The 222155-nt window shown below is 71.7% G+C and carries 215 protein-coding genes and 12 pseudogenes (2 of these 227 running past the window's edge); 129 read left to right on the forward strand and 98 right to left on the reverse strand.

Annotated elements, in window-relative coordinates:
* The 3 genes from AC0KTA_RS34735 to AC0KTA_RS34745 all read right to left on the reverse strand — a co-directional run.
* On the reverse strand, window positions 1-43 hold the 5' portion of the coding sequence (locus AC0KTA_RS34735) for a catalase (protein ID WP_481052159.1). The gene continues 1631 nt to the left of window position 1, outside the view; only the first 43 of its 1674 coding nucleotides appear in the window; its start codon is at window positions 41-43; the stop codon falls past the left edge of the window.
* Window positions 44-76: 33 nt separating this feature from the next.
* Entirely contained in the window at window positions 77-412 is a 336-nt protein-coding gene (locus AC0KTA_RS34740; protein ID WP_481052160.1) for a hypothetical protein, read from the reverse strand.
* Window positions 413-579: 167 nt separating this feature from the next.
* Window positions 580-1911 (reverse strand): MFS transporter, encoded by a 1332-nt coding sequence (locus tag AC0KTA_RS34745; protein ID WP_481052161.1) that lies wholly within the window; start codon window positions 1909-1911, stop codon window positions 580-582.
* A 26-nt stretch (window positions 1912-1937) separates the two neighbouring features.
* On the opposite strand from AC0KTA_RS34745, the gene AC0KTA_RS34750 reads away from it, so the two are divergent.
* A complete protein-coding gene (locus AC0KTA_RS34750; protein ID WP_481052162.1) occupies window positions 1938-2459 on the forward strand; it encodes a CGNR zinc finger domain-containing protein in 522 nt (173 codons plus the stop codon).
* Window positions 2460-2511: 52 nt separating this feature from the next.
* Here AC0KTA_RS34750 and AC0KTA_RS34755 read toward each other — a convergent pair whose 3' ends face one another.
* Window positions 2512-3477: an EamA family transporter gene (locus AC0KTA_RS34755; RefSeq protein WP_481052163.1), complete on the reverse strand. Its 966-nt coding sequence runs from the start codon at window positions 3475-3477 to the stop codon at window positions 2512-2514.
* Window positions 3478-3575: 98 nt separating this feature from the next.
* Here AC0KTA_RS34755 and AC0KTA_RS34760 point away from each other — a divergent pair, with 98 nt between their 5' ends.
* Window positions 3576-4442 carry a LysR family transcriptional regulator gene (locus tag AC0KTA_RS34760; protein ID WP_481052164.1) on the forward strand — a complete coding sequence of 289 codons (867 nt, stop codon included), beginning with the start codon at window positions 3576-3578 and terminating at the stop codon, window positions 4440-4442.
* Between the two features lie 75 nt (window positions 4443-4517).
* On the opposite strand, the gene AC0KTA_RS34765 is transcribed toward AC0KTA_RS34760, so the two are convergent.
* Window positions 4518-5411, reverse strand: coding sequence for an SDR family oxidoreductase (locus AC0KTA_RS34765; RefSeq protein WP_481052165.1), 894 nt, complete (start codon window positions 5409-5411; stop codon window positions 4518-4520).
* A gap of 125 nt (window positions 5412-5536) precedes the next feature.
* Here AC0KTA_RS34765 and AC0KTA_RS34770 point away from each other — a divergent pair, with 125 nt between their 5' ends.
* A complete protein-coding gene (locus tag AC0KTA_RS34770) occupies window positions 5537-5875 on the forward strand; it encodes a transposase (RefSeq protein ID WP_481052166.1) in 339 nt (112 codons plus the stop codon).
* A 147-nt stretch (window positions 5876-6022) separates the two neighbouring features.
* Here AC0KTA_RS34770 and AC0KTA_RS34775 read toward each other — a convergent pair whose 3' ends face one another.
* Both AC0KTA_RS34775 and AC0KTA_RS34780 read right to left on the reverse strand, forming a co-directional pair.
* Window positions 6023-6667 carry a dihydrofolate reductase family protein gene (locus AC0KTA_RS34775; protein WP_481052167.1) on the reverse strand — a complete coding sequence of 215 codons (645 nt, stop codon included), beginning with the start codon at window positions 6665-6667 and terminating at the stop codon, window positions 6023-6025.
* Between the two features lie 89 nt (window positions 6668-6756).
* Complete coding sequence (locus AC0KTA_RS34780; protein ID WP_481052168.1) at window positions 6757-7215, reverse strand: DUF6223 family protein; 459 nt, start codon at window positions 7213-7215, stop codon at window positions 6757-6759.
* 285 nt (window positions 7216-7500) lie between these two features.
* Here AC0KTA_RS34780 and AC0KTA_RS34785 point away from each other — a divergent pair, with 285 nt between their 5' ends.
* The 4 genes from AC0KTA_RS34785 to AC0KTA_RS34800 all read left to right on the forward strand — a co-directional run bounded on the left by AC0KTA_RS34785 (window position 7501) and on the right by AC0KTA_RS34800 (window position 11406).
* The gene (locus AC0KTA_RS34785; RefSeq protein WP_481052169.1) at window positions 7501-8628 is read left to right on the forward strand and encodes a sensor histidine kinase; all 1128 of its coding nucleotides are present in this window, start codon (window positions 7501-7503) and stop codon (window positions 8626-8628) included.
* Window positions 8625-9284: a response regulator gene (locus tag AC0KTA_RS34790; protein ID WP_481052170.1), complete on the forward strand. Its 660-nt coding sequence runs from the start codon at window positions 8625-8627 to the stop codon at window positions 9282-9284. Before AC0KTA_RS34785 ends, AC0KTA_RS34790 begins: the two co-directional genes overlap by 4 nt.
* Window positions 9285-9478: 194 nt before the next feature.
* On the forward strand, window positions 9479-10753 hold the full coding sequence (locus AC0KTA_RS34795; protein WP_481052171.1) for an APC family permease: 1275 nt from the start codon (window positions 9479-9481) through the stop codon (window positions 10751-10753).
* A 146-nt stretch (window positions 10754-10899) separates the two neighbouring features.
* Window positions 10900-11406 carry a DoxX family protein gene (locus AC0KTA_RS34800; RefSeq protein ID WP_481052172.1) on the forward strand — a complete coding sequence of 169 codons (507 nt, stop codon included), beginning with the start codon at window positions 10900-10902 and terminating at the stop codon, window positions 11404-11406.
* Window positions 11407-11443: 37 nt separating this feature from the next.
* Here AC0KTA_RS34800 and AC0KTA_RS34805 read toward each other — a convergent pair whose 3' ends face one another.
* Both AC0KTA_RS34805 and AC0KTA_RS34810 read right to left on the reverse strand, forming a co-directional pair.
* Entirely contained in the window at window positions 11444-11752 is a 309-nt protein-coding gene (locus tag AC0KTA_RS34805; RefSeq protein WP_481052173.1) for an Rv3488 family transcriptional regulator, read from the reverse strand.
* 142 nt (window positions 11753-11894) lie between these two features.
* On the reverse strand, window positions 11895-12098 hold the full coding sequence (locus AC0KTA_RS34810) for a cold-shock protein (protein WP_481052174.1): 204 nt from the start codon (window positions 12096-12098) through the stop codon (window positions 11895-11897).
* Window positions 12099-12433: 335 nt separating this feature from the next.
* Here AC0KTA_RS34810 and AC0KTA_RS34815 point away from each other — a divergent pair, with 335 nt between their 5' ends.
* Both AC0KTA_RS34815 and AC0KTA_RS34820 read left to right on the forward strand, forming a co-directional pair.
* Window positions 12434-12922, forward strand: a complete 489-nt coding sequence (locus AC0KTA_RS34815) for a hypothetical protein (RefSeq protein WP_481052175.1) — start codon at window positions 12434-12436, stop codon at window positions 12920-12922.
* Window positions 12923-13109: 187 nt separating this feature from the next.
* A complete protein-coding gene (locus AC0KTA_RS34820; protein ID WP_481052176.1) occupies window positions 13110-13829 on the forward strand; it encodes a Crp/Fnr family transcriptional regulator in 720 nt (239 codons plus the stop codon).
* A gap of 54 nt (window positions 13830-13883) precedes the next feature.
* Here AC0KTA_RS34820 and AC0KTA_RS34825 read toward each other — a convergent pair whose 3' ends face one another.
* From AC0KTA_RS34825 to AC0KTA_RS34835, 3 genes are all read right to left on the reverse strand, one after another.
* On the reverse strand, window positions 13884-15239 hold the full coding sequence (locus AC0KTA_RS34825; protein WP_481052177.1) for an FAD-dependent oxidoreductase: 1356 nt from the start codon (window positions 15237-15239) through the stop codon (window positions 13884-13886).
* A gap of 144 nt (window positions 15240-15383) precedes the next feature.
* Window positions 15384-16475 (reverse strand): ACR3 family arsenite efflux transporter, encoded by a 1092-nt coding sequence (gene arsB / locus AC0KTA_RS34830; RefSeq protein ID WP_481052178.1) that lies wholly within the window; start codon window positions 16473-16475, stop codon window positions 15384-15386.
* Window positions 16472-16780, reverse strand: a complete 309-nt coding sequence (locus tag AC0KTA_RS34835) for an ArsR/SmtB family transcription factor (protein WP_481052179.1) — start codon at window positions 16778-16780, stop codon at window positions 16472-16474. The genes arsB and AC0KTA_RS34835 overlap by 4 nt, the downstream gene beginning before the upstream one ends.
* A gap of 102 nt (window positions 16781-16882) precedes the next feature.
* On the opposite strand from AC0KTA_RS34835, the gene AC0KTA_RS34840 reads away from it, so the two are divergent.
* Both AC0KTA_RS34840 and AC0KTA_RS34845 read left to right on the forward strand, forming a co-directional pair.
* Window positions 16883-17305 (forward strand): arsenate reductase ArsC, encoded by a 423-nt coding sequence (locus tag AC0KTA_RS34840; protein ID WP_481052180.1) that lies wholly within the window; start codon window positions 16883-16885, stop codon window positions 17303-17305.
* A gap of 35 nt (window positions 17306-17340) precedes the next feature.
* Window positions 17341-17964 carry a GyrI-like domain-containing protein gene (locus tag AC0KTA_RS34845; protein ID WP_481052181.1) on the forward strand — a complete coding sequence of 208 codons (624 nt, stop codon included), beginning with the start codon at window positions 17341-17343 and terminating at the stop codon, window positions 17962-17964.
* Between the two features lie 60 nt (window positions 17965-18024).
* On the opposite strand, the gene AC0KTA_RS34850 is transcribed toward AC0KTA_RS34845, so the two are convergent.
* Entirely contained in the window at window positions 18025-18819 is a 795-nt protein-coding gene (locus tag AC0KTA_RS34850; RefSeq protein ID WP_481052182.1) for an SDR family NAD(P)-dependent oxidoreductase, read from the reverse strand.
* A gap of 229 nt (window positions 18820-19048) precedes the next feature.
* Here AC0KTA_RS34850 and AC0KTA_RS34855 point away from each other — a divergent pair, with 229 nt between their 5' ends.
* The 3 genes and pseudogenes from AC0KTA_RS34855 to AC0KTA_RS34865 all read left to right on the forward strand — a co-directional run bounded on the left by AC0KTA_RS34855 (window position 19049) and on the right by AC0KTA_RS34865 (window position 20802).
* The gene (locus AC0KTA_RS34855) at window positions 19049-20086 is read left to right on the forward strand and encodes a helix-turn-helix transcriptional regulator (protein WP_481056670.1); all 1038 of its coding nucleotides are present in this window, start codon (window positions 19049-19051) and stop codon (window positions 20084-20086) included.
* Window positions 20087-20316: 230 nt separating this feature from the next.
* A pseudogene (locus tag AC0KTA_RS34860) lies at window positions 20317-20626 on the forward strand (MerR family transcriptional regulator); the annotation flags it as partial.
* Window positions 20627-20682: 56 nt separating this feature from the next.
* Entirely contained in the window at window positions 20683-20802 is a 120-nt protein-coding gene (locus AC0KTA_RS34865) for a TipAS antibiotic-recognition domain-containing protein (protein WP_481052183.1), read from the forward strand.
* 136 nt (window positions 20803-20938) lie between these two features.
* Here AC0KTA_RS34865 and AC0KTA_RS34870 read toward each other — a convergent pair whose 3' ends face one another.
* On the reverse strand, window positions 20939-21655 hold the full coding sequence (locus AC0KTA_RS34870) for a VOC family protein (RefSeq protein WP_481052184.1): 717 nt from the start codon (window positions 21653-21655) through the stop codon (window positions 20939-20941).
* A gap of 182 nt (window positions 21656-21837) precedes the next feature.
* Complete coding sequence (locus AC0KTA_RS34875; RefSeq protein ID WP_481052185.1) at window positions 21838-22344, reverse strand: DinB family protein; 507 nt, start codon at window positions 22342-22344, stop codon at window positions 21838-21840.
* A gap of 266 nt (window positions 22345-22610) precedes the next feature.
* Between AC0KTA_RS34875 and AC0KTA_RS34880 the strand changes: the two genes are divergently transcribed.
* The 4 genes and pseudogenes from AC0KTA_RS34880 to AC0KTA_RS34895 all read left to right on the forward strand — a co-directional run bounded on the left by AC0KTA_RS34880 (window position 22611) and on the right by AC0KTA_RS34895 (window position 28597).
* Complete coding sequence (locus tag AC0KTA_RS34880) at window positions 22611-26012, forward strand: nSTAND1 domain-containing NTPase (RefSeq protein WP_481052186.1); 3402 nt, start codon at window positions 22611-22613, stop codon at window positions 26010-26012.
* Between the two features lie 403 nt (window positions 26013-26415).
* On the forward strand, window positions 26416-26763 hold the full coding sequence (locus AC0KTA_RS34885) for a hypothetical protein (RefSeq protein ID WP_481052187.1): 348 nt from the start codon (window positions 26416-26418) through the stop codon (window positions 26761-26763).
* A gap of 71 nt (window positions 26764-26834) precedes the next feature.
* Window positions 26835-27101, forward strand: a pseudogene (locus AC0KTA_RS34890) (histidine kinase); the annotation flags it as partial.
* 347 nt (window positions 27102-27448) lie between these two features.
* The gene (locus AC0KTA_RS34895; RefSeq protein WP_481052188.1) at window positions 27449-28597 is read left to right on the forward strand and encodes an alkaline phosphatase PhoX; all 1149 of its coding nucleotides are present in this window, start codon (window positions 27449-27451) and stop codon (window positions 28595-28597) included.
* Between the two features lie 220 nt (window positions 28598-28817).
* Here AC0KTA_RS34895 and AC0KTA_RS34900 read toward each other — a convergent pair whose 3' ends face one another.
* The 4 genes from AC0KTA_RS34900 to AC0KTA_RS34915 all read right to left on the reverse strand — a co-directional run bounded on the left by AC0KTA_RS34900 (window position 28818) and on the right by AC0KTA_RS34915 (window position 32556).
* Window positions 28818-29585: an ABC transporter permease subunit gene (locus AC0KTA_RS34900; protein ID WP_481052189.1), complete on the reverse strand. Its 768-nt coding sequence runs from the start codon at window positions 29583-29585 to the stop codon at window positions 28818-28820.
* On the reverse strand, window positions 29582-30514 hold the full coding sequence (locus tag AC0KTA_RS34905) for an ABC transporter ATP-binding protein (protein WP_481052190.1): 933 nt from the start codon (window positions 30512-30514) through the stop codon (window positions 29582-29584). Before AC0KTA_RS34905 ends, AC0KTA_RS34900 begins: the two co-directional genes overlap by 4 nt.
* Before the next feature lie 141 nt (window positions 30515-30655).
* A complete protein-coding gene (locus AC0KTA_RS34910) occupies window positions 30656-31324 on the reverse strand; it encodes a response regulator (protein ID WP_481052191.1) in 669 nt (222 codons plus the stop codon).
* Window positions 31321-32556: a sensor histidine kinase gene (locus AC0KTA_RS34915; protein WP_481052192.1), complete on the reverse strand. Its 1236-nt coding sequence runs from the start codon at window positions 32554-32556 to the stop codon at window positions 31321-31323. The genes AC0KTA_RS34910 and AC0KTA_RS34915 overlap by 4 nt, the downstream gene beginning before the upstream one ends.
* 737 nt (window positions 32557-33293) lie before the next feature.
* Between AC0KTA_RS34915 and AC0KTA_RS34920 the strand changes: the two genes are divergently transcribed.
* Window positions 33294-33461: a hypothetical protein gene (locus AC0KTA_RS34920; protein WP_481052193.1), complete on the forward strand. Its 168-nt coding sequence runs from the start codon at window positions 33294-33296 to the stop codon at window positions 33459-33461.
* Between the two features lie 84 nt (window positions 33462-33545).
* On the opposite strand, the pseudogene AC0KTA_RS34925 reads toward AC0KTA_RS34920, so the two are convergent.
* Together AC0KTA_RS34925 and AC0KTA_RS34930 are read right to left on the reverse strand one after the other, a co-directional pair.
* Window positions 33546-33797: pseudogene (locus tag AC0KTA_RS34925) on the reverse strand (alpha/beta hydrolase); the annotation flags it as partial.
* 308 nt (window positions 33798-34105) lie between these two features.
* Window positions 34106-34714, reverse strand: a pseudogene (locus AC0KTA_RS34930) (GNAT family N-acetyltransferase); the annotation flags it as partial.
* Here AC0KTA_RS34930 and AC0KTA_RS34935 point away from each other — a divergent pair.
* A pseudogene (locus AC0KTA_RS34935) lies at window positions 34713-34841 on the forward strand (GNAT family N-acetyltransferase); the annotation flags it as partial. The pseudogenes AC0KTA_RS34930 and AC0KTA_RS34935 overlap by 2 nt on opposite strands.
* Before the next feature lie 423 nt (window positions 34842-35264).
* Here the strand turns inward: AC0KTA_RS34935 and AC0KTA_RS34940 are convergent.
* On the reverse strand, window positions 35265-35852 hold the full coding sequence (locus tag AC0KTA_RS34940; protein WP_481052194.1) for a cysteine hydrolase family protein: 588 nt from the start codon (window positions 35850-35852) through the stop codon (window positions 35265-35267).
* A 75-nt stretch (window positions 35853-35927) separates the two neighbouring features.
* Between AC0KTA_RS34940 and AC0KTA_RS34945 the strand changes: the two genes are divergently transcribed.
* The 3 genes from AC0KTA_RS34945 (at window position 35928) to AC0KTA_RS34955 (ending at window position 37927) form a co-directional block, all read left to right on the forward strand.
* Window positions 35928-36923: a GlxA family transcriptional regulator gene (locus AC0KTA_RS34945; protein ID WP_481052195.1), complete on the forward strand. Its 996-nt coding sequence runs from the start codon at window positions 35928-35930 to the stop codon at window positions 36921-36923.
* 199 nt (window positions 36924-37122) lie between these two features.
* A complete protein-coding gene (locus AC0KTA_RS34950; RefSeq protein WP_481052196.1) occupies window positions 37123-37287 on the forward strand; it encodes a DUF5993 family protein in 165 nt (54 codons plus the stop codon).
* 10 nt (window positions 37288-37297) lie between these two features.
* The gene (locus tag AC0KTA_RS34955) at window positions 37298-37927 is read left to right on the forward strand and encodes a disulfide bond formation protein B (RefSeq protein WP_481052197.1); all 630 of its coding nucleotides are present in this window, start codon (window positions 37298-37300) and stop codon (window positions 37925-37927) included.
* 141 nt (window positions 37928-38068) lie between these two features.
* Here the strand turns inward: AC0KTA_RS34955 and AC0KTA_RS34960 are convergent, their stop codons facing one another.
* The gene (locus tag AC0KTA_RS34960) at window positions 38069-38419 is read right to left on the reverse strand and encodes a VOC family protein (RefSeq protein WP_481052198.1); all 351 of its coding nucleotides are present in this window, start codon (window positions 38417-38419) and stop codon (window positions 38069-38071) included.
* A 510-nt stretch (window positions 38420-38929) separates the two neighbouring features.
* Between AC0KTA_RS34960 and AC0KTA_RS34965 the strand changes: the two genes are divergently transcribed.
* Window positions 38930-39250, forward strand: coding sequence for an antibiotic biosynthesis monooxygenase family protein (locus tag AC0KTA_RS34965; protein ID WP_481052199.1), 321 nt, complete (start codon window positions 38930-38932; stop codon window positions 39248-39250).
* Window positions 39251-39528: 278 nt separating this feature from the next.
* Here AC0KTA_RS34965 and AC0KTA_RS34970 read toward each other — a convergent pair whose 3' ends face one another.
* Window positions 39529-40821: an amidohydrolase family protein gene (locus tag AC0KTA_RS34970; RefSeq protein ID WP_481052200.1), complete on the reverse strand. Its 1293-nt coding sequence runs from the start codon at window positions 40819-40821 to the stop codon at window positions 39529-39531.
* 137 nt (window positions 40822-40958) lie between these two features.
* On the opposite strand from AC0KTA_RS34970, the gene AC0KTA_RS34975 reads away from it, so the two are divergent.
* The gene (locus tag AC0KTA_RS34975) at window positions 40959-41906 is read left to right on the forward strand and encodes an Lrp/AsnC family transcriptional regulator (RefSeq protein WP_481052201.1); all 948 of its coding nucleotides are present in this window, start codon (window positions 40959-40961) and stop codon (window positions 41904-41906) included.
* Between the two features lie 163 nt (window positions 41907-42069).
* Window positions 42070-42711 (forward strand): phosphoribosyltransferase, encoded by a 642-nt coding sequence (locus AC0KTA_RS34980; protein WP_481052202.1) that lies wholly within the window; start codon window positions 42070-42072, stop codon window positions 42709-42711.
* Between the two features lie 69 nt (window positions 42712-42780).
* Here the strand turns inward: AC0KTA_RS34980 and AC0KTA_RS34985 are convergent.
* Window positions 42781-43221 (reverse strand): annotated as a pseudogene (locus AC0KTA_RS34985) (STAS domain-containing protein); the annotation flags it as partial.
* A gap of 334 nt (window positions 43222-43555) precedes the next feature.
* Between AC0KTA_RS34985 and hpaB the strand changes: the two are divergent.
* The 7 genes from hpaB to AC0KTA_RS35020 all read left to right on the forward strand — a co-directional run bounded on the left by hpaB (window position 43556) and on the right by AC0KTA_RS35020 (window position 51338).
* A complete protein-coding gene (hpaB, locus tag AC0KTA_RS34990) occupies window positions 43556-45007 on the forward strand; it encodes a 4-hydroxyphenylacetate 3-monooxygenase, oxygenase component (RefSeq protein WP_481052203.1) in 1452 nt (483 codons plus the stop codon).
* A 35-nt stretch (window positions 45008-45042) separates the two neighbouring features.
* Window positions 45043-45771: a fumarylacetoacetate hydrolase family protein gene (locus tag AC0KTA_RS34995; RefSeq protein WP_481052204.1), complete on the forward strand. Its 729-nt coding sequence runs from the start codon at window positions 45043-45045 to the stop codon at window positions 45769-45771.
* The gene (locus tag AC0KTA_RS35000; protein WP_481052205.1) at window positions 45768-47270 is read left to right on the forward strand and encodes an aldehyde dehydrogenase; all 1503 of its coding nucleotides are present in this window, start codon (window positions 45768-45770) and stop codon (window positions 47268-47270) included. Before AC0KTA_RS34995 ends, AC0KTA_RS35000 begins: the two co-directional genes overlap by 4 nt.
* A 5-nt stretch (window positions 47271-47275) precedes the next feature.
* Window positions 47276-48301, forward strand: a complete 1026-nt coding sequence (gene hpaD / locus AC0KTA_RS35005; protein ID WP_481052206.1) for a 3,4-dihydroxyphenylacetate 2,3-dioxygenase — start codon at window positions 47276-47278, stop codon at window positions 48299-48301.
* A gap of 126 nt (window positions 48302-48427) precedes the next feature.
* On the forward strand, window positions 48428-50554 hold the full coding sequence (locus tag AC0KTA_RS35010) for a xanthine dehydrogenase family protein molybdopterin-binding subunit (protein ID WP_481052207.1): 2127 nt from the start codon (window positions 48428-48430) through the stop codon (window positions 50552-50554).
* A 59-nt stretch (window positions 50555-50613) separates the two neighbouring features.
* A complete protein-coding gene (locus AC0KTA_RS35015; protein WP_481052208.1) occupies window positions 50614-51087 on the forward strand; it encodes a (2Fe-2S)-binding protein in 474 nt (157 codons plus the stop codon).
* A 110-nt stretch (window positions 51088-51197) separates the two neighbouring features.
* A complete protein-coding gene (locus AC0KTA_RS35020) occupies window positions 51198-51338 on the forward strand; it encodes a hypothetical protein (protein WP_481052209.1) in 141 nt (46 codons plus the stop codon).
* Between the two features lie 7 nt (window positions 51339-51345).
* Here the strand turns inward: AC0KTA_RS35020 and AC0KTA_RS35025 are convergent, their stop codons facing one another.
* Both AC0KTA_RS35025 and AC0KTA_RS35030 read right to left on the reverse strand, forming a co-directional pair.
* Window positions 51346-52518 carry a serine hydrolase domain-containing protein gene (locus tag AC0KTA_RS35025; protein WP_481052210.1) on the reverse strand — a complete coding sequence of 391 codons (1173 nt, stop codon included), beginning with the start codon at window positions 52516-52518 and terminating at the stop codon, window positions 51346-51348.
* A 163-nt stretch (window positions 52519-52681) separates the two neighbouring features.
* A pseudogene (locus AC0KTA_RS35030) lies at window positions 52682-52841 on the reverse strand (IS5/IS1182 family transposase); the annotation flags it as partial.
* A 132-nt stretch (window positions 52842-52973) separates the two neighbouring features.
* On the opposite strand from AC0KTA_RS35030, the gene AC0KTA_RS35035 reads away from it, so the two are divergent.
* Together AC0KTA_RS35035 and AC0KTA_RS35040 are read left to right on the forward strand one after the other, a co-directional pair.
* The gene (locus AC0KTA_RS35035; RefSeq protein WP_481052211.1) at window positions 52974-53213 is read left to right on the forward strand and encodes a hypothetical protein; all 240 of its coding nucleotides are present in this window, start codon (window positions 52974-52976) and stop codon (window positions 53211-53213) included.
* 402 nt (window positions 53214-53615) lie between these two features.
* Window positions 53616-54509, forward strand: a complete 894-nt coding sequence (locus AC0KTA_RS35040; protein ID WP_481052212.1) for an NAD(P)-dependent oxidoreductase — start codon at window positions 53616-53618, stop codon at window positions 54507-54509.
* An 88-nt stretch (window positions 54510-54597) separates the two neighbouring features.
* Here the strand turns inward: AC0KTA_RS35040 and AC0KTA_RS35045 are convergent, their stop codons facing one another.
* Both AC0KTA_RS35045 and AC0KTA_RS35050 read right to left on the reverse strand, forming a co-directional pair.
* Window positions 54598-54999 (reverse strand): hypothetical protein, encoded by a 402-nt coding sequence (locus AC0KTA_RS35045; protein WP_481052213.1) that lies wholly within the window; start codon window positions 54997-54999, stop codon window positions 54598-54600.
* Between the two features lie 311 nt (window positions 55000-55310).
* Window positions 55311-56309 carry an AraC family transcriptional regulator gene (locus tag AC0KTA_RS35050; RefSeq protein WP_481052214.1) on the reverse strand — a complete coding sequence of 333 codons (999 nt, stop codon included), beginning with the start codon at window positions 56307-56309 and terminating at the stop codon, window positions 55311-55313.
* A gap of 82 nt (window positions 56310-56391) precedes the next feature.
* Between AC0KTA_RS35050 and AC0KTA_RS35055 the strand changes: the two genes are divergently transcribed.
* The 3 genes from AC0KTA_RS35055 to AC0KTA_RS35065 all read left to right on the forward strand — a co-directional run bounded on the left by AC0KTA_RS35055 (window position 56392) and on the right by AC0KTA_RS35065 (window position 58767).
* Window positions 56392-57243 carry a Rossmann-fold NAD(P)-binding domain-containing protein gene (locus AC0KTA_RS35055; RefSeq protein ID WP_481052215.1) on the forward strand — a complete coding sequence of 284 codons (852 nt, stop codon included), beginning with the start codon at window positions 56392-56394 and terminating at the stop codon, window positions 57241-57243.
* Window positions 57244-57452: 209 nt separating this feature from the next.
* Window positions 57453-58223: an SDR family NAD(P)-dependent oxidoreductase gene (locus AC0KTA_RS35060; RefSeq protein WP_481052216.1), complete on the forward strand. Its 771-nt coding sequence runs from the start codon at window positions 57453-57455 to the stop codon at window positions 58221-58223.
* 100 nt (window positions 58224-58323) lie between these two features.
* Window positions 58324-58767: an RDD family protein gene (locus AC0KTA_RS35065; RefSeq protein WP_481052217.1), complete on the forward strand. Its 444-nt coding sequence runs from the start codon at window positions 58324-58326 to the stop codon at window positions 58765-58767.
* Window positions 58768-58829: 62 nt separating this feature from the next.
* On the opposite strand, the pseudogene AC0KTA_RS35070 reads toward AC0KTA_RS35065, so the two are convergent.
* Both AC0KTA_RS35070 and AC0KTA_RS35075 read right to left on the reverse strand, forming a co-directional pair.
* A pseudogene (locus AC0KTA_RS35070) lies at window positions 58830-59144 on the reverse strand (dihydrofolate reductase family protein); the annotation flags it as partial.
* A 40-nt stretch (window positions 59145-59184) separates the two neighbouring features.
* Window positions 59185-59835 (reverse strand): TetR/AcrR family transcriptional regulator, encoded by a 651-nt coding sequence (locus AC0KTA_RS35075; protein ID WP_481052218.1) that lies wholly within the window; start codon window positions 59833-59835, stop codon window positions 59185-59187.
* 187 nt (window positions 59836-60022) lie between these two features.
* On the opposite strand from AC0KTA_RS35075, the gene AC0KTA_RS35080 reads away from it, so the two are divergent.
* The 3 genes from AC0KTA_RS35080 to AC0KTA_RS35090 all read left to right on the forward strand — a co-directional run bounded on the left by AC0KTA_RS35080 (window position 60023) and on the right by AC0KTA_RS35090 (window position 63470).
* Entirely contained in the window at window positions 60023-61141 is a 1119-nt protein-coding gene (locus tag AC0KTA_RS35080; protein ID WP_481052219.1) for a serine hydrolase domain-containing protein, read from the forward strand.
* 402 nt (window positions 61142-61543) lie between these two features.
* Complete coding sequence (locus AC0KTA_RS35085) at window positions 61544-61768, forward strand: hypothetical protein (protein WP_481052220.1); 225 nt, start codon at window positions 61544-61546, stop codon at window positions 61766-61768.
* A 580-nt stretch (window positions 61769-62348) separates the two neighbouring features.
* Entirely contained in the window at window positions 62349-63470 is a 1122-nt protein-coding gene (locus AC0KTA_RS35090) for a serine hydrolase domain-containing protein (RefSeq protein WP_481052221.1), read from the forward strand.
* Window positions 63471-63473: 3 nt separating this feature from the next.
* Here the strand turns inward: AC0KTA_RS35090 and AC0KTA_RS35095 are convergent.
* Window positions 63474-63634 (reverse strand): annotated as a pseudogene (locus tag AC0KTA_RS35095) (IS5/IS1182 family transposase); the annotation flags it as partial.
* Window positions 63635-63854: 220 nt separating this feature from the next.
* Between AC0KTA_RS35095 and AC0KTA_RS35100 the strand changes: the two are divergent.
* Window positions 63855-64496: a DUF3995 domain-containing protein gene (locus AC0KTA_RS35100; protein ID WP_481056671.1), complete on the forward strand. Its 642-nt coding sequence runs from the start codon at window positions 63855-63857 to the stop codon at window positions 64494-64496.
* On the opposite strand, the gene AC0KTA_RS35105 is transcribed toward AC0KTA_RS35100, so the two are convergent.
* Window positions 64408-64932: a MarR family winged helix-turn-helix transcriptional regulator gene (locus AC0KTA_RS35105; protein WP_481052222.1), complete on the reverse strand. Its 525-nt coding sequence runs from the start codon at window positions 64930-64932 to the stop codon at window positions 64408-64410. The two genes, AC0KTA_RS35100 and AC0KTA_RS35105, sit on opposite strands and share 89 nt — an antisense overlap.
* An 88-nt stretch (window positions 64933-65020) precedes the next feature.
* Here AC0KTA_RS35105 and AC0KTA_RS35110 point away from each other — a divergent pair, with 88 nt between their 5' ends.
* A complete protein-coding gene (locus AC0KTA_RS35110; RefSeq protein ID WP_481052223.1) occupies window positions 65021-66151 on the forward strand; it encodes an amidohydrolase family protein in 1131 nt (376 codons plus the stop codon).
* Window positions 66152-66193: 42 nt separating this feature from the next.
* Here the strand turns inward: AC0KTA_RS35110 and AC0KTA_RS35115 are convergent.
* Both AC0KTA_RS35115 and AC0KTA_RS35120 read right to left on the reverse strand, forming a co-directional pair.
* Window positions 66194-66324 (reverse strand): annotated as a pseudogene (locus AC0KTA_RS35115) (IS630 family transposase); the annotation flags it as partial.
* Between the two features lie 88 nt (window positions 66325-66412).
* Window positions 66413-66667 (reverse strand): hypothetical protein, encoded by a 255-nt coding sequence (locus AC0KTA_RS35120; RefSeq protein WP_481052224.1) that lies wholly within the window; start codon window positions 66665-66667, stop codon window positions 66413-66415.
* A 281-nt stretch (window positions 66668-66948) separates the two neighbouring features.
* Here AC0KTA_RS35120 and AC0KTA_RS35125 point away from each other — a divergent pair, with 281 nt between their 5' ends.
* Window positions 66949-68202, forward strand: coding sequence for an MFS transporter (locus AC0KTA_RS35125; RefSeq protein ID WP_481052225.1), 1254 nt, complete (start codon window positions 66949-66951; stop codon window positions 68200-68202).
* A gap of 100 nt (window positions 68203-68302) precedes the next feature.
* Here AC0KTA_RS35125 and AC0KTA_RS35130 read toward each other — a convergent pair whose 3' ends face one another.
* Both AC0KTA_RS35130 and AC0KTA_RS35135 read right to left on the reverse strand, forming a co-directional pair.
* A complete protein-coding gene (locus AC0KTA_RS35130) occupies window positions 68303-68974 on the reverse strand; it encodes an AIM24 family protein (protein WP_481052226.1) in 672 nt (223 codons plus the stop codon).
* A gap of 192 nt (window positions 68975-69166) precedes the next feature.
* Window positions 69167-70045: a glycoside hydrolase family 16 protein gene (locus AC0KTA_RS35135; RefSeq protein ID WP_481052227.1), complete on the reverse strand. Its 879-nt coding sequence runs from the start codon at window positions 70043-70045 to the stop codon at window positions 69167-69169.
* A 351-nt stretch (window positions 70046-70396) separates the two neighbouring features.
* Between AC0KTA_RS35135 and AC0KTA_RS35140 the strand changes: the two genes are divergently transcribed.
* Both AC0KTA_RS35140 and prcB read left to right on the forward strand, forming a co-directional pair.
* Window positions 70397-70894, forward strand: a complete 498-nt coding sequence (locus AC0KTA_RS35140) for a VOC family protein (protein ID WP_481052228.1) — start codon at window positions 70397-70399, stop codon at window positions 70892-70894.
* 224 nt (window positions 70895-71118) lie between these two features.
* The gene (prcB, locus tag AC0KTA_RS35145) at window positions 71119-71964 is read left to right on the forward strand and encodes a proteasome subunit beta (RefSeq protein WP_481052229.1); all 846 of its coding nucleotides are present in this window, start codon (window positions 71119-71121) and stop codon (window positions 71962-71964) included.
* 101 nt (window positions 71965-72065) lie between these two features.
* Here the strand turns inward: prcB and AC0KTA_RS35150 are convergent, their stop codons facing one another.
* Complete coding sequence (locus AC0KTA_RS35150) at window positions 72066-72650, reverse strand: TetR/AcrR family transcriptional regulator (RefSeq protein ID WP_481052230.1); 585 nt, start codon at window positions 72648-72650, stop codon at window positions 72066-72068.
* A gap of 160 nt (window positions 72651-72810) precedes the next feature.
* Here AC0KTA_RS35150 and AC0KTA_RS35155 point away from each other — a divergent pair, with 160 nt between their 5' ends.
* Window positions 72811-73659 (forward strand): class I SAM-dependent methyltransferase, encoded by an 849-nt coding sequence (locus AC0KTA_RS35155; protein WP_481052231.1) that lies wholly within the window; start codon window positions 72811-72813, stop codon window positions 73657-73659.
* Here AC0KTA_RS35155 and AC0KTA_RS35160 read toward each other — a convergent pair.
* Entirely contained in the window at window positions 73637-73801 is a 165-nt protein-coding gene (locus AC0KTA_RS35160; RefSeq protein WP_481052232.1) for a hypothetical protein, read from the reverse strand. The two genes, AC0KTA_RS35155 and AC0KTA_RS35160, sit on opposite strands and share 23 nt — an antisense overlap.
* Before the next feature lie 71 nt (window positions 73802-73872).
* Here AC0KTA_RS35160 and AC0KTA_RS35165 point away from each other — a divergent pair, with 71 nt between their 5' ends.
* Complete coding sequence (locus AC0KTA_RS35165) at window positions 73873-74457, forward strand: TIGR03086 family metal-binding protein (protein WP_481052233.1); 585 nt, start codon at window positions 73873-73875, stop codon at window positions 74455-74457.
* A 181-nt stretch (window positions 74458-74638) separates the two neighbouring features.
* On the opposite strand, the gene AC0KTA_RS35170 is transcribed toward AC0KTA_RS35165, so the two are convergent.
* Window positions 74639-75031 (reverse strand): MerR family transcriptional regulator, encoded by a 393-nt coding sequence (locus AC0KTA_RS35170; RefSeq protein WP_481052234.1) that lies wholly within the window; start codon window positions 75029-75031, stop codon window positions 74639-74641.
* A gap of 59 nt (window positions 75032-75090) precedes the next feature.
* Here AC0KTA_RS35170 and AC0KTA_RS35175 point away from each other — a divergent pair, with 59 nt between their 5' ends.
* From AC0KTA_RS35175 to AC0KTA_RS35205, 7 genes and pseudogenes are all read left to right on the forward strand, one after another.
* Window positions 75091-76245 carry an oxidoreductase gene (locus AC0KTA_RS35175; RefSeq protein WP_481052235.1) on the forward strand — a complete coding sequence of 385 codons (1155 nt, stop codon included), beginning with the start codon at window positions 75091-75093 and terminating at the stop codon, window positions 76243-76245.
* Between the two features lie 152 nt (window positions 76246-76397).
* On the forward strand, window positions 76398-76826 hold the full coding sequence (locus tag AC0KTA_RS35180; protein ID WP_481052236.1) for an effector-associated constant component EACC1: 429 nt from the start codon (window positions 76398-76400) through the stop codon (window positions 76824-76826).
* Window positions 76827-76913: 87 nt separating this feature from the next.
* Window positions 76914-77435: pseudogene (locus AC0KTA_RS35185) on the forward strand (caspase, EACC1-associated type); the annotation flags it as partial.
* Between the two features lie 243 nt (window positions 77436-77678).
* Window positions 77679-78926: a branched-chain amino acid ABC transporter substrate-binding protein gene (locus AC0KTA_RS35190; protein WP_481056672.1), complete on the forward strand. Its 1248-nt coding sequence runs from the start codon at window positions 77679-77681 to the stop codon at window positions 78924-78926.
* Between the two features lie 154 nt (window positions 78927-79080).
* A complete protein-coding gene (locus tag AC0KTA_RS35195) occupies window positions 79081-80448 on the forward strand; it encodes a cytochrome P450 (protein WP_481052237.1) in 1368 nt (455 codons plus the stop codon).
* On the forward strand, window positions 80445-81485 hold the full coding sequence (locus tag AC0KTA_RS35200; protein ID WP_481052238.1) for a terpene synthase family protein: 1041 nt from the start codon (window positions 80445-80447) through the stop codon (window positions 81483-81485). Before AC0KTA_RS35195 ends, AC0KTA_RS35200 begins: the two co-directional genes overlap by 4 nt.
* Window positions 81482-82552, forward strand: coding sequence for a polyprenyl synthetase family protein (locus AC0KTA_RS35205; protein ID WP_481052239.1), 1071 nt, complete (start codon window positions 81482-81484; stop codon window positions 82550-82552). Before AC0KTA_RS35200 ends, AC0KTA_RS35205 begins: the two co-directional genes overlap by 4 nt.
* On the opposite strand, the gene AC0KTA_RS35210 is transcribed toward AC0KTA_RS35205, so the two are convergent.
* Both AC0KTA_RS35210 and AC0KTA_RS35215 read right to left on the reverse strand, forming a co-directional pair.
* Window positions 82521-83858, reverse strand: coding sequence for a CynX/NimT family MFS transporter (locus tag AC0KTA_RS35210; RefSeq protein WP_481052240.1), 1338 nt, complete (start codon window positions 83856-83858; stop codon window positions 82521-82523). The two genes, AC0KTA_RS35205 and AC0KTA_RS35210, sit on opposite strands and share 32 nt — an antisense overlap.
* A gap of 119 nt (window positions 83859-83977) precedes the next feature.
* On the reverse strand, window positions 83978-84679 hold the full coding sequence (locus AC0KTA_RS35215) for a FadR/GntR family transcriptional regulator (RefSeq protein ID WP_481052241.1): 702 nt from the start codon (window positions 84677-84679) through the stop codon (window positions 83978-83980).
* Window positions 84680-85065: 386 nt separating this feature from the next.
* Here AC0KTA_RS35215 and AC0KTA_RS35220 point away from each other — a divergent pair, with 386 nt between their 5' ends.
* The 4 genes from AC0KTA_RS35220 to AC0KTA_RS35235 all read left to right on the forward strand — a co-directional run bounded on the left by AC0KTA_RS35220 (window position 85066) and on the right by AC0KTA_RS35235 (window position 88757).
* Window positions 85066-85728: a hypothetical protein gene (locus AC0KTA_RS35220; protein WP_481052242.1), complete on the forward strand. Its 663-nt coding sequence runs from the start codon at window positions 85066-85068 to the stop codon at window positions 85726-85728.
* A gap of 896 nt (window positions 85729-86624) precedes the next feature.
* Window positions 86625-87350 carry a helix-turn-helix transcriptional regulator gene (locus AC0KTA_RS35225; RefSeq protein WP_481052243.1) on the forward strand — a complete coding sequence of 242 codons (726 nt, stop codon included), beginning with the start codon at window positions 86625-86627 and terminating at the stop codon, window positions 87348-87350.
* Window positions 87347-88315 (forward strand): threo-3-hydroxy-L-aspartate ammonia-lyase, encoded by a 969-nt coding sequence (locus AC0KTA_RS35230; RefSeq protein ID WP_481052244.1) that lies wholly within the window; start codon window positions 87347-87349, stop codon window positions 88313-88315. The genes AC0KTA_RS35225 and AC0KTA_RS35230 overlap by 4 nt, the downstream gene beginning before the upstream one ends.
* Before the next feature lie 31 nt (window positions 88316-88346).
* Entirely contained in the window at window positions 88347-88757 is a 411-nt protein-coding gene (locus tag AC0KTA_RS35235) for a VOC family protein (protein WP_481052245.1), read from the forward strand.
* A 76-nt stretch (window positions 88758-88833) separates the two neighbouring features.
* On the opposite strand, the gene AC0KTA_RS35240 is transcribed toward AC0KTA_RS35235, so the two are convergent.
* Entirely contained in the window at window positions 88834-89451 is a 618-nt protein-coding gene (locus AC0KTA_RS35240) for a histone deacetylase (protein WP_481052246.1), read from the reverse strand.
* A gap of 110 nt (window positions 89452-89561) precedes the next feature.
* The gene (locus AC0KTA_RS35245; protein ID WP_481052247.1) at window positions 89562-90179 is read right to left on the reverse strand and encodes a TetR/AcrR family transcriptional regulator; all 618 of its coding nucleotides are present in this window, start codon (window positions 90177-90179) and stop codon (window positions 89562-89564) included.
* A gap of 208 nt (window positions 90180-90387) precedes the next feature.
* On the opposite strand from AC0KTA_RS35245, the gene AC0KTA_RS35250 reads away from it, so the two are divergent.
* A complete protein-coding gene (locus AC0KTA_RS35250) occupies window positions 90388-90633 on the forward strand; it encodes a DUF2630 family protein (protein WP_481052248.1) in 246 nt (81 codons plus the stop codon).
* 121 nt (window positions 90634-90754) lie between these two features.
* Here the strand turns inward: AC0KTA_RS35250 and AC0KTA_RS35255 are convergent, their stop codons facing one another.
* From AC0KTA_RS35255 to AC0KTA_RS35275, 5 genes and pseudogenes are all read right to left on the reverse strand, one after another.
* Window positions 90755-91465, reverse strand: a complete 711-nt coding sequence (locus AC0KTA_RS35255; RefSeq protein WP_481052249.1) for an HAD family hydrolase — start codon at window positions 91463-91465, stop codon at window positions 90755-90757.
* Between the two features lie 300 nt (window positions 91466-91765).
* A pseudogene (locus tag AC0KTA_RS35260) lies at window positions 91766-92422 on the reverse strand (phosphatase PAP2 family protein); the annotation flags it as partial.
* A gap of 33 nt (window positions 92423-92455) precedes the next feature.
* A complete protein-coding gene (locus AC0KTA_RS35265; RefSeq protein ID WP_481052250.1) occupies window positions 92456-93388 on the reverse strand; it encodes a M56 family metallopeptidase in 933 nt (310 codons plus the stop codon).
* A 128-nt stretch (window positions 93389-93516) separates the two neighbouring features.
* Window positions 93517-94083, reverse strand: coding sequence for a DUF5134 domain-containing protein (locus tag AC0KTA_RS35270; protein ID WP_481052251.1), 567 nt, complete (start codon window positions 94081-94083; stop codon window positions 93517-93519).
* A 153-nt stretch (window positions 94084-94236) separates the two neighbouring features.
* Window positions 94237-94623 (reverse strand): VOC family protein, encoded by a 387-nt coding sequence (locus tag AC0KTA_RS35275; RefSeq protein WP_481052252.1) that lies wholly within the window; start codon window positions 94621-94623, stop codon window positions 94237-94239.
* A 128-nt stretch (window positions 94624-94751) separates the two neighbouring features.
* Between AC0KTA_RS35275 and AC0KTA_RS35280 the strand changes: the two genes are divergently transcribed.
* Entirely contained in the window at window positions 94752-95312 is a 561-nt protein-coding gene (locus AC0KTA_RS35280; RefSeq protein WP_481052253.1) for a GNAT family N-acetyltransferase, read from the forward strand.
* A gap of 40 nt (window positions 95313-95352) precedes the next feature.
* On the opposite strand, the gene AC0KTA_RS35285 is transcribed toward AC0KTA_RS35280, so the two are convergent.
* From AC0KTA_RS35285 to AC0KTA_RS35300, 4 genes are all read right to left on the reverse strand, one after another.
* On the reverse strand, window positions 95353-96036 hold the full coding sequence (locus AC0KTA_RS35285; protein WP_481052254.1) for a glycerophosphodiester phosphodiesterase: 684 nt from the start codon (window positions 96034-96036) through the stop codon (window positions 95353-95355).
* A gap of 94 nt (window positions 96037-96130) precedes the next feature.
* The gene (locus AC0KTA_RS35290; protein WP_277819685.1) at window positions 96131-96256 is read right to left on the reverse strand and encodes a hypothetical protein; all 126 of its coding nucleotides are present in this window, start codon (window positions 96254-96256) and stop codon (window positions 96131-96133) included.
* A 77-nt stretch (window positions 96257-96333) separates the two neighbouring features.
* Window positions 96334-96996, reverse strand: a complete 663-nt coding sequence (locus AC0KTA_RS35295) for a PadR family transcriptional regulator (protein WP_481052255.1) — start codon at window positions 96994-96996, stop codon at window positions 96334-96336.
* Window positions 96997-97070: 74 nt separating this feature from the next.
* Complete coding sequence (locus tag AC0KTA_RS35300) at window positions 97071-97796, reverse strand: lysophospholipid acyltransferase family protein (protein WP_481052256.1); 726 nt, start codon at window positions 97794-97796, stop codon at window positions 97071-97073.
* Between the two features lie 585 nt (window positions 97797-98381).
* Between AC0KTA_RS35300 and AC0KTA_RS35305 the strand changes: the two genes are divergently transcribed.
* The 8 genes from AC0KTA_RS35305 to AC0KTA_RS35340 all read left to right on the forward strand — a co-directional run bounded on the left by AC0KTA_RS35305 (window position 98382) and on the right by AC0KTA_RS35340 (window position 107912).
* Window positions 98382-99518, forward strand: a complete 1137-nt coding sequence (locus AC0KTA_RS35305) for an LLM class flavin-dependent oxidoreductase (protein ID WP_481052257.1) — start codon at window positions 98382-98384, stop codon at window positions 99516-99518.
* A gap of 1 nt (window position 99519) precedes the next feature.
* Window positions 99520-100677 (forward strand): alpha/beta hydrolase, encoded by a 1158-nt coding sequence (locus AC0KTA_RS35310; protein ID WP_481052258.1) that lies wholly within the window; start codon window positions 99520-99522, stop codon window positions 100675-100677.
* Between the two features lie 81 nt (window positions 100678-100758).
* Window positions 100759-102162 carry a DUF6421 family protein gene (locus AC0KTA_RS35315; protein ID WP_481052259.1) on the forward strand — a complete coding sequence of 468 codons (1404 nt, stop codon included), beginning with the start codon at window positions 100759-100761 and terminating at the stop codon, window positions 102160-102162.
* 26 nt (window positions 102163-102188) lie between these two features.
* Window positions 102189-102929 (forward strand): SDR family NAD(P)-dependent oxidoreductase, encoded by a 741-nt coding sequence (locus AC0KTA_RS35320; protein ID WP_481052260.1) that lies wholly within the window; start codon window positions 102189-102191, stop codon window positions 102927-102929.
* Window positions 102926-103996, forward strand: a complete 1071-nt coding sequence (locus tag AC0KTA_RS35325; RefSeq protein ID WP_481052261.1) for a threonine aldolase family protein — start codon at window positions 102926-102928, stop codon at window positions 103994-103996. The genes AC0KTA_RS35320 and AC0KTA_RS35325 overlap by 4 nt, the downstream gene beginning before the upstream one ends.
* An 86-nt stretch (window positions 103997-104082) precedes the next feature.
* Window positions 104083-104682: a transglutaminase domain-containing protein gene (locus AC0KTA_RS35330; RefSeq protein ID WP_481052262.1), complete on the forward strand. Its 600-nt coding sequence runs from the start codon at window positions 104083-104085 to the stop codon at window positions 104680-104682.
* A gap of 192 nt (window positions 104683-104874) precedes the next feature.
* Window positions 104875-107118 (forward strand): glycosyl hydrolase family 95 catalytic domain-containing protein, encoded by a 2244-nt coding sequence (locus AC0KTA_RS35335; RefSeq protein WP_481052263.1) that lies wholly within the window; start codon window positions 104875-104877, stop codon window positions 107116-107118.
* A gap of 104 nt (window positions 107119-107222) precedes the next feature.
* Complete coding sequence (locus AC0KTA_RS35340) at window positions 107223-107912, forward strand: B3/B4 domain-containing protein (protein ID WP_481052264.1); 690 nt, start codon at window positions 107223-107225, stop codon at window positions 107910-107912.
* A 49-nt stretch (window positions 107913-107961) separates the two neighbouring features.
* Here the strand turns inward: AC0KTA_RS35340 and AC0KTA_RS35345 are convergent, their stop codons facing one another.
* Window positions 107962-108690, reverse strand: coding sequence for a lysophospholipid acyltransferase family protein (locus AC0KTA_RS35345; RefSeq protein ID WP_481052265.1), 729 nt, complete (start codon window positions 108688-108690; stop codon window positions 107962-107964).
* A gap of 272 nt (window positions 108691-108962) precedes the next feature.
* Here AC0KTA_RS35345 and AC0KTA_RS35350 point away from each other — a divergent pair, with 272 nt between their 5' ends.
* The 4 genes from AC0KTA_RS35350 (at window position 108963) to AC0KTA_RS35365 (ending at window position 112103) form a co-directional block, all read left to right on the forward strand.
* Window positions 108963-109289: a TlpA family protein disulfide reductase gene (locus AC0KTA_RS35350; RefSeq protein ID WP_481056673.1), complete on the forward strand. Its 327-nt coding sequence runs from the start codon at window positions 108963-108965 to the stop codon at window positions 109287-109289.
* 260 nt (window positions 109290-109549) lie between these two features.
* A complete protein-coding gene (locus AC0KTA_RS35355) occupies window positions 109550-110056 on the forward strand; it encodes a flavin reductase family protein (protein ID WP_481052266.1) in 507 nt (168 codons plus the stop codon).
* 230 nt (window positions 110057-110286) lie between these two features.
* Complete coding sequence (locus AC0KTA_RS35360) at window positions 110287-111084, forward strand: electron transfer flavoprotein subunit beta/FixA family protein (RefSeq protein WP_481052267.1); 798 nt, start codon at window positions 110287-110289, stop codon at window positions 111082-111084.
* A 56-nt stretch (window positions 111085-111140) separates the two neighbouring features.
* On the forward strand, window positions 111141-112103 hold the full coding sequence (locus AC0KTA_RS35365) for an electron transfer flavoprotein subunit alpha/FixB family protein (RefSeq protein WP_481052268.1): 963 nt from the start codon (window positions 111141-111143) through the stop codon (window positions 112101-112103).
* Window positions 112104-112194: 91 nt separating this feature from the next.
* Here AC0KTA_RS35365 and AC0KTA_RS35370 read toward each other — a convergent pair whose 3' ends face one another.
* A complete protein-coding gene (locus AC0KTA_RS35370) occupies window positions 112195-113100 on the reverse strand; it encodes an endonuclease/exonuclease/phosphatase family protein (RefSeq protein ID WP_481052269.1) in 906 nt (301 codons plus the stop codon).
* Window positions 113101-113361: 261 nt separating this feature from the next.
* On the opposite strand from AC0KTA_RS35370, the gene AC0KTA_RS35375 reads away from it, so the two are divergent.
* Window positions 113362-114660: a DUF6986 family protein gene (locus AC0KTA_RS35375; protein WP_481052270.1), complete on the forward strand. Its 1299-nt coding sequence runs from the start codon at window positions 113362-113364 to the stop codon at window positions 114658-114660.
* A 100-nt stretch (window positions 114661-114760) separates the two neighbouring features.
* Window positions 114761-116608: a serine/threonine-protein kinase gene (locus AC0KTA_RS35380; RefSeq protein WP_481052271.1), complete on the forward strand. Its 1848-nt coding sequence runs from the start codon at window positions 114761-114763 to the stop codon at window positions 116606-116608.
* A gap of 40 nt (window positions 116609-116648) precedes the next feature.
* Here AC0KTA_RS35380 and AC0KTA_RS35385 read toward each other — a convergent pair whose 3' ends face one another.
* Genes AC0KTA_RS35385 through AC0KTA_RS35395 form a run of 3 tightly spaced genes read right to left on the reverse strand, consistent with a single transcriptional unit; the run spans window position 116649 to window position 120146 of the window.
* Window positions 116649-118211 carry a carboxylesterase/lipase family protein gene (locus AC0KTA_RS35385; RefSeq protein ID WP_481052272.1) on the reverse strand — a complete coding sequence of 521 codons (1563 nt, stop codon included), beginning with the start codon at window positions 118209-118211 and terminating at the stop codon, window positions 116649-116651.
* 1 nt (window position 118212) lies between these two features.
* Entirely contained in the window at window positions 118213-119601 is a 1389-nt protein-coding gene (locus AC0KTA_RS35390) for an AMP-binding protein (protein ID WP_481056674.1), read from the reverse strand.
* Window positions 119602-119606: 5 nt separating this feature from the next.
* Window positions 119607-120146, reverse strand: a complete 540-nt coding sequence (locus tag AC0KTA_RS35395; protein WP_481052273.1) for a phosphopantetheine-binding protein — start codon at window positions 120144-120146, stop codon at window positions 119607-119609.
* A 270-nt stretch (window positions 120147-120416) separates the two neighbouring features.
* On the opposite strand from AC0KTA_RS35395, the gene AC0KTA_RS35400 reads away from it, so the two are divergent.
* Entirely contained in the window at window positions 120417-121457 is a 1041-nt protein-coding gene (locus AC0KTA_RS35400; protein WP_481052274.1) for a GNAT family N-acetyltransferase, read from the forward strand.
* A 68-nt stretch (window positions 121458-121525) separates the two neighbouring features.
* Here the strand turns inward: AC0KTA_RS35400 and AC0KTA_RS35405 are convergent, their stop codons facing one another.
* Window positions 121526-122512, reverse strand: coding sequence for a LacI family DNA-binding transcriptional regulator (locus tag AC0KTA_RS35405; protein WP_481056675.1), 987 nt, complete (start codon window positions 122510-122512; stop codon window positions 121526-121528).
* Window positions 122513-122951: 439 nt separating this feature from the next.
* Here AC0KTA_RS35405 and AC0KTA_RS35410 point away from each other — a divergent pair, with 439 nt between their 5' ends.
* From AC0KTA_RS35410 to AC0KTA_RS35425, 4 genes are all read left to right on the forward strand, one after another.
* A complete protein-coding gene (locus AC0KTA_RS35410) occupies window positions 122952-123923 on the forward strand; it encodes an ROK family protein (RefSeq protein ID WP_481052275.1) in 972 nt (323 codons plus the stop codon).
* A 162-nt stretch (window positions 123924-124085) separates the two neighbouring features.
* Window positions 124086-124250, forward strand: coding sequence for a hypothetical protein (locus AC0KTA_RS35415; protein ID WP_481052276.1), 165 nt, complete (start codon window positions 124086-124088; stop codon window positions 124248-124250).
* An 89-nt stretch (window positions 124251-124339) separates the two neighbouring features.
* Complete coding sequence (locus AC0KTA_RS35420) at window positions 124340-127393, forward strand: helix-turn-helix transcriptional regulator (protein WP_481052277.1); 3054 nt, start codon at window positions 124340-124342, stop codon at window positions 127391-127393.
* A gap of 148 nt (window positions 127394-127541) precedes the next feature.
* Window positions 127542-128240, forward strand: coding sequence for a GNAT family N-acetyltransferase (locus AC0KTA_RS35425; protein ID WP_481056676.1), 699 nt, complete (start codon window positions 127542-127544; stop codon window positions 128238-128240).
* Between the two features lie 103 nt (window positions 128241-128343).
* Here the strand turns inward: AC0KTA_RS35425 and AC0KTA_RS35430 are convergent, their stop codons facing one another.
* Window positions 128344-130401: an NPCBM/NEW2 domain-containing protein gene (locus AC0KTA_RS35430; protein WP_481052278.1), complete on the reverse strand. Its 2058-nt coding sequence runs from the start codon at window positions 130399-130401 to the stop codon at window positions 128344-128346.
* 267 nt (window positions 130402-130668) lie between these two features.
* Between AC0KTA_RS35430 and AC0KTA_RS35435 the strand changes: the two genes are divergently transcribed.
* The 4 genes from AC0KTA_RS35435 (at window position 130669) to AC0KTA_RS35450 (ending at window position 134196) form a co-directional block, all read left to right on the forward strand.
* Window positions 130669-131937 (forward strand): ABC transporter substrate-binding protein, encoded by a 1269-nt coding sequence (locus AC0KTA_RS35435; protein ID WP_481056677.1) that lies wholly within the window; start codon window positions 130669-130671, stop codon window positions 131935-131937.
* A 75-nt stretch (window positions 131938-132012) separates the two neighbouring features.
* Entirely contained in the window at window positions 132013-132927 is a 915-nt protein-coding gene (locus AC0KTA_RS35440) for a carbohydrate ABC transporter permease (protein WP_481052279.1), read from the forward strand.
* Window positions 132924-133853: a carbohydrate ABC transporter permease gene (locus AC0KTA_RS35445; protein WP_481052280.1), complete on the forward strand. Its 930-nt coding sequence runs from the start codon at window positions 132924-132926 to the stop codon at window positions 133851-133853. The genes AC0KTA_RS35440 and AC0KTA_RS35445 overlap by 4 nt, the downstream gene beginning before the upstream one ends.
* A 196-nt stretch (window positions 133854-134049) precedes the next feature.
* Window positions 134050-134196, forward strand: a complete 147-nt coding sequence (locus AC0KTA_RS35450) for a hypothetical protein (RefSeq protein ID WP_481052281.1) — start codon at window positions 134050-134052, stop codon at window positions 134194-134196.
* Between the two features lie 27 nt (window positions 134197-134223).
* Here the strand turns inward: AC0KTA_RS35450 and AC0KTA_RS35455 are convergent, their stop codons facing one another.
* The 3 genes from AC0KTA_RS35455 to AC0KTA_RS35465 form a co-directional block, all read right to left on the reverse strand.
* A complete protein-coding gene (locus AC0KTA_RS35455; RefSeq protein ID WP_481052282.1) occupies window positions 134224-134589 on the reverse strand; it encodes a winged helix-turn-helix domain-containing protein in 366 nt (121 codons plus the stop codon).
* Entirely contained in the window at window positions 134586-135098 is a 513-nt protein-coding gene (locus tag AC0KTA_RS35460) for a hypothetical protein (RefSeq protein ID WP_481052283.1), read from the reverse strand. The genes AC0KTA_RS35455 and AC0KTA_RS35460 overlap by 4 nt, the downstream gene beginning before the upstream one ends.
* A 212-nt stretch (window positions 135099-135310) precedes the next feature.
* Window positions 135311-136216 (reverse strand): NAD(P)H-binding protein, encoded by a 906-nt coding sequence (locus tag AC0KTA_RS35465; RefSeq protein WP_481052284.1) that lies wholly within the window; start codon window positions 136214-136216, stop codon window positions 135311-135313.
* Window positions 136217-136283: 67 nt separating this feature from the next.
* Between AC0KTA_RS35465 and AC0KTA_RS35470 the strand changes: the two genes are divergently transcribed.
* The 3 genes from AC0KTA_RS35470 (at window position 136284) to AC0KTA_RS35480 (ending at window position 139251) form a co-directional block, all read left to right on the forward strand.
* A complete protein-coding gene (locus AC0KTA_RS35470) occupies window positions 136284-137093 on the forward strand; it encodes a LysR family transcriptional regulator (RefSeq protein WP_481052285.1) in 810 nt (269 codons plus the stop codon).
* A 131-nt stretch (window positions 137094-137224) separates the two neighbouring features.
* Window positions 137225-137905: a hypothetical protein gene (locus tag AC0KTA_RS35475; RefSeq protein ID WP_481052286.1), complete on the forward strand. Its 681-nt coding sequence runs from the start codon at window positions 137225-137227 to the stop codon at window positions 137903-137905.
* Window positions 137902-139251, forward strand: a complete 1350-nt coding sequence (locus tag AC0KTA_RS35480) for a nucleotidyl transferase AbiEii/AbiGii toxin family protein (protein ID WP_481052287.1) — start codon at window positions 137902-137904, stop codon at window positions 139249-139251. The genes AC0KTA_RS35475 and AC0KTA_RS35480 overlap by 4 nt, the downstream gene beginning before the upstream one ends.
* Window positions 139252-139284: 33 nt before the next feature.
* On the opposite strand, the gene AC0KTA_RS35485 is transcribed toward AC0KTA_RS35480, so the two are convergent.
* Complete coding sequence (locus AC0KTA_RS35485) at window positions 139285-139443, reverse strand: hypothetical protein (protein WP_481052288.1); 159 nt, start codon at window positions 139441-139443, stop codon at window positions 139285-139287.
* A 179-nt stretch (window positions 139444-139622) separates the two neighbouring features.
* Window positions 139623-139955 carry an STAS domain-containing protein gene (locus tag AC0KTA_RS35490; RefSeq protein WP_481052289.1) on the reverse strand — a complete coding sequence of 111 codons (333 nt, stop codon included), beginning with the start codon at window positions 139953-139955 and terminating at the stop codon, window positions 139623-139625.
* 362 nt (window positions 139956-140317) lie between these two features.
* Here AC0KTA_RS35490 and AC0KTA_RS35495 point away from each other — a divergent pair, with 362 nt between their 5' ends.
* Window positions 140318-141361, forward strand: a complete 1044-nt coding sequence (locus AC0KTA_RS35495) for an NUDIX hydrolase (RefSeq protein WP_481052290.1) — start codon at window positions 140318-140320, stop codon at window positions 141359-141361.
* Window positions 141362-141513: 152 nt separating this feature from the next.
* Here AC0KTA_RS35495 and AC0KTA_RS35500 read toward each other — a convergent pair whose 3' ends face one another.
* Together AC0KTA_RS35500 and AC0KTA_RS35505 are read right to left on the reverse strand one after the other, a co-directional pair.
* A complete protein-coding gene (locus tag AC0KTA_RS35500) occupies window positions 141514-142236 on the reverse strand; it encodes an MBL fold metallo-hydrolase (RefSeq protein WP_481052291.1) in 723 nt (240 codons plus the stop codon).
* Window positions 142237-142432: 196 nt separating this feature from the next.
* A complete protein-coding gene (locus tag AC0KTA_RS35505; RefSeq protein ID WP_481052292.1) occupies window positions 142433-143791 on the reverse strand; it encodes a M20/M25/M40 family metallo-hydrolase in 1359 nt (452 codons plus the stop codon).
* 161 nt (window positions 143792-143952) lie between these two features.
* Here AC0KTA_RS35505 and AC0KTA_RS35510 point away from each other — a divergent pair, with 161 nt between their 5' ends.
* The 3 genes from AC0KTA_RS35510 to AC0KTA_RS35520 all read left to right on the forward strand — a co-directional run bounded on the left by AC0KTA_RS35510 (window position 143953) and on the right by AC0KTA_RS35520 (window position 147335).
* Window positions 143953-145155 (forward strand): geranylgeranyl reductase family protein, encoded by a 1203-nt coding sequence (locus AC0KTA_RS35510; RefSeq protein ID WP_481056678.1) that lies wholly within the window; start codon window positions 143953-143955, stop codon window positions 145153-145155.
* A gap of 240 nt (window positions 145156-145395) precedes the next feature.
* On the forward strand, window positions 145396-146673 hold the full coding sequence (locus AC0KTA_RS35515; RefSeq protein WP_481052293.1) for a sensor histidine kinase: 1278 nt from the start codon (window positions 145396-145398) through the stop codon (window positions 146671-146673).
* Window positions 146670-147335 carry a response regulator gene (locus AC0KTA_RS35520; RefSeq protein ID WP_481052294.1) on the forward strand — a complete coding sequence of 222 codons (666 nt, stop codon included), beginning with the start codon at window positions 146670-146672 and terminating at the stop codon, window positions 147333-147335. Before AC0KTA_RS35515 ends, AC0KTA_RS35520 begins: the two co-directional genes overlap by 4 nt.
* On the opposite strand, the gene AC0KTA_RS35525 is transcribed toward AC0KTA_RS35520, so the two are convergent.
* Window positions 147296-147670 carry a DUF6332 family protein gene (locus AC0KTA_RS35525; protein WP_481052295.1) on the reverse strand — a complete coding sequence of 125 codons (375 nt, stop codon included), beginning with the start codon at window positions 147668-147670 and terminating at the stop codon, window positions 147296-147298. The genes AC0KTA_RS35520 and AC0KTA_RS35525 overlap by 40 nt on opposite strands.
* 160 nt (window positions 147671-147830) lie before the next feature.
* On the reverse strand, window positions 147831-149357 hold the full coding sequence (locus AC0KTA_RS35530; RefSeq protein ID WP_481052296.1) for an MFS transporter: 1527 nt from the start codon (window positions 149355-149357) through the stop codon (window positions 147831-147833).
* 86 nt (window positions 149358-149443) lie between these two features.
* On the opposite strand from AC0KTA_RS35530, the gene AC0KTA_RS35535 reads away from it, so the two are divergent.
* Window positions 149444-149866, forward strand: a complete 423-nt coding sequence (locus AC0KTA_RS35535) for a MarR family winged helix-turn-helix transcriptional regulator (protein ID WP_481052297.1) — start codon at window positions 149444-149446, stop codon at window positions 149864-149866.
* Window positions 149867-150025: 159 nt separating this feature from the next.
* Window positions 150026-151561 (forward strand): hypothetical protein, encoded by a 1536-nt coding sequence (locus tag AC0KTA_RS35540; protein ID WP_481052298.1) that lies wholly within the window; start codon window positions 150026-150028, stop codon window positions 151559-151561.
* A 105-nt stretch (window positions 151562-151666) separates the two neighbouring features.
* On the opposite strand, the gene AC0KTA_RS35545 is transcribed toward AC0KTA_RS35540, so the two are convergent.
* Entirely contained in the window at window positions 151667-152398 is a 732-nt protein-coding gene (locus AC0KTA_RS35545) for a maleylpyruvate isomerase family mycothiol-dependent enzyme (protein ID WP_481052299.1), read from the reverse strand.
* Between the two features lie 709 nt (window positions 152399-153107).
* Between AC0KTA_RS35545 and AC0KTA_RS35550 the strand changes: the two genes are divergently transcribed.
* The 8 genes from AC0KTA_RS35550 to AC0KTA_RS35585 all read left to right on the forward strand — a co-directional run bounded on the left by AC0KTA_RS35550 (window position 153108) and on the right by AC0KTA_RS35585 (window position 168136).
* Window positions 153108-153710: a hypothetical protein gene (locus tag AC0KTA_RS35550; protein WP_481052300.1), complete on the forward strand. Its 603-nt coding sequence runs from the start codon at window positions 153108-153110 to the stop codon at window positions 153708-153710.
* A gap of 1828 nt (window positions 153711-155538) precedes the next feature.
* A complete protein-coding gene (locus AC0KTA_RS35555; RefSeq protein ID WP_481052301.1) occupies window positions 155539-156177 on the forward strand; it encodes an EF-hand domain-containing protein in 639 nt (212 codons plus the stop codon).
* Between the two features lie 32 nt (window positions 156178-156209).
* Window positions 156210-157841 (forward strand): PfaD family polyunsaturated fatty acid/polyketide biosynthesis protein, encoded by a 1632-nt coding sequence (locus AC0KTA_RS35560; protein ID WP_481052302.1) that lies wholly within the window; start codon window positions 156210-156212, stop codon window positions 157839-157841.
* A gap of 97 nt (window positions 157842-157938) precedes the next feature.
* Window positions 157939-161793, forward strand: coding sequence for a type I polyketide synthase (locus AC0KTA_RS35565; RefSeq protein ID WP_481052303.1), 3855 nt, complete (start codon window positions 157939-157941; stop codon window positions 161791-161793).
* Window positions 161783-163120: an SDR family NAD(P)-dependent oxidoreductase gene (locus AC0KTA_RS35570; RefSeq protein WP_481052304.1), complete on the forward strand. Its 1338-nt coding sequence runs from the start codon at window positions 161783-161785 to the stop codon at window positions 163118-163120. Before AC0KTA_RS35565 ends, AC0KTA_RS35570 begins: the two co-directional genes overlap by 11 nt.
* A complete protein-coding gene (locus AC0KTA_RS35575; protein WP_481052305.1) occupies window positions 163101-164636 on the forward strand; it encodes a hotdog family protein in 1536 nt (511 codons plus the stop codon). Before AC0KTA_RS35570 ends, AC0KTA_RS35575 begins: the two co-directional genes overlap by 20 nt.
* On the forward strand, window positions 164633-165685 hold the full coding sequence (locus AC0KTA_RS35580) for an SDR family oxidoreductase (RefSeq protein WP_481052306.1): 1053 nt from the start codon (window positions 164633-164635) through the stop codon (window positions 165683-165685). Before AC0KTA_RS35575 ends, AC0KTA_RS35580 begins: the two co-directional genes overlap by 4 nt.
* A 225-nt stretch (window positions 165686-165910) precedes the next feature.
* On the forward strand, window positions 165911-168136 hold the full coding sequence (locus AC0KTA_RS35585; protein ID WP_481052307.1) for an MMPL family transporter: 2226 nt from the start codon (window positions 165911-165913) through the stop codon (window positions 168134-168136).
* A gap of 395 nt (window positions 168137-168531) precedes the next feature.
* Here AC0KTA_RS35585 and AC0KTA_RS35590 read toward each other — a convergent pair whose 3' ends face one another.
* Window positions 168532-168720, reverse strand: coding sequence for a chaplin (locus tag AC0KTA_RS35590; protein ID WP_481052308.1), 189 nt, complete (start codon window positions 168718-168720; stop codon window positions 168532-168534).
* Between the two features lie 73 nt (window positions 168721-168793).
* Between AC0KTA_RS35590 and AC0KTA_RS35595 the strand changes: the two genes are divergently transcribed.
* Window positions 168794-169243 carry a hypothetical protein gene (locus tag AC0KTA_RS35595; protein ID WP_481052309.1) on the forward strand — a complete coding sequence of 150 codons (450 nt, stop codon included), beginning with the start codon at window positions 168794-168796 and terminating at the stop codon, window positions 169241-169243.
* Between the two features lie 118 nt (window positions 169244-169361).
* On the opposite strand, the gene AC0KTA_RS35600 is transcribed toward AC0KTA_RS35595, so the two are convergent.
* Window positions 169362-170186, reverse strand: a complete 825-nt coding sequence (locus tag AC0KTA_RS35600) for a phytanoyl-CoA dioxygenase family protein (RefSeq protein WP_481052310.1) — start codon at window positions 170184-170186, stop codon at window positions 169362-169364.
* A 472-nt stretch (window positions 170187-170658) separates the two neighbouring features.
* Between AC0KTA_RS35600 and AC0KTA_RS35605 the strand changes: the two genes are divergently transcribed.
* Both AC0KTA_RS35605 and AC0KTA_RS35610 read left to right on the forward strand, forming a co-directional pair.
* On the forward strand, window positions 170659-171945 hold the full coding sequence (locus AC0KTA_RS35605; protein WP_481052311.1) for a condensation domain-containing protein: 1287 nt from the start codon (window positions 170659-170661) through the stop codon (window positions 171943-171945).
* Complete coding sequence (locus tag AC0KTA_RS35610; RefSeq protein ID WP_481052312.1) at window positions 171942-173405, forward strand: amino acid adenylation domain-containing protein; 1464 nt, start codon at window positions 171942-171944, stop codon at window positions 173403-173405. The genes AC0KTA_RS35605 and AC0KTA_RS35610 overlap by 4 nt, the downstream gene beginning before the upstream one ends.
* Before the next feature lie 21 nt (window positions 173406-173426).
* Here AC0KTA_RS35610 and AC0KTA_RS35615 read toward each other — a convergent pair whose 3' ends face one another.
* Both AC0KTA_RS35615 and AC0KTA_RS35620 read right to left on the reverse strand, forming a co-directional pair.
* Window positions 173427-174668, reverse strand: a complete 1242-nt coding sequence (locus AC0KTA_RS35615; RefSeq protein WP_481052313.1) for a cytochrome P450 — start codon at window positions 174666-174668, stop codon at window positions 173427-173429.
* A complete protein-coding gene (locus AC0KTA_RS35620) occupies window positions 174665-174886 on the reverse strand; it encodes a phosphopantetheine-binding protein (RefSeq protein WP_481052314.1) in 222 nt (73 codons plus the stop codon). Before AC0KTA_RS35620 ends, AC0KTA_RS35615 begins: the two co-directional genes overlap by 4 nt.
* A gap of 195 nt (window positions 174887-175081) precedes the next feature.
* Between AC0KTA_RS35620 and AC0KTA_RS35625 the strand changes: the two genes are divergently transcribed.
* Entirely contained in the window at window positions 175082-175402 is a 321-nt protein-coding gene (locus tag AC0KTA_RS35625; RefSeq protein WP_481052315.1) for a hypothetical protein, read from the forward strand.
* Here the strand turns inward: AC0KTA_RS35625 and AC0KTA_RS35630 are convergent.
* A complete protein-coding gene (locus AC0KTA_RS35630) occupies window positions 175395-176558 on the reverse strand; it encodes an MFS transporter (protein ID WP_481056679.1) in 1164 nt (387 codons plus the stop codon). The two genes, AC0KTA_RS35625 and AC0KTA_RS35630, sit on opposite strands and share 8 nt — an antisense overlap.
* A 487-nt stretch (window positions 176559-177045) precedes the next feature.
* Between AC0KTA_RS35630 and AC0KTA_RS35635 the strand changes: the two genes are divergently transcribed.
* On the forward strand, window positions 177046-178278 hold the full coding sequence (locus AC0KTA_RS35635) for an ROK family protein (protein WP_481052316.1): 1233 nt from the start codon (window positions 177046-177048) through the stop codon (window positions 178276-178278).
* 64 nt (window positions 178279-178342) lie between these two features.
* On the opposite strand, the gene AC0KTA_RS35640 is transcribed toward AC0KTA_RS35635, so the two are convergent.
* Together AC0KTA_RS35640 and AC0KTA_RS35645 are read right to left on the reverse strand one after the other, a co-directional pair.
* A complete protein-coding gene (locus tag AC0KTA_RS35640) occupies window positions 178343-179542 on the reverse strand; it encodes an MFS transporter (protein ID WP_481052317.1) in 1200 nt (399 codons plus the stop codon).
* 139 nt (window positions 179543-179681) lie between these two features.
* Window positions 179682-180281, reverse strand: coding sequence for a TetR/AcrR family transcriptional regulator (locus AC0KTA_RS35645; protein WP_481052318.1), 600 nt, complete (start codon window positions 180279-180281; stop codon window positions 179682-179684).
* A 160-nt stretch (window positions 180282-180441) separates the two neighbouring features.
* On the opposite strand from AC0KTA_RS35645, the gene AC0KTA_RS35650 reads away from it, so the two are divergent.
* The 3 genes from AC0KTA_RS35650 (at window position 180442) to AC0KTA_RS35660 (ending at window position 183072) form a co-directional block, all read left to right on the forward strand.
* The gene (locus AC0KTA_RS35650; protein WP_481052319.1) at window positions 180442-181296 is read left to right on the forward strand and encodes an alpha/beta fold hydrolase; all 855 of its coding nucleotides are present in this window, start codon (window positions 180442-180444) and stop codon (window positions 181294-181296) included.
* A gap of 41 nt (window positions 181297-181337) precedes the next feature.
* Entirely contained in the window at window positions 181338-182318 is a 981-nt protein-coding gene (locus tag AC0KTA_RS35655; RefSeq protein WP_481052320.1) for an NAD(P)/FAD-dependent oxidoreductase, read from the forward strand.
* A 151-nt stretch (window positions 182319-182469) separates the two neighbouring features.
* Complete coding sequence (locus AC0KTA_RS35660; protein ID WP_481052321.1) at window positions 182470-183072, forward strand: class I SAM-dependent methyltransferase; 603 nt, start codon at window positions 182470-182472, stop codon at window positions 183070-183072.
* 34 nt (window positions 183073-183106) lie between these two features.
* Here the strand turns inward: AC0KTA_RS35660 and AC0KTA_RS35665 are convergent, their stop codons facing one another.
* From AC0KTA_RS35665 to AC0KTA_RS35680, 4 genes are all read right to left on the reverse strand, one after another.
* Window positions 183107-184048 (reverse strand): phosphotriesterase family protein, encoded by a 942-nt coding sequence (locus tag AC0KTA_RS35665; protein WP_481052322.1) that lies wholly within the window; start codon window positions 184046-184048, stop codon window positions 183107-183109.
* Entirely contained in the window at window positions 184045-184629 is a 585-nt protein-coding gene (locus tag AC0KTA_RS35670) for a DUF4865 family protein (protein ID WP_481052323.1), read from the reverse strand. Before AC0KTA_RS35670 ends, AC0KTA_RS35665 begins: the two co-directional genes overlap by 4 nt.
* 76 nt (window positions 184630-184705) lie before the next feature.
* On the reverse strand, window positions 184706-185104 hold the full coding sequence (locus AC0KTA_RS35675) for a (R)-mandelonitrile lyase (RefSeq protein WP_481052324.1): 399 nt from the start codon (window positions 185102-185104) through the stop codon (window positions 184706-184708).
* 108 nt (window positions 185105-185212) lie between these two features.
* The gene (locus tag AC0KTA_RS35680; RefSeq protein ID WP_481052325.1) at window positions 185213-185788 is read right to left on the reverse strand and encodes a TetR/AcrR family transcriptional regulator; all 576 of its coding nucleotides are present in this window, start codon (window positions 185786-185788) and stop codon (window positions 185213-185215) included.
* 344 nt (window positions 185789-186132) lie between these two features.
* Here AC0KTA_RS35680 and AC0KTA_RS35685 point away from each other — a divergent pair, with 344 nt between their 5' ends.
* The 3 genes from AC0KTA_RS35685 to AC0KTA_RS35695 all read left to right on the forward strand — a co-directional run bounded on the left by AC0KTA_RS35685 (window position 186133) and on the right by AC0KTA_RS35695 (window position 189898).
* Window positions 186133-186423, forward strand: coding sequence for an SHOCT domain-containing protein (locus AC0KTA_RS35685; RefSeq protein ID WP_481052326.1), 291 nt, complete (start codon window positions 186133-186135; stop codon window positions 186421-186423).
* Window positions 186420-187223 (forward strand): ABC transporter ATP-binding protein, encoded by an 804-nt coding sequence (locus AC0KTA_RS35690; protein ID WP_481052327.1) that lies wholly within the window; start codon window positions 186420-186422, stop codon window positions 187221-187223. Before AC0KTA_RS35685 ends, AC0KTA_RS35690 begins: the two co-directional genes overlap by 4 nt.
* A gap of 113 nt (window positions 187224-187336) precedes the next feature.
* Window positions 187337-189898, forward strand: a complete 2562-nt coding sequence (locus AC0KTA_RS35695; RefSeq protein ID WP_481056680.1) for an ABC transporter permease — start codon at window positions 187337-187339, stop codon at window positions 189896-189898.
* A gap of 92 nt (window positions 189899-189990) precedes the next feature.
* Here the strand turns inward: AC0KTA_RS35695 and AC0KTA_RS35700 are convergent, their stop codons facing one another.
* Window positions 189991-190503: an ATP-binding protein gene (locus AC0KTA_RS35700; protein WP_481052328.1), complete on the reverse strand. Its 513-nt coding sequence runs from the start codon at window positions 190501-190503 to the stop codon at window positions 189991-189993.
* A 188-nt stretch (window positions 190504-190691) separates the two neighbouring features.
* The gene (locus AC0KTA_RS35705; RefSeq protein ID WP_164326873.1) at window positions 190692-191018 is read right to left on the reverse strand and encodes a hypothetical protein; all 327 of its coding nucleotides are present in this window, start codon (window positions 191016-191018) and stop codon (window positions 190692-190694) included.
* Window positions 191019-191421: 403 nt separating this feature from the next.
* Between AC0KTA_RS35705 and cds1 the strand changes: the two genes are divergently transcribed.
* The gene (cds1, locus tag AC0KTA_RS35710) at window positions 191422-192528 is read left to right on the forward strand and encodes an L-cysteine desulfhydrase Cds1 (protein WP_481056681.1); all 1107 of its coding nucleotides are present in this window, start codon (window positions 191422-191424) and stop codon (window positions 192526-192528) included.
* A gap of 22 nt (window positions 192529-192550) precedes the next feature.
* Here the strand turns inward: cds1 and AC0KTA_RS35715 are convergent, their stop codons facing one another.
* Together AC0KTA_RS35715 and AC0KTA_RS35720 are read right to left on the reverse strand one after the other, a co-directional pair.
* On the reverse strand, window positions 192551-193051 hold the full coding sequence (locus tag AC0KTA_RS35715; protein ID WP_481052329.1) for an SRPBCC family protein: 501 nt from the start codon (window positions 193049-193051) through the stop codon (window positions 192551-192553).
* A 63-nt stretch (window positions 193052-193114) separates the two neighbouring features.
* Window positions 193115-194014 carry a DeoR/GlpR family DNA-binding transcription regulator gene (locus AC0KTA_RS35720; RefSeq protein ID WP_481052330.1) on the reverse strand — a complete coding sequence of 300 codons (900 nt, stop codon included), beginning with the start codon at window positions 194012-194014 and terminating at the stop codon, window positions 193115-193117.
* 280 nt (window positions 194015-194294) lie between these two features.
* Here AC0KTA_RS35720 and AC0KTA_RS35725 point away from each other — a divergent pair, with 280 nt between their 5' ends.
* Window positions 194295-196739: a hypothetical protein gene (locus AC0KTA_RS35725; RefSeq protein ID WP_481056682.1), complete on the forward strand. Its 2445-nt coding sequence runs from the start codon at window positions 194295-194297 to the stop codon at window positions 196737-196739.
* Here AC0KTA_RS35725 and AC0KTA_RS35730 read toward each other — a convergent pair.
* The 4 genes from AC0KTA_RS35730 to AC0KTA_RS35745 all read right to left on the reverse strand — a co-directional run bounded on the left by AC0KTA_RS35730 (window position 196681) and on the right by AC0KTA_RS35745 (window position 201535).
* Window positions 196681-199101, reverse strand: coding sequence for a right-handed parallel beta-helix repeat-containing protein (locus tag AC0KTA_RS35730; RefSeq protein WP_481052331.1), 2421 nt, complete (start codon window positions 199099-199101; stop codon window positions 196681-196683). The genes AC0KTA_RS35725 and AC0KTA_RS35730 overlap by 59 nt on opposite strands.
* A 184-nt stretch (window positions 199102-199285) precedes the next feature.
* Window positions 199286-199891 (reverse strand): Rv1733c family protein, encoded by a 606-nt coding sequence (locus tag AC0KTA_RS35735; RefSeq protein WP_481052332.1) that lies wholly within the window; start codon window positions 199889-199891, stop codon window positions 199286-199288.
* Between the two features lie 291 nt (window positions 199892-200182).
* The gene (locus AC0KTA_RS35740) at window positions 200183-201007 is read right to left on the reverse strand and encodes an MOSC domain-containing protein (RefSeq protein WP_481052333.1); all 825 of its coding nucleotides are present in this window, start codon (window positions 201005-201007) and stop codon (window positions 200183-200185) included.
* Window positions 201008-201052: 45 nt separating this feature from the next.
* Complete coding sequence (locus tag AC0KTA_RS35745; protein WP_481052334.1) at window positions 201053-201535, reverse strand: DUF6643 family protein; 483 nt, start codon at window positions 201533-201535, stop codon at window positions 201053-201055.
* Between the two features lie 292 nt (window positions 201536-201827).
* Between AC0KTA_RS35745 and AC0KTA_RS35750 the strand changes: the two genes are divergently transcribed.
* On the forward strand, window positions 201828-203159 hold the full coding sequence (locus AC0KTA_RS35750; protein ID WP_481052335.1) for a TerD family protein: 1332 nt from the start codon (window positions 201828-201830) through the stop codon (window positions 203157-203159).
* Between the two features lie 109 nt (window positions 203160-203268).
* On the opposite strand, the gene AC0KTA_RS35755 is transcribed toward AC0KTA_RS35750, so the two are convergent.
* Window positions 203269-204450: a glycosyltransferase gene (locus AC0KTA_RS35755; protein ID WP_481052336.1), complete on the reverse strand. Its 1182-nt coding sequence runs from the start codon at window positions 204448-204450 to the stop codon at window positions 203269-203271.
* 58 nt (window positions 204451-204508) lie between these two features.
* Here AC0KTA_RS35755 and AC0KTA_RS35760 point away from each other — a divergent pair, with 58 nt between their 5' ends.
* Together AC0KTA_RS35760 and AC0KTA_RS35765 are read left to right on the forward strand one after the other, a co-directional pair.
* Complete coding sequence (locus AC0KTA_RS35760; RefSeq protein WP_481052337.1) at window positions 204509-205330, forward strand: glutamate racemase; 822 nt, start codon at window positions 204509-204511, stop codon at window positions 205328-205330.
* A gap of 180 nt (window positions 205331-205510) precedes the next feature.
* On the forward strand, window positions 205511-206065 hold the full coding sequence (locus tag AC0KTA_RS35765) for a hypothetical protein (RefSeq protein WP_481052338.1): 555 nt from the start codon (window positions 205511-205513) through the stop codon (window positions 206063-206065).
* Here the strand turns inward: AC0KTA_RS35765 and AC0KTA_RS35770 are convergent.
* Window positions 206019-207098 (reverse strand): O-antigen ligase family protein, encoded by a 1080-nt coding sequence (locus tag AC0KTA_RS35770; RefSeq protein WP_481052339.1) that lies wholly within the window; start codon window positions 207096-207098, stop codon window positions 206019-206021. The two genes, AC0KTA_RS35765 and AC0KTA_RS35770, sit on opposite strands and share 47 nt — an antisense overlap.
* A 238-nt stretch (window positions 207099-207336) precedes the next feature.
* Here AC0KTA_RS35770 and lnt point away from each other — a divergent pair, with 238 nt between their 5' ends.
* The 8 genes from lnt (at window position 207337) to AC0KTA_RS35810 (ending at window position 214467) form a co-directional block, all read left to right on the forward strand.
* The gene (gene lnt / locus AC0KTA_RS35775; RefSeq protein WP_481052340.1) at window positions 207337-208929 is read left to right on the forward strand and encodes an apolipoprotein N-acyltransferase; all 1593 of its coding nucleotides are present in this window, start codon (window positions 207337-207339) and stop codon (window positions 208927-208929) included.
* A 10-nt stretch (window positions 208930-208939) separates the two neighbouring features.
* Window positions 208940-209410 (forward strand): NUDIX hydrolase, encoded by a 471-nt coding sequence (locus AC0KTA_RS35780; RefSeq protein ID WP_481052341.1) that lies wholly within the window; start codon window positions 208940-208942, stop codon window positions 209408-209410.
* Between the two features lie 168 nt (window positions 209411-209578).
* Window positions 209579-210310 (forward strand): hypothetical protein, encoded by a 732-nt coding sequence (locus tag AC0KTA_RS35785; protein ID WP_481052342.1) that lies wholly within the window; start codon window positions 209579-209581, stop codon window positions 210308-210310.
* Window positions 210311-210318: 8 nt separating this feature from the next.
* On the forward strand, window positions 210319-210963 hold the full coding sequence (locus AC0KTA_RS35790; protein WP_481052343.1) for a hypothetical protein: 645 nt from the start codon (window positions 210319-210321) through the stop codon (window positions 210961-210963).
* A 59-nt stretch (window positions 210964-211022) separates the two neighbouring features.
* Entirely contained in the window at window positions 211023-212180 is a 1158-nt protein-coding gene (locus tag AC0KTA_RS35795; RefSeq protein ID WP_481052344.1) for a methyltransferase, read from the forward strand.
* Window positions 212177-212890, forward strand: a complete 714-nt coding sequence (locus AC0KTA_RS35800) for an alpha-ketoglutarate-dependent dioxygenase AlkB family protein (protein ID WP_481052345.1) — start codon at window positions 212177-212179, stop codon at window positions 212888-212890. Before AC0KTA_RS35795 ends, AC0KTA_RS35800 begins: the two co-directional genes overlap by 4 nt.
* A gap of 103 nt (window positions 212891-212993) precedes the next feature.
* A complete protein-coding gene (locus AC0KTA_RS35805; protein WP_481052346.1) occupies window positions 212994-213470 on the forward strand; it encodes a carboxymuconolactone decarboxylase family protein in 477 nt (158 codons plus the stop codon).
* A gap of 73 nt (window positions 213471-213543) precedes the next feature.
* The gene (locus tag AC0KTA_RS35810) at window positions 213544-214467 is read left to right on the forward strand and encodes an RNA polymerase sigma-70 factor (RefSeq protein ID WP_481052347.1); all 924 of its coding nucleotides are present in this window, start codon (window positions 213544-213546) and stop codon (window positions 214465-214467) included.
* A 64-nt stretch (window positions 214468-214531) separates the two neighbouring features.
* Here the strand turns inward: AC0KTA_RS35810 and AC0KTA_RS35815 are convergent, their stop codons facing one another.
* The 3 genes from AC0KTA_RS35815 to AC0KTA_RS35825 form a co-directional block, all read right to left on the reverse strand.
* Window positions 214532-215329 (reverse strand): 2OG-Fe(II) oxygenase, encoded by a 798-nt coding sequence (locus AC0KTA_RS35815; RefSeq protein WP_481052348.1) that lies wholly within the window; start codon window positions 215327-215329, stop codon window positions 214532-214534.
* Entirely contained in the window at window positions 215326-215823 is a 498-nt protein-coding gene (locus AC0KTA_RS35820; protein WP_481052349.1) for a methylated-DNA--[protein]-cysteine S-methyltransferase, read from the reverse strand. Before AC0KTA_RS35820 ends, AC0KTA_RS35815 begins: the two co-directional genes overlap by 4 nt.
* A 162-nt stretch (window positions 215824-215985) precedes the next feature.
* Window positions 215986-216624 carry a LysE family translocator gene (locus AC0KTA_RS35825; protein ID WP_481052350.1) on the reverse strand — a complete coding sequence of 213 codons (639 nt, stop codon included), beginning with the start codon at window positions 216622-216624 and terminating at the stop codon, window positions 215986-215988.
* Between the two features lie 110 nt (window positions 216625-216734).
* On the opposite strand from AC0KTA_RS35825, the gene AC0KTA_RS35830 reads away from it, so the two are divergent.
* Window positions 216735-217187 (forward strand): Lrp/AsnC family transcriptional regulator, encoded by a 453-nt coding sequence (locus AC0KTA_RS35830; RefSeq protein WP_481052351.1) that lies wholly within the window; start codon window positions 216735-216737, stop codon window positions 217185-217187.
* A 56-nt stretch (window positions 217188-217243) separates the two neighbouring features.
* On the opposite strand, the gene paaK is transcribed toward AC0KTA_RS35830, so the two are convergent.
* Both paaK and cynR read right to left on the reverse strand, forming a co-directional pair.
* On the reverse strand, window positions 217244-218542 hold the full coding sequence (gene paaK / locus AC0KTA_RS35835; RefSeq protein ID WP_481052352.1) for a phenylacetate--CoA ligase PaaK: 1299 nt from the start codon (window positions 218540-218542) through the stop codon (window positions 217244-217246).
* Between the two features lie 128 nt (window positions 218543-218670).
* Entirely contained in the window at window positions 218671-219552 is an 882-nt protein-coding gene (gene cynR / locus AC0KTA_RS35840) for a transcriptional regulator CynR (RefSeq protein ID WP_481052353.1), read from the reverse strand.
* A 127-nt stretch (window positions 219553-219679) separates the two neighbouring features.
* Between cynR and AC0KTA_RS35845 the strand changes: the two genes are divergently transcribed.
* The 3 genes from AC0KTA_RS35845 (at window position 219680) to AC0KTA_RS35855 (ending at window position 221663) form a co-directional block, all read left to right on the forward strand.
* Entirely contained in the window at window positions 219680-220279 is a 600-nt protein-coding gene (locus AC0KTA_RS35845; RefSeq protein WP_481052354.1) for a carbonic anhydrase, read from the forward strand.
* 133 nt (window positions 220280-220412) lie between these two features.
* The gene (gene cynS / locus AC0KTA_RS35850) at window positions 220413-220883 is read left to right on the forward strand and encodes a cyanase (RefSeq protein WP_481052355.1); all 471 of its coding nucleotides are present in this window, start codon (window positions 220413-220415) and stop codon (window positions 220881-220883) included.
* A gap of 120 nt (window positions 220884-221003) precedes the next feature.
* Window positions 221004-221663 (forward strand): chorismate mutase, encoded by a 660-nt coding sequence (locus AC0KTA_RS35855; RefSeq protein ID WP_481052356.1) that lies wholly within the window; start codon window positions 221004-221006, stop codon window positions 221661-221663.
* 76 nt (window positions 221664-221739) lie between these two features.
* On the opposite strand, the gene AC0KTA_RS35860 is transcribed toward AC0KTA_RS35855, so the two are convergent.
* Together AC0KTA_RS35860 and AC0KTA_RS35865 are read right to left on the reverse strand one after the other, a co-directional pair.
* On the reverse strand, window positions 221740-221970 hold the full coding sequence (locus AC0KTA_RS35860; RefSeq protein WP_481052357.1) for a hypothetical protein: 231 nt from the start codon (window positions 221968-221970) through the stop codon (window positions 221740-221742).
* 27 nt (window positions 221971-221997) lie between these two features.
* Window positions 221998-222155: the final stretch of an alpha/beta fold hydrolase gene (locus tag AC0KTA_RS35865; RefSeq protein ID WP_481052358.1), read on the reverse strand. It continues 292 nt past the right edge of the window; only the last 158 of its 450 coding nucleotides appear in the window; its start codon lies off the right edge, out of view; it ends in the stop codon at window positions 221998-222000.

The raw sequence follows: 222155 nt of genomic DNA on the forward strand, positions 1-222155 counted from the left end.
TGTTCGGGCTGTTCGAGTTGTTCAGTGTGCCGTTGTCTGCCATTTCGTACTCCTCTGACGGATGCGGGATCCGGCTTCAGCGGGTCTTGAACGCTTTGCGGGTGGCGGCCCTTTCCTCCCATGAGTCCGTTCCAGGGCCCTTGACCGTGTCGGAGAACCAGCTGTCGTGGCGTATCAGGAACGCCGTCCGCTCCTCCTCCGTCATGTCACCCATCTGCCCAAGGCCCTCGAAGTAGCCCTCGCGCGCTCCGCCGGGAGCGAAGAGCATCAGGAATTCCGCGGGTTCGCCGGAGATATTGCCGAAGGAGTGGATGCCGCCCGGCGGGGTGCCGGCCGGGCGGAAGGTCGCGCTTGGTTCGCCCTCGTCGCCGTCGTAACGGATCTCCGGATAGTCGTCAGCCAGGAAGGACATGGAAAATTCTCCTTGATCGGGTCGAATCTGGTCGAATCGTGTCGGGTTGGAGCGGATCGCATCGGGTCGCATCGGATTTGGTCGGCCGGGGGAGTCCGGCCGTGAGGGAGGAAGGTCGTGCCCGTGGGGGAGGAAGGTCGTGAAGGGGCGACGCCGAGCCCGAGCCGTCAGGCCGGCGGCCTTTCCTGGAGGTGTCGGGTTCTGGCGGCGCCGAGTCCTGGTGGTACGCGCCGGGGTGGCACGCGGCGTCCGCCGCTCGCGGTGACCGCCAACGCCACGACGGTCATGAGGGCGAGGAGGCCCCAGGCGGGAACGAAGCTGCCCGTGCGGTCCTTGACCAGCCCGAGGACGGGCGGGATCACGACGATCGCGACCTGGTTGACCGACATGGCCAGACCGAGGGCGAACCCGGTCCTGCCGGGCGGGGCGGCTTCCGTCACGTAGGCGACCCACGGGCCGTACCAGCCGAGCCCGAAGAAGCCCAGGCCGACGAGGACGAGGCCTGCCACCACGGGTGAACGCCCCACGGGCGTCATCAGCACCGCCATGCCCGCCGTCGCCGCGACCAGGCAGACCATGACGGAGCGGTACCGCCCACGCCGGTCGTGATCGCTCCACGCGGCGAGAGCGATCCGGCCGACGACGCCCGCCCCTTGCGCAGCCACCAGGACGAGGGTGGCCGTGCCGGTGCCGACCGACGCCACGTCGTGCAGGTACAGCACGGTCAGGATGCCCACCCCGCACTGCACGGAGACAAGGCTCGTACCGGACAGCATGATCTTCACCATGGACGGCTCGCGGAGCATCGCCCACCGCCCTCCGAGCCGTGGCTCCGGAGCGGGGACGCTTCGGCCGTCCCCTGAGGCGTCGCGGGCTGGCGGGCGTCGGTAGAGGCCCATGAAGACGGCGGCGCCGAGCAGCGCGACGAGTCCGCCGGTCACGAGCGCGGCCCGCCACCCGAAGGCCACGGCGACGTAAGGCAGTACGGCCGAGGCGAGTGCCGCACCGAGCGGCAGGCCCGCCTGGCGGATGCCCATCGCGAACCCGCGCCGGGAACTGTCGAACCAGGAGGCGACCGACTTGCTCCCGCCGGGCTGCACGGCGCTGTATCCCGCGCCGACGACGAGCAGGGCGAGCAGCAGGAACACGTACCCCGGCGCCGCGCTCCCCAGGAGCAGGCCCGCGGCGACCACGCAGGCGCCCACCCCGACGACCCAGCGTTCGTCGACGTGGTCGAGCAGGGCGCCCGCGACGAGCAGGCCCACCAGCGGGAGGAATTGGGCCGCCGAGATCAGCAGTCCCACCTGGGCCGTGCTCAGGTCCAGGTCGCGTTGCAGATGGATGCCCATCGCCCCGATGCCCTGCACGAAGAAGGCGGAGGCGGCCTGGGTGAAGGTGGCGATGCCGAGTACGACCCACCGGTACCGGCCGGGTGACATCTTCCGTACGGGCAACGGGACGGCGGTGGGGGAGGAGGCCGACGGAGTGGAGTGCTTCACGCCCGCCACCATGATGTAATGGGCTTATGCAACTCAACCCTTACGGCGAGCAGGCGGTGAACCTGGCCGCGGACCTGGCCAACCGGCGCCCGGCGAGCGCGAAGGAACTCGCGGAACGGTGCCGCGGTGCCGGACTGCTCCTGGAACAGCCCGTCACGCAGCGGGACTTGACCCAGACCCTGGCCACCCTCGACGCGTGGGAGGGCGTCGTCGACGCCCACGACGACAACGAGCGCGCCGCGCTGGTCAACCGGCTGCTGGCCAAGACCGCCGACCATCCGCGGATGACCAACCACGCCAGCGACGACTGGCATCTGCACTACCGCGACGACGACGAGTCGTTCGGCTCCCTGCTCAGTACGCTCATCTCCGTGGGCACCGCGCTGCACCTGGTGGGGCGGGGCATCCACCGGCTCCGCCGCTGTGCCGTGACGGAATGCGCCATGGTCTTCGCCGACACCTCCCGCACCGGGCGGCAGCGATACTGCTCCCAGCGGTGCGCCAACCGCGACGCGGTCCGCAGGCATCGCGCCCGCACGGCGGCGTGAGACTCTGCCGCCGGATCGGTCGTCGCGGCGTGGAAGTCCGCGTACCCCTCGGTCAGCGGCCATCGGGGCCGTCCGCGGCGGGCAGGACTGCGGCACCACGGGTGCCCCTACGGGCGTCGCGGGTGCCCATACGCACCGCGCCCACGCTCGCCATGACCGCCATCGCCACCGCGGCACACTGCGGCAGCGAAAGACCCTGGCCCAGCACCAGATAGCCCGCCAGCGCGGCAAGGGCGGGCCCCAGGCTCGTCAGCACGGCGAACGTCGCCGCGGGCAGCCGTCGCAGGGCGAGCAGTTCCAGGGTGTAGGGCACCCCTGAGGACATCACCGCGATCACCAGGCCCAGACCGAGCACCTCCGGTTCCAGCAGCGCCCCGCCCGAGGCCCCGATGCCCAGCGGCAGGTTGACCAGCGCGGCGACGGACATCGCGATCGTCACCCCGTCCAGCCGCGGAAAGCGGGTGCCGGCGCGGGCGTTGAGCACGATGTACGCCGCCAGCATCACCCCGGCGCTCAGTGCGAAGGCCACACCCGCGGCGTTGAGTCGACCGAAGCCGTCGCTGCCCAGCAGGTAGACCCCGGCCAGCGCGAAACCCGCCCACAGCAGGCCGGCGGCGCGGCGCGAGGCGACGACCGACAACAGCAGCGGCCCCAGCACCTCAAGGGTGACCGCCGCCCCCAGCGGGATGCGGTCGATGGCCTGGTAGAAGAGGATGTTCATGCCGCCCAGAGCCAGGCCGTAACCTCCGACCACCGCCCAGTCGGCGCGCGAATAGCCGCGCAGCCGGGGCCGGGTGACGACCAGCAGCAGCAACGCGGCGAACGTCACCCGCAGCGCGACCGTGCCGAGCGCCCCGGCTCGGGGGAACAGCAGCGCGGCGAAGGCCGACCCGAACTGGACGGACACCGTCCCGGCCAGCACCAGGCCGACGCCGCCGAGGCTGCCGCGCCCTGCGGCCTGACGAACGGCGACGGGAGCGGCCGTCGCCGCGGATGAGCTGTGCACCGTGGAGGTCATGCGCTTCACGCTAGGAAGCCGGCCGCCCCGCGTGAAATGCCAAGTCCGCCGCGGTTATGCTCCACAGACATGACCATCGAGCTGCGGCATCCACAGACATGAGCATCGAGTTGCGGCACCTGCGGGCCTTCGTCGCCATCGCCGAGGAGGGCAACGTCACCCGCGCCGCCGCTCGCCTCCATCTGAGCCAGCCCGCGCTCTCCCGCACGCTGCGTCAGCTGGAGGATCACCTGGGCGCCCGCCTCGTCGACCGCTCCACACACCACCTCGAACTGACCGCCGAGGGCCATACCTTCCGCGACAAAGCCCTTGCCGCCCTCGCCGCCTTCGAGACCGCCGTCGACGCCGGCGGGCTGCGGAGCTGGCCGCTGCGCCTGGGCCACAACTGGGCGGCACTCGGCGACTACACCATCGCGTTGCTGCGCCGCTGGGACGAGACGCACCCCGGCACTCCGCTGGAGCTGCTCCGCGTCGACGACCGCACGGCGGGCCTCACGCAGGGCAAGGTCGACGTGGCCCTGTTGCGCGGCGCGGTCGCCGTGGACGGGCTCGGCACCGAGCTGCTGCTTTCGGAGGAGCGGGTCGTGGTCATGGCGGCGGACAGCCCGCTCGCAGCCCTTCCCCGGGTCACCCTCGCCGACGTCGCCGCCTGTCCGATCGCCCTCAACACCGTCTCCGGCACCACGACGCTGGACCTGTGGCCGACGACGGCCCGACCTGTCACGACCATCGAGGTGACCAACACCGACGAGTGGCTCATCGCCATCGCCGCGGGCCGCGCCGTAGGGGTCTCCACGACGGCCACCCCGAGAAGCCACACCCACCCCTCCCTGGTCTACCGCCCACTCGCGGACGCCCCACCCGTCCCCGTCGTCCTCGCCTGGCGCACGGGCCCGGGCCACCCGGCCATCCCTGACCTGCTGGCACTCGCACACGAGGTCCTCGCGGGCGGCCTACATCACTGAGGGTGCACGGCAGGAACCCGCGGGACCAGCAGGAGCAGCGCCGTCGCGCCCGCTGCGCCCGCCGATCCCGTGGCGTCAGTCGGCCGTGGCTCCGGCCGACTCCCGCGTCTGTCGCGCCGTCTCGTCCGCCAGATCGGCCCCGTGGTCAGCGGCCCACTGCGCCAGCGTGCGGCCCGGCCTGCCCAGTACCCGTTCGACATCGGGCCGGACCTCGGGCGGCTCCTCCGCGTACTCGGCCTGATAGCCCAGCAGATACTCGGCGATGTCCGACGGCATCCCGGCCGTGATGAAGGCCGCGCGGGCCTGGCCGTACGTCAGCGGCTCGAAGCGCAGGCTCCTGCCCAGGCCCTCACCGATCGCCGCGGCCTGCTCGCGTTGGCTGAGACGCTGCGGGCCGCTCAGCGAGTACGCGTGGCCGGCGTGACCGTCCTCCAGGAGTGCGGCGGCGGCCACCTCGGCGATGTCCGCCTCGTGGACGGGTACGCCGAGTGCCTCGGGGAAGGCGCAGCGGATCACGCCCTCCGTACGGATCGACGTGCCCCACATGTCCAGCTTGTTGGCGGCGAATTCGCCCGGACGCACGTGGGTCCACTCCAGCCCCGATGCCTCGATGACCTCCTCGACCGCGAGCAGCATCTCGTAGCTGCCCGGTCGCCGCACGGTGACGGCGTCACTCGTGAGGTCAACGACGCGCCTGACTCCCGTACGCGCGGCGCGCTCCAGGAAGGCACGGGTCTGCTCACTCGCATGCTCGGGGGCGAGAACACCGGGCAGGTAGAAGACGCGGTCCACTCCGCCGAGCGCCTCCGCGGCGTCGGTGAGGCCGCCGGCCACCACCTCGACGGCGTCGGGGAGTTGAGCGCCCGCGGGATTCCGGGACAGGGCCCGGACCCGCTGCCCGGCCTGGAGCAGGCGGTCGACCACGATGCGGCCGACCGTTCCGGTCGCACCGGTTACGAGAATGGTCATGAATTCCCTTTCGTCGCTGGGGCCGAACTCGTCGGAAGGCGGCCACCATAGGTCGACGAAAGCCGCACGCGCACATGAGCTCATGTCTCATTTGGCAGGTCAGAGGGGGTGCATAGGATCCCGGCATGGAAGCACTCGCCCAGCGCCTGGTCCCCGACGAGATGTGGGAGGTGGCCGGCGCGCTCTTACCCGGGCGGCGGCCGCGACCTCAGGGGGGCGGCAGGGCCGCGGCCGACGCGCGCAGAGTCATGGTGGCGGTCGTCTACGTCGTCACGAGCGGCTGCGCCTGGCAGCACCTGCCGCCTTCCTTCGGCGTCAGCGTGCCCACGGCCCACCGCTGGTTCGCCCGTTGGACCAGTGCGAACCTCTGGCGGGACCTGAGCGAGGCGACCTCCGACAACCCCGCGCTCGCTGACTGGACCAGGGCGATCCGAGAGTGCGCCGCACGCCGCGTCCACAGCTGAGAAATTCACCATCCGAGACATACGGCGTGGGGGCGACTGATCCCGGAATGTGCCCGTCTGGCGCGCTGCCGTGCTGTGCCGCGCCGTACCCTGCCGACCCGCCCGGTCCGACTCACCGGCTCTGATATTTCCGCTTGGCCCCTTGTCTCACTTGCGCCAGAACACGTGGTGCGTCACGCCGCTCGGGCTGGGTACGACGTCGAGGTGGAAACGGTCGAGCAACTCGTCGGGGGACTCCCAGAGGCGTACCCCGGATCCGAGCTTCACCGGCGAGACCACCACGTGCAGGGTGTCGACGAGGTCGGCGTCGAGGAACTCCCGGATGGTGCTGGCTCCGCCGCCGAGTCGGACGTCCCGGCCCTGCGCCGCCTCCCGCGCCTGCTGGAGGACCGTGGCGGGGTCGCCGTCGACGAAGTGGAACGTCGTGTCGGACAGCGTGAACGAAGGACGCGTGTGGTGGGTCATGACGAACACCGGGGTGTGGAACGGCGGTTCGTCGCCCCACCAGCCCTGCCACTCGTAGTCCTGCCAGGGGCCGCGCTGCGGTCCGAACTTGTTGCGGCCCATTATCTCGGCGCCGATGTTGCGTGCGAAATCCCGCGTGAAGTAGTCGTCGAGGCCGCGGCTGCCGCCGGGGTCGGTGCGGTTGGGCCAGCTCGCCGTGGCGCCGGCCCAGGAAAACATGGTGCCGGGATCGGCGTGGCCGAACGGCCTCTCGAGGCTCTGGTTCTCACCGGCACCGAATCCGTCACTCGAGACGGTGAAGTTCTGGACCCTCAGCAGCTGATTCACGTGACTCCTCTTTCGTGGTCGACAAGAGCCGACCGTGGTCAGTAACAGTCGACAACAGTTGGACTGCCGGGGCCACGGAAACTCATCGGTCAGCCGCCGGTGCGGCGCGTGCGGGCCAGTGCCAGTCCGGCGAGGGTCAGGGCGGTCAGCCCCACGATCAGGGCCACGACGGCCCCGCCCAGCCCGTTGCCGGTGCCGAGCCCTCCGTCGGCGGTGGCCACCACCAGCCCGCCGAGGACCACGGCGATCAGTCCCGTCGCCAGCGTCACGACGAGTCCGAGTCGCCCGGAGCCGGAGTTGGAGCCGGTGCCGAATCGACCGGTGGGGCGAGCCAGAGCCAGCCCGCCGATGACCACGCCGATCAGCCCCAGTACGGCCGCCGTGGAGGCCCCGAGCCGCCCGGCGCTCATGGCGTACATGTCGGCGGCGGTCGGCTGGACCGAAGAGTGCGCGGCCGCCGGGGCGGCGAGCACGAACACCCCGAGCATGGCGGCGGCGGCCGAGGCGAGCAGCCGCCGGACCGACGTCAGGGCCCTTGATGAGCTCATGTCCCTCTCCTGCTTTCGTGCGTCTCGTCGTTTTCCGATGTTTCGTGCGTGTCGTGCGTCTCGTTTGTTTCGTGCGTCTCGTTCTCCGAGTTCTGGATGTCTCCTGATCGTGCCGCCGGGCGCGCCGCCGGTCGTCGTGCAGGCGCAGACACCGCGCGCTGCCGCCCATGGCGCATCCGGCTGCTGCGGGCGCCGCAGGAGCCGTGAACGTACTGCGTACGCGGTAGTCGGCCGCTCGGTCACGAGCGGGACTCGCCCCCGGCAGCGTCCGGCTAGGGTGCGCGCATGAGCACAGGACGGGCCGGTGCCCGCGCCGCGGTCGGGGACTGGGTGATCGCCGTCGGTGTGGCGGCGGCGCTGCTGGTCACCGGGCTGTCCGGGAAGCACTCGGCCACGAACCTCGACCTGCTCGGCTACGCGTTGCTGACGGCCGGCGGCCTGGGGCTGGCCGCGCGCCGCCGGGCTCCGGTTCCCGTCCTGGCGGTCACCGGGCTGTGCGCGGTGGGCTATCAGGCGGCCGGTTTCGACGTGCCTGCCGTCGCGTACCTGTTCGCTGTGTACGCGGCCGTACGGGCGGGACACCGCACCCTCACGGTGGCGGCGAGCGTGGCCATGCTGGCCGTGCTCCCCCTCGCGGCCCTGGCGTCGGGCTCGCACGGCACGGGCGAGGCGTTCGCGCAGGCCCGGGGCGCCCTGGAGCTGGCCTGGCTGATCGCGGCCGGCGCCGCGGGTGAAGCGCTGCGGCAGGCCGAGCGGCGGGCGGACGAAGCCGAGCGCACCCGGGAGGAGACCGCGCGGCGCCGCGCCGACGAGGAGCGGCTGCACATCGCGCGGGAGTTGCACGATTCGCTCACCCACCAGATCTCGGTCATCAAGGTGCAGTCCGAAGTCGCCGTCCACGTGGCCCGCAAGCGCGGCGAGCAGGTGCCCGAGGCCCTCCTCGCGATCCAGGCGGCCGGACGTGAGGCGAGCCGGGAGCTGCGCGCGACGCTGGAGGCGCTGCGTGACGACGACACGACCCCGCCCCGCGGGCTCGACCACGTCCTCGAACTGGTGGAACGGGCCCGTGCCATCGGCCTGGACGCGACGCTGACGATCGACGGACAACGACACGACGTGCCGACCGCGGTGGGCCGGACCGCCTACCGGATCGTTCAGGAATCGCTCACCAACATCGCCCGGCACGCCGGCGCCGACACGGCGTCGGTGCGGATCGACTGGCGCCCGGACGCCCTCGCGATACGCATCGACGACGACGGCAAGGCCACCCCCGACACCCCCTTGGTGCCCGGCGTCGGACTGCTCGGGATGCGCGAACGCGTCACGGCCCTCGGCGGCCGCCTGCACGCGGAGCCACGCGCGAACGGCGGGTTCACCGTCCAAGCCGAACTCCCCGTGGAGCGGACGCCGTGATCCGTGTCCTGCTGGTCGACGACCAGCCGCTGATCCGCAGCGGATTCCGCGCGCTCCTCGACCTCGAGGACGACATCGAAGTGGTGGCCGAGGCGGCCGACGGGCAGGAGGGCCTGGCCCTGGTCGAGCACCACCTGCCCGACGTCGTCCTCATCGACATCCAGATGCCGGTCGTCGACGGCATCGAGGCCACCCGGCGCATCGCCGCGGACCCGGCCCTGGCCGACGTACACGTCATCATCCTGACCAACTACGGCTTCGACGAGTACGTCTTCGACGCGCTGCGGGCCGGCGCCGCCGGATTCCTCGTCAAGGACATCGTGCCGGAGGACTTCCTCCACGCCGTACGCGTCGCGGCGCGCGGCGACGCCCTGCTCGCACCGTCGATCACCCGCAAGCTGATCAACCGGTACGTCACCCAGCCGCCCCCCATCGCGACCACGGGGCTGAAAGAGCTGACCAACCGCGAGCGCGAGGCTGTCGCCCTGGTCGCGCAGGGCCTGTCCAACGACCAGATCGCCGACCGCATGGTGATCAGCGCGCTGACCGCGAAGACCCACATCAACCGGGCCATGGCCAAACTCCACGCCCGCGACCGCGCCCAACTCGTGGTTCTCGCCTACGAATCCGGCCTGGTCACCCCACGCAACCTCTGACGTCGACGGTCACCAAGGGGAAGGGGGGAAGGCGGTGTTGACGCGGCAGCCGGTTCCGGCCGGCACCTGGTCATGACGTATCGTCTCGCGATATCGGAGCTCGACATGGCGTGGGCGTGGGCTCCGAGGCGATGTGGGGCTTGTGCCCCGAGGTGACGTGGGGCGTGTGCCCCGAAGGCGAAGGGAGCACGGCGATGAGCGGATCCTCGGCCCCGGCCGCGGACGGGGAGCTGACGCGGCGGCTGGGTGTCGCGGACGCGGTGGTCATCGGCCTGGGGTCGATGATCGGCGCGGGCATCTTCGCCGCGCTCGCCCCGGCGGCGGGCGCGGCCGGATCCGGGCTGCTGGTCGCCCTGGCACTGGCGGCGGTGGTGGCTTACTGCAACGCCACCTCCTCCGCGCGCCTGGCCGCCCGCTATCCGGCCTCCGGCGGCACCTACGTCTACGGCCGCGAACGCCTCGGCGACTTCTGGGGCTACCTGGCCGGATGGGGCTTCGTGGTCGGCAAGACCGCCTCCTGCGCGGCCATGGCGCTGACTGTCGGCTCGTACGCCTGGCCGGGGCACGCCGACACCGTTGCCGTGGCCGCGGTGGTGGCGCTGACCGCGGTGAACTACGGCGGAGTTCAGAAGAGTGCCTGGCTGACGCGGGTGATCGTCGCCGTGGTCCTGGCGGTCCTTGCCGCCGCCGTGACCGCCGGCCTCACCGCCGACGGCGCGGACGCGGCGCGTCTGGAGTGGGGCACGGACGCCACCGGCACCGGGGTGCTGCAGGCCGCGGGGCTGCTGTTCTTCGCCTTCGCCGGGTACGCGCGCGTCGCCACCCTGGGCGAGGAGGTCCGCGATCCGGCCCGCACCATCCCGCGGGCGATCCCGCTCGCCTTGGGCATCACCCTGGTCGTCTACGCGGCCGTCGCCGTCTCCGTGCTGCTGGTTCTCGGGCCCGAGCGCCTCGCCGACGCCACCGCGCCGCTGTCGGAGGCCGTACGCGCCGCCGGTGCGGGATGGCTGGCCCCGGTGGTGCGCGTCGGCGCGGCGGTCGCCGCGCTCGGCTCCCTCCTCGCCCTGATCCTCGGGGTCTCGCGCACCACCTTGGCGATGGCCCGCGACCGCCACCTGCCGCACGCCCTGGCCGCCGTGCACCCGCGGTTCAAGGTGCCCCACCGCGCCGAACTGCTCGTCGGCGCCGTCGTCGCGACGCTCGCCGCCACCGTGGACGTGCGCGGAGCGATCGGCTTCTCGTCCTTCGGCGTGCTCGTGTACTACGCCATCGCCAACGCCTCGGCGTTCACGCTCACTTCGCAGGAGGGGCGCCCGCCCCGTGCCGTCCCGGTGCTCGGCCTGGCCGGGTGCCTGCTGCTCGCCTTCACCCTGCCGACCGCCTCCGTCGTCTGGGGCGCCGCGGTCCTGGCGCTGGGCGCGGCCGCCTATGGGGTGCGCCGCGCACGCACCACGCGCCGCGCGTCCTGATCGGTGGGACTCTCGGCCGTGCCGGGCTTTCGTCCGGGCGGGACTCTCGTACGTACGAGGGAACGGCCGGGTTCCGCATTGCCCCGCCTCTGCCTCACGCCCGACGATGTCCACACCCGACAACCCATCGAGGTGAGGCGGCGTCCATGGCAGGGATCCGGGCGTGGGAAGCCAGGCTGACCGGCACGAGCGCGCCGGGCGCGGCGATCCTCATCCGCCTCTACGTCGGCTTCGTCTTCGCCTCCGAAGGCATCCAGAAGTTCCTCTACCCCGACCAGCTGGGCACGGGCCGGTTCGACAAGGCCGGCATCCCGGCGCCCGGCTTCTTCGCCCCGCTGGACGGGGTCCTTGAGATCGGCTGCGGCCTGCTCATCCTGGCCGGGCTGCTCACCCGGCTCGCCGCCGTTCCGATGGTGGTCAACATGCTCGGCGCACTGCTGATCACCAAGCTGCCGATCCTGTGGGGTGAAGCCCGGCTGTTCGAGGGCGAATCCGGCTGGTGGGACTTCGCCCACGAGTCCCGCACCGACCTCGCGCAGCTGTGCGGCAGCCTCTTCCTGCTCATCGCCGGCGCGGGCGCCCACTCCCTCGACGCCCGGCTGACCCGCGCCCGGGCCTCCGCGCCGGCCGAGCCGACGACCGCCCGCGGCTGATCATCCGCGGCTGATCACGCGAGTCACCCGCGGCTGCTCACGCGAGCGCGTCGCCGCCGAGGACCTCGCGGGCCAGCTCCGCCAGCGCCTTGCGGTCCTCGGCCAGCGCCTGCTTCCCGGCCTCGGTGGCCCGGTAGACCCGGCGCGTACGGCCGTCGACCACCCGCTGCTCGGAGACCAGCAGCCCGTCCGCCTCCAGCCGGTGCAGCGTCGGGTACAGCGTGCCCGGGCTGATCTGGTAGCCGTGTCCGGCCAGCTCCTCGGTCATCCACGCGCCATGGATCTCTCCCTCGGCCGCGTGATGCAGGATGTGCAGCCGCACCGCACCCCGCTGGAACTCTCGCACGTGACACCTCCCTGCCCGTCCGGCAGTGACGGAACCGATATCGGTAGCCGATCCTACGCGGCACGCGAAAAGGGCCGGCACCGGGAAGCTGCCGACCCTTTTCTGTCATGTCAGCCGCGGCAGGCTCAGCCTGCCGGCGTGCTTACAGTGCGCGGACGCCCGACGCCTGCGGGCCCTTGGGGCCCTGCACGATGTCGAACTCCACGTGCTGGTTCTCCTCCAGGCTGCGGAAGCCCGAGCTGTCGATCTCCGAGTAGTGCACGAAGACGTCCGGACCGCCGTCGGCCTGGGCGATGAAGCCGAAGCCCTTCTCGGCGTTGAACCACTTGACGGTTCCCTGAGTCATTGCTGCTCCTTACAGGGGCTGGGTTGGGGTACTCGCACCGTGCGAGTTCCCGGCCGGTTCACGACGCGGCTGCTCCAGCGACCTGGAAGGCAAGCTTCGCGCCCGCAACATCGTTCTCTGCGAGCATGCGATTGACACAAACACACAAATAAAACTGCGACCGCCTCGTACAACCAGGGTGCCGCCGGAATCATTCCCGTCACGGCAGAACAGGTCCTCGTGCGTCGGCGAAGGCTACGGCCGGGTACGTAAGCGTCCTCACATACCTGTGCGTACCACCCGCCCTAGCGTCGGCGGCAGAGAGCAGGAACCGCCGCACTGGGAGGACGATCACCATGGCTACCACCGCACACGCATCGCCCCGCACCGCAGCCCTTCCTCTGTACGAGGCCTGGGGCGCCGCGGCCGGTCTCGTCGGCGGTATCGGGATGGGCGTCTGGATGTCGGTGTCCAGGCCGATGATGGACACCGCGATGATCGAAATGGTCGCGGGGCTGCTCGGCTCCACCAATGCCTTCGCGGGCTGGCTCATCCACCTGGGCATCGCCGTCTTCGCGGGCATCGGCTTCGGGCTGCTGCTCGGCCGATATGCGCAGAAGATGGTCCCGGCCGTCGTCCTCGGCCTGGCGTACGGCGCCGTGTGGTGGGTGGTCGGCGCCCTGTGGATCATGCCCGCCAACATGGGCATGCCCGTCTTCGAGTGGAACGCCGTGACCCGCTCCAGCCTCGGCGCCCACCTCGTGTTCGGGGCACTCGCGGGCCTTGCCTTCTCGTGCATCGCCCAGGTGACGGGCAAGCAGCGGTCGAACCTGGCCGGGGGATGACCCCATGCCGTCGGCGTCAACTCCCGCCCCCGGTCTGCCACCACGGGGTGCCGCCCAGCATGGCGGCACCCCGGCCGACGGTGCCGTGCCCTACTGTCTGGCCGACAGCGCTCAGGCGTTGTCGCAGCCCGTGTGGGGCAGCGCGCCCCCGCCCTGGGCCCCGGGACGACGCGAGGAGATATCCCGCATGACCGATGCCGCACCCGCCGGCGCGGAGGCCGACAGGACCTGGTGTCTGGCCGAGGTCGACATCTTCTGCGACCTCGACGAGCAGGAGATGGCCCGCATCGCCGACGCCGCACCGATGAAGACGTACGCGGCCGGAGAGATGCTGTACTCCCCGGCCCAGCCCTGCGAAGTGCTGTTCATCCTCAAACAGGGCCGGGTCCGCGTCTTCCGCGTCTCCGCCGACGGCCGGGCCCTGACCACCGCCATCGTCACCCCCGGCACCATCTTCGGTGAGATGGTCCTGCTCGGGCAGCGCATGTACGGCAACTACGCCGAGGCCCTCGACGACGTCACGGTCTGCGTCATGAGCCGCACCGACGTGCACCGGCTGCTCCTGGCCGACCCGCGGATCTCCGCCCGGATCACCGCGATCCTCGGCCGCCGCCTCGCCGACCTCGAACAGCGCCTGTCCGACAGCGTTTTCAAGACCGTCGCCCAACGCGTCGCCACCACCCTGGACACCCTCACCACCGCCCAGCCCCCGGCAGGCCCGCTGCGGCCCACGGCCCGGCACCCCCAGATCGCCCTCACCCACGAACAGCTCGCCGCGCTCGCCGGCACATCCCGGGAGACCTGCACCAAGACCCTGCGCGAGTTCGCCGACCGCGGCCTGCTCCGCCTGGCCCGCGGCCGCATCACGATCCTCGACCCGGGCCGCCTCCGGGACGAGGCCGGATAGCGGCCGGCCTCCGTCCGCGAACGTCGGTGTCGCCGGTGTCGCCGGTCACGTCGGTCAGCAGCCTCCAGAGGTGCCGGCCGCGCCGCCGATCTGCAGGGCGGCGGGAGCGGCGCAACACCCTTCGGCCTGCTCGGTGTTCTCGGGTTCGTCGAAGAGGCCCGAGCCGCCGCACACGCCGGTCTCGGGGAGGGTGAGCTCGACGCGCTCGGCGGCTTCCCGGTCTCCGGCGAGGGCTGCGGTGATCGAGCGGACCTGTTCGTAGCCGGTCATGGCCAGGAAGGTGGGGGCGCGGCCGTAGGACTTCATGCCGACCAGGTGGACGTCCTTCTCCGGGTGGGAGAGCTCGCCCACGCCGTGGGGGTAAACGGTGCCGCAGGAGTGGACGTTGGGGTCGATCAGCGGGGCCAGCGCCGCCGGGGCCTGGAGGCGCTCGTCCAGGCCGAGGCGGAGCTCGGAGAGGAAGGTCAGGTCGGGGCGGAAGCCGGTCAGGACGATGACCTCGTCGACCGGGTCCAAGCGGCGGCCGTCCTCGGCGACGAGCACGAGCCGGCCGCCGTCCCGCTCGACGGACTCGGTGCGGAATCCGGTGACCGCGGACGCGTGCCCGTCCGCCACCGCCGCCTTGGCGCGCAGGCCGAGCGCGCCGCGCGCCGGGAGCTGGTCCGCCTCGCCGCCGCCGAAGGTGTCGGCACCGATGCCGCGCCGCAGGATCCACACCGCGTGCGTGCCCGGCGCCTCCTTCGCCAGGTCGGCAAGCTGGGCGAGGGCGGTGAAGGCGGAGGCGCCGGAGCCGACGACCGCGGTGCGCCTGCCCGCGTAACGAGCGCGTACGGCCGGGTCCTTGAGGTCCGGGACCCGGTAGGAAATGCGGTCGGTGGCCGCCCGCTCGCCGAGGGCGGGCAGGCCGTTCGCGCCCAGCGGGGCGGGCCCGGACCAGGTGCCGGAGGCATCGATGACGGCGCGGGCGCTGATCCGCTCCTCGCCGCCCTGCGCCGTGCGGATGTGGACGGTGAAGGGCTGCTCGTCGCGGCCGGCGTCGACGATCCGGTCCCGGCCCGCGCGGGCCACTCCGGTCACCGTCGCGCCGCAGCGGACCTTGTCGCCGAGCGCGTCGGCCAGCGGCTGGAGGTAGTGCTTCGCCCAGTCGCCGCCGGTCGGGTACGTCGCGCCGTCCGGGCGCACCCACCCCGTCGGCGCCAGGATCTTCTCCGCGGCGGGGTCGGTGACCTCGCTCCAGGGGGAGAACAGGCGCACGTGCGACCACTCCCGTACAGCAGCGCCCGCCGCCGGGCCCGCCTCCAGCACCAGGGGTTCGAGACCGCGCTCGACGAGGTGCGCGGCGGCTGCCAGACCGACCGGTCCGGCACCGATGACCACGACGGGCAGCTGATCGTTGGTGGGCGCGCTCACGGGAATCCCCTTTGCTTCGACTGCTGTCGATGTCTTGTGTGCGGCCAGCATGGCACCTGTTTCGATGGGCGTCAACATAGACATCTATCGAAACAGGTGAGGGCGTCAGGGTGCTGCGCTGACGTCCTCCAGGAGGCGCCCTGATCACTGCCCGGCCGCGAACTTCTTCCGCCAGGCCAGCGACACGTACACCAGCGCCACCAGCACAGGGACCTCGATGAGCGGGCCGACGACGCCGGAGAGGGCTTGGCCGGAGGTGACGCCGAAGGTGGCGATGGCGACCGCGATGGCCAGCTCGAAGTTGTTGCCCGCGGCGGTGAACGCGAGGGTGGCGGTGCGGTCGTACGCGAGGCCGATGGCCTTGCCGAGGGCGAACGTACCGAACCACATCACGGCGAAGTACACGAGGAGCGGCAGCGCGATGCGGGCGACGTCCAGCGGCTGGGAGGTGATCGTCTTCCCTTGCAGGGCGAAGAGGATGACGATCGTGAACAGCAGCCCGTACAGTGCCCAAGGGCCGATCTTCGGCAGGAAGTTGGCCTCGTACTTCTCGCGGCCCAGCTTCTGTTCGCCGATCCGCCGGGTCAGGAAGCCCGCGAGGAGCGGGACGCCGAGGAAGATGACGACGTTCAGCGCGATCTTCCACATGGAGATGTCCAGGTGCTCGCCGTCGCCGAGGCCGAGCCAGCCGGGCAGCAGGTCGAGGTAGAACCAGCCGAGCAGGCCGAACGCGAGTACCTGGAAGACGGAGTTGAGGGCGACCAGGACGGCGGCGGCCTCGCGGTCGCCGCAGGCGAGGTCGTTCCAGATGATCACCATGGCGATGCAGCGGGCGAGGCCGACGATGATCAGGCCGGTGCGGTACTCGGGCAGGTCCGCCAGGAAGATCCACGCAAGGGCGAACATCACGGCCGGTCCGAGCACCCAGTTGACGACCAGTGAGGAGGCCATCAGCTTGCGGTCGCCGGTGACGGCGTCGAGCTTGTCGTAGCGGACCTTCGCCAGGACCGGATACATCATGATCAGCAGGCCGAGCGCGATCGGCAGGGAGATGCCGCCGACCTCCACCTTGGCGAGCGCGTCGTCGAGGCCGGGGATCAGGCGGCCGAGGCCGAGGCCGAGGGCCATGGCGAGCAGGATCCAGGCGGCGAGGAAGCGGTCGAGCGTCGACAGCTTCGCGACGACCGAGGGCTCCTCGGTCGTCGCGGTGGTCGCGGGTGCTTCGGTGCGGGTCACGGGCAGGCCCTCTTGTTGTCGGCGGCGGTACGCGCGGTCTCGGCCAGGTCGGCGAACTGGTCGGCGAGTGAAGCGATGACGTCCGGCCGCAGCTTGTAATACGTGAAGCGGCCGCACGGCTCCGTCTCGACGACCCCGGCTTCCCGGAGCACTCTCAGGTGGTTGGAGAGGTTGGTCTGCTTCGCACCCGTCTCCTCCACGAGGTGGGTGGTGCACAGCGTCTCGCGGGCGAGCAGGGTCACGATCCGGAGCCTGAGCGGGTCGGCCAGAACGCGGATCAGTTCAGTGTCGACTGACGTCATCATGGGCTGATACTCTCACATCAGTGGTGGCTGACACCATCGGGTGCTGATGTGCTCTGTGCCCGTCCCTGTTGCGAGACAAGTGCGAGACAAGAGAGACGCCTGATGTCCGACAAGCCCTCCGTGCTGTTCGTCTGCGTCCACAACGCGGGCCGCTCCCAGATGGCCGCCGCGTGGCTGAGCCACCTGGCCGGGGACCGCGTCGAGGTCCGCTCCGCCGGATCCGCCCCCGCCGACCAGGTCAACCCCGCCGCCGTCGAGGCCATGCGCGAGGTCGGCGTCGACATCTCCGCCGAGATCCCGAAGATCCTCACCGTGGACGCGGTGAAGGAGTCGGACGTCTGCATCACCATGGGCTGCGGCGACACCTGCCCGGTCTTCCCCGGCAAGCGCTACCTGGACTGGCAGCTCGACGACCCGGCCGGCCAGGGCGTCGCTGCGGTCCGCCCGATCCGCGACGAGATCAAGAAGCTCGTCGAGGGCCTGATCGAGGAGATCGCCCCGGAGCGGCCGGGACCTAGGGTGTGAGCGCGACCCCGGACGAAGCAGGGAGACGGACACCCATGGCACCGTACGACGTCAAGCGGGAGCTCAAAGAGTTCTACGCGCCCAAGAACACGACGTGGGCCGTCGTGGACGTTCCCGAGCAGCAGTTCATCGCCGTCGACGGTGCGGGGAACCCCAACACGGCGCCCGCCTATGCCAACGCGGTCGAGGCTCTGTACGCGGTCGCGTACACCCTGAAGTTCGCCGCCAAGCGCACGCCGGGCGGCGACTTCGTCGTCGCTCCGTTGGAAGGGCTGTGGTGGGCGGACCGGCCTGAGGCCTTCACCAGCGGCGCCAAGGACACCTGGAACTGGACCATGCTCATCAGCATGCCCTCCTGGATCACCAAGGAGATGATCGAGGACGCCAAGCAGACCGCGCCGGCCAAGAAGAAGCTCCCCACGATCTCCCAGCTCCGGCACCTCACCCTGCACGAAGGCCCCAGCGCCCAGGTGCTGCACATCGGCTCCTACGACGACGAGGCCCCCGTGCTGCACGAACTCCACCACACCTACCTCGAGGCCAAGGGCCTGCGGCCGTCCGGCTTGCACCACGAGATCTATCTGAGCGACCCCCGTAAGACCGCCGCCGAGAAGCTGAAGACCGTCTTGCGCCAGCCGGTCGAACACCTCGGCCGGTAGCTGTGGAAGGCCTCGGCCGGTAGCTACGGCCCCGAACGCAGCCCGCCGGCAGGGTCCGGCTCAGGGCAGGATCGAGTCGACGTACCCGCCGTCCACCCGGACCGCACCGCCCGTGGTCGCGGAGGCGAGGGATGAACTCAGATAGACCACCATGTTCGCGATCTCCTCGGGCTCGATCAGCCGCTGGATCAGCGACTGCGGCCGGTGCAGACGCATGAACTCCCGCTGTGCCTCGTCCCATTCGAGGCTGCGGTCGACCAACTCGTACACGAAGTCCTCGACGCCGCCGGTGTGAGTCGGCCCGGCGATGACGGAGTTGACGGTCACGCCGGTGCCCGCGGCGTCCTTGGCGAAGCCGCGGGAGACCGCGAGCAGCGCGGTCTTGGACATGCCGTAGTGGATCATCTCGGTGGGGGTGACCACGGCCGAGTCGCTGGCGATGTTCTGGATCCGGCCCCAGCCGCGCTCCTTCATCCCCGGCAGATACGCGCGTGTCGTCCGCACCGCGGCGAGCACGTTCACCTCGAAGTACCGGCGCCATTCGGCGTCGGAGATGTCCTCGGCGGGCCGGGCCCCGAAGATTCCCAGGTTGTTGATCAGGATGTCCGTCTGCGGAAGCGCGGCGAGCACCTGCTCCAGGCCGTCGTCGGTGGTGATGTCACCGGGGGCCGCCAGCATCTCCGCGCCGGGGTTCGCGCCGCGCAGCCGCTGGACGGCGGCGTCGACGGATTCCTTCGTACGGCCGTTCACCGCGACGCGCGCTCCGGCGCGGGCCAGGCCCGCGGCGATCGCGGCTCCGATTCCCTGGGTCGAGCCTGTGACCAGGGCTGACTTTCCGGCGAGGTCGATCAGCACGTTGTGCACCTTCTCTGCCGTTGTGGTGTCGAGCGGTTCCTTTCAGTTCCAGTGGATCATCTTGCCTCAAGAGCGGGTCTTGTGGGGGAGTGACGGTTCCTCATGGATCCGGGCCGCCTCGGAGGGGACCGACCGAAGCTTTGGGGAGCGCTTTGGGGGTGTCAGGGGGTGTTGCGATATTTCCGTTGTCGGCCGAGTGGGAGCGGGACAGACTGGCCGGGTGACGGGGATGGGGCGTGCGGAGCGGCCGCTGCGCGACTTCGGGGCGGCGGCCGAACAGGGCGCGGGCGGGGACGAGTTGGCGGTGGCGCTTTCGCGAGCGGTCGCGCCCGTGGTGGCGCACGACGCGTCGCGGCTGGTGGCGACCAGCCCGGCGACGGCCTGCTTCCCCGCGTCGTTCAGCTTCTGGCACGGCTACGAACCGGCATTCACACGGGACATGCTGAACGCCTTCGGCACCGACCCGTACCGGCCGCAGAACCTCGCGCGGCGGTCGGTGCCCGCGGCCATCCTGGGCGCCGGCGGCGGGCAGCGTGGTCGGTCGGCCCGGGAGCTGCTGTCCCGGCACGGCGTCAGCGGTGAGCTGCGGCTGGTATTGCGGGACGCCCGCGGTGTGTGGGGGATGCTGGGCCTGCTGCGGGCCCAGGGCGGCAAGTGCTTCGACGCGGCCGACATGGAGCGCGCGGCACGGCTGGCTCCCGCGCTGATCGCCGTACTGTGCCGGTATGTCGCCGCCGGTCCGCGGACACCGGAGTTCGCGGCGCCGCCGCCCGGCGTGCTCATCATGGGCTCCGACGGCGCGTTCAAGGCGGCCACACCCCCGGCCTACCTCTGGCGGCAGCGGGTCGAGGCCCGCACCTGCCTCCCGGCCTGGGCCGGCGATGCGTTCGTGACCGGGATGGCGATGCGGGTGCAGGCGCACGCCCACGATCCGAGCGTCCCTCTCCCGCTGGTCGTGTCCCCGGCCGCCAGCCACGGCCGTTGGACAGCCATGTACGGCCAGCCGCTGGGCGACGGCAGCGGGAATGTGGCGGTCACCGTCCAGGCGGCGACCACGGAGCAACTGCTGCCGTCGTTCTGCGACTGGTACGGCGTCACCCCGCGCGAGCGCCAGATCATCACCCACCTCCGCGAGGCCCGCGCCCCCAAGCAGATCGCCCGCGGCCTCGACCTGTCGGTGCACACCGTCAACGACCACCTCAAGGCGATCTTCCGCAAGACCGGCGCCACTTGCCGCGCCGAACTCATCGCGGCCGTGACGAACTGAGCTCGCGCCCGCACCGCCGTTTTGATCAACTCTCTGGTGAGGCGGGCAATGTGGGGGCGGTCCCGGGCCGCCCCGGCAGCATCGCCGCACTTACGCCGCAGTCAGCCTGTCCGACGGGTCGGGCCCTGGTGCCTGTCCAACAGAGTTTCGGGCTTGCGCTTTCCGTTGCGGCAACTTCTACGGTCATGTGTGTGGCCGGAGAGACCGGCCCGGCGAGGGAGGCACCGAAAATGGCCTGGTCGATCGCGGAGGTGGCGCGGATGTCCAAGGTGACATCGCGGACGCTGCGGCATTACGACGAGATCGGCCTGCTGCCGCCCGCGTGGATCGGGAGCAACGGGCACCGCTACTACGAGGAGGCCGATCTGCTGCGGTTGCAGCAGATCCTGCTGATGCGGGAGCTTGGGCCTGGGGCTGCGCGAGATCCAGGCGGTCCTGGACAGCCGGCTCGACCAGGTGGCCGTGCTCCGTGAGCACCACCAACGGCTGCTCGCGGAACGGGACCGGCTGGAGACGCTGGCCCGCACGGTCGGCCGGACGCCAACTACCAGGGCATCTGCCGGTTCTGGACCCCGACCGCGGCCGCGTACAAGGGAGTGGGCCAGACCTATGTCGACGACCCGCAGATGCGGGCGAACTTCGACAAGATCGCCGACGGTCTCGCCGTCTACCAGCGCGATGCGAGGACCGTGTACGCCGATGCCCGGCTGAGCTGACCGCACGCGCCTAAGGGCCGTTCGGCGGGTGCGGTGAGGTCTCTCACGTCACTCGACGCCAACAAGGTACGACAAGCTCGCGGTCCGCTACGAGGCGACCGTCCAGGCTGCGACCACGGCCTGAGCGACGGCCGAGTCACTGCTCAAGGCAGCGAACCAGGAATGTCAGTCCCTCTGGGCTGCGCAACCGCACAACACGAGGACCGGTTTTCTGGGACCAGGTGGCCGAGTCTTGGCCGTGTTCGTGTGCGCGTACGACAACGCTGTCCAGATCCTCGACGTCGACCGCAAGTTCCCACTGCGGAACGGATGCACTGGGTTCACGTGTAGCGATGAAATCGGCGGAGTTCAGAGGGGTCCCCATCATCCTGTCGTAGAAGTGCCGGGCCTTCTCAGGCTGGTCGCACGTCAGGACCATGCGGTGCGGGGCACCCGCCAAGTGGGACGGGAACTGCCATCCGGTGAAGCTGCGCGGCTGCCACAGGGAGAAGGCGGCACCTACCGGATCGATCAATGTCGCCGTGCGCCCCTGATCGCCCGCGTCGAAGGGAGGTACGACAAGACGAGCGCCGTTCACTGTCGCCACTTCGACGCGGCGATCGACATTGTCGACTGCCAAATAGTAAGCGATGTGGGCGGGTGTTCCCGGCGGGTAGACCGGGTTCGCCAGGTCGCTCACGCTGCCGATCAGGTGGCCGTCGCTGGCTATCTTGGTGGCCTTTCGCCAGTCCTTCTCGTCCACCGCGAAGCGCCAGCCCAGCGTCTTCGAGAAGAAGGTGGCGGTGCCGGCCAAGTCACGGGTTTTGAGGTCCATCCAGCAGAACTCGTTCAATGAACCCAGACGGGTCCTCATCCTGTGCTCCTTGTCGTCTCGATGCCGGGTATCGAGTGCTCGGACGACTCCGCAACAGATCTTTCGGCTGCGCTGCGCAGAAGGGCCGAGCCGACGGCAAACCGGGTCCTCCGCACCGATTCGAGCCGTCACCGTCCCTCGGTCCGGCTCTGGCTCTCGCTCCGCCTGTGATCTCGCCGGATCTAGTCGCCGGTCGTGCCGTCGAGCATCTCGCGCAGGATGTCCAGGTGGCCGTTGTGGCGGGCTGTCTCCTCGGTGAGGTGGAGGAGGATCCAGCGCAGGTCGACGTGGAGGCCGTCGCGGATGGCTCGCTGGGCCTGCTTGTCCAGGCTGTTCCCGGCGACCAGTTCGCGGTAGCGGGCGCTGTGTTCGGCGTATTCGTCGAGCAACTGCGTGAGCGGGAACTCGACGGCGATCCGCATCTCGCGGTCGGGGTCCTCCTCGGTCCAGGGGCCCTGGTCTTCCTCGCCGAGGAAGACCACCTGGAACCAGTAGTACTCGACCCAGCGGAGGTGGTTGATCACCCCGCTCATGGTCATCAGCGGCGAGCCCGGCAGGAGCGCCTTGCGGGCGTTCTCCGCAGAGACGCCCTCGCACTTGGCGCGGGCGGTGTCACGTGCGTAGTCGAGAAACGTGGTGAGCTGGGTGCGCTCGTCCCACGCGGACGGCGTGTCATCGATTCTTGTCATCGCGCGAAGCGTCCCCGATCACCGCGACCGATGTCGAGGCATTTATCCGCCCGGCATGATCCGCCGGACGGGCCGTCGTCGGGCAACTGAACGGCCGGCCCGCTCCGTCGAGCCATTGATCCAAGGGAAGTCGCGTCAGTGCGGGGGGATGATGGCGTGCGGGCCCTCGCATGGTGCTGACGGGACGTGGTGGGCTTGTGCCGTCGACCGCGAGAGGGGGCCGTATGGGGCGTCGTGAGAAGCCACTGGATCCGACGGCACATCCGGTGGCGCGGTTCGCAGACGAACTGCGCACGCTGCGCCGCACATCTGGTTCACCGACGTATAGGGCCATGGCGCAGCGGGTCGAGTACTCGGTGGCCGCGCTGGCGCGCGCTGCGGCAGGGGAACAACTACCCTCGCTGCCGCTGACGCTCGCCTACGTCACCGCCTGCGGAGCAGACGTGGACGAGTGGGAGAGCCGTTGGCATGACGCTCAGAGCGCGGTGACTCAGTTGCTGGTGGAGCCTGTTGATGCGGCTGATGCGCCCTACCGCGGTCTGGCGCGTTTCGAACCCGGCGACCGTGACCTCTTCTTCGGGCGCACCCGCTTGACCGATGACCTCGTCGAGCTGACCCGTAAGCACCGCGTCACCGTGGTTCTGGGCCCGTCAGGCAGCGGCAAGTCTTCCCTGCTGCGTGCCGGACTCGTGGCCCGATTACAGACCACCGCCGACCCGGGGCCGTGTCCGGCGGCGATCCGGATCTGCACGCCCGGCCCCCGTCCGGTGCAGGAGCACGGCACGCTCTTCACCCCGTCCGAGCGGCACGGGGAGACGTGGCTGGTGGTCGATCAGTTCGAGGAACTGTTCACCCTGTGCCACGACCTGGGCCAGCGTCAGGCCTTCGTCGACCTGGTCCTCGGCGCGAGAGGGCCTGGCAGCCGACTGCGGGTAGTCCTGGGAGTGCGGGCCGACTTCTATGCCCGGTGCCTGGAGCAGCCGGGCCTGGACGCCGTCATCCGTGAGGCGGCGCTGCCGGTCGGGCGCATGACGCCGGCCGAGTTGCGTGAGGTGATCGTCGGGCCCGCTGCGGCAGCGGGCCTGATCGTCGAGCGCGCCCTGACGGCCCGGCTGGTGGAGGAAGTCGCGGGCGAACCCGGCGCTCTGCCGCTGCTGTCGCACGTGCTGCTGGAGACCTGGCGTCGGCGCCGCGGCCGCACACTGACAGGGGAGGCATACGAGGCGGCAGGCGGCATCCACGGCGCGATCGCCCAGACAGCGGAAGAGGTGTTCGCCGAGTTCTCGCACGACCAAGCGGATGCGGCCCGCTTCCTGCTGCTGCGCCTGATCGCCCCGGGCGAGGGATCCCAGGACACCCGGCGTCCCGTCGACCGATCCGAACTGTGCCTTGGCACCGCTGCCGACGATGATGCCACTCCTGTCCTGGAGCGTTTGGCCCGTGCCCGGCTCCTCACCCTGGATGGCGACACCATCCACCTTGCCCACGAGGCGCTGATCACCGCGTGGCCGCGGCTGCATGGCTGGATCGAGGAAGACCGTGAAGGGCTGCGCGCTCACCGACGGCTGACCGAAGCGGCCACCGCATGGGCCGAACTCGACCACGAACCCGGGGCGTTGTACCGGGGCACCCGCCTGGCCACGGCCGAAGAGCGCTTTCCTCCTCCTCGCCCCCATCTCACCAGCCTGGAACGCGACTTCCTCACCGCCAGTACCACAGCCCGAGACCAGGAACAGCGTGCGGCCGCACGGGTCACCCGCAGGCTGCGCCGCCTGGCCGCGGCACTCTCACTCCTGCTCGTACTTGCTCTGACGGCGAGTCTGCTCGCCTGGCAGCAGAACAGCAGCAGCGACGAGCAGCGCGCTCGTGCGGTGAGCGCACAGCAGACCGCGATCTCCCGACAGCTCGCGGCCCAGTCCGCCGAACTCGTGGACACCGATCCCGACCTGTCCTCGCTGCTGGCCATCCACGCCTACCGCACCGCCCCCACCGCTGAAGCCACCACCAGCCTCTACACCGCCGCGGACCTCCCTCGCCAGTACCAACTCCCCGACTACGCCTTCCCTGTGCGCGCCGTGGCGCTCCGTCCGGACAGCAACACCATGGCCACCGTCAGCGACGACGGGGTGGTACGGGTATGGGACTCCACAACCGGCAAACCCAGCCTCCGCCTCACTCTTGGCGACTCTTCGGCGGTGGCCTTCAGTCCGGACGGGCGCACCCTGGCCACCGGCGGCAAGGACGGGACGGTTCGGCTGCGGGACGTGACTCGAGGCAAGACCCGCCGCATCCTCACCGGCTCCGCCGCCGAGGTGGATGCGGTGGCTTTCAGTCCGAACGGGCACACCTTGGCCGCCGTCGACGCGAAGGGGACGGTGCGCCTTTGGGACGTGGCCCTGGGCAAGGTCCGCCGCACGCTCACCGACCGCGACGGATTCGCGCCCGCGGTAGCGTTCGGTCCGGACGGGCGCACCCTGGCCACCAGCGGCAAGGACGGGGTGGTGCGACTGTGGGACACCACCACCGGCACAGCCCGCAGCACCTTCAGCGACCCCGCCGGACGTGTCCCGGCGGTGGCGTTGAGCACGGACGGGCACATCCTGGCCGCCGTCGACGCGAAGGGGACGGTGCGACTGTGGGACGTGGCCCTGGGCAAGGTCCGTCGCACCCTCACAGGCCTCGCGGGCTCTGACTCGGCGGTGGCGTTCAGCTTGGACGGACGCGTCTTGATCACCGTAGATGATCACGAAGTCGAGGATCAGGACGGGGTGATGCGGCTGTGGGTCGTCGCGACCAGTAAGCCCCGCCGCGCCTTCACCGACCCCACCGGGCTCGTGTCCGGGATGGCGTTCAGCCCCGACGGACGCACCTTGGCCACCATCGGCGAGGGTGGGGTGGTACGGCTGTGGGACACCGCGACCGGTAAGCCCCGCCGCACCTTCACCGAGCCCGCCGGATTCGTGTCCGAGGTGGCGTTCAGTCCGGACGGGCGGACCCTGGCCACCGGTGAGCAGGGCGGGGTGGTACGGCTGCGGGACGCCGCGACCGGCAAACCCCGCCGCACCTTCACCAACCTCATCGCAACCGCGTCCGAGATGGCCTTCAGTCCGGACGGGCGCACCCTCGCCACCGGTGAGCAGGGCGGGGTGGTGCAGCTCTGGGACACCGTCACCGGCAAACCCCGCCGCACCTACACCGACCCCACCGGGTACGTGCTCGACGTGGCGTTCAGCCCCGACGGTCGCACCCTGGTGATGGGGAAGGAGGACAAGGTGGCGCGGCTGTGGGACCCGGACGGAGACCCGACGCGTCACACGTTCACCGACCCCGACGACGCCGTGTCCGAGGCGGCATTGAGTCCAGGAGGGCACACCCTGGCTACCGTCGGTGAGGGTGGGGTGGTGCGGCTGTGGGACACCGCCACCGGCAGACCCCACCGCACTTTTCAGCTCACCGACGAAGGTTTGCCCGCGCTCGCCTTCGGCCCGGGCGGGCGCACCCTGGCCGTCGGTGACCACGAAGGGGTGGTGCGGGTGTGGGACAGCGCACTGCCCACCCCCACCGAGTCCATCCGTAAGATCTGCGGCACCGTAGATCGCGAACTCACCCCGCAGGAACGCTCGCGGTACATTCCCGATCTGCCATCCCGTCCCGTATGCCCCTCATGAGTGCATGCCCACAGGAGATGCGCTGGCCTACCGACTCGGGCGTGGGCCACCGTCGCCCCGCCCTCGGCGCGAGAGCGGGCCACAGCGGTGAAACAGCTCCCGTAAGCCAACCCCCTGTCCCGGCCGGCCGCCTGTGTTTTTTGTCTACCAGCACGAACGAGGGCTGCGAGAAATCCGACCGGCCGCTGAAATCACCAAGGCAAGGCCGAAACCGCCGCTTCTGACGATGGGGCGGGACAGTGCCCGCGCTCCGCAACCGGCAGAGCGCGGGCGGCAAGCCAACAAGGGGAAAGGAGTGCACATGCGAAAGCTATGGCTACGTACGGGTGCCCTGGGTGCGGCGTGCTTGGGGGCCGTCGTAGCGGGGGTAGGCCCAGCCCAGGCGGCGGAGCCGCAGTTCACGATGCACACGAACGACACAGGTGATGTCGGCGGCAGGGTCGACTTCTGGCCTCAAGGCGACAAAGTCCAGTTATGCGACAAGCAAGAGGACGGCGCTCGGGCCGACTTGAAGATCTGGAACGTCACCAAAGACCCGGATCAGGTCGAGTACGAACTCCAGGCCTCGGGCGACGGAAAGTGCGAAACGAGAAAAGCGTCGCAAGGACAGAGGTTCAACCTCGCTGAGGGAGACTGTTTCCGCTTCCGGATCCGTCTGCTGAACAACGGCGAGGAAGTGGACGGCAGCCGCGACACCGCGCAGTGGCGCAACTACAACGACGTCAAGCAGCACTGCGGTGGCGTCGACTGACACAGGACACCCAACGAACTGCGGCACGACCGAATGTGACAACTCCTCCTGAGAGGGATCAAAGCAAGGGGGACGACCGCACTTGGACCCTGATCCAGTTCGTGTACCTCCTGGCCACGGCCGCCGCGCCCGTCCTGCTCGGGCAACTCCTCCAGGCCCGGCGCGATGTGGGACGCCGGCTCGTCGAGATCGAGGACCGCCGCGAGCACGAGCAGGCCCGGCACGAACAGACCGTCCTCGCCCGCGAGCGCGCCCAGCTGGCCCGCGAGATGCACGACGTGGTCTCGCACCAGGTGAGCCTGATCGCGGTACGGACAGGGGCACTTCAGGTCGTCGCCGCAGCTCGGGCAGCCTGGTGGCCGACCGCAGGCCACCACCCAGACCTACGGCCGCGCCGGACTCAAACTCTCAAGTGGCCTGTCTTCCCGGCCAGTTGACAGCCTGTACAGGGAAAGGGCCGGAGGGCCCGATCGGGTGTCCATCCCATGGCGTGAGGGATTCCGCTCTCGTTCACGCGTGCCGTGCCTGAGCGTTTCTGCGTGGAATCTACTCACCGGTTGGCCGGAAACAGTTCGCTTCAGGGGGCCTTATCGGCCAGCTGCCGCGGTCCTACTGTCTCTTCCTGGTGACCAGTTGGTGGGACGTAGCACGGATCGCTCGCTCTTCCTTGGATGAAGGAGTAGATGTGGATCGTCGTTCTCTTCTTCGTGCCGCCGCCGTCGGCGTCGGCACGGCAGCCTTCTCCGGTTCGCTGTGGCGGCAGGCCGCCGCCTATCCCGCCCTGCCCGGCTCCAGCCCGTACGGGCCCCTGCAGTCGGCCGATGCCAACGGCATCATGCTGCCGGCAGGCTTCACCAGCCGGGTGATCGCCCGCTCGACGCAAAAGGTCGCCGGCACCAACCACACCTGGCACAAGGCCCCGGACGGCGGCGAGTGCTTCGCCGACGGAACCGGCTGGATCTACGTCTCCAACGCCGAGGTCAGCAGCGGCGGGGGCGGCGTCAGCGCGGTGAAGTTCAACAGCAGCGCCGCTGTCACCGGCGCCTACACCATCTTGTCCGGCACCAATCGCAACTGCGCCGGCGGCTCGACCCCGTGGAACACCTGGCTGTCCTGCGAGGAGGTCGACACCGGCTACGTCTACGAGACCGACCCGTGGGGCCTGAACCCCGCGGTCCGGCGGGCGGCGATGGGCCGGTTCAACCACGAGGCCGCTGCAGCCGACCCGGTCCGCAAGGTCATCTATCTGACCGAGGACAAGTCGGACGGGCGCCTCTACCGGTTCGTGCCCACCACCTGGGGCGACCTGTCGTCGGGCACCCTGCAGGTGCTCAAAGAGGTCTCCGGCGTGCTGTCCTGGGCGAACGTGCCGGACCCGGACGGCAGCCCCACCGCGACCCGCTACCAGGTGTCGGGGGCGAAGGTGTTCAACGGCGGGGAAGGCTGCTACTACCGGTCCGACATCTGCTACTTCACCACCAAGGGCGACAACCGGGTCTGGGCCTACAACGCGGCCACGAACACGATCGCGGTGGTGTACGACGACAACGTCTCCGGCGCCCCGCTGACCGGGGTGGACAACGTCACCGCCGCCGCCATCGGCGACCTGTACGTGGCCGAGGACGGCGGCAACATGGAGATCTGCATCATCACTCCCGACGACATAGTCGCCCCCTTCCTGCGGGTGACCGGGCAGTCGTCCTCCGAGATCTGCGGACCGGCGTTCAACCCCGCAGGAAACCGGCTGTACTTCTCCTCCCAGCGCGGCACCTCCGGCTCCAGCAGCGGCGGCATCACCTACGAGATCACCGGCCCGTTCCGCACCTCCCTGTGACCAACACCATCCGCATCGATCAGTGACCGGGGCGGCGCGGGCTGTCCATACTCCACCGCAGCCCGCGCCGCCCCACCCACACCCAGCACGGTGAGCGCGCCTTCAACACTGGCGGGGCACGCCAACGCCGGTTCGTCGCCGCGCGGTCGACGTCTGCTGGGACATGGCACCTGCGGCGGCGGCCGGGGCGGCACCGGGCGCTGGAGGAGTGCCGGTGAGGTCAAGCGTCCCTACGTCGCAGCACGGCCGCCGCCGCGAGGAGCAGCACGGCCGTGTACCCGGCGACCAGCCACAGCGAAGACCACGGGCCGAGGCTGCCGACCGCGTTCGCGGTGGCGTCCGAGGTCTGCGTCAGCTTTTCCAGCGCCGCAGTCGGTGAGACACCGGCGACCCAGCGCCGGGCGTCGCCGAAGAGCGGGCCGAAGAGGGAGGGCAGCAGGAGCAGCCCGATGACGGTCGTGACGGCACCCGCCGAGTGGCGTACGAGGGTGCCGACCGCGAGGCCGAGCAGACCCGCCACGGCGAAGCAGCCCGCGATGCCGAACAGGGCTGGGAACGGCTCGCCCTGGGCGTACTTGCCCGCGGGCAGCAGCCCGTCGCCGAGCAGGAAGGCGGCCGTGCAGGAGATCAGCGCCACCGCGTACATCAGGCCCGCGATCAGCGTCGCCTTCGCGCCGAGGACGGTCGCACGGCGCGGGGTGGCCGCGAAGGTCGTGCGCAGGGTGCCGTTGGCGTACTCGCCGGTGACGAGCAGCGCGCCGACCACGGCCGCCAGCATCTGCGCGACGACGGAGAGCGTGAGGCTGCCGCCGAGGACGGTGTCGTCCGCCTGCAGGCTGCCGGTCGCGGCCACGAACACCGCGCCCGCGACCGGCGCGAGGGCGGTCGCGAGCGCCGTCCAGACCGTGGAGCGCACGCTGCGGAACTTGATCCATTCGTACGCGAGTGCCTGCGGGTAGCCCGCACGGGCGTGGGCGAGCGTGGTCATCGCTGGGCCTCCCTGGGGTGCTGTGCGGCGGCCCGGTACTCGGCCGCGTCCCGGGACAGGGCCGTGTAGACCTCCTCCAACGAGGAGCGGGCAGGGGTGAGTTCGTGGATCGCGAGGCCGTGGACGAGGGCCAGGTCGCCGATGACCGCCGCGTCCGGGCCCTCGACGCGCAGGGCGCCGGTCGCGGCGAGGGCGACCACGGCGCCCTTGGCCTCCAACAGGGCGCGCAGGCGCTCGGGTTCCGGAGCGCGAACGAGCGTGTGGGCACGGGAGTTGGCGGCGATGAAGTCGCGGACCGTCGTGTCCGCGATGAGCCTGCCGCGGCCGATGACGATCAGATGGTCGGCGGTCAGTTCCATCTCGCTCATCAGATGGCTGGAGAGGAAGACGGTGCGGCCGTCGGCGGCGAGGGACTTCATCAGGTCGCGGATCCAGCGGATGCCCTCGGTGTCCAGGCCGTTGACCGGCTCGTCGAGGATCAGTACCTCCGGGTCGCCGATCAGGGCGCCCGCGATGCCCAGGCGCTGGCCCATGCCGAGCGAGAAGCCCTTGGCGCGGCGGCGGGCGGTGGCCGGCGGCAGGCCGACCAGGTTCAGGACCTCGTCGACGCGGCGGCGCGGGATGTTGTTGCTCGCCGCGAGCCCGGCCAGGTGCTGGTACGCGGAGCGGCCCCCGTGCACGCCCTTGGCGTCCAGGAGTGAGCCGACCGCACGCAGGGGCGCTGCCAGGTCGGCGTAGCGCCGGCCGCCGACGGTGACCCGGCCCGAACTGGGCGTGTCCAGGCCGAGGATCAGCCGCATGGTGGTGGACTTGCCCGCCCCGTTGGGGCCGAGGAAGCCGGTCACGCGGCCCGGCCGCACGGTGAAGGTGAGGTGGTCCACGGCGGTCTTGTCGCCGTACCGCTTGGTGAGTTCGGTTGCCTCGATCATGTCCTCGACGCTAGGGAGACCGGGGCCGGGTGACATCCGCCGCCGGGAGGCGGGCACTACTCCCGCGGGAGCAGCCGTACGCCCACAGGGCGGCGCAGGACGCAGGGCAGAACCCGGCTCGGACCGGGAAGGGAAGCAGGGTCAGCGTTCTCCGGCCCTGACCAGACCCGTCTCGTACGCGAGCACCACCAGCTGGGCCCGGTCCCGCGCGCCCAGCTTCGTCATCGCCCGGCTGACGTGCGTCTTGGCGGTCAGCGGGCTCATGATCAGCTCTTTGCCGATCTCCCCGTTGCTGAGCCCGGCCGCGACCAGGGCCATCACCTCGCGTTCGCGGTCGGTGAGGGCCGCGAGCCGCTCGGCGCCCGCCGCCTCGGGCGTCTTGAGGCGGGCGAACTCCTCGACCACGGAGCGGGTGACCGCGGACGCGAGCAGGCTCTGCCCGGCGGCGACGGTGCGGATCGCCGCGCGCAGGTCGTCGGGCTCGATGTCCTTGAGGAGGAAGCCCGCGGCGCCGTGCCGCAGCGCCTCGAAGACGTAGGCGTCGACCTGGTACGTGGTGAGCATGACCACGCGGACGCCGTCGAGGGTCCGGTCGGCGGCGATGCGGCGGGTCGCCTCGATGCCGTCGACGCCGGGCATGCGGATGTCCATGAGGACGACGTCGGGTCGGGTGGTGCGCACCGCCTCGACGGCCCGTTCCCCGTCCGCCGCCTCGGCGACCACCACCAGGTCGTCGGTGAGGTCGAGCAGGGCGCGGAAGCCCGCGCGGACGACGGTCTGGTCGTCGGCGAGCACCACGCGCACGGTCATGGTCGCCCTTCTTCCCCGTGCCGCTCCCGTGGCGGGGCGGTGTCGCCGACCGGAACCGGGCAGTCGTCCGTGTCCCGGAGCGGAAGCACCGCCCGGACCCGGAACCCGCCGCCCGCCACGGGCCCGTACTCGACCGTGCCGCCGACCGCAGCCGCGCGCTCGCGCATCCCGATCAGCCCGAAGCCGCCCGGCGCGACCGTGGACGGCGAGCCGTCGTCGACGACCTCCACCGCGAGGCGGCCGTCGCGGCAGTCCACGGCGACCGCCGCGTGCCGGGCCGAGGAGTGCTTCACGACATTGGTCAGCGCCTCCTGCACGATGCGGTACGCGGCAAGACCGGCCATCGGCGCGATCCGCCCGACGACCCCGTCCTGCCGGCGCAGGGTCACCCGCACCCCGCTCCCCTCGAACCTCCCGACCAGCTCGGGCAGCCGGTCGAGCCCGGGCGCGGGCGTCGCGGACTCGCCGTCCGGCTCCCGCAGCACGGTCACCGTGGCCCGCAGCTCCCGCACGGCCTGCTTGCCCGAGTCCCGCACCTGCCGCATCGCGCCGCGCGCCAGCTCGGGCCGGGCCTCGAACGCGTCCAGCGCCACCCCGGCCTGCACGGTCATCGCGGCCACCGTGTGCGCCACGATGTCGTGCAGCTCGCGCGCGATCCGTACCCGCTCCTCGTGCACCCGGCGCTCCGCCTCTCGCTCCCGGTCCGCCTCGGCACGGGCCGCGCGGGCGGCGTACGCGTCCAGCAACTCCCGCCGCGTACGTACCACTTCGCCGAGGAGCAGCGGCACCAGCGGCCACAGCATCTCCAGCAGGGGCAGCCCCTGCGGGTTGACCACGTCCCGGCCCACGATGAGCGCCACCACGCCGGAGGCGACGGCCGCGACGAACCCTGTCCACAGCGTGCGCCGCCGGTCGCCGAGGGACGCCACCGTGTACAGCGCGACGATGAAGGGCAGGTTCAGCAGCTCCCCGATGTGCCCGTACAACGCCCAGCCCGCACATGCCGCCCCGGTCACGACGGCGACGGGCACGGGCCACCGGCGCCGCCGGCCCAGCGCGGCCAGGGACACCGCCAGGAGCAGCCAGGTGAACCAGTCGGCCTGCCGGTACCCGGGATCGTTCACCGCCGCGTCCGACGTCGTGAACAGCCCGACCACCGCCACCACCAGCAGATCCGTCGCGGTCGGAGGCAGCGCCCGGACCCTGGCGATGAGCGGGGCGAAGGTCGTCACGCCTCTCACGGTAGGGGCCGGGCCCAGGGCCCGCATACGCCTGCTGGAGTAGCGGACTCGCAGCCAACCACTCGCGCCGTCCGTCACCTGCAAGTTGATATCGACCACCGAGTAATCGATCAGCGCACAGAGGCACCTTGTAGCCGTTCGACGGCCGTCGTCGCCATCAATTTCTGACAGCAGCGCGGCACGTTCTCTGACAGGGGTCGGGCGACTGCTGGGTTTCTATGCTCTGGTGGTGGAACCACCAGTGGCCGGCCAGGCAAGAAGGGCCGGCCTGGCCGGCGTGCAGGTGGTCGCGCACCCCCCGGCCGAGGAGTTCTACCGGCCCTTGGGCGCCAACGGGTGGGAACGGTCGCACCGTCGCCACCGAACGTCACCTGGGAACGTCCTGAGCTGCGTTTCACAACTGCTTGACGAGCTGCAGGCGGACACGCAGAGATCACAGCCATTCGTTGCTGGCCACCACGAGGACGGTCGCTTCGTAGCGGACGGCGAGCTGGGCGAGCTCGGGTGTGTCCGATGGGTCGGTGACAGGCCGGGCCGTAGATCGTTCAGAGCCGTGCGGGGCAGGATGATCTCACCGACACCGCTGGCCCCCGGGCACGCTTCCATCAGAGCCTATGGAAACCAGTTCGATCACCGCCGGGGGCACGGCTCTATCCAAGATGCCGATCCCTGGTGGCAGAGGGAGAGTGGGGTACGGACCAGTCCGCAGCAAGGAGGAGTGGTGGACCATGCCCAAGAAAGCCCACGGCCGCGACGCCCCCAAGGATCCCCAGCGTTCCAAGCTCGCTGAGGCCCAGGCAAGAGCCAAGGCCACGCACCCCGAGGTGCAGTCGATCTCGGCGAAAACCCGAGGCATGCAGCAGAAGGCCCAGAGCCGCCGCCACGGCGAACGCTGAGCGTCGACCTAAAAGGGCCCACCACGCCCCGTTCGGCACCCGCCGGGCGGGGGGGGCGCGAGGTCCTCCAAGTCACATGGCCCGGGGGACGAAACTGCCGGCGAACGGGAGGATGAGGGCGTCGATGACCTCGTCGCTGACCGGCTCGTCGGCTGCCATCGCCCGGCGCAGGTCGGCAAGGGCCTGCTCGACTGCGGGCAGGCGGGGCCGGTCGCCGCTTCCGGGAAGCTCGATGGTGGCCGTGGCGAAGCCGTCCGCCGCGGCGTGCCGGGCTCGGGCCACCAGTCGGGGGTACGCCTTGCGCAGCCCGAGGGGAGGAGGGCTGAGCAGGATGAGCTACGCAGAGCTGCCCGGGCTCTCATCGCGGCTTCCCGAGTGGAGGCTCGGCGACGGCGCGGCGCACTGGGGCGCTGTCGTGTCTCACGAACCTCGAACACGACGCACCGCCGACGCCTCCCAAGCTCTTGTAGTGGTGCCGTCGGTTCTCGTGAACAAAGCCAGGGTGTCGGCGGCGAAGCCCCTTTGACGGCAGATGTGTTCGCGCCTGTCCCAGCAGAAAACCGCGGGCGCACGCTGACAGCTCGCGGGACCATGAGACATGAGTCCGGCTGACTGGCACCTCACCGAAGACCTCGACGATTTCCTCGGATCTGGCCCGCAACCATGGGGGTCCTGCCCGCCATGGAGACGGGGGTGCCATCCGGGGTTTCCCAGAGCGTGACGCGTTCGTCGGCGATGCGCGTGTCCGCCCATGAGCCGTTGTCCGCAGAGGGGGTTCCTCCGATGTCGGTGACGAACTCGCGGTGCCAGCACATGAGTTGCTCGCGGTCCTCCTCGCCCGCGGCTCGCCCGCGGCCCTCAGGGAACGGCTCCGGTGGCGTGAGCGTGCCCAGGCGGTACAGACGCTGCCGCTCGTGCAGCGTCGGTATTGCGCCGGTTTGCCGCTGCCAGGCCTCGGCGAAGGAGGTGGCGGTGTCGCGGTCCGCGTTGATGCCGGGGAGGGCGTGGCCGAGGCCGGCTAGGTGGGCGGCGAGGCTGTCGGCCTCTGCGGGGGTGAGCGGAGTGGGCGTCAGGGGGCGGGGCGGGGTACGGAAGAAGGCCGCGCGGACCTCGCCCGCCCGCTCCAGCAGGCCGAAGATAGGGGCGTCGGCGCCGTACGCGTCCGCCCCCTGCGTACGCAGTGTCTCGGTCACCGTCAGCGGGACGGTGTGCAGGGCAGGACGCGAGCACAGGAAGTCTCCGGCGCGAGCGAGGGTGGGCCCCGTCTACACCCCGGCCCACCTGCGCGGCCGCGGTTACGCGGGCGCCGCGACAGTAGAGGTGAGCCGGGCCGCGCTGGCCGCGGGCGCGGCGGAGGTCCTGCTTTTCGCGGATCTGGCCACTGGTCGGCCCCCGGATCACTGACGGCGTTGTTGAAGACGTACGCGGCCGCGACGCTACCGGACCAGTTGCCCGCAGTCTTCACCAGAAGCCGACCGGTCTGGTCCTGTCCCTCGTAGACGCAGAGGTATTCCCTGGAGCAGCCGGGCGGGTTTGGTTCGGCCGACGCGGCGGGAGCGGTGGCTATGACACCCGGGAAGGCGGCGGAGGCGGGTTCGTGCACCTGGCGAAACAGAATCGTCCGGCCGGACTGGCACTGTGGACGTTCCAGATCAACGCCTCGGCATGCCGCTTCTATGAACGGCACGGCTTCGTCGCGAAGCGGAAGTCCCGCGCGGGCACGCGCCCATACTCGGCACGGTGACTGTGGCCGCGGCTTGCTCCGGCTCTGGCTCCGTTCATGGCCGGCCGGGCAGGCAGTCCTCAAAGCTGGGCGCCCGCCAGCACGTCCTTCGTCGTCACCACCTCCGCGAAGCCGCCCCCATGCAGCGACACGGCCGTCGCCCGGGCCAGTTCGTCGGCCGTGAGGTGCCAGTCGGACGGGCCGGTCAGGTCGAAGGTGTGGGTGGCGTCCAGGGGGACGAGGGCCTCGTAGCCGAGGTTGCCTCCCATGCGGGCGGTGGTCTCCACGCACATGTTGGTCTGGATGCCGGTCAGCACGAACTGGGTGATGCCCGCCGCCTTGAACCAGGCGTGCAGGTCCGGCGTGCCGTAGAACGCCGAGTTCACCGACTTGGTGACGAGCAGCTCCGGGCCGCCGCCAAGCCCGCGCCGCCGCTCGACGTACTCCTTGAACTCGTTGCCCTCGTACCCCGGGCGCAGTGGCGAGTCCGGCTGGGACGAGTCATGTCGTACGAAGACGACCGGCCGGCCGGTGGCCTGCCAGACGGCGATGAGCGAGGCGATGTTGTCGTCGGCGGCCGGGTTGTTGCGTGGGCCCCAGAATTCCGCGTCCTCGAAGCCCTTCTGTACGTCCACCACTACCAGCGCCGTGTTGTCTGTGATCTCCATGCCGACGATGTTTCCCCCTGTGAGGCAGTTGCCCCAGAAGGCAGGAAGACATCGTTCGATGGTTTACTGCCAGGCGTGAGCCAGCCGACCCGAGCCCAGCGCATCGCGCTCGTCGCCTTCCCCGGTATCCGGGCCTTCGACGTCACCGTCATCACCGAGGTCTGGGGCGTGGACCGTACCGATCGCGGCGCACCGGCCTTCGAACTGCGCAGGGTCGCCGCCGACCCCGCACCCGTGGCGATGCGCGGCGGGCTCACGCTCACCCCGGACCGGACCCTCGCCTGGCTGCCCCGGGCCGACCTGATCCTCGTCCCGGGTCTGGACGAGCACACCACCCCCGGACCCGAGCCCGTGCTGGAGGCGCTCCGCCGCGCCCACGCCCGCGGCACCACCATCGCCGCCCTGTGCGGCGGTGCCTTCACCCTCGCGCAGGCAGGGCTGCTCAACGGCCGCCGCGCCCTCACCCATTGGGCCCTGGTCGACCTGCTGCGCACCCGGCATCCGCAGGTACGGGTCGAGCCGGATGCCCTGTTCGTCGAGGACGTCAACATCTGGACGGCCGCCGGCACCGCCGCGGGCATCGACCTCTGCCTGCACCTGGTGCGTACCGCCCATGGCGCGGAGGCCGCCGCGGCCATCGCCCGCTCGATGGTCACCGCACCGTTCCGCACCGGAGGCCAGGCCCAGTTCATCGAGCACCCCACCCCGCACACCGACCGCGGCGCGGACGCGCTCGCCGCCGTACGCGACTACGCCCTCGGCCACCTCCACGAGCCACTCACCGTGCCCCAACTCGCAGCCCACGCCGCGATGTCACCACGCTCCTTCGCCCGGCGCTTCACCGCGGCGACCGGGACCACCCCTCTGCGCTGGCTTCTCGACCAACGCATCGCCGCCGCCCAGAGGCTCCTCGAGCGCACGGACCTCCCCATGCCCGAGGTCGCCCGCCGCGCCGGCTTCGGCAGCGAGGTCACCATGCGCCAGCACTTCGCCACCAGGCTCGCCACCAGCCCGCGCGCCTACCGAGCGTCGTTCGCGCTCCCGCCCGACTCAACAGCCCGGCCCCGCTGACCGGTTCAGGGTGCCGAGCCGTCTGGCGGGGGCGGGGCCGTCTGGCCCCGGGGGGGGTGTGATCGCTACGGCTCCCCCCAGCGCGCTGCCGTTGTGGCCATGCCGCCCACATGGTTTCGTTGGTTCTTCCGTGGGCTTCGGGTGGCCGTCCGGCGTGCTCCCGCCCCGGTCGGCGGCTCGCTGGGTACCGTCCGCGGGCATGGACACCCTCATCTTCGGCGGCCTGCTCGCCACCTGGCTGGTGCTCTATCGCCGGCGCGGCCGGACCGTACTGCTCGTCGGCTGGTGGGTCGTGTTCGCCGCCGTCGCCGTGCTGCTCTCGCATCACATCACCAGCAGCCTGAGCCTGGGGCTGAGTTACTGATATGGCCTCCATGACCGCACCGCTCCCGGCTGCCGAGGGCTCCGGGCTCCTCGGCAAGGTCCAGTACTGGTTCGCCTGCCTGTTCGCCGCCGGCTGGACGGGGATCGTCTGCGCCGGGCTCGGGGTGCAGTTCATCAGCTGGGACTACCCCTGTCCGCTGTGCGTGGTGCAGCGGATGTTCATGCTGCTGGCCGCGCTCGGCGCCGGGGTCATCGTACGCAAGGGCATGACGGGCAGCGTCTCGGGCCGTGACTACATGATGGGCTGGGGACTTTCCCTGGTCGCCTGCATCGGCGGTGGCTTCACGGCCTGGCGGCAGACCATGCTGCACATCCTGCCGGGCGACAAGGGCTACGGCAGCCCGGTGCTCGGCCTGCACATGTACGTGTGGGCGTGGATCCTGTTCATGGCCTCGGTGGTGGCGATCGGCATCGTCATGGCGCTCGCACATCTCACGGCTGACCGTGAGATCCCGACGTCGTGGGCGTACGGGATGCCCGGGCGGGCCGTGCTCTGGTTCGTCGGCCTGATCATCGCCGTGAACCTGGTGGCGGTCTTCTTCGAGGAGGGCTTCCACTGGTTCCTGCCGGACGACCCCACACGGTATGAGTTCTTCTACCAGGTGGGGATCCTGGACTGACGGGCGGTTCGTCGGCTGGGCGGCGCCGTTCCGCTCCCAGCCCGGGTGAGAAGCGGCCGCCGCCGGTGCCTGAGCCGCAGGGCCGGCGGCGGCCGCGGCGAGCTCGTTGAACGCCCCGGAACCCGCGTCGAGGTGACGGAGTCAGCGTTGCCATAGACCGACGCGGTTACCGTCGGGATCACGGAACACCGCCATCTTCCCGAATCCGGGAATTTCCCAGGGCGGCACCACGCAGCTGCCACCGAGCCCTTCGGCCCGTTCGACGGCTGCTTCGAGGTCGGCCACCGGGAAGTACATGACGAGACCTGCGACGTGGGGGTTGTCGCCCGTTGCCTGGCCAATGCCACCGGGCACCCCCTCAGCGGTGACCGTCAAGCCGTAGTTCATCGACTCATCGACCTTGATCTCCCAGCCGAAGAGCTCTCCGTAGAACGCACGAGACCTCGCGGCGTCCGTTGCCGTGATGTCGAACCATGCGGGCGGCTGACTCATCACTGTCCTCCTGCTGCGGTGGTGCGCGTGAGTTGTCAGCACTTGGAGACTGCCGACCGATCTGAAACTCATCGGTGCACCGGTGCAGACCATCAACCGCGCTTCACTGTCGGCCCGGAACTTCCGCACTCCACCCGGTGGAGCCTACGGTCCAATCGTCCAGCTATTCGCTCGCCTTCAACCCGGGTGACGGTGAACTCCCGCGGGCGTCGACCTGTGGGACACAAGACCCCAGCGCGTCGTCACCGAACTCTGCAACGCGGTGGGCGACCCGATCACCCGGCAGCAGTGGAAGCGCTACTTGCCGGACCGGTCTTATCGGCCGCCCTGCGGCTGACCGTTGGAACAGGTCGTTTAGACCGGCCTGGCCTGCCTGGTCCTGGGCGCCGACCTTCCTTGTTGGGCAGGCGCGTTGCGCAGTGCTATGGCCTGGAAGAAACGCGGTGCCGATCCGTGTTGCCACCCGTGACAGACAACATGATTCACAGGGCCTGCGAGGAGATATTGAGCATGACCGAGATCAGTACGGGCGGCGACCTGGTCACGTACATCAATGTCTTCACCGTCGCTCCCGAGAATCAGCAACGTCTCATCGAGCTGCTCCAGTACATGGCGCGGGAGGTCATGCCGAAGCAGCCTGGCTATGTGCAGGCCAATATTCACCGGGGTCTTGAGGGCACTCGAGTGGCCAACTGCAACCAGTGGCGCTCGCAAGCGGATCTGGCGGCCGCGCGCGAAAACGCCGACGTGCGGGCGTGCATGGAGCAAGTACTGAAGATCGCGACGCTCGACCTCGTACCGTACGAGGTCGTGTCCGTGCACCGGCCGTAGGTGGTGGGAGTCAGCCAGGGTGAACTGCCGCAGCCGGCCGAAGTGCGCCTCGATCGGGTTGGCCCAGGAGGCGGACGGTCCGCCGACTGGGGGCGCGAGAAGCGGCCGCCGCTGGTGCCTGAGCCGCAAGTCCGGCGGCGGTCGCGGTCGGGAAGGGCGGGGCGCTTGCCGCTCGGTGGAGCCCGGTTCCTCCAATCAGCAGCGTAGAACGAGGCGGCGCGCACCTCCAGCAGTCGGCGGCGCACGGTCGAGCGCAACTCCCGCTGGGTGCCCGGGGGTTACGACGTGATCTGGTCACGGATCCGTCGGAGGCGGCGTGCAGTCGCGTCGGCCTCACTGAGGAGGCGGGAGCTGTCGTCGACAAGGCGGCCCGCGCGGACGTGGTCGCGTCCGGCGGCGGTGACGGTGTCGATGTGGGAACGGTCCATCTGCAGTACGACGGTGCTGTAAGGGTCGTGGACGGGAGCGACGTCGGGCCGGTCGGTGCGCAGGACGACCAGGTCGGCCTGCTTGCCGGGGGTCAGTGAGCCGGTGCGGTCGTCCAGACCGAGGGAGCGGGCGCCGTCGAGGGTGGCCATGCGCAGCACGTCGCGCACGGTGATGCCGGCGGGGGTGCCGCCGCTGTGGTGGGCGTGGCGTCCGGCCTGGTAGGCGGCGCGCAGTTGGGTGAACATGTCGGCGGCGACGGTGACTTCGACGTCGACGCTGAGGCTGACCGGCAGGTTGCGCTGCGCCAAGGCGGGGCCGATCATCGGATACCCGTGCCCCATGATCATTTCGATGGCGGGTGAGACGGAGACGCTGCCGCCGCTGTCGGCGATGACGGCCAGTTCCTCGGCGCCGAGGCCGTTGGCGTGGATGAAGGTGGTGCCCGGGAGGATCGCGCCGATCCTGTGCAGGTGGGCGGCGGCCAGGCGGGAGGAGAAGTGCCGGGATATCGGCACATCGAGTTCGCGGGCGAGGGCGACGTTGGCCAGCTCGTCCTCGTCGCTGCCGCCCTCGGCCACCAGGGCCATGGTCACCATGCCGTGGGGGTCGTCGAGCAGCTCGCCGCGCACACGGCGCGTGTCGTCGGGCAGGACGGTTCCCTCGGCGAGGATGGCCGGGAAGCTCTTGCCGTACGCGAAGACGGCGCGGATCCCGGACTCCTTGAGGGCGGTGACCAGGGCGTCGCTGTGCTCAGGCGTGTCCTGGATATTGGAGATGTCCTGGATGGTGGTGATGCCGGACGCCAGGGCGGCACGGGCACTGAGCAGATTGCCGGTGTGCAGGTCGTGCGGGGTCATGGCGGGGCCGAAGTCGCCGAGGATGTCGTCCATGTACTGCGGGAAGGTGTGGGCGGGGGCGATGCCGCGCAGGGTGCCCTGCCACATGTGGCGGTGGGTGTCGACGAAGCCGGGAATGATGATGCGGCCGCGTGCGTCGACGGTCTCGGCGCCGTGGGGAGCCCGGAGGCCGTTGCCGACCCGGACGATGCGGTTGCCGTCGAGGAGAAGGTCGCCGTCGTCGAAGTCGCCCAGCTTCGGGTCCATGGTGAGGATGCGGGCGTTGCGGTACAGGCGGACAGGCATGTTCGCTCCTTGGCACATCAACACCGGCCTGGGTGCCGGCCTCACCCACTGTGCGAGCAGACGCGCCCCTGCCCTCACCGAAGGCGTCGTAGTCGGGAAGATTGAGCTTCACCCACCTGTGAGAGACGATATGAACCATGGTCGACGCCCTTGACAGGAAAATCCTCCATGCCGTGCAGATCGACGGCCGGGCATCGTTCCGCGCGATCGGCCAGGTCGTCGGGGCCTCACCGCAGACGGTCACGCGCCGCTACGCCCACCTGCGCACCACCGCCTCGCTGCGCGTCCTCGGCCGCACCCAGCCCTACGCACTCGGCGACGAGGAGTGGTTCCTGCGCGTGCGCTGCACCCCGGACGCCACCGACCAGGTCGCACGCGCCCTGGCCCGGCACGAGGAGACCGTCTGGACCCACATCACCTCCGGCGGCACAGAGATCGTCTGCACCACCCGCAACCCCGAAGGCCGCGAACCCCTCCTCCTGCGCGACCTGCCCAGGACTCCCCGCGTCACCTCCATGACGGCCCACTGCCTGCTCCACAGCTACTACGGCGGCCCGCAGAACCTCGTCGACAAGGTCCGCCCTCTCACCCCCGAGCAGGTCGCCGCACTCGCCGTTCCCAGCCGCCCGCCCCGGCCCACGCACCTCACCGACACCGACCGCGCCATCCTGCGCGTCCTGTACGACGACGGACGTGCGAGCAACCAGGAACTCGCCGTCGCAGCAGGCTGTTCACAGTCGACCGCCCAACGGCGCGTGGCCGAACTGCGCCACTCGGGCGTCCTCTACTTCGACGTCGACTACGACCCGCAGGTCCTCGAACGCTCCCGCCTGGCCATGCTGTGGGCCACCGTCGCCCCGGCCCACCTCGAAGAAGCCGGCCACGCCCTCGCCCAGCACGACGAAGTGTCCTTCGCGGCCTCCACCACCGGCCCCACCAATCTCTACGCGGCCGTCACCTGCGTCGACAACCGCGCACTGCACGGCTACCTCACCGGTCCCGTCGCCGCCCTCCCCGGCCTCACCCAGGTCGAGAGCGCCCCCGTCACCCGTACCCTCAAGCGCGCCGGCCTGGCCGCCAGGTGAGCCACGTCCCAGGGCAGCGGCCAACGCGCGGTGTGGATCGCGGCCCGTCGGGTACGCGGCGGCGGGAGAGAACGAGCAGGACGCCACGGCCGGGACGCTCGCCACACGCCGCCCTGCAGCAGGAAGCCGCCAGAGTGTGGTGGCGGAGGGAAAGGGGAGTCAGATGCGGTTCCGTGACCGGCGGAGTGCCGGGCTGGCACTGGCGCAACGGCTGCGGATCCTGCAGGAGAAGGGGGCGCTTACGCATCCCGTCGTCCTCGCCCTGCCCCGGGGCGGGGTCGAGGTCGCCCTCGAGGTGGCACGGGCGCTGGAGGCACCCCTCGACGTGCTCGTCGTCCGCAAGATCGGAGCGCCGTTCCAGGAGGAGGTGGGCGTCGGCGCGATCGTGGGCGACGAACCCCCACTCTTCGACGAACGGACCCTGGCAGGCCTCGGCCTGAGTGAGACCGAGCTGGCCCCGGTGGTGGAACGGGAGCGGGGAGAACTGCACCGCCGCGAACAGCGCTACCGGGAGGGCCGCCCGGCCCCACAGCTACGGGATCGCACCGCGATCGTCGTGGACGACGGTCTGGCGACCGGATCCACGGCACGGGCCGCGCTGCGCGCCGTACGCCATCAGGACGCCGAGCGCGTGGTCCTGGCGGTGCCCGTCTGCTCACCGGAAGCGGGGGACCTGCTGCGCGGGGAGGCCGACGACATGATCTGCCTGCACCGGCCGAGCCAGTTCGGAGCGGTGGGATTCTGGTACGAGGAGTTCGAGCAGTTGACGGACGCGGACGTGCTTGCGGCGCTGCACAGCAGGTGAGGCCGTGCCCCCGCCGGAGGCTCTCCGCTCACCGAGCCTGCGCGGCGCCGTGGAGAGCGCCTCCGACAGGGTGTCAGCGGTGGCGAAGTCGTCTGCCAGTCGCGTCAGTTGCAGTACGCGCCACACGCGCGGGTGGCCGCGGACGAGGCAGAAGGTGTGCCGGCGGGCGTTGGCGTCCTGTTTGACGTGGCACAACAGGCGCAGCCCGCTTGCGTCCAGGAAGGTCACCGGCCGGAGGTCGATGACGACGTGGTGGTGCGGGATACGGAGGAGCGCGTCGACGCGCGGGGTGAGTTGCTGGCAGGCCCAGACGTCGATCTCGCGGTGAAGGGTCAGGATCAGTGCGTCACCGATCAACTCGTGGTGCAGGCCGAAGGTGAGTGCAGGGGTGTCCGTGGGCCACCCGGTCATGTCGACTCCTTGCACACAGAGTAACCAAATGGGAGGGGCGGCACGCGGCGGCGTCCGTGCCGGTGACCGCCGGGGGCCGGGGCGGCCAGTCTGTTTCATAGGGCATCCTTCCCGGTCAGCGCGATTTTATGCCTCTGACGCAGGGTCATGTGTCCGATGGTGTACGGAGGTTGAGTATCGACGGGGGTGGCTACGCAACGTAGTTGCTGTGAGGTCGTGAGGTCACGTCAGATGCGCGTCCCACCCGCGGACCCCGCAGACCCCGCGGCCCGCCGCTCCCGTTTCGGACGTCGACCGGTCCGGCCTCGGCCGAAGCGCACGCCCGGGGTTCACCGGGTGGTCCGCGGAGGTAGGGGTAGGTGTGGCTCAACACACCTGCGGGCGCGCCCCGTTGGCGGCGCGCCCGCCTGCTCTTCCGCGAGGAGTACCGGCCATGGCCGCACGCACCGGCAAGGAGTACCTGCAACGGCTCGCCGCCTCCCGGCCCGTTGTGCACATCCAGGGCGAGACCCTCACCGGCGGCATCCAGGAGCACCCGGCCTTTCGCGCGGTGGTGCAGACCTACGCCGAGCTGTACGACCTGCAGTGCGCCGACGCGCACCGGGACGTCCTCACGTACACCTCACCGACGTCCGGCGAGCGGGTCGGTACGTCCTTCCTCGCGCCACGGACACCGGACGACCTGGTCAAGCGCCGCCGCGCGTTCAAGGTGTGGGCCGACCACAGCCACGGCATGCTGGGCCGCACCGGCGACTTCCTCAACAGCGCCCTGATGGCGTTCGCCTCGGCCGCCGACTGGTTCGCACAGGCCGACCCGATGCTCGGCGGCAACGTACTCCGCTACTACGAGAAGGTCCGCGAAGAGGACCTGCTGTGCACCCACTGCCTCATCCCGCCGCAGGCCAACCGCGCTGTGACGGCCAGTCAGCAGATCGGCGGCAAGCTCGCCGCGCGCATCGTGAAGGAGGACGACAACGGCGTCGTGATCCGGGGCGCGCGTATGCTCGCCACGATCGCGCCGTTCGCCGACGAGCTGCTCGTCCTGCCCTCGACGGTGCTGCGCGGCGCCCCCGAGGACAAGCCGTACTCCTTCGCCTTGGCGCTCCCCGTCGACGCGAAGGGCCTGCGCTTTCTCGCCCGCGAGCCGCTCGTCTACGGCGGGGCGCGCCACGATCACCCGCTCTCCTCCCGCTTCGAGGAGCCGGACTGCGTCGTCGTCTTCGACGACGTGCACGTGCCGTACGAGCGTTGCTTCACGCTCGGCGACACGGAGGTGTGCAACGCCTTCTACACGCGGACGTCGGCCGTCGCGCACATGACGCACCAGGTCCTGACCCGCACTTGCGCCAAGACCGAGTACGTCCTCGGGCTCACCTCGTTGCTCACGGAGGCCATCGGCATCGAAGGTTTCGGGCACGTCCAGGAGGACATCGCCGAGATCATCACCACCCTGGAGACGCTGCGCGCCTTCCTGCGCGCCGCCGAGGCCGACGCCGCCGTCAACGAGTTCGGCGTCCTGACGCCTGCCTGGGCGCCCCTGAACGCCGCCCGCAATCTCTACCCGAAGCTGTACCAGCGCTTCCCGCAGATCCTCCGGAAGTTCGGCGCCTCCGGCCTCATGGCCACCCCCACCGAGGCCGACCTGGCGGGCCCGGCGGCCGCCGACATCGAGGCCTACCTGCAGTCGGCGACGCTGACAGGGCCGGAGCGGGTGAAGCTGTTCCGCCTGGTGTGGGACACCTGCGTCTCGGCCTTCTCCAGCCGCCAGGCGTTGTACGAGTACTACTTCTTCGGCGATCCGGTGCGCATGGCGTCCGCGTACGTGGCGTCGTACGACCGCGAACCGTACAAGGCGAAGGTCCAGGGGTTCCTCGACCGCACCTGAGGCAACGACCGCACTCGACCGGAGGACCATCCCGCATGCCACATCCGCTCGGCACCACCCCGTCGAAGATCATCGCCGTGCACCGCAACTACCCGAGCCGGGCCCGCGAGCGCGGCGGCATCCCCGCGCATCCCTCGTACTTCCTCAAGCCGCCCTCCTCGCTCGCGGGCACGGGGGACGCTCTCGTGCGGCCGCGCGGGTGCCGGTTCCTTGGCTTCGAGGGCGAGATCGCGCTCGTGATCGGCGCGCGTGCCCGCCAGGTGGCACCCTCGGACGGCTGGCGGTACGTGGGCTGGGTGACCGCGGCCAACGACGCGGGCGTCCACGACCTGCGCCATGCCGACCGTGGCTCCTACCTCCTGTCCAAGGGCGCCGACGGCCTCACGCCCCTCGGCCCCCGGCTGCTCGACGCACGTCAACTCGACCCGGCGGCTCTGCGGTTGCGGACCTGGGCCAACGGCGCGCCGGCGCAGGACGACACCACGGACACCCTCATCTTCCCCTTCGGGCAACTCATCGCCGACCTGTCGCGCCGGGTCACCCTGGAACCCGGCGACGTACTCCTGACCGGCACCCCGGCGGGCGCCGCCGTCGTCGCGCCCGGCGACGTGGTGGAGGTCGAGGTGACCGGCAGCGGACTGTCAACGGGCAGGCTGTGCAACCCCGTTGTCGAGGGCGCCGCCCTCGCCCCGTACGGTGCGCTGCCCCGGGCCGAGGCGGCCGCGCATGACGCCGGTCCTCTTGACGAAGGAGCCGCCACATGACTCCCCAAGGACTGCCCACCCGCATCCGGCACTGGATCGGCGGCCGCCCTGCCGACGCCGCCGACGGCCGCACCTTCGACGTCGCCGACCTCGTCTCCGGCGCGGTCTACGCCCGGGCCGCGCGCGGCGGCGCGGCCGACGTCGGGCGGGCCGTGGCCGCCGCCCGGGCCGCGTTCCCCACCTGGTCGACGCTGCCGCAGCGGCAGCGGGCCACGATGCTGCACCGGGTCGCCGACGCCGTCGAGGCCCGCCACGACCGGCTCGCCGCCTTCGAGTCGTACGACAGTGGGCTCCCGATCACCCAGGCCCGCGGCCAGGCGCGGCGTGCCGCCGAGAACTTCCGCTACTTCGCGGACGTGATCGTGGCGCTCGGCGAGGAGGCGTTCCGGCAGGCGGGGGAGCCGGGGGAGCGGGGCGGCGGACAGCTCAGCTATGTCGTCCGCACTCCCGTCGGAGTCGCCGGGCTCATCACGCCATGGAACACGCCCTTCATGCTGGAGAGTTGGAAGCTCGCGCCCGCTCTGGCCGCCGGGTGCACGCTCGTCCTCAAGCCCGCCGAATGGACTCCGCTGTCGGCCTCCCTGTGGCCGGAGATCTTCGCCGAGGCAGGCCTCCCGGGCGGGGCCGTCAACATCGTGCACGGCGTCGGTGCTGAGGCCGGGCAGGCCCTGGTCGACCACCCGGAGGTGCCCCGGATCTCCTTCACCGGTTCGACCGCCACCGGCCGCCACATCCTGGGCCGCTGCGCCCCGCACCTGAAGACCGCGTCCCTGGAACTGGGCGGCAAGTCCCCGGTCGTCGTCTTCGCCGACGCCGATCTCGAAGCCGCCCTGGACGCGGTGGTGTTCGGGGCGTTCTCGCTCAACGGCGAGCGCTGCACGGCCGGTTCCCGGGTGCTCGTGGAGCGCCCGCTGTACGAGGAGTTCACACGCCGCCTCGCCGAGCGGGCCGCGCGGGTGCGCGTGGGGCCGCCGTCCGACCCGGCCACCGAGGTCGGCGCCCTCGTCCACCCCGAGCACTACGAACGCGTACTGAACTACGTGGAGTCGGGCCGCAAGGAGGCCCGGCTCGTCGCGGGCGGCGCGCGGCCCGCGCACCTGCCCGAGGGCAGCTACCTCCAGCCGACCGTCTTCGCGGACGTGCCGCGCGACGCCCGGATCTTCCAGGAGGAGATCTTCGGCCCGGTCGTCGCCCTCGCACCGTTCACCGACGAGGCCGACGCCGTCGACCTCGCCGACGCGACCCCCTACGGGCTCGCCGCCTACGTCTGGACCGCGGACCTCAAACGCGGCCACCGCATCGCGCACGCCGTCGAGTCCGGCATGGTCTGGATCAACTCACCCAACGTACGCGATCTGCGCACCCCCTTCGGCGGCGTCAAGGCCTCCGGAGTCGGCCGGGAGGGCGGCGCGCACAGCATCGACTTCTACACCGAGTCGAAGACCGTCCACGTCGCCCTCGGCGACGTCCACACCCCTCGCTTCGGAGCCGCCCCGTGAGCCCCATGACCCCCGCAAGTCCCGTGAGTGCTGCTGCTCCAGCTCCCGACGTCGTCCGCGCCGCCTACGCCCAGCTCGCCGTCACCGACCTGGCCCGCGCCCGCTGGTTCTGGTCCGACGTGCTCGGTCTGCACATCCAGTACGAGGACGCGGACACCCTCTGCTTACGCGGAACGGACGAACTGACCCACCACTCCTTGGTGTTGCGGCGCGGCGAGCGCGCCGCCCTGGACCACATCGCCTACCGGGTGCGCACGCCCGAGGACGTCGACGTCGCCGAGAAGTTCTTCGCCCGGCTCGGCTGCCCGGTGCGGCGCGTGCGGCGGGGCGAGGGCACACGCGGGGTCGGCGACGCCGTACGCGTCATCGATCCCCTCGGCTTCCCGGTGGAGTTCTTCCACGGCATCGAGCGTGCCGAGCGCCTCATCCAGCGCTACGACGTGCGGCACGGCGCAGAGATCGCCCGCCTCGACCACTTCAACCTCTGCACCCCGGACATCCCCGCCGCGTACGCGCACTACCACTCGCTGGGCTTCGGCTGCTCGGAGACCATCGAGGGCGACGGCCACGAGCTGTACGCGGCGTGGATGTACCGCAAGCAGACCGTGCACGACGTTGCGTTCACCGGCGCCGCCGGGCCGCGTCTGCACCACGTCGGCGTGGCCACCCACGAGTCCCACCACGTGCTGCGCTGCGCCGACATCCTCGGGGCGCTGCACCTGGAGCACCACATCGAGCGCGGCCCCGGCCGGCACGGCGTGTCCAACGCCTTCTACCTCTACCTGCGGGACCCGGACGGCCACCGCGTGGAGATCTACACCTCCGACTACTACACGGGCGACCCGGACCACGAGACGTACCGCTGGAACGTCCACGACGACCGGCGCCGCGACTTCTGGGGCAACGCCGTCGTCGACTCCTGGTACCGCGAGGCCACGCCTGTCCTGGACCTGGAGGGCCGCCAACAGCCCGTCAGCGACGCGCTGTTGAACGAGTCGGCGGTGCGGGTGGGGGCGGACGGCCTCGGCTGAGCGGGCGGACGGCCTCGGCTGACCCGGCTCCTCGAATAGTCGGCTCTCGCGTGAACCTCGAAGAGCCCTGACCCCTCATACCGGATACCGGTTGAACCACCCGGAGTTCACGGAGAGGAGCGTCTGTTGGCCGGTCAATTGTCCCGCCGGAAGTTCGTCGTCTACTCGCTCGCGGCGTCCACGCTGACCGTCGCCGCGCAGCTCGGCTCCGACGGGCCGGAGGCGGAGGGCGGCGAACCCACCGCGCCGGCGAGCCGCCGCCCGTCCGAGGCCCTGGCGAGGGGCACCGACGCAGAGATGCTGGTCCTCGAGGTCACCGCCGCCAACAAGGTCGTCGTGCGGCTGCCGCGCGCCGAGGTAGGCCAGGGCATCACGACCGCGGCCGCCATGCTGATCGCCGAGGAGCTGGATGCCCGGCTCGTCGACGTCGACATCCCGCTCGCCGACGCCCGCGCCAAGGGCAACCAGTACACCGGAGGTTCGAACTCGGTCAGTTCGCTCTACGGTCCGGCCCGTGAGCTGGCCGCCCTGGCGCGCGCCAAGCTGGTCACCGCGGCCGCCCGGCGCTGGCACCTGCCCGCGCGGACCCTGCGTACCAGGAACACGAGGGTGTTCGCTCCGGACGGGCGGTCCGCCACCTTCGGCTCGCTGACCGCGAGCGCCGCCGGGATCCGCCGGCCGGACGTGTCGAGCAGGCCCAAGCCGGCGTCGCGGCACCGGTTGATCGGGCGGCCGACGACCCGGATCGACGCGCGGGACATCGTCACCGGCAAGGCCACGTACACCGGCGACCTGACGGTGGCCGGGGCGAAGCCGACCGTGGTGGCGCGGCCGCCGACGCTCGGCGGGAAGGTCGTCTCGGTCGACGACCGGGCGGCGCGGGCGATGCCCGGCGTCCACGCGGTCGTCAGGATCGCCGGCGGGGTCGCCGTGGTGGCGGAGACCTTCCACCACGCCTTCAAGGCCAAGGACGCCTTGCGGATCAAGTGGGCTCCCGGCCCGCTGGCGTCCCTGTCGGACGCTGCGATCCGCTCGCGGCTGCGGGCGGCGGTGCCGCGCCTCGGCCGTCCGCCGCGCGGGACGGCGCAGACGCAGGGCGAGTTCGAGTTCGCCTTCGTCAGCCATGCGCCGATGGAGGTCCTGACCGCTGTGGCGGACGTACGCGCCGACCGTGCCGAGATCTGGTTCTCCTCCCAGACGCCGATGGACGCGCGGGTGAGCATCGCCTCGGCGGTCGGGCTGCCCAAGTCGAAGGTGAAGGTCCATGTCGTACGCGGCGGCGGTTCGTTCGGCCGGCGGCTGGACCACGACGCCGCCGTCGAGGCGGCCCTGATCTCGAAGGCGGCACGCCGGCCGGTCAAGCTGATGTGGAGCCGCGGCGACGACATCCGGCACGGCCGGATGCGCCCGGCCGACCACCACCGGATCCGGGCCAGCCACGCACGCGGCAGGGTGGTGGCCTTCGTCCACTCGACGGCCTCGGTGAGCGAGTCCTCCGAGCGGTCGGGGGCATCCGCTCAGGGCGGAATGCGCCCGGCCGTCGCGCGTGCCGCGGGCCCGCTGCCCAGCGACAGCGGCCTGTACAAATTCGGGCGCGTGTCAGGGACGTCGGGCTCGGTGGAGTTGGCGATGCCGCTGGGCGCGTGGCGGTCGGTGGACTCCGGGACGATGCGGACCGCGGAGGAGATCCTCGTCGACGAGGTGGCCGGGGCCCTGGGCAAGGACCCGGTTGCGTTCCGGCGTACGACCCTCAGGAGCAAGGCCGTCAAAGCCGTGCTCGACAAGGTCGCGACCGCCGGGAAGTGGGGTCGCACCATGCCCGCCGGGCAGGCGCAGGGGGTCGCCGTCCACGAGGAGTACGGCTCGTGTGTGGCCTGCCTGGTCGAGATCGACGCCACCGACCCGAAGAAGCCCCGGGTGACCAAGGTCGTGATGGCGGCCGACGTCGGAACAGCCGTCAATCCACGCGGACTTGAGGCCCAGCTGATGGGTACCGCGATCGACGGGATCTCCACCGTGCTGCAGGCCGGCCTCCATATCGACCGGGGCGCCGTCCGCGAAAGCAGCTACGCCGACTTCCGCTACGCCCGGCAGCGGCACGCCCCACTGCACTTCGAGGCGCACATCATGCCGTCCCGTCGAGAACCGGGCGGGGCCGGTGAACTCGGCGTTCCGGCCGCGGCTGGCGCCGTCGCCAATGCCTACGCCCGGGCGACCGGTTCCAAGCCCCGTCGCTTCCCCCTCAACTTCTGAACCCTCTGATTCTGAACCTCTGATTGAAACCTCTGATTGAGACTTCTGAGAAGGTGCCGATGCCGTCCTACTCCTTCGTCCTCAACGGGAAACCGGTCACCGTCGAGGCCCCGGCCGACATGCCGCTGCTGTGGGTGCTGCGCGATCTGCTGAACGTCACCGGCCCCAAGTACGGCTGCGGCGTGGGCGTCTGCCGCGCCTGTACGAGTCACCTGGACGGCGCCGAGATAAAGCCCTGCGTCGTCCCGATGGCCGACTGCGCGGGCCGTGAGGTCACCACGATCGAAGGCCTGGCCGACGGCGACAAACTGCACCCCGTGCAGCAGGCCTGGCTCGACCGGGACGTCGCGCAGTGCGGCTTCTGCCAACCGGGCCAGATCATGGCCGCGGCGGCCCTGCTGAAGAAGACGACCCGGCCGACCGACGCCGACATCGACCGGATCGAGAACGTGTGCCGCTGCGGTACCTACTGTCGGATCCGCGAAGCAATCAAGAAGGCCTCGCGGAACATCAGTGAGGACTGCACATCCTGAATCTGCGCCCGCCATCCCGGACCCAACAGAAGATCTACGCGCCAGACACCGCAGCCGGCCGGGCGGGGCTGGCTGCACAAGCTGCCGAACGGAACCTTCACCACCCGGCTGTGATCCCCGTCGGTGAGTGCCTGGCCGCCATCGCCGACCTCGGCTTCGTGGGCCTGGACGAGGGCATGGGCGACCCGACGATCATCACCGGCTACAGGAAGCCGAAGGGCAAGAAGCTCTTGGCTGTACGTTCGGGCTGAGCACGCCTCATTGGGAGAGCGCCGTTTCGATGGCGGCCTGGATGTCGTCGCTTTGGGCGTCCGAGCTGCCCGGGCCGAGATTCACCATGACCGTGGCCTGCCTGCCGTCGACCGTGGCGCCGGCGGCCGTCTCGTAGCCGAGGAAGTCGCCGGTGTGCCCCCAGTAAAGGCCGCCCCCGGGCAGCGGCTTGCTCTCCAGGCCGAGGCCGTACGCCCGGCCGTCCGAGCTGCCGGTCGGACGGGTCTTCATCATCTCCTTGAGCTGCGTCGGGGGCAGCAGCTTGCCGCCCAGCAGCGCGCTCAGGAAACGGTTGATGTCGGTGCCGCTGGAGATGATTCCGCCGGCCGTGCCGCCTACCGTGGGGTTGATCGCGGTGATGTCCAACAGCGGCGCGTCCGGGCCAGGCTGCGCGTATCCGCGCGGGTGCGGTCCGGGGATCGCCGGGTCGTCGCCCGGGAAGGACGTCCCCCGCAGATGCAACGGCTCGATGATCCGCCGCTGCAACTCCTCGCCGTACGAGCGGCCGGTCACCTTCTCGATGATCAAACCGGCCAGTACGTAGCCGGTGTTGGAGTATTTCCAGCCGGTGCCCGGCTTGAACGTCGGCGGGTGGGCGAGCGCCAGCTTCACCAGGTCATGGGGGGCGTGGTGGGTCATCGGGTCCTGGACGACATCCTGCGGTTTGAGGTAGGCGAGGAAGTCGGGCAGGCCGCTGGTGTGCTGGAGTATCTGCCGGACGGTGATCTTGCGCCCGTCGTTGCCGTTGTCGCGTACGACGCCGGGCAGGTAGCGCTCCACTGGTGCGTCGAGGTCGACGCGCCGCTCACCCACGAGCTGCAGCATCATCGTCGCGGTGAACGTCTTGGTCATGCTGCCGATCCGGAACCTGCTGTCGTGGTGCACCGGCGCGTGGCTGTCGACGTCCGCGACACCGCTGGTCAGCACCGTGCTGCGGTGCGCCTCCCGCACCTCGGCGAGCGCTCCGGGAGCGCCGTCGACCGTGGTCAGCCGGTGCAGCAGGGCGCGCAGCCGCGCGTCGTCGGCGTGGTGCGCGGATTCCCCGGCGGTGGATTCCGCGGCGGGGACCGCGGTGGCGGTGGCCTGCAGCACGCCCCCCACGACACCCATCGCCACGACCAGCGTGAGGGCGCCACCCAGCGCGCGCTTGTGCTTGAGCATGCGGTTTCCTTGATCGTCCGGGCTTACGGTGTCATTCCACGATCCCCGCAGCGGGTGCGCCGCAGCGATGGGGCGATCAACCGGATCGGTGGTGGGGTTAACCCCCTGTCGCGAGGAGGACGAGGAGGACGAGGAGGACGCCGAGTGGCGCCACCACCAGTCACTCAACGACCCGGCGGTGGCGGCCAAGCCGTTGTGACGACTCGATGCCCTTGCGGGCGATGCGGTGCCGTCCGGCGCTCGCGAAGCCATGTCCGCGGATGGTCGTAGTCGTAGCCCTTGTCGGCATGCAGCTTGGCGGGCCGTCGGCGCGGTCCGCGCCGGGAGCGGACGGGCCGCATACAGCGTACGAGCGGCTTCAGCCCGAGGCGCGGTGCGGACTCCACTCCCTCAGCAGCGCGAAGATCTCCCGGGCCGAGTTCGCCGGTATGCGGAAGCGCTCAGACAGCTCGTTGGTGAAGTCCGTCAGGTTTGATGCCGTTGATGAGGTATTCACGTCCAAGTACTGCCTCGGCCCAGGCTGCTTCACCTCTGTTCAATTTCGTCGGGGCGCCGTGAACGCGTGGGTGAATCTGAACGTGGATGAGCAGCATCCTGCAGCGGACCCGAAGGTGCTGAATCCGCTGGTTCGCATGTTGGCGGAGCGGGTGCGGCAGGCTCAGCAAGGCGAAGAGCCGACAGCGAAGGTGCGGTAGGAACCCTTCCGCGCACGGCGCCGCACGGGGCAGACCGTCGCGCACTGCGAGAAAACGCGTAGTCGGCCTCCTGGTGGGCGTAGGCCACACCGCAGGAGGTCTTGCGCAACAAGGCGCGCCAGGAGCCGTCGGCCGCCAGTACAGGACGGTGCGGTACCGCTCGGCGTGCTCGTGCAGGGTGCGCAGGCTCGTCGCGGCGATGCGGCTGTCCACCGGGCAGAGGGCAGAGCGGTGATGAGGTCGACGGCCTCGCCCGTCCGGACCGGCAGGGACGGTCGTTCCCCAAGAGCGCTACGCACATCGGTCCTTGACCTCAAGTGCAGTTGAGCTCCTACCGTCGATCGACATGCCGCGGTGTCCCTGAACGAGCAGGCCACGGCAACTCGAGAAAGGGCAATATTCATGACCACCACCTCTGGAAACACCACCGTCCGACCGGCCGTCTCGGTGATCGGACTCGGGGAGATGGGCGGTGCTCTCGCGGCTGCCTTCCTGGACGGTGGGCGCTCCACCACGGTGTGGAACCGTACGCCGGAGAAGGCCGACGCGCTGGTCGCCAAGGGCGCGCTGCGGGCGGAGAGCGTCCGTGACGCGGTGGCCGCCGGCCCGCTCGTGGTCGTCAGTGTGAAGGGCAATGCCACCGCCCGCCGGATCCTGGAAGAAGCGGGTGACGCTCTGGCCGGCCGGGCCGTGCTCAACCTGACGGACGGGACTTCGGCGGAGGCCAGGGAGGTGGCCGAGTGGGCCACGGGCCAGGGAGCCGAGTACCTGCACGGGCAGATCATGACGATCGCTCCGGGTGTGGGGCAGCCGGAGACGGTGGTGTTCTACGGCGGCTCCGACACCGTGTATGAGCGCTATCAGCCCGTGCTCGGTCTCCTTGGCGGCAAGGGCAGTCTGATCGCGGCCGATGCCGGTGTTCCGAGCCTGTACGGGATGGCGGTGCACGGCACCATGTGGGGAACGCTCAATGGATTCCTGCACGCGGCCGCGTTGCTGTCGAGCGAGGGCATCGAGGTGAAGCAGTTCCTGGAGCAGGCCAGTTCGTCGGTCTCCGCGCTGCTCGGTTCCTTCCCGATGATCGCGGACGAGGTCGACCGCGGTGAGTACGCGACACCGTTCGGGGCGCTCGAGCATCATCTGCCGTCGGTCGAGGACCTGGTCAAGGAGAGCCGCGCGCGGGGCATCAATGACGAATTCCCCGGCTACACCCTGGAGTTGGTGACCAAGGCTCTTGCTCAGGGCCATGCCAACGACAGCTACTCACGTCTGATCGAGCACTTCAGGAAGCAGTGAGGGGTGCCGCATGCCCGCCGCAGGGTGTACGTGAACGGGCCCGGACACCACAGGTGTCCGGGCCCGTTCACGTACGGCAGCCAGGAGGTCAGCAGCGGCCGCCGGAGTTGCCGTTGGTGACCTTCGCCAGCCGGCCCGGCCAGCGCCACTTCACGGTCCTCGTCTTGTCGGCGGGCACCGTCTTGCACCGGTCCGGGCCCCGCACGATCTCCAAATGGTAGGTGTACCTGCCGTTGCACTTGTTGTGGAGCTTCACCTTGAACTCGTACTTCTTGCCGTGGCGGGCACACGCCTTGACCTTGCCGCGCCCGGTCTTCTTCCACGGGATCGACCGCCGGACCTCGCTCTGATCGGAGGCCGTCCGCTGGGCGGCAGGCGCCACGGCGGGTGCTGCGTCGGGCTGGGAGTGTCCCTGGCCCTGGGCGATGGCGGGCACGGTGCCCAACCCCATCACGAGGGCCGCAGTGCCCGCGACGGCGGCACGGCGCATTCTCGGCGAATTGTTCCTCTCTCCTTCTCCTTTGCGCGGCCCTGCGTCGCTCAACACATGGGACCGTACGGTGCGCATAGTCCTGTCCTTCCAGCTGTTGTGTTGTCTTGTCGCCTGCGCCCTCCCCCGGTTGTGGGGCGCAGACCGTCGTCCCGCCCCGTCGTCGGGAGCGGCGGTTCCGGCCTTGCCCCAGTGATTTCAGTGGCCGATCGGTTTTCTCGCAGCCCATGTTCGTGCTGGTAGACAAAACAGCGAGCGCTGTTGCAGCGACGGGTTGCCGCCGTGCGGTCGTTCGCCGCGCCGCGCACGCTTCAGAGGCGGTACTCGCTCGGGCTGATGCCGTGTGCCTTCTTGAACGCGGTGCTCAGTGCGAAGGCGTTGGCGAAGCCGACCCGTTCGGCCACGACGGCGAGGGTGGCGTCCGTGTCGCGCAGCAGGTCGGCGGCGCGGGCCAGGCGATGCCGGCGCAGGTAGGCCATCGGCGGCTGTCCGACCAGGGCGGTGAAGCGCCGGGCGAGGTTCGCCCGGGAGACGCCGGTCTTCGCGGCCAGTGACGGCAGGGTCCAGGGGTGTGCGGGGTCGGCGTGCAGCAGGCGCAGGGCGGGTCCGACGACGGGGTCGCTGTGGGCCCGGTACCAGGCCGGCACCTCGGCGCCGGGGCGAGTGAACCACGCGCGCAGGGCAGTGATGAGCATCAGGTCCAAGGTCCGGTCCAGGAGGATCTGCTGTCCGGGTTCCTCGCGGGCGATCTCGTCGAAGGCCGCCGCACCGACCGGGCAGGTGCCCACGTCCGCCGTGATGACGGCCAGCGGCGGCAGGGCCGCGAGCAGCCGGCCCGGCGAGCCCGTGTCCACCGTGTACAGACCACTCAGCAGGACCGTGCGATCCGGCCCCGCGGTGTCCAAGGCGCCCGTGTCGGGCGTTCGCGGGGCGACCACTTCCCCGCCCGTCACGGTCGTGCAGCGGCCTCCGGCCCTGATCACCCCGCTCGGCTCGGTGGCCGGGTCGTCCGCGATCACGTACGGTGCGCCACCGCTGAGCACCGCGACATCACCGGCCTGAAGGCGCACCGGTGCCTCGTCCTGAGGGGTGATCCAGACGGTGCCGTGCAGGAGGACTGCCAGAGCCAGCGGGGAACCGTCCTCGAAGCGCGCTGCCCAGGGCCCGGTGAGCGACGTCTGGTTGAAGATCGCGCCCTTGGTCCGCACCCCGTTCAGCAGATCCGTCAGTGGATCCGCCGAGGCACCCGGCAGCGGATCCGTCAGCGAATCCGTGCTGGTCAGTCCTCGCGTCAATCCTCGCGGATCCATGCCGATCAGCGTAGACGAACGCGTATGGACGTGAGTCCGCACGGCATGGTGGGGCTCTTGGGCCGCTGGTTCAGTGGAGCGCATGAACGACACGAAGATCGACGAGATGATCCTGGTGACGGGCGCGACGGGAAAGACGGGCCGTCGTGTGGCCAGGCTGCTTCAGGGACGCGGGGTGGCCGTCCGCGGAGCGTCCCGTTCCGGCACCCCGCCCTTCGACTGGACGGACCGCGGCACCTGGGATCCGGCGCTCCGGGGTGTGACGAAGCTGTACCTGGTGCACCCCGACCTGGGCAGCCCGCAGGCCGCCGAGGACGTCGCCGCGTTCGCCCGGCGGGCCGCGGCTGCCGGAGCCCGGCACGCGGTTCTCCTGTCCACGCCCTCCGACGCCTGGGGCCCTGCGCAGGAGCACGTCGCGGCCACGGAACGAGCGCTGGAGCACGCGGGTCTGGAGTGGACCGTGCTGCGCGTGCGGTGGTTCTTCCAGAACTTCAGCGAGGACTTCCTGCGCGACCCCGTCCTGAGCGGCGAGCTACGCCTTCCGGCCGGGGACGGCGAGGAGGCGTTCGTCGACGCCGAGGACATCGCCGAGGTGGCGGTCGCCGCTCTCACCGAGGACGGGCACGCCGGGCGGCACTACGAGATCAGCGGGCCGCGGCTGATGACCTTCGGGGACACGGTGGGGGAGATCGCCCGGGCCGCGGGCCGTGACATCCGCTACGTGGCGTTGAGCCCGGAGGAGTACGCGGAAGAGCAGCGTGCGCAGGGCGTGCCCGAGGAATGGGTGCAGCTGTCGGTCGGCCTGTACGAGCACGTCCGCTCCGGTGGCCTCGCCGTGCTCGGCGACGGCGTGCAGCGTGCGCTGGGCCGCTCGCCCCGCGACTTCTCCGAGTACGCCGCCACCACTGCCCGACAGGGCGTCTGGAACACCTGACCCTCCCGGGCGGGCTCTTCACGCCCGCTCTCATCAGTAGGCCGGTGACGGCCCGTCACCCGCTGCCGCCAACCGGCCGCCCCCGCAGACCCGTTCGGCGCCGGACCATTTCCCGCACCACGGCCGTCCCGATGGCGTGCCAGGGCACACCGCCGGCCGGTTCGTCGTGCCGGAAAACAATCACCGGAAAACAATCAGGGGAGAAGAACGTGAGAGGACTGCACGGCAAGAGGATCGTGGTCGCCGGCGGCGCCACCGGGATCGGCGCCGCCACGGCCGAGCGGCTCGCCGCCGAGGGGGCGGCGGTCGTCGTCGGCGACATCAATGCCGACGGTGCGCAGGCCACCGCCAAGCGCATCACCGATGAGGGCCGTACCGCGATCGCCGTCGAGTTCGATCTGGCGGACGCGCGCTCGGTCCAGGCACTGATCCGTGAGGCGGTCGCCGAACTCGGCGGGATCGACGGGCTCTACAACGTCGGCGCCGCCCTCTCCGCGGAGACCTTGGGCCGCGACTCCGACCTGCTGGACATGGACCCGCAGGTATGGCGGCGCACGAACGACATCAACCTCATCGGCTACGCCCTCACCTGCAGGGAGGCCATCCCGCACTTGCTCGGCCAGGGCGGCGGGGTCATCGTCAACACCTGTTCCGGCGCGGCGTGGGGCGGCGACCGCTCCCGCCCGGCGTATGCCGCCTCCAAGGCCGGGGTCGGTGCGCTGACCCGGCACATCGCGGGCCGCTGGGGCAAGGAGGGGATCCGCTGCAACGGCGTCGCACCCGGCGTGGTGCTGACCGACGCCATGAAGCAGAGCGGCTACGAGGACGTGGTGGCCTGGGCCACGCAGTCGATCCGGGGTCCCCGGCTGGGGGAGCCCGAAGACCTGGCCGGCGTCGTGGCCTTCCTGCTGTCCGACGACGCCGCGTACGTCAGCGGGCAGGTGTGGTCGGTCTGCGGCGGCTGGAGCCTGCGCGAGTAGGGCCACGCGTATGCACCAGGCAGCCGGCCGGTCATGGTCGGCCGCCTGGACCGTCACTGGCCACGCCAACCCACACCAACCCATGTCGACGAGGAGAAACGTGAACCACACCCAGGAATCGCCGCAGGACGTCGACCACGACCACGGCACACCGGACCCCCTGGCGGGTTGGGGCGCGCGCGTCGGCGCGAAGCTCATCGACACCCTGGTCGTCGGGGTGCCGGGTTCCTTGGCCTACGTCATCGGCGAGTCCGCCGTCGAGGCCGGCTTCCTGATCAGTACGGTCGTCAGCACCGTCGGCTGGCTCTGGGTGATCTACGAGATGGGCACCACCGGCCAGTCGATCGGCAAGCGCCGCACGAACATCATGCTCGTGGGCGAGCGGACCGGCCGACCGGTCGGCTTCGGCAGGGCTTTCGTCTACGAGGTCGCGCAGATCCTGGACGCGCTGCCCCTCGGCATCGGCTACCTCTGGCCGCTGGTCGACAAGAAGCGGCAGACGCTCTCCGACAAGATCATGGACACCCTGGCCGTCCGCGCCTGACCAGGGCCGGTTCCGTACCGATGTCGTCAGCGGACTGAGCGGACTGAGGGGACTCAGAGGGCTCAGAGGACGTCGTACGTCAGGTGCGTCGCGGTCGAAGTCGAGGTCACGCTCCGCTGCACCAGCGTACGCGGCGCTCCGCCGGTGAACAGTGGCGTGCCCGCGCCCAGCACGACGGGCGCCAGGTGCAGCGTCAACTCGTCGACCAGCCCGGCGTCGAGCGCCGAGCCGATCGTGGCGCCGCCGCCCATGAGGACGACGTCGAGGTCCTTGCCGCTGTCCGACGACGCAGCCTCGGCATGCTCGCGCGCGGCGGTGACGGCGTCGGGCAGACCTGTGGTGACGAACGTCCAGTCGAGGTCGGTGAGCCGCACCGTCGAAAGCTGCCGACACTCCCGAGCCGGTCGGCTGGCTCGGTCAGATCGAGGCCTCGATGTGGGCGAGTTGGGCGGCGAGGATCTCTTCGAACGCGGCGCGACGGTCCGCCCCGAGGGGGCGGACGTCGCGGGCGAAGTGGGCCAGGGCCGGGAAGCGTTCGGGGTCGGCGCCGAGTACCGCGACGCGGAACAGCTCCATGCCCTGTTCGTGCTCTTCAGGGGTGACCGTGCTCGCCCCGGCCTCGGAGGCGATCAGCGCGGCGATGAGGACCGCGATCCGGTGGTAGCCCACTGGGATCTCCTCGTCGGGCAGTCCCGACGCACGCAGCGCCTGCAGCACCTCTTCCATGACCAGCCGGGAACCGGTGCCCCCTGACGCGTAACGTCCCCAGACCGCGGCGAGCTGGGGCTGTTGCCCGAAGGCCTCTCTCACGCGCAGGGCCAGGGCCGTGATGCGCTGCTTCCAGTCGCCCTCGGGGCGGTAGCCGTCCATGGCGGCCAGGAGGATCCGGTCGGCGACCGCGCGCAGCAGTTCGGTCTTGCTGCGGAAGTGCCGGTAAAGGCTGGAGGAATCGGTCCCGAGGGCCGCGGCCAGCTTGCGCACGCTGAACGAATCCGCGTCGCTCGTGCGCAGCAGCTCCGCCGCCGCATCCAGGATCTCTTCGGTCGACCAACGCCTTCGGCCTGCCATTTCACCCCTCTCGTCGAGACTCAGCCTAACCCATGCACTTGGTGTTGCACGCACCGCGTGCATAATGAGGACATGGGCATGCCGAGCGGCCCGGCAGGAGGCGGGCCGGCATGCCCCTCGTGCCCTGTTGTCCGGGTCGGGCGACCGATGCGTAGCTCGCCCCGGGGTATACGAAAGGACGCATGACGTGAGGAACTCACTGGATTCCGCGGCGCTGAACGCCGCCATCGAAGACGTCCACCGCGCCGGGATGCCGGGCCTGTTCGCCGAGGTGCGAGACGGCGGCCAGATCTGGCGCGGCGCCGCCGGGGCCGCCGATGTCGCCACCGGCCGCCCCGTCACCGCCGACATGCGGCACCGCGTCGGCAGCATCACCAAGACCTTCACCGCCGCCGCGATCCTGCAGCAGGTCGAGAGCGGTCGGATCGGTCTCGACACACCGATCGGCCGGTACCTTCCGAAGCTGGTTCCCGGAGAACGCGGTGACGCGATCACGGTCCGGATGCTGATCAACCACACCAGCGGCCTCGCCGAGTACCTCCCGTACGCCTACCCCTCCCTGAAGGCGTTCCCCGCCCTCGCCGACACCGGACCCCAGAGCCTGGACGACCACCGGCTCACGCGGTTCGACCCCACTGAGCTGATCGAGATGGGGGTCACCGCACCTGCCGTCGGCACCCCGGGCGGCACTCCGGGGGTGTACTCCAACACCAACTACCTGCTCCTTGTCCAACTCCTGGAACAAGCGACCGGCACCACGGCCGAGCGGTACATCACCCGGAACGTCATCGAGCGCGCCGGGCTCCGGGACACCGAACTCCCCGCCGGACCGTACGTCGACGGGCCGCACTCGCAGCTCTACGAGGCGTGGTTCGGCATGATCGACCCGCCGCGCGACTACAGCGTCTACGACATGTCATGGGTGGGTCCTTCGGCCTCACTGATATCGACCGTCGCGGACCTCAACCGCTTCTACGGCATGCTGCTGGCCGGGGAGATCGTCAGCCCGTCGTCGCTGGCGCAGATGCAACGCACCGTCCCGGTCGTCTCCCAAGAGGGAAAGACGATCGACTACGGCCTCGGCCTGCACCCGATGGAGGGTCCCGGTCGGGGCACCTTCTGGGGTCATGGCGGCACGGTCTGGGGCGGTGGAGCGCTGGCCATGACCCGTGCCGACGGCAAGCGGCAGATGGCGGTCGCGGTGAACCTGCAGAGGTGGAACAGGCTCGACTCCTCCGGCAAGCCGCAGCCCCATCCCATCGACGAGGCGCTTGCGGCTCTGTACCGCGTGGCGATGTACGGATGACCGGCCGGAGAGCGGTGCATGGGGCGTTCCGTGTCGCGCACTTGCCCGGCCCCGGCTACGCCACCGCGAGCACCTGGAGCGGGCCGCGCTGTTCGTGGAGCTCGACGGGCACCTGTACATGCGGTGCGGCGAAGTCGGTGCCGACCAGCGGGGAGAGACGCAGGCGACGTCCTCGTCCAGGACGTCGTGCTCGTGGCTTCGTTCACTTTCAGCAGCAGCGTTTGTCCGCCAGTTCGGGCGGCAGCCGCCGAGGTCTCGGCCTGCGGATGTTCACGAGAAATGGCTCTGGCTCAACTCCTGTGACGCGGCCACTCTGAGTGACGGCATGATGTCCTTGATCGGCACCTGAAGTCGCCCGAAAATGACCCGTGCTCAAGGTAGTTGGGCCGAAAGTTCGGGGTCGTGGGTGAGGTCGTACTCCAGCTGAAGGAGCTGTTGTTCCCGGTGATCGCGGACGTCGAGGTGTTGAACGAGCCCGGCGGCGTCGTGACCCTCACCGTGCACGGCCTCGTGAGCGGGCAGGCACACGCGATCATGATGCTGGAGCGGTTCATCCGCCACGCGCGGCAGCACGACGATGTGTGGTTCGCGACGCTGAGCGAGATCCACGACCGCTGGAGCGACTGAGCGCATGAGCGGAGCGGCTGTCAGAGTCAAGCTCAGCCCGCCGGGCAGGGCGCGAGCAGACGGCCGACCCGCGGGCCGTGGCCGCGGCACAAGACGGTCAGTGGTCAGATCCGTACCGGTCACTGAGAAAGAAGAGAAAGACGAAGACACGCGACACTCCTGGTCGTTTCAGACGACCGGGTCGCTCACCAACCTCGCACGACCCGGACAAGGACAAGCTGATGCAGCGTCTGGCGGGCCATATTCATCAACCTCCCTTGTCGCAGCGGCAGTCGCGCTGGTCACGCGTCGGTTGATCATATCCAGGGAAGCTCACGAGGACGCGACGGGGGGCTAGCTCCACCGGGCACTGGGGGCCTGAGTCCATGGTCCGCCGCGTTGTGCGCTGATTGGCTTGTCGGCGGTGCGGGGGACGGTCCTCGCCGGACAGGGTTGGTCGGCCCCGTGGTGGGCCTGGGGAGCAGGAGTACGGACGATGAACACGTACCGGCGAGCGGGCCGTTGGGTGAGGGCGGGGCGGGCGGGTGTTGCGGCTCTGGCTACGGCGGTTGTCGCGGCCACAGTCGCGGTGGCGCCGCACGTGGGTGCTGCCGAGTCGGGCGGGAGCGAGCGCGGCGGCTACAGCCGCGGCGTGCTGGAGGCGGACGTCCGTGCGGTGCGGGCGGCGGGTGGGGACGTGAAGGTTCTGGCCGAGGTGGACACCGGGCACGGTGCCCTGCGGGCCCGGTCCGGAAGCGGGAAGCAGGTGCCGTGGAACGCCCAGTTCCGGGTGGCGAGTACGACCAAGACGTTCACGGCCACTGCCGCTCTGCAACTGGTCGCCGACGGCCGGCTGTCGCTGGCGGACACGGTCGAGAAGTGGCTGCCCGGCGTCGTGTCGGGCAACGGCAATGACGGATCGAAGATCACGGTCGGGGATCTGCTGCAGCAGACCAGCGGCCTGTTCGACTATGTGGACGACCCGGAGCTGGCCCGCGCCCTCGCTGAGGACTTCGGCAAGCACCGCTACGACGCGACCCCGCCCAAGGAGTGGGTCGCGGTGGCGATGCGGCACCGGCCGCTGTTCACGCCCGACCACCAGCACCCCCGCTGGGCGTACTCCAACACCAATTACCTCCTTGCCGCGATGGTCATCGAGAAGGCAGGCGGGCTCGGCTGGCGCGAGCAGATCGAGCACCGCATCATCGCCCCGCTCGGGCTGCGGCACACCTACATCGCGGGCGCGAATCCGTTCCTGCCCGGCCCCCACGCGCGCGTGTACCTGCGCACCCCCCAGGGAGCGCGGCAGGACGTGACCGAGCAGAGTCTCCAGCACACCGCCGACTCGGCCGTCGTGAGTACCACCGCGGACCTGAACGTCTTCTTCCGCGCCCTGGCCACCGGCAAGGTGCTGCCACCCGCCCAACTGGCCCAGATGCAGCACACCGTGGCCCGCACCGGCGACTCCGAGGACCTGGCCGACTGGCCGCGGGGCGGGTACGGCCTCGGGCTGCGCTGGGTCCCCCTGTCCTGCGGCGGCGGCTACTGGCACCACGAAGGCGACGGGTTCGGCTCCTACACCCGCACCGGCGTCACCCCGGACGGCAGCCGCTCCGTCGCAGTGTCGATCACCAGCGCCGGAAGCCGCCCCGACTCGGTTTCCCTCAATGCCGCCACCCGCACACTCGTCGACAACGCCTTGTGCGACGGTGAACAGCGATGACAATGCGATCAGCTGCGTGACGGTGTCCTGGGTGGCCATCGTGTCCTGCAGCACCGCCGAGTCCAGCGACCGCCGGTATCTGCCCTGGAGCACGCCCGTGGCGGCCACTACCTCGCGTATCGCATCGAAGTCCGATCCGGACGCGTCGAGCGAGCCGGCCGACGGGGCACTCTCTGCCCTCTACCGAAGCCGGCCTGCTCCCACGGCACTCTCCGCCATGCGGTGGATCTCCATGGCGGCGCCTCCGCCGCATGGGGGAAGCGGATCATGCGCCAGTCTGATTTCGGTGCGCTGTTCGCGCTGGTGGAGAGCGTGTGGCGGTGGTTCACGGGGCTGGGCTTGATTCCGTGGCTACGCAGGCGCACGGGGCGGTCGTTGTCGAACATGGCCTTCGACGAATTCACGGCGGTCGTGAACGGAAACAAGACGGTGGAGCTGGAGCAGCGGCGGGTGGAGCTGCTGCGGCGGGACGACGAGAGCGACGGCGCGCCGCCCCGCTCGAGCATCGACCCGTCAGCGGTGAGACGCCGACCCGAGGGAACGGGCGCAGAACCGTCCACGCTGTGGGGGCGTACCGCGTGCTTGTGGGCGGCCGCGTTCGCCGGGTTGCATTTCTACTGGGCCGTCGGCGGTGCTGTGGGGCTGAGCATCTCCGCGGGTCCGCCGGCCACCGAGCGCCCACTGTGGTTCGTCGTAGCCGGTCTGTGGGGCGTGGGTGCGCTGTGCCTCCTCGGCGCCTTGCTGGCGTGGCTACTTGCCCGGTCCAGGCTCCGGGGCGTTCCCGCTCTGCCGGCAAGGTGGCTGGGGTGGGGCGTCAGCGCCCTCCTGCTGGCCCGTGGCGTCGGTATCGAGGTGCTGCCGCTGTCCAGCACGACGCACCTGGACACCTCCGCCCAGTCGGCTCCCAGAACTGCCCCCTTGCGGCTCACTTGTGGGTTTACGCTCCACGCTCGTGCGACAGGCCGAGCCCGGCGCTCAGGAGGGCGTGGAGTGCTCGGTCGAGGCCGTCGCGCTCAGTGTCGGTGAGTTCGGAGACCAGGGCCGAAAGGCAGGCCGCGAGGTCGGTGAGGGCGGCGTCGGCGACACGACGGCCCTCTGCGGTGAGGGTGATACGGAAGCTGCGGCGGTCACCGGCGTCGAGGGTGCGTTCCACAAGACCGGCCTTCTCCAGCCGGTCCAGCCTCTTCGTCATCCCCGCTCGCGACATCATCAGCTCGGCGGAAAGTGCGGACGGGCTCAGGGCGTACGGGGCACCGGTCCGCCGCAGCGTCGCGAGTACGTCGAATTCACCCTTGCCGATGCCGTGCCGCCCCACTGCTCGTTCCCCAACAGGGGCGACGACGTTCTCGGCGACGAACGCCAGACGGCCGATGGTTGCCAGCGCGGACATCTCCAGGTCCGGCCGCTCCCGTCGCCAGTCCTCGACGATTCTGTCCACCGCGTTCGCGTCACCTTCGCTCATGGCACGAAGTCTATTCGCCAGACGATAGTTTGCCAGAGTACTATCCTCTGGCGAAGTATCTTCGAGTGAAGCATTTGAGGAGACCGCTGTGCGAACTCTCATCCGTGATGTGCGCGCCTTCGACGGCGTGCGGGCCGTCGGAAGCGCCGACGTCCTCATCGACGACGACCGCATCGCCGAACCGGACGGCCGCGGCGCGGACATCGAACTCGACGGCGCGGGCAAGACCCTGCTCCCTGGGCTGATCGACGCGCACACGCACACGTTCGACGGCAGCCTCGCGCGGGCATTGACGTACGGCGTGACCACCGAACTGGACATGTTCTGCCTGCCGTCGAACCTGCGGCGCCAGCGAAAGCTGGCCGCGGAGCGCGATGACGTCGCCGATCTCCGCAGCGCCGGAATCCTCGCCACGGCACCGGGCGGCCATCCGACGGGGGTCATGGCGGCGATATCCACCATGCTGGAGAACCCCGAGGACGCGGCCGGAGCATTCGAGACGATCGCCGACCCCGCCCAGGCGGCATCCTTCGTCGCCGCTCGGGCAGCTGAGGGCAGCGACTACCTGAAGATCGTGATCGACGACGGGTCGATGGCCGGGACACCGGTGCCCGCCCTCGGGTGGGACACCGCGACCGCCCTTGTCGACGCAGCCCACACCGCCGGGCTGAAGGCCATCGCGCACGCGTGCACCGCCAGGGAGACCGCGCTCGCGCTGGACGCGGGCGTCGACGGCCTGGCTCACGTCTGGTCCGACACCCCATCGAGTGATCCGGTCGCCGACGCCCTGGCCTCCAGGGTCGCCGCCCAGGGTGTCTTCGTGGTGAGCACGCTCGCCTACTTCGAGTCCATCGGCGGCGACAAACCGGACCGCCTTGCCAACGCTGCCCACGTGGCCGGCGCACTGCGCCGGGCCGGCGTACCGCTGCTGGCCGGCACTGATGCCAACCCCTTCGCGCCCCGCAACGGCGACAGCCTGCACCGCGAGCTGGAACTCCTGGTCCGGGCCGGTCTCACCCCGCTCGAAGCACTGGCCGCCGGCACCAGCGTCACCGCCCGGCATTTTGGCCTGACCGACCGCGGCCGCATCGCCCCCGGTCTCCGTGCCGACCTGGTCCTCGTCGACGGCGACCCGACCCGGGACATCACCGCCAGCCGTGCCATCGCCGACGTCTGGCGCCGCGGTATCCGGCAGCGCGGTATTCGGCAATCGAGCTAGCGGCACCGGGCCTTGGCCCGCCGTAAGTGCCCCGACATCCTCCATGGCCCTGGCCGACGGCAGCGCCATCTGGGCGCGGCGCCAGGTCACCGCCGACCCGGTGCCGCTGCGGATGATCCGCAGCAGCCGTCTGCCTCGTCGTCGATCTCACGGACCCGCGCGCGCTCTGCCACGCCGGGACGGCGTGCCGGACGCGCGCCGCCGGAGGGGAATCCGGACGGCGCGTCACCTCACCACAGCACAAGGGCCGCTGATGCGGCGCTAGCCGAGTTTCAGAACCTCGTCGTCCGCGTGCGTGCCGAACTCGGCGACGCGCACCTCCGCGATGTGCTCGTACCGGCTGATCCGGTCGGTCCACTCCGCGTCGACGCCGAACGCCACCTGTGCGAAGCCCACCCGCCTGACGGCCTCGGCCAGGCCCGGATCGCCCGGAGCCAGCAGCCGCACCGGCGCGTCGAGCGCCACGGTGTGCGGCGGCACGAAGTACTCGTCCGGCACAACGGTGCGCGCATGCACGAGCGCGCCGACAGCGACAACCGAGCCGGCCCCCAACCGTGCGCCCACCGGGCCTTGGCCCGCCCGCCCGCTCGCGGATGTGCGGGGCCTTCCCGCCCGCGCCGCGCGTGCAGGCTCCTGCGGACGCCCGCGCCGGGCGTGCCGGCTCCCGCAGACGGCCCACCCAGACCGTGATAGAAAGTGGAACGATAGTCCCGGTAGTTGTCCGTGCGGGTCGCGTGCACCGGGTGATGGCGCATGCCCGCACAGGCCGAGGGCCGATTCCACTCACAGGACAGGCAATGCCAAACGCATACCGCGAGATCTTCTCCGCCCCCGGCGCGAAGGCGTTCAGCTCGGCCGGCCTCATAGCCCGCCTTCCGCTGCCCCTGACCCATATGGGCATCCTGACGATGCTGTCCGAGACGACCGGTGAATACGCCCTGTCCGGCCTTGTCGCGGGCACCTTCACCTTCTCCATGGCCTTCCTCGGCCCTCAGGTCTCCAAGGCCGTGGACCGCCGCGGACAGAGCCGCGTGCTGCCGCTCGCCACCGGCGTCAGCGTGCTCGGCCTCGCCGCCCTCCTGCTGTGCGCCACCGCCGACGCGCCGAGCTGGACCTTGTTCCTGTTCGCCCTGCTGGCCGGTCTCATGCCGAGCATGAGCGCGATGGTCCGCGCCCGCTGGACGGAGATCTACCGGGGCACGCCGCAGCTCACCACCGCGTACTCCATGGAGTCCGTGGTCGACGAGCTGACGTACGTGATCAGTCCGGCGCTCGCCGTGGTCCTGTCGACCGCGCTGTTCCCGCAGGCCGCACCCCTGTTCGCGGGACTCCTGCTGCTCGTGGGCGTCGCCCTCTTCGTACCGCAGAAGAGCACCGAACCGCCGGTCAAGACGCGCGCCGAGCACACCGGCGGCACCTCCGCGATCCGGTCGGCACCGGTGCTGCTGCTCGCGCTCGTGCTGCTCTGCGGCGGCGCGATCCCGGGCATGGTCGACACCATGGGGCTCGCGTTCGCCGAGGAGCAGGGCAACAAGTCCCTCGCGGGCCTGGTCTTCGCCGTGTACGCGATCGGCTCGGGGCTGTCCGGGCTGCTCTTCGGGGCCCGGACGCCGAACGTCTCGCTGCCGCGCCTGCTGCTCGTCGGAGTCGCCGGAACCGCCCTGACCACGCTGCCGTTCCTGCTCGTCGACTCGGTCGCCGGGATGATCGCGGTGGTGTTCCTCGCCGGGGTCTTCTTCGCCCCCACCATGGTGGTGATCATGGGCATCGTGGAGCGTACGACGCCTGAGCACCAGCTCACCGAGGCGATGACGTGGATGATCGCGGGCCTGCAGAGCGGCGTCGCGATCGGCGCGGCCGTCACCGGCGTCGTCTACGACCGCTTCGGCACCACCGCCGGCGTCTCGGTGGCCCTCGCCGCCGGGGCGGGAGCCCTCCTGCTCACGCTGTGCGCCCTGCCGATGCTGCGTACGCGGCTGTCGCGAGCGGACCGGGCGGCAGACGCGCCCGCCGCGCCGACGGAGACGGCGACGCCCGTCGGCTGCAGCTGAACCGCTGAACCTGCTGAACCTGCTGAATCAGCTGAATCAGCTGAATCAGCTGGACCTGCTGAACGGCCGATGGGCGCGGGGCGGACGCCGGACTGGACTCCTACTGCGGCTTGTGCGGCGTCGCCTCGCTCGGCCGGACGATCACCATGCCCTCGCCCTCCAGCTTCAGCTGCACCGCCTCACCGGAGCCGCCGCGGATCATCGAGCCGATGGACTGCGAACGGTGCAGCGAGGTCTGGAGGCTGGTGGTCCACCCGACGACGGCGTCGGTGTCCACGAACACCGGCGCCTGCGGGGACACCGGGATCACCAGCGGCTCGCCCTCACAGATGAGCCCGAGTCGGCCGTGCCCGGTGAACACGCTGTTGAAGAGCCCGCCGCCGGTGATCCCCGAGCCCTTCACGGTCTTGATCTCGTACGACAACGACGCGTCGAAGCAGAGGATGTTGCGGCCGTTGACGGTGAGCGAGTCGCCCTGCTCGATGTCGACGACGAAGCAGCTCTGCGCCTCGTGCGCGAACCAGGCCTCGCCCTGCCCGCGCACCGCCATCAGCGGCAGCCCCTCGCCGGTGACCGCGCGCTTGAGCATCCCGCCGACGCCCTGGCCCTTGCGCTCGAACTGCAGATTCCCGCGGTAGGCGACCATCGCGCCCTGCCGCGCCATCATCTCGCCGCTCACGGCGTACCGGATCGACTTGGAGTTGTGCAGGCTCATGCCGGGCGCGGTCGCGGGCTGCGCCACGTGCTCCGCGGAGAAAAGGTCGCTCTTCATGCGGGCATCGTGCCGCGCCCGGGTGGGCTCCGCCAAGCCACCGGCGGGGTACTTCGCACGGGTCGGCGGTTTACGTCCGCCGAACCGAGGTCGCGGTCCGCGCGGGCGGGACCGCGACCTTCGGCCCGAGGGCTTCGACCAAGGACTGGAACGTGCCCGACAAGGACTGGAACGTGTCCGAGGGGTCTGGCGTCAGCCGGTCGTGACGCGGACGTAGTCGACGGTCAGCGTCTGCGGGAACGTCGTGCTGCCGTCCGGGTCGCCGGGCCAGTAGCCGCCGACCGCCAGGTTGAGGATGAGGAAGAACGGCTTGTTGAACGCCCACTGCTTGCCGCCGAGGTCGGCCGGGGTGCGGGTCTGGTAGACGTGCCCGTCGACCGACCAGGTCACCTTGTCGGGCGACCAGTCCACGGCGAACGTGTGGAACTTGTCCGCGAAGGCCTCCCCGCCGGGCAGCGAGTACGCGGCGCCGATGCCGCCCGAGCCGGAGTAGCCGGGACCGTGCAGCGTGCCGTGCACCGTGTTCGGCTCCTTGCCGACGTTCTCCATCACGTCGATCTCGCCGCAGTTCGGCCAGCCCACGCTGCCGATGTCGTCGCCGAGCATCCAGAACGCGGGCCACATGCCCTGCCCGCGCGGCACCTTCAGGCGCGCCTCGACATGGCCGTACGTCGACGTGAACTTGCCGGAGGTGTTCAGGCGGGCCGAGGTGTACTCGCAACGGCCGTACCAGCACTGGTAGTTGCCGGGGTTCTCCTTGCGGGCGGTGATGACCAGGTTGCCCTGGCCGTCGAGCGCCGCGTTCTTGTTGCCCGGCGTGTAGTACTGCCGCTCGTGGTTGTTGACGTTGTCGCCGGTCTCGATCTGCCACTTGCCGCCGTCGACCGCGGACCCGGCGGGCCCGTTGAAGTCGTCGGAGAACGCGAGGGCCTTGGCGCGGGCCGGTGCGGGGGCGGGCGCGGGTTCGGGGGCGGCTGCCGCGCCCGGTGCCGCGGTCGCGACGGTGGCACAGCAGACCAGGGAGAGCGCGCAGAGCGCCGTGCGGCGGCGCCAGGAGAAGGGCACGGTCATCACATCGCTTCGGGTGGGGGGAGTGGGCGCACGCGGGACTGCTGTGGGGGCGTGCGGGCGTGCGCATGACAAACGTCGCGTCGGAAGTTGAACGCGGTACGCGATCCTCCGCGACGGTTTCTTCACTGCTTGATTTAAGGGAGGTGTGCAGGGGGCGTCAAGGCGTTGGTGCGGACCAACTGCCCAGCGGCCCTAGACGATCAAGTCCTACGTCTGACTGACCCGTCTCGCAGGGTTCCGCCTCAGCGCGCCTTGGTCACGATGCCAATGGCGCCCGTATAGGACAGAAACTGACCTATACGGGGGTTAGCGTCTCCACCAGGTTGTGGTTCGTGCTCCAGGAGGCAGTAGATGTCCGTCAAGCCGGTTCCCCAGGGCTACACCACCGTGACGCCGTGGATCATCTCTCGCGACGCGGTGCAGCTCATCGCCTACATGAAGAGGGCCTTCGACGCGGAGGAGCTCGCGTGTCTCACCGGTGAGGACGGAAGCGTCGAGCATGCGGAGGTACGAATCGGCGACTCGGTGGTGATGTTGTTCGACGCGCAGCCGGAGTGGCCGCCGACCCCTGGCTTCCTCCGCCTCTACGTCGAGGACGCCGACGCCGTGCACCGTCAGGCCGTTGCGGCCGGCGGCACCTCGGTCACCGAGGTCACCCATCTGTTCTTCGGAGACCGGGTCGGGCGGGTGCGTGATCCGCTGGGCAACCTGTACTGGATCCAGACCCGCGTGGAGGATCTGAGCCCGCAGGAGATGGAACGCCGCCTCAGCGACCCGGAGTTCACCAAGGCGATGGAGTACGTCCAAAGCGCCGACTTCTTCCCCGGCCGGGCCTCTGACCTCGGCTGACAACGTGCCTATGCGCTGGCCGGGGTGTCGGGCTGGAGCACGGTGGCCGGCCCTGGCCCTAGGAACGCGGGAGGCCGGCGCATCCAGGATCGTCCGGGATGCGCGCAGTGCCGGGCCCCGGCTCCACGGCCTGTTCCTGGCAACTGGCCGGGAACGGTTAGGGACTTGAGGGCAAGGGGTAGATTGCGCCTCAAGATCCGGCGGCAGGCTCGGGAGGGGCGCGCATGAACACTGATCCGCGTGGGACGGGGGGCCTTCCGCCCGCCTTCATGGCCCCCGAGACCTCGTCCTTCCTCGACTTCCTCGCGGCGCAGGCGCCGGACCTGCTGCCCGCGAGGCGCGCCCTGCCGGTCGCGCACGACGGCTTCGAGGCGCCGCACGGCACCACCATCATCGCGGCGACGTACGCGGACGGCGTCCTTGTGGCGGGCGACCGCCGCGTGACGATGGGCAACGTCATCGCCCACCGCGACTACGACAAGGTGTTCCCCGCCGACGAGCACTCCGCCATAGCCATCGCCGGGACCGCCGGCCTCGCCGTGGAACTCATCAAGCTCTTCCAGCTCGAACTGGAACACCACGAGAAGATCGAGGGCACGGCCCTGTCCCTGGTCGGCAAGGCGAACCGGCTCACCACGATGGTCCGCGGCAACCTCTCCATGGCGATGCAGGGCCTCGCCGTGGTGCCGCTGTTCGCCGGGTACGACCTGGGCAAGGGCGTGGGGCGGATCTTCTCGTACGACGTCACCGGCGGCCGCAGCGAGGAGCGCGGCATCGCCGCCACCGGCTCGGGCTCGGTCTACGCCCGCGGCTCCCTGAAGAAGCTCTACCACGAGGGCATGTCCGAGCAGGACATCGTCCTCGCCGCCGTCCAGGCGCTGTACGACGCCGCGGACGACGACTCGGCGACCGGCGGCCCCGACCTGACGCGCCGTCTGTTTCCGCGCGTGGCCCTGGTCACCGAGGAGGGCTACCGGCAGCTCACCCAGGACGAGGTCGCGGACGTCGCCCGGTCGGTGGTGGACCGCCGCCTGGAGGCACCGGACGGGCCACGGGCTCCGCTGCTCTGAGCGGCAGTGCCCGCAGGAGCGAAGTCGAGCGGCTGGTCAACCGGTTGAAGATCTACCCGTGCCGTGGCCACACGCTTTGACACGAGGGCGCCAGACAGTCTCTAGCCGTCCACGAGCACGGCCACCAGGCGCGTCATGGGGGGCCGCGGGTCAGGTGTGCCCGGCCAACTGGTCATCAGGAGATGGTGGGCGGTGCCGACGATGGCGAGTGCCACCGTGCGCGGGTCGACGGTCTCCGCCACCCGGCCGAGCCCCCGCTCGGCCTTGAGGTAGCCGGTGATGGCCTCCTGGATCGCGGTGAAGCCGGGCGCCCCGCCTTCCAGGGCCTCGCGGATGCGCAGCGCGGCGGCGGGGCGGGTCATGGCGAGGCCCGAGATGGCGGGGCCGCCGGAGTCGAACAGCGCGAGGGCGACGGCGTCGAGGTTCCGCGCCACCGTGCCCTGCCCGGCAAGCTCCGACAGCGCCTGCGCCTTCTCCGCCGTCCGCGCGAACCGGTCGAGGCAGAGCTCGGCCACGAACTCGTCGAGCCCCGCGAAGTGCGCGTGCAACAGCCCCTTGGCGCAGCCCGCCTCGGTGGTGACGGCCCGGCTGGTGAGCGCGCCGGGCCCGCTCCTTTCCACGACGCGCTCGGCGGCCGCGAACAGTCGCTCGCGTACGTCCGGCGTTGCCACTCCGCGCGGTGACATGGGCCTCTCTTCCGTTCTGCCTCCGTCGCCCTCAAGGGGCACAACTCTCCAGATCGTAGCGGGGATTGCTAGTTTGGGCACATGCCCATACTGTTTGGGCGTGCGCCCAAACCAGTTGGGCTCGCGCCCATCATCCGTACGTCCACCACAGGAGGCACCCGTGCCAGACGTCGTCAACACCGAGCAGGCACAGGCGTGGAACGGCCCTGAAGGCGCCCACTGGGCCCGCAACCAGGACCGCTGGAACGCCGTGAACGAAGGCTTCAACGAGCCGCTGCTCGACGCCGCCGGAATCACCGGTGATCACCGGACCCTCGACCTCGGCTGCGGCTCCGGGCAGACCACACGTCTCGCCGCGCTCCGGGCACCCCGAGGGCGCGCGCTTGGTCTCGACCTGTCGGGCCCGATGCTGGCCGAGGCGCGGACCCGCGCGGAGCGGGAGGGCATCGCCAACGTCTCCTTCACGCAAGGTGATGCGCAGGTGTACCCCTTCGAGGCGGGCGCGTTCGACGCGGCGATCAGCCGCTACGGGGTGATGTTCTTCGCCGACCTCGTGGCGGCCTTCGGCAACGTCGGCCGGGCACTGCGACCCGGCGGGCGCCTGGCGTTCGTCTGTCCGGCCGATGCCACGCTCAACGCCTGGGCGGCGGTGGTGGCGTTACTGCGCGACTTCCTGCCGGTCGGCGACTTCGGGAGGCCGGGGCTGCCCGGGATGTTCTCCCTGGCCGCCCCGGACCGCATCCGCGACGTCCTCACCGAGGCCGGATTCACCGGCATCACCATCAACCAGGCGCAGGCGTACGGAGCGTGGGGTCGCGGAGCCGATGACGCGACGGAGTTCCTGTTGGGGACGGGCCCCGGCCGCCACCTGATGGAGCGGGCCGACGCGACTGCACGGCCGCGCGCCCGCCGCACCCTGACGGAACACCTGCGCGACCACGAGGCGGCGGACGGCACGGTCCGGCTGCTCAGCACGTCGTGGCTGGTCACGGCGGTCCGCCCGGCCTGAGGGCCTGGCCCGACGAGGTCCACGACGCGGCGGCCCGGCTCTGCGCCAGATCGTGGCCGACCTGGCTCGCGGTGGAGAATCCCTGCTGTTCGACACCCTGCTGCGCGGAGACGACGTACGGACCGAGATGCTCCGCACCCACCTGCGATCGGCCCTGTCCCGGGAGAGGCGCCCAGTCCCTGCCTGTCAGTGTGTCCTTGTAGCCTCCCCATCATGACAACTGAACTGGCCCATGACCCGCGTCCGGTCTTCTCCCGGGCACTTGATCAAGCCGGGAAACAGGTCGCGGCGGTGAGTCCCGATGAGCTGAACAACCGCACTCCCTGCGCCGATTACGACGTTCGCGCGCTGCTCGGGCATATAGTTTCCGTGCTGCACAAGCTCGTCCGAGTCGGCACCGGAGGCGATGCGCGCGAAGTCCCCGATGTGATCGACGGCATCGCCGATGACGGCTGGACAAGCGCATTCACCCAGGCCCGTAGCGAGGTCGAGCGAGTGTGGGCCGACGACGAGAAGCTCGACCGAATGGTCGAGCTACCGTGGGCCACGCTGCCCGGCCGGACTGCTCTCGATGCCTACACCCACGAGTTCACGGCTCATTCCTGGGATCTCGCACATGCCACCCGGCGGCTGGCCGAACTCGACCCCGACCTCGCCGTGCGGGCCCTCCAGGCATTCTCGAAGTTTGCGCCGCCAGAGGCCCGCAGCGAGCAGGGTCCGTTCAGCCCTGTCGTACCGGTGCCCGACGACGCCGACGTCTACACCCGGCTGGCCGCCTACCTGGGGCGCCGACCATAGTCAGCAGCACGTATCGCGACGTTGCTTCGGCAGAACCATCGCTGACGGCACTCTTTCCTGTACTTGCCGCTGTGCGTGGCACTCGCCGCCCTGGGCGGCATCGTCGCGGTGGCCGCGAGCAGGCGCTGACTTCGAGCGTCCGGTGCGGGCTGCGGTTGCGCGGCGGACGGGGGAGGCGGGGTTACGCGGCGGACGGGGACGCGGCCGATGGGGGTGCGGGCGCGGACGCCGCGTCGATGACCTCGTTGAGGACCTCGCGCGACCGCATCAAGTCGCTGATCATGCGGTCGATGCGGTCCCGCTCCGCGCCGAGTTCGGCGACCAGGTGCGGGGTCGCGATCGCGGAGGGGCCGCCGTCCGCGTCCCGCATGCACGGAAGGAGCCGGGCGATCTTCGAGCTGCACAGGCCCGCCGCGAACAGTTCCTGGATGCGGATGACCCGGTCGACCGCGCTGTCGGGGTAGTCGCGGTGGCCGCCCGGCGTGCGCTCGGCCGTCAGCAGCCCCTGCTTCTCGTAATAGCGCAGCGAGCGTTCACTCACACCGGTGCGCCGGGCCAGTTCGCCGATCCGCATGTCCCACCGAGCTTTCCGGGCTTGAATCTGACACTGATGTCAAGTTCTACGGTACCGGCATGACGAACACGGCAGCGGACTCCCGCCCCTTCGCACCGCACAGCCCCTCCGAGCCCGAGGGCCACGCTGATCCCCGCGGCCTCTTCGAACCCGCCCGCCTCGGCACCCTCGACCTCCCCAACCGCCTCGTCATGGCCCCCATGACGCGGAACCGCGCCACCGCCGACGGCACGCCGACCCCCCTCATGGCGACGTACTACGCACAGCGCGCCACCGCGGGCCTGATCATCGCCGAGGCCGCCACGCCCAACGCCGTCGGCCAGACCTACCCCAACATCACGGCCATCCACACCGACGCCCACGTCGACGGCTGGCGGCGCGTCACCGACGCGGTGCGCGCGGCGGGCGGGCGGATGTTCCTCCAGGTGCAGCACGGCGGCCGGATCGGGCACCCGGACAACAGCGGCGGCCTGACACCCGTCGCGCCCTCGCCGATACCGCTGCCGGACACCATCTTCACGCCCGGCGGCCATCAACCGGCCGTCACCCCGCGCGAGATGACCGCCGACGAGATCCGCGCCACCGTCGCCGACTTCGCCGCCGCGGCCCGCCGCGCCGTCGACGCGGGCTTCGCCGGGGTGGAGGTGCACGGCGCCAACGGCTACCTCCTGCACCAGTTCCTGGGACAGGGCACCAACCACCGCACCGACGGCTACGGCGGTTCCGTGGCGGGCCGCGTCCGGTTCGTCGTCGAGGTGGTCCGCGCCGTGGCCGCCGAGATCGGCCCGGACCGCGTGGGCCTGCGCGTCTCGCCCGGACTCAAGGTCAACGGCATGGACGAGGGCGACACCGAGCACCTCTACCCGGCGCTCCTCGACGCCCTCGCGGACCTCCCGCTCGCCTACTTGCACGTCGTGTACGCCGACCCGGACAGCCGCGTCTTCCAGGGCATCCGCAAGCGCTGGACGGGCACCCTGATCGCCAACCCGGTGCTGCCGCGCGACCAGATCCCCGCCGACGGCGGCCGCCGGGCGGCCGAGCGCCTGCTCACCGCCGGCGCCGACCTGATCTCCCTCGGCCGCCCCTTCCTGGCCAACCCCGACCTCGTCGCCCGGCTCCGCACCGGCGCGCCCGTCAATCCGGTACGGGACCACGGCCTGATGTACGTGGGCGGGGAGCGGGGCTACACCGACTATCCCGCCCTGACCGCGTAGCGGCTGGTGCGAGCTGGGCCGACGGATCCGTGGGCTCACCGCGCGGTGTCGCCCTGGTGGCGAACCCTGGTATTAGTCCGGCCGCGGGGGCGGTGCGGCGTCTAGCATGTGCCCCGCTGCGGGTGCGGTCGGCAAAGGGGGAGCAGGGGCTGATGGAAGTCCGGCTGACGTTCGACGACGGCGCGCGGGGCGAGCCCACCGAGGCCGGCGAACACCTGGACCATGCGGCGTCGCTGTATCGCTGGCTGACCTCGGACGCGGAACTGCGGGGTCTGGCCGAGGTGTCCATGGGGTCGGCCTCGTCACCCCAAGAGCACCCGTCACCCCAGGAGCACATGGGCGGGGTTCCCGAGCTGGTCGACGTGGTGCTCGCCAACGGCATCGCCCTGGGCAGCCTGGTGGTCGCCGTGGCGACCTGGCGCGGGTCGCGTCCGCGGGCGCCGCAGGTGCGGATCGAGCGCGACGGCGTGACGGTCACGGTGCACGACGGCTCGGCCGAGACGGTGGAGCGCGTCCTCAGGGCCCTGGGCACGGACACGTCCGACGACGTGCCGGGCCCGGACGGCGGACGCGGGGAGTGACGGGTGGCTGACCTGGCGGACCCCGGCCGTTCGGTGGCACTGCTGGTGGGCGTGCACGCGTACGCCTCCCTCGACGACCTGCCTGCCGTGGCCCGCAACCTGGACGGCCTCGCGGGTGTACTGCGGGACCCCGAGGTGTGGGGGCTGCCGGCCGACCGGTGTACGGTGCTCTCTCAACCGCGCAGTGCCCAGGAGGTCCTGGACACCGTGCGGGCGGCGGCGCGCCGGGCCCGGGACACGCTCGTCGTCTACTTCGCCGGGCACGGTCTGACCGATCCGCACACCGACGAGCTCTACCTGGCCCTGCCGGACTCGGACCGGGAGCGCGAGTACACCGCCCTGAGGTACGAGTATCTGCGCCGGGCGGTGCTGGACCCGCGGGCCGGGGCCCGCCGCACCGTGGTGATCCTGGACTGCTGTTACAGCGGGCGCGCCCTGACCGGCTCCATGAGCGCGAGCGACTACGTCGCCGACCACGCGATGGTCGAGGGGAGCTGTGTACTCACGGCCTCCGCGGAGTCCCGGCCGGCGCTCTCGCCCCCGGGTGAGACGTACACCGCGTTCACCGGCGAGCTGATCGCCGCGCTGAGGGAAGGCATCCCGCAGGCACCCGACCCGCTGGACATGGACGCCGTGTACCGGCATCTGCACCGGACCCTGGCGGCCAAGTCCCGCCCCCTGCCCCAGCAGCGCAATCGCAACACCGGCGGACTCATCGCCCTGGCCCGCAACCGCGCCGCCCCGCCCCCGGAACCCACCTCAGAGCCCTTCCCGGAACCCACCCCAGAGCCCTCCCCGCCACCGCCCCCCGACGAGACCGCCGCTCCAAGGGGAGGCAGACCGTCGCGGCGCCTGCGCAAGCGTGTCATCGTGCCCCTGGGTGCACTCGGCGTCGTCACCGCGGCCTCATTGGGGGTCTGGCTGACCACTGGCGAGGAGAAGGGCGGAGGTTCGGACGGGGCCGGAGGTTCCGGAAAGCCTCCCGACAGCCAGGTCGTCACCATCGGCCTCGACGCTCCGCTGACCGGCAAGTTGGCCCCGCTGGGCCTCGGGGTGAGGAACTCCGCGGACCTCGCCGTCCGGCGGGCGAACGAGGACGGTGTCGTCGACGGAGTCACCTTCAAGCTCAAGGCACTGGACGACAAGACCCAGCCTGCCGCGGGCCAGGCGAACGGCGCCGAACTGATCGCCGATGACACCGTCATCGGTGTCGTCGGCCCGGTGAACTCCAGCGTGGCCCAGGCGATGCAGAAGGACGCGGACGACGCGGACCTGGCCGTCGTCTCCCCGGCCGCGGGCGACCCGGCGCTGACGCTGGGCGGGAAGTGGCATACCGGCAAGAAGAGCCGCCCCTTCCGGTCGTTCTACCGGACCGTGCCCACGGACGCGCATCACGGCGTGGCCGCCGCGCAGCGTCTCTACAACGACGACGACAAGAAGAAGGCCTTCGTCGTCGACGACAAGGAGACCCACGGTGCCGGTGTCGCCAACGCCTTCAGAGCCGAGTTCACCCGGCTCGGCGGCAAGGTCGTCGGCAGCGACCACATCGACCCCGACAACGCCGGCGACTTCCCCGCAGTGGCCGCCGAGGCGAAGAACTCGGGTGCCGACGTCTTCTTCTACGGCGGCGAGTACCCCGCCGCCGGCCCGCTGAACGCCCAACTGCGGAAGGCCGGTGCCGACATGCCGCTCGCGGGCGGTGACGGCATCTTCAGCGAGGAGTTCATCAAGCTGGCCGGACCGGCGGGCGAGGGCGCCCTCACCGTGTCGCTCCCGTTCCCCGAACGGCTCGCGTCCGCACGGCAGTTCATGAAGAGCTACCGGAAGGCCGGCTATCGCGACGGTCATGACATCTACGGCGGTTACGCCTACGACGCCACCTGGGCCTTCGTCCAGGCAGTCAAGGACGTCACGGACGCCCACGGCGGCAGGCTGCCGAAGAACGCCCGCGCCGAGGTCGTCTCCGCCCTCCAGCACGTCTCGTTCGACGGAGTCACCGGCACGATCTCCTTCGACAGGTACGGCGACGCGACCAACGCGGAGTTCGCGCTGTACCGGGTCGAGGACGGCGAGTGGAAGTTCGTCCAACGCCTCACGTGAACAGTCAGGCAGCCCACGAGCCTCCCCGGCTTGTCAGAGTCTCGTCAGGGCAGGCCGAAAAGATTCGCATCCCACGCAGGAACCCGCGCCTGCGGTGAATCTGGTGAATCTCACGGCCGACAGGCCGTCGGCGACACCGAGGAGATGGGATGTTATGTCCGCAACATTGACCAAGCCCCGGCAGATCCCCGATCTCAGCCTGGGGGAGAAGATCTCCGGACTCTCCGCGATCCGGCGCGACCAAGTGGCGTTCCTCAGCAAGGCCGTCGAGAAGTACGGCGACGTCTTCCGCATGCGCCTGCTCGGCAATCCGCTGGTGATGCTCAACCACCCCGACCACGTGCAGCGGGTGCTGGTGGAGAACAGGGAGAACTACGACAAGGAGAACTTCCTCTACCGGACCGTGCGCCCCGTGCTGCGCAACGGCCTGATCGGGGCGATCGGCGGGGAGTCCTGGCACCGGCAGCGGCGGCTCATGCAGCCGTCGTTCCACCGCCCGAAGATATCCGCCTTCGCCGACACCATGGTCGAGGAGACCGCCGCCATGCTCGGCCGGTGGAATCGGCAGTACCGCGACGGCGACGTGGCGGCGGTCGTACCGGACGTCGGGCACATCGCGCTGCGCATCGTGACGCGGAACCTGTTCGGCGCCGATGTGGGCTCCACGACCGAGGCCATCGAGAACGACTTCACGTATGCCAACCACATCATGGGGGACTTCTTCCGCTTCCCCTTCCCGCCGCTGCACTGGCCGACGCCGAGCCATCTGCGGCTGCGCAAGCTCATCGCGAACCTGGACCGCTTCGTCGCCGAGATGATCGAGCAGCGCAACACCCGCAGCGACGGCAGCCCCACCCTGCTGTCCATCCTCGCCGACGCGGTCGACGAGGAGACCGGGCACCGGATGGACTCCGTGCAACTGCAGCAGGAAGTCGTCAACATCATGGTGGGCGGCTACGAGACCACCACCGGCGCCGCCTCGTTCCTGCTCTACCTGATCGCCAAGCACCCCGAGGTGCAGGAGCGGATGCACGCCGAGATCACCGAGGTGCTCGACGGCCGGGAGCCCGGCTTCGACGACGTCGCCAAGCTCTCGTACACCCGCATGGTCGTCGACGAGACGCTGCGGCTGCGCGGACCCGCCTGGCAGACCATGCGGCGTGCCGTGGGCCCCGACGAGGTCGGCGGTTTCGGCATCGAGGCCAACACCGGCATCTACATCAACTTCTATACGATGCACCGCCACCGCGAATTCTGGCCCGACCCGGAGAAGTTCGACCCCGAGCGCTTCGCGCCGGAGGCGGTGGCCGAGCGGCCGCGGAACGCGTACATCCCGTTCGGCGCCGGGCTGCGGGTGTGCATCGGCAAGCACTTCGCGCTCACCGAGCTCATGATCATCGCGACCATGATCGTGCAGCGGTACCGGCTCGTCCTGCCCGAGGGCCACCCGCCGGTCGGCCTCGACCAGCTCGTCACCCTGCGCCCCAAGCACGAGGTGCTGCTGCGCCTGGAGCGCCGATGAGTATCCGCCGAAGTTCCCCGGTGGACCTTCCGGCGGCGTTCGAAGTGTTCCCGCCGCGGCTCAGCCCTCATGCCGACGCCGCGATCGCGCACCTGGAGCAGTGGACGCGGGACACCGGCCTGATCGGCACGGTGGCGGCCCGCGAACGCTTCGCGCAAGCCGACTTCGGCTGGTTCGCCGCCGTCACCTACCCGACCGCCGACGAGCGCGGGCTGTGTCTGATCGCCGACTGGTTCGCCTGGCTGTTCCTGCTCGACGACCAGCTAGACGACGGCGGACTCGGCAAGGACCCGGCCAGGATGGGCGAGTTGATCTCCCAGATGTTCGAGGTCCTCGGCGGCGACGGACGGACCGTACCCCCGGACGCGCCCGCCCTCGTCAGCTCCCTCGCCGACCTGTGGCGGCGCACGCACGCGGCGCCCGGCTGGCGCGAGCGGTTCGTGCGGCACGTCGTCTCGGGCGGCCTCGCGGCCCGCTGGGAGGCGCAGAACCGCGTCGACGGCGTCGTCCCCGACATCGCGTCGTACGTGGAGAACCGGCGGCACACCGGCGCCATCTACGTGTGCATGGACCTGATCGAGGTCGTCGAAGACCTCGACGTGCCCGCGGGCGTGTACGAGAGCGAACCGTTCGCGCGCGCCCTCGGCGCGGCCTGCGACGTCGTCTGCTGGACCAACGACCTGTACTCCCTGGACAAGGAGACCGCGCTCGGCGAGCACCACAACCTGGTGACCGTCGTCCAGCACGCCCACCACCTCACCGTGGACCGGGCCGCCGACGAGGTGCGGGCCCGCATCGCCGGTGAGATCGAGGCCTTCCTCCGGTACGAGGACGAGACGCTGCGGGCCTGGCCCGCCCACGCCTCCTGGCTCGCGGTCCACTTCGCGGGCATGCGGTCGTGGATGCGCGGCAACTTCGACTGGTCGGCCCGTACCCGGCGCTACCGGGACGGCGCCCACGACCGGGCGAGCGCGGCCGCGTACCTGGAGCCGGTCCTCGTCGACGCGGCGGCCGGCGTGGCGGGGGAGGGGAGATGACGGCGACCACGTCCTTCACGACCGCGGCGCCGCCCACCGCGTGGTCCGGGATCGCGCGGGCCCGTGAGCTCCTGCCGCCGCTGTTGCGGGAGGCGGTGGCCCGGCTCGGCGGCGAACTCGGCCGGATCTGCGGCTACCAGCTCGGCCTGTGCGACGCGGACGGCCGTCCGGCGCCGGGCACGGGCGGCAAGCTGATCCGTCCGGCGTTCTCCGTGCTGTGCGCGGAGGCGGTGGGCGGCGAGGCGGCCGACGCCCTGCCGGCGGGCGCGGCGATCGAGCTGCTGCACAACGCCTCGCTGATCCACGACGACATCATGGACGGCGACCACGTCCGCAGGCACCGGCCGACGGTGTGGGCCCGCTTCGGTGTGCCGCGTGCGCTCCTCGCCGGTGACGCGCTCATCGCCCTCGGTTTCGAGGTGCTCGCCGAGCGGCGGCACCCGGCGACCGCCCCCTCGATCGCGGACCTCGCCCGCACGCTGCGCAGGCTGGCCATCGGGCAGGGCGACGACCTGCGTTTCGAACGGGAACGGGAGATCGGCGTCGAGGAGTGCCTGGCGATGCTCGGCGGCAAGACCGGGGCGCTGCTCGGCTGCGCCTGCCGGCTCGGGGCCGCGTACGGGGCCGCGCACGGGGCGCCGCCCGGGGTGGCACCGCCGTCCTGGCTCGACTGCTTCGAGCGCTTCGGCGACCACCTCGGCGTCGCCTTCCAGCTCATCGACGACGTCCTCGGGATCTGGGGCGACCCGGCCGTGACCGGCAAGCCCGTCGGTTCCGACCTGCGCGCCCGCAAGAAGAGCGCCCCGGTCGTCGCGGCACTCCAGGCCGGCACTCCGGCGTCGGCCCGCCTCTCCCGGCTGTACGCCGCCCCCGGCGACCTGACGGACCGCCAGGTCGCTGTGCTCACCGGTCTCGTCGAGGACGCGGGCGGCCGTGCCTGGACCCTGGCCGAGGCCGACCGCCGGATCGCCGCCGCCTGGGAACTCCTCGACCCGCTCGACCTCGACCCCGTCGCCCGCCGGGGCCTGGTCGACCTCACGGCCGCGCTGACGGCCCGCCAGTTCTGACCGGGCGGTCGGCGCTCCCGCCCGTCCCGCCCGGGTCGCCCGCCACATGCCGGTTGCGGGCGGCCCCGAGGCCCACCGCGATCTGCGGCACGAGGAGGACCAGCAGCACCACGAGCGGCACCGTCCAGTTCTGGGAGGCGTCGTGGACGGCGCCCAGGACGGCGGGGCCGGTCGCGGCGAGGATGTAGCCGAAGCACTGGGCCATGCTGGACAACTGGGCGACGTGCCGGGCGTCCGGCGCGCGCTGCACGATGAAGAGCAGCGCGAGGCTGATCGCCGCGCCCTGGCCGAGCCCGAGCAGACTCATCCACACGTAGGCGCCGCCCACCGGCGCGGCAAGCACCCCGGCGTACGCGATCGCGCACAGCACCGCGCCGAGCACGGCGAGGGTGCCCGAGCGCACCCGCCTGCCCACGATCACCGGCGCCACGAACGACCCCGCGATGCCGAGCAGAGAGGAGAACGACAGCATCCAGCCCGCGTCGCCCGCGCTCATGCCGGAATCCTGGAGCAGCGTCGGCAGCCAGGCCGCCGCCGCGTAGTAGTTGAGCGACTGCAGCCCCATGTACGCGGTGACCTGCCAGGCCAGCGGCGAACGCCACAGGCCGCGCACCGGATGCGCCGCCTGCCGGGCCGCCGCGGCGCCGACCCGCGTACGCGACCGCAGCTGCGGCAGCCACACCACGAACGCCACCGCCGCCAGCACGCCCCAACAGGCCAGCGTCGTCCGCCAGTTCATGCCGGACGCCTCCTGCACCGGAAGCGTGACGCCCGCCGCGAGCGCGGCACCGCCGAACAACGACATCGAGTACAGGCCCGTCATCAGCCCGGCCCGCGCCGGGAAGTCCCGCTTGATCAGGCCGGGAAGCAGCACGTTGGCGACGGCGATGCCCGCACCGATGACGACGGTGCCCGCGAACAGCGCGGCGACCGAGTCCAGCATCCGCAGCGCCGTGCCCGCGCAGATCAGCACCATGGTGGCGAGCAGCGACCGCTCGGTGCCGAAGCGGCGGCCCAGGCGCGGCGCAACGGGCGCCAGCAGCCCGAAGCACAGCAGCGGCAGCGCGGTCAGCAGGCTGGTGGCCGCCGCCGACATGCCGCTGTCGTCACGGATGGTGTCGGCGAGCGGGGACACCGCGACCAGGGCCGGGCGCAGATTGAGGGCGAGCAGGACGACGCCGAGCCCGAGCCAGAGGGCGTGCCGCCCGGTGACGCCGGGCGGGGCCTCCGGCCGGCGGGCGGCCGCCGTGGGGCCGGCGTCCTCCCGTACCACGGTGGCCGGGGCGGCGGGCCCTTGGCTGCGCATGACGTTCTCCTGGGGGTTGCTTCGGTGGTACGTGTACGGGGCCGGGCCCGGCCCGGGGCCTGCGGGCGGCCTCGGTGGGCCGGGCCCGCTGGGCCTCAGTCGGCCGGAGGCTTCGGGCCTCAGTCGGCCGGGGGGTGCTCCCGCAGCGCGGCCATGCCCTCGGCGAGATGGGCGAGCACCGCGGCCTCGGCGGCCGTGGCGTCGCGCGCCTCGATGGCGTCGACGATCGCGCTGTGGGCGTCGATCTGGTGGCGTACGGCCTCGGGGACGGCGGCGCCGAGCACCGACTGGAGCGTGGCGCGCATCGCGTCGCTGAGGTGGCCGTACAGCTCGGCGAGGACGGTGTTGTGGGCCGCGGCGGCGACGGTGCGGTGGAAGGCCATGTCCGCGTCGATGAAGGCGTCCGTGTCGCCGTCCTCCCAGGCCCGGCGGCGCTCGGCGAGCGCGGTGCGCAGCGCGGCCAGGTCCTCCGGCGTGCGGCGCTCGGCCGCGTACCGGGCGGCGTCGCGCTCCAGCGAGGCGCGCACCTCGTACGCCTCCAGGACGTCCGCCTTGCGCACCCGTCGCTGCACGGCCGCGCCGAAGTCGCTGCTGGCGCGGACGTACGTCCCGTCGCCCTGGCGCGGCTCCAGCATGCCGGTGTGCACCAGGGCGCGGACGGCCTCGCGCACGGTGTTGCGGCCGACGGCGAGCTGTTCCACGAGGAGCGGCTCGGCCGGGATCTTGGTGCCGACCTTCCACTCGCCGTCGGAGATCAGGCTCTCCATCTGGGCGATGACCAGGTCGACGAGGTTGGTGCGTGCGGTGCTGCGCAGCGGCATCGGTTCGGTGCCCTCTCTGCCGGATCGCCGATGGGTAGGCAGACATGGGAACATCCCATGTTTCGGGTGTCAAACGGTCTGCCGGTGTGAAGGGGTAATCCGCGGCGGCGATGCGGGGTGACCCGCGGCGGTGACGTTGCCGTGGTGTCGCGGACGCGGCGGGCGGCAGGCCGGAACTCGGAACTCGCGGCGCGGCCGGGCCTGTTGCGGACTATTGCCGCACCGCGGGCGTCCGTCGGGCCGAGTCGTGCCCGTGAAGTGATCTATGGGGCACCGTTACATGATCTCGGGAAACCCGTAATGACGGGCGAATAGGTTGATTCAGCACTCGCCGGACGGCAAGGGCAAACCGATACATCCGTACCGTGAAGGGGAACACCGCCACCATGCGCCACACCACTCACCGCCGCAGCACCCTTCGTACCGCCACCATCTCGGTCGTCGCCGGTGCGGCGCTGCTGGCCCCGGCCGCTGCCGCGCTGGCGAGCACCCCGGCGCCGCAGCGTGCCGCGGCCGTGCGGACCGCCGCCCCCAAGCCGGTCAAGATCGACATCGGCGGCGGCGTCACCGTCCCGGTCAAGGGCGGCAAGCCGTACTACAACGGCAAGGCCCTCAAGCCCGGCCAGACCATCGACAAGGGCATCTACCTGCACCTGAGCGCCGACGGCAAGAAGCTCTACAGCAAGACGCAGGGCGGCGGCACGCCGTACGCGATCTGGGACGTCAAGACCGGCAAGAGCCTCGGCACCCAGAAGCACAGCCCCACCGCCAAGGTGAAGGCCGCGCTGACCGCCAAGCCGTCCAAGACCTCCGTGCGTGCCTGGCAGGAACTGCGCGTCAGCGGCAAGGCGACCGGCATCAAGGCCGGCAGCAAGGTGGGCCTCCAGCAGAAGCAGCACGGCACGTGGAAGACGCTGCCCGCGTCCACCACCGTCAACAAGTCCGGTGCGTACTCGATGCGCGTGAAGCTGGGCCTCAAGGGCAAGAACGAGCTCCGCATGAAGAGCGGCGCGACGCTGTCGCCGGTCTTCAAGGTGACCGTGCGCTGACGCCTTCAAGGTGACTGCTTCAAGGTGAGTGCCGTTCGCCTCCAGGCGACGGTCTGCTGACGTCCGCGGCCCCCCTCGCGGACCTGGGCCCCCGGCCCTCCGGCGTGGATCGCTTCCGCGTGCGGAGGGCCGGGGGCCCGTGTGGTGTCGGTCGCCGTGGCGCCCGCTCTGACGCGGCGGCCAGCCCTTCCCCTGCGGCCAGTTCGCCGCGGCGGCCACCGCGTCGGCGGCCTCCGTCACTGTGACGGTGTCCGTGTCGACGCGGGGCCCGCCGACCCCGGCCCGCTCCAGTTCCCGGGCGTCGGCCGCCGCGCGCTCGGCGACGCGCAGCAGGTGTGCGGTCGGCCGCCCGCGGAGCGGGTCGCACAGCCACAGGACGCGACCGGCGTCGTGGGACGCGGGCTCGCGCGGAGCCGCCTCCACCCCCAACTCCCTGGCCCCGAACGCTGCTTCCCCCTCCGGCCGCCCCGGCCCCACCGCTGTTTTTGGCCACCCGTCCACGCGCTCCCGTACGAGCCGAGCGGCCTCCTCGACCGACAACCCGCCCGTGTTGACCTGGACGTCCGCGACATCGCTCGCGTCCAGGTCGTCGGCGTACCGCAGGACAGCCGCCACCGCCTCGTCCAGTGAACGCCCCGCCTCCGCCGCGCCGTTCGCGCTCTCGCGCCCGACGAACCGCTCCCGCAGCTCGCGCCGGTCGGCGGGTCCGGGCTGCACAGGCCCAGCTGGTCGATGTCGACGTACCCGACCGGACGCCCTCCGCGGCGAGCCCGTCGGGCGGTCAGGGTCTGGATTTTTCGTCCAGGGCATGTACGTTGTGTCCAGGGTGTCGAGAGTTGAGGCGACGGCACCGCAGCAGTGTGACCGCAGTGGCGGCTGGGAGTGCGAGGGCCGATATGAGTGCCGGGGACGGGCAGACGGACGGTGGCCGGGACGCCGAGCGGGACGCGATCCTCGCCGCGCTGGTCCCCGTCGCCGACGGCATCGCCGCCACGTTCGGCTCGCTGTGCGAAGCGGTCGTGCACGACTACCGGCGGCCGGAGCAGTCCGTCGTGTCGATCGCCGGGTCCGTCACCGGACGCAGCGTCGGCGGGGCGATGAGCGAGATCGGGCTGGGGATGCTCGCGCGCGGCGACGAGGCGGGCGACGAGCTGAACTATCTGACCCGCACCCAGGACGGCAAGCTGGTCAAGTCCTCCACGATGCTGCTGCGCGACAGCGGCGGCGCGGTGTTCGGCGCGCTGTGCGTCAACCTCGACATCACCGCCGTGCGGCAGGTCGGCTCGCTGATCGGTGAACTCGCCGGGGTGGCGGCGCCGGCGGAGGTGCCGACCACGACGTTCGGCGACTCCGCCGACGTCATCGACGCGGTCGTGCGTTCCGTTGTCGACGCCTACCAGCTCAAGCGCAGCCGCCCGTGGGGCGAGCTCGACCGCGCCGAACGCGTCGAGCTGTTCCGGGGTCTCGACGAGCGCGGCGTCTTCGCGGTCCGGCGCGCGGTTCCGCAGGTGGCCGCCCGCCTCGGCATCTCCCGCGCCTCCGCCTACAACTACCTCGCCAAAGCCCGCGCCCAGGACGCCCCGGCGGCCGGGCCCGACACCTCACAGGGAGCATCCGCATGACGAGCACACCCCCGGTCACCCTCGACGACGTCCGCGACGCCGCGGCCCGGCTGAAGGGCGTCGCCCACCGCACGCCCGTGCTGCGCTCGCGCACCCTGGACGCCCGCGTGGGCGCGGAGGTCTTCCTCAAGTGCGAGAACCTGCAGCGTGTCGGCGCCTTCAAGTTCCGCGGCGCCTACAACGCCGTCTCCCGGCTCTCGCCCGAGCAACTGGCCAAGGGCATCGCGTCGTTCTCCTCCGGCAACCACGCCCAGGCCGTCGCCCTCGCCGCCCGCGAGCTGGGCAGCAGGGCCGTCATCGTCATGCCCGAGGACACCCCGCCGTCCAAGCGCGCGGCCGCCGAGGGCTACGGCGCGGAGGTCGTCACGTACGACCGCTACACCGGCGACCGGGAAGCCATCGGCAAGGCCCTCGCCGAGGAGCGCGGCCTCGCCCTCATCCCGCCCTACGAGCACCCGCACGTCATCGCGGGCCAGGGCACGGCCGCCCTCGAACTCATGGAAGAAGTCGGCGAGTTGGACCTGCTCCTCGTGCCGGTCGGCGGCGGGGGACTGATCGCGGGCAGCGCCACCGCAGTGAAGGGCCTGAGCGGCGGCATCCGCGTGGTCGGCGTCGAGCCGGAGGCCGGCGACGACACCAAGCGCTCGCTGGCGGCCGGGCACCGGGTGACGATCCCCGTGCCGCGCACCATCGCCGACGGCCAAGCAGCCGAGATCCCCGGCGCGTTGACGTTCTCGATCAACCAGCGGCTCGTCGACGGCATCGCCCTCGTCTCCGACGACGACATCCGTGACGCGATGCGGTTCGCCTTCGAACGCCTGAAGACCGTCGTCGAGCCCAGCGGCGCCACGGCCCTGGCGGCCGCCCTGAGCGCCCGCGTGGACCGCGTCCCGCCCCGCGTCGGCATCATCCTCTCCGGCGGCAACGTGGACGCCCGGCGGTTCGCGGAACTCTGCGGGGGCTGACCGCCCGGTGAGCTTGTGGCAAGATCGCGGGATGCTGCGACTCACCGATTTCATCATCGACTGCCCGGACACGATGAAGCTGGCGGCTTTCTATTCCGAGGTGACGGGCCGTCCGATCAAGGAAGGCAGCTCCGAGGAATGGGCCGGCATCCAGTTCGGCGAGATCGAGCTGGCATTCATCCGGGTGGACGACTACCGCGCTCCGCAGTGGCCCGACACCGAGCACCCCAAGCAGTTCCACCTCGACTTCGAAGTGGACGAGATCGAGTCCGAGCAGCGCCGCGTCCTCGACCTCGGCGCGACGCTGAGGCAGGACTTCATCGGCCCCAACGGCTACGGCTGGCAGGTCTACACCGACCCGATCGGCCACCCCTTCTGCCTGTGCCGCAACAAGGGCGTCATCTGGACCGACCAGGGCCCGATCTGGCCCAAGCGCGACTAGGCGGCTCGGATGAGGTTCGTGTGCCCGGAGTCCTCGGGCTCACCGATCCTGCGCATGACCGGCGTGGGCCCGCGTTTCAGGCCCGCAGCAGCCCCGCCACCCGCTGCGCCGTCCACGCCCCCGCGGCGCCCGGGCACGCCGCGAGGTAGGTGGTCACCGTGGCCTCGTCCCAGGCCGCTGTCTCCAGGAGGCCGGTGGCCAGGTGGCGGAGGTAGCCGCCGGACGGGGCGTTGAGGGTGATGTCCCCCAATGCCCATGGCGCGGTGAAGGTGAGCACCGGGAGGCCGTCCAGTGTCCCCGGGCACACCAGCGTCTCGTAGCGGCCGTCCCCGATCCGGGCCCGGCCGTCCCGCAGGGCCGGCGCCAGATCGGGGCCGGTCCCGGGCGCGCCGTACATCTCCTGGGCCGCGATGTCGCGGAACTGGTCGGCCGTCACCAGGTGGGCGCGCGCGTACACCCGGCCCCGCGCCGTCGGGTCGTAGAACGCCCGGCCGCCCGTCCAGAGCGCCGACTCGGTCGCGAAGTACACCAGGCCCTGGAGCTCCACGGGAACCGACGCCCGCGGCGGACGCGGATCCCGGCAGCCGGGGCAGCCCCGTGCCGCACCGGGCGGTCGCCCGCCCGCGATGTAGTGCATGAGGCGGCCGAGGAGGGTGTTGGAGCCGTAGGCGGCGTACCAGATCAGCTCGGGCACCGCCGGCTCCGGCGCGGGGCCGTCTCCCGGCCCCAGCCCCAGTCCCGGCCCCGGTGCGTGAATCCTCCGTACCCGGTTCACCGCATCCCTTTCTAGAACGATCGCTCTATCTAGCGCGGCCCTTCAGGCGGCTCCGCGCTCGGCGGGACACCGAGCTGCCAGTCCAGGTCGTACCGCTGGAACAGCTCGGCCCGCAGCACGTCGAACGGCATCGGCGCGCCGGGGATGAGCAGCGCGAAGACCGCGCCCATCAGCAGCGCGCGCAGCATGCGGTAGTCCGTCTCGGTCTCCGCCGACCCGTGCCGGGCCACCGACTCGCGCAGCAGGCACGCGAGCCGCTGCTGCTCCGGGCACTGCACGAACCCCTCGGCCTGCAGGATGCCCGCCATGTGCGTGCGCATCAGCATCGGCTGGTCGCGCGCCAGGCCCAGGATCGCGTCGATGGCGCGGGCGAGCAGCTCGTCGCCGTCCTCCGTGCACGGCTCCCGCTCCAGGGCGGCCTGCAGCGTCAGATGCATGAGACGGTGCACGGCCGACTGCAGCAGCTGGCGCTTTCCCGGGAAGTAGTACGACACGAGGCCGCGGGCGGAGCCCGCCCGGTCGGCGATGTCCGCGAGCGTCGTCGCCTCGTAGCCGCGCTCGCCCACGAGCTCCACCGTCGCCTGCAGCAGCCGCTCGCGGGAACGCCGTCGCAACTCTTCATTGACCGATGGGCTACGCGGGGACATCCTGTAACTCCTGCGTTGACTGGCTCACAGCCAATATACTCAGGGTGACCCGGCCCTGGCCGTCATGGGCCGGTGCCGCCTCGGGCAGGCAACACCGCGGGGGAGTGTTGCCTGCCCATGGGCGGTCGTGGACGCGTGGCACACGCTCTCCTCGCGAATCCGGCGCGGCCTCCTTAAAGTGGGCCGGGGGCCGAGGAGGCGCTTGGACATGGACCAACAGCAGATTCTGGCGCGGATCAGTGAGATGGTCGACGCCGAGAAGACCCTGCGGGAATCGCTCGCGTCCGGAGCGATCGACGAGGCGACGGAACGGGCCCGCCTCGGCGTCCTGGAACGCGAACTCGACCAGTGCTGGGACCTGCTGCGCAGGCGGCGGGCGAAGGCCGAGTTCGGCGGTGACCCCGACACGGTGAACGTACGGCCGTCGGCGCAGGTCGAGGGCTATCAGTCGTGATCGCCCGGGCGGCGGACGCCTGACGGCTGAGGCCCGACGGCGTCGCGCCCGCCCGCGCGCTCAGGACAGACCCGCCCTGCGGACAAGGGCGCTGACCACCTGCTGCGCCACCCGCGCGCGCTCAGGACAGACCCGCCTCCCCGACGAGCCCCAGCACGGCCCGCAACGCTCCCGGCCGCTCCGCGACCGGCAGGTGCTCCACGAAGTGCACCGCGCAGCCCAGCGCCGCGGCGCCCGCGTCCGCGTGCCGGTCGTCGCCCACCATCAGCGTGTCCTCCGGGGCGACCCCGAGCCCCTCGCAGGCGTGTCCGAAGAGCCGTACGTCCGGCTTCTGCACGGCGTGCTCGTACGACAGGACGTACGCGTCGACATAAGGGTCGAGGCCATGCACGCGGAAGACCGGCCGCAGGTCCCACCCGATGTTGCTGACGACCCCCACGCGCACGCCGAGCGCCCGCAGCTCCCGCAGCACCTCCAGCGCGTCGTCGTACGGCCGCCACGCCTCCGGGGTCTTGTGGCGTTCGTACAGCGCGTCGTAGAGCCGGGGGTCGGGCAGCGGCACCGTGCGCGCGAGGCCCGTGTAGGCCGCCCGGTGCAGTTCCGCGCTCTGGTCGCGGCGCCCCCACAGGTCGGTGAGGTGGTCCGGCACGTCGACCGTCGGTGAGCCGCCCGGCAGCGCGCCCGCGCGGTCGAGCGCGTCCGCGAGCCGCGCCGCCTCGTCGTCCGGCAGGGTGAGCCCGCTCGCGGCGAGCGTGCCGCGCAGCCAGGAAGCGGTGGACTCGATGCGGAACAGCGTCCCGGAGAAATCGAAGAGCACGCCCTTGATCGCCATGCGTGCGATCCTCCGGGACCGGGCGAGCGGGGGTCAAGGAGGCCCGGACGGCCAAGGGCCGCGTCAGGGGCTCCCGTCGGAGGCGTCCGGACCTTGCTTCCGGCCGCCGTCGGAGTCGCCCGAGCGTTGTTCCCGGTCTCCGTCGAAGTCGCCCGAGCGCTGCTCCCGGTCCCCGCCGAAGCCACCCGGCCGCCGCTCCCGGTCTCCGTCGACGTCGCCCGGAGCTTGCTCCCGGCCCTCCTCGGAGACACCCCGACCCAGCTCCCGACCCCCGGCCAACCCACCCGGCCGCTGCTCCTCCGGCACGAAACGCTCGTACGCCGCCGCAGCGAGCAACACCGTCAGCGCACCCAGCAGCCAGCCCCCGACGACGTCCGACGCCCAGTGCACCCCGAGCCACACCCGGGTGAACCCGACGCCGGCCACGGACACCACGGCCACGACGAGCCCCGCCCGCCACACCGGGGCCCCCGCGCCGTACACCCGCAGCAGCCACAGCAGCAGCCCGCACACCACGGCCGCCGTCATCGCGTGGCCCGACGGGAACGCCGCGTAGTGCGCGGAGTCCACCGGGTCCTGCCACACCGGCCGCTCGCGGCCCACCGCGGCCTTCAGCCCCTGCTGCACCAGCGTGCCCACCAGGCACGTGGCCGCGAGCCAGCCCGCGAGCCACCACGAGCGCCGCGCCACCAGCCACAGCACGACGACGGTGCACAGCGCCCGCATCGTCCACGGGTCCCACACCCAGTCCGTCAGGATGCGCGCGGTCTGTGTCAGATCGGGGTGCGCCACCGCCCAGCGGTGCGTGGTCCGGGCGATGTCGCCGTCCACGTCGAGCAGCGGGTGCCACTCGGCGGCGACCAGGACGAGCAGCAGCACGGCCGGGACGGCGAGGAACAGGGCGACGCGTGCGGCGCCGGGGGTGCGTGGGGTCGCTCGGGGCGGTGCGGAAGCCATGCGGTGATCCTGGCCGATGGAGGGCGGCGGCACCTAACCGAGCGCGCGCAGGGCCGGTACGAACGCGATGAGCAGCGGCACCACCGGCACGAGCGCGGCGGCCGCCGTGAGCCGCAGCCGGCGCCCGGCGGTGAGGCGCGGGCGGGCCGACAGGAGCCGGTGCACGCGCTGCGGCACGTGCGCGTGCGTGCTCGGGCAGGGCCCGAACACGCCCCGGTGCTCGTTGAGTTCCACGAGGGCGAGCGCGATGGTGAGCCGCCCGAAGCGGCGCGAGGCCACGTCGTCGGCGGCCAGCTCGACGAGCCGGTGCATCTCGTCGCGGAACGCGGCGAACACCGGGACCTGGGGGAAGCCCGCGGCGAGCGCGCCCGAGCAGTGCAGCAGCCAGTCGTGCCGGGCCTGCGCGTGGCCCTGCTCGTGGGCGAGCACCGCATCGAGCTGACGGCCCTTCAGGCGGCGCAACGCGGCGGTGGTGATGACCAGTTGGGGCGCGGCGCCGGGCAGCCACCAGGCGTCGGGCCGCTCGCCCTCCAGGACCACGAGCCGGTCGGCGCCGGGCTCCTCGCCGGGCAACAGCGGTGCCCGCTCGACGAGTTCGGCACGCCGCTTGGCGCGTCCGGTGCGCGCGCGGGCGATCTCGCGGGTGAGCATCGCGGCGGTCCACACGCCGCCGCACGCGAGCGCCACCGCCGTCACGGCGGCCCACGGGGTCGGTCCGAGCGCGTACGCCTCCACGACGCCGCTCGGCGCGGGCGCGAAGAGGTGCCCGCGCACCGCCTGCCAGGCCGACGCCGCGCTGAACGTCATCGACAGCGCGCAGCACAGCAGAACCCCGGCCACCACGCACTGCCAGGCCCACAGCGCGACCACCGGTTCGCGCTCCACCCAGTCGGCCCTCGCGAGCAGCCTGGGGGCGACGACGGCGGTCAGCGCGCCCAGCAGCATCAGCGCGACGGGGACCATCATGGGTCAAGCCTATGAGGGGCGCGCCGCGCGGCGGTATGGGCAATCACCGCAAGTGATGTACGCCACGACGGATTCCGTGGCTTTGCGTGTTTCCCCGGACCTATGGCGCCCGCCCCGGTCCGCGGCCGTCACAGTGCGAGCAGCATCGCCAGCATCCCCATGCTCATCGCGAGCCGGCACACCAGGGCCAGCTCCGGCCGGTCGGCCCAGCCCGCGACACCCTGCACGGACGCGACGTCACCCCGGCCCGCCACCTCCCCCACCGGCGCGAGCCGCGCGCCCGACAGCAGCACGTGCCCGGCGAAGTACAGCAGCAGCGCACCCGTCACCACCGGCACCCCCGCACCGCCGTGCGCGCCGTGCCCGTCCGGTGCCGCGACCATCGCCGCCGCCATGTACACCATGGCCAGCGCGCCCACGACATGATGCAGATGGTGCGGCCCGCGCCGCGCCGCCCAAGCCACCCGCAGCCCCGCCGCGGCGAACACCGCCGCGTACCCGAGCCACACACCCCGCGGCGGGTCGAGCACCGCCGCCGGCAGCGCCATCACCGCCATGCCGAACCCCATCAGCGCCTCACCCCCCGCCGTACGCCGCTGCTCCTCGACCCTGCTGCGCATCCGCAGCAGGCAGTACGCCCCGCTCCCCGCGCAGAGCGCCACCAGCAGCCAACTCGCCGACCCCGGTCCGTGCACCGAGCACCTCCTCGATCGACGGCACACCGTCGACGGGTCGATGCCCGGCGGCGGGGCCGCGTACGGGAGCGCACAGAGGTACGGCGGGCGCGCGACGGAGGCGTGGGGCGGCGCCGGGCGGCCGCGCAGGCCACCCCGCGCCGCCCGCCTGCCTCAGGGCCGGTACCGGATCGGATGGTCCTCCGGGACCTCCACCACCGCGATCCGGGTGCCGTCCGGATCCGCGATCCACATCTCGATCAGACCCCAGGGCTCTTTGACCGGCGCCCGCAGGATCTCGACGCCCCGCGCGGACAACTCCTCGTGAGCGGCCGCCACATCCGCGACCTGGAGCCACAGCCGTACCGCCGGGGACGCGGGCGCGTCGGCGCGGCCGGAGACCTCCAGGAAGCCGCCGCCGAGGAAGTAGACGGTGCCGCGTTCGGGACCCGTGCCGAACTCGCGGTACACGGCCAGACCCAGATCGCGGCCGTAGAAGGCGCGGGACCGCTCGGGATCGGTGGGGCGGAGGAGGATTCTGCTGCTCAGTACGTGCACCATGCGGCCGCACCTTAGTGCCGGGTTACCCTCGGCGTTGCGCACCCGCAGCACTCGCAGGACCCGCAGGACCCTCAGGACCCGCAGCACCCCAGCACCGCCGCAGCCCCGGAGATCGGAGACCCGCGCCCATGCACACCGCCCCGCGCCCCAGCACCCACGGCGACCTGACCTTCCGGGACGCCACCGAGGCCGACGTCGACGCGCTCGTCGCGCTCATCGAGTCGGCGTACCGCGGTGACGACAGCCGGGCCGGGTGGACCACGGAGGCGGACATCCTCGAAGGGCAGCGGACCGACCCCGAAGGTGTCGTGGCGGTCATAGCGTCGCCCGCGAGCAAGCTGCTCGCCGTCGAGCGGGAGGGCGCCATCGTCGCCTGCTGCCAGCTGGAACACCGCGGCGAGCACGCCTACTTCGGGATGTTCGCCGTCAGCCCGGCGCTCCAGGGCGCGGGCCTCGGCAAGGTCATCATGGCCGAGGCGGAGCGGACCGCGCACGAGGCGTGGGGCGTGCGCGAGATGCACATGACCGTGATCTCCGTACGCGACGAGCTCATCGCCTGGTACGAGCGGCGCGGCTACCGCCGTACGGGAAAGATGACCCCCTTCCCGTACGGCGACGAGCGCTTCGGCGTTCCGCAGCGCGACGACCTGCAGTTCGAGCTGCTGGTCAAGGAGATCGGGAGCTCCTGACCGGCACTCGGCTCCTGACCGGCACTCGGGGGGCGCGCCCTCAGGCGGTGAAGCGGCCCGTGCGCTTGATCTCCGGGTAGTCCGTCGTCGCGCCGTCCAACTGCAGCGCGCGCACCAGGCGCAGATCGTCCTGGGTGTTCACGACCCAGCCGATGATCCGCAGGTCGGCCTTGCGTGCGTGCTCCACGATCTCCAGCGTCAGGCGCCGGATGTTCAGTACGAGGGTGGTGGCGCCCACGGCGGTGGCGCGCTCCACGACGTCCGTGCCGTAGCGGCTGGCGACGAGCGCCGTCCGCACGCCCGGCACCAGGCGGGCGATCTCGGCGATCGCCTCGTCGTGGAAGGAGAGCACCTCCACCCGGCCGGTCAGGTCGCGCGCGGTCATGACCTCGGCGAGCGCCCGGGCCGCCGCCACATCCTTGATCTCGGCCTGCAGCGGCGCCTTCACGGCGTCCACGATCTCTTCGAAGACGGGGATGCGCTCGCCCTTGCCGGCGTCCAGCTCGCGCAGCTCGGACAGGGTCTTCTCGACGATGGGGCCCCGGCCGTCGGTGGTCCGGCCGACGTCGGCGTCGTGCATGACGACGAGAGCGCCGTCCTTGCTGAGGTGCAGGTCGAGTTCGATGACGTCCAGGCCCGCGGCCTGGGCTGCGACGAACGAACGCAGGGTGTTCTCGGGTTCGACACCCATGACACCGCGATGACCGATGGTGAGGAAGTTCAAGGTTCACTCGCTTCCGTCGACGGCGGCTCGGTACCGCGCGGCTCGGGCGGCTCACGACCCTCAGGGGATGCCCCACACGCGGCAAGGTCGCAGCCTAATGGCCCGCCTCCGCGATGGGACCGTCCCTGCGCGACGGAGTGGAGTCGTCCGGTCTGGTGCCGACGATGCCGAGGACGAGTCCGGTGATGAGGGCGGCGACAAGGACGGCGCGGGTGCTCACGGGTTCGCGGCCTCTCTCGGCGGAGTCGGCTGACCCGGCCCGTCCTACCGCCGCGGAGCCTGTGATCGCGAGTGGTCTCACCCGTGGGTGGGCGGGTCGCCGTGAGGTTGACCGGGCTGTCCCGGGCCCGCGCCGGACGCCTCCGGGCCGGCGTGGGCGTCGAGGCGCGCCAGGTCCGCGAGCAGCGCCTCGGCGAGCTCCAGCTCCGCCTCCAGGTGCCGGGCGCTCCAGCGCAGCGCGATCTGCGGATGGGCCCAGGCCTCGACGCCCTCGGCGTGCTCGAGGGCGCCCGCGACCTCGGCCAACTCGCCCTTGGTGTACGCGATGTGCTCGGTCACCATGGCCCGCAGCCGGGCCGGCTCGGTGAGGTGGCCGAGCCAGACCCGCAGCAGCAGCGGGTGCTTGAGCACCGGCGGGCCCGCGTCGTGACTGCCCGCCGCCCAGGCCGCGAGCGCCGCCCGGCCCGTGTCAGTGATGGCGTACGCCCGGCGCGCACGCGGCTCTTCGGGGCCCGAGCGGCGCGAGGTGGCGTACCCCAGCGCCTCCAGGCGGCGCAGCTCGGCGTAGATCTGGCTGATGGCGGGCGACCAGTAGAAGAAGCGCAGTGAGGAACTGGCCCACTTCTTCAGCTCGTACCCGGTCCGCTCACCCGGGAAGGACAGCAGCCCGAGCACGGCCCACGCGGTCGGCGGCAGCGGTGCGGCGGGCTCGGGCGACGGGATCGGGAGCGGGGCTGCCATGTGCCGCATTGAAGTGAACGGGCCGGTGTGCGCGCAAGACTGCGCCGCAGACCGCCGGGGTCAGGTGGGTGGGCTCACGCGGCCGGTGCCCGTGATGCCGTGACGCGCTCGGCAAGCTCCTTCGTCCGTGCCTCCGCCTTCGCTTCCATCGCGTACTGGTCCACGTACTCCTGGCCGGACAGCGCCAGGATCGCGTACATGATCTCGTCCGTGATGGCCCGCAGCGCGGCGCGCTGGTCCTGCATGCCCGCGTAGCGGGAGAAGTCCAGGGGCTTGCCGAAGCGCAGCGTGATCGGCACGACGCTCGGCACCCTGCGGCCCGCGGGCTGCGCCTCGAACGTGCCGATCATCGCGCAGGGGATCACGGGCACGCCTGAGCGCAGCGCCATCGCCGCGACGCCCACCTTGCCCTTGTAGAGCCGGCCGTCGTGCGAACGCGTCCCCTCCGGGAAGATGCCGAGCAGCCCGCCCCCGTCCAGGACCGCAAGCCCCGACTCGACCCCCGCCTGCCCGGCGCCGTTGCCCGACCGGTCCACGGGGATCGCCCCGATGCCCCGGAAGAACGCCGCGGACAGGCGCCCCTTGAGCCCCTTGCCCGTGAAGTACTCGACCTTGGCGAGGAAGTGGATGCGCCGCCGCAGCGTCACGCCCAGCAGGAACTGGTCGCAGAACGACTGGTGGTTGCCCGCGATGATCGCGGCGCCCGTGTCCGGCACGTGATCGAGTCCCTCGATCCGCGGCCGGAACAGCCACCGCAGCAGCGGGACCAGCACGACGCACTTGAACAAGCGGTAGAACATCCCTGTGAGTCCCCTCCTAGACGGCCCCCGCGTCGGGGAACGCTAATGCCCTCCTGGGGCGCGAGGGAGAACGCATATTCGGCCAGGGCGCGCCTTGCGCGAAAGGGGCTTGAATTCGCGGGAATTGTGTCCGGGTGAACAATTGAGTCGGAGAAATGTTGGGGGCTCAAGGTGCGGGTGCGGCCTGCTGGGCCGGAGCGGTTGGGTGGCTCTGAGCAGGTGTGACGGCCAGGAGATCGGCGGATGTCGCGTCTTCGGAGGGAATGATCGGCGGGCCGGAATTCCCGTCCGATCGTGGGGTGTTCACCTTCTTCGTCGTACGCCGGGTCCGGGGTCTGTATACGGAACCGTCATGACCCCGGCGTGATCCAGCGGTGTGGAGGTATTTCACGCTGGCTGTTCCTGCTTCCCCTTCGGGACTTTCCGGCCCTTCCGCCGCGCGGCGGAAGGGCCCCGCACACCCCTTGCCTCTTACCTCTTGCCTCTTCAAGATCTGACGACTAGTCATATGACTGATCGAAACAACCGGAGCGTCCCGGAGGTAGCTCTCCCTGTCCCGCGCCTGCCCAACTCCTAGGAGGCAACGTGCAGTTCTCCGTCATCTTCGAGGCCCAGCTCGCCGACCCCACGGTGGACCGCGAGCACCAGCTCATCCACGACTGCGTCGAACAGGCCGTCCTGGCCGAGGAGATGGGGTTCGACCGGGTCTGGGCGGTCGAGCACCACTCCCTGAAGTGGTACGCCCACATGAGCGCGCCGGAGGTCTTCCTCACCTGGGTGGCCGCGCGCACGCGCACCATCCGCGTCGGGCACGGCGTCGTCTGCATGCCGTTCCGGTTCAACCACCCGGCGCGGGTGGCCGAGCGGGCCGCGATGCTCGACCTGCTCTCCGGCGGCCGGCTCGACCTGGGGGCGGGCCGCGGCGGCACGGTGCAGGAGACGTCGCTGTGCGGTGTCGACCGGGACCGCACGGCGCAGGAGGTCGAGGAGGCGCTGCGCATCGTCGGCAGGGCCTGGGAGCGGGACGAGCTGGAGCACCACGGCGAGCTGCTCGACATCGGCCCGCACCCGATCCTGCCGCGCCCCGCCCAGGCCCCGCACCCGCCGCTGTTCCTCGCGTGCAGCAGGACCGAGACCCTGACGCAGGCCGCCCAACTCGGCGTCGGCGCCCTGGTGATGGGCTTCGCGGGACCCGAGTCGATCGCCGGGATGCGGCGCGCGTACGACGAGGCCATCGCGGCGCGGACACCGGACCGCTTCGTCTCGAGCGTCGTCAACGACCACTTCGCCGTGCTGTGTCCGACCATCGTGCTCGGCGACCGGGCGGCCGCGCGGCGCGTGGGCCTGCGCGGCCAGCGGTTCTTCGCGCAGTCCATCGCGCACTGGTACGGCGGCGCCGGGCTGCCCGACGAGGCGGTGGTCGAGGGCGCGGACGAGGCGGCCGAGCTGCGCACCGCCGCCGAGCAGGTCGTGGCGCGCCTGAGCGAGCAGGACATCCCGGTGCGCCCGGCGTCCACGGCCGTGTTCCACGCCGACCACGCGTACGGCACGGCGGACGACGCCATCGCCTACGTCGAGCGGCTGCGGGCGGCCGGGGCCGACGAGGTGATGTGCCTCGTCCAGATGGGCACGGTGCCGCAGGAGGCGTGCCTGGAGACGCTGCGGCAGTGGGGCGAGAAGGTCATCCCGCACTTTCGCCCGCGGGGCAGGGAGGCGGCCTGAGATGCGCTCCGATTCACACTCCGGCTCGGGCTCAGGCCCACGTTCCGGCTCGGGGTCCGGTCCACGTTCCGGCTCGCGCTCCGCCCCGAAGGGGTCCGGTCACGCGGCCCGCGCCCCGGAGCTCGCCCCCGAGGCCCGCCCCCTCGTCGACGCGCTCATCACGTACTTCCCCGACCTCGGGGGTGCCGTCACCGACGCTGCCGAGGCGCGCCGCGTCCTGGCCGCCGCGCCCGCCTCGCCGTTTCCGCCGCCCCAGGTCGGCTCGGTCGCGGACCGGGTGATCCCGGGGCCCGCGGGGGCGCCGGACCTCCCTGTACGCGTCTATCTGCCCGAGGCCCCGGGCGAGCCGGGGACGGGCGCGCCGCCCGCGCCGCGGCCCACCGTCGTGTTCTTCCACGGCGGCGGCTGGTCCCTCTGCGACCTGGACACGTACGACGCGACCGCGCGCGGCCTGTGCCGCGGGGCGCGGGCCGCCGTGGTCTCCGTCGACTACCGGCTCGCCCCGGAGCACCCCTTCCCGGCAGCCGTCGAGGACGCGTACGCCGCCGTCGTGTGGACGGCCGCCCATCGCGGCGAACTCGGCGGCGCACAGGGCCCGTTGGTGGTCGCGGGCGACAGCGCGGGCGGAAACCTCGCGACCGTGTCCGCGCTCCGGGCGCGTGACCACGGCGGCCCGGACATCGCGCTGCAGGTGCTGATCTATCCGGCGGTGGACGCCCGCGAGCGCACCCGCCCCGCGGACGGTGAGGCTCCCGGCGGCGACGGCCCCGCCCCCAAGTCCCGCGACAGCTTCCTCACGCCCGCCCACTGCCACTGGTTCCGCGAGCAGTACCTGGGCGCGTACCTGCGAGCCGGAGGCGACCCGGCGGACCCGCGCGTCTCGCCGCTCCTGGCCGACCTCACCGGGCTGCCGCCCGCCCACGTAGTCACCGCGGGCTTCGACCCCCTGCGCGACGAGGGACGCGCCTACGCGGCGCGGCTGAAGGCCGCCGGGGTCGCGGTCACCGAGCGGCACTTCCCGGCCATGTTCCACGGGTTCCTCGGCTTCCCGCCGCTCCTCGCGGATGCCCGTACCGCTCAGGAAGCTGTGACAGAAGCGATCGCCTCGACGATGGGAGGCAGGAAAAACAGCGGCCGGGCAGGGGGTGGGGCAGGATAATTTCCCGGATCTCCTCTTGTTTCGGAGAACCCCGCGCTTATACGGTGTCCCCACGCGAGGTTCTCCCGTAGAGGATGGGTCATGACGGAAATTCTTGTGCAGCCGGTGGAGGAAGGCAGGGACGCCTTCCGTGGCGGACGAGTGGTGGACCACCCGGCCTGGCCGGAACTCAAGAGTGCCGTCGAGGAGATCCGGCCCTGGCAGTCCAAGGACGGCTCGATCGACTTCGAGCGCGAGGACGCCCCGTCCCGGGCCGCCGCCGAGCAGGCCGTCGGCCGTGTCATAGCCGGCGTCGAGGCGCTCAGCCCGCTGCTCCCGCACGACGAGGCGTACCACAAGGCCCTGGTGGCCGACCTGCGCCGCTGGGCGGACGACGGCTTCAAGGTGCCGGACTTCCTGGACGCGCTGCTCGCCTTCCACCCGGCGTCCCGCCGCGAGGACGGCCTGCAGCACCTCGTGGTCTTCCCGATGTACACGCAGAACGGCAACCCGGACCGCAACTTCGAAGCGGTCGTCCTGCGCATGGTGTGGCCCGACTGGCTCGCCGAACTGGAGCGCACGCGCTACGACAACCCGCTGTTCTGCGGCATCACCTTCGAGGACTTCACCGCCGGGTACGACACCAACTCGGCGGTTCTCTTCCCTGAGACGATCGCCGTGCGCGAGGCCCCCGAGCGCTTCACCTGGGGCGGCATCTTCTGCGACCGCGAGGCGGCCCGCTTCCGCCGCGTCACCGAGGCCGCCGTCGACATCCTGGGCATCACGCTGCCCGCCGACGTCCGCGCGATGCTCGACGACCAGGACCGCTGCCAGGAGGCCTTCGTCCTGTGGGACATGGTCCACGACCGCACCCACAGCCACGGCGACCTGCCGTTCGACCCCTTCATGATCAAGCAGCGGCAGCCGTTCTGGATGTACGGCCTCGAGGAGCTGCGGTGCGACCTCACGGCCTTCAAGGAGGCCGTGAAGCTCGAGGCCGACGGCGTGGCGCAGGCCCGCGACGTGCAGTACGCGGTGCTCTTCGACCGGATGTTCCGCTTCCCCGTGACCGGCGCGCGCGTACGCAACTACGACGGCCTGGGCGGCCAGTTGCTCTTCGCCTACCTGCACAAGCACGACGTGGTCCGCTGGACCGACAACAAGCTGAAGATCGACTGGGAGCGCGCGCCCCAGGCCACCAACCAGCTCTGCGCCGAGATCGAGAAGCTCTACCGGGACGGCATCGACCGCCCCAAGCTCGTGCACTGGCTCGCCGGGTACGAACTCGTCTCGACCTACCTCGCCCCGCACCCCGGCTCCCGCTGGGCCAAGGGCCCCGAAGCCCTGGACACGTCGCTGCCGCCGCGAAAACTGGTCGACGACGTGCTTCCGGACGAGTTTCCGCTCAGCATGTTCTATGAGGCGCTCTCCAAAAAGCTGAAGGCTGTGATCGCCTCCACCCAGGGGATCACCGCGGGCTCGGGAGCCGGGAAGGCCGCCGCGTGAGCGGCCGCACCAAGGAGGCGAGGACCATGTCCGCACTTGAGGGAGCCGTAGTCGCGGTCGCCGGAGCCGCGGGCCCCGCGGGCCGCGCGACGCTGCTGAGGCTGGCGGAGGCCGGGGCCACGGTGGTGGCGTCCGACGCCGACGCCGCCCGCCTCGCGGAGGCGGTGGACGCGGCGCGGTACGCGCACGGCGGCGCCACGGTCACCGGCGACACCGTCGACCTGCTCGACCTGGACGCGGCCCGCGCCTGGGCCGACCGCACGGAGAAGGAGTTCGGCCGGATCGACGGCCTGGTGCACCTCGTCGGCGGCTGGCGCGGCAGCGCCACCTTCGCCGAGACCGACCTCGGTGACTGGGACGTACTGGAAGACCTCCTGATCCGTACCGTCCAGCACACGTCGCTCGCCTTCCAGGACGGCCTGCAGCGCAGCGACCGCGGCCGATACGTGCTGATCAGCGCCGCGGGCGCGGCGAAGCCGACGGCGGGCAACGCGGCGTACGCGGCCGCCAAGGCCGCCGCCGAGGCCTGGACGCTGGCGCTCGGCGACGCCTTCCGCAAGGCCGGGGGCGAGGAGGGCCCGCGCGCGGCGGCTGCCATCCTGGTGGTGAAGGCGCTGGTGCACGACGCGATGCGCGCGGAGCGGCCGAGCGCGAAGTTCGCGGGCTTCACCGACGTGAAGGAGCTGGCCGAGGCCATCGCCGGAGTCTGGGAGCGGCCCGCCCCGGAAGTGAACGGAAACCGTCTGTGGCTGACCGAGAAGCCGTGAACCCACCCAAGACCGACGCGCGACGGCATCACGACCCGGACATCCGCGGCTTCGCCAGCGACAACTACGCCGGTGCGCACCCGGAGGTCCTCGCCGCCCTCGCCCTCGCCAACGGCGGCCACCAGATCGCCTACGGCGAGGACGAGTACACCGGGCACCTCCAGCAGGTGATCCGCGGCCATTTCGGCGCGGGCGCGGAGGCCTTCCCGGTGTTCAACGGCACCGGCGCGAACGTCGTCGCCCTGCAGTCGGTCACCGACCGCTGGGGCGCGGTGATCTGTGCGCAGAGCGCGCACATCAACGTCGACGAGGGCGGCGCTCCGGAGAAGGTCGCCGGCATCAAGCTGCTGACCGTGCCGACGCCCGACGGCAAGCTCACCCCCGAGCTGATCGACCGGCAGGCGTTCGGCTGGGAGGACGAGCACCGCGCGATGCCGCAGGTCGTCTCGCTCGCCCAGAACACCGAACTCGGCACCGTCTACACCCCGGACGAGATCCGCGCCATCGTCGAACACGCCCACGGCCACGGCATGCTGGTGCACCTCGACGGCGCGCGGATAGCCAACGCGGCCGCGTCCCTGGACGTCCCGATGCGGACGTTCACCAACGCGGTCGGCGTCGACATCCTCTCGGTCGGCGGCACCAAGAACGGCGCGCTGTTCGGCGAGGCCGTGGTCGTCCTCAACCGGGACGCCGTGCGGCACATGAAGCATCTGCGCAAGCTGTCCATGCAGCTCGCCTCCAAGATGCGGTTCGTCTCCGTGCAGTTGGAGGCGCTCCTCGCCAAGGACCTGTGGCTGCGCAACGCCCGGCACGCCAACGAGATGGCGCAGCGCCTGGCCGAGGGCGTCCGCGCGGTGCACGGCGTGGAGATCCTGTACCCGGTGCAGGCCAACGCCGTCTTCGCGCGGCTGCCGCACGACGTCAGCGAACGCCTGCAGAAGCGCTTCCGGTTCTACTTCTGGGATGAGGCCGCCGGCGACGTCCGCTGGATGTGCTCCTTCGACACCACCGAGGACGACGTGGACGCCTTCGTCGCGGCGCTGAAGGAGGAGATGGCGCGCTAGCCGCACCATCCCAGTAGCAGTATAAGTATGCGGCCGATCGAAAAGTCATTGACTGGCGATCGGCCGCTTTCTTATGCTCGCCGCTCATGGAGCTGATCCAGAACACCTCAGATCTCTCGGCCTATCTGGCCGCGGACGAAGCCATCGACCACACGCATCCGCTGGTGCGGGACACGGCGGCCCGCCTGGCCAAGAGCGCCACCGATTCATACGTATACGCTCGCGCCGCCTTCGAGTTCGTCCGCGACACCATTCCGCACTCCGCGGACTCCGGCGACATGCGCGTGACCTGGCGCGCCTCCGACGTCCTGGAGCAGGGCACCGGCATCTGTCACGCCAAGGCCCACGCGCTCGCCGCGCTGCTGCGCGCCGAGGACATCCCCACGGCGCTCTGCTACCAGCGGCTGGTGCACGACGACGGCAGCGGATTCGTGCTGCACGGCCTGGTCGCCGTCCGCTTCGACGGGGCCTGGCACCGGCAGGACTGCCGCGGCAACAAGCCGGGAGTGGACGCGCAGTTCTCCCTCGACGGGGAGCGCCTGGCGTTCCCCGTGGACGCGGCGGCCGGTGAGGTCGACTACCCGACGCTGTTCGCGGCGCCGAGTCCCGCGCTGCTCGATGTCTTCAGGCGGGCTCCGGACCGGCCGTACCTGTGGAAGACGCTGCCTGACGAACTGCCCGCGTAGGTAATTCATCCGATGTGGTGAGGGTGCAGGGCTGGCTTCTGCACCCTCAAACCCTCTGGTACGTCAGTGAATTGCCGAGTCATCGGATCTATTCCTGTCCGATTCCTTGACGCACCCCCGACCCGCCCCGGATGCTGCCAGCGGCGTGCCCCAACTCGCCCTGTCCACGCTTCCGTTGGAAAGGCCGACGTCATGACCCCGATCTCGCGGCGCGCGTTCGTCGCAGGCACTTCAGGAGCCCTCGTCGCGGCGGGTTCTCCCGTCGCGTGGGGCAGACCGACGGCCGTGGCCCCGGACGACGTCCACGGCGCGCTGCTGCGCGACGCCGCGATGGTGTGGAAGCGCCTGCCCGGCGGCTGGCAGGAGGGGCCGTTCCTCGGCAACGGCTTCCTCGCCGCCCACCTGTACGCCGAGCGCGGCGAGGGCAACGTACTGCGCCTCATGATCAACCACTCGCACGTGCAGGACCAGCGCGGCCAGTGGGAGGCCGCGATCGGCTACTCCCGCCTGGGCGTCGGCTACTTGACGCTGACCTTCGCGGGCACGATCACCGGCGTCGACTGGCGGCTCGACCTCGACAACGCCGAGCTGACCGGGACCGTCACCACGGCGCGCGGCAGTGCCCGGTTCACCGCCCTGATCCTCAGTCACGAAGACGTGCTTCTTGCCTCGTTGGAGCCGAGCGCGGGCGAGCAGGCGGCCGCCTGGGGCTTTACCGCGCTGCCCTCGCGCACCACCCGCACCACCCGCGTCCCGCCCGACTACACCGCGAACCCCGACCCCACCACCGGCCCCGGCTTCGTCGAGCAGCCCCTGCACGCGGGCGGCGGCTACACCACCGCCTGGCACGAGGCCCGCTCCGGCACGAAGAGGCTCCTCGCGGCCACCATCGCGTACGGACATCCGGAGTCGACGGGCCGCGAGCAGGCCCTACGCACGGTGCGGCGCGCCCTGGACGGCTCGCCCGCGTCGGCCGTCGCCCGGCACCGCGACTGGTGGCACGCCTTCTACCGGCGCAGCTTCGTGTCCGTGCCCGACAAGAAGGTGCAGCGATTCTACTGGATCCAGCTCTACAAGCTGGCCTGCGCGACCCGCAGCCACGGGCCGGTCACCCCGGTGTTCGGGCCGTGGTTCCCGGAGAGCGGCAACAACTGGACCAGCATCTGGTGGAACACCAACGTCCAGGTGACGTATCCGGTCGCCAACGGCTCCAACCACCGTGAACTCGACGCCGTCACACCGGCGTTCGCGAAGTACCACCAGAACCTGGAGTCCAACGTCCGGCCGGAGCTGCGCGACGGCGAGACCTACGCCCTGTGCCACCCCGGCGACTGGAAGCTGCGCCCCGGCCCCCGCTACGTCGGCGTCCCGGGCGTGAGCCCCAACGACCACACCGGCAACCTCACCTGGGCCCTGCACAACGCCTGGGTCACCTACCGCCACCACATGGACGACGACGTCCTGCGTCACGTCATCCGCCCCGTCCTCACCAAGGCCGTCAACTACTACGCCCGCCACCTCACCGAAGGCACCGACGGCCGCCTGCACCTGCCCGAGACCCGCTCACCGGAGTACGCCAACGCCTCCGACTGCACCTACGACCTGTCGCTGCTGCGCTGGGGCGTGGGCGCGCTGCTCGACTCCGTACGGCGGCTGCGCAGCGGCGATCCGCACGAGAAGCAGTGGCGCGACATCCGCGACCGGCTCGTGCCGTACCACGAGAACGAGAACGGCGTCATGATCGGCGACGGTGTCCCGCTCGCCGATTCGCACCGTCACTTCTCGCATCTGCTGTGGCTCTATCCGCTCCAGGAGAAGCTCGACCGGCGCACCTTCGACCATTGGGCGAGCAGGCAGGAGCGCTGGCACGGCTACAGCTACGCGGCCGCGTCCTCCATGGAGACACTCTTCGGCAAGCCCGAACAGGCGCTGCGCCACCTGCGGTTCTTCCTCGACGGCAACGTCACCGACAAGTGCGCGATGACGCCCAACACCATGTACCGCGAGGGCTCCAACTTCGCCCTGGAGAGCTCGATCAGCGCGGGCCAGTCGCTCCTCGACATGCTGACGCAGAGCCACGGGGGAGTGGTGAAGATCTTCCCCGCGGTGTCCGGAACGTGGCGGGACGCCAGCCTGCAGCGGGTGCGTACGCAGGGCGCGTTCCTGGTCGACGCCTCGCGGCGCGACGGGCGCACGGAGTGGATGCGGGTGGAGAGCGAGGCCGGGGAGCCGCTGCGGCTGCGGCACGGCATCACCGGCGCGATCGACGTACGCGACGAACGCGGGCGGCCGCTGCCGTACTCGGGACGCGACGTCATCAGCGTGCCGCTGCGGCGCGGGCAGTCGGCGGTGATCACGCCCAAGGGGTCCCGGCCGTCGCCGCGCCCGCGCGACGTCCCGGCGAACGGCACGGAGCCGGCGTGGGGGCTGCCGTAGCGGCAAAGGGCGCCGTGGGGACCCGGAAAGTTCAGGGCAGTGCACTGGGCAGTGCTCTATGCTGTACTTCCGTCGATTCCCGCGAACCAAGGCAGACGCAGACCATGACGCTCACCCTCACCGTGTCCGACGAGGTGCGCACGCTCGCGCCCGGCTTCACCCACGTCGCCATCGAGGCGTACGACCTCGTCGGCGGCCCCAGCACCGACGGCACCTCGGCCCTGCTCGACGACGCCGCCCGCCGCCTCGCCGCGCGCCTCGGCGGACGCGCCCCGCACGAGGACCCGCACATGGCGGCCTGGCGCGCCGCGTACACGGCCTTCGGCGCCAAGCCCTCGCGCACCCGCAACTCCGCCGAGGCGCTGGCCAAGCGCGCGCTCGCGGACGGGGGACTGCCGCGGATCAACGCGCTGGTCGACGTCTACAACGCGATCAGCGTGGCGCACCTGATCCCCGTCGGCGGCGAGGACCTGGACCGCATCAAGGGCGACATGCGTCTGGTGCGGGCCACCGGTGACGAGGACTTCGTGACGATGGCGGCGGGCGAGCCCGTCGTCGAGCACCCGGAGCCCGGCGAGGTCGTCTGGCGGGACGAGGAGGGCGTCACCTGCCGCCGCTGGAACTGGCGGCAGGGCCCGCGCACCCGCCTCACGGAGGAGACCGTGAACGCGATCTTCCTGCTCGAGGGCATGGGCCCGGACGCCGGTCTCGCGGCGGCGGGGGCCGAGCTCGCCGAGCTCCTGGAGAAGGTCAGCCCCGGGGCACGGATCACCGTGCACGAGCCGACGGGCTGACCGGCACCGGCTCACCGAGGCCGCACACCCGGGGCGGCCCCGGGGTGAGTCAGAGTGCCTCGGCGGCGCGGACCTCGGCGGGCGTCGGGGCCGTGCCCCCGAGGTGGGCCGGCATCCACCAGGTGTCCTCCGGGCCCTTGGGGCGCACGGGGTAGGCACGCTGCGCGGCCTCCAGGAGCTCCTGGCAGCGCTCGCGCAGGCGGCGCGTGATCGCGCCCGCGTACTGGTCCTTGGGGGCCTCGACGCGCTCGCCGACGCGGATCGTGATCGGGATGTGCTGGCGCTTGAAGTTGCGCGGGTGGCCCTTCGTCCACAGCCGCTGCGTGCCCCACAGCGCCATCGGGATCAGCGGGACGCCGGCCTCCTGCGCCAGGCGCGCGGCGCCCGACTTGAACGACTTCAGCGTGAACGACTGCGAGATCGTCGCCTCGGGGAAGACGCCGATGATTTCTCCGGAGCGCAGCGAGTCCAGCGCGTGGGCGTAGGCCGTCTCACCCTGCTTGCGGTCCACCGGGATGTGCTTCATGCCGCGCATCAGCGGGCCCGAGATCTTGTGGCGGAACACCGACTCCTTGGCCATGAAGCGCACCAGGCGCTTCTGGGGCAGTGCGGCGAGGCCGTCGAAGATGAAGTCCAGGTAGCTGATGTGGTTGCTCACCAGGACCGCCCCGCCCGTGCGCGGAATGTTCTCGGATCCCTTGCAGTCGATCTTCAGATCCAGCGCCTTGAAGAAGGTCTTGGCGGCGCCGATGACCGGTCGGTAGACGAGTTCTGCCATGGGTGGGGAGGGCCCTTCGTCTCTGCCGAGGGAGAGGGCCCTTGGCAGGAAGCTAAGTTACGGATCCGTAGGGTCTACGGCTCCGCCAGATCGTGCCCCAAGAACGAACGACTGGCCAGCGATGGTGCCCGTATTGCGCGAGATTCTCGTCACGTCGGAATCTTTCCGCACGCGCGCGTGCTCTACGAAAAGACGTATGCGGTGCCCTTGATGCGGGGTGGATCGGCGCCTCCGGTGGGGGCGGGGAAAGGCGGGAGGCGCGCGTGACAGGAGTGCGGTCGGGTGAGGCCGGACAGCGACTCGGCGCGGGAGAACTCGGCGCGGAGCTGGGCGACAGGGCCACGCTCGTCCAGTTCTCCAGCGCGTTCTGCCAGCCGTGCCGGGCCACCCGCAGAGTCCTCGCCGACGTCGCCGCCCTGGTCCCCGGCGTCGCGCACGTGGAGATCGACGCCGAGGGCGCTCTCGATCTCGTACGCGCCCTGCGCATCGACAGGACGCCGACAGTGCTCGTCCTCGACGCCGGGGGCCGCGTGGTGCGCCGTGCGGCCGGGCAGCCGCGCAAGTCCGATGTGATCGCGGCGCTAGGGGCGGCGATATGACCACGCACTACATGGCCACGGGCGAGATGGTCCTGGGTATGCCCCCTGGCCGACACGACCCTGGGAGCGTGATGGATCTTTCATATCCCGGAACGGACTTGACTGTACGCGCCACCTGTCGTCAGCCTGCTGACATGCCCCCGGAGCCCCTTCTCTTCGAGCGTGTCCACGTGGACCTCGCGCGCCATGCCAGTGCGCGCTGTTGGTCCAGCTGAGCAGCCACGGACCCGCTCGTACCTCCCGCAGAAGGACACAACTCCATGACGGCCACGCCCGACCTCTCCGCCCCCCGGCTCGCGAGCCCCGACCTGCTGCGCTCCGTCTTCCGGCGGCACGCCGCCGGAGTCGCCGTGATCACCGCCCGCGGCACGGATCCCGTCGGCTTCACCGCCACCTCGCTCACCTCGGTCTCCGCCGAGCCGCCGATGATCTCCTTCGGCATCGGGACCGGGGCCTCCAGCTGGCCCGCGATATCCCGGGCCGAACACGTCGGCGTCCACATCCTCGACGAGCACCAGCACGAACTCGCCACCACCTTCGCGCGCAGCGGCGCCGACCGCTTCGGCGCGCCCACGCGCTGGCACGACGGGCCGCACGGCGTGCCCGTGCTCGAAGGCGTACTCGCGTGGCTGGTGTGCCGGATCGTGGCGCGGGTGCCCGCCGGGGACCACCGGGTGGTGCTCGCCGAGGCGGTCGCCGGTGATCCCTCGGGGGCGGGCCGCCCGCTGCTGTACCACCAGGGGCGCTTCAACGCGCTGCGTGACTGAGAGTTCCCGCTGACGCGGGGTGCGCGCGATTACGGAGCGTTGCAAACGTCACAGTTCAAAGCGCTTGCTTAGTGGGAAAGTACTGGGTGTACTCATGAGTAATATTCCGGTTGGAGCGGGGGCCGCCCCAACCGGGACCCGCCGCTTCAGGCGCCTATGCTGCCTGCAAGAAGGCAGTGGCCCGATGCCGGGGCAGCAGCCCAGTAATGACGATGTGTAGGAGAGCCGGCGTGAGCTTGAGGATCGTTGTCTGTGTGAAGTACGTGCCCGACGCCACCGGCGACCGGCACTTCGCCGAGGACCTGACCGTCGACCGCGACGACGTGGACGGTCTGCTCTCGGAGCTCGACGAGTACGCGGTCGAGCAGGCCCTGCAGATCAAGGAAGCGGCGGACGACGACGCCGAGATCACGGTCCTCACCGTCGGCCCCGAGGACGCCAAGGACGCGCTGCGCAAGGCTCTTTCGATGGGCGCCGACAAGGCCGTCCACGTCGAGGACGACGACCTGCACGGCACGGACGTCATGGGCACCTCGCTGGTGCTGGCCAAGGCCGTCGAGGAGACCGGGTACGACCTCGTCATCGCCGGTATGGCCTCCACCGACGGCACCATGGGCGTGCTGCCCGCGATCCTCGCCGAGCGCCTGGGCGTGCCGCAGGTGACGCTGCTCTCCGAGGTCTCCGTGGAGGGCGGCGCCGGTGGCGTCGTCAAGGGCCGCCGTGACGGCGACACCGCGTCGGAGCAGCTCGAGGCGTCGCTGCCGGCCGTCGTGTCCGTGACGGACCAGTCGGGCGAGGCCCGCTACCCCTCCTTCAAGGGCATCATGGCCGCCAAGAAGAAGCCGGTGAAGTCGCTCGACCTGGACGACCTGGACATCGACGCCGAGACTGTCGGCCTCGAGGGCGCCTGGACGAAGGTCGACTCCGCCGCCGAGCGTCCCGCGCGCACCGCGGGCACGATCGTCAAGGACGAGGGCGAGGGCGGCAAGCAGCTCGCGGAGTTCCTCGCCGGCCAGAAGTTCATCTGAGCTTCAGTCACCCCTCACACCCCAACTTCTTCGTAATCGCAGGAGATTGAAGTCCCATGGCTGAAGTTCTCGTCTATGTCGACCACGTCGACGGCGCCGTCCGCAAGCCCACCCTGGAGCTGCTGACGCTGGCCCGCCGCATCGGCGAGCCCGTCGCCGTCGCGCTCGGCGCCGGCGCCGAGGCCACCGCCGCCACGCTCGCCGAGCACGGCGCGGTGAAGGTGCTCACCGCCGACGCCCCCGAGTTCGCCGACTACCTGGTCGTACCGAAGGTGGACGCCCTCCAGGCCGCGTACGAGGCCGTCTCCCCGGCCGCCGTCCTGGTGCCGTCGTCCGCCGAGGGCAAGGAGATCGCGGCCCGCCTCGCGGTCCGCATCGAGTCCGGCATCATCACCGACGCCATCGACCTGGAGGCCGGCGACGAGGGCCCGGTGGCCACGCAGTCCGTGTTCGCGGCCGCGTTCACCACCAAGTCCCGCATCTCCAAGGGCACCCCGGTCATCACCGTGAAGCCCAACTCGGCGCCGGTCGAGGCCGCCCCGGCCGCGGGCGCGGTCGAGGCCCTGTCCGTGTCGTTCTCCGCGCAGGCCACCGGCACCAAGGTCACCTCGCGCACCCCGCGCGAGTCGACCGGCCGCCCCGAGCTGACCGAGGCCGCGATCGTGGTCTCCGGCGGCCGCGGCGTCAACGGCGCCGAGAACTTCGCGATCATCGAGGCGCTCGCCGACTCCCTCGGTGCCGCCGTCGGCGCTTCCCGCGCCGCCGTCGACGCCGGCTGGTACCCGCACTCCAACCAGGTCGGCCAGACCGGCAAGTCCGTGTCGCCGCAGCTCTACATCGCCTCCGGCATCTCCGGCGCGATCCAGCACCGCGCCGGCATGCAGACCTCGAAGACCATCGTGGCCATCAACAAGGACGCCGAGGCCCCGATCTTCGACCTCGTCGACTACGGCGTGGTCGGCGACCTCTTCGAGGTCGTCCCGCAGCTCACCGAAGAGGTCAAGTCCCGCAAGGGCTGAGCCCCTTCACCCGTACGAGGCCCCCGCTCGCGCCGCGCGCGAAGTCGGGGGCCTCGGCGCGTGCGGACGGCCTCGTCGTGGCGGGCCAGTGTCACAGCGTCAAGCTGGCCTGCACCGGCAGATGATCGCTCGGGAACTGCCCGCCGAGCGAGAACGTGTTGATCGCGGCCGCGTGCACCCGGGTTCTGGGCGTCGCCAGGATCCAGTCGATGCGGTCGCCGTCCGGCACCAGCGGCTTGTAGCCGTGGAAGGTGGCGTATTGCTTGCTGCGCTCGTCCGCCGCGTCCCAGGTGTCCACGAGGCCGGCGTCGAGCATCGTGTCGTACACCGGGTTCTTGTGGGCCGCGACGTTGAAGTCACCGGTGACGATCAGCGGCAGCGACCGGTCGAGGCCCGCGACGCGGTCGGAGATCAGGTGCGCGGCGCGGGTGCGCGCGTACTGACTGGCGTTGTCCAGATGGGTGTTGAGGAAGTACAGCTCGCGGTCCGTGCGCCGGTCCAGGAAGCGGACCCAGGTCACCATGCGGATCGAGCCGCCGCCCCAGGTGTTGGAGCCGATCACGTCCGGCGTGTCCGAGAGCCAGAAGTGGTCGTACGCGACGGGCAGCAGCCTGCGCGTGTCGTAGTAGACCGTCATGAACTCGTCGCGGCTGCCGCCCGCGCGGCCCGTGCCGATCCAGGCATAGTGCTGCCCCAGGTCCTCGGCGATGTCCTGCACCTGCTGGTACAGACCCTCCTGCGTGCCCACGAGGTGCGGCCGCGCGCGCCGCAGCAGCTCCCGCGTCACCGGGCGCCGGTCGGCCCAGGTGTTCGGCGGGGTCGTGCTCGCGTAGCGGAGGTTGAAGGACATCACCTCCAGGCGGCGGCCCGGACGCTCCACCGCGCGGGCGGGGGAGGCGGCCATCGCGGTCGCGAGCAGTGGCACCGTGAGGGCGGCAGCCGTGGCGGCCGCCGTCCGCAGGCCGGAGCGGCGGGTCACTTCGGGGTCGGTCGGCACGCGGGCTCCTTCATTCGGTCGCGGTCGGGCCCCGGGCGGGCGCGGTCGGGCGTCGGGGCGGGTCCCGGGGTCAGGTTGGAGTGCGCCCACCGGAGTGTGGAAGCACCATCTGAGACACGCGTGAACACTCGGGGACCGGCACACGAGAGGGTGTTGACCAGCGGGAAGGTACACGGATAACTTCACCATACGGATTCTCGATTCCATCCAGCGGAAACGCCGCGGGATGAACGCTTCACGACGACAGCGGAGGGTGCACGGATGGGGCAGCAGGAGAACGTGGCGACGAGCATCGCAGGCGCGGTCAGCGAAGGCATCAGCGCCTCGCTCGCGCCGGTCGACGCGGAGCTCGAGCGCCGCTACCCCGGAGACCCCGGAACCCGCCAGCCCGTGCACACCGTGTATGTACCCGGCGAGGTGTTCGCCGCCGACACCATCCGCTCCTGGGGCGACCAGGCACTCGCCGCGCTCGACGAGCACGCGCCCGACGCCGCGTCCTTCGCCGCCGTCCTCGGCCTCGCCGACGAGCTCGCGGAGCCCGTCTACGCGCGCGTGCGCGCCAAGCTGGAGCGCGAGCCCGTGGAAGACCTGCGCGTCGACTTCGAGGACGGCTACGGCGGGCGCACCGACGCCGACGAGGACACCCACGCCGCCCGCGCGGCCCGCCTGATCGCCGAGGCGTACGCGAACGGCACGGCCGCCCCGTACATGGGCATCCGCATGAAGTGCATGGAGGCGGCGGTCCGCGACCGGGGCATCCGCACCCTCGACGTCTTCCTGTCCGGCCTCATGGAGGCGGGCGGGCTCCCCGACGGCCTCGTCCTGACGCTGCCCAAGGTGACGTACGCCGAGCAGGTCACCGCGATGGTGCGGCTCCTGGAGGAGTTCGAGAAGGCGCGCGGCCTCGCCCCCGGCCGGATCGGCTTCGAGATCCAGATCGAGACCAGCCAGTCCATCCTCGCCGCCGACGGCACCGCCGCCGTCGCCCGCATGATCGACGCCGCCGAGGGCCGCGCCACCGGCCTGCACTACGGCACCTTCGACTACAGCGCCTGCCTCGGCGTCTCCGCCGCCTACCAGGCCAGCGACCACCCCGCCGCCGACCACGCCAAGGCCGTCATGCAGGTCGCCGCCGCGGGCACCGGCGTGCGCGTGTCCGACGGCTCCACGAACGTGCTGCCCGTCGGCCCCACCGCGAAGGTCCACGACGCCTGGCGGCTGCACTACGGCCTCACCCGGCGCGCCCTGGCCCGCGCCTACTACCAGGGCTGGGACATGCACCCCGGCCACATCCCCACGCGGTACGCGGCCGTCTTCGCCTTCTACCGCGAGGGCTTCGAGCAGGCCGCCGCCCGCCTCGCCGCCTACGCCAACCGCACCGGCGGTGACATCGCCGACGAGCCCGCCACCGCCAAGGCGCTCGCCGGGTACCTGCTGCGCGGCCTCGACTGCGGGGCGCTCGACACGGCGGAGGTCACCCGGCTGACCGGGCTGACGCTGGCCGGACTCCAGGTGTACGCGGGTCCGCGGCGCGGGGACCTCACGCCGTCGGCGAAGTAGTGGCTGAGCGTCGCGAGACGCTCCCCACCGGCTGTCACTCCTGCCCCGTACCCTGTACGCCACAGCACTGGCACGACGGCGTCACAGGGACGGGGCAGCGGTGTCTTCGGGGGAACAGGAACGGACGGACGGGGTCGGCCGACTGCTGGCCGGGCGCTACCGCGTCCTCGCGCAGCTCGGGCGCGGCGGCATGGGCGTCGTGTGGCGCGCCGTCGACGAGGTCCTGCACCGCGAGGTCGCGGTCAAGGAACTGCGTACGTACACGGACGCGGGCGGGTCCGAACTCGCCGATCTGCGGCTGCGGATGCAGCGCGAGGCGCGCGCCGCCGCCCGCGTGCGCCATCCCGGAGTCGTCGCCGTGCACGACGTGGCGGAGGTCGACGGGCGGCCGCTGATCGTCATGGAGCTGGTCGAAGGACCCTCCCTGGACGACGTCCTGCGCGAGCGCGGCCCGCTCGGTCCGCGCGAGGCCGCGGCCATCGGCGGCAAGGTCATGGAGGCGCTCGCCGCCGCCCACCGCGCCGGCGTCCTGCACCGCGACGTGAAGCCCGGCAACATCCTCCTGGAGACCGGCGGCCGCGTCGTCCTCACCGACTTCGGCATCGCCACCATGGAGGACCCCGGCGACGGCTCGGCCACGCACCTCACCCGCAGCGGCGAACTCGTCGGTTCTCTGGACTACTTGGCGCCCGAGCGCGCCCAGGGCCAGGAGCCAGGACCCGCCTCGGACGTCTGGGCGCTCGGCGCCACGCTGTACGCGGCCGTGGAGGGCGCCTCGCCGTTCCGGCGCACGTCGACGTGGTCCACGCTCACCGCCATCGTCGTCGAGCCCCTGCCGGTGCCGCTCCGCGCGGGGCCCCTCATGCCCGTCCTGCGGCTGCTCATGGACAAGGATCCGCAGGCCCGGCCGGACGCGGAGGGGGCGCGGCGGCTGCTGGAGCAGGTGGCTTCGGGGGTGGCTGTGTCGGCGGAGGCGCAGGCGCAGGGTGAGGCTGCTGGGGCCGGGGCGCCGACGGGGCCTGTCGGGTACGCGGAGTCGTCCGCGCAAGGCGTCGGTGACGGGCAGCAGCGTGAGCCCACGGTGCGGCACGTGCCGACCGCGCCGCCGCCCGGATTCGGTCCGCCTCCCGCCCCCGGAGACCCCGCGGCGTTCGGGGCGCCGGGTGCATCGCCCGGCGAGCCGATACCGATACCGACACCCGCACCGGAACCGTCCGGACGGCGTGCCGCGCGGGCGGGACGACCGCGCAAGGGCAAGGCACTGCTGGCCGCGGCGGCCGTGGCCGTCGTCCTCGCGGCGACGGGCGTGACCGTGGCGGCGCTGTCCGGCGGGGACGACAAGAAGGACCGGGCACAGGACTCCCAGGAGGCCGGGAGCACGGCCGAGCCCGGCTCCGACGCGAGCCGGGGCGCGATGGACACCTCGGACGGCTCGAAGCCCTCGAAGCAGGGCGACAAGAAACCGAAGGCCTCCAAAGACGCCGCACGGCCCGACAAGGCGGGCAAGGACCGCGACGGCGGGGGAGCCGAGCGGGACGGGACGTCGGACAAGGGCGGAGGTTCTGGTTCCGAGTCCTCGGACAAGCCCACGGAACGCCCCAAGGAGTCGTCGAAGCCGCCCAAGGACGATACGTCCGGCGGCGGTTCAAGCGACGGCGGCTCCGATCCCGTGTGCCACTCGGCGGGCGGCGGTAAGTACAACTGCTCGGTGTGGCAGACCGCCAAGTCATACACGGCCTCGGGCACCGAGGCGGGCATCCTCAACGCCGGCACCAACTACTTCTACTGCCAGCAGAACCTGGGCCGCCGCGAGACGCACGGCCAGTGGACGAACGTCTGGTGGGCCAAGACGGACGACGACAGCGGCAACACGAACGTGTTCGTGAGCGACGTGTACATCCGCGGCGGAGACAACGACAAGCCGCTGCCGGGGCTGCCGGTGTGCTGAGCCCGGCCTCGGGCAACACGGTGACCACGAGCCGTCACCGTCACCAGGGCGGCGGGAACGTCCTGGCCCAGGCCGCGCGGCGGGCGGCGAAAGGGTCGGTGACCGCGCGGGGCGGGTGGCCGAAGAGCAGGGTGCTCCGTTCGGCGTCGGTGTAGGCGGGCCACGGGCCGACTCCGGGCACTTCGGGGATGCCCGTACGGCAGAAGGTGATCCAGGCCGTGCTCGCGGCCGCCGCGAGGGTGGCGTTGGCCGGGTTGCGTGAGATCAGCGCGGCATGACGCAGGTTGGCGAAGAAGAACGGGACGTCCTCTCCGTGGCTGCCGGTGCCTCCCGCGAAGACGTAGGAGTAGGTCGGGGCGGTCGAGGTCGTGCTGCGGGCCGAGGCCAGGGCCAGGGTCGGAAACCGGTAGCGCACGTCGGTGGTGATCGCGACCGCGAGGGCGTGAGCCGTGTCCCGTGGACGTTCGCGTCGGTACGCGCGGACCAGGCCGGTCACGTCGCGGCGCGCGATCTGTGAGCAGCGGCGGGCGAGTTCGGCGTCACCGAGGCCCTCCCAGGAGGGGGCCGCGTCGATGATGCGGGTCGTCTCGTTCAGGGTGTTGCCGATCATCACGGGCAGGTGCGGGGCCGCGCCGGCGGCCAGGTCGGCGTAGCCGCGTTGCTCGGTGGGATCGCCGTCGGCCGTGGGCTGGAACGCATGGCCGTGGTCGGCCCGCAGCCGGGCTTGGGCGTCGAGCAGTCGGTTCACCGGCACGTCGGCCAGGAGCTCGGGCCGGTCGACGGGAATGCCGAGGTGGCGCAGCACCATGCGGGCCGCGTCCTCCGCGGGCAGGCCGTCGGCCGGGAGGGGCGGGGGCGGGCTGACCAGGATGGCGCGCCGGAACGGTGGCTCGGGTGCGGTGGCGGACAGCAGGGCCACAGCCCGGGAGACCCCGCGCGAACCGCCGGCCAGGGTGATGTTCGTCGGGTCGCCGCCGAAGGACTCCACGTTGTGCCGCAGCCAGTTCAGCGCGGCCCGCAGGTCGAGCAGTCCGGCCCGACCGGACGTGGCGTACTCCGGCAGGCGCGTCCAGCCCAGGTCGAGATGGCCGAAGATGCCGAGCCGGTGATTGACCGTCACCACCACCAGCTCGCCCGCGCGGGCGAGAGCCGCACCCTCGAACCGTGGCCAGTCTCCCGCGCCGAAGTCGGTGCCACCGTGCAGCCAGACCAGCACCGGGCGGCGGGACGAAGGGCGGGGGTCGGACGTCCAGACGTTGAGGACGAGGCAGTCCTCGCCCTGGTTGGCGACCTCGGTGGGAATGCCCAGCAGTGGCAGCAGCGAGACCACGGCCGCGCGGGCGCCCAGCGCTTCGGCCAGCGGCCGTTGCGGGGAGGCCGGGCCGTACGACGTCGCTTCCCGCACACCCGCCCATCCTGGGTGCGGGCGAGGGGGCCGGAACCGCGATCGGCCCGCCGTGGTGTCGGCATAGGGCACGCCGAGGAAGGCGTGCACTCCGTCCACGGACATCCCCCGCACCCGGCCCGAGCCGGTGTCTACGACACGTCCTTCGGCAGGGCCTTCGGAGCACCCACGTTCCTCGGCAGATCCTTCGGCGCACATGTCAGAGCGCCTCGAGGAGCGTCCGCAGGCGCTTCAGGTCCACCTTGCCGGAGGCGGTACGCGGCAGCCTTGCCACCGCACGCAGCGGAAGGCACTCCGCCGGCAGTTCGAGCGCGCGCAGCACGTTCAGCCAGGCGTCACGGAAGGGCTCGCTGTCGCCCTCGACGAACACGACCGCGCTGTCGCCGACGGCCGGCACCACCGCGGACGGACCCACGACGGCGAGGCGCCGCTCGATCTCCTCCGGAAGGATCCGCTTGCCGTACAGCTTGATCTGCCGGTCCTTGCGGCCCAGCACGTACAGCATCCCGCGGTCGAGGCGGCCCAGGTCGCCGGTGTGCAGCACGTCGCCCACGGTGTCCCCGGCGGCCAGGTCGGCGCGCGAGGACGCGTAACCCATCATCACGTTCGGGCCCCGGTAGACGATTTCCCCGACGCCGTCGCCGTCGCTCCCGCTCAGCCAGACCCGCCCGCCGGGCACCGGCCGGCCGACCGAGCCGAGATGGTCGAACAGCTCGTCCGGGGTGAGACAGCACATCCGTGCGGTGGCCTCCGTCGCCCCGTACATCGGGCAGAAGCCACCGCCGTGGTCGGCCATCAGCCGGCCGAAGTGTGCGGCAAGGACCGGCTCCAGCGCACCGCCGGCCTGATAGGCGAGGCGCAGCGCGGGATAGCGGGCCGGTCGCCAGTCCCTGCTGTGCAGCAGTCGCCAAGTCATGGGCACCGCGCCGAGGTTGGTCACACCGGCGCGAGTGAACACCTGCCAGAACCGTCGGGACGTGGGGCTGAGCCTGGACAGCACCAGCGGGGCGTCGGCTGCCAGGTGTGTGTTCACGATGGACAGGCCGAAGCTGTAGTCGAAGGGGAGCGAAGTGATCCCGACGTCGCTCCGGCGGATTCCCAGCGCGGCCACGATCGATGCGGCGTTGGCGGACAGGTTCGCGAACGACAGCCGCACGGTCTTCGGGCGGCCCAGCGAGCCCGACGTGGTGAGCAGCGCCGCCAGCTCGGGGTGGACGGCCGAGGCGGCGCGGGTCTCGCGACGGAGTATCCGGGCCCCGCACAGCCGCCCTTGGGCCACCCGGTAGTTCGCCGGTACGGGATCGGTCCCGGCGTCGACGACGTACTCCGGCTGATATGTGTCGAGGAGGTCGTCCCGCGCGGCGGCTTCCGGATTCTCCTTGATCAGGACGGCATGGCCGAGATCGAGGGCCGCGAGGTAGGTCAGCAGGCCGGGCAGATCGCGCCCGGTGAAGATCGCCACCAGTACCTTGTCCGGTCCGGCGAGACCGCGCCAGACCGCATCGAGGCCGGCCGCGATGGACTCGGCCGGTACGGCCTCGCCGCCGTCGATGAGCGCCGGGCTCCCGGCAAGGCGCAGCGACCGCATGTCCGTCACGCCGGCGGTGGCGAGGTCTTGAGCCGCGCGGCCAGCAGCGGCGCGATCTCGCGAACCGTCCCGGCCGCGAAGAGTTCGACGAGGCTCAGCTCTGCCTCGTACGTCTCCTGGACCTCGTTGAGGAACGTCACCGCGGCCAACGAGTCGCCGCCGAGGTCGACGAAGTCGTCGAGGACGCCGACGCGGGGCCGTGCGAGGAGCCGGGCGAGCCGGGTCGCCAGGTCTTCCTCGAGCTGCGAGCCGGGCGATTCGTACCAGGAGACGGCCGATGGACCCGTGACGTCCTCGACCGAGTCGAGCGGCCCCTCCGGCATCCGGGTCACGGCGACCACGGTCGGCTCGACGGCGTTGTGCCCGGCTCCGTCCAGTGCCGCGCGCAGGTCTTCGCGGACGTCGAGCACGCCTGACATCTCGCTGAGCACCACGACGACGCCGATCCTGTCGCCACCCGGCGCGACGGCGGAGTCGAGCACACCGGGGTGACCGACGAGGGCCTTCTCGATCGTCGCCACCGACGCCGCATCCGACGCCCGCATTGCGGTTTCTCGCCTCATCACGCTCACAGTCCCTGGTCGGCCCCTTCGGCCCCGTCGGCCCCCAGACCAGTCTGCATGCCCGTGATGACAGGCCAACTTCGGTGACCCGGTCGGGTGATGACCGCAGAGCCCGTGGGGACTTCGTACGGTCGCGGCGCGATGCACACCATCCAAGGACGGGCGCCGAGCAGCGCAACGACCCGGGCAGGCCGTCGCCCGCCGCGAACAATCCGGTTGCGCCGCCCGCGGCACGGCGCGGACCCTGGCCGGATGGATGAGTTGGCGACCGAGTCGCCCGAGCCGGACGAATCGCTCGCGCCGGGCGAGCCGCCCCCGCCGGACATATCCTCGACGCCGGACACAGCGCCCCCGCCGCCCGACCTCACCGTACGGCCCGCGACCCCCGGCGACGCCGAGGAGATCTGCAGTCTGCTCAACGCCGTCGACGTCGCGGAAGTCGGGCACCCCGAGACCGACCTGGGCACCGTCGAGACCGACCTCGTGCACCCCGAGGCCGACCTCGGCCGCAATTCGTGGCTGGCCTTCCGGCGCGGCAAGCCGGTCGCGTACGGCCTCCTCTGGGACGACTCCGGCGGCGAACGCATCGACGCCGACCACTACGTCCTGCCCGGCCACCAGGACGCCGGCGAACGGCTGCTCGCCGCGATCGAGCGGCGCGCCGCCGAACGCGCCGCCGAGAACGGCGTGACACGCGCCGTCGTGCACCTCACCCTCAACAGCCGCCCGACGCTGGACAGGACGACGCTCACCCGCCGCGGCTGGCACCCCGTCCGCCGCTACAACGTCCTGACCCGACCGCTGTCCCCGGCGGCCGACCGCACCCCGACCCCGCCACCCGGCCTGACCCTGCGCACCTGCGAGTCCGACGCCGACCGGCGGCGCGCCCACGCCCTGGTCGAGGAGACCTTCGCCGCCCACCACGACCATCAGCCGCGCGGCCACGAGCAGTGGCTGGCCGACCTGGGCAAGGGCATGGACTGGTCGCTCGTCTGGATCGCCGCCCTGTCCGGCGCGGGCGACGTCGCCGTCGTCCTGACCCGCGACGACCGCGAGGCCATGGCCTGGATCCGCAACCTCGGCGTCCGCGAGCGGTTCCGCGGCCGGGGCATCGCGGGCCACCTGCTGCGCCACGCCTGCGCCGTGTACGCCGCCCGGGGCCGCGCCACCGTCGGCCTCGGCGTGGACACGGAGAACGAGACGGGTGCCCTGCGCCTGTACACGTCCCACGGTTTCGCGCCGCACTTCGCGGCGGACACATGGGAGATCACTCTGCCCGTACCCGGGGCATGAGACCCCCGCGCGCCACCCCTCACGCCCGGCGCCCCGCCCAGCACGGCACACCGCCCGCCCGACCCCTCTCAGTCCGCGGGCGCCAGCTCCCCCGACCCCCGCGTGATCAACCGCGTCGGCAGCTCGATGCGTTCCGGCGCGTCCCGGGCGCCGTCGAGCTGGCGGAACAGGCGCTCCGCCGCCGTGCGGCCCAGCTGGGCCGCGTCCTGCGCGACCACCGTCACGCCGGGGCTCAGCAGGTCGGCCAGCTCGATGTCGTCGAAGCCGACGAGGGCGACGGGGCGGGGGAGGGCCGCGAGGACGCGCACCACGGTCACCGTCACGCGGTTGTTGCCGGCGAAGACGGCGGTGACCGGCGCGGGGCCGGTGAGCATCGACTCGGCCGCGCCACGGACCCGTTCGGGGTCCGTGGGGCCCAGCGACACCCACGACTCGTCGACGTCGATGTCCGCGTCCGCCATAGCCGCGCGATAGCCGCGCAGCCGCTCTATCGCGGTGTGGATCCGCGGCTGGTCACCGATGAAGCCGATACGGCGGTGACCGTGGGCGATGAGGTGCGCGACGCCGTCGCGGGCGCCCCCGAAGCTGTCGGAGAGCACCACGTCGGCGTCGATCCGGCCCGGCGGCCGGTCCACGAACACCGTGGCGACACCGGCGGCGATCTCCGGCTCCAGATAGCGGTGGTCGTCGCCCGCGGGGATCACCACGAGCCCGTCGACCCGGCGCGCGCACAGCGCGAGCACCAACTCCTGCTCGCGGTCCGGGTCCTCGGCGCTCGAACCGTTGATGAGCAGCGCCCCGTGCGCGCGGGCCACTTCCTCCACGGCCCGGCTCAGCGGCCCGTAGAAGGGGTCGGCCAGGTCCTCCAGGACGAGGCCGATGCTCGCCGTACGGCCCTTGCGCAGCACCCGCGCGCTGTCGTTGCGCCGGAAGCCCAGCGCGTCGATGGCTTCCTGGACGCGCCGCTCCGTGTCGGGCGTGACGCCCGGCTCGCCGTTCACCACACGGGAGACCGTCTTGAGGCCCACGCCCGCGCGCGCGGCGACGTCCTTCATGGTCGGCCGGTTGCCGTAACGGCTCTTGGCGTCCGCGGTGCCGTCCGAAGGGCTCCCGTCGGCGCGGGGGCGGGAGACGGGGGTGCGGGCGGTCTCTGCCACGGTGCGCTGTCCTGTCTGTCGTCCACTGGGGGCGGGTCCATCTGCGGGGCTGTGCGTCTGCGGGTCTCAGTCTGCGTAATGAACGCCGGTTGGGGCCAGGAAGTTCATATTTCCAACGTCCAACTCTGTACGGGAGACTCCCTCCGTACGAGGGGCTCTCTCTGTACGGGGACTCCCTCCGTACGGGACTGAGCCGACGTCCACCAGGCACGCGGACAGAACACCGCGGCCGCAGGCATGTGGCGTCGAGCATAGAACCTGGACAACGTTGTCAGATGCACGAGAGACTGTGCACCGCACTCTCCGGCCTGCCCTTTCACCAGGAGATCTGACACTGATGCCCACGGACCTCGTCGCCGCACTCGACATCGGCGGCACCAAGATCGCCGGAGCCCTGGTGGACGGCCGCGGCCGTATCCTGCTGCGCGCGCAGCGGCCGACGCCCGCGCGCGAGGACGGCGACACCGTGATGCGGGCGGTCGAAGAGGTGATCGGCGAGCTGACGGCCGGGGAGCCGTGGGGCGAGGTCCGCGCGGTCGGCATCGGCAGCGCCGGTCCGGTGGACGCCTCCGCGGGCACGGTCAGCCCGGTCAACGTCCCCGGCTGGCGCGGCTACCCCCTCGTCGAGCGGGTCCGCGCCGCAGCGGGCGGCAGGCCGGTCGAGCTGGTGGGCGACGGCGTGGCCATGACGGCGGCCGAGCACTGGCAGGGCGCCGCACGCGGCCACGACAACGCGCTGTGCATGGTGGTGTCCACCGGCGTCGGCGGCGGCCTGGTCCTCGGCGGCGCGCTGCACCCCGGCCCCACCGGCAACGCGGGCCACATCGGCCACATCAGCGTGGACCTCGACGGCGACCCGTGCCCGTGCGGGGCGCGCGGCTGCGTCGAGCGGATAGCGAGCGGCCCGAACATCGCCCGGCGCGCCCTGGAGGCAGGCTGGCTCCCCGGCCCCGACGGCGACACGTCCGCGGCGGCCGTGGCGCTCGCGGCCCGTGCGGGCGACCCCGTCGCGCTCGCGTCGTTCGAGCGCGCCGCGCAGGCCCTGGCGGCGGGCATCGCCGCCACGGCGACGCTCGTCGAGATCGACATCGCGGTGATCGGCGGGGGAGTGGCGAGGGCCGGCGACGTCCTGTTCACGCCGCTGCGCCGCGCCCTGCGGGACTACGCCACGCTGTCCTTCGTCAGCAGGCTGACCGTGGCGCCCGCCCTGATGGGCACCGACGCGGGCCTCGTGGGCGCCGCCGCGGCCGCGCTGCGGGCCTTTCCCGACGCGACGGTCGGGCGGTTGCGGCCTGCGGTCAATCGCTGAGAACGTCCATCGCTGAGAACTCGGCCTTCCCTAAGGTCCCCTTGCCTCAGGCCTAAGGCAGCCCGCGTGCGGCAAGGTCCGCAGGCCTCCCGATGTGGCGCCCCCACCTTGGAGACGACGCTGGAAACACAGAGAGAGACCAGCTCGCCCAAGGAGACCGTCGTGATGCATCACGAGTTCCAGACCGCCCGCCAGGCCGAGATCCTTGCCCGTGCCGCGCGGCGCCGCCTGGTACGCGAGGCCGAGAAGGCCGCGAAGGCGGCCCGTACCGCCGCCGACAGCACCTCCGGCACCGACAGCCGCAAGCGCTACACCCCCGCCGCGTGACGGAGCAGGGGCGTCGCGCGGCCGGGCACCCGCCCGCGGCGGCCCCCGCCGACGTCGAAACGGTTGTCCCTCACCTCGTACGACATGCGATGCTCAGCACCGTGCAGAGCAGCCACATAAGCCCCGTCTTCGTAGGCCGCAGCGCCGAACTGACCGCCCTCGGCGAGGCCCTGTCCCGCGCGAACGCCGGGGAGCCCCGCGCCCTCTTCGTGGGCGGCGAGGCCGGCGTCGGCAAGACCCGGCTGATTCAGGAGTTCCTCGGCCGGGCCGCCGCGGACGGGGCCGTCGTCGCCCTCGGCGGCTGCGTCGAAACCGGCGCCGACGCCCTGCCGTACCACCCCGTCTCCACCGCCCTGCGCTCGCTGCGCCGCCGGCTCGGCGCGGAGCTCCACACCGCCGTCGCCGGCCAGGAGGGCGAGCTCGCCCGGCTGCTGCCCGAGCTCGGCGAGATGGACCGGGGCCGCCCCGAATCCGACGGCCGTGCCCGGCTCTTCGAGCTCACCGTCCGCCTCCTCGAACACCTCGCCGCGGACCGCACCCTCGTCCTGGCCCTGGAGGACCTGCATTGGGCCGACCGCTCCACCCGCGAGCTGCTCAGCTATCTGCTGCGCGCCCTCACCGACAGCCGCCTGCTCATCGTCGCCACCTACCGCGCCGACGACCTGCACCGCCGCCACCCGCTGCGCCCCGCCCTCGCCGAGTACGAGCGGCTGCGCACCGTCACCCGCCTCGAACTGCCCCGCTTCGACCGCACCGAGGTCCGCCGCCAGCTCGCCGCCATCCGCGGCGAGGCCCCGCCCGAGCAGGTCCTCGACCGGGTCTTCGCACGCTCCGAGGGCAACGCGTTCTTCGTCGAGGAGCTGGCCTGCAGCATCCTCGAAGGCTCCCCGGGCGGCATCAGCGACTCCCTGCGCGACCTTCTGCTGGTCCGGGTCGAGGCGCTGCCGGACGAGGTGCAGCGCGTGGTGCGGATCGCCGCCGAGGGCGGCTCCGAAGTGGAGTTCCGGCTCCTTGCCACCGTCACGGGCCTCACCGAGGACGAGCTGATCGAGACCCTGCGTACCGCTGTCGCCGCCGCCGTCCTGCAGCCCTGCGCCGAGGGCGAGTCCTTCCGCTTCCGGCACGCCCTGATGCGCGAGGCCGTGGCCGGCGACCTGCTGCCCAGCGAGCGCTCCCGGCTCAGCCGCCGCTATGCCGAGGCACTGGAGGCCGACCCGACGCTCGTACGGTCCGAGGAGCGGGCCGGACGCCTCGCCGGCTACTGGTTCGACGCCCGCGACCCCGCCAGGGCGCTGCCCGCCGTGATCGCCGCGGCGGCCGCCGCCCGCGGCCGGCACGCGTTCGCCGAGCAGCACCATCTGCTCGAACGGGCGCTTGAGCTGTGGGACGACACCCCCGAGGAGCTGCGCCGCCGGACGATGCGGCAAGGCGTCGACGACGGCCTGTGTCCGGCCATCTCCCCCGACATGACCGGGGACTTCGTGGACCTGCTCGCCGCGATCACCGTCGCCGCGCGCCTCACGGGAGAGCGGGAGCGGGCGCTCGCCATCTGCAAGCGGGCGCTGCGCAAGCTGGAAGGCGACCCTTCCCCGAGCTCTCGGCCTCGCTCGAGCCAGGGAGACGGAGACCGCATCCGGGCGGCCTGGTTCTGGACCGAGCGCTACCAGCTGATGCGCGACCTCTCCCGCTCCGACGGCTGGGACGAGATCGCCCATGCCCAGAAGCTGGTGAAGGGCCTGCCGCCGTCCGTCGTGCACGCCGATGTGCTGACGCATGCGGCGTACTGGTACGCGGTGCACCAGCCGGGGCCGACGGCGGTCGAGACCGCGAAGCAGGCGGTGGAGCTCTGCCGGATGACGGGCGCCGAGATCACCGGCATCACCGCGCAGCACACCCTGGCCTGGCTCGTCATCGACTCGGGCGACGTCGAGGCCGGGCTCGAGCAGGCCCGCGAGGTGTGCGCCCGGGAGCTGGAACCGGGCAACGCGAACGTCGTGCTGCGCGGTTACGGCAACCTGTCCACGGCGCTGCACGGCATCGGCCGCTACGCCGAGGCCGTCGAGGTCGCCGAGGAGGGCAGCGGCCTTGCCGAGCGGCACGGGCTGCCGGACACCGCCTCGTTCATCGACGCCAACCTCGCCGAATCCCTCACCCAGCTCGGCCGGTGGGCCGACGCCGACGAAGCGCTCGCGCGGGCCGACGGCCGCCGCGGGGTGAGCGTCCGAACCCGGGGGCAGATCGCCGGGCAGCGGGCCGAACTGGCCTTGGCCCGGGGCGCGTTCGACGAGGCCCGGCGCTGCCTCGAGGAGTCCGACAGCTGGACCATCGGCCCCTTCCCGGAGCCGCAGCACACGCTGGCCATGGCCCGGGTCGCCATCGCGCTGGCGGCCGCCGACGGCCGGATCCTCGACGTCCGCTCCCTGCTGGGGGCGGCGGTCGGCGAGGCCATCGCCCCCGGCCACCAGCGCTACGGCTGGCCGCTGCTGTACGAGGCCGCGGCGGCGGAGGCGCGGGCCCGCGGGCTCGCGGTGTCCGAGCCGGGTCGCGAGGCGGCGGTGGAGCGGATCCGCGAACAGATGACGGGCCAGCCGACGTTCGTATCGCTGTGGGCCGCGCTGGCCCTGATGACCGAGGCCGAGCTGCGCACAGCCGAAGGCCGGGACGCCACCGCCCGCTGGACGGAGGCCGTCACCGCCACCGAGCAGCTGGAGGCCCCGGCGCTGCTGGCCACCGCCCGGTTGCGACTCGCGGAGGCCCTGATCGTCCAGGGCGGCGCCGGGTCCCGCGGAGCGGCCGGTGAGCTGCTGCGACTGGCCAAGGCGGTGGCGCGGGAACTGGGCGCGGCGCCCCTTGAGACGGAGATCACCACGCTGGCCGGCCGCGCTCGGATCCCGCTGCGGCAGGTCGACGGGGAGGCGGACCCGCCCCCGGCGCCGGCGGCGGCGCTGGGGCTGACCGTCCGGGAGCGGGACGTGCTGCGGCTGGTCGCTTCCGGACGGAGCAACCGGCAGATCGCACAGGAGCTGTTCATCTCGCCGAAGACGGCGAGCGTGCACGTTTCCAACATCCTGGCCAAGCTGGGCGCTTCGGGCAGAGGAGAGGCCGCGGCCATCGCGCACCGGCTGGGTGTTTTCGACGCGTGAGCAACGGAGTTCGGCGTGTTCGCCTCCGCCGTGGGCGAGCCGTGGAGACCCCGGTGCCGCCGAGGAGTGCCGGGATGCAAGGATCAGGCAGGTGAACAGCAATGCCGCCGCCCTCGACAGCGCCGCCGCCCTCGACAGTGCCGCAGTCCTGGACAGTGCCGCAGTCCTCGACAACCCCGTGGCCGAGTCGCTGCACGGGCAGCACGCACATTTGGCCCGATGTGTCGGGCGGGCAGCCACGTACCTGTCGGGTGTCGCGACGTTCTGTGCGGTACCGGCCGAGCCGGAGGCGGCGGACTGGGCCGATCTGGCGCGGTTGCTCGGCCGCGGCGGTTTCGCCGACATGTTCAGCAGTCCGGCGATCCCTCCGCCGGACTGGCAGCCGGTCTTCGAACTCGAGGGACGGCAGATGCTGTGGCCTGATGGGCATCGGCCCGGTGATCCTGATCCTGCGGCCGGCGTCGCGATCGTGGAGTTGGGGCCGGACGACGTGCCCGAGATGCTCGACCTCGTGACGCGGGCCGAACCCGGGCCGTTCTGGCCTCGCACCTGTGAACTCGGCACCTATCTCGGGATGCGTGCGCAAGGCCGCCTGGTGGCGATGGCGGGCGAGCGGCTGCGGCCCCCCGGCTGGACCGAGATCAGCGCCGTGTGCACGGCCCCCGAGGCACGCGGCCAGGGCCACGCCGCCCGCCTGGTGTGCGCGCTGGCCGAACGCATTCTGTCCCGGGGCGAGCGGCCGTTCCTGCACGTGGCCGAGGCGAACACCGGTGCCATCGCCCTCTATGAGCGGCTCGGATTCGAGACCCACAAGTCCGTGACCTTCCGCGGTTTCCGCACCCCGTGACCTCCTGAAGCACGAAGTACGCGTACGGGCCCGGCCGAGCCCTGAGGGCAAGGCCGGGCCCCGCGTGCGCCCGGGCACGAACGGGCCTCACGCGTCCGCGGTCTCAGCAGCCGAGCACCGGCTCCGCCCAGTCCGCGTGATCCGAGTCGATCCCGTCGCCGCCGTCCGTGACGACGAGCCGGACCACCTCGGCGCCGCTCACGTCGGCGGAGAGGGCCCGCGCGGGATCGGCGTTGGTGAGGACGCCGGTGGAGGCGGCCAGTTTGCCGTCCGCCCACACCTGGAAGGCGACCGTGCCGTCGAGGAGCTTCTCGTCGTCGACGCCGACCTGCGCGGTGAGCTTCTCGCAGGCGCCGCCGGCGTAGTACTCGACGCTGCTCTCCGCGTGCACGCCGAGCCCCTTGGCGTACACCTTGCCGCCGATGGTGATCGGGTTGCCGTCACCCGCGTCGCTCTCGCCGTTGCTGGTGTCCTTCTCGACGGGGCCCCAGCCGTTGGTGGCGGACAGCCACGGCAGGCCGCTGAGCGCGGAATCGCCCGCGGGCGGGGCGACCACGACCTGTGCCGTCAGGGGCAGTTCGAGCCGCACGCGGCCACCGCCGGGGGCGCGGTGACTCGCCTTCAGGTCGAAGGTGTACGTGCCGGGCTTGGCGCTCCGCGGTGCCGTCACCTGCCATGACGTGCCGAGGATCTCGCCCGTGCGGAGCGCGGACGCGCGGGTCGGCGATGTCGCCTTCACCCGCCAGCCGGCGGGGCCGGTGAGCGTGACGCGGACGTCGCGGGCGTCGGTGCTGCCGCGGTTGGCGACCTTGGTGAGGACCTTCTCGGACTTGCCGGCCTCCACCAGCGGGTCGGCGCTGGCGCCGATGTCGACGGCGGGCGGCTTGTCCTGCCACGTGTCGTCGGCCGTCACGCGCACAAGGACGGTGCCGTGCGCGGGCACGGTCGCGGAGATGGTGTCCGCGACGTTGTAGCTCTCGTGCTTCCACAGGTCGCGCAGGGTGTAGCCGTCGGCGGCGGGCAGGCCCACGGCCCGCGTGGTGGTGGAGATGGTCTGCGCGCTGCCGGTCTCGTTGAACAGCGCGACGGCGCGGCTGCCGTCCTTCATCTCCTTGGCGACGACCCAGCGCCCGCCCTCGGACGAGACGACGTGGCCCTGCTTGCCCAGCGGGTCCTGGTCGACGGCGATGACTTCCTTGTTGCCGAGGATGTCGAAGGTCTCGGGGCCCACCTTGCGCAGGTCGGAGCCGATCAGCAGCGGCGCCGCCATGATCGACCACATGGAGAAGTGCGTGCGGTACTCGGTGGCGGTCATGCCGCCGTTGCCGACCTCCAGCATGTCCGGGTCGTTCCAGTGCCCGGGACCGGCGTGCTGGGCGAGCGGCAGGTTCTTCTTCATGATGGACAACATGGAGCCCCAGTTGTCGCTGATGTCGCCGGTGGTGCGCCACAGGTGGCCGACGTCGGCGGCCCACTCCCAGGGCTTGTTCTCGCCCCACTCGCAGATGCTGTAGACGATCGGGCGGCCCGTGGTCTCCGACGCCGCCTTGAGCGCGTCGCGCATGGCGATGTAGCGTTTCTTTGCGTCCACGCCCTGGTTATTGCAGTTGTCGTACTTGAGGTAGTCGACGCCCCAGTCGGCGAACTGCTGGGCGTCGCTGCGCTCGTGGCCGAGGGCGCCCGGGAAGCCCGCCGTGTTGCAGGTCTTCGTCCCGGCGCTGGTGTAGATGCCGAGCTTGAGCCCCTTGGAGTGGACGTAGTCGGCGACCGCCTTGATGCCGTTGGGGAAGCGCTTGGGGTCGGGCACCAGCTTGCCGTTCGCGTCGCGCTGCGGCAGCGCCCAGCAGTCGTCGAGGTTGACGTACTCGTACCCCGCGTCCTTGAGGCCCTTCTCCACGAAGATGTCGGCGATGCCCTTGACCATGGACTCGTCGAAGTCGGCGCGGCAGTGCGTGGCGTTCCAGTTGTTGAAGCCCATCGGCGGGGTGAGCGCGAGGCCGTCGGGCAGTCGGGGCCCGTCGGCCGCAGGTGCCTGGGCGGTGCTCGGGCCCTGGGTGTCGCGGGCGACGGCGGGCGCCGCGAGACCGGCGGCGCAGAGCAGCGCCGCGGCGAGCGACCCGACCACTCTTCGGCGGATTGTGCGGGTGGGAAGGTGACGCATCGTTACGTTCCTCCGTACTCGCGGAAGATGGGATGTCTCCATGTACGTGTCATGCGTGCGCGCTTACGGTAGGCCGTGTTGAACTCTGTTGGAAGAGGAGCGGTAACGGTTCGGGCACCTGGCGTCAGAACCCTTGACGGCGGGGACTCGTGGGAGTGAGATCCAATCCTCGCGTTCGGTTGTGTTCGGTTGCACCCCGAGGAGGGGGACATGGCACAGTCATCGTTCAACGGTCCGGAGGCCCCGCACGGCGGCGCCGGACATCCGATGTCCCGGCGGAACCTCCTGCGCGGTGCGACCGTCGGCGCCGGGGCGGTCACCCTCCCGGCGCTGCTCACCGCCTGCGGTGACGGCCCCGGCGGCAACAAGAACGAAGTGACGGTGGGCTCCAACGCCTCGGACGCCGTGCCCAAGAAGGCGTTCGCGGCGGCCTTCGACGCGTACGAGAAGAAGAGCGGCAAAACCGTCAAGGTCAACACCACGGAGCACAACGAATTCCAGCAGAACGTCACGCGTTATCTCCAGGGTTCACCGGACAACGTCTTCATGTGGTTCGCCGGTTACCGCATGCAGTATTTCGCCGAGAAGGGCCTGCTGGTCGAGATCAGTGATGTCTGGAAGGACTTCAAGGGCTTCTCCGGCGCGCTGAAGGACCAGTCGACGCACGACGGCAAGCAGTACTTCGTGCCGTACTACTACTACCCGTGGGCCGTCTTCCACCGGAAGAGCCTCTTCCAGAAGCAGGGCTATGAACAGGCCAAGAACTGGGACCAGTTCATCGCGCTGGCCAAGAAGATGCACAAGGACGGCATCCCCGTCGCCTTCTGCGACAAGGACGGCTGGCCCGCCATGGGCACCTTCGACTACATCAATCTGCGGCTCAACGGATACGACTTCCACAAGAGCCTGATGGCGGGCGAGGAGGCGTGGACCGACCAGAAGGTCAAGAAAGTCTTCGACCTGTGGCGCGAACTCATGCCGTACTACCAGAAGGGCGCCCTCGGCCGGACCTGGGAGGAGGCCGGGCAGGGTCTCCAGCAGCGCAAGACCGGCATGGCCGTCTTCGGGATGCCGCACCCCGGCCAGCAGTTCCCGGCGGACGAGCGCGGCGACATCGACTTCTTCGCGTTCCCCGAGATCGACCCGCAGTTCGGCCAGGATGCCGTGGAGGCCCCCATCGACGGATTCCTCATCGCCAAGAAGTCGCGGAACGTCGAGGGCGCCAAGGATCTGCTCGCCTGGCTCGGCACCGCGAAGGCCGAGGACATCTACCTCAAGGGCGACCCCAACAACATCGCGGTCAACGACGGCGCCGACATCAGCAAGTACAGCCCGCTGCAGAAGAAATCCGCCGAACTGGTCTCCAAGGCCAAGCAGATCTCCCAGTTCCTCGACCGCGACACCCGCCCCGACTTCGCGCAGACCGTGATGATCAAGGCGCTGCAGGACTTCATCGACAACCCGAAGGACGTCGACGGGCTCGTCAACCGGATCGAACGGCAGAAGAAGGACATCTTCTCCTCGTCCGTGAGCTGAGGCGCCCGCACATCGAAGCGCCCGCTCATCCGGGCGCCGCCAGGTCCGAGAACCGAGTCGGGAGGAACGCACTCCGTGCCGCAGAAAACCGCGCGGCGCGCCGGACGACGGGCGACGCGGCGCTTCACACGCCGCGACATCGCCGTACTCGGCGTGCTTCTTGGCATCCCCGTTCTGCTGGACATCGTCATCGTCTGGGGCCCGGCCCTGGCCTCCGTCGGCCTGTCCTTCACGTCCTGGGACGGCATCGGCGACATCAAGTGGGTGGGCGGCGACAACTACGAGAACCTGGTCCAGGACTATCCCGCGTTCTGGCCGGCCGTCCGCCACAATCTGCTCTGGATCGCCTTCCTCGGCCTGGTCGCGACGCCCTTCGGGCTCTTCCTCGCCGTCCTCATCGACCGCGGCGTCCGGTTCAGCCGCTTCTACCAGTCCGTGCTGTACATGCCGGTCGTGCTGTCCCTCGCCGTCGTCGGCTTCATGGCGCAGCTGCTGCTCGGCACCGACCAGGGCGTCGTCAACACGATCCTGAACGACCGCGACGACCCCGTGGACTGGCTCGGCGACTCCGACATCAACCTGTGGATGATGATGCTGGCCGCGAGCTGGCGGCACACCGGCTACGTCATGATCCTCTACCTGGCCGGACTGAAATCCGTCGACCCGGCCCTCAAGGAGGCGGCGGCCATCGACGGCGCGAACGAACGCCAGACGTTCTTCCGCGTCATCCTCCCGACGCTGCGCCCGGTGAATGTCATCGTCGGCGTCATCACCGTGATCGAGGCACTGCGCGCCTTCGACATCGTGTACGCGGTGAACAAGGGCCGCAATGGCCTCGAACTGCTCTCCGTACTCATCACCGACAACATCATCGGCGAGGCGAGCCGCATCGGATTCGGCTCCGCCATCGCCGTCGTCCTGCTCAGTGTCTCGCTGGGATTCATCGTGACGTTCCTCGTCCAGGAGCTGAGAGGAGCGCGCGAGAAATGACCGCAGACATCCGGGTCACGGCCCGCCCCGGTGAATCCGCCCCGCCCGCGCGGGAATCCGGCCCACCGCGGCGTCCGCGCCGCGGCCGCTACGGCGTCCACATCTTCCTGGCCGCGGTGTCCCTGGCCTTCCTCGCGCCGCTGCTGCTCGCCGTCTACGCCAGCCTGCGCCCGTACGAGGAGACGGCGCAGCACGGCTATTTCTCGTTCCCGAAGAAGCTGTCGTTCGACTATTACCGCGAGGCCTACACCGAATCCGGTATGGGCAAGTACTTCATGAATACGCTGATCGTCGCCGTCCCCGCGGTGATCGTCACGCTGTTCCTGGCCGCCTTCGTCGCATTCGCCGTCGCCCGCATCAACGTCCGCGGCAGCCTGGCGCTTCTGATGTTCTTCACCGCGGGGAATCTGCTCCCGCCGCAGGTCCTGGTCACGCCCCTCTACGTGCTCTTCCTGAAGATCGAACTGCCCTGGTGGATGTCCGACTCGATGACGCTGTACGACTCGTACTGGGCCGTCATTCTCGTCAACATCGGTTTCCAGGTGGGCTTCTGCGTGTTCGTCCTGTCGAATTTCATGCGCACGCTGCCGAAGGAGATCCTGGAGGCCGCGATCGTCGACGGCGCCGGAGTCTGGACGCAGTTCTGGCGCATCACGCTGCCCTTGTGCCGCCCGGCCATCGCGGCGCTCGCCACGCTCGAATTCACCTGGATCTACAACGACTTCCTCTGGGCCCTGATCTTCATCTCCAACCCCGACAAACTCCCGATCACCTCGTCGCTCAACAACCTGCGCGGCCAGTTCTTCACGGACTACAACCTGCTGGCCGCGGGCTCCGTCCTGGTGGCCCTGCCGACGATCCTCGTCTTCCTGCTGCTGCAGCGGCACTTCATCGCCGGACTGACGCTGGGGTCGAGCAAGGGCTGAGGGGTTGAGCTGAGCTGCAGAGATGGCGATCGTCAGACCCTGAAGGTTGTCCCGTATGGCGATGGACACCCGCCGCTTCTGGGAACTCCCCGCGGAATCCGAACAGTCGGGCGGCAACTGTCCCCCGGGCAACCGAGTGGCGACAGAACACGTCTCCATGATCGAAGTTGGCCATTGGACGTGAGGGGAGCAGAGCATGGACGAGACTGCGGGTGCTGCGGTCGTGCGTGTGCTGAAAGGTGTGGGCTGGCTGGCGTTCAATGTGGTCGGCTCGGTGGGTGACATGCTTGCCACGCACGTCCCGTGGAACAAACGGCGCGGGCGCGACTCCACGGGCGAGTAGCACCGCCTGAGACCGCGTTCCGCGAAGTCAGGGCAGAGGCGGTGGCGGCCCGGCCGGTTGGGCTCGCGTGCCGGCGGCGTTCTGGGCCGCGGCGACGATCTCCTGCAGTGCGGTGACGTGCCGCGCCAGCGCGTCCTGTCCGGCGGGGGTGAGCGCGATCCAGGTGCGCGGGCGTTTGCCGACATGGCCCTTGCGGATGTCGACGTATCCGGCGGCTTCCAGCGCCGACGCGGACTTGCTCAGGACCGAGTCGGAGACCTGGCAGTGGTCGCGGACCATGGCGAACTCGGCTTCCGCGCACGCGGAGAGGAACGCCGCGACGGTCAGCCGAGTGGGGTTGTGCAGCACCGGGTCGAGGGCGGGCCGCGACGGCGGGGGCGGATCGCCGGTCATGCCGGTTCCCGCAGTTGACGCCGGATCACGGCGTTGCGCCGGGCGAGGCCGCCCCAGGCGCCGAGCCCCCCGGCGAGGGCCGCGGCGACGACGGTGGTCTGCGTCCCCGCGCCGAGCGCCCTGCATCCTCCCCACACCACGCAGGCCGAGACGACCATCGGGGCCACCCCGGTGCAGATCCGCTTCCAGCGCTGCGCCCCGGAGTCTGCGGAGTGCCGCACGCCAGTGCTGCGCCGTGCGGCTCGCCTGATCCCGAAGATCGCCAGCATGGCCACCGGCCAGACGACGAACTGCTGGATGAGGACCCGGTCCGTTTCCAGTAGCCGCATCGCGACGATGGTGTAGACCGCCAGGAGCGCACCTGATACCGGTCCGTACCAGGCCGGCAGCAGCCGGGCCTGGAGCCGTGCCCGGCCCTGAGCCGCCTCCACGTCCCGCAGGGCACTGGTCGCGGCCTCGGCCGACGGCGCACCCTCGCGCGATCCCCCCTCAGTGGTGTTCCGCCCCATCACACGCTCCGCTCCCTCAGTCGTTGCTTGCCATCGTGGCATGTACTTTCCATGACGGAAAGTTCAACGGTGGGCGAGCGCACGAGACAGGAGAGGACGAGCCGGGGATCAGGGCGTCGGATCGCCACCCGATCGTGCGGCTTCGCCACGAATCTCGCTGCGTCGACGAGGGACCTCCGCTCGACAGGGCCGCGTGCGGGCGGTCTCGGCATTCATGTCTGGACCACCGGCTTGAGCACCTCCTCGCACCACTGGCGGAAGCTCGTCGGGCTCGCGGTGTGAGCGGTGCGCCGCACGCCGTCGTCGAGACCCTGGTCCTTGGAGCGCATCATGTCGACGTAGCCCTCCACGAGTGCGTCCCCGATGCCGCGTCCGGCCAGTGCGGCGCGGAAGTCGTCGAGCGACTGCCAGGCGTAGCGGACCGGGCGGCCCAGCACCTCGGACATGATGCGCGCCATGTCGTTCGCCGAGAGGTCTTCGGGGCCCAGGACCGGGACCTCGCCCGTCCCCGCCCACGATCGGTCCAGCAGCAGGCCGGCGGCGGCCGCGGCGATGTCACGGGTCGCGGCCACCGGCGCTTTGCGGTCGGCGGTGACGGTGCCGGTGAACACGCCGTGATCGCGGATCGACGCCGCCTGCCACAGCAGGTTGTCCATGAAGGTCGGGTTCGCGAGCGCCCGGTAGGCCACGCCCGTACCGGCGATGAGGTCGTCCATGGCCAGGGACGCCGTCACATGCCCGGCGCGGTCGGCGACGCGAGTACCGCGGCCGAGCGCCGAGACGCCGACGACGTGCCCGACGCCGTGGGCCGTGAACGCCTTCGCGGCCGCGCGGGTGAAGCCGGTGTACACGGCGTCCAGGCTCAGCGGTGCCCGTGGGGCCGACGGGACCAGCCAGAAGACGGCGTCCGCGCCGGCGAAGGCGCGGTCGACTACCGCCGCGTCGCCGTGCGAGCCGGTGACGACGTCGACGTCGACGCGGGCGCGGACGGCGTCGGGGAGCTTCGCGGGGTCGCGCACGACGACGCGCAGCTCTTCCCCGCGAGTGGGAGCCTCGCTGAGCAGGATGTCCAGGAGCCGGCCGCCGATCTGGCCGGTGGGAGCAGTAATGACGATCATGTCTCGAGTCTCGGGGCGCCTCCTCGCACCGTCCAATACCCTTCCCGGCGATTGATACCTTCAAGGCATGGATCTCGACCTCCGCAAGCTCCGCTACTTCGTCGCGGTGGCCGAGCACCGGCACTTCGGGCGAGCGGCAGCCCAGTTGTACATCGCGCAGCCGGTTCTCAGCCGTCAGATCAGGGTCTTCGAGCAGGAGTTGCAGTGCGCTCTGCTCGTACGGACCACCCGCAGCGTGGAGTTGACCGCCGCCGGCAAGCAGCTCTACGAGGAGGCCCCGGGGATCCTCGCGGCGGTCACTGCGGCGGTGCGGCGCGTGCACGACGTCGAGCGGAGCGTCCAACGGCTCGTCGTTGCCTTCTCCCCGGGGCTGCATGTGGCGGATGCGCTCCGGGCGTTCACCTCGCGCCACCCTGACGTCGAGACCGACGTCGTCCCGGCGCGCTGGTGGGAGCAGGACGCGCCGCTCCGGGACGGTCGGGCCCAAGTCGGGTACCTACGGCGGCCGTTCGACGACTCGGGGTTGCACACCATCCCCATCGGCCGCGAGCCCCGGGTCGCCTGCATGCCCGCCGCACACCCGCTGACGTGCCGTCAGGAGCTCACCTCCGCCGACCTCGACGGCGAGCGGATGCTCGACGCGCCGACGCGTCGAACGTCTTCACTGGAGGAGAAGTTCGAGCTCATCGCCTCCGGACACGGCATCGCACTCGTCCCGCTGAGCGTCGCGCGGTCCTACCCCCGACCCGATCTCGCCCTCCTCCCTGTCACGGACGCCCCGGACGTCCAGCGGTGCCTGGCGATCCTCGCGGACCGGCGGGAGAAGCTGCTGCGCGACTTCCTGGAGATCGCCACCGCGACGCTGCGGACCAGCTGAGCGATCAGCACGGCCGAGGACGTGTGCCAGCTGCTGCAGCGGCACTTCATCGCGGGACTGATCCTGGGCTCCAGCAAAGGCTGAGCGATATTGCCTGGTCGCCCCCGCGTTCGGGCTGCGAGGCTGTGCGCATGCACGATCAGCGACATGCGTACGGGGGCGTGGCCGCTCCGCGCATACCGGACGTCCACGGCGAGCTGGAGACCCACATCACCGTGGACTGCCCGAGGGAGACCGCCCGGCTCGCGCGGTGGGCGGCCGCGCGGGGGATCGGCTTCGCACACATCGTCCTCGCCCGCGGCGCGACGCCTTCGCAGCCGATGCTCAGCCTGCGCGGCAGGGGGACCCTCGCGGGGCAACTGGACATCGCCGAAGGCGTCGTGGCCGAGCTCGCCCGGGACGGCTTCCGGGCGGTGCGGGTCAAGGCGGAGGCGGCGCCCTGGGTCGACGGCGTGCCGCAGGACGACCGGGCGGCGGCCGGCCTCGGGCGCGCACAGCACTTCGAGCACCATGTGAAGCTGCTGCTCGCGGCCGACCACGACCGGGCCGGACTGGAGAAGCCGGCCGTCCCGCACGCGGCGCACGTCTCCTGGAACGCGCGGCGCACCCGCGCGGACGGCCGCGAGGAGCGGTTCGTCACCCAGCGCTGCCACGGCGTGGGCCGCGCCACCGCCGAACATCGCCTGTCCGCACTCCTCACCGACCTGCGCGCGGCCTCGCTCCATGTCCTGGAAGTGGAGCGGGAGTTCGTGCTGTACGACACCAACCTCGGCCTGGACGACGGCTGGATGGAACCGGAGCCCGCACTGTGACCACGACGCCACCGACACCCCGTGATTCTTCCTCGACGCCGGGGCAGCCGCCGTCGGACCCCGACGCCGCGTGGACCGGGATGTGGGTCCCCGGCACCCTCGTCCCCCACGCCGAGCCCGGCGCGGAGACACGGCGGCGCAGCAGCTTGCCGAGCACCCTGCTGTCCGCCCCCGAGGGCATCGAGCACCCGGCCGTCTTCGACCCCGCCCTCAAGCAGTTCGCGAACGCCTACCGCGCGGGCGAGCCCCGCTTCACCCACCCGGAGGCCGCACAGGCCTGGCACCGCGCCCGGCGTACGGCGCTCGACACCGTGCTCGCCGCGATCGCCGGCGGGCCCTGGGCCGGTCATCTGGTGCTGCGCGGCAGCGTGTTGATGGCCACCTGGTGCGGGGACGCGGCGCGCGACCCGGGTGACCTGGACTTCGTCGTCGTACCGAGGGACCTGTCCCTGGACGATCCCCGCGTGGCCACGCTGTTCGGGGACGTCGCACGGGACGCCGAGGCGGCGAGCGCCGTGGGGCCCGTCCGGATCCACGCGGCGGGGATGGTCACCGAGGACATCTGGACGTACGACCGTGTGCCGGGCCGGCGCATGCTGCTGCCGTGGACGGCGGCGGGCACGGCGGGCGGCACGGTCCAGCTCGACCTGGTCTTCAACGAGACGATGCCGGTGCCGCCCGCACGCACCCGTCTGCGCCCTCTCGGCGACGGTCCCGCAAGCACCGTGCTCGCCGCCTCGCCGGGCTTGTCGCTGGCCTGGAAGTTGCTGTGGCTGACCAACGACATGCACCCGCAGGGCAAGGACCTCTACGACGCGGTGCTGCTCGCCGAGCACACCCCGCCCGACTACGAGACGGTCCGCGCGGCCTTCGTGCACGCGGGCGAGGACGGGCTGCGCCCGCCGGGCCCCGACTGGGCGGAGGAGCTGTGCCGGTACGTGGAGTGGGAGCACTTCGCGGCGGAGTACGCGTGGGTGGAGCCACGTTCCGAGTCCTATGAGGCGCGGCTCAAGCACGCCTTGGAGCCGTTCGTCGCCGAGGCCGTACGTCCCGGTGAGACGTCGTACGACCGGTGGGCCCGGTGGTTGGAGCCGTTGGCAGAGTCGGTGAGGGCGGGCACCGACGCGGACCCGGCGCTTGCCCTCACGTACCTCTCGAACAGCGGCCGGGAAGGCTTCGTGGCCGCCGTGGTCGTGCTGCGGGAGGCGGTGGGCCGTGAGTCGCTGAGCCTGGACGACGCGATGACACGCATCCTCGCCGTCACCGAGGCGTGGCGGGCGTGGCGCGAGAACCCCGAGTCGGCCAGGGCGGTGCTGGAGCAGTCACTGGAGCAGTCACTGGGCTGAGCCCACCGGCACGACTACCGGACAGGGCACGATTCAGGACTGCGGCCGCTTGCCGTGGTTGGCCGCGTGCTTGCGGCGGGCCTTCTTCTTGCGGCGTCGCTTCGAGGACATGGCCGCGCTCCTCTCACGGGTGGGGTCACGGGCGGGACGGCGCCGGAGGGCCGACAGGGCCAGGTTTCGACGCTTTTCCACCCTTTCACACCGCCGAGGTGCTCGCGATTCGCCGCCGTCGGCCGACCGGCCGACACCTCACACCCTCCTGCCGACCGGCAACCGTCCACGCCGCACGCGCGGCCGCCTCTTCGCGGTAGCGACGCGGCCGGACCGGGCCGGGCCGGGGGCAGACGGGGCCGCCCCCGGCCCGGCCCCGGTCACGACTCCGGCTCGGCCAGCGCCAGCGCCTCCCGTACCGACGCCACCGGCGACAGCGTCGCCTTGAGGCCGGTGATGCCCATGACGCGCAGCGACATCGGATCCGTGCACACCACCCGCAGCCGGGCACCCCTGGAGCTGACGCGGCGCCGGGCGCGCATCAGCAGGGACAGGCCCGAGCAGTCGAGGAACGTGGCACAGGTCAGGTCGACCACGACGGTGCGGGCGGTGCCCGCCGTCACCGGGTCGAGCACGGGGATCGCACGCTGGAATCCCACGAGGTCCACGTCGCCGTGCAGCTCCACGACGGCGGCGTCCCCGATCTCGTACACCCGGGGTGGTAACTCCGGGATCTCACAAGCGAATTCGCTCAGTTCGTCCTGATGCACTAATCCCCCCAGGGCGGGCCCCGGCCGGTGCGCGAGGCCGGGGGCGGCTGCCGTGAGGCAACCGGAACGAGGAGGTCACCAGGGGCCGGGGTGCCTGGCGGATCACCGTATCGGGCAGGGCTCCGCCCCGCAGTGCGGGAACGATTCGCAAGGGAGCGCTGCCACTCGATGGGGGGAAGTTGGCGCAAGACTCTTGACGTGATGGGTTGGCTTTCGGCCCGAGAACGGCGGCCCTCATCAGCGCCTGGTTTCCGTGGCAGTGTGTTGCGGGCAAGCCACAGGGGGCCAACAGAAGAGGGGGAACCGTGATCGTCTGGATCAACGGCACGTTCGGTGCGGGCAAGACCAGCACCGCGCGAGAACTGATCGAGCTGATCCCGAACAGCACACTCTTCGACCCTGAGGTCATCGGCGGCGCCCTGCCGCACCTGCTGCCGGCCAAGCACCTCGCCGAGGTGAGCGACTTCCAGGACCTGCCGATCTGGCGGCGCCTGGTGGTCGACACGGCGGCCGGGCTGCTCGCCGAGGTCGGCGGCGTACTGGTGGTGCCGATGACGCTGCTGCGCCAGGAGTACCGCGACGAGATATTCGGCGGCCTCGCCGCTCGCCGCATACCCGTACGCCACGTCCTGCTCGCTCCGGACGAAACGATCCTGCGTGCGCGTATCGCGGGCCGCGAGGTCCCCCCCGACGTCCCCGACGGTGAACTGCGCGTCCGCCAGTGGTCGTTCGACCACATCGAGCCCTACTACGCCGCACTCGCCGCCTGGCTCGGCGCGGACGCCCACCGCGTGGACAACAGCTCCCTGAGCCCGTACGAGACCGCCGAGCGCATCGCCGAGGCCGTGCGCTCCGGAGCCGCCGCCGTGTCCGAGATCGTGCAGACCCCCGAGCCCACCGCCGAGACGCTCGCCGCCGGGGTGCTGCTCTTCGACGAGCAGGACCGGGTGCTGCTCGTCGACCCGACGTACAAGGCGGGCTGGGAGTTCCCCGGCGGCGTGGTGGAGCCGGGCGAGGCCCCCGCGAGCGCGGGCGTGCGCGAGGTCGCCGAGGAGACCGGCATCCGGCTCACCACGACGCCCCGCCTGCTGGTCGCCGACTGGGAGCCGCCCGCGCCGCCCGGCTACGGCGGCATGCGGCTGCTCTTCGACGGCGGCCGCCTCGACAGCGCCGTCGCCCGGAGTCTGCTGCTGCCCGGCCCCGAACTGCGCGGCTGGCGTTTCGTCACCGAGGAGGAGGCCGCGCAGCTCCTGCCGCCCGTGCGCTACGAGCGGCTGCGCTGGGCGCTGCGCGCGCGGGAGCGGGGCGCGGCGCTGTACCTGGAGGCCGGGGAGCCGGTCGGCGGCTGAGTCACGCGGTCACCGCCGAGAGGCAGCGGCGGACGGCCCGTCAGGCCTCCTCCGGGGCCCGCCGGAACGCCATCCGAGCAGGCGTCAGCCAGTCCCCGTCAGAAGCCCTGCCAGAAGCCAGTCCCCGTCCGGAGTTCAGTTCTCGTCAGGAGTCAGTCCCCGTACCGCTCCGCCGACGCCCGCAGCACCGCCGACGCGTCCCGCTCCACCGGATCGCCGTGCCCGAAGCACGCCACGTCCGCCTCCAGCGCGGCGAGCCGGTGGAAGGACTTGACGGCCCGAGTCCGGTCCTGGTTGAAGACGCCGAGCATGACACCGGTCCCGGGCATGGCGGCGACGGCGTCCCCCGTGAACAGCACGCCGTGCTCCGGCAGATGCAGGCCGACGCTGCCTTCCGTGTGGCCCGGGGCTCCCACGACGCGCGCGCCCCCGCCGAACCCGAGGACGTCGCCGTCCGTGACCTCCTGGAGCTCGGCGGCGTACTCCCGCCGCTCGGTCGCCTTCGGCGCGATCTTCGTCACCTGCTCGTAGAGCGGCTCCTCCCAGTCCTCCATCACCGGCGCGGGGCCGGGGACCTCGCCCCGCACCATCGGCGCGTCCAGGTGGTGCGCGTACACCGTGGCACCGCTGAGGGCCGCGAACTCGCCCGCGCCGCCCGAGTGGTCCCCGTGGAAGTGCGTGAGCACGACACGGCGTACGTCGCCGGGGTGCAGCCCGAGCCCGGTGATCGCGTCCGCGAGCTGCTGTCCGGAGCCGGGCAGGCCCGCTTCGACGAGCGTCAACTCCTCGTCGTCACGCCACAGATAGGCCTGCCCGACGGCGAAGCGCAGAAGGTGGAGCCGGGGGAGGACCTGGGTGATCTCGATCTGGTTCATGCCGCGACCGTAGGAACACCGCGCCGCCCCGGACCAGTGGGGTCAGCCATGGGCGTACACGTTCTGCTCGTGGCAGACGCGGACTTGGTGGCCGTGTCCGCGGGGCAGGGATGGGGGGTACGGCACCTTCTGTACGCGACTTCCGAACACGCGGCCCTGGAGCGCGCACGAGTTGACCGGATCGCCGCCGACCGGGTCAGCTCGCCGCCGCGTACCGCCGCAGGAACAGCGCCTCCGCTACCGACATCCGCTCCAGCTCCTCGGGGGACACGCTCTCGTTGACCGCGTGGATCTGCGCCTCGGGCTCGTTCAGGCCGATCAGGAGGATCTCCGCCTCCGGGTAGAGGGCGGCCAGCGTGTTGCACAGCGGGATCGAGCCGCCCATGCCCGCGGCCTGCATCTCCTTGCCGTCGTAGGCCTCGCTGAGCGCCGCGGCCATCGCCTCGTAGGCGGGGCTTGTGGTGTCCGCGCGGAACGCCTGACCCTGGCCGATCTGCTCCGTGATGACGCGCGCGCCCCACGGCGTGTGCGCCTCCAGGTGGGCCCGGAGGAGCTTGGTGGCGTCGGCCGCGTCCATGCCCGGCGGCACCCGCAGGCTGATCAGCGCCCGCGCGCCCGCCTGCACTGACGGCGTCGCGCCGATCACCGGCGGGCAGTCGATGCCGAGCACCGTCACGGCCGGGCGGGCCCAGATGCGGTCGGCGACCGTGCCGTCGCCGACGAGTCCCACGCCGTCGAGGACCTTGGCGTCCCTGCGGAAGTCCGCCTCCGTGTACTGCAGGCCCTCCCACACGCCGTCGGCGTCCAGGCCGTCGATCGTCGTCGAGCCGTCCTCGGCGCGCAGCGAGTCGAGGACGCGCACCAGCGCCGCCAGCGCGTCCGGCGCGGCGCCGCCGAACTGACCGGAGTGCAGGTTGCCTTCGAGGGTGTCGATCCGGACGCGTACGAGGGTCATGCCGCGCAGCGTCGCGGTCACCGTCGGCAGACCGACGCGGAAGTTGCCCGCGTCACCGACGACGATCGTGTCCGCGCGCAGCAGCTCCGGGTGCTCCTCCGCGTACCGCTCCAGGCCGCCCGTGCCCTGCTCCTCCGAGCCCTCCGCGATCACCTTGACGTGCACCGGGATCCCGCCGTTCGCCTTGAGGGCGCGCAGCGCGAGCAGGTGCATGACGATGCCGCCCTTGCAGTCGGCGCTGCCGCGCCCGTACCAGCGGCCGGCGCGCTCCGTCAGCTCGAACGGAGGCGTGGCCCAGCCCGCCTCGTCGAGCGGCGGCTGCACGTCGTAGTGCGCGTACAGCAGGACCGTCGGGGCGCCTTCGGGGCCGGGCAGGTGGCCGTACACCGACTGCGTGCCGTCCGGGGTGTCGAGCAGTGCGACGTCCTGGAAGCCCTCCGCGCGCAGGGCGTCGGCGACCCAGTTCGCGGCGGCCTCGCTCTCGCTCTTCGGGTACTGCTCGAAGTCCGCCACCGACTTGAACGCCACCAGTTCGGTGAGTTCCGCCTTCGCCCTCGGCATGAGAGAGGCGACGGTCTCGGCGATCGGATGCGGGGACATGGGCACGCTCCTCGTGGGTGCGACGTTGTACGGGGTGCAGGTGATCCTCCCACGTCTCCGTGATCCTCCCGCAGGAGGTCCGCGAGGGCGTGCGCCGTAGGATGCCTGGAGAGAGCGCGGCGAGCGCGGCCACAGAGCGGGAGCGGGAGCGGAAGACCAACGTGAGCAGCGAGAACTCAGCGGACGATGCGCGGCAGGTGTGGGACGTCGTCGTGGTCGGCGCGGGCCCCGCGGGCGCCTCGGCGGCCTATGCGGCAGCCGTCGCCGGACGCAGCGTACTGATCCTGGAGAAGGCCGAACTGCCGCGGTACAAGACGTGCGGCGGCGGCATCATCGGCCCCTCGCGCGACGCGCTGCCGCCGGGGTTCGAGCTGCCCTTCAGAGACCGTGTGCAGGCGGTCACGTTCACCCTCGACGGCAAGTTCGCCCGCACCCGCCGCTCGCGGAACATGCTGTTCGGGCTCATCAACCGCCCCGAGTTCGACCAACAGCTCGTCGAGCACGCGCAGAAGGCGGGCGCCGAGCTGCGGACCGGAGCCACGGTGACGCGCGTCGAGCAGCACGGCCCCGCGGTGCCCGACCGGCGCACGGTCGCCGTCGTCCTCCAGGACGGCGACACCGTCCTGGCCCGTGCCGTCATCGGCGCAGACGGCAGCGCGAGCCGCATAGGGGCGCACGTGGGCGTGAAGCTCGACCAGGTGGACCTCGGCCTGGAGGCGGAGATCCCGGTGCCCGAGACGGTCGCGGAGGACTGGGCGGGCCGCGTCCTCATCGACTGGGGTCCGATGCCGGGCAGTTACGGCTGGGTGTTCCCCAAGGGCGACACCCTCACCGTCGGCGTGATCTCCGCGCGCGGCGAAGGCGCCGCCACCAAGCGGTATTTGGAGGACTTCATCGCCCGCCTCGGCCTCGCGGGCTTCGAGCCGAGCCTGTCCTCCGGCCACCTCACGCGCTGCCGCAGCGACGACTCGCCCCTCTCGCGCGGGCGCGTGCTGGTGTGCGGGGACGCGGCGGGCCTGCTGGAGCCGTGGACCCGCGAGGGCATCTCGTTCGCGCTGCGCTCCGGGCGGCTCGCGGGGGAGTGGGCGGTGCGGATCGCCGAGGCGCACGACGCGGTGGACGCGCGCCGCCAGGCCCTGAACTACGCGTTCGCCATCAAGGCGGGCCTGGGCGTCGAGATGGGCGTCGGCCGCCGCATGCTCACCGTCTTCGAGCGCCGCCCCGGCCTGCTGCACACGGCGATCACGGGCTTCCGGCCCGCGTGGAACGCGTTCGCGAAGATCACCCGCGGTTCGACGACGCTGGCCGAGCTGGTGCGGACGCACCCGGTGGCCGGTCGGGCGCTGAACCGCCTGGACCGGTAGCCGCCGCACCACCGGCACCCGCGCCCTCGGCGGTCGCACCACCGGCCCTCGCGCCCTCCGCGGTCGCGTACTCCACCGGGAGTACGCCTGATCGCCACGCCTGGCGGACGTCCGCCCCCGGGTCCGCGGTCTAGCGTGACAGGCATGGAACAGCAGCATGGACGCAAGTGCGGCGGTCCGTCCCGAGCCGGGGACGGGCCGCCGTCGTCGCGCCCGGGACCGTCTTCATGGCGAGAAGGCATGGCGTCGTGGCGCGAGGGCCCGCGGTCCTGGCAGGGCGGCCCGCCATGGTGGCGTCAGGGCCCGCCGTGGTGGCGTCAGGGCCCGCCCTGGTGGCGCCTCGGGGACGCGGCCACGCGCCGCCTGCCCTGGCTCACCACCGCGGTGCTCACCTTCTTCGTGCAGGCCGGCACCACCTTCGCGGCGCGCGGCCAGGCCGACCGCGAGCCGGTCGACGGCTTCGCGCGGGCGCTGCTGCTCGCGGGCACGGTGTCCCTGCTGTTCCGGCACCGCCACCCCGTCCCCGTGGCGTACTTCGCCGCCGGGACCGTGATGGTCTACCTCGGCGCCGGATATCCGTACGGACCGGCCCTCGTCACCGTCGCCGTCGGCTGCTTCGCGGCGATCGTCGCGGGACACCGGTACGCGGCCTGGGGCGCCGTCGGCATGCTGTGGGCCGGGCACCTGCTGGTCGCGCACTGGCTGTACCGGTATCTGCCGCCCAGCGGTGACGGGGCCCGCTCCTGGGGCGGGGAACTGGTCGTCGCCGTCTGGGTCGTGGCGATCGTGGCCGTCTCCGAACTGGCCCGCACCCGCCGCGAACAGTGGGCCAAGGAGCGCGCCGAGCGGGAGCTCGCGGCCAAGCGTCGGGCCGACGAGGAGCGGCTGCGCATGGCCAGGGAGCTGCACGACGTACTCGCCCACAGCATCTCCGTGATCAACGTCCAGGCGGGCGTCGGCCTGGCCCTGCTCGACTCCGACCCCGAACAGGCCCGCACCGCCCTGACCACCATCAAGGCCGCGAGCAAGGAGGCGCTCGGCGAGGTCCGTCAGGTCCTGGACACCCTCCGCGCCCCCGGCGCCGCCCCGCGCGCCCCCGCCCCCGGCCTCGACCGCCTGCCCGAGCTCGTCGAGCAGGCCAGGAGCACCGGCCTGACCGTCACCGTCGACACCGAAGGCGGCCGCACCGCCCTGCCGCCCGGCGCCGACCTGGCCGCGTTCCGCATCGTCCAGGAGGCCCTGACGAACGTCGTACGCCACTCGGGCTCCCGCACCGCCCGCGTCCTGGTGCGGCACGCACCCGACGCCGTGACCCTGCGCGTCGACGACGACGGCCCCGCCACCGGCGCCGACGCGGGCGGCAGCGGCAACGGACTCGCCGGAATGCGGGAGCGGGCCGCCGCCCTGGGTGGCACGATCGAGGCGGGCCCGCGCCCGGACGGCGGCTTCCGCGTCACGGCGGTCCTGCCCACCCGCACCGTGTCCAGGCAGGACACGCCACGTCAGGAGGATCAGTGATCCGCGTACTGCTCGCCGACGACCAGTCGTTGGTCCGCGCCGGCTTCAAGGCGCTGCTCGACGCCCAGGCCGACATCGAGGTCGCGGGCGAGGCGGCGGACGGGGAGGAGGCTGTGCGCCTGGTACGCCAACTGCGGCCCGACGTGGTCCTGATGGACATCCGCATGCCGCTGCTCGACGGCCTCGAAGCCACCCGCCGCATCACCGGCGAGGCCGACCTGGAGGGCGTGAAGGTGGTCATGCTCACCACCTTCGAACTCGACGAGTACGTCTTCGAGGCCATCCGCTCCGGCGCCTCCGGGTTCCTGGTGAAGGACACCGAACCCGAGGAACTGCTGCGCGCGGTACGGGCGGTGGTCGACGGGGACGCGCTGCTGTCCCCCGGGGTGACGCGCCGTCTCATCGCGGAGTTCGCCGCGCGCTCCAAGGAACCGGCGGCCGCCGAGACGCTGGGCGAGCTCACCGAGCGGGAGCGGGAGGTGATGGCCCTGGTCGGCATAGGGCTTTCCAACGAGGAGATCGCCCGCCGCCTCGTCGTCAGCCCGCTCACCGCCAAGACGCACGTGAGCCGCACGATGGTGAAACTGGGCGCCCGCGACCGCGCCCAACTGGTCGTCCTCGCCTACGAGTCGGGGCTCGTACGGCCGGGCTGGCTGGGCTGAGGGGGTTCGCGACGGGGCTGCTCGCGGCGCGGCTGTCCGGGGTGCGTCTGCCCGCGGTGCGCATGCTCGCGGCGCGTCTGCTCGCGCGCGTTGAAGCGCCAGAGCACGGTGACGAGGCGTACGAAGAAGACGACGGCCGCGAGCGTGCAGCCGACACCGAGCAGGACGCGTTCCGTGCCCTCCGAGAGGCTGAAGGCGATCGCCGGACCGGCCACCACCACGCCGATGACGGCGACCGCCACGACGGTCGCGCTCACCAGCGCGTACCCGATCTCCACCGTGATGGCGTCCCGCTCGGCCTGACTGCGCCGCCCCTGCCGAGTCGTCCTGATCATGTCTCTGCCCGCTTCCCCTGTTGCCCCCTGCGAGTGTCACAGCCGGATGCCCGGCGGGCAAGGAACCCGCCGGGCATCCGGTGTGCGTGCGTACGCGGCTTGTACGGGAGTCCGTACGCGGCGGGTACGGGACGGCGGGCGACGGCCCGCGCGGGGGCGGTCAGTCGCCCACGGTCACCCGCTCGTCGGCCGTCGCCGTCTCGCGGAGCGTCTCGCGGGCTGCCGCCGGGCCCGCCGACTTCGCGACGACGACCGTCTGCTGCCGGCGCCGCGCCCGCAGCCCGGTGAGGTTGATGAGCAGACCGGCCAGCGCGAACGCCGTCACGAGGACCAGGCCGGGCCGGTAGCTGTCGAGGACGGCCTGCGGTGAGGCGGCGGCCTCGCCGGAGCCGTGGTCGGACGCCGTGATGACGGCGGTGGTGATCGCGAGGATCACCGCGCCGCCCACCTGGATCGAGGTGTTGAGCAGGCCCGAGACCATGCCCTGCTCGTGGTCGTCCACGCCGTTGGTGGCCTGGATGTTGAGCGAGGGGAAGACCAGGGCGCAGGCGAGGCCGAGCAGGATCATCGACGGCAGGATGACGGCGACGTACGTGGGCGTCAGGTCGATGCGCAGGAACAGCGCGTACGCCGCCACGAGCAGCGTGAAACCCGTCACGATGACGCGCGTCGTACCGAACCGGTCGACGACTCCGGCGATCTTCGTGGCCGACAGCGCGACGATCACGCCCGCGGGCAGGAAGGCGAGGGCGGTCTCCAGGGCCGACCAGCCGAGCAGTGACTGCAGGTACTGCGTGGCGATGAACTGGAACGACACATAGCCGCCGAAGAACGTCACCGCGCCGATCTGGGCCCGGATCTGCTGCCCGGAGCGCAGGACGCCGAGGCGGATGAGCGGGCTCGCGGTGCGCAGCTCGATGGCGACGAACACGGCGAGCAGCACGGCCACGGCCAGGAAGGACAGCAGCGTGCGGGCGGAGGCCCAGCCGACCTCGGGGGCCTGCACGACGGTGAAGACGAGCAGCAGCATCGACGCCGTGCCGGTGACGGCGCCCGGCACGTCGTAGCCGCCGCGCTTGTCCTCGCGCGGCGAGCGCGGGATCAGCTTGAGCCCGGCGACGAGCGCGATCACGGCGATGGGCGCGGGCAGCAGCATGGTCAGCCGCCAGCTCACCTCGGTGAGCACGCCGGACAGCACCAGGCCGAGGGAGAAGCCGGTGGCGGCGCAGGTGGTGTAGATCGACAGGGCGCGGTTGCGGACCGGGCCCTCGGCGAAGGTCGTGGTGATGATGGACAGGCCGGCGGGCGCCGTGAACGCGGCGCTCAGGCCCTTCACGAAGCGGCTCGCGATCAACAGCGGACCGGAGTCGACGAGGCCGCCGAACAGCGAGGTCAGGGCGAAGACGCCGAGCGCGATCAGGAACACCTCGCGCCGGCCGAGCAGGTCGGCCGCCCGGCCGCCGAGCAGCAGCAGGCCGCCGTATCCCAGGATGTAGCCGCTGACCACCCACTGGAGGGACGAGGTGGACAGGTCGAGTTCGGAGCCGATGGACGGCAGGGCCACGCCGACCATCGAGACGTCGAGAGCGTCCAGGAACATCGCTGCGCACAGCACGAGCAGCGTGCCCCACAGGCGCGGGGTCCAGCGCTCCGGGGACGCGGAGGCAGGAGGGAGCGGAGAAGTCATGCGGAGCAGAGTTCCATGCGCGTGCATTGAATGCAAGTGCATTTAATTCATGTGCAATAAAGCGTGAACTTTGCTAGCGTGCGTGCATGGCGGCGACCAAGGCCGGGCCGACGGCGACTGACGCCGAACAGGGGCTCGTGAACCAGTGGCGGGACATCCTCGCGGTGCACGCGCGCACCCAGTGCGAGCTGGACCGCGAGCTGCACCAGCACGGCCTGGGCGCCAGCGACTTCGAGGTCCTCGACGTGCTCGCCTCGGGCGAGGCGGAGGAGGGCGACGACGCCTTCCGCGTCCAGGAGATCGCCTGCCAGGTGCACCTGAGCCAGAGCGCCCTGTCCCGCCTCATCGGCCGCCTGGAGAAGGACGGCCTGGTGGAGCGCGGCATGTGCAGCGAGGACCGCCGCGGGGTGCGGGTCTGCCTGACCGACAAGGGCCACCGCGTGCACGCCGAGGCGCGGCCGGTGCAGCGGGCGGTGCTGGCGCGGATGCTGGACGGCTTCGGCGCCTGACGGGGTCCGGCGGGCCGGAAGGGCCTGACAGGCGGAGGGGCCTCACGGGCGGAAGGGCCTCACGGGCCGGGGGGCCTGACGGACGGTTGCCGCCCGGGGCGGGCCTTCGGAAAAAAATCCCGGTCGCGCGCGGCCGGTGCCGGATGGTCCAATACCGCGATGTTCACCACGGTCTTCCTGCTCGAGTTCCAATCCTGGTACTGGCACGGCGAGTTCGGCGATCCCGAGCTCCAGCGGGCCTACGACGCCCTGAACCCCCCGACGACACCGGAGGAGTTCGAGCAGGGCTTCCGGACGCTGCTCCGCAGCGACGACACGGCCGCCCGCGGCATCGCCCTCGACTTCTACGACCGCGCCGAGATGACGAGCCGGTTCGTCGGCGCGAACGCCTTCGAGGAGTACGAGGACGAAGTGTTCGCCGTCGCCCGGCAACTGCTGCGTGAGCCGCCGTGGCCCGGGGACGCACACACGAACCGGGGCGCCAACCACGCCAGCGCGCTGCTCGTGCTGCAGCGCGGCGGCCTGGACGCCGAGGCCCCGGAGGCCGCCGAGACCGTCGAGCTGATCGCCGCGGTCCTGGAACGCATGCCGGAGGGCAGCCTGGGCGAGAACGCCCTGATGGCGGCCCGCTATCTGCTGGAGGACCAGGAGGAGTGCACGGTCCCCGACCCCCGGCTCGCGGCGCTCGTCGCACGCCTCGACGCGTGCGAGGCGCGTGTCGAGGAGGTCGCCGCGCTGCGCGACGACCCCGGGCCCGAGGCCACCGCGGCCCTCGTGCGCGCGACCGAGGACGACGAGTGGCGGGTGCGGCAGGAGGCCGCCGCCGCGCTGGCGTCCGGGAAACGCTTCTACGCCCACCGGGCCCTCCTGGAGCGCCTGGCCGGAAGCTGGCCCGCGGAGGAGGAGTCCTGGGCCCGGGACGAGGTCCGCGACGCGCTGGGAGAGGGCCCGCACAGCGCGTACTGGGAAGGGTGCGAGCCGGAGACGGCGGAACTGCGCGCGGCGCACCGCGAACTGCGCTCCCCGACGGGCGAGTCGGCCCACCGGGACGCGTTCCGGGCGCTGCTGCGCAGCGGGCGGCCGGTGGCCGTGGGCATCGCGCTCGACCACTTCCACCACGCGGAGGGGCTCACCCGCTTCGGCCTGGACGACGCCGAGCACGCCGACGAGGCGCTGGCGGTCGCCCGGGACGTCCTCGGGCAGGCGCCGTCCGCCGCCGCTCTCAGCCCGTCGACCGGCGCGGGCGCCAGTCACGCGAGCGCGCTCGACGTGGTGCAGGAGCTCGCCGGACCCGGCGACGCGGGCGTCCTGGCCGCCGCGCTGCGGACGGACGGCGCTCCGGCCCTGGTGCGGGAGCGCGCCGTGCAGGCGGCGTGGGCCTGCCTCGAGCGGTGGGAGACACCGGACGAGGAGGTCGTCGCCGCACTGGAGGGACCGATCTTCGACGGCTCCCTCGACATGGACGTACGCACGGACGCGGTCAAGGCGCTGTTCGACCTGGCCTCGCCGTCGGCGGCCGCCCTCCTCGTGCGCGCCGCCCGCGCCGCCGAGCTGCCGCTCCAGGTCGAGGGCGTCATCGGGCTGACGTCCATGGACCTGGTCGACGAGCACCGGGGCATGCTCCGCGAGGTGGTCGCGGCGTGGCCGGACGACGCGGGGGAGCGGGCGTTGGACATACGGTCCGAGCTGCTCTGAGAGCGCCTCTGACAGCACGTCTGGCGGCGCTTCTGACAGCGCCTCGGACGGCAACCGGCCCGCGCCGCCCGCCCGTTCGCCCGCCTGCCTGCTCGCCCCTGGACCTCAGCCGACCGCGGACTGCTCGCGCCACAGCGTGGCCAGCGTGGTGTCCCCCGTGACCTGGGGGAACGGCAGCCGGTTCCACAGGGCGAGATACAAGTACGCGGACTGGCCCGCGACTTCGCAGTCGGCGGGCGCAGTGTCGCCGATCTCGGTGGCAGGGACGTCGGCGGACAGGCGTACCGTCCATGTGCCGTCCGCGTCCGTGGCCCGCACGCGCAGCACTTGCGGCTTCTCCGTCCGCACCCGGCTCTTGGCGCGCGCGTGGAAGCCCCGCAGCAGTTCGTCGATCCCGTCCACCGCGAACGGCGTGCTCACCGGTGACGGCGTACCGCCGCGCGCGGACTCGGCGTCGACGCGGTGGATCGTCGTCTCGTTCGCCTGCCGCCGCGCCCAGAACGCGAGGGGCGACGGCGCGGGCAGGAACGACCAGCACTGTACGTCGGCGGGCGCGCCGCGCAGCGTGGCGACGAGCTGGGCGTGCCCCTCCCGGAACCAGTCGAGGAGCGCGGCGCCGACGAGCTCGCCCGGCTCCTGCCAGGGGCGGAACGTGGGGTGGGCGTCCGCGACGAACCCGGCGGCCCAGCGGTGCACCATGCCGGTGTGCCGCAGCAGATCACGCACCTGCCAGTCGGGGCAGGTGGGCACGGCGGCGTCGAGGCCGGCGTCCTCGGCGGCGGCCGCCATCAAGGTGCCTTCGCGGTCCAGGATCTCTATGTACTCGGCAGTCTCCATGCGGGGATTGTGCAGGACGAAGCCCACTTCAGGCGCGGTGGATTTCGCGCCCGCCCCACATCCGTGGCCGGACGCCCGCGCGGGAGCGCACGGGCTGCTCCGCGTCGTGCCCACGCACCGGCTTGCCACATGGTCCGCGGCCATCCTGCAGCCGTTGCACCGCGAGCAGCGCCGGACACTGGAAGCCCGGCTGCGAACGTCAGCACCCGGCTCGCGGCCGAGCTGGACCACCCCACCGTCCAGGCTCAGCTGTTGCTGGCGTTGCGAGCCCCGGCCTCTGCCGTACCGGCCGCCGTCTCTTCGGCTCGTCTCCCCGACGTGCCGCTGCTCACCGAACTGCTCAGCCCCGATCACGCCGAGCGCTGGGCCTCCGACCGTGCACGACCGGAAGATCCACTTGGGTGAGGTCACCCTGGACACGGCGGACCGTCTGGCGTGCCTGCTCGATGCACCGCCGCAACACGATCTCTCCGCCACTGGCACGGCGCATGGCGGCCGCGGTGAGACCGTGACGGTCGCACCGGCCAGGGCGGACCTGGCGCGCACGCTCCTTGAGCGTGCCGCTGACAGTGACCTTGGCCACCCTGCTGCTCAGTTCCTAGTTCTGGAAGCGCCCGTTGATCGTGCAAAGCGATGTGGATGAGTTCGGGCAGCGGCGCGGGGGTTGCGGTGGAAGCATCGCAGTGCTCCTCGCTGTGAGGGGGTGTCGATGTCTCCGTTGTCCAAGGTCGCGCTGTATGCGGCTATCCGCCGTGATTCCCGTGCGGGTCTGTCGAAGCGGGCTCTGCAGCACAAGTACGGTGTCGGATTCGCCAAGGTCCAGAAGGCGTTGGCCCCGGCCTGGCAGGAGTCCCGGAAGATGCTTCCGTCCAGGCCCACACGGCTGGACCCGTACAAGGGGCTGATCGACGAGACGCTGCGAGACGATCTGCGGGCGCCGCCCAAGGAACGGCACACCGCGAAGCGGGTCTTCGACCGGCTGGTGGATGAGCAGAGTGCGGAGAAGATCTCGTACGGGATGGTGCGGGACTACGTCCGGGAGCGTCAGTACGAGATCCGGCTCGCGGCCGGGTACGGGTCGCGAAGGCGTTCGTGCCGCAGTCGCACCGGCCGGGGCGGAAGTCGACTTCGGGGTGGCGGCCGCAGGTGTGTGGCTTCGACGTTGTTCAGTGGGGCCGTGCATGTTTTCTCGACGGCCCACGAGCTATACGCACAGCCCGGGGGCCGCGCGTCGGCGTCGCTGCTGCGGGTCGCGGAAGAGGACGACCCCCGCGGAGCCCGGCCGCGGGACTCCACGTCAGTCACAGCGTGATCGCTGCTGAGGAATGGGTCGTGCAGGGCCGCGACCAGACGGCAGAAGCACCTCTCTTTCCTGCCGGAGCAGCGGTTCTCCTTGGGCTCCTCTACCAGGTGATGACCGCGTAGCCTTTGCCGCCGGGACTGCCTTTGATGCCTTTGCTGCCGGACTGGCCGTCATGGCCCTCACCGCCACCGCTCCCCCAGCCCCCGCCGCCACCTGCGCCGCCTTTGCCGCCGTCGCCACCTTGACCGACCCCCTCCGGAAGTGCCTTTCCGGAAGGGTCCTTCGTCTTGGCCGGCGAACCCCCCTTGCCGCCGCGCTCGGCAGGCTGTCCGGCGGCCCCGCCCTCGCATGCGCCGAATTTCGCCTTCTCGCCGCTCTGGCCGCCCGCTCCGGTCCCGCCGGCTGATCCTGGTTTGCTGTCGGCCGTGGCAGCCGCCGTGGTCGAGGTACAGGAGCTCGTTTTACGAATGGAGACGGGGCTGCCGCCCCGGCCTCCGCCCCCACCCGACCCAGGCTTTTTGTCGCCGGCCCCTCCACCTGCGGGGCCCCCGCCGCCCCCGTCGCCGGGGGCTCCGGCCTGGGTAAAGGCGAGGATTCCGGGGTCCTGGTTGGTGTCCCAGAAGCCAAGGCTGGGCGTTAGGTCAGCCTGCGAGCCGTCATTCCCCTGTGTTCCGTTGCCACCGCCAGTGAGGATGAGGCCGCCGCCCTTGCCGCCCCCGCCACCGCCTCCTGGGGCACCTGCGGAACCGGGCTTGTCGAAGAGCACCTTGTAGGTGTGGGTGGGGTCCAGTTTCAGCTTGCAGGCGATGTAGGTGCCGCCTCCTCCGCCTCCTCCTCCGCCGCCGGCACCACCGCCGCCACCACCGCTTCCCGCATACCCGCCGCCGCCCAGGCCGGCGTAGGCCCCTCCGCCTCCCCCTCCGCCTCCTCCGCCCCCTCCACCTCCGTTTCCGCCGGGGCCGTAGAGGTGGACGGTCACTGTGCTCACCCCCGAAGGCGGCTTCCACGTTGCGGTGGAGGCGAATGCCTGCTGCCCGCCGGTTGGCGCGTGGGCACCGGAACCCCCGGGTGCGGCCCCCAAGGAGAGGGCCAAACCCGCCCCAAGGAAAGTAGTCCATACGGCGCGGCGCCCTCGGCGACGCAGCCTGTCGCGATTCACTGCCATGTTCCCCTTCTCTCTCTGTTGCCCTGTCATTGCGCCTTTTCCATAGAAATGCCACCTCAAACTACTCTATGTAGCTAAATGGTCACTCGTGCACGTCGGCGTGCGGAAGCTTCAGTGACATCGGTCCTGCGGCCGATGTGTACGGTCTCGGCGGTCTTGGGTGGCGCCGACTTCGTCCTGATAGTGCCCGCCGCGCCGCCCGTGCGCTTCGAGTTCGGCTTGGTGCCGCGCAAGTCCGACGTCAGGGTCTTGGAGGGCTTCCCTGAAGGTTTTGGACTCGTTGCGGACGACTCCTGGCCCGGGATCCATGCAGAGGGCCGGTAGATCCTGAAGGAGTCCGAAGTGAAGAAGTGCCGAAGATCGCACAAGACCACGCATCCAGGAATGCCGACCGCGCCAGTCTTTTTGATCCTCTCCTGCTGGCCTAGATGACCTATGCTGGAAAGGGCCTGCACTGCACGGGTCAGAGTGTCTTCGTGTAATTCCATGAAACCCGGGAAAGGTCGATGGGTATTCCGTACGCCCGACCGATTAATAACACTGTACGGATTGTCCGACCGTAAATTACAGGCAAAGCTTCCGCGGAATGCGGCATGTTTTCCGGAGGTAGCGCTTCGGCCATGCTTGTTTATGGGGACCGGCCTTATCGACGGGAGAAGAGGTCCGCACGTCATGTCCTACACCGAGGGCGTCCAGGACGTCGTCCAGGACGCTGCCGCGGCAGGCCCCTCCGAGGAGACCGCCATCCGCGACACGCTGGCAGCGATGTCCGACCTCCGCCGCCGTAAGCTGTTCCGCCTGTTTGAGGTGTTGGACGCAGACCGCACCGGCAAGATCAACTACATCACGACCGGACGCCTCCACAATCGGTACGCCGAGCTGGCCGCCCGGGGAAGGGTCGGGGAGCGCGGGGCGCAGCTCGGAGAGACCATCCGGCGGCTGTGGTACCAATTCGAGCAGGACGGCCCGGGAGAAGACCCGCTGTGTGATCGCGACAAGTTCGCTTATGATTTCGCGTGCCGTTTGGGAGACAATCCAGACCGGATCATCCGCATGGTCGGCCTCATTGTCAATGTTGTATTCGCGCTCGCCGACCAGGACGCGGATGGAGAACTCCACAAGGAGGATGCGCTCTGGCTGGGGACAGAAGTCATGAACCTCTCCCTTGAGGAGGCAGAGGCGGTCTGGCTGAAACTGGCTCCGGAGGGAAAGGGGACCCTCAGCTACGCCGAATGTCTGAAATTGGTTACGGATTTCGTGGTGGGTGAGGATCCGGCTGCGCCCGGCAATTGGTTCTTCGGGCCGTTCTGATCGGCAGTCGGCCAGCTTTGACGGACATTTCGGTGCTCAAGGGAACCGCGGAATTCCCGGGTGCCGCGCACCCCATCGCCCGGAGGCCGCCCGGCGACCACGGCGCGGCCTTCGACGGCGAAGCCCTCCTGGCTCTGGCGCGGCAGGTGACCGTGCCGGTGCGGCTGGTCGCCCGGCGCGGTGACGGGCGGCTGGGGCTGGCCGACGCTCGACTGCCGGAGCCCTCTTCCGCAAGCGGCCTGGCCGTGGCTGGGCTGCTGCCCGCGCTGTATCCGGAATGGCTGGGCGACCGCTCGTTCACCCGGACGCACGGGGTGCGCTTCCCGTACGTGGCCGGGGAGATGGCTCGCGGCATCTCAGGGACTGCGCTGGTCACGGCGATGGCAGGAGCCGAGATGCTGGCCTTCTTCGGTGCCGGCGGACTGCAGCCTCATGAAGTCGAGAACGCGCTGCGCGAACTGGGCACGCGGCTGCCGGAGCGAAGCCCCTGGGGAGTGAACCTGCTGCACACGCCCGGCGACCCCGCCCTGGAGGAGCGGGTCGCCGATGTGCTGGTACGGGCCGGTGTTCCCCGAGTGTCGGCATCGGCGTACCTCGACCTCACCCCGGCGGTCGTGCGCTGCGCGGCCAGCGGGCTGCGCTTGGACCGACAGGGCCGCATCGTCCGTCCCAGGGCGGTGTTCGCCAAGGTGAGCCGACCGGAGACGGCCGAGCGGTTCTTACTGCCCGCGCCCGCCGAGGTGCTGCGGCAGCTCGTGGCAGACGGGCGACTTACCGAGGAGGAGGCTCGGCTGGCCGCCCACGTGCCGGTCGCCGAGGACATCACGGTCGAGGCGGACAGCGGCGGGCATACCGACAACCGGCCGCTGACAGCGCTGCTCCCGGTGGTTGTGGCCCTGCGGGACCGACTGGCCGCGAAGCACCGCCTGGGCCGACCGGTACGGGTGGGCGCGGCCGGCGGTCTCGGGGATCCCGCCGCGGTCGCCGCGGCGTTCGCGCTTGGTGCGGCATACGTGGTGACCGGGACGGTGAACCAGATGGCGGTCGAGGCCCGTGTCAGCGACGACACCAAGTCGATGCTCGCTGGAGCCGAGGTGACCGACACGGCGATGGCGCCTGCGGCGGACATGTTCGAGCTGGGCGCCCAGGTGCAGGTGCTGCGGCGGGGCACGCTGTTCGCCTGCCGAGCCGCTCGGCTGGAGCGCGTCTACCGGGCACACCCGTCGCTGGAGGCCGTTCCGGCGGGCCTGCGCGAGGCGCTGGAGCACGAGGTGTTCGGGGCGCGCCTGGAGGAGGTGTGGTCATGGACGCGGGCGTATTGGACGGGACGCGACCCATCGGAGCTGGATCGGGCCGACGCGGACCCCAAACACCGGATGGCGCTGCTCTTCCAGTGGTACCTGGGTTCCTCCAGCCGGTGGGCCGTGGCAGGGGAGCCCGGCCGGCGGGCGGACTACCAGGTGTGGTGCTCTCCTGCGGCGGGTGCGTTCAACCGGTGGGCCGAGGGAAGCTTCTTGGCCGAGCCACGGAACCGCACAGTCACCCAGATCGCGCTGAATTTGATGCAGGGCGCCGCCGTTCTCACCCGTCTGCACCAGTTGCGCTGCCACGGGCTCGTCCTTCCCCCCGAGGCATACGCCTACCGGCCGCGGCCCTTGCGCTGACCCGGCTCCCGGCCCCGCATCACCAACGCCTCGGCAGTCGGCGCCCCTTCGCCAGAAGCGCCCGACGTCTCTTTGCCCCTTCCGGAGGTATCACAGCATGACCGACACCCGGCCGACTCGGTCGGCCCCCACGGAACCGGTCGCCATCGTGGGCATGAGCACGATCATGCCCGGAGCCCGGGAGCTCGACGGTTACTGGCGCACCATCATCGAAGGCCGTGACCTGATGACCGAGGTACCGGCCGACCGGTGGCGGGTGGAGGACTTCTACGACCCCGACCCGGCGGCGGAGGACAAGACCTATTGCAAGCGCGGCGCCTTCCTGCCGCCGGTTGAGTTCGACCCGGTCGAGTTCGGACTGCGCCCCAGCGCGGTCGAGGCCACCGACACTGCCCAGTTGCTGGCCCTCGTCGCCACCCGGCGGCTGCTCGACGACCTCACCTCCGCACGCCCCGGGAGCCCGGACCGGGAACGGGTCAGTGTCTACCTGGGATCCGTGGCCATCCAGCTCATGGGCGAGATGAGCATGCGCATCGGCCGTCCTACATGGCACAAGGTGCTGCGCGAGCACGGCATCCCGGAAGAGCGGACCCGGGCGATCTGTGACCGGATCGCGAGCCACTGCGTTCCCTGGCAGGCGGCGACCTTCCCGGGCCTGCTGGGCAGCGTGGTCGCCGGGCGCGTCGCCAACGTCTTCGACCTGCACGGCGCGAACTTCACGGTGGACGCGGCCTGCGCCACCTCTCTGGCGTCCCTGTCCGTCGCCGTCGACGACCTGGTGCTCGGCCGCTCCGACCTGGTCATCACCGGGGGCGTGGACACGCTCAACGACCCAATGACCTACATCGCCTTCAGTAAAGCCTTGGCCCTGTCGCGCACTGGTGAGTGCCGGCCGTTCGCCGAGGGTGCCGACGGCACCCTGCTGGGCGAGGGCGTGGCACTGCTGGCTCTGCGGCGACTGGCCGACGCCGAGCGGGACGGCAACCGGATCTACGCGGTGATCCGCGGCATCGGAGCGTCCTCGGACGGCAGTGGCACCGCCATCTACGCACCGCTGGCCGACGGCCAGGCACGGGCGATGCGCCGGGCCTACGCCGCCGCTGGCTACGGCCCGGAGACGGTGGACTTGGTCGAGGCGCACGGCACCGGTACGGCGGCAGGCGACGCCGCCGAGGTGGCCGCCCTCCGGGAGGTGTTCACCGCTTCCGGCCGCACCGACCGGCAGTGGTGCGCGCTCGGCTCGGTGAAGTCCCAGATCGGTCACACCACGGGCGCCGCGGGCGCCGCCGGAGTGATCAAGGCGGCCCTCGCCCTGCACCACCGCGTACTTCCGCCCACGATCAAGGCCGACCCCCCTGATCCGGCACTGGGCCTGGACAGCAGCCCGTTCTACCTCAGCACCACGGCCCGGCCCTGGATGCACACCGCCGACCGCCCCCGGCGGGCCTCGGTGTCCAGCTTCGGCTTCGGCGGCTCCAACTTCCACATCACTCTGGAGGAGTACACCGGAGCGAGGGACCGCCCGGCCGGCCCCCGCTGTGCGGCCCGGCCGTCCGAACTAGTACCGCTGTCCGCCTCCTCCACCGGCGCTCTGCTGGCCCGGTGCCGCGAGGTTGCCGAGGCGGCGGAAAAGGAGCCCGACGCGCTGTCCGGGGTGACCACGCTCGCCCGGCGGACACAAGACGAGTTCGACGCCGCCGCGGACTGCCGACTGGCGGTCGTTGCGGCCGACGCCACGGAACTCGCCGCACTGCTGCGCCGGGCGAGCACACAGGTCGAACGGCAGCCGGACACACCGTTCCAGGCTCCCGGCATCCACTACCGCACCGGCCCCCGGGCCTGCGGCCCCATCGCCTTCGTCTTCCCCGGGCAGGGCACCCAGCGCCCGGGCATGGGCACGGACCTGGCCCTGCACTTCGCGGCCGCGCAGCGGGTGTGGCAGCGCGCCGCCATGTTGGAGCTGGGCGAACGTCCTCTCACCGAGGTCGTGTTCCCCCCACCCACGCCTGGTGAGGAAGGTCGTCGGCGGCAGCGCGCGCTGCTGACGCGCACCGAATGGGCCCAGCCCGCGCTGGCCGCGCATGGCCTCGCCCTGCTGGCAGTCTTGGACGCCGTGGGCGTACGGCCGGACTGCGTCGCGGGCCACAGCTTCGGGGAACTCACCGCGTTGCACACGGCACGGGTGTGGGATGCCGACACCCTGCTGCGGCTGGCCCGCCGACGCGGCGAACTGCTGCGCGACTCCTGCAGCACGCCCTGCGCCATGCTGGCCGTTGACGCCCCGGCGGAGCGGGTCGCCGAGTTCCTCGGCGAGGACAGCGCCGTCGAGGAAGTGTGGATCAGCGCCGACAACGCACCGGGGCAGGTGGTGCTGTCCGGTTCCGAGGCCGGGACGGCCCGGGCCGCGGAACGCTGCGCTGCCGCGGGCCTGGCCGTCCGCCCGCTGGAGACGGCCACCGCCTTCCACAGCCCACTGGTGGCCCCGGCCGCCGAGCCGCTGGAACGGTTCCTGGAGGGCCGGACCGTCCGGGCTCCCCTGCTCGATGTGTACGGCACCACGGACGCCGCGCCCTACCCCCTCCGACCGGACCGGATCCGCGAGGCGGTCGCCCGTCAGGTGGCCTCGCCGGTCCGCTTCACCGACACGGTCAGGGCGATGTACGAGGACGGGGTACGGACCTTCGTCGAGGTCGGGTCCGGCCAAGTGCTCACCGGTCTGATCAACGAGATCCTCGCGGACGCGCCACACCACGCGATCGCCTGCGAGCCGACCGGGCGCAACGGAGTGACCGGGCTGCACGAGGCGCTGGCGCGCCTGGCCGTCCTCGGCGTGCCGCTGCGGCCGGACGGGCTCTGGGAGCATCACGCGCCCCCGCACGCCGCGGCCCCCGTACGGACGTCGGGCCCCTCGATGCCCATGACCATCAGCGGCGGCAACCACGGCCGACGGTACCCGTCGGACAAAGCCCCGGCCGTCACGCCGGACGGGACGCCCGGTGACGTTCAGATCGCGGCAACTGTCGCGGCGCCCGTCGTAGCGCCGGACCGGACGCCGCACGAGGCACCGGAACTGGCGCCGTACGACGTGCCCGCCGTGGAGGCGTACGAGGCGTCGGCGCCCTACGTTTCCGGCGGCCTCGCACCGGCCATGCCGTTGCCCCCGGCCGCCGCCGGTCCCGGCACGGACATCGTCCAGGCACTGCTGGAGGTGCAACGGCAGACCGCCGAGGCCCACGCCACTTATCTCCGGCTGGCCGAGAAGTCGGTGGAGGCCCTGGCCTCCGGTTCTGGTGCGCCATGGTCGGAACTGACCATGCAACCACCCACCGAACCGCACGGCGGCGTCGCCGATGCACCTGGACCCGCCATCGTGCCGCTGCCCTCGCCCGTGTCGGCGGTGGAAGAGAACCGGCCAGGCGCGGCGGGCGACCCCGTGCAGCAGCCGCCTGCAGCCAGCACGATGGACCTGCCCGCCCAGCGCGAGGTGGCTCCGAGCGGCATGGCCGCGGCGGAGATGGAGGCCCTGGTGCTGTCGGTGGTGTCGGAGAAGACCGGCTACCCCACCGATATGCTCGCGCCCCACATGGAGTTGGAGGCCGACCTCGGCCTGGACTCGATCACCAGGGTGCAGATCCTTGCGGCGCTGCGCCCGATGTTCCCCGCCCTGGAGAACCTCGACCGGTCGGCCGTTATGCAGATGGCGACCATGAGAACGGTCGGGGAGATGGCCGATGAGTTGCGCGAGCTCGTCGCGCGCGTCTCCTCACCGGCCGCCGGCGACACCAGCATCGGCGGCGGCGCAGAGGTCGGCGAACTCCGGTTCACGGGCGCACGCCGACCGGAGGGGGACACCGTGTACCGGCAGGTTCCGGTGATGCGGGAGGCGCCCGCACCCGGCGCACCGATGGCTGGCCTGTGGGACGGCACCGTCGTGGTGACGGATGACGGATGACGGCGCCGGAGTCGCGGACGAGGTCGTGCGCCTGCTGCGGGAGCGCGGTGTGGCTGCCGAGAGCCGCCCGTCCGTACCGGCGGACGCGGCCGGGGTGGTGCTGCTCGGCGGTCTGGCACGGCCGGACACCGTTGGGGACGCCGTGGCCCGGCAGGGTGAGGCACTGCGGGCTGCGCACGCGGTCGCGCCCGGCATGGAGGAACGCGGCGGCCTCTTCGTCACCGTGCAGGACACCGGGGGATATTTTGGACTCGGCGCCTCCGATACCTGTGATGAGCGGCGGGCCTGGCTCGGCGGCCTGGCCGCACTCGCCCGTACAGCCAGGGCAGAGTGGCCGCGGGCGTCCGTGAAGGCGATCGACTGCGCCTGCGGCAGCTCCCCGGCCGAGGTCGCCGAGGCCGTCGTGCAGGAGCTGCTGACCGGCGGGGAGGCGCTGAACGTCGGTCTCGCCGCCGACGGAGTGCGCCGGGAACCGGCCTACGCCGACGCCGGAACGACAGGAACGGCCAACGTGTCCGGATCGGCTGGCCGTGCGGGAGCACCGACGGGCCGGATGCCCGAGGTGGGCACGCTGCCGGTGATCGTGGCGACCGGCGGTGCGCGCGGCATCACCGCCGCGGCGCTGACCGCCCTGGGCCGTACCCTGCCCGCACGGTTCATCCTGCTGGGCCGCTCGCCGGTGGACGGCCCGCACATCGACCGGGTGGACGCCGTCCTCGCCGCCCTGCGGGAAACCGGGTCACAGGCCCGTTACTTCCAGGCGGACGTACGGGACCGGGACCGCCTGCGGGCCGCACTGGAGGAGGTGCGCGCGGACTGGGGGCCGGTCACCGGACTGGTGCACGGTGCGGGGGTGCTGGCGGACCGGCGGATCCGGGAGAAGACGACCGCCGACTTCGACGCGGTGTTCGGTGCGAAGGCGGAGGGGCTGGCGGCTCTGCTGGACGCGACCCGGGACGATCCGCTGCGACTGCTGTGTGTCTTCTCCTCGCTCGCGGGCACGTTCGGCAACGCTGCCCAAAGTGACTATGCGATGGCCAACGAGACCCTGAACCACGTCGTCGCCGCGCAGCGGGCCAGGCGCCCGGATGCCTGGCTGCGGTCGCTGGTCTGGGGGCCCTGGGACGGCGGCATGGTGTCCCGGGAGCTGGCGGAGGACTTCCGCATGGGCGGCGTGCCCGTCCTGCCCGTGGAGGCCGGCGCCCGCGCCTTCGCTGCCGAACTCGCCACCGAGGCGTCGGGTCCTCAGGTACTGCTCGCCGCTGGGCCGGCCGCGGAGATCTATCGCGGAGTGTGGGGAGGTGCCCATGCCACCGCTGCCCGATGAACCGGAAGTGATGCCCCGCCCTCCTGAGCAGCCGCACATGGGCGGTCCCTTTGCTGCGTACGACGCCGCATCCGCATCCGCCGCCGTGCGCCACTTGGCGCCGGACTCCCCGCTTCCCGGGCCGGCCGCGTTCCTCACCGCACAGCACCACCGGGCGACCGTCCTGCACGAGCGGTTCCTGCGGTTGCAAGCGCTGGCCGGTGAACGGCTGGCCGCCCTGCGTGCCCCGACCACCTCGCGGCCTCGGCCGCCGGCACCGGCCGCGCCACCCGGGCAGGACGTGTTCGAGGTCGTCCTCGACCCGGATGCCGGTGACCACTGGGTGACCGACCACTGCCCCACCTGGACGGTCCCTGCCCTTCCCCTGATGTCGACGGCCGACCTGCTCGCACGCGCGGCCGGTCACTACAGCGGGCGTCTCCCCACCGGGCTGCGTGACCTGGAACTGCAACGGTGGCTGCCGTTGCCCGGCCCGACCGCCCTCCGGCTCACCTGCGAAGGGCCGACCGACCGCCCCAGGGTGACACTGTCCGCATGGCTGCGGCCCCGAGTCGCGAAGCTGGCGCGTTTCGCTCCCGTAGCCTCCGCCACGGCCGTCTTCGACGCGCAGCGGCCCCCGAGCCGCTTCCCGCCGCTGCCGGACACCCGCCCGGCCCCCGATCCGTACGAGAGCGGCGACTGCTTCCACGGCCCCCGCTTCCAGTACCTGAGCTCGTCCCGCACCGGTGACGGCGGTGCCTCCGGGACGCTGGATGCCGGGCGGGGTGACGTGCCACGCGGGCTCTTCCACCAGGGCCTGCTGGACGCCGCCACCCACGTCATCCCACACACCCGCATGAGGGCGTGGTCGCCGGGCATCGGCCCGGAGCAGGTGACGTATCCGCACGCGCTCGCGTCCCTGCACTCCTACGCCCCCCTGCCGGACAGCGGCCGGGTCGACGTCGAGGCACGGTTCGCGGGCTTCCACTCCGGTGATCCGCAACTACCTGCGGTGGACCTCCAACTGTGCACCGGTGACCGCGTCCTGCTCGGCGCCCGGCTCGTGCTGGTGCTCGTCGCGGTCGGCGGCCTGCTCGCCGTGCCCGCGCCCACCCGCCGCGCCTTCCTCCGCGACCGCCGATACATCCCTGACCTGCTGCTGTCCGACCACGAGCAGGAAGGCACCGGCGACGGCGGAGTGACCGTGCTGCGTCCTGGCGTGCTGCGCCAACTGGACTTCCTCCCGGGCACGGTGGCTGCCGTCTACGGCCTGCCCGCCGGGATGCCGGTACGAGACCGCGCGCCCGTGATCGCAGCGAAGGAGCACGTGGCACGCCGTACCGCCACGCACCCGTGCCGGATCACCGTGGACGAGGACCTGCGGTGGGCCCGTATCCCTGTCCACTCCGGCACCTCGTCCGACACCGCCTACCCCCTGGAGGTCACCGTGGACGGGGAGCACATCCGGGTCCGCGACCGCGAGGGCCGCGCCACCTGCCCGGTCCGTCCCGTTTCCCGGACGGAGGGAGCCTCATGACCACATCACCGGTGATCCTGGTGACCGGCGCCTCAGGCGTCGTCGGCTCCGCCTTGCTGCGCCATCTGTCCGGCCTGCCGGGTGGCGGACGAGTCATCGCCCTGGCCCACCGCAGGCCCGTCTCCGGGGAGGTGGTGCGCGGTGACATCACGCGCCCGTGGCTCGGGCTCTCCCTCAACGACTACCGCGACCTGGCAGCCACGACAGACGTGGTGGTGCACTGCGCCGCGCTGGTGAACTTCAGTGCGACGGCGCGCAGTCTGCACCGCGTGAACGTCCGGGGCACCGGCCATGTCCTGCGCTTCGTCGAGGACGCGGGCGCGCGCCTGGTGCACGGCTCCACCGCCTTCGTCACCCGGACCGAGCCGGAGGCCACGTCGAGTGCCTACGCCGGGTCCAAGGCGGACGGCGAGACCCTGGTCACGGAATCCGGCCTGCCGGCCGCCGTCGCCCGCATCTCCACGGTCATCGGTGACGCGCGGACCGGCGTCGTGGCCCGTCTGCAGGCGTTCCACTACTTGGTCGGCATGGCCATGTGGGGCCGGCTGCCCTTCCTCCCCTGCGCGGGGACGACGCTGATCGACATGGTGCCCACCGACGTGGTCGCCGCGGCTCTGGCAGCGCTGGCACGGGACGGCTCCGCCCGCGGGACGTACTGGATCACGGCCGGTCCGGCCGCGCTGCCGATGAGCCGGGTGGTGGACACCGGGTGCGACATCGCCCTGGAGCTGGTGGGGGAGGCGGGCACCGCCCCACTGGCCGTGGACCTGCGGAAGCTCCAGCCGCGTCTGATCGATCCGGCGTTGTACGACGCCGTGGTCGCCGGCGTGCTGGCAGCCGCCCCGGGTGCCGGTACCTCACCCAGCGCGCTGCGCCAGGTCACCGGGCTCCTGGCCCCGTACAACGACACCGCCCCCTTTCCCACCTCGCTCGGCACCATCCCCGGCGGCCCGCCTGCCTTGGAGGAGTCAGCCGCCGACAGCGCTCTGCGGGCCACGTACCGCTATCTCGGGGCCATGCCCCGGGACACCTGGACGCTCAGCTGGTGACGCCCGTCGTCACGCGTCGCCGCCAGGACAACCACTCCACTGCCGGACGTTCGTGCAGGGCCCCTTCGTCGCGGACCGCCCGGTGAGCCATCACCCGAAGGACAGCGCATGCCCCCCAGCCCGCCGTGCCCGCCGGTATCCGCGCCGACAGCGAAGGAACGACAGCCCGGCGCACCCTCTGAAACGACTCCGTCCTTCCCCTTCGCCGCGCGCCACCGTCACCTGGTGGCGCTGCTCGCCACCCTCTTCATGGCCCTGGCATGGCTTGTGGGGCACGACGTCACCGATCGTGTCACCACGTCGAGCAACGTCCCCCAGGACAGCGAGTCGATGATCGCCGGCAGGGCGCTGGCGCAGGACTTCGGCGCCAGGGCACCGGACCTGGTCCTCCTCGCCCGCGCCGACGGAGGCATCGACGGCTCGGGGGCCGCGTCCGCCGGACGGGCGCTGACCCTGCGGGCGGCCGCCGCCCCCTCCGTCGGGCGGGTGGAGTCCTACTGGCCGACGGGGCGCGCTGCGCTACGGTCCCGGGACGGGCGCGGCGCGCTGGTGCTGATCTGGCTGAAGGGCGGCGCTCCCAGCAGCCACACGTCCGCAGATGACATCGCACGGGCCGCCGAGCGGCTCACCGGCCAGGCGGGTCCACTGCGGGTCTCGGCGGCCGGGGACCTGCTGGTCCGCGACGAGGTGGCGCGCCAGGCCGAGCGCGATATCCGCCGCAGCGAACTGGTGGCGCTGCCGGTCGCCCTGGCGCTGATGGCGGTGGTGTTCGGCTCCGCGGTGGCGGCGGTGCTGCCCGTGCTCGTGGGGGTGTTCGCCGTCCTGGGCACGATGGCCGTGCTGCGGGTTCTGACCGGGGTCACGGACGTGTCGCCGTACGCGGTGAACATCGCCCTCGCCCTCGCCTTCGGGCTGTCGCTCGACTACAGCCTGTTCCTGCTGGCCCGTTACCGCGAGGAGCGGGCGAAGGGGGCGGCGGGGCCAGCAGCGCTGCGCACGATGCTGCGCACCTCCGGCCGAGCGGTGGCGTTCTCGGCGGCCACCGTGGCGCTGGCAATGTCGGCCCTGCTGGTGTTCCCGCACGCGCTGCTGCGGTCCACCGCCTACGGTGGCATCACGGTGACCGCCATGGCTGCCCTGGGTGCCCTGGTGGTGCTGCCGGCGCTGCTGGCACTGCTGGGCGACCGGGTGAACCGCCTCGATCTCCTGGCCCCGTTGCGCCGCCGCTCACCAGGCTGGGCCGCCGCGGCGGCGAGCGGCAAGGTGCCGGGCTGTTGGGGGCGGATCGCCACGGTCACCGTGCGGCATCCGCTGCTGGTGGGTCTCCCCGCGGTCCTGCTGCTCCTGCTGCTGGCCACGCCGTTCGGCGGAGCGCGGCTGGGCGTGAGCGATCACCGGGTGCTGCCCGCCGGGCACCCGGCGGCGCGGGCCACCGCGACCGTTCAGGAGGACTTCCCGCACGCGGGATTGGGAGCGACCACCGTCGTCCTGCGAGGGCTCGACGCCAAGGCCGCCGCGCCCTCCCTCGACCGATACGCCCGCCAGCTGTCCGCCCTGCCGGGTGTAGTACGGGTGGACACCGTCACCGGTGGCTACCGGCATGGGCGCCACGTCATCCCCGCCGGTCCCGAGGCGGCCCGGTTCGCCTCGCCGCACGGGACTTACCTGACGGTGGCCGCACGCGGCGAGCCGTACGGTCCGGCGAACACCGAGCTGGCCCGGCAGGTCCGCGCGGTGCCGTTCTCGGCGCCCGCGCTGGTGGGCGGGCCGGGCGCGCTGGCCGCCGACGCGCAGCAGCCCGTCACCGACCGAACACCGCTGGCCCTGGGGATGGCCGTCGCCGTGGTCCTCCTGCTCGTCCTGGCCTTCACCCGGCGCCCACTGCTGGCCGTCAAGGCACTGCTGCTGAACGCGCTCAGTCTGTGCGCCACCTTCGGCGCAATCGTGTACGTCTTCCAGGAGGGGCACCTGCGCGGGCTGGTGGGCGACTTCACGGTCACCGGCACCACCGATGCGTTCCTGCCGGTGCTGGTGTTCTGCATCGCCTTCGGGGTGTCCATGGACTACGAGGTCATCCTGCTGTCCCGCATCGTGGAGGAATACGACCTCACCGGCGATACTGCCACCGCCGTGATCCGCGGAGTGGACCGCACCGCTGCCCTGTTCACCTGGGCTGCGATCATCCTCACCGTCGTGATGGCGGCACTGGCCACCTCGCAGCTCACCTTCCTCAAACTCATCGGCGTCAGCCTGGCACTGGCCGCGTTGCTGGACGCCACCGTGGTCCGCGGTCTACTGGTGCCTGCGGTGATGACGGTGGCGGGCCGTGCCAACTGGTGGACGCCCTCTTGGTTGCCGATCCGACCGCGCCCCCGGCCGGAGCCGGAACCGGGCCTCGGCGAGGCTCCCGCGCTCGGCCGCACAGCAACGGATTGCGACGCGTCCAGATGACAGCGACATATACCGGCCCCTTCCGGGCGGGCGCCCGTGACCGACACCGCTCCGGCAGACCAACCGCCAACCGCCAGACCTGCACCAGTCGTTGGTTGTCAGCTACCCAGACCTGGTTCGTGCCCGCACCTCGTTCGAGGAGCACGCGTACTCGAATCAGGCGAAGTTCGCGGGGTTGGCGAACTGTAGCGGTATCTGATTTGCTCGAAAGAGCGGTATCGCTCGATGCCACAAACTCTCCCGGCCAGACGATCAGCAGCGATACTTCCCCGCGACAGTTTCGAGGAGCCGGGCTCTGCAGGTATCAGCGGCTCGATCCGGTCCAGCTGATATCAGTGATTACCAACCGGACAGGCACGTCCGATCATCTGCTTGCCCCAGCGGGGAGTCGCGCTTCAGTCGTTCCGGCAGGCTGCGCCGATAGCCGGATTGAGGAGGCCGACGACGTTGCCGGTGATGCCGCAGCCGCTCACCGGGATGTGGATCGGGTACTGGCGGGAGTAGGCGTTGAGGACGCCTGGTGAGTGCGAGGTGGTGTTGGTGGCTGTGCTGTCGGCGGCCGCGGTGCCGGCGTCTGCGGCCATGAGAGCGATTGCGACGAGTGTGGTGGTGCTCATGGCTGTGCGGTTCAAAAGAGACTCCTCAGGTTGCTGTTGCATGGGGCCCAACGCCCGTGCGGGAAAATTGGTTCTTCGCTATCCGAGTGGTAGCGGCAGCGGCAATTACAGCAAGGCCCGCACGCAAGCCTGGGTCCAACCCGGGTCCCAAACCGCGCGGCACCGGCCCCGGACGGCCACCAGGACGTTCGGCACCAATTGCGCCAACGTCGGCCAGCAGGCCGCGGCCGACGGTAACGTCACTCCCTCCGAGGGCGCCGTATCGGCCAACCAGGCGGCGGCCCCGCTCGGCACTCTCGTCAATCAGTGCGGCGGCGCTGACAACCCTCTCCCGCTCAAGACCAGGCTATGTACGGCTGAGGAGATCCAGCAGGTCAAGCATTTCGAAGAGATCAGCAAGCTCGGCGTTCAGCTTGTGTCCATCTACCGCACGCACCTCGACGATCTCCTGCCGAAGAAGGAGGTCGTGTGTACGGTGACGGAGTTGTGAAGCGACTGCGTTCGTACACGACACCACGCCTACAAGCTCAGTAACTCAGCTCGGTCTAGTTCCACCTACATGGTGTCCCTGCTGGTCGTACCCGGTCGTGGGCGAGTGACGAAGGGTTTCAGAACACCGCAGACACTGACGCAGCCACGGTGCCGTCCCCGTCTGGACCGGGGGTGTCCTGCCCCAGGCCTCGACGGATCGCGATCTCCACGGGTGAGTACGCGCCGTCGGCCCGCTCCAGTTCGTACGGCGCGGCCGGCATCAGCGGCGGCTGGGCCATGAAGCGCGGCCGCACCCCATGGTGCGGTTGCGCCGCGTGCACCAGGAACGGATGGCACAGGAAGACGTCGCCCGGGGATCCGGTGGCGAGGGCGAGTGGCCGGTGGGCGGACGCCGTCACCAGGTCGGGCACAAGGGCCAGCCCGCTCGCCCCGTCCTCTCCGTACTTCTCCAGCACCTTCGGCACGTCGAGGTGCGAGCCGACCCGGATCCGGGTCGGGGCGTCCTGTTCACCGACCTCGCTGAACAGGAAGAGCATCAGCAGCGCCCGGCCCCGGGAGCACAGATTTGTGAAGGACCAGCTCTCGCCCTCCGGCAGGTAGCTCCCCTCGATGTGCCAGCCCGCGTCGTCCGGCTCCTCCTCGTGCGGGAAGCGCAGTGGGAACGTGCCCAGCGAGTAGCGCGGCTCCCAGCGTCCCGCGCCGACGAGCAGGTCGTACGCGCGGTGCAGGGAGGGGGAGTTGGGTGCGGCGGCGAACGGCCCCTGCGCCATGCCGGCCACCCAGTGCACGGGCTGCGTCCACGTCGCCGGATCGTCCGGGTCGCAGCCCGTCTCCCGCCACAGCAGCCGCGCGCAGTCCGCGGCCACGCGCGGCGCGACGGCGCCCTCCAACTTCACGAAGCCGTCGCGGAGGAAGCGGGATACCAAGGTCGTGTCATCCATGCCCCCATGGTGCGGCGACACCGATCCCAATCACCCGACATTCTCCGCACCGCCTTTGTCAGGTGTGTACCGTCAGCTCGCACCCACCGTCCGGCTCTGGGCATGTTCCCCGAGACCGAACGCAGCACCGCCGGATACCGGCTCTACAACCCAGACGACGTCGAACCGGAGTGACATCGAAACTCAGGTTCTGGCTCAGCTTTGTGACGCAGCCACGGTGCGTGACGACAGTGGTGCTCCGGGCGGTAGGTGACGTTGCCCGAAAGCGAGCCGTGGTCACGGTGGTTGGGTGACAGTCCCGGGCCGTGGAAGAGATCGTGCTCAGGTTGAAGGAGCTGACTCCTGTCCGGCGTGTGTGGTGTGGTCGAACCGGAATGCTCGAAACAGCACCGGGCAGCTCCGCAAAGTCGTTTGACGACGAGCAAGTTCTCGGACGGTGCGCCTCTGCCGTCCCGATCCTGGGGGTGAGGCTGTGCGCGATCTGCCGACCATGCCGCTGACCTCTGCTCAGCAGCTCCTGCGATGGGTGGACGAGGTCAGGCCGGGCGTGGTGTTCGGGCCGCGCTTTGTCTCGGTCTGCAGTGGCCGTCTCGGTGGTCCGCTTGATGTCGGTGTGCTGCGGGACGCGTTGGACGATCTCGTCGTCCGGCACCAGGCCCTGCGGACCGTCATCGTGGCCGATGCCTCTCCGCCGTATCGGCGAGTCCTGCCGCCCGCGCAGGTGGAGCTGGTCGAGACCGCGCCGGACCGGCTGGCCGACGCCATTCTCTCCGGTCAGTACTCGTGCAGTGAGGTGCCACTGCTCTGGGCGTTTCTCGGCGCGCACAGCGAGACGGACGCGACCCTGACACTGGTGGCCCACCAAAGCGCCGCGGACCCCTGGTCCATGCGACTGCTCTTCGACGGCCTCCTGCGTACCTATGCCGACCGTCTCACCAGCGCTGCTGCGCCCGGAGCCGCCAGTTCGCAGCGTCCGGACGGCGCACCGTATGGGTCCCACGGCACGGCCGGCGCGGAACGGCGAGCAGGCGAGCCGCTCGACGAGCGGTTGGTGGCGTACTGGCGGGAGGTCCTGACTGACCCGCCGAGCCTGTCGTTGCCCGGTCCGGCGCCGGGTGGGGTGCAGGGCACCGGGGACGTCGTGTTCGCGGTGCCGTTCACCGAGGCGGCGTTGAAGACCGCCGGCCGGGCAGCGCGTACCACGCCGTTCATGCTGCTGCTGGCCGCGTTCACGGACGCGCTGGCCGGCACGGGCGGGGCGAGCGAGGTAATTGTGCCGGTGCTCACCCACGGACGCAGTCGGTCCGACTGGGAGACCGTCGGGCTGTTCAGGAACGTGCTGCCGGTACGGGTAGACCTGGCCGGCACGTCCGGCGCCGACACGGTCGCGCGGGTGCACGCGGCCTTCGTCGCCGCGTACGCGCGCGAACTGCCACTGGCCGCGCTGCTGTCGCGGCTGCCGGAGGCCGCCCGATTTTTCGCGCCTGGCGGGCCGGTATCGGTCCAGTTCGAGCTCGTCCAGGTACCGGCTGCGCGGTCATGTGCCCCGCTGTCGTACCGGACCGTGCCACCGCCGCCCGGAACCGAACTCGGGGGGCCCTTGCTCCCGGTCAATGGAATGGCGGTCTGGCTGGAGACCGCCGATGACGGTGAGTACCGTGGCACCGTCCAGTTCCGCTCGGATCTGTTCGATCGGGCGGTCGTGGAGGCGCTGGTACAGCGATACATCGAACGGCTCGATGGCCTGGTGCGGTCATGACGACCGTTCTCACCGGGCCGCCGGTTGAGCACCCCGACAACGTGCTCGACCTGGTCGAGGTGCACCTATACGGTCAGCCGAATGCCACGGCCCTGATCGACCGGTCCGGTTCCCTGACGTATGGGCAGCTCGACGAGGTGAGCGGGCGAATCGCCGCCGGCCTGCGGCGGCACGGCATCGCGGCCGGCGACGCGGTGGCAGTGCATGCCCCGCTGTCGACCTCGGCGGTGGTCGCCATGATCGCCGTGCTGCGTGCCGGTGCCCGGTACGTGCCGGTGGACGCCGCCTTCCCTGCCGAGAGACAGCGGACGATGCTCAACCTCAGCGGCGCGCGGGTGGTCCTCCTCGGACCAGGTGTGGCCGCGATCCCCGGCTCGTGGCAAGCCCTCGACCTCGACCGGCTGGCCGCCGACAACGCAGCGGCCCGCAACTCATGGCGCGGGCCCACCGCCTACACCTGCTTCACCAGCGGCACCACCGGCCTGCCGAAGGCCGTGACGGTGCCCTCCCCGGCGCTGGCCTACTCCACCGCCGCGCGCCTGACCTATTACCCGGACCCGGTCGACGCTTTCCTGCTGTGCTCGTCGATCTCCTTCGACAGTTCAGTAGCCGGCATCTTCTGGACGCTGGCCAGCGGCGGGCGACTGATTGTGCCGAGCGATCGGCCGGCGAACCTGGTCGCCGTCGCCCGCGCCGCTGCCCGTCACTCGGCCTCCCACCTGCTCATGGTGCCGTCGCTGTACGCGCTGCTGCTCGGCTCGGCCGAGGTCGGCGAGTTCGCCGGTCTGACCACCGTGGTCGTCGCGGGCGAGGCATGCCCACCGGCGCTGGTGGCTCGACACTTCGCCGTCCTGGAGCGGGCCGCCCTCTACAACGAGTACGGCCCGACGGAGTGCACAGTGTGGAGCACCGTCCACCGGTGCACACATGCCGACGCGTACGCCGACATCGTGCCGATCGGGGTCCCGATACCGGGCACGTCGGTGTCCTTGCACGACCCGGATGATGCCGGGCCCGTCCCACCCGGCACGCCCAAGCATCTGTGGGTCGAAGGCCCGGGCGTGGCCTCAGGCACGGCTCCCTACCGCACCGGCGACCTCGCCGGCCTCGGCCCGGACGGCCTGCTCCGGTTCCACGGCCGTGCCGACGACCAGCTCAAGCTCGGTGGTGTGCGGATCGAGCCGGCCGAGATCGAGCAGGCGCTGAACGCCTACCCGGGCGTGCTCGCCGCCGGCGTCGGCATGCCGCAGCGAAACGGCCACCGATCCCGGCTGGTGGCCTTCGTCGTATCGGAGGGCGACCCGGTGGACACCCGCACGCTGCGCCCTTTCCTGTTGGCGCGACTGCCCGCAGTGGCAGTTCCGACCAGCTACGTCACGCTGGATGAGCTGCCCCGGCAGCCCAATGGCAAGCTCGACCGCAGAGCACTGGACCTGCTGGCCCTTGACTCCGACCGCTGACCTCTGGCGCAGCGCTACAGGTCAGCGGCGGGGCGTGCCGACGACCGGCAGGCGCTTCGTTCCGGCGAGCCACGTCGAGCGGATGTACTCGACGTCGCCGGCAAGTTCGAACGATGAGAATCGCGCGAACAACTCGGTGAAGAACACGCGCAGGGCGAGCCGCGCGATTCCTGCGCCGATGCAGTAGTGGTGCCCGTCGCCGAAAGCGAGGTGACGGTTTGGGTCTCGGCGGATGTCGAAGGTGTAGGGATCGGTGAAAACCCGTTCGTCACGGTTGGCGGAGCCGATCCAGACGACCACGGCATCACGCTCGGCGATCTCCGCGTCGCCCACCCGGGTGGCTCGGGTGGCGTACCGCAGAAAGTGCCGGGCAGGCGACGCCCAACGCAGGGCCTCCTCCACACCACGGTCGACAAGCTCCGGATGGTCCGCCCAGTCCGCGTACCCGTCGGAGCGGATCAACTCCTGCAGCGCGGCGCCCGGCACGTGCGGGATCGCGGCGCCGGCGCCCAGCAGCAGGCTGTAGCAGTTGGCCACGACCGACCCCGCGGTGAGCTGCTCTCCGTCGGCGGTCATCGACATCAGCACGTCGACCAGGTCGCCACGGGGATGGCGGCGGTGGTCGAGGACCAGGTTGAGCAGGTACCCGAAGAGTTCGCGGTGGGCCCGCTGCAGGGTTGCCTCCGCCCCCTCCGGCAGTTGGTGCTCCGGGTCATCCTCGGCGACCGACATGGTCACCAGCCGGGACACCAGCGGCCAGTCCGCGGCGGGGACGCCGAAAAACGGTCCGAGTATCGCCATCGGCAGCGGCGCAGTGACGGCGGCCAAGTCGAAGGGCCCTCCATCAAGGCCGCGTTCGAGGAGCCCGACGACATACCCGCGCAGTGACTCCTCGTGCCGCCGTACCGCCTTGACCGTCATTTCGCGCTGTACGGGTTTGCGGAGCCTGCCGTGCATGGGCGGGTCGCTGGCAGAGAACTGCTGGTTGCCGGCCGGCTCGTCCTTGCCGAGCACACTGAGGAACACGCCACGGGTAGACGTGAAGGTGCCGTGGTCGGACAGGATCCGGCGTGCGTCGGCGTGCGTCGTGACGGCCCAAAAGCCGCTCCTGCCAGGGACCGGTTGCCAGCGGACCGGCTGGCGCGACCGCATCGCTCGCCAGACCGCGTGAGGCTCGCCGCCGGTGTACAGGTCGGGGTCAGACAGATCTACCCGGTCGAGATCGACGGGTTGTTCGGCGGCCAGCAGCGGATCGGCCGTCACGCGGGGTCCCCTTCGGGGGCCTCCGGGGACACCGCCGCTACCAGTTCGGCGATCGTCGGGGACAAGAAGATCGCTGCGGCGTCGACCTCGACCCCCAGGTCACGATAGATGTCCATGAGCAGGTCGGCGGCAAGCAGCGAGTCACCGCCAAGTGAGAAGAAGTCGTCCCGGACGCCGACCGGCGAAACACCGAGTTTGGCACTCCACAGCTCGGCCAACAGGCTCTCCAGCCGGTTCGAGGGTGCCACATACGTCGAGGCCAGGCCCAATTCCCCCCTGGAAACAGTACTCAATCCGCTTCGCCCCCTCCGGTGGCCCGCCCGCCTCCTCCGCGGGCGAGCACCCGCGCGGCAGAGCCATGCGGCGGCACCAGGATCCAACCGACGAGCACGAGTCAAGACCATGCTGATCGAGTGCGCACCGACGTATTCGGGCAATTTCTGCACCCGGCCGGGGAACATCAACAATCACGCATCGTCACCGCAGTCCATGTCCGCCAGAAGCTGCACCACTCCGGCTCGGTACGCCCACAGCAAGGTCAGGGCCAACTGGGAAGCGATGGATGTGCGCTACTCGTTGGACAGCGCCGGCTGACTGATGTGGAGACAGGCCAACTCGCTGTGCTGCATCGTGGCTATCTGAAGTTGCACGTCGATGAGGTGACCGCTGTGGGTTCCCCGAAAAGGGAACTCCTGTCGTCTCCTGATGTGTGGTCACGTGCCGAAATCACGTGACAACCCGGCGGGTGGCGAAGCCGATGACGGCGGCCACCCCGGCCAGCAGGGCCACGCTGGTGAGCGCCGTGGGCAGGGTGAACCAGTCCGCCATGAATCCGATGGCGGGCGGGCCGAGGAGCATGCCGGTGTAGCCGAGCGTGGAGGCGATGGCCACGCCGCTGGGTCCGGCCAGGGCGCCGGCGCGTTCGACGGCGACCGGGAAGATGTTGGCGAGCCCGATGCCCGTGACGGCGAAGCCGAGGAGCGCCGCCCACACGGAGGGAGCGAGCGCGCCGAGCAGCATGCCGACGGAGGCAGTCACGCCGCCCGCGACCAGGGTTCGGGTCCGGCCGAGCCGTTCGAGGAGTGCGGTGCCGGTGGCGCGGCCGAGCGTCATGGCGAGCGCGAAGCACGAGTATCCGGCGGCTGCCACGCCCGGGTGGGTGTTGAGGTCCTGCTCGAGGTGCAGCGCGCCCCAGTCGGCGAGTGCCCCCTCGCCGTACGCGGTGCAGAGGGCGATCAGGCCGAAGACGATCACGAGTCCGCGGGTTCGGGTGGTGAGGCGATGTGGGGTGCTGTCTTCGTCGCCCCGCTCACTCGGGGGCGCCGGAGGCTGCTGGCGCAGCAGCGCGCGTCCCGCGACGGCGGTGACGAGCAGGCCGATCACGGTGAGGCCGAGCAGGTGGCGGGTGGGGGACACAGAGCCCGCGATAAGCGCGCCGAACCCCGCGCCGATCATCCCGCCGAGACTGAAGGCCGCGTGGAAGCTGGGCATGATCGGTCGGTTCAGGGCGGCCACGAGGTCTACGGCGGCGCTGTTGAAAGCGACGTTTATCCCTCCGTAGGCAGCTCCAAAGATCAACAGCACCGCACCGAGCGTCACCGCAGAGTGGGTCAGCGGCGGCAGTGCGACGCTCAGCGACAGCAGGACACCGCAGACGACCGTCACTTGGTGGTTTCCGTAGACGCGGCACAGCCGTCCGGTGAGCATCATCGTGATCACGGCGCCGACGGAGACGCCGAGCAGGGCGAGTCCGAGGGCGCTGGACGAGGCGCCGGTCTGTTCCTTGATGGCGGGGATGCGGACGACCCATCCGGCGAAGATGAAGCCGTCGAGCGCGAAGAAGACCGTCAGGATGGCGCGGAGCCGGGTGAGGTCGCTGTTGCCCTGCATGACGCTGTCGCTGTGAGGTGGCGCAGGCGAGGACGGTGCGGAGCGCATGGGTGGGTGTCTCTCCTGGGTGTGTGCGTGGACCCCGTCCGTTCGTGCACGGAGCACGGCAACGGGGCTGCGGCGGCTGGGCGGAGCCGGCGCCCTTCACTGCCATTCAGCTGCGCCTGATCCTTGAGGGTGTAGCGGACTCGGTTCAGATCCCGTGGCGCAGGGGCTCAAGACCTCGGTCAGGTCAGTGGGTGGCGCATCGGCGAAGACTTCGCGCCGGACGCCTCGGATGTGGTTTTGTTTAGTAGCGGCACAAAGTCAGCGTAGAGGGGAACCCGGCCGTGGACAAGACGGTTTCCTCGCGGTGCCCACGGGACTCGTACGAAGCCGCGGGCCCGAACGCGGGCGCCGCATCAGGGCCGGGAACGAGGAGACGAGGGGAAGACGAGATGACCGCTGAACGGCGAGACGGCGTACGGATCATGGGAGACTCGCCCTCATGAACGGGAAGGCTGCCACCCGGGGTGAGGCACATCTGTCCACGCGTACGCGCCTGGAGCGCGGGCGGACCGCGCTCGGCCCCGCCCTCGAACTCGTCCACACCGGGCGCGCCCCCACCCGAGCCGTCCTCACCGCCGAATTGGGCGTCACGCGCGCCACGGCCGGCGCCGTCGCCGCTGAGCTGGAGGCGCTCGGTCTGATCCGCATCGACGCCAAGCCGAGCGCGGCCGCGGGCTCCCAGGGGCGGCCCTCGCACCGGCTCTCCGTCGCGGAGACCGGTCCTGTCGCGCTGGCGGCGCAGGTGCATGCCGACGGTTTCCGCGCGGCCCTCGTCGGGCTCGGCGGCCGGATCGTCGCCACCGCACCCGGCTGCGAGACCATCGACGCCGACCCGGCGCAGGTGCTCGGCTCGGTCATCGAGGCGGGCGCGCAGCTGCTGCGCGAGACGGGCAGGCGGTGTGTGGGCGCGGGCCTCGCGGTGCCCTCGGCCGTCGCCGAGCCGGAGGGCACCGCCCTCAACCCGCTGCACCTGGCCTGGCCGGCGGGCGCGCAGGTCCGGGAGATCTTCGCGAACTGCGTACGCGACGCGGGCATCGAAGGCCCCGCGTTCACCGGCAACGACGTGAACCTCGCGGCGCTGGCCGAGCACCGGCACGGCGCCGGGCGCGGGGCGCGGGACCTGCTGTGCGTGGCGACCGGACACCGCGGTGTGGGCGGCGCCCTCGTCCTCGACGGGCGGCTGCACACGGGCAGTTCGGGCCTCGCCCTCGAAGTCGGCCACCTCACCGTGCACCCGGAGGGCCGCCCCTGCCACTGCGGCAGCCGCGGCTGCCTGGACGTGGAGACGGACCCGCTGGCCTTCCTGACCGCGGTGGGCGCGGAGCCCGGACCGGAGGGACTCCTCCAGCAGGCCCGCACGCTGCTGGCCGAGCGGTACGCCGACCCGGCGGTGCGCACGGCGGCCGAAGCCCTGATCGACCGGCTCGGCCTCGGCCTCGCGGGCCTGGTGAACATCCTCAACCCGGACCGGATCATCCTCGGCGGACTGCACCGCGCCCTGCTGGAGGCCGACCCCGAGCGGCTGCGCGCCGTCGTCGCCGATCGCAGCCTGTGGGGCCGCAGCGGCGGCGTCCCCATCCTCGCCTGCACTCTCGACCACAACAGCCTGGTGGGGGCCGCCGAGCTGGCCTGGCAGCCGGTGCTCGACGACCCCCTGGGGGCGCTGGGTTAGGGCGAGTCCGACGGGTCCGGCCGAGCCGGCTGGCGTTGTCGGTTCGGGTCGGCGCCGGTTCGGGTCAGGCGACCTCGGCGGGTTCCCGTACGGGGGCCGGGGCATCGGCGGGAGCCGCGGCGTTCGCCGCGCGCCGCCTCAAGTCCGGTACGAGGGACAGCAGTCCGAGCACCGCGAGCCCGGCGCCGATCCACAGCGGCGCCCGCAACCCGTAGGCGTCGATGGCCGGTCCGCCGACGGAGGTGGCGATGATGATGCCGCCCGTGATGAACGACGAGTGGACGCTGTTGACCAGGGCGCCGGTGTTGCCCACGCGCTGCACACGGGTCACCATCGCCGGGTTCATGGTGACGCCGACCAGGCCGATGCCCAGCATCATCGCCACGGCGCCGACGGGCAGATCGGCGAGGAGCGCGAAGCCGACCAGGAACGCGAAGTTCAGGACCAGGCCGGTGACCAGGACGGGAAGCGTGTGCCGGTCGGCGAGGCGGCCGACGACGGTGTTGCCGATGAGGGTGGCCGCGCCGTACGCGACGAGCAGCAGCGGCACGGTGCCGGTGGCGAAGCCGGTGATCTCGGTGAGGATCGGGTTGAGGTAGCTGAACGCCGCGAACGTAGCGCCGATCACAAAGGTGCTGGTGGTGAGGGTGAGCCACAGCCGGGGGCTGCGGAAGGCGCCGAGTTCCTCGCGCAGCGACCCCGCCGCGTCCTCGGCACGCTCGATGCGCGGTACGCCGACGAAGGTGGCCACGGCGGCGAGCACCGTCAGCACGGTGATGGCCCAGAACGCCGCGCGCCAGCCCAGGTGTTCACCGACGACGGTCGCCAGCGGCAGCCCGAGGAGCGTGCCGAGCATGAGGCCGTTGAGCGCCACGGCGACGGCCCGGCCGCGTATCTCCGGGCGGGTGAGGCGGCTGGCCAGCGAGATGCCCACGCCGAAGAAGGCCTGCGAGGCGACGCCGGTGACGACGCGCGCCACGAGCATCGTCCAGTAGTCCGGCGCGAGGGCGGCGAGCACGTTGCCGCCGAGGAAGATGGCGAACAGCACCATCAGGGCCCGCTTCTGCGGGAGTTTCAGCAGCGCGACCGTCAGGAACGGTCCGCCGAAGGCCATCGCCATGGCGAAGGCGGTGATCAGATAGCCGATCTCCGGAATCGTGGCGTCGAGCCCGTCGGCCATCTGCGGCATGAGTCCGGCGACGACGAACTCGCTGGTCACCATGGCGAAGATGCCTAGGGCCAGGACGTATACGGCGCGGGGCATGGTGCTGCTCCTCAGGGGTGTGAATCGCGTATTGGATTGAGCGGTACAAAATATGGGCATGGGTGGGCCCGAGAGGCCCCGGCCGGTCGTCAGTGGCCCGCCGGGGATGTCGTGCGAGATCTGCCGGGGGCCGGCGGGGTCAGGGGCGCAGGGCGTCCAGGGCGGTGTCGGCGATGGACTCCAGGACCGCGCGGCCGGCGCCCGCCTGGGCGGAGACGCGCATGCCGCCGATGGTGGCGTTGACGAACCGGGCGAGGGCGTCGGTGTCCCGCCCGGTGGTGATCGTGCCGTCGCGCCGCCCGGCTTCGATGGCGACGCGCAGGAGGCCGAGCCGGAAGCCGAGGTCGCGCTCGACCAGCGCGGCCGCCTCCGGGTCGCGCCGGGCCAGTTCCACGACGGTGTTGACGGTGAGGCAGCCGATGCTGCTCCCGTCGTCCTCGCGGTACTCGAACTCGGTGTCGACGATCCGCGCGAACAGGGCGCGGATCCGCTCCAGTCCGGAGCGTTCGGCGTCCTCCAGGATTTCCGCCTGGGGCGCGCTCATCAGGTCGATGTAGCGGGCCAGCGCCCGCCGGAACAGGTCGTGCTTGCTGGTGAACGTGTTGTAGATGCTGCTGCGGCCCAGTCCGGTGGCTTCGCACAGGTCCTGGGTCGAGGTGGCCTCGTAGCCATTCGCCCAGAAGGCGCGCATCGCCGCGTCCAGGGCCCGCTCCTCGTCGAATGTGCGCGGTCGGGCCATGTCCGTACCGTAGCCGTTTTGGAACGGGCAATGCAATACGAGCGTGGGCGCGCCATGGTCTCGGCGGGTGCCGAGGTCAGCGAAATGCGTTACCGGCTATTGGGCTTTACTGGTAACTTCGTCGTCGACGGCTTGAGAACTCCCGATCAGGAGGCGGCGGATGGACTGGCACCTTGAGGAGACGTTCGAGACACCCGGCGGGGCGGTGCGGTGGGCGTCGTTCGGGCAGGGAGACCCGGTCGTCCTGCTGCACGGCTCGCCGTTCTCCTCGTATCTGTGGCGCGACATCGCGCCCGCACTGGCCCGCACCCGCACCGTCTACGTCTGGGACCTGCTCGGCTTCGGGCAGTCCGAGCGGCGGGACGCCGAGGACGTGGGACTCGCCGCCCAGGGGCGGATCTTCGCCCGGCTGCTCGAGCACTGGGGGCTCGCCGGTGCGGAGCGTCGGCCGAGCGTCGTCGCGCATGACGTCGGGGGAGCGGTGGCGCTGCGGGCGCTGCTGCTCGAAGGGGCGCGATACCGGGATCTGACGCTCGTGGACGCCGTGGGCGGCGGTGACTGGGGGACCGGGTACTTCAAGCTCATCCGCGAGCACGCGCACGTCTTCGAGCGGCTGCCCGAGTACGCCCATGTGGCCCTGGTCGAGAGCCACTTGAGGCGGGCCACGCACGCCGGGTACCGGCCGGGCGTGCTGGAGGCGTACGTCGATCCGTGGCGGGGCCCGGTCGGGCAGGCTGCCTTCTACCGGCAGTACCGGCAGCTCGCGCAGGCCGACACGGAGGAGTACGAGCCGCTGCTCGGGCAGGTGCGGGTGCCGACGCGGATCATCTGGGGGCGGCAGGACCGGCTGCTGCCGGGGGAGTTCGCCGCGTGGCTGCACGACCGGATCCCCGGGGCCGAGCTGACGTGGGTGGACGGGGCGGGGCACGCCATCCAGGACGACGTCCCCGCCGCGCTGCTGTCGCTGCTGATGGCGGAGCAGTGTGTTGCTGATCCGGCAACTGCATTTGCCTGAATCGCTGACCTCGGTGCATGGTCGTCGTGGAGGTGGTCGACATGAACGATCAGTTGGTCGACGGTTATGACGTCGTGGTCATCGGTGGCGGTGCCGCCGGGCTGAACGGCGCGCTGATGCTGGCCCGGGCGCGGCGGTCGGTGGTGGTGATCGACGCGGGTGCGCCGCGCAACGCCCCGGCCGACGGGGTGCACGGGCTGCTCGGGCGGGAGGGGATGCCGCCCGCCGAGCTGATGGAGCGCGGGCGTGCGGAGGTGCGCGGGTACGGCGGGCAGGTCGTGTCGGGGGAAGTCGGCTCCGTGACCCGGGGCGAGGCCGGGTTCGTGGTGGAGCTGACCGACGGCCGGGCAGTGCGTGCGCGGCGGGTGCTGGTCGCGACCGGCCTGGTCGACGAGCTGCCCGACGTGCCCGGGCTGCACGAGCGGTGGGGACGGGACGTACTGCACTGCCCGTACTGCCACGGCTGGGAGGTGCGGGACCAGGCCATCGGTGTGCTGGCGTCCGGTCCCATGTCCGTGCACCAGGCGCTGCTCCTGCGTCAGTGGAGCGATGACATCACGTTCTTCGCGCACACCGTTGAGCCGCTGACCGCCGAGGAGGCGGAGCAGCTGGCGGCCCGCGGCATCCGCGTGGTGGGCGGCGAGGTCGCGTCCCTGGAGATCGTCGACGACCGTCTCGTCGGCGTGCGGCTGGCCGGCGGCGGTGTGGTGAGCCGGGAAGCGGTCGCCGTCGCGCCGCGGATGGTGGCGCGCGTCGGCTTCCTGAAGGCCCTCGGCCTGGAGGCGGTGCCGCACCCCGCGGGCGAGTACGTGCCGTGCGACGCGACGGGGCGCACCGATGTGCCCGGCGTGTGGATCGCGGGCAACGCGACCGACCTGTCCGCGCAGGTCGGCACCGCCGCGGCGGCGGGCGCGCTCGCCGCGGCGCACATCAACGCCGACCTGGTGGCCGAGGAGACCCGCCTGGCGGTGGCCGCGCGACGCGGCGCCGAGCCGGTACAGGAGGAAGCGCGCGTCTCCTGAGACGTGGCGCGGCCTCAGGTGTGGAGTGGCCTCAGGCGTCTTGGGGGTCAGCGGGGCGGTGGCGGGCCACTTTGGCAGGGCACACCCCGGCCCGTCGGCAAAGAGCAGGGCACACCCCGGCCCGTCGGCAAGGAGAAGCAAGGAGGCGACCATGGACCCCCGGCCCTGGGACGAGATGTACCGCAGCCGCGACCAGGTCTTCAGTGGCGCACCCAACGGGGTGCTCGTCGCCGAGGCCGCCGATCTGCCGCCCGGGCAGGCCCTCGACGTCGGATGCGGTGAGGGCGCCGACACGCTCTGGCTGGCCCGGCGGGGCTGGCGGGTCACGGCGGTGGACATCTCCATGACCGCCCTGCGGCGCGCCGCCGCGGCGGCCTCGGACGTCGTCGACCGGGTGGCCTGGGCACGGACCGACGTGACCAGCACACCACCTCCGGCCGGAGCGTTCGACCTGGTGTCCGCCCACTTCTTCCCGCTCCCGCGCCGCCCCGACCACAGCGCGCTGCGCGGCCTGCTGGACGCCGTCGCGCCGGGCGGCACCCTGCTCTACGTCAGCCACGACCTCAGCGACCTGGCTCCCCACCAGGGACACGGCGCGGACCCTCGCGACTACTACCAGCCCGGCGACATAGCCCGGCTCCTCGACGACGACTGGACCGTCCTGCTCGACGAAACCCGGCCGCGAGCGGCCCCCGCGCCCGCCGGTACACACCACACCCACGACACCGTCCTGCGGGCACGACGCCTGCGGTGACCGGCCCGGCCCGTTGCCGCGGCGGCGGGCACCCTCACGCCGCCCACGCCACCGCGAACGCCCGCCCCGCGTTCACCGTGACCATCCGGTCCACCAGCTCCCTGCCCACGGCGCGTTCCAGCCGGGGCCGGATCCGGCGCAGCAGGTGGGGCATCCCCGGGCCGCCGGTCACGGACCGTGCCGCGGCCGTCGTCGTGTCGCCGCCCAGGAGGAGCTGGTCGCCGTGGCCCGCGTCGGCCAGCGCGCGCACCGCGTCCGGCATCCGCCAGTCCGTGGCGTGGTGGGCGCGTGACGGGCCGTCAAAGGCGAGCCAGGCGCCCGCCGACGCCGCCTCCCGGTGCACGTCGAGGTCGGGGGCGCGGTTCAGATGGCCGATGATCACCTTGCCGGGCGGCACCTCCAACTCGCTGCAGAGCAGGTCGAGTACGTCGAGCGCGCCCGTGCCGAGTTCCAGGTGCACGGCGATCGGCGCACCGGTCGCGCGGTGGGCCCCGGCGGCCGCCGTCATCGTCCAGCGGGCGTGCGCGTCCAGGCCGTGGAAGCCGCCCGCGACCTTGATCAGCCCGGCCCGCACCCCGCTGTCGCCGATGCCCTGGGTGAGCTCGCGGACGAACAGCGCCTCCAAGCCGTCCGGCCCTTCGGCGTGCAACCCGGTCAGCAACTCCGGGGCGTAATGGACGGCTTGGTGCAGCCCGGTGGCCGCCACGACCCGGACGCCCGACGTGCGGGCGAGCCCGGGCAGCTCGGCGGCCCGCCGCCCCATGCCGTACGGCGTCCACTGCACCACACTGCGTCCGCCCGCCGCGCGGTACGCGGCCAGCTCGGCCGCGGCGGCCTCCACGGAGTCCAGCTCCTGGCCCGGGAGTTGAGGGCTCGTCAGAAAGAGATGGTCATGCGCGTCGCACACGCCCAGCTCGCCGGGGGCGATGTCACCAAGGACCGTCCGGACAGCGCCAGCGCCCGTACCCGCGCTCACCACGCCCTCCCGCGCCCCAGCCGTCCCACCTCGGGCGCGGAGAAGTGCAGCACCTGGAACTCCTCACCCTCGGCCTTCGGCGCCTCGCCCGCCCACAGCGAGAACGTCACCGCCTCCCACTGCCGCGGGTCGACCGCGACCACGACGCCGACGGACCCGTCCCGGTCCGCCAACGACCGTGCCTCCGCGAGCAGTTCCTCCGCGAGGTCGCCGTTCCGCGTGCCCTCGGGCACGGGCCTGCGATGCCGCACGGCGGCCATCGGCGGGACGCCGGCAGCGGCCCCGTCCTCGTACGCCAGCGCCATCCAGTGCTGGACCACCGGCCGCCCGAAGTCGTCACACAGCCCCTGGAACCCGGGTCCCCAGAGGAAGGAGTTGAGGCCCTCCGCGGTGTGCCAGAGGTAGAACGGCGCGTACTGGTTCACCGGCGAACCGCCGACCCCGCGCTCGCGCATCAGATACGCCTTGAACCCCAACCCCGGGAATTCGTCGAGGAGATGGCCCTTCGTCGCCACGCGTGCGCGGATGACGCCCATGTCGTAGTCGGCGGGCAGAGTGATCTCGTACTGCTTGGCATGCATGCGGTGCTCCAACATCAGTGCGGGGTAGGGGGCGGGGCGGCAAGGAGGCCGGGCGGACAGGAGGCCCGGCGAAAGGTCAAGCGCTCGGGTACGCCGCCTCGGCGACGAGCTCCTCCCACACGGCCGTCGTACCGTCGTCCCCCGCCTCGACGACGGCGAGGTGCGTCATGAACGTGCGCGGCGCGGCACCGTGCCAGTGGCGTTCACCCGGCTCGATCCACACGGTGTCGCCCGCCCTGATCGGCTCGACCGGACCGCCGTCACGCTGCACGAACCCCTCGCCCTCGGTCACGTGCAGGACTTGGCCGTGCGGGTGGCGGTGCCAGGCGGTGTGGGCGCCCGGGGCGAAGTGGACGCTGAACATCCGCAGTCGCGACGGCGCTTCGGGGCTCGCGATCTCGTCGAGCCAGACGGTGCCGGTGAAGTGCTCGACGGGGCCCTGCGTGCTGGCGGGGCGAGTGCGGGTGATGTGCACGGACGTTCCTTGAGTCGAGGACGGGAAAGCGGAGAGGCGGTGGGAAAACGGAGAGGTAGTGAGAAAGCGGAGAAGTGATGGGAAACGGAGAGGTGAGGAGCCGGTTGGTCACGCGCGAGGCGCCAGCAGAGCCAGCAGCCCCCGCACCCCCGCGTCGAACGCCTCCGGCGAGCCCGTCGCGCGGGCCAGTACATAGCCGCCCTGTACGGTCGCGACGATCGCCGACGCGACCTCCCCTGCGTCGAGCGAAGCGCTGAACTCGCCCCGGTCCACGCCCTCCTGGACGATCCCCGCGAGCCGCTCGCGCAGCCACTGGAGGGTCTCGGTGACCGGCGCCCGCAGCTCGTCGCTGGCGATGACGTCCGGGTCCATCGTGAGGCGCCCGACCGGGCAGCCGCGCAGCACATCACGCTCGCGCAGCAGGTACGACGCGACGCGGTCGTACGCCGGACCGTCGCCCGCGAGCGTCGCCTCCGCGGTGGCGCGCATCTCCTGCGCCGTGCGCCGGATCGCCGCGAGCGCGAGGTCCGGCTTGCCCGCGAAGTGGTGGTACATGCTGCCCTGTCCGGCGCCCGCGTGCTGCTGGATGGCCTTGGGGCTGGTGCCGACGTAACCGCGCTCCCACAGCAGCTCGCGCGTGGACTCGATCAGACGCTCCGGAGTGCTCATGCGCCGACTGTACATACTAATAGGTACAGACGTCCAGGCGAGGCGAGGGTCCGTCGAGGTCGGCCCGTACCGACGGCCCGTACCGACGCTCCGTACCGCCCCGTGCCGAAAGAGCAGCCGCCCCCCCCCCCACCAGCCCGTACTCCCGGGGAGGTAACGGAGCAGCCGCCCCCGTCCTGGCGTACTCCCCGTGAGGTACACGCACTGCCGCTGGCTGTACGACGACTTCGTGCCCCGCGGCGAGGAGTCTCGAAGGCGACGGGAACCAGCCGGGAATCAGCACTCGCCGAGGGCGAGAAGCCCTGGTCACCGAGCTGGTCACCCTCCCATTCACTCCGTTTTCCGAGGAGATGGACACCATGCAGAACCTGGCTTTCGACGGCGGTCCCGGCCCGTGGATCCTGCTGTTCCCGCTGATCTGGGCGGCCGTCGTCATCGGCGTCGTGACCTTCCTGCGCCGCACGGTGTGGCGCGGCCGACGCGGGCCCTGGGGGTCGGCCGGAGGCGGTGGCGACAAGTCGCCGATCGCCGTGCTCGGCCACCGCTTCGCCACCGGCGAGATCGACGAGGAGGAGTACTGGCGCCGACTGAGCGTCCTCAACGAGGAGTTCGGCCACATGCCGAAGGACACGAAGGGCGGCCGGGCATGAACACCGCGACAACCCCCCGCCACCGGTCCAACGCCACCGACGCCGCCCGGGTGGAGACGGCCGTGAAGGTCTACGGCTCCTCCGACACCGCGGTGACCGCCCTGGACGGGGTGAGCGTCGGCTTCCCCGCCGGACGCTTCACCGCGATCATGGGCCCGTCGGGCTCGGGCAAGTCCACGCTGATGCACTGCGCGGCCGGGCTCGACACCCTGACCTCCGGCTCCGCGTACATCGGCGACACCGAACTCGGCTCGCTCGACGACCGGCGCCTGACCCTGCTGCGCCGCGACCGCGTCGGCTTCGTCTTCCAGGCCTTCAACCTGGTGCCGACGCTGACCGTGGCGGAGAACATCACGCTGCCCATGGACCTGGCCGGACGGCGCTTCGACCAGGACGGCCTGGAGTGGACGGACGCGCTCATCGACATCGTCGGCCTGCGCGACCGCCTGCACCACCGGCCCGCCGAACTCTCCGGCGGCCAGCAGCAACGCGTCGCCGTGGCACGGGCGTTCGCGGGCCGGCCCGACGTCGTCTTCGCCGACGAGCCCACCGGCAACCTGGACTCGCGCTCCGGCGAGGAGGTCCTCGGCCTGCTCGGCCGCGCGGTGCGCGAGATGGGCCGCACCGTCGTCATGGTCACCCACGACCCGGTGGCCGCCGCCCACGCCGACGAGGTCGTCTTCCTCGCCGACGGCCGTCTCGTGGACCGCATGGCGGCTCCCACGGCCGAGAAGGTCCTCGACCGCCTCAAGGCCTTCGACACCAGGTCGGCCACGATGTCCGAAGGAGGACCCTCATGAGTGCCACCGGTCCGCGGAGCGGCGCCGGACACGGCAGCGCGACCCCACGCGCTGCCGGGCACGGCAGCCCCACCGGCGCGCCGGGCGCCGGGCCCGGCGCCCCCACCGGCTCGCTGAGCGCCGCCCTCCGCATCAGCCTCACCTCCCTGCGCGGCCACAAGCGCCGCTTCGCCGGTACGTTCTTCGCGGTGCTGCTCGGCGTCGCCTTCCTGGCGGGCACGCTCGTCATGGGCGACACCCTGCGCGCCAGCTTCGACACGATGTTCGGCAACGCGACGCGCGGCACCGACGCCGTGGTCCGCAGCGCGAACACCATCACCACGCCCGGCGAGAGCCAGGGCGTGCGCCAGAACGTCGACACGGCCGTGGTCGACCGGATCGAGAAGGTCCCGGGCGTCGCCGCCGCCGTGCCCAGCATCCAGGGCGCGGGCCAGCTCATCGGCAAGGACGGCGACCCCATCGGCGGCCAGGGCCCGCCCACCCTCGCCGGTAACTGGATCACCGACCCGGAGCTGAACGCCTACCGCCTGGCCGAGGGCCGCGCCCCCGCCAGGAGCGGCGAAGTGGTCGTCAACCGCGGCGCCGCCGAGAGCGGCGACCTGAAGATCGGCGACACCACGACGCTGCGCACCCCCGACCCGGTCAAGGTCACGATCGTCGGCCTCGCCACGTTCGGCGGCGAGGACGGCATGGCGCAGACGACCTTCACCGGCATGACCCGGTCCGATGCCGAGAAGTACCTGATGCCGAAGCCCGGCGAGGCCGCCACCGTGCAGGTGCGCGCCGGCCCCGGCACCGGACAGCAGGAGCTCGTCGACGCGCTGACTCCCGTGCTGCCCAAGGGAGTCGAGGCCATCACCGGCCAGGAGGCGGCGGAGGAGAACTCCGACATGATCTCCGGTCAGTTCCTCACGCTGTTCACCACGTTCCTGCTGGTCTTCTCCGGCATCGCGCTGCTGGTGGCGACGTTCTCCATCCACAACACCTTCGCCATCGTGGTGGCCCAGCGCACCCGCGAGAACGCGCTGCTCCGCGCGCTCGGCGCCTCCCGCCGCCAGGTCACCGCGTCCACGCTGACCGAGGCGTCCGTCGTGGCCGTCGTGGCGTCCGTGGCGGGCCTCGCGGGCGGCATCGGCATCGCGGCCGGGCTGCAGGCACTGTTCCCGGCCATCGGATTCCCCTTCCCCGAGGGCGACTTGGTGATCAGCGGTACGTCGATGCTGCTGCCCCTCGCGGTGGGCATCGCCGTGTGCGTCGCCTCCGCGCTGCTGCCCGCCGTCCGCGCGGGCCGCACGGCTCCGCTGGCGGCGCTGCGCGAGACCGCGGTCGACCAGTCCGGCGCGTCCCGCACCCGTGCGGTCGCCGGGACCGGGCTCGCGCTGGCCGCCGTCGCCCTCACCCTCGTCGGCGTCCTCGCCTCGCCGTCCATCTGGCTGGCGGGCGGCGGGGCGGTACTCGCGCTCGCCGCCTTCGTGGTGCTCGGCCCCGTCGCCTCCTCGCGGGCGGTGCGGATCCTCGGCGGGCCGCTCGACCGGCTGCGCGGTGTCACCGGCTCGCTGGCCCGGCGCAACGCCCTGCGCAGCCCCAAGCGGACCGCCGCCACCGCGAGCGCCCTGATGATCGGTGTCGCCGTCGTTTCCCTGTTCACGGTCTTCGGCGCCTCGCTGAAGGCGACCATGGACCAGACGGTGTCCCGCTCCTTCGCGGGCGACGTCGCGGTCAGCACGCCGTCGTTCGGTGCGGGCGGCAGCGGACTCAGCCCCCGGCTCGCCCCCGCGATCGCGGAGCGCCCGGAGGTCGCCACGGCGGTCGGCCTCGGACGGGGAGTGGCCGAAGTCGACGGCAAGGGACGGGCGTTGACCGTCACCGACCCGACCGCGCTGGCCAAGTCCTTCGACCTCGGCAAGGTCGATGGCTCGCTGAACGGCCTGGGCGACGACGGCATCGCCCTCACCCGCAAGGAGGCCGACAAGCAGCACCTGAAGGTCGGCGACAAGGCCGAACTCGCCTTCACCGACGGCAAGAAGGACACCTTCACGGTCCGCGCCGTCTACGGCCAGTCCGAGCTCGCGGGCGACTACGTCATCACCCGAGACGCCTGGGCCCCGCACCGCGCCCAGGACTCCGACACGCTGGTGTCGGTGACCTTCAAGGACGGCGTGAGCACGGCCGACGGCGAGGCCGCGGTGTCCGAGGTGGCGAAGGCCTACGGCAACCCGGAGGTCCAGACCCGCGACGAGTACGCGCAGTCCGCGGCCGGCGGCATCGACATGATGCTGACGCTCGTCTACGCCCTGCTCGCGCTCGCCGTCCTCATCGCGCTGCTCGGCATCGCCAACACCCTCACCCTCGCCGTGCACGAACGCACTCGCGAACTGGGCCTGCTGCGGGCCGTCGGCCAGACCCGCGGACAGCTTCGGGCCATGGTCCGCTGGGAGTCCGTGCTGGTCGCGGCGTTCGGTACGGCGGGCGGCCTGGCGCTCGGCGGCTTCCTCGGCTGGGTCCTGGTCAAGGCGTCCGACGGCGCGTCCGACAGCGCCTTCGCGTTCGCGCTGCCGCCGACGCAGCTCGCCGTCGTCGCCCTGGTGGGCCTGGCGGCGGGCGCCCTCGCGGGACTCCGCCCCGCCCGGCGCGCCGCCCGACTCGACGTCCTGCGGGCCATCGCCACGGAGTGACGTACGAGGCGTACGCGACCGCCGCGACCGCGTACGAGGATGTCCGCGCGAGAGGTACGAGAGGACGTACGAAGAGAACAGTCACCGCCCGGTCAGCCGGCAACGGCCGACCGGGCGGGAGCATGGGCGCCGACGGTGGACGGGGCGTCGGCGAACGGGGCCGCGCCCGCGGAGCCGTACCCGGGATACGCCGGCAGCGGTGCGGCGGCCGTCGGCGCGCAGAGCGTGAACCAGACGACCTTGCCCGCGTCGCCCTGCGGCTGCACCCCCCAGCTCTCGCTGACCGCCGCGACCAGCGCGAGCCCGCGCCCGCAGGTCTCGAACGGATCGGCGTCGTGCACCACGGGAAGCCTCGGATCGTGGTCGTGGACGGAGACCATGAGGCGTTCGAGCAGCAGCTCGATCTCCACGGTGCACGTCTTGTCCGGCTCCGCGTGCCGGTGGACGTTGGTCAACAGCTCGGTGACACCGAGTGCGGCCTGGTCTATCAAGGGATCGAGATGCCAGTAGCGCAACTGCGCCGATACGATTCTGCGGACTTGGCCGATCCGCGACGGCAGGGCCTGGAGCTCTACCGTGCAATGCCTGCTTGGCTGGCTGATCACGGTGCGACTCCCCGAATTGAGGTCCGGAAGAAGACGGCGTTCGGATCCAGCAGGGGCCGCGATGTCCGCCGCCTGCTGTCGTGGCCGGCGGGCTGGTTCGCAGCGTTATCGCCGGTAAACCCAGAGTGATGTGAGACCAGCGTGACTCAGGGGGTGCGGGCGTGCAACTCGCGCCGGCACCCGGCTCGTCAGTCCCGGCGCCCTCCCGCCGCGGTACGCACCGCTTCCAGGAAGGTCCGGACGGTGGGCGGACCGGCCTCGCCGGGCACCGGATCGTGCTCGCCGAGCGTCAGTAGATACCGGGTGCCGTTCACCTCCGCGAGCGCCCGGTCCTGCGGGGCGAACCACGGTTTGCCCGCGCGCACCGCCCGCAGCGGCGCGCTGTCGATCTCCGTGCCGTAACTGGTGAGCAACTCCAGCCTGCCGTCGCTGATCCGGACCTGGCCGGCGCGGGTGAGCGAGCGCAGCCGCCGCCCGATCCGCACGCCCGTGGCTCTGAACTCCGGCTCTGCCATGAGGCTCCGCCCCCTCGTGCGCCTTGTGGTGGGTGCGCCTTGATGTTGCGTCCGATGCCGGGCGTCGTGGTACGGCGCCCCCTCGCAACGTACTCCTGCTGGGAACCTACCCCTGTTCCGTGCGGTGCAGTGTGCACGCGCGCGGCGTCGAGGACCAGTGTGCCCGGCGACGTCGCACATGCCACTTTCCAGACGCGGCCGGGCGGTGGCTCCGGCGGGGCGTTCGAGGGGGTCGACCGGTGGGCAAGCGGCTCCTTTGAGGCACCAAAAGGTGTGTTTATGCAGGTGGGGGCCGTGTTGGGGGTGTTTATCATCGAGGTGTGCGACCGGACCGAACGGTTCCGGCACGAGGACGAGGAGCCCCGCGGTGAGCACCATCCAGCACGACCCGGCCGACGAGCCGATGGCCACGCTCGACGTGGACCGCAGCGACGCGGAGTACCGCTCCTGGCTGAAAGAAGCCGTGCGCAAGGTCCAGGCCGACGCCAACCGCTCCGCGGACACCCACCTCCTGCGGTTCCCGCTGCCCGAGCACTGGGGCATCGACCTTTACCTCAAGGACGAGTCGACGCACCCGACCGGAAGCCTCAAGCACCGGCTCGCCCGCTCGCTGTTCCTGTACGGACTGTGCAATGGCTGGATCCGTCCCGGGCGCCCCGTGATCGAGGCCTCCAGCGGCTCGACGGCCGTGTCGGAGGCGTACTTCGCGAAGCTGATCGGGGTCCCGTTCATCGCGGTGATGCCGCGCACGACGAGCGCCGAGAAGTGCCGCCTCATCGAATTCCACGGTGGGCGGTGCCACTTCGTGGACGACTCGCGCACGATGTACGCGGAGTCCGCCCGGCTCGCCGTCGAGACCGGCGGCCACTACATGGACCAGTTCACCTACGCCGAGCGGGCCACGGACTGGCGCGGCAACAACAACATCGCCGAGTCGATGTTCCAGCAACTGCGCCTGGAGCGTTACCCGGAGCCCGCGTGGATCGTCGCCACGGCCGGCACCGGCGGCACCTCGGCCACCATCGCGCGCTACGTCCACTACATGCAGCACGACACCCGCATCTGCGTCGCCGACCCGGAGAACTCCTGCTTCTTCGACGGCTGGACGAAGCACGACCCGGACGCCACCAGCGACTGCGGCTCACGCATCGAGGGCATCGGCAGGCCGCGCATGGAGCCGAGCTTCGTGCCCGGCGCCATCGACCGCATGATGAAGGTCCCGGACGCGGCGAGCGTGGCCGCGGTGCGCGCCCTGGACCGGGCCATCGGCCGCAAGGCGGGCGGCTCGACCGGCACGGGCCTGTGGAGCGCGCTGAGGATCGCCGCCGAGATGGTGGCCGCGGGCCGCACGGGCAGCCTCGTCACCCTCATCTGCGACCCGGGCGACCGCTATCTGGACAAGTACTACTCGGACGTGTGGCTGGCCGAGCAGGGCCTGGACATCGCGCCGTACGAGCGGACCATCGAGGGGCTGCTCGCCACGGGGGAGTGGCCCGCGCAGGGCCGCTAGTCCCGCGGGGGCCGGGGCCGGCTCAGCTGCCCTTCGCGCCGGTGAGCTGCCGGTCCAGGTTCGCGACCGCGGTGTGGAAGGACTTCCCCATGCCCCGGCGGCCCCCGCGCTTCATGAGGAAGCGCGTCAGGGCCACGGCGTCCGCGGCGAACGTCCACTGCACGCGCGTGCCCGCGTCCGATCCGTCGGTCGGCTCCAGCGGGATGAGCCGCCACTCCTCCACCAGGGCGCGCAGGCCGGGGAAGTTGGTGCGATCGATGCGGTAGGCGTACCGCGTGGGCGCGTCCGTGGCGAGGAAGGTCTCGCGGAACCAGAAGCGGCCCTGGATGCGCACCAGGCGGCCCAGGCCGTCGTCGAAGGGCCTGGCGTACACCACCGAGCTGTGCCACGAGGGCAGGCGCCGGACGTCCTCCAAGACCTCGTACACCGCCTCGGGCGGCGCCGCGACGTCGTGCGTGAACAGCAGACGCACCGGAGCGGTCTCGACGAACTCCAGGCCCTCGGGCCTCAGACGGCGTGCCATGGAACGCGACCCCCGGGCGGAGTAGGGCGGTTGACCGGCACGGTCACCATAGCTGGCGGGGCGTCAGAAGTCTGCCGAGTTCGCGGCACTCGCGGAGTTCCCCGCGTTCCCGGAGCTGTCGGTGATGCCGTGGTCCTCGGCATCGGCGGTCTCGGGCGCACCCGCGACCAGCAGGCGGTGCAGATGCTCCGAGATCTCCGCGCGCGCCTGCGCGGGCAGCCCCGCGTCCGTCACGAGCGTGTCGACCTGCCCGAGCGTGGCGAACGAACTCAGGCCCACCGTGCCACACTTGGTGTGGTCCGCGACCACGACCACGCGGCGCGCCGACTGCACCAGACGCCGGTTCGTCTCCGCCTCCGCGAGATTGGGCGTGGACAGGCCCGCCTCGGCCGATATGCCGTGCACACCGAGGAACAGCACGTCGAAGTGCAGCGCGCCGATGGCCTGGTCGGCGACCGGGCCCACCAGCGAGTCCGACGGCGTGCGCACCCCGCCGGTGAGGACCACCGTGGCCGCGCCCTGCCGCTGGCCGGAGCTGCGCTGCGCGGAGTGGAAGACGTCCGCCACCCGCACCGAGTTCGTCACCACCGTCAGATCCGGCACGTCGAGCAGATGGTGTGCGAGCGCGTACGTCGTGGTGCCGCCGGAGAGCGCGATGGCCGTACCCGGCGCCACCAGGGTCGCCGCGGTCCGCGCGATGTCCTCCTTGGCGCTCAGCTCCAGGCCCGACTTGGCCTCGAAGCCCGGCTCGTGCGTGCTCGCCTCGGCCACCGGGACGGCGCCGCCGTGCACCTTCTCCAGGACGCCCTGGCGGGCGAGCGCGTCCAGGTCGCGGCGGACCGTCATGTCCGACACACCCAGTTTTCGGGTGAGTTCGTTGACCCGGACCCCGCCGCGGCGCCGCACCTCGTCGAGGATCAGGGCACGACGCTGCTCCGCGAGGAGGTTCTGATTCTCACTCACGTCAGGTCCGGCCCTTTCGCCCAGTCAAGCCCTTCATCGGGTCGCCTCATCCTCGCACGAGCTGTTCTTGCGGGTGCCACCGACCGGGCTGCCCCGGGGCGTACGGAACGGGGAGATTACGTGACGGTGGGTGCGCGCGGGGAGGGAAACGGCGATCCTTGTGTCCTTGCATGGCCCGTACACGGCTCATGACAGCGCACGACTCGGGGGAAGCGGAACAGTGGAGCGCGCCACGGCGGCCCGGACCGCCCAGAAGCACGGACCGGAACAGCGGGAAGACCTGGAGCGCCCGGAGCGCACAGAGCCCCCGGAGCACCCGGAACACCCGAAAGACCCGAAAGACCCGGAAGGCAGCGGCCAGGGCGAGCCGATCGCCCTGGAACTGCTCGTCCACGGGGTCGGCGGCACCACGCCGGAGGAGATGCTGGACGACCCCCGCACCGTCCGCGTCTCCGGCGACAAGACCGCGGCCGTCCACCGCCGCACCGACGACGTGGACGCCGAGTCCCGCCCCGCGGACTACCGCGACCGCCCGGTCCCGGAGGCCTACGTCTGGTCCAATCTGACCTCCGGCAACGGCTCCCGCGCCCTGTGGCTGCTGCTCCTGCCGTTCATGGTGGTCAACCTCGCCCACTGGATGCGGCCCAGCGCCCGCCGGGCGAAACGCGCCGTGCGGGCGTACGGCCTGCTGGTGCGCCTGGTCGCGCTCACCCTCACGGTGCTCCTGGTCGCCGCCGCCTGCGAGATCGCCGTCGACCTGACGGCCTGGCAGTGCGCGGGCACCGCCTCCTGCGTCGACGACCACTCCTGGCTCGGCTTCCTCGCGCCGGAGTCCGCCGGGGGCGGCGGCTGGTGGTCGCAGCCCGGCCGCCGCCTCGCCCTCGCCGCGCTGCTGCCCGCCGCCCTCACCGGCCTGCTCTGGTTCCTGTCCCAGCGCACATGGAGCGCGTACGAGTCCCAGCAGCCGCTGCCGCACCAGCCGGACCCCGAGGAGGCCACCCGCAACGCGCTCGCCAAGCCCGGCTTCTGGTACGGGCGCCGCATCGTCGCCCGGCTGCGCGCCGCCCACACGGCCGCGGGCCTGCTGACGGTCGCCGCCGCCGTCGGCGCCCCGGCCGCCCGCTACGACCGCAGGCCCGGCGGGCCCGCCCTCCTGGACGTCCTCGGCTGGGCGCTGGACTCGGCGCTCGTGGTGGCGGCCGCCTTCGTGATCTGGGTCGTCTGCCGCCGGGGGCGCAGCGAGAACCGCCTCGACCGGCGCCTGGACCGCACCCTGGTGCGCCGACTGCCGCTCGCCGCGCTCGCGCTGCTCGTCCTGGCGGTCCTGTACGCCGGGTGGTCACGGCCCGGCTGGACCTCGGCGGGCCGGCTGCCGGGCAACACGACCTTCGGCGGCATCGCCCTCGTCCAGGGCGTCCTGGTCCTCGCCCTCGCCGTGGTCGCCGCCCGCATCTTCCGCGGGGCGCCCGACGCCCGCACCGCCATGCGCGGCTTCGCCGGCCCGGCCGTGGCGATGCTGGCCTGCGCGCTGGGCGGGGTGATGTCGGGCGGCGGCTCGCAGCGCGTCGCCGACTGGCTCGACGGCTCGGGATCGCCCGGCGCGGGCGGCTCGATCGACGGCCCGCCCGCGCTCCTGACCTGGCAGGCGTCCGTCATCCCGCCGCTCCTGGTGGTCGTCGCCGTGCTGTGCGGCTGGCTCGCGGTGCGCACCGCGCAACGGGTGCGCCGCGAACTGGCCCAAGTGCCGCGCGACTACCCGGACGAGCGGCAGGACACCGCCCGCACCCGCCGCATCGCCGGCACCCGCGCGGGCGCCGCCCTCACCGACCGGGCGCCCCGGATCGTCGGCATCACCTCGGCCACGACGCTGCTGCTCGGCGCCGCCGCCCTCGCCGGAGCCTGGGCCACCGGCAAGGTGCCGGGCGAGGCGGCCCGGAACGCACCAGCCTTCGTCGAGGGCACCGCCGAGACCGCGCAGGCACTCGGCTCCTGGCTGATCGGCTTCGGCTTCCTGCTCTTCGTCACGTGGGGCCGCCGCGCCTACCGCGACCCGTCGGCCCGCCGCACCATCGGCATCCTCTGGGACGTCGGCACGTTCTGGCCGCGCGCCGCCCACCCCTTCGCGCCGCCCTGCTACGCCGAGCGCGCCGTGCCCGACCTGACCTGGCGCATGCACACCTGGACCCGCGCCACCGGCGGCCGCCTCGTCCTGTCCGGCCACTCCCAGGGCAGCGTGCTCGCCGCCGCCGCGGCCTGGCAGCTGCTGCCCTCCGTACGCAAACGCGTCGCGCTGCTCACCTACGGCTCACCCCTGGAGCGCCTCTACGGCCGGTGGTTCCCGGCGCACTTCGGCCCCGCCGCCCTCAGCTCCCTGCACCGCGAGGTCGACTGCTGGCGCAACCTGCACCGGCCCACCGACCCCATCGGCGGCCCCGTCCGGCTGCACGGCGACTGCGGGCCGCAGGTCGACCGCGCACCCCTGAAGGACCCGCTGGCCTACGGCCGCACCGAGGCGCACCCGCTGCCCGCGCCGATCCTCGGGCACGGCGACTACCAGGCCGACCCGGCGTTCGCGGAGGAACGCGCGCGGCTGCTCGCCCGGCTCAGGCCCGCGGTGCCCGCGCCCCGCGCGGTGCCGCCCGAGGCCACGGAAGGTCCGCCCAGGACTACGGACGGTCCAGCAGATCCGGCAGATCCGGCAGGTCCTCCGGATACAGCAGGGTGAGGTCGTCCGTGCTCGGCGCGTCGAGCTGGGCGACCCGGCCCGCGTGCCGCTCCACCATCGCCTCGAACGTCTGCCGCGCCGTGCGGCCGTTGCCGAACGCCGGGCCCTTCGGGATCGCCGTGAAGTACTTGAGCAGCGCCTCGCCCGTGCCCGAGCCGAGCGTGTACTCGTGGTCCTCGGCCTGCTGCTCGACGATGCGCAGCAGTTCCTCCGGCGCGTAGTCGCCGAAGGTGATGGTGCGCGAGAAACGGGACGCCACACCGGGGTTGACCGACAGGAAGCGGTTCATCTCCGCGGTGTAGCCCGCGACGATCACCACCACCGCCTCCCGGTGGTCCTCCATCAGCTTCACGAGCGTGTCGATGGCCTCACGGCCGAAGTCGCGCCCGGAGTCCTCGGGGGAGAGCGCGTACGCCTCGTCGATGAAGAGGACGCCGCCGCGGGCCCGGTCGAAGGCCTCCTGGGTGCGGATCGCCGTGGAGCCGATGTGCTCACCGACCAGGTCCACGCGCGAGACCTCGACGAGATGGCCGCGTTCCAGCACGCCCAGCGAGGCGAGGATCTCGCCGTAGAGCCGGGCGACGGTCGTCTTGCCGGTGCCGGGGGAGCCGGTGAACACCAGGTGGCGGCGTACGGAGGCGGCCTTGAGGCCCGCCTCCTGCCGGCGCCGGCCCACCTCGATCATGTCGGTGAGCGCCCGCACCTCGCGCTTGACGCTCTCCAGGCCCACCAGCGCGTCGAGTTCGCCGAGCACGGCCTTCGACGGGCGGGACTGCTGCGCGGGCGCCGCCGGGACCTGCTCCTCGGGGGTGCGCTGGCCGGGCACCGAACCGAGCAGCCCCGCGGTCTGCGTGGCCGTCTGCACGGCCGCCTCCGGCGCGGCGGGCCGCACACTGGCGCTCTCGTCGCTGGTGCAGTCCTCGACGAGCGGCCCGTCCTCGGCGAATTCGAAGCCCCCGCGCGCGCACCGCTCCGTACGGCAGCGGCGCAGCGTCGTACGGCAGCCGTCGATCACGTGGAAGCCGTAGCCGCCGCTGCCGACGACCTTGCAGCGGTCCAGGCTGCCGCGGCCGCCCGCGGAGACGTAGAAGCCGGCTTCGGCGGGCGAGGTGACCGTGCACCGCTCGATGGTGGGGTCGGCGCCCTTGGTGACGATCACGCCCGTCTGGCTGCCGTCGACCGTGCAGCCCGCGAGGACGCCGCCGCTGCCGTGGTCGCGGAACCACGCGCCGGTCGCGGCGTCGCGGATGCGCACGTCGTCCAACTGCGCCGTCGCGCCGTCGCTCACCGACACCGCCGTGTTGCGGACCTGGGTGAGGTCGCTGTCGACGACGTCGACGCGCGAGCCGCGGTCGAGCACGAACAGCGCGTCCGGCACGTCGTGCACCCGGCACGACTCCAGGACCGCCGTCGCGCCGTCGCTGACCCACACCGCCGGATAGTCGCCCGTACTGTCGTGGATCTCGCACTGGTTGGCGTCGACCCGGGTGCCCGGGTCCCACACCGACAGGCCGTTGCGGCCGAACTCGCGCACCGTGGTGCGCGTCAGCGTCAGGACCGAGCGGGAGCGCAGGTCGACCGCGTTCTCGGGGATGTCGTGGATGCGGCAGTCGGCGAGGGTGAGGACGGCGTCCGTGTCGAGAGTGACGCCGTCGGACGTCGTGCGGTGCACCCCGCAGTCCGTCAGATGCGCCGTGGCCCGCGCGGCGATCTGCACGCCCGAGCCCTTGATCTCGTACACCTCGCAGCCGACGGCCTCCAGGCCGCTGCCCTCACCGGTCACCGAGAGGCCGGCGCCGGACGTGTGGTGCACCCGGCAGCGGTCCAGGCGCGGATGCCCGCCCGCGCGCACCGCGACCCCGGACTGGCCCGCGGCGACGACCTCGCACTCCTCGAACACCCCGCCACCGCCGTCCAGTACGGCGATGCCGATGCCGCCCGGGTTGTCGACCGTGCAGCGGCGCAGCGTCGGCCGGGCGCCGCCGCGCACCTCGATCCCGGCGGCGGAGCGCGTCATCACCCGCACGTCCGTGAGCTCCGGCGCGCCGTCCTCGATGAGCAGCGCGGGCGCGGCCGAGTCCTGCCCTTCCACGTGGAGGTCCTGGACGAGCGCGGACGCCCGCACCGTCAGGGGCACCCCGTCCGCCGGGGCGATGCGCACGGAACCGGGGGAGCCCTCGGGGCCGCGCAGCGTCACCGCCCGCCGGACGACGAGGTTCTCGCGGTACGTCCCCGGGGCCACTGTCAGGACGTCCCCGTCGCTCGCGGCCTCCAGGGCGGCCGCCAGCGATGCGTACTCGCCTGTGCGGCGCCGCCAACGCGACGTACCGGTGTGCGTCACCTGGACCGTGCCCTGTGCCATGGAGTTGCTCTGCCCCCACCTCGAAGTACGCGGTACCTCGCGCCCGCGCGCAAGGAGGCCGAAGAGTTCGCCCGGTCCACCGTAGCGCGCGCGGAGAGGGGGAGTTGACCCGATGGCCGGGCCGGTGGCCGGGCTCTCACCTGCTCAAGTGCCCGTGCCGGTGCGCACGTGCCCGTGTGGGTGCTCAAGCGCCGGTGCCGGCCCTGCCCCAGTCCGGGCCCGCGCTGTCCCAGGCCTGGTCCCAGCGTGCGTACCGCCGCTGCACGATGCGCCACAGCACCAGGCGCCTGGCGCCCTCGATGAGCCCGCCGCAGGCCAGGGCCGCGCCCAGGCCCGCCAGGGCGGCGTGCGTCGTCGCCGTGGCGGTGTCCAGGGGGCGGCCGACGATGCGGCCGTCGTCGTCGGTCCAGACCCGGAACCGGTCGCCGGGGTGCGGGGACTTGAGGTCGGAGACGACCGTGCCCGCCTGCCCCGAGCCGTCCGGGGCGGTCCAGCTCGCGAGGACGCGGCGGTGCGCGTCGCGCGAGGAGGAGGTCTCGGGGTCGGGGTCGAGCGGGGGCTGGTCGATCCTCTCCAGGACGGTGGCGGTCACGCTGTGCCGGGCCTCGCGCTGGGCCGCCACCGAGCGCAGCAGCGCGTCCTGGGTCAGCGCGCCGGTGACCGCGCCGGCGACGGGGGCCGCGACGACGATGAGCATGAGGGCGACGAGTGCGATCCAGGCCTCGGCGAGGTCGGTCGCGCGGCGCAGCGGATTGTGGCGCCAGCGCCAGAGTCCGGCGATCGCTCGCACAGTCCTGCACCCCCTTCCGCGTCCGTGATAGCCGCGAACGGCACGGCTCACGCCCGGGTCGCGGGAAGAGAGAGCGACATCACCCGCGCGTTCCCTCCTGCCGCGGTCCCTCCAGCCGGGGGGCCGCCCGGCCGTTTCCCGCTCCCCTCCTTCGGCCTTCCTCCTCGACCTTCCGCGGGCTGCTCGACCTTCCCCGATCGTGCGCGACCTGCCCGGGGGTCTTTTCGGTGAGCCCCACCGAACTTCTTCAACGTCCTTCCACCGACGTCGGGTTCCCCCGCCGCGCGCCATTCATTCGAGGATCGTCAGCGGGTCACCGATTCGAATGGTTCCGGTCGATTCCGGGATCAGATTCAGTCCGAAGAGGAGCTGGTCGCCGCTGCGGCGATGGTGGGCGAGGGTGCGCAGCGGCTCCTTGCCGCGCTCGGCGGTGCGCTGGTCGGTGGTGGTCACGACGCACCGCGCGCACTTCCTGGCGACGCGGAACACCGCCTCGCCGATGGTGACGCGCGACCAGTCGTCCTCCGCCCACGGCGGGACGCCCTCCACGACCACGTTCGGCCGGAAGCGGTTCATGGGCAGGGGGCCCTCGTCCGCGTGGTCGCCCTGTGCGATGAGGGAGTTGAGGGCGTCCAGCGAGGAGAGCGTGGTGAGCAGCAGCGGGAAGGCGTCGGCGAACGAGACGGTCTCGCCGGGGTGGCCGTGGGAGGTGGGGACCGGGCGGCGCGTCGCCGGGGCGTCCAAATGCCCCAGGCGGACGTCCAGGTCGAGGAACGCGCTGAACCAGGCGTCCGCCGCGGGATCGGCGGGCACTGCCTCGGACTTGTCCCGCAGGAACTCCACGGGCACCGTCTCACGCGGCTCCGGCACGGTGACGGTGAGCGGCTCCATGCCGGGCGCGGACACGCGTATGCCGCCGTCCGGCTGCGGCTCGGCGGCGGCCAACGCGAGGCGGGGATGCGGCCGTTGCGTCACGGCCCGGCCCGCTCTGTCGATCAACACCCATCTGCGGTCACCCGCGAGCCCCCAGGGCTCGACGACGGCCTCACGCGGTGCGTGCCCCCCGGCCGCCTTCAGCGGGTGGATGTGGATCGAGTGGAGAGCGGGATTCGGCATGCGGCCATCCTGCCAGCAGACACTGACAGCGACGGCCGCAGCCGATCAGTAGCCCCGGTACTGCCGGTTGTACGGATCCTCGTGCGGCGCCGGGGCCGGGCGGGGTGCCGCCGGGCGCATGGCCTCGTACCCCGTGCCGCCCATGGGGCGCTGTTGCTGCGGGCCCGGATAGCCGCGCGGGCCCGCGGCCTGCTGCGGGATGTACGGCGCCGGGGCCTGTTGCAGCGGGGCGGGCTGCGGGGCGGGGGCGTAGCCGTACGCGGGGTTCGGGTGGGAGGCCGCCGCGGGCATCGCGGGGGCCATGGCGGCCGCCGGATATCCCGGGTGGCCCGAGGGGCCGGAGGGCAGGGCGGGCAGCGCGGCCGGGAGGGCGGGCAGGTGGCTGCCCGTGTCGTACGCGGAGGGGACCCGGATCGGGGCGATCTGCGGGGTGCCCCGCTCGGCGACCAGCGAGTCGTAGATCGGAGTGTCCGGGAAGGACGGCGCGGAGTAGTAACCGCCGCCATAGGTGGAGCGGGGGGAGGTCATGCTCCATAAGTTAAGCCCTTCATGTGCTGGTTGGGGAGACCGATAAGAGGGTTGTTTTACGTGTCGCCAGTGACCGCGGATCCCCAATGCGAGCGAACTTGGGAAAATCGGTCGCGCGGCGACGTACGGATCGTGTAAATAGCGCGTTCCTCAGGGGTTACCCGCGGTCGACCGGCGGCTGTCCGCGACGGTCGGAAGGTGTCGCGGGGGACCGCATGTGCACCACTTCGAATGCCAGGTAATAGGTTGGGCAGGAACGCAACGGCGGCCCGGCCGGACCCGGCAACTTGTGATGGGGGCAGACATGTCAATGGCCAAAGGTTCGAATGTTCCCGTGCAGGCGCCCGTGGTGCGCGTCGAATTGGGGTGGGGAGCGGGGCCCGGGGTGCCGGACGCCGACGCCTCCGCGCTGCTGCTCGACGGCTCCCGGAAGGTGCGTTCGGACGCGGACTTCGTGTTCTACAACCAGGCGACGCACGCCTCGGGCGCGGTGCGCCACGAGGGCAAGCAGACCGCGGGCGGCGGTGTGACCGACGCGCTCGTCGTCGACCTCGCGCGCGTGGAGCCCGCCATCGAGACGGTCGTGCTCGCCGCGTCCGCGGACGGCGGCACCTTCGGGAAGGTCCCCGGCCTGCACATCCGCGTCGTCGACGCCGCGAGCGGCGCGGAGATCGCGCGGTACGACAGCGCGGACGCCAGCGTCGAGACGGCCTTCGTGCTCGGCGAGCTCTACCGCCGCCAGGGCGCGTGGAAGTTCCGCGCCGTCGGCCAGGGCTACAGCAGCGGCCTCGAAGGCCTCGCGACGGACTACGGCATCTCGGTGGACGAGCCCCAACAGGCCGCGCCCGCCCCGGCCGCCGCACCGACCCCGGCCCCGGCGCCCACCCCGGCCCCCGCGCCGCCCGCCCCCGCGCCCGCGCCGCCGGTGGCGGCCCCCGCCCCCGCCTCCCCGCCGCCCCCGCCCGCGGCGGCCCCCGCCCAGCCGGTGCGCCTCACCAAGGTCACGCTCACCAAGGAGGCGCCGTCCGTCTCGCTGACCAAGCAGGGCGGCACGTCGGGCGGGCTGCGGGTGAACCTCAACTGGGAGGTGCGCAAGCAGTTCAAGGGCTGGGCCAGCAAGCTCGGCCGCGCCGTGGCCATGCACGCGGACCTCGACCTCGACCTGTGCGCCCTGTTCGAACTCGCCGACGGCCGCAAGGGCGTCGTGCAGGCGCTCGGCAACGCCTTCGGTTCCCTGCACCAGCCGCCGTACATCCTCCTCGACGGCGACGACCGCACCGGCGCCGTGGCGACCGGCGAGAACCTGACGGTCAACCTGGACCACTCCCAGGACCTGAAGCGCGTGGTCATCTTCGTGACCATCTATGAGGGCGCGCGGAGCTTCGCCGACCTGAACGCCACGGTCACGCTGACCCCGCAGCACGGCGCGCCGATCGACTTCTCCCTCGACGAGTGCACGGTGCCGTCGACGGTCTGCGCGCTCGCGCTCATCACCAACAACGGCGGCGAACTCACCGTCCAGCGCGAGGCCCGCTATCTGGTGCCCGAGCGCGGCGTCAGCCCGCAGCGGACCATCGACTACGCCTACGGGTGGGGCATGAACTGGACTCCGGGCAGGAAGTGACCGGCGCGCCCCGGGAGTGCGGGGCGCGCGCGGAACGCCAGGGAGCCCGGGCGCGCTCGGGGCCGTCCGACGGGTCGCCGCGACGCCGCGTCGACCCGTCTGGCAGCCCCTAAGAGCGGGACTCCTCCGCTGCCGTGTCCGGGCGCGCGTACGTGCGGCCCTTCCAGGCCGCGCCGCGCCCCCGGTAGTGCTGCACGGCGGAGTCCACGGTCATCAGGAGGTACAGGAACGCGGTGGCGGGCAGCGTGAGCGCGAGCCACAGGGGCTGGCGGTAGTAGCGCAGCATCGGCAGGTACGTCGCGGTCATCACGAGCCACGCGAGCCCGCCCAGGAGCGCGGCGCCCGCGCTGCCCGCCGCGAGCCCCGCGAACAGCGCCACCGGCGGCGCCAGATACACCACCGCGAGCCCCGCCACCGTCCCGACGAGCAGCGCCGGATTGTGCCGCAGCTGGGCGTAGGCGCTGCGCGCCACCATCCGCCACAGGTCCGCGAGCCGCGGGTAGGGCCGCACGCTGTCGACGCGCTCGGCGAGCCCCAGCCAGATGTGCCCGCCCGCGCCCTTGACCGCCCGCGCCAGCGCCACGTCGTCGATGACCGCGTGCCGGATCGCGTCCGGGACGCGGGCCCGCGCGGCGGCGTCCGCGCGCAGCAGCACACAGCCACCGGCCGCGGCGGCGGTCCGCCCGCCCTCGCGCGCGATCCAGCGGAACGGATAGAGCTGCGCGAAGAAGTACACGAACGCCGGGACGACGAGCCGCTCCCAGACGCTCGCCACCCGCAGCCGCGCCATCTGCGAGACCAGGTCGTAGCCGCCCGCCGTGGCCGCGGCCACCAACTCCCGCAGGCTGTCCGGCTCGTGGGCGATGTCCGCGTCGGTGAGCAGCAGAAACTCGGGCTCGCGCGCGCGGGCGAGAGTCATGCCGTGCCGCACCGCCCAGAGCTTGCCGGTCCAGCCCGCGGGCGGCTCGCCGGGGGACGTCACCGTCAGCGGCAGCCCGCCTTGTCGCCCGGCCAGCGCCCGCGCCAGCTCGCCCGTGCCGTCGCTGCTGCCGTCGTCGACGAGGAACACCTCGGCGCGCCCCGGATAGTCCTGCGCGAGCAGCGAGGGCAGGCTCGTCGGCAGGACCTCGGCCTCGTCGCGCGCGGGGACGACGACGCACACCGACGGCCAGTTCTCCGGCTCCCGGCGCGGCGGCAGCCGCAGGTCCGTACGCCAGAAGAAACCCTGCCCGACCAGCAGCCACAGCCACGCGGCGAGCGAGGCGGCGGCGATCCACACAACGGCGCTCATCCGCCGCAGTCTGCCCCACCGTGCCGGGCTTGTCCGGCCGATCGTCTAAGGTGACCGGGTGAAGATCGCGCTGATGGACTCCGGCATCGGACTGCTCGCCGCGGCCGCCGCGGTGCGGCGCCTGCACCCCGGCGCCGACCTCGTTCTGTCCTCCGACCCGGACACGATGCCCTGGGGCCCGCACACGCCGCAGGAGATCGCCCGGCTCGCCCTCGCCGTCGCGGAGGCCGCCGCCGCGCACCGCCCGGACGCGCTGATCGTGGCCTGCAACACCGCGTCCGTGCACGCCCTGCCCACCCTGCGCGCCCGCCTGGAGCCGGAGCTGCCCGTCATCGGCACCGTCCCGGCGATCAAGCCCGCGGCGGCCGGCGGCGGCCCCGTCGCGATCTGGGCCACGCCCGCCACCACCGGCAGCCCCTACCAGCGCGGCCTCATCGAGGAGTTCGCCGCCGACGTCCCCGTCACCGAGGTGCCCTGCCCCGGCCTCGCCGACGCCTTGGACAAGGCCGACGAGGACGCCACCACCCGCGCCATCGCGGCCGCCGCGGCCCTCACCCCGCCCGATGTAAGGGCCGTCGTCCTGGGCTGCACCCATTACGAGCTGGTCGCGGAGCGCATCCGCGCGGCCGTGCAGCAGCCGGGCACCCCGCCGCTCGTCCTGCACGGCTCGGCCGGAGCCGTCGCCGCACAGGCGCTGCGCAGGGTCGGCGAGCGGACCGGCATCGAGGTCGCCGACGCTTCGGCCGCGTACGACGGCGAGTGCGCCGAAGGAACTCTCACGGTGCTCCTCGGCGGCCGCGAGGCCGCGCTCCCGGCCGCCGCCCTCACGTACGCCGAAGGCCGACTGCTCGCCGCCTCGGCTCCGGTGCTGGAGCCCTGAACCTCCTCGCCGTCCGTGCCCCTTTGATCACTCACTGCATCCGCTTCACGTGTGGCGCAGGACACATCAGGCTCCTCACCACCACCGACGCCGTGAACCTCGCGTCCGCCGTGTCCAACGGCAGGAGTAACTCTCCGCGACGCGGTGCCTTCACCCCGGAACGTGAGTACTCTCGATGGCATGACGGACGACGCCCACAGCGAGCGGGTCAGCTCCGAGCAGCAGCCCGAGGTCTGGACCGGTCGCGCGACGAACCGTGGTCAGTGGCTGCTGGCCTGCGGCGGTGCCGCCTGCCTCGCGCTGGGCATCGACCTGGCCGTCGAGGCCCTGTGGCCCTCGGGCATCCTCCCGCTGATCATGTCGATCGTCGGCTGCATCGCCGTCGGCCTGCTGATCCTCTTCGGCACGCTCGCCTTCGTGCACGTCGCCGTGAAGGTCGACAAGGACTCTCTCGAGGTGCGCTGCGGCCACATCGGAGTGCCGCGCCGCCGCATCCCGCTGTCGCACGTCGTGGGCGCCGACTTCGCCCCGTCCGTCACGCCGCGGCACTGGGGCGGCTGGGGCTACCGCTGGCGGCCCGAGCAGGGCACCGCCGTCGTCGTCCGGCGCGGCGAGGGCCTCGTCCTCAGGCTGGGTGACGGCCGCAAGTTCACGGTCACCGTCGACAACGCCGAGACCGCCGTGCGCGTCATCCGCGACCGTCTCCGCCTCCGCTCCGGGGGTACGCCGGTCTGAGCTGAGCCGCCTCCTCGCTCAGGGGGCGTGCCGTGGCGATGCCCGCAAGCAGTCCCGCGCCCACCGTCACGGACGTCACGCTCAGGGCATTGCCGACCGTCGCCACCGCGGCCAGCGCCGTCAGGGCCGCCCCCGCCGTCAGGACCACCTGCGTGGACCGCGGCGAGCACCACAGGGCGAACAGCAGCCAGCAGAAGGCCGCCGCGAGCAGCGCCACGCCCACGTAGCCCTGCTCGGCGCCCTGCTGCAACAGCGCCGAGTGCGGCTTGCCGTCCGCGAGCAGCCCCTCGGTGACCGTCGGTGACGCGTCGCCGAACCGCCCCGGCCCCACGCCGAACGCCGGATGCGCGCCCGCGAGGTCCTCCGCGTCCTGCCACATCCGCACCCGGTACCCGCCGAGCTGCCCCTCCAGAGAAGTGGCAAGGCCCTCCGGCAGCGCCCCGTCCGCGAACGCCCAGGCGAGCCCCGTCAGCACCGCCGTCGTCAGCGCGAACCCGGCGAGACCGAGCCCTCTGCGCCGCATCAGCGTCGCCGCGAGCGAGCACAGCAGGATCCCCGCGCACGCGATCACCCCGGCCGTCGAGCCGAGCACCGCCGCCGCCACCACGATCCCGGCCGCGAGGACCCGCAGGCCGGTCCGCAGCGCCGCCCCGCGCGCCGCCCACGCCGCACAGCAGGCCGCGCCCGCCGCCAGGCCGAGCAGCGCCGCCGTGGCGCCGATGGGCCCGAGCGGCGAGGAGCTGACGGGACCCGGCGTGACATGCGGCGCCGCGGCCGCGAGGGCGACCCCGGCGAGCGCGCCCACGCAGGGCGCGGCGATCGGAAGCAGCGCCCCCGCGATCCGCCCGCCCGCGTACCCGGCGGCCACCGCGAGCACCGCGAGCAGCATCCCGTCCGGTCGGCCGCCCCGCACGCCCGTCGTGATCAGCACCCAGGCCGCGCAGGCGGCGAGGATCGCCACGCCGACGGCGTCCGCGGCCCCGTGCCGTTCCCCGGCCCATCCGGCCGCGGCGGCCGGCGCCGGCGTATTCATCGACCCACCCCGTCGCCCCCCGATACGTGACGGGCCCCGACCGTACGGCGCGCCGACCGATGGCTTGATCTCGCCGCATGTCAGGGACTTGGGCACACGCTAGCCGCTGCGGGCACCACTTGTGGAGATCTCGCGCAGGAACGATCCGGCAGGTGTGTGGAACGGGCCCCCGGGACGGCCGCGCCGACGCCGCCGACCGCGCTGTCCGTGCCCAGGTGACGCGCCGTACACTCCCGGAGTGACCGCCACCACCGCTCCCACCGACGCGTCCGCGCAGACCGCACCGCAGCCCGGACCGGAAACGCGCGCCGAGCGGATCAGACGCCGACTGATTCCGGCCGGAGCGGCGGTGCTCGCCGGAGTGCTCCTCTATCTGAGCTTCGCGCCGCGTGAGCTGTGGTGGCTCGCGCCCTTCGCGTTCGCGGTCCTCGGGTTCGTCCTGCACGGGCGGCGCCCGAAGTCCGGCTTCGGGCTCGGGCTGCTCATGGGGCTGGGCTACTTCGTGCCGCTGCTGTCCTGGACGGGCGTCGACGTGGGTCCGCTGCCGTGGCTCGCGCTCGCCGTGGCTGAGGCGCTGTTCCTGGGCCTGACCGGCCTGGGGATCGCCTTCGTGTCCCGGCTGCCGGTGTGGCCGCTGTGGGCCGGCGGGGTGTGGATCGCGGGGGAGGCGGCGCGGGCGCGCTTCCCGTTCGAGGGCTTCCCCTGGGGCAAGGTCGCCTTCAGCCAGCCCGACGGCCTGTTCCTGCCGCTGGCCGCGCTCGGCGGCACCCCGCTGCTCGGCTTCGCGGTGGTGCTCTGCGGCTTCGGGCTCGCCGACGTCGTACGCCGCCTCAAGGCCGATCCGCGCACGCGTGACCGGGCGCTCGTCACGTCCGCCGCGCTCACGCTGGCGCCCGTGCTCGCCGGGGCCGCGGCCCTGCCGCTCGTCTCCACCAAGGCCGAGCACGGCACCACGACGGTCGCCGTCATCCAGGGCAACGTGCCGCGCATGGGCCTGGACTTCAACGCCCAGCGCCGCGCCGTCCTCGACCACCACGTGAAGGAGACGCTGCGCCTGGCCGCCGCCGTGCAGGCGGGCAAGGCCGAGCAGCCCGATCTCGTGCTGTGGCCGGAGAACTCCTCCGACATCGACCCGTACGCCAACGCCGACGCCTATACCGTGATCGACAGGGCCGCCAAGGCCATCAAGGCGCCGGTGTCCGTGGGCGCCGTCGTCACGGAGAAGGACGGCAAGCCCCGCAACCGGCAGATCCTGTGGGACCCGAAGACCGGTCCTGGCGCGACCTACGACAAGCGGCATCTCCAGCCGTTCGGCGAGTACATGCCGTACCGCGGCTTCTTCCGCCTCTTCAGCTCCGACGTGGACCGCGCCGGCATCTTCGAACCCGGTACGAAACCGGCCGTGTTCGACATGGCGGGCACCGGGGTCGGCCCGGTGACCTGCTACGAGGCCGCGTTCGACTCGGTGGTGCGGGACCAGGTGCAGGAAGGTGCGCAGATCCTCTCCGTGCCCAGCAACAACGCCACCTTCGAGCGCAGCCAGATGACGTACCAGCAGCTCGCCATAGACCGGGTGCGGGCCGTCGAGCACGGCCGTGCCGTCATGGTCCCGGTGACCAGCGGGGTGAGCGCCGTGATCCGCCCGGACGGGTCGATCGCCCAGCGCACCGGGATGTTCACCGCCGAGTCGCTGGTCGCCGACGTGCCCAGGCGCAGCTCCCTCACGCCCGCCACCCGTCTCGGCGTCTGGCCGGAAGTGATCCTTGTGCTGGCGGGCGCGGCCGGCGTCGGCTGGGTGATCGCCCGCCGCCGGGCCGGGGCCGCCGGTTAGGGTCGGCACCATGGCTACTCCGGACTTCATCCGCACCCTGCGCGCCGACGCGGGCCACCAGCTCCTCTGGCTCCCGGGAGTCACCGCCATCGTCTTCGACGACGAGGGCAGAGTGCTGCTCGGGCGGCGTGCCGACAACGGCAAGTGGTCCGTCATCGGCGGCATCCCGGATCCGGGGGAGCAGCCCGCCGAGTGCGCCGTGCGCGAGGTCTACGAAGAGACCGCGGTGCGGTGCGTCGCCGAGCGCGTGGTCCTGGTGGAGGCGCTGGAGCCGATCACGTACCCCAACGGCGACGTCTGTCAGTTCATGGACATCACGATCCGCTGCCGGGCCGTGGGCGGCGAGCCGCGCGTGAACGACGACGAGTCCCTGGAGGTCGCGTGGTTCCCGCTGGACGGGCTGCCCGACCTGCACGAGACCGGGCTGTTCCGGGTCAAGCAGGCGATGGCGGACGCGCCCACGTGGTTCGACCGCGGCTGAGCCGCGCGGCACCGAGAGAGCCCCGGAACGGCCGTCGGGCGTGATGAGCGCCGCGCCGAGGCGCCATGGTGACGGCCCGGCACAGCATGTAACCTGCACGGACATTGCCGGGCATCGTCCGCGGCGCGCGGACCGCGCACCGCGGAACCACGGGAACAGGGGCGGGAGTTGAGCCGGAGGACCTACGGCCTGACGCTGCGCGGGCTCGCCTGCGCCCTGCTGGCCTGGCAGGTCTGGCTCGTCTGGCATCTCAGTACGTACGGCGTCTCCACCGTCATGTGGTCCTGTGACAGCGAAGGCTGCGGCAGCGACCAGTTCGCGGCCCTGGCACCGGAGATCGGCATTGCCTCCACGGTGCTGCTCGGGTTCGTCGCCGCCCGCTTCCTGCACCGCGCCACGGTCGGCGCGGTGATCGCGCTGAGCGCGTGCGGAGCCGCCGTGGGCTGGTACGACGCGGTGTCCGACGGCCGCGTCGGGTACGGCACGGTCACCGACTTCATGCTCCTCGTGCCCGCGGGCCGGCACACCGTGTCGGGCTGGCTGGCCTTCCTGTGGTCGGTCGCCGCCGCGGGCTGCTTCGTCGCCCTGTGGGGCGGCGCCGTGAGCCTGCGCCGGACCGCCGCGCTGCGCAGGCTGCGCGGCGGCTTCACCACGGCACAGGCCCGCCTTGAGGGCTGGCGGCCGGTGCGCGGCAGGCGCGGCGAGGTCACCGTCGTCTTCCACGACACCCAGGGCGTCCGCCACTCCGTGCCCGTCGTCGTGGACCGCGCCGCCCTGGACCGGCCCGTCCTCGCCGTGTACGACCGGGCCCGCCCCGCCGACCCCCGGCGCACCCGGGTCGCCGTGCCCCGACGCACCCGGGTCGCAGGGCCCCGGCGCGGACCGCGAGGCTCCTCATGAGGCGTTCGATGACGCGGCACTTGGCGGCCAGGGGCTCCGTACGCCGCTTCCTCGCCCTGGACGTCCTGCTCGGCACCGCCGTGGTGGGCCTCGCGTTCGCCGCGCTGGTCGAGGGCGTCCTCGACGGCCCCGCCTGGCTGCTGTCCGCCGGCCTCACCGCCACCGCGCTCGCGCTCCTTTGCCTGGGCGCGGTCGCCGAACGCGGGCAGGGCGGCGGCGTCGCCTCCGGGCTGCGGTCGCGCGGGCCGCGCGCCTATGCGCCCGCGGTGGTGCACTCGGTGCGGGCCGTGCACCGGGAGACCGGGCAGCTCGTCCTCGACGCGCACGCCGCGGACAGCCTGTTCGCGTTCGACCTGACCGTCGTGCCGGAGGGCCGGCGCCCGTTCCGCGTCGAGGTCCGGCACCCCCTCGACGTACAAGGACTGCTGCACCGCGGCCGCGCCGTCGTCGAGTACGACCCCCGCCGGCCCTGGCGCGTCGTCATCCCGAACCAGCCGCCGGGCGAGTGGGTGGCGCGGGCGGCGCGGCTCGACCCGGAGTCCGCGCACACCGCCGACGGGCCGCCGGCGGGGCTGCCGCCCGGGGCGCATGTGCTGGTCACCGGTGTGGTGGTCGGGGCGGGGTTGGTGGGGGTGCTGCATCTCGCGGGGTGAGCGCGGGGAGAACGGGGTCGGTGGGTGGGCTCGCGGCGCTCCGTTAGCCTGAGGGCACGATGAACCGTTTGAGCACGTCATGGGGCGAGTACGACCTCACACGCTTCCCGGAGGACCCGCGCGACACCCTGCGGGCCTGGTCCGCGGCCGACGCCTATCTGCTGCGGCACCTGGCCGGGGAGGAGGGCGGGGAGCCGGTCGCCCTGGACGGGACGGTGGCCGTCGTCGGCGACCGGTGGGGCGCGCTGACCACCGCGCTGGCCGCGCACCGGCCCGTGCAGATCACCGAGTCCTACCTCGCGCGGCAGGCGACGCTGGCGAACCTCGCGCGCGCGGGCCTTCCGGCGGACGAGGCACGCCTGTTGACGACCCGGGACACCCCGCCCGAGCGCGTCGACGTCCTCCTTGTCCGCGTGCCGAAGAGCCTCGCGCTGCTTGAGGATCAACTGCACCGGCTCGCCCCGGCGTTGCACGCGGGCACCGTCGTCGTCGGCACCGGCATGGTCACCGAGATCCACACCTCGACGCTGGAGCTCTTCGAGCGGATCGTCGGCCCGACCCGTACGTCTCTGGCCCGCCAGAAGGCCCGCCTGATCTTCAGCATCCCGGACCTCGCGCTCCGGCCCGGCCCCAGCCCCTGGCCGCGCAGCTACGTCCTGCCCGCCGACTCCGGTGCGGGCGCGGGCCTGACGGCCGTCAACCACGCGGGCATCTTCTGCGCCGAACGCCTCGACATCGGCACCCGCTTCTTCCTCCAGCACCTGCCGTCGAGCACCGGCGACGCGCACATCGTGGACCTGGGCTGCGGCAACGGCGTGCTCGGCACGGCCGCCGCGGTGGCCGACCCCGACGCGCGGGTCACCTTCGTCGACGAGTCGTACCAGGCGGTGGCCTCCGCCGAGGCCACGTTCCGGGCGAACGCGACGGCGGCCAAGGCCGGTTTCGTCGCCGGGGACGGGCTGACGGCCATGCCGCCGGAATCCGTCGACCTGGTCCTGAACAACCCGCCCTTCCACAGCCACCAGGCGACGACCGACGCGACCGCCCAGCGCATGTTCCGCGGCGCCCGGACCGCCCTGCGCCCCGGCGGCGAGCTGTGGGTCGTCGGCAACCGGCACCTCGGCTACCACGTACGCCTCAAGCGCCTCTTCGGCAACGTCGAAGTGGCCGCGAGCAACCGCAAGTTCGTGATCCTGCGGGCGGTCCGGCGCGCATGACCGGCGAGCTGTTCCCGCGCGAGCGCGGCGAGGTGGCGTCGGGCGCGGTCCACGTGCCCGACTGGCTGGACCCGGCCCGCCAGCGGGAACTCCTCGCCGCGTGCCGCGCGTGGGCACGCCCGCCGGCCGGGCTGCGCACCGTCCGCCTGCCCGGCGGCGGGACGATGACCGCGCGGCAGGTGTGCCTCGGCTGGCACTGGTATCCGTACGGGTACGCGCGCACCGTCGTCGACGGGGACGGCGCGCCGGTGAAGCCGATGCCGGCGTGGCTCGCGGAGCTGGGGCGGAAGGCGGTACGGGACGCGTACGGCGACGGTGGTGTGCCCGGGGTCGGCCAGGCAGACGGCGACCCGGCTGCCGACCCGTACCGTCCCGCCGACGGCGCCCCGTCCGCGTACGACATCGCGCTCATCAACTTCTACGACGCCGACGCCCACATGGGCATGCACCGCGACAGCGACGAGAAGTCCACCGCCCCGGTCGTCTCCCTGAGCCTCGGCGACACCTGCGTCTTCCGCTTCGGCAACACCGAGACGCGGACACGGCCGTACACCGATGTGGAGCTGCGCAGCGGCGACTTGATGGTGTTCGGCGGGCCGTCGCGGCTCGCGTACCACGGGGTGCCGAAGGTGCACGCGGGCACGTCACCGCCCGGCCTCGGGCTCACCGGGCGGCTCAACATCACCTTGCGGGTGAGCGGGCTGGAGTAGGCCCGCGAGGGCGTGCGACCCAGGTCACATGCGTCCGTGTCACAGGGGGGCGGGCTACCTCGTCTCAAGGGTGTAGCCACTGACGATCACGGAGGAGCACACCATGGACGCGCGACTGAACTACTTCGCCAGCCCGACCGCCGGCAAGGCCCTCAAGTACGTCATGTCGGCGGGCCAGGTCATCAAGGAGTCGCCGCTGCCCGCCGCGACGCAGGAGCTGGTGGCGCTGCGCGTGAGCCAGATCAACGGCTGCGCGGCCTGCATCGACATGCACACCAAGGACGCCGCCGCGGCCGGCGAGACCCCGGTGCGGCTGAACCTGGTGGCGGCCTGGCGGGAGGCCACGGTCTTCACCGAGGCCGAGCGTGCCGCGCTGGAGCTGGCGGAGCAGGGGACCCGGACCGCGGACGCGGCCAGCGGGGTCGGCGACGAGGTGTGGGCGTACGCCGCCAAGCACTACGACGAGGAGCAGCTCACCGCCCTGGTGATGCTCATCTCGTTCATGAACATGGCGAACCGGCTGAACATCATCACTCAGCAGCCGGCAGGCAACTACGAGCCCGGACAGTTCCACCACTGAGCACCGCGAGCACAGGAACGGGCACGGCATCGGCACCGGGACCGGTCTCGGAGATGAGCAGAGGAGAGTCGGCGTGAGCAAGGTCGAGGAGTTCGAGGAGCTGCGGCCGCTGCTGTTCTCGATCGCCTACCGGATTCTGGGCAGCGTGAGTGAGGCCGAGGACGCGGTGCAGGAGACGTGGCTGCGCTTCGACGGCTCGGCGACCCGGCCCACGTCGACGAAGGCCTTCCTGTCGGCCACGGTGACACGGATCTCGATCGACGTGCTGCGCTCCGCACGCGTACGGCGGGAGGAGTACGTGGGGCCGTGGTTTCCCGAGCCGTTGCTGAGCGATCCGTATCAGGACCCGGCGCGGTCGGTGGAGTTGGCCGACTCGGTGTCCATGGCGGCGCTGCTGCTCCTTGAGCGGCTCAGCCCGCTGGAGCGGGCCGTCTTCTTGCTGCGGGAGGTGTTCGCCTTCGGGTTCGACGACGTCGCCGCGGCGGTCGGGCGGTCGGAGGCGGCGTGTCGGCAGCTCCTTGTGCGGGCGCGGCGGCACATGGAGGCGGGGCGGCCCCGGTTCGCGGCGGACCGGCAGGAGCGGCAGGAGCTGGCGACGCGGTTCTTCGACGCGCTGAAGGACGGCGATGTGGGCGGGCTGCGGGAGCTGCTGGCCGCCGATGTGCAGCTCGTCGGGGACGGCGGGGGCAAGGCGCCGCAGCTGGCCAACGCCGTCGTGGGAGCGGCGAAGGTGGCTCAGCTGCTGGGCTCGGTCTTCCCATGGCTGCTGCGGATCGACGCGTCGTTCGAGCCGCACGAGATCAACGGCCAGCCCGGCGCCGTCGTCCGCGACCGGGACGGCAAGATCCTGCACACCCTGGTCCTGGACGTGCTCGACGGGCGGATCCAGACCATCCGTGCGGTCATCAACCCCGACAAGCTCGGCCACCTCGGACCGGTCGCCGACGCCTGGGCCGTCGACCGCGAGGTGAAGCGGGCCCGTCGGCAGCCGAACTGACCCCGACCGCGCCGACGCCTGTGCGTCCATGCCGACGCCTGTGCGTCTCTTGCCTCTCTTGCGTCTATGCGTCGTGGAACACCAGCCCCAGCGACCGCCGCAAGCCCGAGCGGACCGTGCTCACGCCGTGCCGGACCGGCGCCGCCGACCAGCCGCAGCTGGAGCGGACCGGGCGGTCGCGGGTGGTGAACACCAGGCCGTGCCCCTGCGGCAACGCGGTGACCGTGCCCCGTGACTGGGCCCGCGGCCGCTGCTCGACCAGCAGGAACTCGCCGCCGGTGTAGTCGGTTCCGTGGACGTCGAGGCCGATGACGACCTGGAGCGGGAAGACGAGGTCGCCGAACAGGTCGCGGTGCAGGGCGTTCCAGTCGCCGCTCTCGTACCGCAGCAGGATCTGCGACGACTTGCACTGGCCCGCCTCGTGGCACTGGTCGATCCAGGCGTCCAGCGTGTCCGGCCAGGGTGCGGGGTGGCCGAGGCGGGCGGCCCAGTCGCGTGCGATGGGCAGCAGCTTCGGGTAGAGGGCGGCCCGCAACGCGGCGACGGGGCGCGGCAGTTGGTGGCTGAAGTACCGGTACTGGCCGGAGCCGAAGCGGTGCCGGGCCATGTCGACGGTCGACCTGAAGCGGGTGAGGTCGTCGTACAGGGCGGCGATCTCGTGGCACTCGGCGGGGTCGAGCAGCGGGGGCGTGAGGGCGCAGCCGTGGTCGTCGAGCTCGGCGGCGAGCGCCGGCCAGTCCGCGGCGGCGACCCTGGTGCGGGCCTCGGCCGCGGGGTCGGGCGCGGTGCGCGTGGCACCCCCGCCCGCGCCCTCAAGGGCACCTCGGCCTCCACGGGCACCCCCGCCCCCACGCGTGGTCACGCCGCCTCCAAGTCCAGCAGCCGCTGCTTCCGCTCCAGGCCGCCCGCGTAGCCGGTGAGCGAGCCGTCCGCGCCGATGACGCGGTGGCAGGGGCGTACGACGAGCACCGGGTTGCGGCCGATGGCCGTGCCCAGGGCGCGGACGGCCGCGCGGGACAGGCCGAGTTCGGCCGCGAGCTTTCCGTACGTCGTCGTGGTGCCGTACGGCACGGAGTCGAGGGCGTGCCACACCTTCCGCTGGAACTCGGTGCCCGATCCGCCGGCGTACTCGATGTCGAAGTCCGTCAGCGTGCCCGCGAAGTACGCGCGGAGCTGGCCGGTGATCGCCGTGAACGCCTCGTCGTCGCGCACCCAGCCGTCCTGGACGGCCGCGCCGCCCTTCTGGCCCGGCATCGACAGCGAGGCGAGTGCCGTGCCGCCCGTGGCCGTGTCCGACACCTCGCCCACGAGCAGCAGCTCACCCAGCGGGCTGTCGAACGTCGTGTAGACGGTCATCGCGCCTGTCCTCTCTCCTGGTACGTCTGTCCTGGTCCGGGGTGTGATCCCCGGTGGTGACAGTGACCAGTCTGCGACGCGGGCAGGCGGACGGCTGGCGGATTTCGGACGCGGTGCTCGCCGGGCGGCGGTTCCGCGCGGAGGGGGCGCTCCGGCGACGGTTCAGGCGGTCAGCTGCTCCACCACCAGAACCACCCCGATCACGATCATCGCGGCCCCCGAGACCCGGGTGACGGCGCGCGCCGCGGCCGGGCGGGCCCGCAGGACGGTACGGGCGAGGATGCCCACGCACAAGTAGATGGCACCGCAGCTCAGGATGTGGACCAGGCCCAGGGTGCTGATCTGCAGCGCCAGCGGCCAGCCGGTGCCGGGCTGGGTGAACTGGGGGAGCAGGGCGAGGAAGAGCAGCAGCGCCTTCGGGTTGAGGCCGCTGATCCCGGCGCCCTGGAGGACCCGGGACCGCCAGGCCGCGGGCGCGTCCGGCGTGGCCCCCGCCGCCCCCTGCTCCGCCGCCGCGGGAGTGCTCGGCCGCGACAGCGTCGTCGCACCCAGCCAGATCAGGTACATCGCGCCCAGCAGCGTCAGCGAGGCGAGCACGGCCGGATGGTCGGCGACCACGGCCGCGACGCCCGCCGCGACCACGGCGGTGAGGCCGACGTACCCCAGCAGCAGCCCCCCGACGGCCGGCGCCACCGAGCGGTCCCGCAGCCCCGCCGATATCGCGTACGCCCAGTCCGCCCCCGGAACCAGGATGAGCAGGACGGACACCGCCCAGAAGGCGGTGATGGAGCTGACGGCCATGGATGTTTCTCCCTCCCTGAGTGGTGCATGGGGGAGGTTAGTTCCGATCTGCCCAAAAGTGCTCCCGAGTTTTGCCTGGTCAGGGGCGTGTGTGTGGAAGAATCTTCCCCATGGACAGAGTCGACCGGCAGATCCTTGCCGAGCTGCAGAACGACGGCCGCCTGACCGTCACCGAGCTGGCCGCGCGGGTGCGGCTGAGTCTCTCGCCGTGCCACCGCCGGCTGCGGGAACTCGAGCGCCGCGGGGCGGTGCGCGGCTACCGGGCCGTGGTGGACGCCGAGGCCGTCGGCCTCACCTTCGAGTCCCTGGTCTTCGTCACCATGCGCCAGGAGGACCGGGACACGGTCGCCGCCTTCGAGGCGGCGGTCGCGGACATCCCCAACGTCGTACAGGCGCAGCGCCTCTTCGGAGACCCCGACTATCTGCTGCGGATCGTCAGCAAGGACCTGCGTGCCTTCCAGCGGCTGTACGACGAGGAGTTGGCGACGCTGCCCGGTGTGCAGCGCCTCAGCTCGACGCTCGTGATGAAGCACGTCGTGCAGGAGCGGCCGCTGCCGCTGTGAGGGGAGGCGCTGTCAGCTCTGGGGGGAGGCGCTGTCAGCTCTGAGGACAGGCGCTGTCAGCGGTCGCCCCGCAGATCCACGATCCGCTTGAACTTCCCCACCGACCGCTCGATGGTCTCCGGGTCCACGACCTCCACCGCGACCGAGACGCCGATGCCGTCCTTGACCGCCGACGCGATCTCCCGGGCGGCCGTGTCGCGCCGCCCGGGCGGCGTGTCCGGGCGGGCCTCCACGCGCACGGTGAGGGCGTCCATGCGGCCCTCCTTCGTGAGCCGCAACTGGAAGTGCGGGGCGAGACCGGGGGTCCGCAGCACGATCTCCTCGATCTGGGTGGGGAAAAGGTTCACGCCGCGCAGGATGACCATGTCGTCGCAGCGCCCGGTGACCTTCTCCATCCGCCGGAACACCCGTGCCGTGCCGGGCAGGAGGCGCGTCAGGTCCCGGGTGCGGTAGCGGATGACGGGCAGCGCCTCCTTGGTGAGCGAGGTGAAGACCAGCTCGCCGCGCTCGCCGTCGGGCAGCGCCTCGCCCGTGATCGGGTCCACGACCTCGGGGTAGAAGTGGTCCTCCCAGATGTGCAGGCCGTCCTTGGTCTCCACGCACTCCTGGGCGACTCCGGGGCCGATCACCTCCGAGAGCCCGTATATGTCGACGGCGTCGATCGCGAACCGCTCCTCGATCTCGCGCCGCATCTCCTCCGTCCACGGCTCCGCACCGAAGATGCCGACCTGGAGCGAGGTCGTCCGCGGATCGATGCCCTGCCGCTCGAACTCCTCCAGGAGGGTCAGCATGTACGACGGCGTGATCATGATGATCTCCGGGCGGAGGTCCAGGATGAGCTGGACCTGGCGCGCGGTCATGCCGCCGGAGGCGGGGATCACGGTGCAGCCGAGCCGCTCCGCGCCGTAGTGCGCGCCGAGACCGCCGGTGAACAGGCCGTATCCGTACGCCACATGGACCTTCTGCCCCGGCCGTCCGCCCGCCGCGCGGATGGACCGCGCCACGACGTCCGACCACATGTTCAGGTCCTGCTCGGTGTAGCCGACGACGGTGGGGCGGCCGGTGGTGCCGCTCGACGCGTGCAGCCGCCGCAGCTCCGACTGCTCCACGGCGAACATCCCGAACGGGTAGTTCGCCCGCAGGTCGGCCTTCGTCGTGAACGGAAAACGGGAGAGGTCGCCGAGCGAGTGGCAGTCGTCGGGTCCGAGCCCCGCCGCGTCGAACGCCGCCCGGTAGAAGGGCACGTTCTCATAGGCGTGCAGCAAGGTGTCCTGGAGCCGCTCGAGCTGCAGCGCCTCCAGCTCCGCGCGGCCGAGCCGCTCCGCCGCGTCCAGCAGTGCCGGTGTGCGCGCCATCTGGAGTACCCCCGTCCGTGCCGGGCGACCGATCATTCGGCCGATCTTGTGTCGGGGTCAGTTATTCAAGGTTTCAGGGCTTCTGGCAAGGCTTTCGTACGAGGTGTCATCGGCGCGTGTTCGAGCCGTCACTCCCACTGTGTGGCCTGGTCGGTGAAGGCCTGGGCGGCGGCGCTCCGGTAGGTGCTCGCGCGGCGGAGCAGGGTGACGGTGCGGGCGGGCAGGGCGGGGTCGAGGGGGATGGGGTGGAGGTGGGGGTGGTCGCGGGTGAGGGCGTCGGGCAGGACCGTGGCCAGGGGAGTGCGCCGGACGATCTCGGTGAGGGCGTTGATGGAGTTGGCCTCCACCGCGATCCGGGGTTGTACGTGATGTGCGGCGAAGTACGCGTCGACGTGCCGACGGGTGGCGAAGTCGCCGCTGAGCAGGGCGAGTCGGTGCTCGTGGAGGTCGGTGACCGGCAGGGGCCGGGAGGTGCCGGTGCCGGGGTGGTGCGGGCCGGTGACGAGGCCGAGGGTCTCCGTGAACAGGTCGGTGGCCTCGATGCCCGGCAGGTGCGGGCCCGCGAAGGCGATGCCGAGGTCGAGCCGGTCGGCCAGGAGGTCGGCTTCGATGCGGTCCTGGGTCGACTCCCGCACGTCGAGGGTGATGCCGGGGTGCCGGTCGTGGAAGGCGGCGACGAGGGGGCCGGTGAGGTAGGCGGTGAACGTGGGGGTGACGGCGAGCCGGAGATGGCCGCGGGAGAGGTCGTGCACGTCGAGCACCGCCCGCTCGCCCGCCGCGAGGTCGCGCAGGGCGCGCCGGGCGAAGGGGACGTAGGCGGCTCCGGCGTCGGTCAGGCGCACGGTGCGGCCGGTGCGGTCCAGGAGCTGGACTCCCAGGGCCTTCTCCAACTGCCTGATCTGCTGAGACAGCGTGGGCTGGGAGATCCGCAGCTCCTCGGCGGCGCGGGTGAAGTTCGCGTGCTCGGCGACGGCGAGCAGGTAGCGAAGGTGACGCAGTTCCGGCTTCATGACAGCAACTATAGATGTCATCGATGACTGTCAGTTCAACTGCGTCTTGGACGCTATAGATGCTGCTCATGCACAGTGAATGACGTCGGCCCCGACCGACGGACCCGATCGAAGGGAGTTCAGGGGCATGCGTCATCTCGCCCAGGGAATCGACCGCTTTCAGCGGGAGGTCTTTCCCGACCGGGCCGGGCTCTTCGCCCGCCTGGCCACCACCCACCAGCCCGGCACGCTGTTCATCAGCTGCTCCGACGCCCGTGTCGTCCCCGAGCTGATCACCCAGACCGAGCCCGGCGAGCTGTTCGTCATCCGCACCGCGGGCAACCTCGTCCCCGCCCATGCCGCCGGCGCCGACGGGGTGGCGGCCGGCATCGAGTACGCCGTCGCCGTCCTGGGGGTGCGGGACATCGTCGTCTGCGGGCACTCGGCCTGCGGCGCCATGACCGCGCTCGCCGAAGGCCACGACCTGAGCGGTGCGCCGGCCGTCGCCGACTGGCTCCGGCACGCGGACGCCTCCCGGGCCCGCGCGGCCGCCGCCGAGGCCGGAGGGGACGTCGCCGTGCTGGTGCGGGAGAACGTGTCCGCGCAGCTCGCGAATCTGGCCACGCACCCCTCGGTGGCGCGTGCCCTGGCCCAGGGCGGCGTGCGGCTGCACGGCTGGGTCTTCGACATCCGTACCGGCACGGTCGAGGACGTGGCGGGCGGTGCGGTCCCGGCCCTCGCGGCCTGACACCGCCCGAACGCCGCATCACCCTCGTCCGGCCCCTCACTCGTCCAGGGCCGCCTGCGCCGCTGGACTCCCCCTCACCCCCGCCACCCCCGCTTCTTGCGGACGGCACCCATCCGGAAGGAAACCGTTTCTCATGCTGCACGCCCAGTTCGACCCCACCGCCCGCCAGCAGTTGGCCGTCGCCGCCGTCGAGGCCAAGACAGTCCGGGATCTGTCCTGGCAGCAGATAGCCGACGCCGCCGGGCTGTCCGTCGCCTTCGTCACCGCGGCCGTCCTCGGCCAGCACGCCCTGCCCGAGGCTTCCGCGAAGGCGGTCGCCGAACTGCTGGACCTGGACGAGGGCGCGGTGACGCTGCTCCAGACCATCCCCACCCGCGGCTCCATCCCCGGTGGCGTACCGACCGACCCGACGATCTACCGCTTCCACGAGATGCTCCAGGTGTACGGCACCACCCTCAAGGCGCTGGTCCACGAGCAGTTCGGCGACGGGATCATCTCGGCGATCAACTTCAGGCTCGACGTGCGGAAGGTCGCCGACCCCGAGGGCGGGGAGCGCGCCGTCATCACTCTCGACGGCAAGTACCTGCCCACGAAGCCCTTCTGAGGTCTGCGGGGCCCGGGTCTGCGGCATTGAGGAGCCGTTCCTGACGGCGTATAAGGAGGGCAGCTTCCACTACCTGTACCTGCTCATCGCCGCCGACCGCATCTGACAAGGGGAGTTCTCGTGCGCCTCGTCTCACCCGCAGGACGTGTTCTGGCCGCCGGAGGTGTCGCCGCGGCACTGCTGGTGGGCGGGGGCACGGCCCTTGCCGCGCCCAGTGCGTCCGCCACATCCACTGCGTCCGCCGCACCCGCCGCACCTCATGGGTCCGCCACACCCGTCGCATCGGCCCCGCAGGGCGCCTTCGCCCAACTGCACCCCCTCTCCGCCCTCTCCGCCCGGCGCCTCGCCACCGCCGATCTCGTCGCCGCCGCCAAGTACGGCACGGGCAGCCCGATCGACGACCCCGCGCGGGAGCAGCAGGTGCTGGACGCCGTGGCGCGACAGGCGGAGGAGGCCGGGGCGGACCCCCGGGCGACCGTGCGGATCTTCCGGGACCAGATCGAGGCCAACAAGGTCGTGCAGCGGGCGCTGCACCGGAAATGGGACGCCGATCCCGCGTCGGCCCCGACGGAGCGGCCCGACCTGGCGAAGGTGCGCGAGGAGATCAACCGCGTCAACGGCGAACTGGTGCGGGCCATCGCCGCGTCGGCGCCCGCGCGCGGCGCACCGTACTGCACCGGTGTCCTCGTCGCGACGACCGCGCATGTGCGTCACGAGCAGGGGCTCGACGCCCTCCACACGGTGGCGCTGGTGCGGGCGTCGCGTTCGGTGTGCGGGTGACGGCGTGCGTACGGGCTGCTCCCGGCGACATCGGCCTGCCCCCGGCCGAGGCGGACAGGGCGGTGCGTCGGGGGCGTCATGAGGCGGGCCGCGGCTCGTGCTCGGGCAGCGCGGTGTGCAGCCTGTCCACCAGGAGGTGGGGGTGGGTGACCATCGGCACGTGGGCCGTGTCGAGTTCGACGATGTCCATGCCGCGGGCGCGGGCCCGGGGGAGCATGTCGGCCATCATGGGCCGGGCCGCGCAGAACCAGTAGGAGCTCGGACGCGGCGACGGGGCGTCCCGTACGGGTTCGCGGTGCGTGGCCATGGGCATCGGGGTGACGGCGCCCGCCAGTCAGGCGCGGTCGGCGGCGTCGCTGACGGTGAGGGAGTCGAAGGGCAGTGGCGCCGCCAGCCAAGGCTGTTCGGCCGAGACCGGTGCGAAGAAGTCCACCAGCCAGGGCAGCAGGTCGAAGGCGGACTCCCCGGGCTCGGCGAGGAAGGCGTCCAGGT

The sequence above is a fragment of the Streptomyces sp. Y309 genome, from assembly GCF_056712025.1.

Coding starts and splice junctions, on each gene's coding strand:
- AC0KTA_RS35550 (WP_481052300.1), top strand. CDS start 153,108: ATGTCTCCGTTGTCCAAGGTCGCGCTGTATGCGGCTATCCGCCGTGAT.
- AC0KTA_RS35590 (WP_481052308.1), bottom strand. CDS start 168,720: ATGGCCGCAGACGCCGGCACCGCGGCCGCCGACAGCACAGCCACCAAC.
- AC0KTA_RS35210 (WP_481052240.1), bottom strand. CDS start 83,858: ATGCGCAGCCAAGGGCCCGCCGCCCCGGCCACCGTGGTACGGGAGGAC.
- AC0KTA_RS35375 (WP_481052270.1), top strand. CDS start 113,362: ATGGGGCAGCAGGAGAACGTGGCGACGAGCATCGCAGGCGCGGTCAGC.
- AC0KTA_RS34950 (WP_481052196.1), top strand. CDS start 37,123: ATGGACACCCTCATCTTCGGCGGCCTGCTCGCCACCTGGCTGGTGCTC.
- AC0KTA_RS35040 (WP_481052212.1), top strand. CDS start 53,616: ATGACCACCACCTCTGGAAACACCACCGTCCGACCGGCCGTCTCGGTG.
- AC0KTA_RS35025 (WP_481052210.1), bottom strand. CDS start 52,518: ATGCTCAAGCACAAGCGCGCGCTGGGTGGCGCCCTCACGCTGGTCGTG.
- AC0KTA_RS35150 (WP_481052230.1), bottom strand. CDS start 72,650: ATGTCACCGCGCGGAGTGGCAACGCCGGACGTACGCGAGCGACTGTTC.
- AC0KTA_RS35395 (WP_481052273.1), bottom strand. CDS start 120,146: ATGCGGGCGTCGGATGCGGCGTCGGTGGCGACGATCGAGAAGGCCCTC.
- AC0KTA_RS35535 (WP_481052297.1), top strand. CDS start 149,444: ATGGCGGCGACCAAGGCCGGGCCGACGGCGACTGACGCCGAACAGGGG.
- AC0KTA_RS35610 (WP_481052312.1), top strand. CDS start 171,942: ATGACGACCGTTCTCACCGGGCCGCCGGTTGAGCACCCCGACAACGTG.
- AC0KTA_RS35660 (WP_481052321.1), top strand. CDS start 182,470: ATGGACCCCCGGCCCTGGGACGAGATGTACCGCAGCCGCGACCAGGTC.
- AC0KTA_RS34820 (WP_481052176.1), top strand. CDS start 13,110: ATGACCGATGCCGCACCCGCCGGCGCGGAGGCCGACAGGACCTGGTGT.
- AC0KTA_RS35195 (WP_481052237.1), top strand. CDS start 79,081: ATGTCCGCAACATTGACCAAGCCCCGGCAGATCCCCGATCTCAGCCTG.
- AC0KTA_RS35335 (WP_481052263.1), top strand. CDS start 104,875: ATGACCCCGATCTCGCGGCGCGCGTTCGTCGCAGGCACTTCAGGAGCC.
- AC0KTA_RS35740 (WP_481052333.1), bottom strand. CDS start 201,007: ATGCCGAATCCCGCTCTCCACTCGATCCACATCCACCCGCTGAAGGCG.
- AC0KTA_RS35805 (WP_481052346.1), top strand. CDS start 212,994: ATGGACGCGCGACTGAACTACTTCGCCAGCCCGACCGCCGGCAAGGCC.
- AC0KTA_RS35715 (WP_481052329.1), bottom strand. CDS start 193,051: ATGGCACGCCGTCTGAGGCCCGAGGGCCTGGAGTTCGTCGAGACCGCT.
- AC0KTA_RS35330 (WP_481052262.1), top strand. CDS start 104,083: ATGGAGCTGATCCAGAACACCTCAGATCTCTCGGCCTATCTGGCCGCG.
- AC0KTA_RS34920 (WP_481052193.1), top strand. CDS start 33,294: ATGCCCAAGAAAGCCCACGGCCGCGACGCCCCCAAGGATCCCCAGCGT.
- AC0KTA_RS34855 (WP_481056670.1), top strand. CDS start 19,049: ATGGGGCGTGCGGAGCGGCCGCTGCGCGACTTCGGGGCGGCGGCCGAA.
- AC0KTA_RS35235 (WP_481052245.1), top strand. CDS start 88,347: ATGCTGCGACTCACCGATTTCATCATCGACTGCCCGGACACGATGAAG.
- AC0KTA_RS35230 (WP_481052244.1), top strand. CDS start 87,347: ATGACGAGCACACCCCCGGTCACCCTCGACGACGTCCGCGACGCCGCG.
- AC0KTA_RS35165 (WP_481052233.1), top strand. CDS start 73,873: ATGACAACTGAACTGGCCCATGACCCGCGTCCGGTCTTCTCCCGGGCA.
- AC0KTA_RS35825 (WP_481052350.1), bottom strand. CDS start 216,624: ATGGCCGTCAGCTCCATCACCGCCTTCTGGGCGGTGTCCGTCCTGCTC.
- AC0KTA_RS34755 (WP_481052163.1), bottom strand. CDS start 3,477: ATGACCTCCACGGTGCACAGCTCATCCGCGGCGACGGCCGCTCCCGTC.
- AC0KTA_RS35500 (WP_481052291.1), bottom strand. CDS start 142,236: ATGAACCAGATCGAGATCACCCAGGTCCTCCCCCGGCTCCACCTTCTG.
- AC0KTA_RS35790 (WP_481052343.1), top strand. CDS start 210,319: ATGACGCGGCACTTGGCGGCCAGGGGCTCCGTACGCCGCTTCCTCGCC.
- AC0KTA_RS35075 (WP_481052218.1), bottom strand. CDS start 59,835: ATGGCAGGCCGAAGGCGTTGGTCGACCGAAGAGATCCTGGATGCGGCG.
- AC0KTA_RS34995 (WP_481052204.1), top strand. CDS start 45,043: ATGCCACATCCGCTCGGCACCACCCCGTCGAAGATCATCGCCGTGCAC.
- AC0KTA_RS35280 (WP_481052253.1), top strand. CDS start 94,752: ATGCACACCGCCCCGCGCCCCAGCACCCACGGCGACCTGACCTTCCGG.
- AC0KTA_RS35045 (WP_481052213.1), bottom strand. CDS start 54,999: ATGCGCCGTGCCGCCGTCGCGGGCACTGCGGCCCTCGTGATGGGGTTG.
- AC0KTA_RS35540 (WP_481052298.1), top strand. CDS start 150,026: ATGTTCACCACGGTCTTCCTGCTCGAGTTCCAATCCTGGTACTGGCAC.
- AC0KTA_RS35435 (WP_481056677.1), top strand. CDS start 130,669: ATGTCCCGGCGGAACCTCCTGCGCGGTGCGACCGTCGGCGCCGGGGCG.
- AC0KTA_RS35055 (WP_481052215.1), top strand. CDS start 56,392: ATGAACGACACGAAGATCGACGAGATGATCCTGGTGACGGGCGCGACG.
- AC0KTA_RS35320 (WP_481052260.1), top strand. CDS start 102,189: ATGTCCGCACTTGAGGGAGCCGTAGTCGCGGTCGCCGGAGCCGCGGGC.
- AC0KTA_RS34740 (WP_481052160.1), bottom strand. CDS start 412: ATGTCCTTCCTGGCTGACGACTATCCGGAGATCCGTTACGACGGCGAC.
- AC0KTA_RS34980 (WP_481052202.1), top strand. CDS start 42,070: ATGCGGTTCCGTGACCGGCGGAGTGCCGGGCTGGCACTGGCGCAACGG.
- AC0KTA_RS35455 (WP_481052282.1), bottom strand. CDS start 134,589: ATGACCGGCGATCCGCCCCCGCCGTCGCGGCCCGCCCTCGACCCGGTG.
- AC0KTA_RS35750 (WP_481052335.1), top strand. CDS start 201,828: ATGGGGGCAGACATGTCAATGGCCAAAGGTTCGAATGTTCCCGTGCAG.
- AC0KTA_RS35310 (WP_481052258.1), top strand. CDS start 99,520: ATGCGCTCCGATTCACACTCCGGCTCGGGCTCAGGCCCACGTTCCGGC.
- AC0KTA_RS35680 (WP_481052325.1), bottom strand. CDS start 185,788: ATGTACAGTCGGCGCATGAGCACTCCGGAGCGTCTGATCGAGTCCACG.
- AC0KTA_RS34845 (WP_481052181.1), top strand. CDS start 17,341: ATGGCACCGTACGACGTCAAGCGGGAGCTCAAAGAGTTCTACGCGCCC.
- AC0KTA_RS35215 (WP_481052241.1), bottom strand. CDS start 84,679: ATGCCGCTGCGCAGCACCGCACGCACCAACCTCGTCGACCTGGTCATC.
- AC0KTA_RS35355 (WP_481052266.1), top strand. CDS start 109,550: ATGACGGCCACGCCCGACCTCTCCGCCCCCCGGCTCGCGAGCCCCGAC.
- AC0KTA_RS35640 (WP_481052317.1), bottom strand. CDS start 179,542: ATGCCCCGCGCCGTATACGTCCTGGCCCTAGGCATCTTCGCCATGGTG.
- AC0KTA_RS35405 (WP_481056675.1), bottom strand. CDS start 122,512: ATGAAGGACGTCGCCGCGCGCGCGGGCGTGGGCCTCAAGACGGTCTCC.
- AC0KTA_RS35555 (WP_481052301.1), top strand. CDS start 155,539: ATGTCCTACACCGAGGGCGTCCAGGACGTCGTCCAGGACGCTGCCGCG.
- AC0KTA_RS35140 (WP_481052228.1), top strand. CDS start 70,397: ATGTCCGTCAAGCCGGTTCCCCAGGGCTACACCACCGTGACGCCGTGG.
- AC0KTA_RS35525 (WP_481052295.1), bottom strand. CDS start 147,670: ATGATCAGGACGACTCGGCAGGGGCGGCGCAGTCAGGCCGAGCGGGAC.
- AC0KTA_RS34760 (WP_481052164.1), top strand. CDS start 3,576: ATGAGCATCGAGTTGCGGCACCTGCGGGCCTTCGTCGCCATCGCCGAG.
- AC0KTA_RS34910 (WP_481052191.1), bottom strand. CDS start 31,324: ATGACCGTGCGCGTGGTGCTCGCCGACGACCAGACCGTCGTCCGCGCG.
- AC0KTA_RS35180 (WP_481052236.1), top strand. CDS start 76,398: ATGGAAGTCCGGCTGACGTTCGACGACGGCGCGCGGGGCGAGCCCACC.
- AC0KTA_RS35365 (WP_481052268.1), top strand. CDS start 111,141: ATGGCTGAAGTTCTCGTCTATGTCGACCACGTCGACGGCGCCGTCCGC.
- AC0KTA_RS34905 (WP_481052190.1), bottom strand. CDS start 30,514: ATGATCGAGGCAACCGAACTCACCAAGCGGTACGGCGACAAGACCGCC.
- AC0KTA_RS35015 (WP_481052208.1), top strand. CDS start 50,614: ATGCCGTCCTACTCCTTCGTCCTCAACGGGAAACCGGTCACCGTCGAG.
- AC0KTA_RS35130 (WP_481052226.1), bottom strand. CDS start 68,974: ATGAAGAGCGACCTTTTCTCCGCGGAGCACGTGGCGCAGCCCGCGACC.
- AC0KTA_RS35630 (WP_481056679.1), bottom strand. CDS start 176,558: ATGCAGGGCAACAGCGACCTCACCCGGCTCCGCGCCATCCTGACGGTC.
- AC0KTA_RS35300 (WP_481052256.1), bottom strand. CDS start 97,796: ATGTTCTACCGCTTGTTCAAGTGCGTCGTGCTGGTCCCGCTGCTGCGG.
- AC0KTA_RS35100 (WP_481056671.1), top strand. CDS start 63,855: ATGGCCTTCGACGAATTCACGGCGGTCGTGAACGGAAACAAGACGGTG.
- AC0KTA_RS35530 (WP_481052296.1), bottom strand. CDS start 149,357: ATGACTTCTCCGCTCCCTCCTGCCTCCGCGTCCCCGGAGCGCTGGACC.
- AC0KTA_RS35515 (WP_481052293.1), top strand. CDS start 145,396: ATGGCGTCGTGGCGCGAGGGCCCGCGGTCCTGGCAGGGCGGCCCGCCA.
- AC0KTA_RS34795 (WP_481052171.1), top strand. CDS start 9,479: ATGAGCGGATCCTCGGCCCCGGCCGCGGACGGGGAGCTGACGCGGCGG.
- AC0KTA_RS34770 (WP_481052166.1), top strand. CDS start 5,537: ATGGAAGCACTCGCCCAGCGCCTGGTCCCCGACGAGATGTGGGAGGTG.
- AC0KTA_RS35315 (WP_481052259.1), top strand. CDS start 100,759: ATGACGGAAATTCTTGTGCAGCCGGTGGAGGAAGGCAGGGACGCCTTC.
- AC0KTA_RS35345 (WP_481052265.1), bottom strand. CDS start 108,690: ATGGCAGAACTCGTCTACCGACCGGTCATCGGCGCCGCCAAGACCTTC.
- AC0KTA_RS34885 (WP_481052187.1), top strand. CDS start 26,416: ATGCACACGAACGACACAGGTGATGTCGGCGGCAGGGTCGACTTCTGG.
- AC0KTA_RS35795 (WP_481052344.1), top strand. CDS start 211,023: ATGAACCGTTTGAGCACGTCATGGGGCGAGTACGACCTCACACGCTTC.
- AC0KTA_RS35650 (WP_481052319.1), top strand. CDS start 180,442: ATGGACTGGCACCTTGAGGAGACGTTCGAGACACCCGGCGGGGCGGTG.
- AC0KTA_RS35755 (WP_481052336.1), bottom strand. CDS start 204,450: ATGAGCGCCGTTGTGTGGATCGCCGCCGCCTCGCTCGCCGCGTGGCTG.
- AC0KTA_RS35050 (WP_481052214.1), bottom strand. CDS start 56,309: ATGGATCCGCGAGGATTGACGCGAGGACTGACCAGCACGGATTCGCTG.
- AC0KTA_RS35655 (WP_481052320.1), top strand. CDS start 181,338: ATGAACGATCAGTTGGTCGACGGTTATGACGTCGTGGTCATCGGTGGC.
- AC0KTA_RS35845 (WP_481052354.1), top strand. CDS start 219,680: ATGCGTCATCTCGCCCAGGGAATCGACCGCTTTCAGCGGGAGGTCTTT.
- AC0KTA_RS35225 (WP_481052243.1), top strand. CDS start 86,625: ATGAGTGCCGGGGACGGGCAGACGGACGGTGGCCGGGACGCCGAGCGG.
- AC0KTA_RS34835 (WP_481052179.1), bottom strand. CDS start 16,780: ATGATGACGTCAGTCGACACTGAACTGATCCGCGTTCTGGCCGACCCG.
- AC0KTA_RS35205 (WP_481052239.1), top strand. CDS start 81,482: ATGACGGCGACCACGTCCTTCACGACCGCGGCGCCGCCCACCGCGTGG.
- AC0KTA_RS35800 (WP_481052345.1), top strand. CDS start 212,177: ATGACCGGCGAGCTGTTCCCGCGCGAGCGCGGCGAGGTGGCGTCGGGC.
- AC0KTA_RS35250 (WP_481052248.1), top strand. CDS start 90,388: ATGGACCAACAGCAGATTCTGGCGCGGATCAGTGAGATGGTCGACGCC.
- AC0KTA_RS35255 (WP_481052249.1), bottom strand. CDS start 91,465: ATGGCGATCAAGGGCGTGCTCTTCGATTTCTCCGGGACGCTGTTCCGC.
- AC0KTA_RS35600 (WP_481052310.1), bottom strand. CDS start 170,186: ATGGATGACACGACCTTGGTATCCCGCTTCCTCCGCGACGGCTTCGTG.
- AC0KTA_RS35125 (WP_481052225.1), top strand. CDS start 66,949: ATGCCAAACGCATACCGCGAGATCTTCTCCGCCCCCGGCGCGAAGGCG.
- hpaB (WP_481052203.1), top strand. CDS start 43,556: ATGGCCGCACGCACCGGCAAGGAGTACCTGCAACGGCTCGCCGCCTCC.
- AC0KTA_RS35295 (WP_481052255.1), bottom strand. CDS start 96,996: ATGGCAGCCCCGCTCCCGATCCCGTCGCCCGAGCCCGCCGCACCGCTG.
- AC0KTA_RS34815 (WP_481052175.1), top strand. CDS start 12,434: ATGGCTACCACCGCACACGCATCGCCCCGCACCGCAGCCCTTCCTCTG.
- AC0KTA_RS35705 (WP_164326873.1), bottom strand. CDS start 191,018: ATGGCAGAGCCGGAGTTCAGAGCCACGGGCGTGCGGATCGGGCGGCGG.
- cynS (WP_481052355.1), top strand. CDS start 220,413: ATGCTGCACGCCCAGTTCGACCCCACCGCCCGCCAGCAGTTGGCCGTC.
- AC0KTA_RS34955 (WP_481052197.1), top strand. CDS start 37,298: ATGACCGCACCGCTCCCGGCTGCCGAGGGCTCCGGGCTCCTCGGCAAG.
- AC0KTA_RS34765 (WP_481052165.1), bottom strand. CDS start 5,411: ATGACCATTCTCGTAACCGGTGCGACCGGAACGGTCGGCCGCATCGTG.
- AC0KTA_RS35580 (WP_481052306.1), top strand. CDS start 164,633: ATGACCACATCACCGGTGATCCTGGTGACCGGCGCCTCAGGCGTCGTC.
- AC0KTA_RS34810 (WP_481052174.1), bottom strand. CDS start 12,098: ATGACTCAGGGAACCGTCAAGTGGTTCAACGCCGAGAAGGGCTTCGGC.
- AC0KTA_RS35765 (WP_481052338.1), top strand. CDS start 205,511: ATGACGGACGACGCCCACAGCGAGCGGGTCAGCTCCGAGCAGCAGCCC.
- AC0KTA_RS35505 (WP_481052292.1), bottom strand. CDS start 143,791: ATGTCCCCGCATCCGATCGCCGAGACCGTCGCCTCTCTCATGCCGAGG.
- AC0KTA_RS35450 (WP_481052281.1), top strand. CDS start 134,050: ATGGACGAGACTGCGGGTGCTGCGGTCGTGCGTGTGCTGAAAGGTGTG.
- AC0KTA_RS35570 (WP_481052304.1), top strand. CDS start 161,783: ATGACGGATGACGGCGCCGGAGTCGCGGACGAGGTCGTGCGCCTGCTG.
- AC0KTA_RS34970 (WP_481052200.1), bottom strand. CDS start 40,821: ATGCCTGTCCGCCTGTACCGCAACGCCCGCATCCTCACCATGGACCCG.
- AC0KTA_RS35575 (WP_481052305.1), top strand. CDS start 163,101: ATGCCACCGCTGCCCGATGAACCGGAAGTGATGCCCCGCCCTCCTGAG.
- AC0KTA_RS34750 (WP_481052162.1), top strand. CDS start 1,938: ATGCAACTCAACCCTTACGGCGAGCAGGCGGTGAACCTGGCCGCGGAC.
- AC0KTA_RS35860 (WP_481052357.1), bottom strand. CDS start 221,970: ATGGCCACGCACCGCGAACCCGTACGGGACGCCCCGTCGCCGCGTCCG.
- AC0KTA_RS35830 (WP_481052351.1), top strand. CDS start 216,735: ATGGACAGAGTCGACCGGCAGATCCTTGCCGAGCTGCAGAACGACGGC.
- paaK (WP_481052352.1), bottom strand. CDS start 218,542: ATGGCGCGCACACCGGCACTGCTGGACGCGGCGGAGCGGCTCGGCCGC.
- AC0KTA_RS35175 (WP_481052235.1), top strand. CDS start 75,091: ATGACGAACACGGCAGCGGACTCCCGCCCCTTCGCACCGCACAGCCCC.
- AC0KTA_RS35565 (WP_481052303.1), top strand. CDS start 157,939: ATGACCGACACCCGGCCGACTCGGTCGGCCCCCACGGAACCGGTCGCC.
- AC0KTA_RS35460 (WP_481052283.1), bottom strand. CDS start 135,098: ATGGGGCGGAACACCACTGAGGGGGGATCGCGCGAGGGTGCGCCGTCG.
- AC0KTA_RS35730 (WP_481052331.1), bottom strand. CDS start 199,101: ATGGCACAGGGCACGGTCCAGGTGACGCACACCGGTACGTCGCGTTGG.
- AC0KTA_RS35820 (WP_481052349.1), bottom strand. CDS start 215,823: ATGACCGTCTACACGACGTTCGACAGCCCGCTGGGTGAGCTGCTGCTC.
- AC0KTA_RS35470 (WP_481052285.1), top strand. CDS start 136,284: ATGGATCTCGACCTCCGCAAGCTCCGCTACTTCGTCGCGGTGGCCGAG.
- AC0KTA_RS35265 (WP_481052250.1), bottom strand. CDS start 93,388: ATGATGGTCCCCGTCGCGCTGATGCTGCTGGGCGCGCTGACCGCCGTC.
- AC0KTA_RS34940 (WP_481052194.1), bottom strand. CDS start 35,852: ATGGAGATCACAGACAACACGGCGCTGGTAGTGGTGGACGTACAGAAG.
- AC0KTA_RS35390 (WP_481056674.1), bottom strand. CDS start 119,601: ATGCGGTCGCTGCGCCTTGCCGGGAGCCCGGCGCTCATCGACGGCGGC.
- AC0KTA_RS35275 (WP_481052252.1), bottom strand. CDS start 94,623: ATGGTGCACGTACTGAGCAGCAGAATCCTCCTCCGCCCCACCGATCCC.
- AC0KTA_RS35475 (WP_481052286.1), top strand. CDS start 137,225: ATGCACGATCAGCGACATGCGTACGGGGGCGTGGCCGCTCCGCGCATA.
- AC0KTA_RS34900 (WP_481052189.1), bottom strand. CDS start 29,585: ATGACCACGCTCGCCCACGCCCGTGCGGGCTACCCGCAGGCACTCGCG.
- AC0KTA_RS35685 (WP_481052326.1), top strand. CDS start 186,133: ATGCAGAACCTGGCTTTCGACGGCGGTCCCGGCCCGTGGATCCTGCTG.
- AC0KTA_RS35690 (WP_481052327.1), top strand. CDS start 186,420: ATGAACACCGCGACAACCCCCCGCCACCGGTCCAACGCCACCGACGCC.
- AC0KTA_RS35420 (WP_481052277.1), top strand. CDS start 124,340: ATGCTCAGCACCGTGCAGAGCAGCCACATAAGCCCCGTCTTCGTAGGC.
- cynR (WP_481052353.1), bottom strand. CDS start 219,552: ATGAAGCCGGAACTGCGTCACCTTCGCTACCTGCTCGCCGTCGCCGAG.
- AC0KTA_RS35340 (WP_481052264.1), top strand. CDS start 107,223: ATGACGCTCACCCTCACCGTGTCCGACGAGGTGCGCACGCTCGCGCCC.
- AC0KTA_RS35400 (WP_481052274.1), top strand. CDS start 120,417: ATGGATGAGTTGGCGACCGAGTCGCCCGAGCCGGACGAATCGCTCGCG.
- AC0KTA_RS35000 (WP_481052205.1), top strand. CDS start 45,768: ATGACTCCCCAAGGACTGCCCACCCGCATCCGGCACTGGATCGGCGGC.
- AC0KTA_RS34840 (WP_481052180.1), top strand. CDS start 16,883: ATGTCCGACAAGCCCTCCGTGCTGTTCGTCTGCGTCCACAACGCGGGC.
- AC0KTA_RS35200 (WP_481052238.1), top strand. CDS start 80,445: ATGAGTATCCGCCGAAGTTCCCCGGTGGACCTTCCGGCGGCGTTCGAA.
- AC0KTA_RS35170 (WP_481052234.1), bottom strand. CDS start 75,031: ATGCGGATCGGCGAACTGGCCCGGCGCACCGGTGTGAGTGAACGCTCG.
- AC0KTA_RS34780 (WP_481052168.1), bottom strand. CDS start 7,215: ATGAGCTCATCAAGGGCCCTGACGTCGGTCCGGCGGCTGCTCGCCTCG.
- AC0KTA_RS35645 (WP_481052318.1), bottom strand. CDS start 180,281: ATGGCCCGACCGCGCACATTCGACGAGGAGCGGGCCCTGGACGCGGCG.
- AC0KTA_RS35430 (WP_481052278.1), bottom strand. CDS start 130,401: ATGCGTCACCTTCCCACCCGCACAATCCGCCGAAGAGTGGTCGGGTCG.
- AC0KTA_RS34875 (WP_481052185.1), bottom strand. CDS start 22,344: ATGACAAGAATCGATGACACGCCGTCCGCGTGGGACGAGCGCACCCAG.
- AC0KTA_RS35385 (WP_481052272.1), bottom strand. CDS start 118,211: ATGTGCGCCGAAGGATCTGCCGAGGAACGTGGGTGCTCCGAAGGCCCT.
- AC0KTA_RS35105 (WP_481052222.1), bottom strand. CDS start 64,932: ATGAGCGAAGGTGACGCGAACGCGGTGGACAGAATCGTCGAGGACTGG.
- AC0KTA_RS35245 (WP_481052247.1), bottom strand. CDS start 90,179: ATGTCCCCGCGTAGCCCATCGGTCAATGAAGAGTTGCGACGGCGTTCC.
- AC0KTA_RS35770 (WP_481052339.1), bottom strand. CDS start 207,098: ATGAATACGCCGGCGCCGGCCGCCGCGGCCGGATGGGCCGGGGAACGG.
- AC0KTA_RS34870 (WP_481052184.1), bottom strand. CDS start 21,655: ATGAGGACCCGTCTGGGTTCATTGAACGAGTTCTGCTGGATGGACCTC.
- AC0KTA_RS35545 (WP_481052299.1), bottom strand. CDS start 152,398: ATGGAGACTGCCGAGTACATAGAGATCCTGGACCGCGAAGGCACCTTG.
- AC0KTA_RS35595 (WP_481052309.1), top strand. CDS start 168,794: ATGGGGCCCAACGCCCGTGCGGGAAAATTGGTTCTTCGCTATCCGAGT.
- AC0KTA_RS34965 (WP_481052199.1), top strand. CDS start 38,930: ATGACCGAGATCAGTACGGGCGGCGACCTGGTCACGTACATCAATGTC.
- cds1 (WP_481056681.1), top strand. CDS start 191,422: ATGGCCACGCTCGACGTGGACCGCAGCGACGCGGAGTACCGCTCCTGG.
- AC0KTA_RS35410 (WP_481052275.1), top strand. CDS start 122,952: ATGCCCACGGACCTCGTCGCCGCACTCGACATCGGCGGCACCAAGATC.
- AC0KTA_RS35780 (WP_481052341.1), top strand. CDS start 208,940: ATGGCTACTCCGGACTTCATCCGCACCCTGCGCGCCGACGCGGGCCAC.
- AC0KTA_RS34960 (WP_481052198.1), bottom strand. CDS start 38,419: ATGAGTCAGCCGCCCGCATGGTTCGACATCACGGCAACGGACGCCGCG.
- AC0KTA_RS34785 (WP_481052169.1), top strand. CDS start 7,501: ATGAGCACAGGACGGGCCGGTGCCCGCGCCGCGGTCGGGGACTGGGTG.
- AC0KTA_RS35745 (WP_481052334.1), bottom strand. CDS start 201,535: ATGACCTCCCCCCGCTCCACCTATGGCGGCGGTTACTACTCCGCGCCG.
- AC0KTA_RS35635 (WP_481052316.1), top strand. CDS start 177,046: ATGAACGGGAAGGCTGCCACCCGGGGTGAGGCACATCTGTCCACGCGT.
- hpaD (WP_481052206.1), top strand. CDS start 47,276: ATGACCCCCGCAAGTCCCGTGAGTGCTGCTGCTCCAGCTCCCGACGTC.
- AC0KTA_RS35220 (WP_481052242.1), top strand. CDS start 85,066: ATGCGCCACACCACTCACCGCCGCAGCACCCTTCGTACCGCCACCATC.
- AC0KTA_RS34975 (WP_481052201.1), top strand. CDS start 40,959: ATGGTCGACGCCCTTGACAGGAAAATCCTCCATGCCGTGCAGATCGAC.
- AC0KTA_RS35670 (WP_481052323.1), bottom strand. CDS start 184,629: ATGCATGCCAAGCAGTACGAGATCACTCTGCCCGCCGACTACGACATG.
- AC0KTA_RS34800 (WP_481052172.1), top strand. CDS start 10,900: ATGGCAGGGATCCGGGCGTGGGAAGCCAGGCTGACCGGCACGAGCGCG.
- AC0KTA_RS35445 (WP_481052280.1), top strand. CDS start 132,924: ATGACCGCAGACATCCGGGTCACGGCCCGCCCCGGTGAATCCGCCCCG.
- prcB (WP_481052229.1), top strand. CDS start 71,119: ATGAACACTGATCCGCGTGGGACGGGGGGCCTTCCGCCCGCCTTCATG.
- AC0KTA_RS35465 (WP_481052284.1), bottom strand. CDS start 136,216: ATGATCGTCATTACTGCTCCCACCGGCCAGATCGGCGGCCGGCTCCTG.
- AC0KTA_RS35135 (WP_481052227.1), bottom strand. CDS start 70,045: ATGACCGTGCCCTTCTCCTGGCGCCGCCGCACGGCGCTCTGCGCGCTC.